Source organism: Paenibacillus sp. S-12, assembly GCF_030363895.1.
Classification (GTDB): Bacteria; Bacillota; Bacilli; order Paenibacillales; family Paenibacillaceae; genus Paenibacillus_B; species Paenibacillus_B alvei.
On the sequence record NZ_JASIUF010000008.1, the window covers coordinates 1 to 230,686 of the forward strand.

The window sequence follows — 230,686 nt, forward strand, 5'->3', positions numbered from 1 at the left end:
GCAGGCAGCGGTGTGGCAAAAGGGTACTTGAACCTTCCGGCACTAACCGCAGAGAAGTTTATTGAGAATCCATACGGAGAGGGCAAACTGTACCGGTCGGGAGACTTAGCCAAATGGTTGCCGGACGGGAACATAGCCTATTTGGGCCGTATTGATGACCAAGTGAAGATCAGGGGGTTCCGGATCGAGCCGGGAGAAGTGGAAAATGCGCTGCGGCAACTGGAAGGAATCCAAGATGCGGTTGTGGTTGCAACTAATCATCATGAAATCCAATCGTTATGTGGGTATATCGTCTCTCATACAGTGGTTGATCCATTTGAGATTAAACAAAACTTAAAGAAGTTCCTTCCATCGTACATGATTCCATCGTTTATTATGCAATTGGAGCAAATTCCTGTCACAAGCTCAGGGAAAGTGGATAAACATCGGTTGCCTTCGCCAAACGTGCGGGCCCTTGTGGAACACGATACATTTGTTGCCGCGCAAAACGATAGGGAGAAGGAACTTGTAACCATTTGGCGTGACATTCTTGTGAGTGAGCAAATCGGCATTCATGATAATTTCTTTGAACTAGGCGGAAATTCATTATTAATCATGAGTATGTTGGCTCGAATTGAAGAAAAGTACCCAGGGATTGTAAAAGTAGGCGATATATTCGCAAATCCGACTATCGCCCAGTTGGCAACGTTCATAGATGTAAGTCGTCAAGCAGCATTGAGATGTGCACAAGTTCCGTTCCCAGATTCGTATCTGTTAGGTAGTAGGAACAAGGAATTCGTATTCCATTTCCAAGATAACAGTGATTTATTTCATGTACTGAAGGAAATGCAATCAGAGAACGAGACAGCACTGGAGTCGTGGCTATTGTTTCTGTACACATACAGTGTTATCGAGGCGACAGGTCAGCAGGAGCTGTCGGTTTGCTATGGGGCGAATAATACTTTTTCATCATTCGAGATCTGTAATCACGACGACTTGAATGTATTGTTGGAGAACGTAAATAGCAAGAAACAAGCAGCTCCAAAATGCACACAAGCAAAATTTATTATTGATTACAAGCAAAATGGGTTATTTCCGATGTTTTTATATCAGTTCACAGGAAATAAAGGCTATAAGGAATACTGTGATTTCTCATTCTCTTTTACTATGAATGAAGAAGCTGTTTATTTTGAGGCAAAGATTTTAAATCGCACCCTCAATTCGGATTATATTCAATCGTTGTTTTTAAGATGGATTCAGATTGTCCAGCATGTCAGTTTGAAAGAAAAAGATGATAACAAAGTACGATAGGAGCCATTGCTGTAATAAATGAATTCGTGGTTTGAATGAAAAAAGCACCTTCTGTATGCTGGGGAACGTTCGATCCAAAGAACAAACCCCAGCACAGGAGGCACTCTACAATGAAGGATAAACACATCAGAAAACAGAATCAATGAATTCAATAAATACAAAAGCTTGCTCGCTACGTTGATATTGGGCAAATAAATCGGTAGAGAACCTACCATCCCGGATACGTGGGATATGAAGCGCAGGTGTGCCTACACGTCGCATTGGTGGGGGTCTTGCCAAGTCTTATGTTCCATTTTCCTGCTGATATCAGTGAAAAGGGAATGCGTATGCGAATTTTGATCCATTTTGTAATCGTAGAAGTTGTGATGCTTACATTCACGAATTGGATGGGCTGGGTAACGGGAGCAGTTGGCACAATGATAGTCGCAGTTGAAATCGCAATTATCTCCCTTCTCGTCCGTTGGCTTGGATGGAGCAGTGATAGGAAGGTCGCAACGAAAATCAACGAGCAGTTGCGAAAACTAAAAAATGATGAAGTTCAATAAGACGGGGAAGCAGCAGCTTACCTCGTCTTTTTTTTAGCTTACTTTGTTATTCCTACAGCATAGTGTCGTACATATTTACTCTGCACCAATCGTTAATTATGCTGATGCTGCACTGATGAAGCAGAGGAGGATTGAATTTGGATAATAGAAATCATAATTTTGATCATTGCAGCTGTTTGTGAGATATCTTTTGCACTATACCGCATTTGTACAAAGTCATATCAGAAAAAGATCAAAGCCATGATAAGGCTTGGCGCGTTTGCAGCATTCCTAATTTTCACATTGGCGTCGGTTATTGAATGGAGCTTCCGTTGGCTGGGGCTTAGACTTTTGCTGCTTGTTTGGGCGCTTCTTGGAGTGTGGACGCTCATACGCAGCAAAGAGGAACGAAAAAATATAGAAGCAGCCGCGTTATCAGAATGCAATTGCTATGCTTCTGCTCGTTGTCATCGCTTTAACTCCAGCCCTCTTACAAACCTGTCTCTGGTTTCCCCGCTTTTGTCCAATATGCTGCAGGGCGGCAGGGCAGAGATTGATCCATTTACTGTCTTGAGACGATGAATCATATTCTAGTAGAGTTTTTCGATTGCTATCTCAAAGGGCAGGGTGCTTCACATCTGCGGGGACATAATGACGAGCAAATCCTCAATTCTTTTATCTTTTATTTTTTTCATATTGCCATTCAGATCGTTTGTGCTATAATTATGTCGAATGGACGACCATTCACGTCATGCACAATAGAAGAAGTTATAGACAATGGAAGTTTGGTGCAAATCCAACGCGGTCCCGCCACTGTAATAGGCCGATGAGCTCGGTCTTAAGTCAGGTCTTTTGTCTAGTAACTTTGCCAGGCCAGTCATTTCGAGGCGAAAGTGACTGGTTTACAAGTCTAGTGACGATACCGCCTCGCTAGGCTTTTTTACATTGCTTGAAGGCTGCCGACAATGCTGTCGGAGGGGCCGGGTGCTCGCCGCCAAACATACGAAGACGTATAAATAAAAGCAAGCGGGACATTTTTCAACGATGAAGAATCATATGCACAATGGTGTGCATGTCCCAATTTTTTTGCAGAAGATTTGTCGTAATGATGAAATCGTCGACATTGCGGTTGACGCATGTTTGCATTACGATGTACAGTATAAATGACAATTGAATGATAAGCTGCACAATGGCGTGCAGACAACATAACAAGCAAAGAGGCTTTTTAAAGGGAACTATTCCTTTGAGAGGCCTCTTTTTTTGTTGTAACTACTCCTTGGAGGTGCTTTACGTGGACAAACTTTCGATTAAAGCCGATCTCTACATGGGTCATGGTGCGCTGGATCGTCTGATGGAATGGCGCAATAAGCGTATTTTCATCGTTACCGATCCTTTTATGGTCAAATCAGGGATGATCAACATGGTATTCGATCGGCTGCATGACAGCAATGAGCAATATATTTTCAGCAACATCGTACCAGATCCGCCGGTTGAGATTGTCACAGAAGGTGTAGAGGCATTAGGCGCATTCAACACCGACTTGATTATTGCTATCGGCGGCGGCTCCGCTATTGATGCGGCCAAGGCGATGAAGCTGTTTGCACAAAAGCTGCTGAACCAGCAAGACATTCCATTCGTGGCAATCCCGACGACAAGTGGGACGGGCTCCGAGGTGACATCATTTTCGGTAATCAGTGATAAGCAGAAAAACATTAAATACCCGCTCGTATCCGATGAGATGCTGCCGCAAGAGGCGATATTAGATCCGGAACTGGTTAAGAGTGTTCCAGACTTCATTACGGCTGATACCGGAATGGATGTGTTGACGCATGCAATCGAAGCTTATGTATCTACGAAGGCGAACGATATATCGGATGCGCTGGCAGAGAAGGCTATCAAGTTGGTATTTGCTTATTTGCCAAGAGCCTATAAGGATGGCAGTGATTTAGAAGCGCGTGAGAAAATGCATAATGCATCCTGCATAGCGGGTATGGCATTCAACATTACTTCGCTCGGACTGAATCATGGCATTGCGCATGTCGCAGGGGCCAAATTCAAAATTGCGCATGGCCGCATGAATGCAATGCTGCTCCCGCATGTCATTGAATTCAATGCGAATTATAAACCAGGGTATGGCAGGGAAGAGAGCACTGCTGCCGCAGTTCGCTACGCAGAAATCGCCAAGAGCTTGGGACTGTCCGCACCAAATCCAAAGAGCGGTGTTCGCAGCCTTGTACAAGCGATCAAGCAGCTGCAGAAACAACTGCAGATGCCGTATACGCTGAAGGAATGTGGAGTTGATCAGGCGCTGCTGGATGAAATGAGGGACTCGATTGCCGAGGGAGCGCTGAAGGATGGCTGCACGGCGACGAATCCTCGCGTGCCAACGGCAGGGGATGTGGCCGAAATTTTGAACAAAATGTTTCAATCTTGAGATTGCGTCGAATTTTGTCTGAATGTGTATTGACAACGTTTGCAGTATTAAAATATAGTAAAGGTAACACAACGGCGTGTTGCATACAAAACCAAGCGAAGAGGCTTCTTAAAAATTCCTGCGTGAACTTTTAAGGGGCTTTTATGTTTTTTACAGCAATTTCACGTGTTTTCTGACATGAGAGTGAGATGATGGTATGGAGCAACACCAGAATGAAAAACAACGCGTTATCCAAGAGTACGTGCCTGGTAAACAGGTCACATTGGCTCATATTATCGCGAATCCGAACCCGGACATCTACAAAAAGTTGGGATTGGGCAGCGATGCGCACGATTCAATCGGCGTCATGACCATAACACCAAGCGAGGCATCTATTATAGCAGCGGATATCGCAACGAAGGCTGCTGGAGTACAAATCGGCTTTGTCGATCGCTTTAGCGGATCGCTTGTGATTACAGGCGATGTATCCTCCGTTGAATCTGCTATAAGTGAAGTGCTGCTTGGCTTGCAAAATATTTTAGGCTTCTCTGCTGCTGCGAACATTACAAGAACGTAGGTGAAGAAGCTGATGAAAAAAATTATTTTCGCCGGAAGCACCGGTTCAGGCAAGACAACGCTGTGCCAATGGCTGCATGGTGAAGAAATTGCCTATAAAAAAACGCAAGCGATCGAAAGCTTCGACCAAGCGATTGATACGCCGGGGGAGTGCATCGAGAATCGATATTTGTACAAGATGCTGCTCGTATCGAGCGTAGATGCAGATGTAATCGGGCTTGTGCAAGATTGCACGAAGGAAGACAGTTACTTTCCACCCGCCTTCGCAACCGTATTCGCCAAGCCGGTTATCGGCGTGGTAACCAAGGTGGAGCTGGCACAGTCGCAGGAGGAAATCGCGCAAGCGAGAGCTCACCTTCAAGCGGCTGGTGTGGAACGGATTTTTGAAGTCTCGACGATAGAGAATGTGGGAGTGGAGGCGCTTCGGCAATATTTGGAGGCGTAAACGGTTTATTCTACTGCAAGAAGCGGAATACCGGTAGACAAGCAAATAACGGCAGACAATGAGGTGCATGACACATGAATGGAAAAATTGTAATAGTCGATGACGAACCTATTACAAGAATGGATATTCGTGAGATGCTCGAAGAGGCGGACTACAATGTAGTAGGCGAAGCTTCCGATGGATTTGAAGCCATCGAATTATGCAAGAAGCATCTGCCAGACCTCGTCATCATGGATGTTCAAATGCCCATCCTCGATGGGCTTAAGGCTAGTAAACGAATCTTATCAGAGCAGCTGGCGGGAGGAATTCTTCTCTTAACCGCCTTCAGCGACAAGCAAACCATCGAGAAAGCCTCGGCTGTCGGTGCGCTTGGCTATCTGGTAAAGCCGCTTGATGAAAAGTCGTTCATTCCCATGGTGGAAGTGACCATCGCAAAAGGCAAGGAAATACGCAAGTTGGAGCAGAATCTATCGAAGCTGACGCAGAAGATGGAAGAGCGTAAAGCGGTTGAGAAGGCAAAAGGGATTCTGATGAAGGAAAATGGCTACACCGAAGAGGAAGCCTATCAAACCTTGCGCAAATTGAGTATGGATAGACGATGTCCGATGATTGAAATCGCTACCACGATCGTCATGTCCTATGATTGATTTCAAAGAACGAATTGGGAAGTTGTGCAGGCTGCATACGGGGTTGTCCGAAGCGGACATTGCATGGATTTGTGAAATCGCCGAGTCTTTTGAGAATACCGACGTTCAGGACGATGTGTTCATTGACGTGCTGTCCAGTGTAGCGAATGAGGCTATCGTCGTGTATCACCGTCGACCAAATGAAGGAAAGTCGCTGTACAAGCGGCCGGTCACAGGCGAGAAGGCGCTGCGCGAGAATGAGCCTGGCGTACTGAGAACGCTGGAGACCGGAATGATGTCGCAGGGTCTGGTTGCCAACACGCAGGAGAATCACCTTGTTCGGCAGACCGTCTATCCGATGAAAAATCAAGATGGCGTAATTGCGGTCGTCATTTACGAGAAAGATGTAAGCGACAATATCCAAGCCCACTTCAATATGGGATCAGGTGTGCCTTATGAAGATGGTGAAATGTCTTCAATGCTTACGGCAATGCTGCGGTTCAAGGATTCGCTCATCAATCAGTTGGAGGATGCCGTTCTCGTATTCGACAAGTACGGATTTTTGAAACTGAAAAATAAGCAGGCAGACGCATATTACAGGCAGCTTGGTTATTTGGAGGATATACAGGGCTTGCATTATGACAATCTGTCGCTTGATCGGACGATGTTCTCTGAGGTGATGAAGCAGCATTCATCTTCACCGTGCTGTCCGCTCACGACTGACGTGAAGGCAGCGGGCCGCTATTTTCAAGTGAAGCGGTTGTTTATTGAGGAGAAGGATTTATGTGTAGGCGTCATCCTGCACGATGTGACCGAGATTAAAGACAAGGAAGCAGAAATCATTTCGAAATCGGTAGCGATCCGTGAAATTCACCATCGTGTAAAAAATAATTTGCAGACGGTAGCATCGCTGCTGCGCATTCAAGGACGTCAGTGCAAGAGCCCTGAGGCCAAAAAGTGTCTGGACGACAGCGTCAGCCGGGTATTGGCGATTGCGGCCACCCATGAGCTGTTATCAACGGAAATTGATGCGCAAGTGGATCTGCTGGACGTTATTCGGCTCATTGCAACGAATATCGAGCGCTGCTTTTTACATTGCCATGCGATTGAGATGGACATCACGTCGACGCAGAGCATTTGTCTGGATAGCGACCGCACAGTGGATATTGCGCTCATCGTGAGCGAGCTGCTTCACAATAGTTATGAGCATGCGTTTGGCGATTGCACGCAGGGCAAGATTACGGTTCACGCGCAAGCGGAAGGCGATCTCGTGACTGTCATCGTGGCTGATAATGGGACAGGCTTTGCGGTAGAAGACGCTCCGCGCAAAAGCTTGGGGTTATCTATTGTTCGCAGCTATGTGAAGGATAAGCTGAAGGGAAAGCTGACAATCGCTTCTGGCGATGATGGCACTGCTGTTACGTTTACGTTCAAAAAATGAATATTCGGACTACAAGGGCGTAGTTTTAGAAGCAAAGAGGCTTAAAGTTGACCGGTTCCGGTTTTTATCGGAATTCGGCAGTACTTTAAGCCTTTTTTTATTCGCTTTTAAATTGTACCGCAATCAAGGGGAAAATTGATGCCCGAATGTTCAATTTGAAATCAATGGATGGGGGTGAACGAAGTGGAAGAGCAATTGCTTAGTGTCGGCATCGATATGGGGACATCGACAACTCAGATTGTGCTGTCGAAGCTCCATATTCAAAATCTGGCGTCTTCTTTCTCGGTGCCGCGTCTAGTCATTACAGATAAAGAAGTCGTGTATCGAAGCGATATATGCTTCACGCCTGTAATGGAAGACAATCGAATCGATATGCAGAAGATTCAGGTATTCATTCAGGAGCAGTACGAGAAGGCGGGCATTCGCAAGGAAGACATTCAGACAGGTGCGGTCATTATTACCGGCGAGACGGCCCGCAAGGAAAATGCCAATGAAGCTGTACTCTCGTTAAGCGGATTCGCCGGTGATTTCGTCGTCGCAACAGCAGGCCCGGATCTGGAAAGCATTATTGCAGCTAAAGGTGCCGGCGCCCATACGTATTCCAAGGAGCATTCCACTTCTATCGTCAATATCGATATTGGCGGCGGCACAAGTAATTTGGCGCTGTTCGCTAACGGCGATCTTATCGATACAGGATGCCTCGATATTGGTGGGCGGCTGATTAAGGTGGATCAAGGCACGCATGAGGTTACGTATATTGCGCCAAAAATCAAGCAGCTTGCAGAGCAAAGGGGAATCAAGCTTGCTCTGAGGCAGCGGGTGACTCCAGTTGATCTGGAACCGATTATCGGAGAGATGGTCAAGCTGCTCGAAGAGAGTGTAGGCCTCAGGCAGGCTGGAGATTTCTATGACACGATCATCACGAACAAAGGGCTCAAGCTGGAACGTTCGATTCCATGCATTTCGTTCTCCGGCGGCGTAGCGGACTACATTTATCAAGAGGCATCAGGTGATGTGTTCCAATATGGCGACATTGGCATCTTGCTAGGCAGGGCGATCGCTGCTTCACCGCTTACGTCGCAGATGACTGTGGCCCGTTCGGCGGAGACGATTCGAGCGACCGTAGTCGGAGCAGGCTCTCATACGACGGAAATTAGCGGCAGCACGATTACGTACACGGAGGAGAGCTTCCCAATCAAGAATATTCCGATTTTGAAGCTGGCCGCTGCGGATGAGTCAGGAAGCAGCGATAGGCTGTCGCAGGCTGTCGCCGACAAGCTGAATTGGTTCAAGCTGAACAATGATTTGCAGCGAGTCGCGATCGCCGTGGAAGGGAAGAAGAGCCCGAGCTTTCAAGAGGTGCAGAAATATGCACAAGGACTGTACCAAGGCATGTCCGAGCTGCTGGAGCGGGATTATCCACTCATCGTGATCGTCCATCACGATATGGCGAAGGTGCTGGGACAGACACTGTACGCGCTGCTTGGTTACAAGAAGGATGTTGTCTGCATCGACAGCGTCATGGTCGACAACGGCGACTATATCGACATCGGCAAGCCAATTGCGAATGGCAAGGTGTTGCCGGTCGTGATTAAAACCCTCGTATTTCATTAGAGGAGATTAGTAAGATAAATTGATTTCGATTTGGAAGGAGGAGCTTTTGTGATTTTAAAAACAAAGCTGTTTGGCCGCGTGTATCAGTTCAGTACGCTCATGGAAGTCATGGCAAAGGCCAACGAGGAAAAATCGGGTGATACCTTAGCCGGACTGGGGGCTACTTCATCAGAAGAGCGTGTAGCGGCAAAGGTCGTATTGTCTCAAATTAAGCTGTCGGATTTGCGCAACAATCCGGCCGTTCCTTACGAGGTAGATGAGGTTACCCGCATTATTCAAGACGGGGTTAACGAGCGCATCTACAGTGAAATTCAGAATTGGACGGTTGAAGAACTGCGGGAGTGGATTCTGAATGAAAACACAACTGAAGCTGACATCAAGCGAGTATCCCGCGGATTAACGGCAGAGATGATTGCTGCGGTTACGAAGATTATGTCCAACCTTGACCTGATGTACGGTGCGAAGAAAATTCGTATCACGGCTACTGCCAATACAACAATCGGACGTTCGGGTACATTGTCGGCACGCTTGCAGCCGAACCACCCAACAGATGACCCGGATGGAATCATGGCTTCCCTTATGGAAGGCTTAACCTTCGGTATCGGGGACGCCGTGCTCGGTCTCAACCCGGTTGATGATTCCGTTGAGAGCGTGACGCGCGTGCTGAAGCGGTTCGAGGAGTTCCGCCAGAAGTGGGACATTCCAACACAAACCTGCGTATTGGCTCACGTTACCACGCAAATGGAAGCGGTGAAGCGCGGCGCGCCGACCGGACTGATATTCCAATCGATCGCTGGCTCCCAAAAAGGGAATGAAGCATTTGGCTTCAATGCCGATACGATTGCGGAAGCGCAGCAGCTTGTCTTGCAGCACGGACAAGTAGCAGGACCTAACGTGATGTACTTTGAAACAGGTCAAGGTTCGGAGCTGTCTTCCGAAGCCCATCATGGCATTGACCAAGTAACGATGGAAGCGCGCTGCTATGGGTTTGCGAAGAAGTACAATCCGTTCCTTGTCAATACTGTTGTCGGATTCATCGGTCCAGAGTATCTGTACGATGCGAAGCAGGTAGTTCGCGCCGGCTTGGAAGATCACTTCATGGGCAAGCTGACAGGCATCTCCATGGGTTGTGATGCTTGCTACACGAACCATATGAAGGCTGACCAGAATGACTTAGAAAACTTGGCAGTTCTCTTATCCACTGCAGGCTGCAATTTCTTCATGGGCATCCCGCACGGTGATGATGTCATGCTTAACTATCAGACAACTGGCTATCATGAAACTGCGACACTGCGCGAATTGCTCGGCTTGCGTCCGATCCGCGAGTTTGAACAATGGATGGAGAAAATGGGCTTCATTGAAAATGGCAAGCTGACGAAAAAAGCCGGAGACGCTTCGGTGTTTCTCAAGTAGGGAAAGGAGGAAGCTCTTATGAATGAAAAAGATCTGAAGTCGATGATTGAGTCGATCTTAAACGAAATGGTAGGAAACAAGACAGAGCAGGCAGCGGAAGCAGTCAAGCCAGCAGAATCGAAGGCTGCGGATGCCTCTACTCCGCAAAAAAAGACAGCAGAGGCTGCTGTTGGCGGGCTTGTACAAGCGACTGCAACAATGAAGGAAGAAGAACAAGTGGACGATGGCGAATGTCTGGATGACATTACAGAAATTGATCTGCGCAAATTGCTGCTTGTTCCGGAACCGGAAGATCGCGAAGGCTACCTGAAAATGAAAGAGAAAACACCGGCTCGACTTGGTGTATGGCGTGCGGGCCCGCGTTATAAGACGATTACGTCGCTGCGCTTCCGCGCTGACCATGCTGCTGCACAGGATGCGGTGTTCTCCTACGTTTCCGAAGATTTCGTGAAGGAAATGAACCTTGTGCCGGTTGCGACAAAATGTCGGGACAAGGATGAATATATTACGCGCCCTGATTTGGGACGTCAATTCTCGGATGACACGATTGCGTATATTAAGCAGAACACAACGAAGCAGGCCAAAGTTCAGATCATGGTCGGGGACGGATTGAGCTCGGCTGCGATCGAAGCGAATTTGCGCGATATTATTCCCGCGATTACGCAAGGCTTGAAAATGTACGGCTTTGAGGCCGGCAATATCCTGTTCGTTAAGCATTGCCGCGTTCCGTCAATGGATGTCATTGGAGATGTAACAGAAGCGGATGTCGTATGCTTGCTCGTTGGCGAGCGTCCGGGACTGGTGACTGCAGAATCAATGAGTGCCTATATTGCTTATAAGCCAACTGTAGGGATGCCTGAAGCAAGACGCACCGTTATTTCCAACATTCACTCGGGCGGTACGCCTGCAGTTGAAGCGGGCGCTCATATTGCGGAACTCATCAAGACAATGATCGACCGCAAAGCATCTGGTATTGATTTGAAACTATAGCGGTTGTTCGAAGCGCAATTATGGATTGAATTTCGTCAATTCGAACACACAATGATAGCAATCGTAAGGAGGAAGGCACGTATGAGAAACGAACCGATTCATGCAACCGTGCTCGGCATGAAGCTCATTTCCAACGTAAGCCTGGATATGGCAAGCAAGCTGGAGCTTAAGCCGCACCATAAGAGTCTAGGCATCATTACTGCCGACATTGACGATGTCACGTATGTGGCATTGGATGAAGCGACGAAGTCGGCTGCTGTAGATGTCGTTTACGCAAAAAGCATGTATGCCGGATCGGCCAATGCTTCGACGAAGCTGGCGGGCGAGGTCATTGGGATCTTGGCTGGGCCTAATCCAGAGGAAGTGCGCAGCGGCATGAGTGCCGTTGCAGATTTCATTGAAAGCGGCGCGCACTTCGTGAGCGCTAATGAGGATAATAGCATTACGTATTTCGCTCACTGCGTGTCCCGCACAGGCTCGTATTTGTCCGAAACAGCGGGCATCCGGGAAGGAGAAGCGCTGGCTTATTTGATCGCTCCTCCACTGGAAGCCATGTATGCATTAGATGCAGCGTTGAAGGCTGCGGATGTCACTATTGCCGCATTTTTCGGACCGCCTTCTGAAACTAACTTCGCAGGCGGCTTGCTCACAGGCAGCCAATCGGCCTGCAAGGCAGCATGCGATGCCTTCGCGGACGCTGTCCAATTCGTCGCAGATAATCCGACGAGTTATTAAGGTAGCGTACGATGAGACATAGCGCGTTAGGATTGGTTGAGGTTAGAGGTTATCTGGGTGCAGTCGCTGCGGCGGATGCCGCATTGAAGGCAGCGAGTGTAACCTGCATCGGAGTAGAGATCATTAAGGGCGGACTGGTGACAGTTAAGCTCGATGGAGATGTCGGTGCGGTGCAGGCAGCCGTTGAGGCAGGGGCAGAAATGGCCACACGGCTGGATGTACTGGTAACACGTCATGTCATTGCTCGAATGCACGAAGAGACGGCTGCCTTGGTGGCAGAGCCTTTTGATGCTCATGAAAATGGTGAAGATACTTCTGACGTTGAGAGTGTTCTTACCAGCCAAGCAGTCGAAATAGACACAAAGGACGCAGAAGTGGTGTCCGATAAAGTGTCTGAAAAAGCTCCCACAGCTCAGACGAACCAAGCAAAGGAAGCTTCGAAGACAGAAGAACCGAAAGTCAAAACAGCTTCTGATGCAAAGTCGAAGGCCGATACTGCTGCGATGGAATCACATGCCAAGGCAGTATCTGCAGCAGTTGAGGGTGGCAATAAAGTCGAAGAACGGAAGCCAAACCCTGGACACATGGGCACTGTTCAGTCGACTGCCAAACCAGCAGCTACTGTAGAAAAGGCAAAGGATGCAGCAAAAAGCCAAGGCAACGGCAGCGCCTCAATCGTGAAGCCGGTGCCAGCGCCGACAACGAAGCGCAGTAAGTCAAACAAAAAAGCAAGCTTGTAAAAAATGTTGTAGAGAGAAGGAATATTGATGGAAACATTGGATAAAGACCTGCGATCCATTCAAGAAGTCCGTGATCTGATTAAGAAAGCCAAGGAAGCGCAAGCGAAGCTTGCCGTTATGACGCAGGAGCAAATTGACGGCATCGTCAAGGCGGTAGCGGATGCTGGCTACAAGCATCGCGAGAAGCTCGCAAAAATGGCAAACGAAGAAACAGGCTTCGGTCGTTGGCAGGACAAGATTATTAAGAACTCATTTGCTTCCAAGCAAGTGTATGCATCCATTAAGGACATGAAAACAGTCGGTGTGTTGAAGGATGATAAAGCGCACAAAGTGATGGAGGTAGCGGTTCCAGTCGGCGTGATTGCTGGTCTGATTCCGTCCACGAATCCAACTTCGACTGTGATTTACAAAGCGCTTATTTCGTTAAAAGCCGGAAACAGTATTGTGTTCTCTCCGCACCCGAATGCACTTAAGAGCATTTTGGAAACGGTGAAGGTAATCAGCGAGGCAGCCGCGGAAGCAGGATGTCCAGAAGGCGCTATTGGCGTCATGACGGTTCCGACGATCCAAGGAACAGATCAATTGATGAAGCACAATGACGTTGCCTTGATTCTCGCAACTGGCGGAACAGCGATGGTCAAAGCCGCTTATTCCTCCGGTACGCCGGCAATCGGGGTTGGCCCGGGCAATGGCCCTGCCTTCATTGAGAAGAGCGCGAACATCCCGCTTGCAGTCAAGCGCATCATGGATTCCAAAACGTTCGATAACGGCACAATCTGTGCATCCGAACAATCCGTTGTTGTGGAAGCATGCAGCAAGGATGCGGTAATTGCGGAATTTAAAAAGCAGGGAGCGTACTTCCTTTCCAAGGAAGAGGCAGCACAGCTTGGCAAGTTCATTATGCGCGCCAATGGCACGATGAACCCGCAAATCGTCGGACGCAGTGTGGCGCATATCGCGAAATTGGCGAACCTGGACATTCCAGCTAATGCACGCGTGCTGATCGCAGAAGAAACGCAAGTTGGACCGAAGGTTCCATACTCTCGCGAGAAGCTGGCTCCGATTCTTGCCTTCTACACAGAAGACAGCTGGGAAGCGGCATGCGAGCGCTGCATTGAGATTCTACATGGCGAGGGCGCAGGCCATACGATGGTCATTCACTCCGAAAATGAAGAAATCATTCGCGAGTTCGCATTGAAGAAGCCAGTATCGCGCTTACTTGTAAATACACCGGGTACACTTGGCGGCATCGGCGCAACAACAGCAATTGCACCGGCTCTTACGCTGGGTTGCGGCGCGGTTGGCGGAAGCTCGACATCCGACAACATCAGCCCGCTTAATTTGCTCAATATCCGTAGAGTCGCTTATGGCCTCCGTGAAATGGAAGATTTGTTGGAGCAGGAGCAGCCTGCGAATGTACAAGATAAATTGGCTGGCCTTGATTTAGGAGACAAAGAAGAGCTGATCGGCATGATCGTCGCTCGTATTCTTGAAAAAATGTAAGTTGATAGATTCATCGGGAGTCCTAGTATTCTTATTTATCTGTTTCACAATAGCGGTTACTCAACATTTTATATAAACAAAAATTCAAATGATAATTAATTAGGAGGAATTTAATCATGGCAAACGCAAACGCATTGGGAATGGTAGAAACGAAAGGTTTGGTAGGCGCAATTGAAGCAGCAGACGCAATGGTGAAAGCAGCTAACGTTACTTTGATCGGTAAAGAGCAAATCGGCGCAGGTCTCGTAACCGTAATGGTTCGCGGCGACGTAGGTGCAGTTAAGGCAGCTACAGATGCAGGCGCGGCAGCTGCAGAACGTGTTGGCGAATTGTTGTCCGTACACGTAATTCCAAGACCACATTCCGAAGTGGACGCAATCTTGCCTAAAACAAAAACAGTAGAGTAATTCGGATTCCGGACGAGCCTACTGAATAAGGTGGAGCAGGATGCTGGCGCAGCGCGCTTGGCATCCTGCATCTCATCTGTCGTGATGAATCGGCTTGTTCAAGCCGATATGCTGTGCGTAACGATAAGGATTTGAACAACACGCATTCGCACGAGAAGGATGTGAGAACATGGCTGTGATTACGGAAAGCGAACTTCGCAAGCATTTTCGAAATCGGAATTTGAAGGATGTTGCCGTATATGAAACGGCGGCAGGAACAATTCTGACGCCATCGGCCAAGAGCTTCTTGGCGGATCACCAGATTGAGCTTCGATATGTGAAAGCACCTGAACCCGGGGCGAATATGGCTGTACAAGAGACACCGGCGCCCAAAAAAGAAGTTAAGGTTCAAGTTACGAAAAACCTGGATGTCGAGCCTGCGACAGAAGGGAAAAAACGGTTCCGTACGCTGTATGGCGGTTTTTTGGAAACGAAACCGGAACATATGACTCATTTGTATGGCAATATGCTGGTATTCAAGGATCATCCACGGATCTTATTCCGCGGGAAGCTGGATTCACTGGAAACCAAACTATTAGAAGCGCAAATTTGCTGCTTCAAGCTGAACATGACCAAGTTGGTCGATGATTTGGAAGAAATCCTGCAATTCGTACGGCGAATCGTACGGTGCGAGGTATTGAGCGAGAGCATTGAAGAGTTTCATTTGCTTGGGATGAACGCCAAGGAACTGCGCGAGCAGTCCCATTTTCCCAAGAAACACTTTGGATTGGAACATTTTCAACCCAGCTATGATATGGGCGAAGCGGTTGTTGTTATAAATGCGTTGCGCACATTGACGAGGGAAACGGAGCTGCTGGCTTATCAGGCCTTCAAGAAGGAGCATGGCGAAGCAGATCGCGAGGATATCATTCGTTCATTGAACCGACTGTCCTCCTTATTCTGGATAATTATGTTCCGTATCCGTGTTGGACACTACGATGGATGAGGTGAAAATGGTGGAAAACCAACTGGTAGAAAGCATCATTAATGAAGTGGTGAAGCGGGTGCAGAATGAAACAACCTGCTTCGAGGTGGAGGCATCCGGCAAGCATGTGCATTTGAGTCGCGAAGCGATTGATGCCTTGTTCGGCAAGGGCTACCAATTGACGAAGGCGAAGGACTTGTCCCAGCCTGGGCAATATGCCTGCAAGGAACGCGTTACACTGATCGGCCCGAAGGGTTCGCTGCATAATGTAGTCGTGCTTGGACCAGAGCGCAAGGAGTCGCAAGTGGAAGTATCGCTGACGGATTCCGTTGTGTTGGGCGTATCGGTTCCTGTGAAGGAAAGCGGCAAGCTCGAAGGGACACCAGGTATCGTGATTGCTTCGGGCAGCAATATGATTCGTTTGGAAAAAGGACTTATCGCCGCACAACGCCATATTCATGTGAAGGCAGAAGATGCAGAGAAGTTCGACGTCAAGAACGGCGATATTGTGCAGGTGAAAGTATTTGGCAAGCGCCCGCTTATTTTCGATGATGTGCTTGTTCGCGTTAGTGCGAATTATGAAACTTATATGCATATCGATTACGACGAGGCGAATGCTTGCGGCTTTACAAAGGGAATGAAGGGGAAAATTGTGAAGCAGAGCATCTAGGTTTAGGAGTGTGAAAAAATGAACATAGAAGCTCAAGAGCGAGCTGCAATCATTGAAGCTGTTACTGCAGAAGTGATGAAGCGATTGAATCTAGAACGTCAGGAAGAAACGGCTCCAGCAAAAAAACGAGCGGTTCTTCTAACGGTGGAAGCGGTACCGGAATTAGAGAATGTACTGAAGCCCTACTATGATGTTCTCTATTATGATGAATCGTTTAGAGATTGCGATGTGCTGATCATTCCAAAGCTGTGCCTGCAATTGCTTTCCAATCTCGCAAACGGGTTAAGTGCTGGCCCGCGCGAGCGCTTTGTCTTAACGATGCTGCTCAAGGGGCGGGAAGTGATTGCGCTCGAGGAAGGATTGCTGTACCGCAAATATAAGGCGACAGCGCCTGTACTCTTGTACAAGCTGTATGATGAGTTTGCAAACAAGCTTCGTGCTTACGGCATTCGCTTGGTGAAGGAACATGATCTGCTGGCAGCCTGTCTGGAGGACAGCCATGTGGAAGCAGGATCAGGACTTCAAGCTGAACAACAGCTAGTGGAAAAACAGGAAGATTCCCATGTAGAATTCGCTCCAAGTACTCCACATGCTCAAGAGTTCGTGCTGAATCGCAAAGTGATTACGGAAGCAGAACTGAAGAAGTATCGCCTGCATAACGGCAAAGAGATCGTGATTGATCGGCATAGCATTATAACGCCGCTCGCTCAAGACTACTTGCGTATGCAGAAAATGCAGGTGCACAGAAGATAACGGCGGGGTGAAGCTATGATCGTGGGACAAGTTACGGGAAGCCTGTGGGCAACTCGCAAGGACAACAAGCTGAATGGTCTGACCTTCCTAGTGGTCAAGCCTCTATCGAATCATGATGAACCTGTTCAACGCGATTATTTCGTCGCAGCAGACAACGCGGGAGCAGGCATCGGAGATACTGTGCTCGTAACGACGGGAAGCGCTGCCCGGGCATCATTCGCCAATTCGGACATCCCCGTCGATGCAGTCATAGTCGGCATCGTCGATTCCATCGAGGTGTCCCATGACTAGTGCAATCGGTGTTATTGAGCTGCGAAGCATAAGCAAAGGCTACGAAACGGCTGACCGCATGCTGAAGACATCTCCCGTCAGTGTGCATCATATGAAGCCGATTTGTCCAGGCAAGTTCCTCATTATGATGAGTGGGGATACCGCAGATGTTCAAGCCGCGATGGAATCAGCGCGGGAGGAAGCGGGAGACTTCCGAATCAGCGACTTCGAGCTGCTAGGCGTTCATTCCGATATTGTGGAGGGATTGAAGCGAAGCAATGGCTCAATTCCTGTGGACGCGCTTGGAATCGTGGAGACGTCTACGGTGTCTTCCGGCATTTTCGCACTGAATGAGGCAGTAAAGCAATGTGATATTCGAGTGAAAAAAATGAATCTCGGCATGGCGATCGGCGGTAAGTTCCTCGCCGCATTCACGGGAAGTGTCAGTGATGTCGAGCAGGGGATGAAGGTGTTCGTATCCTCCATGGATCAAAAGCGGATGATTCATTATTCCGTAATTCCTTCTCCTTCTGAAGAACTCAAACAACACTTCCGATAGGTAGTTTAAAAAGCTCGCTTTTGATCACGAAGTAAAATTGAAAGCAACTCGGCATCGAATCTTGCGTTCACTCTCGAATAGCATATGCTTCCGAAGTATGTTTCCTTTGGAAACATTTTAGCTGCTCATGTAGTTTTGCCTACACTGCGCTGCTCCTTACAAGTTTTGCAACGCAAAACTCGCTACGAAAGCATAGGCTTCGAGTTCCCGCAACCTTCTCGGTGCTGACAACCGATCTTTTTAAACGTGATTGAAAAATACGCTTTTGATCTTAGGTAAGAATGGAGGAGCACGTTCGTGGAGATTAATGAAATCATCATATACGGCATGGTCATCTTCATGATTCTCGGAGCAATCGACAAATGCATTGGGTACAAGTTCGGATTGGGGCACCAGTTCGATGAGGGGATTATGGCTATGGGGTCGCTTACGCTGGCGATGGTCGGAATTATTTCGCTGTCCCCAGTATTGGCCAAGGTACTCAGTCCGGTCGTTGTGCCGCTGTACAGCGCGCTCGGCGCAGACCCGGCCATGTTTGCAACGACGCTGTTAGCCAACGATATGGGCGGGTTCTCACTCGCGCAGGAATTGGCGCAAACGCCGGAAGCGGGATTGTTCGCGGGTACGATTTTAGGGGCGATGCTTGGACCTACAATCGTATTCATTATCCCAGTCGCACTTGGCATTATTAAGAAGGAAGACCAGAAGTATTTGGCTACTGGCGTATTGGCTGGTATTATAACGATTCCGCTTGGCTGCTTAATCGGCGGCTTGGTGGCAGGTTATTCGCTCTCAATGATCTTGTCCAACCTAGTTCCTATCATCCTGTTCGCCGTACTGATTGTGTTGGGATTGTGGAAATTCCCGAACGGGATGATCAAGGGCTTCACGATTTTCGGTCAGTTCATCGTCATTGTTGCAACGCTTGGTCTTGCGGCTGGCATCACGCAGCAGTTGACGGATATTACAATCATTCCGGGACTTGCACCGATTGAAGAAGGAATTAAGATCGTTGGCGACATTTCCATTGTTTTGGCTGGTGCTTTTGCGATGGTATTCGTTATTACGAAGGTATTCAACAAGCCTCTTATGAAGCTGGGCAAAATGCTTGGGATGAACGAGATTGCAGCAGCAGGTTTGGTAGCGACGCTGGCCAACGTTATTCCAATGTTCGGTATGATGAAGGACATGGATGTGCGAGGCAAGGTTATCAACGTTGCATTCGCCGTCTCTGCCGCATTCGTATTCGGCGATCACCTCGGCTTTACGGCTGGGGTCGCAAAGGAAATGATTTTCCCAATGATCGTCGGCAAGCTTGTCGGCGGGATTACAGCGATTATCGTGGCTATGTTCTTAGCTAAAAAATTAGCACCCGAACCGGATCTGAAGGAAGAATAGCCGGAATCGGTCTAATGAATGGTATGGGCACTCTATCTCTCTATTTATGTATATGGGCATGATATAAATTGTTTTGAACTCTTCAATAGGTTTAAGCTTATGAAGGGTTCTTTTTTTATGGTGAATATTCAATAATACTTTATTATCTTTCTTTCCACTCGCATTTACACAGTATTAGAAAAATGGTAAATTATAGGTAATTATTTTGAGAAAAGGAGGGGTGATATTGAAAGCAGCGATCATAAAAACAATCGGAGAATTAATTTACGACACTAGATGTGCATCGAATATAACGATTGCGCAGTTATCAGAGCTGTCAGGTATCAATAAAGGTACGATATCAAGGATAGAGAACAGCGAAATAAAACGACCAGAGTTTTCAACCTTACAGCTATTGGCTGTTGCATTGAAGATTCCTTTTGAAACATTGGTTGATTATTATGTCGAAGATGAAAAAAGAGCAGACTTATTGCTCCACATTCTTCAAAGCACGATTTTACACCAGTGCAGTAATGATTTGATTTGTAAGGTTGCAGCCAAGTATCTTGAAGCACCAAATGAAGATAGTGTTGATTTAACAGAAGAGCTTTTTCTAAATATCGACTCCATTGAAGATGACTCCATCAAATTGTCCTTATATAACCTCATCATAGAACACTCGCGTTCGCACGGAATAATGCCCTATATAGCCAGAGGCTTGTACCAACGATATCTGATTGAACGAAACGATTTCTCAAAGTTAAAAGAAACGTTTCAGAACGGGAAATATGTTCTCCAATATGTTGATTTCTTATCGTTCGAAGAACGTGTTAGCCTGTATTACAAATTAGCTATTCATGCATATACACTAAACTACCATAGTGAGTGCATTGGTTATTGCAAAGAAGTATTGAAAAATGGTGAAAGTCAATTTAAAACAGATGCACTTGGTGTACTTATAGATGCGTATTTTAGCATTGGAGCACACACTGAATCAGAACTGTACCTGCTGCAATATAAAAATTTTTCTTACCCACATACAAAGGAAAATGTCGTTATCATGGATGCGTTCTATAAGGCTAGAAGGGGAGAAACGGTAAAAGCAGAAGAGCTACTGTTAGCATTTTTACAGACGTGTCGAAATGCCTTAATTATTCCTGCTACAAAACAACTGCTTCAATTGAACTTGCAGCAAAATAATCTTGGAGCAGCTAAAGCTGTTCTGGAAAATGACAGGGTAACTACGTCCCTTGTTGATAAAAGAAACCCACTAGCTTGTGCTGTATACGCTGATTATCTTCGGATCAAGGCAGAGTATTATAAGACTGTAGGTGACATAGACAAAAGCATTGAACACATGGTAGAATGTGCCTTCTGGTATTCCAAAATAGATGAGGCATCAAAAGAAAAAGAAGCTTTGAATACCGCATTGCATATCCATTTTATGAATAACGTTTCTCCTCAGTCTACACTAGATAAATTAAGAGAATACTATCAGCGAAGCTCTAAATTGGAGGGATTGTCATGAAAAACAAATTTAGTAAATTAGTTTTTAACACCCTTCTAGTTGCAGTTTTTATTTCCGAAGCAGTAGTCCAGTTTACTGGTGGCTCTGGGGTTATCCATCCGTGGTAGGTAGTATTAAAGAGCAGCGCCAAAAAGGTGTTGCTCTTTTTCATTTTTCGACATGATGTTGCAGTGGGATTTATTTCACATATTTGACTTGTAACGGACGCTATACTCAAGAAGAGATAGTATCCGTGAGGTGAATAGTCATAGATATTGATTCTTTAGAAAATAAAATTAATGAACTAAGAGAGAAGTTAATGGAAATAGTTCAGAATAAGGGGGGGTTTACAGATCTAGATGTGGTTATGATTAGTCAAGAGTTAGATGGATTAATAGTAGAAATGCAGAAGAAAAAACAATCAAAAAATTAAGCGCTTGCAATTGTCTATACACGAGAATTGTGTATGTTGAAGTTGCAAATTTTGTAGCTTGTCACTTGGATTATTTGAGGCTATTATACGAATTAGGTATCGCTACACTTATTGTTTATGCGCTGTACTTAGTTTTCAAACCCGATACAAAATAACAGGATGCCCTAGTCGGGACATCCTTTATTTTTGTATACTTGTCCGTTCGTTCAAAACGGATTTGTTGAATGCATAGCCATCAATAAAAAAGATCTTAGCAATAGTCGTAATGTCCCAGTGACTTTTTACGAACGCCAATCCAATGCTTTCTTTTCGAGGTTCTTCACAAATGAATCTTTTCCGTCCATATAAGCTTCAATATCAGTCGGATGTTGACTTGCCAGCTTTTCCTTCAAGTTGCCGTACTGCTCAGCTTCCTGAGGATGTGCGCGCAAATAATCCCTTACAGCCAAATGACGTTGAATATCTTCCTTGTTATCTGCTTGAAAAACGTGTACATGATGTGTCCGATGCTCACCGCCCTTTCGGAAATATCTTCGTCCTTTTATGCCGTATTCGCCCATACATTCATAGCCTAGTTCTGTCATTTGCTCATTGAAAGCATCGATTTTTCCAATGTCCTTTACAACCGGCATCAGGTCGATAATCGGTTTAGCCTGTAATCCAAAAACAGAAGTGCTGCCAATGTGATGGATGTCGGTCAACTCATCTCCGAAAATCGTTTTTATCTTTTGAGCTTCATCTTCGAACATACGGTTCCAGTCATCATTATATTTCGTTACGGTTACGTTCATTGCTACAGATCTCCTCCTTCACTTTGAACCAGCACGAATGTGTATCTAACTAGAAATCTATCCTGTAGATATATCATAGGGGGAGCTAAATAAGAAGTAAACGTTTTGATTAGCGGTTGCGGTTCATTAATCATTAGGAATAGGTATTCAGGCTATCATGACGAGTGGGCTCGCGTCGCAGATGCAACATCTTGTTTCAATATTGCATCGGTAAGAAAGACATACGTAAAAAAGAAGCATCCGCTGAATGGATGCTTTTGTGCATACAATATAAACTTAGGGTCACATCGTGGTATTGGTTCCTGTATTGGAGCGTACGAGAATTTCATCGAATTCAACTTGATTGTCTGCTTTTCCTGTTTTACTCGACAGCATGGTACCGATGTAACCAGCGATGAAACCGAGCGGAATGGATACAATACCTGGAGTCGTAAGCGGATAAAGCGCGTTACCAACAAAGATTGCTTTTCCAGCTTCAGGATGAAATACGTTCGGACTGACGAGAACGAGTCCTACGGAGGCGATCAGACCAACCATCATGGCCCAGATCGCGCCATTCGTATTAAAACGTTTCCAGAATATTGTATATAAAATAACAGGCAGGTTTGCACTCGCAGCAACGGCAAACGCTAGCGATACGAGGAATGCAACATTAAGGTTTTGTGCAAATAAGGCTAGAATAATAGAAATAACAGATATCCCGATGGAAGCATAACGTGCCATATTGACTTGCTGCTTCTCTGTCGCTTGCCCTTTTCTTAAGATTTGATTGTAGAAGTCATGGGAGAAGGCAGCAGCAGCGGTAAGTACAAGTCCAGCTACAACGGCGAGAATAGTTGCGAAGGCAACAGCAGAAATAAATGCAAATAGCATATTGCCGCCCAGTGCTTTTGCGAGGAGCGGTGCAGCCATGTTCCCTGCTTTATCCGCAGCGGTAATATCACCATTTCCAACGAATGCAGCAGCGCCAAAACCCAGGAATATCGTCATCACATAGAAAATACCGATAATCCAAGTTGCGTATACAACAGAGCTGCGAGCTATTTTCGCATTTTTAACCGTAAAGAAGCGGACAAGAATATGAGGAAGGCCTGCGGTTCCAAGTACTAATCCCATCGTCAAAGACAGTGTATCAAGACCATCTTTATATTTAACGCCAGGATTAAGGAAGTTCTCTTTGAGTGGCGTTGCATCCTTGACATGATCGAACATGCCTGTGAGGCTCCAGTTGAATTTGTATAGCACGAGAATCGAGATCAGAAACGTTCCGCCCATAAGCAGAATTGCTTTGACAATCTGTACCCAGCTCGTTGCGTGCATTCCGCCAAACGTGACGTAGACGGTCATAAGAATACCTACGATGATGACGGAGGTTGCAAAATCAATACCGAGAAGCAGCTTGATCAAGGCTCCTGCACCTACAAGCTGTGCAATCATATAGAAGATGGATATGGCAATGGTATTAAACGCAGCGAATCCGCGAATTTTTGTCGTTTTGAAGCGAGCTGCAATCATATCGGCAAACGTATATTTCCCTAAATTTCGTAAAGGTTCTGCGACTAAGAAGAGTACGACTAAGTAAGCAACAAGGAAGCCGATACTGTAGAAAAATCCATCAAATCCTGCTAACGCAATCGACCCCGCAATCCCTAAGAACGAAGCTGCTGACATATAGTCCCCGGCAATTGCCATCCCGTTCTGCCATCCGGTCAAGCCGCCTCCGGCTGTATAGAATTCACTTGCAGATTTACTCTTTTTCGAAGCCCAATATGTAATAACGAGTGTCAAGGCAACGATGGCCAAAAACATAAGAAATGCAGCAGTATTCATGGTCTACCTCCCTTTCTCAACAATTATTTGGTCGGAGGCTTTATCAAATGTAGAAGCCTTTTTGTAGTAAATCATACAAAATGCCCAGGTCATCACAAATTGCAGAAAGGCAAAGACCCAAGCCCATGTAATACTGCCGTAAAAGGAATAATTCAAGATGTCCGTGTAGGATGTAAGGATCGGTAAGGCGAAATAGAAGCAAAGGAAGAAGATTGTGAAAGGAATAATGAAGGTTTTCTTGGTTCGAATCAGCTTTCTGAAGTTATCTGACTTCGCAATGGATGAGTATTGTTCGGGAGTTAATTCCTGCCTCGAGTGCTCGGCGGTTAACGTTTTATTTGCCATCAGCATTCCCTCTCATTCAATGAGTATACCTGCATCGTACAAAAACGAAGCGCTTACAAAAGATGCTGTGCCATACAGTTGTTAGCGGCCACCACCTTTAATTGAAATGTGAACAACTTGAAAAATACAATTCGAAAACATTATACTATAACCGTTAAAGTTGTAAAGATATAAATTTGTTTGTATCTTTAATCAGTCAAATCTGAGGCGCTAATCCTGTAGGTTATGATTATTTGAGGACATTCGAATATTTGGCAATATGGTGTGTACGGCGATTAGGCAAATGTAGTGGAAGACTGTTATAGAAGGCAGCACCTAACTTTAGAGATATAAAATAAAGAAGCTCTCGATATTTCGAGAGCTTGCTAATCTGGTTCTTATATACCGTATGTATGACTCTAAAATTAGAAGTACTGCTTCATGTCACCAATTCACCCTCCACAATCTTGGTTAGATACAGCTCAGGCAGTGCAAGAAAATCCTCGAAACTGCATACATCGCCGTATTCCTGATGCTCCTCATCATAGTAGCCGATGCATTTCGTCTTTGGATTCCAGACAAGGAGAATCGAAGTATAGTTATCCACGCCCGCGGAGAGACGCAGCAATTTCTTCCTGCCTGCTTTCATTTCAATCGTTTCCGTAAAAGGGAAGAACTCAATGTAGCCGATTTCGTAGTCGTTGTCAGGCAATTCGATTCGCAGCTTGTCTCCTATTAGAAAATCAATAAGGTTTTGTGGCAGCTTATAGCTCTTCAATGCCAATCTTTTATTTTCAATGCTATGAAATTCTGCAGGCTCCAATGACTTTAAATACTCGGCCATAGCGCTATCTTTATTTTGCACAGCAATCGTATAGGCACGATCACCGCCTTTTTCACATATACACACGTCCGCTCCATGTTCAACCAAGTATCGAACCATCATTAAATCGCCATTTCGTGCAGCAGCGGTTAAAGGGGTAGAACAATACGGGTAGACCATATCCGGCTTATTGAAATTGATATCCACTCCATGCTGAAGCATAAATTCAATCGTGCGCCAATCACGAGCGTCAACGGCTTTGCGTAGTGTGTAACCGCCATATTTGGCAGCATCTAAGCCAAGCTCATGGATGAGCGGGAGGTTGTGTTTTTTTCCGTAATAAGCTTGTACATAGGCATTGCTCTTAAGATGATCCAGAGCATCGATTTTGGCTCCATGTGCTACGACGTATCTTATGATCTCTTCTTCGCAATAGCGAACAGCTAGCAGGAAGGACGGTTCCTTCTTGTGATTCAAATTCACCCCGTGCTCGATAAGCAATTTAATTACCTCGAATTGTTCCATAATTATGGCTAGTTCTAGCGGGATCACAGTTGTATATTGGCTTATTCTGATCTCTTGTTCCATATCCCAGCCTTGTGCAATGGCATCGCGCAGCGCTGATAGATTGCCTTCATAGATGTGCATAGCAAGCTCAGGCAGCGACGTAAAGGTTCCAATATCCTTTAGCTTAAACATCTCATCAACTCCGATCGTGTAAGGAATCTACTTCTTTTGTCTACTTCTTTCCAGTATAGATGGTGGAGAGTGAATTGAACAACAGGTTTCGATTGATACCACCGCATAAAGGTATTGTGATTTTCCCCCGAACAAATCAGGAAAGTATATACTTTCGTATGAGTGTAAAGTACACTCAATACAGGAAGTTCATGGAATAGCCAGGGATATTTCAGTCGTAAAATTGATCTCTTGTGATGGAGGGATTTATGGCGGTTAAACGAATCGTGGCGAATATTGCAGCATCGAATCTGTTGGATGCCAAACATTTCTATGAGGAAATATTAGGGCTGAATCTGTGATGAATCACGGTTGGATTGCTACCTATGGAAATGATGCTCAAATGAGTGTTCAGATGAGTATCGCATCACAAGGAGGGTCAGATACGCCTGTGCCGGATTTATCGATCGAAGTGGATGATGTCGATGTTGTGCTGATGAACATGGAACGTGCCGGTTTTTCAATCGAGTATGGGCCTGCAGATGAGCCTTGGGGAGTAAGACGCTTTTATGTTCGAGATCCCTTCGGGAAGCGATTACACAATATAAGAATGGCAATCTCCCTTCTAGGGGAGCGACATTGCATCATCAGGAGAGTGCTGACGGGGATGACAGAGTTAACAATTGATTGTGGCGACATATTGCTGCGTGAGTATCGAATGGAAGATGTGGATGCTATTTGTGCATTAACGCAGCAGCCTGCTATTTTGGAATTTCTACCGGATTGGAACGCATCGAAGGAGCAAAGGGCTTATATACCGGAATTGAAGCCTCCTTATGCAGATAACGCTACTCTAACAAGTACACGGAGCTGGGCAAGTAAGTTGATGATAAGACAGAGAATAACGACAACGAGGATATATTGGAGGGAAACAACATGGAAACATACAGCTTGAATGAAATGGTCGTTCATCACACGAAAATGGCAATTCAGATAGCCGCATCGATGGGTCATACGCTGGACTTCAGCAGCGAGAGCGTACATCGCGTTGAGGACATATTGGACAATTATGCTAATGATTATGCGAGTCAGCCAGATATGATCAAGCCGCTCGATCGAGAGGTGTGGTCGATAGCCGCGATATGGGGCACCTATGTTGGAGAAGTGATGAGAATCGAGCTGGGGGAACTTTGCAACTGGGAAGCGGTAGAAGGCGGGTATTTGCTGGATGCTCAAGGTGCGAAGGCCAGTCCAATCTCGAAAGCATTCAAACGAATCGTGAACGGCCCAGAAGATAATATCGTCTCGTTCTATGAGATCATTGGGGAGAAAATGCGTGAACATTTGAGTCAAATACAAGAGTAAAACTAGAGGAAGGATAATCACATGGGATATCACATCCAAGATAAATTTGTAGTTGCTGTAGCATCGAGCGCGTTGTTTGATTTGACAGAATCGGATGCTGTCTTTCAAGAACACGGGGAAGAGGAATATCGGAAGTACCAACGTGAGCATGAGAAGCGGGTGCTTGATAAGGGAGTAGCTTTCCCACTTATTAAGAGATTGCTCGGTCTGAACGGTACGGATATCGGCGATCAAGCAGTAGAGGTCGTTCTGTTGTCACGCAATGATCCGGATACCGGCCTGCGCGTATTCAAATCAATAGAGCACTATGGTCTGCCTATTACGCGGGCGGTGTTCGTCACTGGAAATGATCCGTTTGTTTATATGGATGCTTTTAATGCGTCGCTCTTTTTGTCTGGCAATAAAGATGATGTGAAGCATGCCGTCGGGTTGGGGTTGCCAGCGGGCTGCGTGTATCCTACTGATTTCGTTGATGATGACGAAGATGAAGAGCTCCGTATCGCATTTGATTTCGACGGAATTATTGCAGACGATTCGGCTGAAGCGGTGTACCAGCAGGGGGCAATAGGATTATTTCATCAGCATGAACAGCTAATGGCGGGGGAGCCGTTGCCACCTGGCCCGCTGCTTCGCTTCTTTCTCGAAATATCCAAGCTTCAACGAAGAGAAATCAATCGAAGAATCGAGAATCCAAAATATCGTCCGAAAATAAGAGTCGCCATCGCAACGGCGCGGAATGCGCCTGCGCATGAACGGGTCATTTCCACACTCAGGAAGTTGGATATCCGGATTGATGAAGCCTTTTTCTTAGGTGGGGTAGAGAAGGAGCGGGTACTGAAAATTTTTAAACCTCACATCTTTTTCGATGATCAGGTCGGGCATATCGAAGGAGTTGCGAGAATTGCGCCTTCCGTGCATGTCCCGTTCGGTGTAAGAAATGCAGAAACTAAGCAAACCAGTATGTAAGGTCTATCTCTATTTATATACTATGTTCCAGCTTCTTACTTCAACCCACCTTTCGCTGATTGCTAGAAGTGGGTTGTTTGCGCTCATGGTTCCGAGAATGAACAGATGCATAATCAGATAAGGCGATAGTTTGAAACAGTGAAAATTGAACAGCATCGCATTGCAGGCGAGTATGCCATATTTCCAGACATCTGAGCTTTTAATGGTGAACCGTATGTGCCAGTGAATTTATTGAAGAGCGTAGGTTTGAACGCCGCTTGGCATAGGGGTCGAATCGGTACAAGCTATTGCGAACAAATCGCAGAATGAGACTGTATTTCAGCTTTCCAAAGGTATGGAGGGCATATCGACTGAATGGATGCCCGATTTATACGTAATAGTTCTGGCATACTAACTACAGAAGATCCTATTTTTATCGACTGCATGTCATTTACCTAACTTGAAGGGATCGATGCAAATATGCTTCGTATTTTGGCTGTAACGGATAAGATGGAATTAAGGCGAGATATAACCTTAGAAGAACTTGAGCATATACAACCAAAGTGGTATTGGGTAGACTTCAATGAACCTTCGCCTGAGGAAGCGAGGCTGCTGGAGCAGTATTTTCATTTCCACACACTAGCCGTCGAAGATTGCTTACATCATTTGCTGCAGCGCCCGAAAGTTGATCATTATGAAAATACTCATTTTTTTGTTCTGCATTCGCTGCATCCCCATACATTAGCGGCAGAAGAGGTGGATTTATTTTGGGGAGATAATTTCATCGTAACGTTTCATTTGAATCCTTCCAAGGAAATCGACGACGCATGGAATCGCATTGCGGAGAAGCAGCAACTGTTCGAAGCCGGACATGTGTATGCGGCTCATTTGGTAATCGACAAGTTGGTCGATCAATATTTCCCGGCGGCATATCAGCTTGAAGATCAATTGTCTGATATTGAATCCAATGAAGGGAAGGACTCCATCCAGAGCTTAATGGACGATATATTTGAAATCAGATCCAAGCTGCTGAAGCTGCGAAAAACGATAGTGCCGATGCGGGATTTGTTGTACCGAATCATTAATTCCGAGCGTATTGAAGGCGTGCAGAGTCATTTGCTCTACTTTACAGATATTTATGATCATTTGCTGAAGCTGTCTGAAATGATCGAATCGAATCGCGAGATGACTGCAGATATGCGAGACAGTTATATGTCCTTAAATTCCAATCGCATGAATACGATTATGAAGACGTTGACTGTAATAACGACCATTTTCATGCCTCTTACATTCGTTGTCGGGATATACGGCATGAATTTTGATAACATGCCTGAACTTCATTGGCAATGGGGTTATTTTATCGTTCTGGGAGTTCTCATTGTCGGTGGTATTGGAATGTATGCCTGGTTCAAAAGAAAAGGCTGGTTTGATTGAGAAGAAGGGTTACACATCTGGTCTTCGCATTCCGATGCATGGTTCCCTTGAGAAGGCTTGCCAACGCTCATCATTACATTTACCTAGATGTAGTGAATTATTTAGGAATAGGAAACCAATTAGAGCCTAGGGGCATCAAATATGTGGCAGTGCCTCCTGTCTGCGATGCAGTGCTTCAAGAAAAGGGCAAGGGGGAATGCTGGAGAATAACTAGCAAGTTTTTTATACATAATCAATCAACACGGAGGAAGTAACTTGAAAGCACTTGTGAATGTAATAGACTATCCCGATCAGAATCGCGTTCGTGAATTGCTGGCAGAATGTATGTATCCTGATGATGACAAAATAAATCGACAGGTTGAGAGATACCGAACCGATCCTTCATTACAATTGTTTGGCCAATTCTATCAGGAAGAGTTGGTCGGGCTTATAGGGATATCCATCGTAAAAAATGGAGGGGCCGTCTTGCGCCATATTGCTGTGAAACAGCACCTTCGAGGTCAAGGAATTGGACAATTCATGATCAATGAATTCATGCAAAGCAGCAATATCGGCAAACTTGAGGCAGAAACGGATCGTGATGCAGTTGGATTCTATCAGAAAGCAGGCTTTGATATTACGAGTCTTGGAGAAAAATATCCGGGTGTGGAGCGGTTTTTGTGCATATTAACGTGAAGAGTACGGGGAACAGAAGAGAGGATGAGCACCGATGAGTTTTCACTTTCGGCAAATGACTCAAACACAGGCGGAAGAAATCGCATATAACTGGCATTATTCTGGAATATACTCATTTTACGACATTATGGCGGATGAGGACGATTTAAAAGAATTTCTCGATGCTGAACAGCGTGGTTGTACACATTATGTTGTGTTGCAAAATGAGGAGCTTGTTGGATTTTATACGTTTCATATGACGTCAGCGGATACAGTTGATATCGGATTAGGAATGCGGCCTGATTTAACTGGACGAGGCATCGGAAACGATTTTATTCAGGCAGGACTTGACTATGCTCGAGAGAAGTATGCACCGCAGAAGTTCACATTGTCGGTGGCATCCTTTAACAAAAGAGCAATTAGGGTCTATGAACAAGCTGGCTTCAAGATTGTTGACACATTCGAGCAGGAGACGAACGGAGGAAGGCACGAATTTTACAAGATGTGCTTTGATACTATTCTGAGTTAATGCGACGGAGAGCGGAGAAATTCAGTTTTGTTAGATTAACAATTAAACATTTTAGCGGTACCCCCTCGTTGATATTCGATACGAAGAAAGTATTCGAATTTCAAGTTGGAGATATCTCAATCGGCAACGATAGTGGCATGGAGGATGCGGTTGATGAGATGAGGATTTCCCTATGGAAGAAGGGGATGAGCATACTGCCGCCAATACCATTGCTTATCTATATCATCTATTGAAAGATAGAATTGTAGCTGCAACGTACAGGTCTTAAAAAGGTGGTTGAAAATCAATGGAACAGAAATTTATCTCTACTATAGTCATTGCATCTGAACATATCCAATTGAGTAGAACTAGAGAAGAAGATCTGGATTTCGTATTAACCGCTGAAAAAGATCCCGAGAACAGCAAGTATGTTATAGTATGGCCGCGGGAAAAGCATGTTGATACGATACAAAGCGATGATACCCTTCATTTCATCATACATACAAAGGATAGTCAGAAGGTCGGATATATCATATTGGCTGGTTTGCTAAACTCGCATCGCTCTGTTGAGCTGGTTCGGATCAATATTGTCGATAAGGGAAGAGGATACGGCAAAGAAGCAATCCGTTTGCTTACACATTTTGTGTTTGAAATAGTAAATGCCCACCGCCTATGGTTGGATGTGAAGGAGCATAATTTGCGAGCGAAGCATGTATATGAAAGCGCCGGATTTCAAGTAGAAGGAATGCTACGTGAATGTATACGGACGGAAGATGGCTATGAATCCTTGATTATAATGGGAATGTTAAAGCATGAATATGAATATCCATCGTGCCGCTCATTCAAGATCGAATATGAAGGGAAAAGAATTTAGTAAAAGGTATTTGTATGTATCATAATGAAATATTTAATTTCCCAACTACGACCCAGCCCTAGAGAACAATGATCTTGGAGAGCTGGGTTCTTTTATTTCTAACTTGGGTTAAATAGAAAGGTGATATATAGGATGATTCCGATTCAGGCAATGGCCGCAGAACAATTTCATTCCAATGATACACAAGGACTTATTCACCTGTCCGCATCTATCGGTTGGGATTATGATGAGCACGATATTCAGACGATCATGTCAGCTGGTACGGTATGGGGGCATCGCAATGATCAAGGCGAGATTATATCAAGTGCTGCAATCCTTCCTTATCGATCTGGATTATCTACAATCGGCATGGTTATCGTAGATAGTCGGTACAGAGGCTTAGGGTTAGGAAAAGCGGTTGTCCAAGCCTGTATGAATGCAGTCGGTCATAACGACACCATCATGCTGATTGCGACGGAAGAAGGGAAGCCGTTATATGAGGGCTTAGGTTATCATACGGTTACATATGTAAATAAGCTTGTGTGCACGAACTGCAATTCTTCTATTCTAATTGGCAACAAATCACAGTGTCGGGTGCTGCCTATGCAAGAGGAGCACTTCAACTTGGTTCGAGAGCTGGATCAAGCAGCAATCGGCGCGGATAGAGAGATATTCCTTGCTGCTCGAATGAAGCAGGCAAAACAAAGCGTGATCGTGCAGGATTCAGAAGGAAATCTGCTAGGATATGGATTAGCTGTAAAAGGGCCGAAATATGTTGTGTTAGGGCCGGTTATAGCGCTTCAGCAGGAAGCGGCTGCGGCCGTGATTCACTTCTTAGCCGAATCCAACCAGGGCAAGCTGCTTCGCATTGATGTGCCTGAGGAGCAGCCTGGGTTTATCCGACTGTTGGAGCAAGCTGGCTTTACGAGGGAGACTCATCCTCCAGTCATGATTCAGAATGCAGAGCAGTTGCCTGCGAGGAATAATACCTTGTACGGAATTGCAGCACAAATATTTGGATAGCAGTTGGAGAGCATCCTAGACGAATTAAGAAAATGAAAGTAGAGAGACCGCAATCATTGTTACATACTGAAGGAAACGAATAAGGAGGGCGGATTATGAGCGCTGCACAGTTTGCATTTACACGAATCGGGTACGTATATGTTCCGACATCAAGACTGGATGAATCTATCGCGTGGTATTCAAAAAACTTGGAATTTATGTTAATGAACAAATTTGAAGATCGAGGTTCATTCCTTGCGGTTATGCATCACCCGCATATGCATTCTATTGCCTTGCTGTTAATTGAAACGGAAGATGAACATAGACTAGAGATCAGCAGAAATGGGAGTCCATTTCCGATTATGGCACTTCAATGTCCGGACATTGAATATGCGCATTCTTATTTGAAAGAGAATGGAGTCGCGGTGCAGGAGCTTTATACATTGGGTGAAGGCGAAGCCAAATACTTTTATTTTCGAGACAATGAAGGAAATATGCTTGAAGCGGCATGGTCGAAATGGGATCCAGTGGATGAGGTTAAGGTAGGATATGCACCTTTCAGGAATCGAAGCATGATGTGAGTAAAAAATGAGCAAACTGCTTTCATTGCTTAATCGTTGAAGTAGTTTGCCTTGCGAGGTGTTGCATGAAAAAGATGATCTTTTCTGTGGCGGTTGTCTTGGTTGCATCCTTTGGATTTTACATCTATTCAGAACTAGAAGGCTTGCCTTGGAAACATGCAGAAGTTAAGCGGGAAGCAATCGAATACATGAAACAAAAGTATAATATGGATGCTGTTGCAGCAGGTAGCTTTTATAATTTCAAGTTTAAAGTGTATACTGCGAAGGTTTTTAACGTGATGGATCCGGACAAAGTGATCATTCATGTAGAAGACGAACGTGATTTTGATGAACAGGGTCTTTACGTGGGAAGGCGATTGCAGGATGATTACAGCCTTGTATATTGGTCTGAGCAGATTCGGCATGAACTGAAGCAGAGGTATCCTGATCTATTCCAACTTGAGGACATCGACACCATACAGGTTGAATACGCTTATTATGCCTTATCGCTTACAGAGGGAATTAGCAGCGAGAAGGATCAGTATGGGGTACGTATTCCCGTGAAGCCCAAGGATATCCCTGAATTGTCTATCCGATTAAAGACTGTCGATATAGGTGATCCTTTTTTGACTCAGCTGCGTGTGGTCATAAATGATATGGTGAAAACCTCTAACCCGATAGATGTGATCGTAAGAGCAGCCTCTACGGAAAAGACTCAGCAAAACGAGATGACTAAGACGGCAATTCTTCATATTGAGCATGATAAACTCAAGCAGCTTCATTCTATTGACGAATTGAAGAGGGAAATCAAAATTTGGTAATGAACTATTCCAATGTTATGACCTAGATTGATTAATTTGTAAATTTGCTCGAATTGCAGGAGGATCATAATGAAATGTAATGTGGACTGTATTCCAGCGACTGGATGAAGCTCATCCAAATGGGATGAAATGATAAATGGACTAAGAGGTTCAAAGGCTATGTGCCTGCAAGAAAGCTGTCCCTGTCATGACAAATATGACATGAGACAGCTCTTTTTTGTGGATAAGGTTGGAAAGTGCGAAAGTCATAGTAACGCTGTCATCGTCATACGTTAACAATGATATTTATGATGGAGTTACGATATACAGGGTTGCTGTATCAGTTTGGACATCAGGGGGGAAGGGGGGAACTGCGTGTCAAAGCAAGAAGACAAGGTGCTCGCAATCGGTTCTGGTTCATTTCTGCACACTTTGATCGAGGCCTGGTATGATGCTGGTTATCCCGCAATCACGGTATATGAAGCTGAGAAGATATTTGGGGAGCCCTACAATGCTAAACAGCAACCTGAACCGAATTGGAGAAGTCTGATTCGACCGTACCAATTTATTTTATATGTAGCTCAGCTTGATCATTTGCAAGAGCTCAGCGATATTCAAGATGCTTGTGTGGTTGAAGGGAAACAGCTAGTTCCGGCAGCAATTTACAGGGGAGCAGGATTAATAGGGCCGCTGTTGCAACCAGGTGAGGAAGTACGACCGGAAGCAGCATGGCGAAGTCTGCATCCGACAGTGTTTTTAGAAAATACCCAGGTACACAATATCTCGAACAGGGCACTTGCATTCCTTGCAAATCTGATTATCCATGAGTTGCATTTAGAAGCAACTGAGGGCGAAGAACCAGCCTGCAGAGATCAATGCTATATTTTCAATCCGGCAACATTAACAGGGAGCTGGCATTCTATACGTCAGCATTTTTTTGAACTTGTACAACGAATAAAGCCAGCAAGCCGCATACCTGATTTGAAACAAGTCATAGCTGCTAATGATGCTCTAGCAGAAAAGAAATCTACTAATGGTTGGTATACGAGCTTCGAACACTTGACTTCTTCGATTAACGGAGTTTTTCATGCATGGGAGGAAGCTGATCTGATTCAGCTGCCGTTGGCACAATGCTCGGTTCAGCCGGTTGATCCGTTATCAGAGGATGATGCGATTCTGCTGACCAAAATCGTGTGCAGCGGATTGACACATGAGGAGGCAAGGCGTGAATCTGGACTTGCAGGGCTGGAAGCTATTACGGAGCGACTGCTTCCCTTGCAATTCCCCACGTTGAGTTCGGATCAGCGTGCGAATGTCGGAATTGGAGCAGGCACTCATGCATCCGAAGCGGTTGGACGGGGATTAAGGGCAGTCTTAATGAAACAATTCGAAAAACGAATAGAACAAAGCCGAGTACACTCGAACCCTATTACTGTTACCAGAGTGGAACATGTACAAATAGAAGATGCCAGATGTCAATATGATATGCAAGCACTTAGCTTATTAAGGGGTGAGCCTCTTATATTTGTAAGCGAGCCGCTGCTTGGATGCCCGGTGATGTGGGTATATTCGGACAATGTATGGTATGGCGGAACTGATGCCGAAATCACGCTGGCTCTTCGTCACACACTCCAGATGGCATTGAACAAAAAGGAAGGCCTCGCTTCCGATCTATTTCTCGTGCAGAGTGAAGACAGAAAATGGGGGCATTCTCTTGTCATTCCTAGTATCCCTTATCCAACTCCGCTTGAACATTGGAATTCGATGATTCGGCACGTGTTGTTGCAAGCCGATGCTTGCATAGAGGTATATGATTTACATTGCAGTTCTTTCCTCGGTTCAGAGCCGTTCTTTATCTATGGGGCAGTGCGCAGAGAGGAGGAGTCTTCATGAGTGCAGTCCTTATCATTGGAAAAGGAACGCTTGCGGATATCGTGTATACCCGGCTGCAGGAACACAGCGAATGGACGGTAGCGCGAATAGGGAATATCAATGAAGATATGCCAAAGGTAAGTATCGCGATAGTGCTTCAAGAACAGGAAAACCTAGGCTTGCTGCTGGAAGTGAATGAGAAGGTGAAGCCGCTAGAAATTCCATGGTTTCCAGCCTATATATCTGAAGAGGAAGGAATCATAGGTCCGCTGACCCGATCTGATTCAGCAGGTTGCTTTCAATGCGCTGCCACAAGGTTATCGCTAGCAGGCAGCAGTCGCAGTCCGGGTAAAGATATGCTCATGATGCTCGTTTCTCCGGACTATATTCCACAGGATGCTCCTAGGATCGATACGGCAGCATATCGTTCTATGGCTTTACTTATAGAGGAAGAGACAGCGAACATATTGAATGGGAAAAAGGTATTCACAGAGGGGCACGTGTATATTATGAACCTTCGGAGCTTGGATACTTCGCTGCATTATATTTGTCCCAATGGTGCTTGCCCAGTGTGCGGATCGCTTCCAGATGATTCTCCAGAATCAGCATGGATTATGCTTAAGCCATCTTTTAAGGTAGGGAACAGCTTTCGATGTCGTTCCATGAACGATTTGCAGAAGGTTCTGTTCAACGATTATTTGGATCATCGATCCGGAATATTTAATGAGGTAGAACTGTTTCTTTCCTCTATATTTGCGGATGCAGTCGTGAATCTCCCGCTAGGTTATTATGATGAGGTAACAGGAGGACGTTCCCACTCCTTTGCAAGTAGTCAGCTTACAGCTGTATTAGAGGGTTTAGAGCGGTATTGCGGCATCTCTCCGCGAGGCAAGCGTCCTGTTATATTCGACAGTTATAGCCGACTTAAGAAAGTTGCTCTGAACCCTACAACGGTGGGACTTCATGCGAAAGTGCAATATGAACAGGAATATTTTCCGTTTGTCCCATTTGATCCAGATAACTCCATTGGATGGGTATGGGGTTATTCGTTCTTGCAGGAGCGTCCGATTCTGGTTCCACATCTGCTAGCTTATTATAGCTTGGGTAATGAAGGGAGCTTCGTATATGAAACCTCTAATGGTTGTGCAGTAGGCGGTAGTCTGGAAGAGGCGATGCTGTACGGAATATTTGAAGTCGTCGAACGTGATTCCTTCTTAATGGCCTGGTATGCCAAGCTTCCCTGTCCTAGGCTTGATCCATACACTTCTGGGGATCAGGAGCTACTGTTAATGATTCACCGGATCAAGGCAGTCTTAGGGTATGAAGTGCACTTATACAATACTACAACCGAGAATGGAATTCCGAGCATCTGGGCGATTGCAAAAGGGAAGCCTGAACACGAAGTTAGCTTGGTCTGTGCTGCAGGAGCTCATCTTGACCCTGTGCGAGCGGCGAAGAGTGCTGTGTATGAGCTTGCAGGGATGATCCTTATGGTAACAAATCGTTGGAAAGAACGCAGTTCCGAAGCTCATTCCATGTACAGAGATTCGTATGAAGTACTGCAAATGGAAGATCACGCCTTACTGTATTGCTTGCCAGAGGCAGCGGCAAGACTTCAATTTCTTATAGCTGATGAGGGTCGGCCTGTGCGTTCATTTGCTGATGAATTTCCTGCAATGGAATTGAACACCGACTTAACGGAGGATGTAAAGAGAGTTGTTGACATTTTCCGTCAGCTTCAGTTGGACGTCATTGTCGTCGATCAATCGTCCAGCGAGACACTCCGCAATGGCCTACATTGCGTAAAGGTGTTGATTCCGGGAATGCTCCCGATGACATTCGGTCATCATCTCCGCCGGCTAGAAGGGATAGATAGGGTGCTCGACGTACCAATGAAATTAGGATATGTCAATCGCAGGCTTGCGCCTGAGGAACTAAATCCTTATCCGCATCCATTTCCATAAATAGAGTCATTACTCATACAAATGTGACCATGAATGCTCCCTAAATTTCTTAGGGCAGACGAGGCTAGAAATGTATTGAACACAGATGTAAAATAAAGATTACCCTGCAAACCCACGGTTGCTACCAAATCTACTAGGTTTGGTTGGGAGTTTCTGGGAATTCGTATCTTTATTCTTAACAAGGATTGTTCTCTCGTGTATGTGGGAGGGTGAAAGCATGTGTCCATTCATTTCATAATGAAGCAGGAAAAATATTATACAAAGAAGAAGGCGGCGTATCACATTGCATCCTATATTTCATAAGCTTACACAGCACGTAGCGTATGCAGGGAATCTGAAACGGGATATGCATCTTTTTTGTCATCAAATGACTGTCATTACACTGCAGATCACAATATTGATGTTGGAACTGAGGCTAGAAGAATTGCACTTAGATATGGTTCAGATCCTGACCAAGCTGAAATTGCTGGCTGGCTGCACGATGTTAGTGCCGTGTTTCCGAATTCTGAACGAATTCATGCAGCAAGGCAGCTTGGCATTGAGATACTACCTGAAGAAGAGCAGTTCCCGATGATTATCCATCAAAAGCTATCCAAAGTGATGGCGCGGGACATATTTAGCATTACAGATAATGAAGTGCTGGATGCAGTAGGCTGTCATACAACGCTGCGAGCCAATGCGACTCAGCTTGATCTTGTATTATTTGTGGCCGACAAAATTGCTTGGGATCAGCAAGGCACTCCTCCTTATCTTAAGGAACTGCATCATAATCTAGAAAAATCATTGGAACATGCAGCGTTCGCCTACATTCAGTATTTATGGGAACGGAAGGATACATTAAAGGTTGTTCATCCTTGGCTTGCGGCTGCTTACGAACAATTAAACGAAAAGCTGAATCAGGAATGAAATCGTAATGTGGAGTGATTCTGAACGATCAGGGGGAGAAGTTGGAAGAGTCACTGTCCAAAAAAGGAGAGCAATGCATGAGCATGGTAACGCTGCATCAGGTCGAGAACGAGCAAAAATCTACGCTGCGCAATTTGCTGGAGCTGTATAAATATGATTTTAGTGAATTTGATCCAGAGGATGTCAATGAAAACGGTCTATATGAATATATGTATCTGGATCATTACTGGACGGAAGAAGGGAGATATCCGTTTTTCTTCCGTGTAGAGGGAAAGCTTGCGGGATTGGCGCTCGTAAGAAAACTGGGAACAGATGAAGATAATTGTGCGGTTTATTCCATGGCAGAATTTTTCGTCATGAAAAAATATAGGCGTTCCGGTGTAGGCAGGTATGCGGCAACGGCTTTATTTGATCAGTTCCGAGGAAACTGGAAGGTCAGCCAAATGGAGGAGAACGTGCCTGCGCAGCATTTCTGGAGAAAGGTGATTGCAGCGTACACGAACGATAACTTTAAAGAGATTCGAGAAGAAGGCTGGGACGGTCCGATTCATAGCTTTTCCAATGTGCTTCGGTAGAAGAGAGGATTCGTCACGTAAGCAATTCAATATCACTCATGCGATCCTTAGAGGAAGGGAATAGAGGAGCATTCAAATGAAATAGCCCGCTTGACGAATGGCTGATACTCACACAAGCCATACGTCCTAGCGGGCTTTTTGTTAGATATTTTTTTAATGCTAGACTAGACTTGATTAGATCAATAGTCCGCCTCTTTCTTTATGCCGCGCAATGAGTACCTCACTGGTGACGGAAGTGATGCCTTCTATCTCCTGAAGTTTTTTCAGGCATTGCTCGGCATGCTCAGGATCGTCTAGCAGTGCATGCACATGCAGATGCGGTTTTCCGCTCATTTGATACACATTCGTAATTTCCTCGGCCATTCTAAGCTGTTCCACGACATGCTGCAGCTTCATCCAATCCACCTCGATATCGAAATACATCGACAAGGTTTTTCCTGCCTTTAACGGATTGACGACTATGGTGAAGCGGTCAATAATTCCATCCTCCATCAATTGATGAACTCGTTCGCGCACCGCCGCTCGGGTCAAGTTGACCATTCGTCCAAGCTCCGCATTGCTTAATCGTCCATTTTCGGATAACAACTGCAAAATCCGCGTGTCGATCTCGTCTAAATTCCGGAACTGCATTCGATCAGCCCTTTCGACTTGTACTAGTCCTGTTGAAACCATTATACCACATACAATGTAAAGTTAATGATGCAATCTATTGATCGAATGTAAAAAATGATGTATACATATGTATGTGGAAGAACATGGCGCGGAAGGGGAGAGGGAGTTGTCTTTACTAGCAGTAGAAATTTTGTTGATCTCCGTACTGGCTGGAATCGTGGGGGCAGTGCTTGGTTTAGGGGGTGGAATCATAGTAACGCCTGCCTTAACTTTGTTGTTCGGAGTGGATATTAAAACAGCGATCGGTGCGAGCATTATTTCGGTTATCGCAACTTCCAGCGGTGCGGCAATCGCCTATATCCAGGATCGGATTACGAACGTGCGAGTTGGCATGTTTCTGGAGGTTGCTACAACAGTAGGAGCGATAACCGGGGCATTTTTAGGCGGGATTATGGCGCCAACTGTGTTGTATATCATTTTCGGACTGCTGCTGCTTTATTCGGCGGGGACTATGCTTAAAAAGCGAAATGATGAGCTGCCGCAGGATGTAACTATGCATCCGGTTGCTGAAAAGCTGCGCTTGCAGGGCGAATATTATGATAAGGCCTTGAATCAAACGGTTGCGTATAAGGTGGACAATGTATATGGTGGATTTGGCGTCATGTATGGTGCAGGGGTCATATCAGGCCTGCTTGGCATCGGCAGCGGCAGTTTTAAAGTGATGGCGATGGACGTCTTCATGAAGCTCCCGCTCAAGGTATCCAGTGCGACGAGCAACTTCATGATGGGCGTTACGGGTGCAGCAAGTGCTGGAGTCTACTTATTCAGGGGAGATATCGATCCGGCAATTTCGGCTCCGGTGGCGTTGGGTGTCCTTGTGGGGGCAACGGCTGGTGCGAGAATGATGCAGAAGATGAAGAGCAAAACGATACGCAAATGGTTCATTCCGGTATTGGCATATGTGGCTATACAGATGATTGTACAGGGAGTGGGGGGAATTCTATGAGTGAGCTGCAACGAGAAGGTAAGCTGCAACAGGAAGAGAGACTGCTGCAGCGGAATAATAAATCGGAGGCAGTAGAGATTGTCGTTAGTAAGTGGCTCCGGGTCGGCGTACTGGCTAGTGCTGCGGTTATCCTTACCGGTTTGCTGTTATTCTTGATTTCTGGAGAGAGCGGTTATCCAGCGAATACGTTCCCAACAAGCCTGAATGGAATCTACGATGGTCTATTGTCTCTGAAATCATATGCGATTATCCTGACAGGACTGTTGATGCTCATTGCTACACCCGTGCTCCGCGTCTTTATCTCTATTTTTGTATTTATGCATGAACAAGATTATTTGTACGTTGGGATAACCCTGATCGTGTTTTTGATTTTAATCGCCAGTTTCTTCATTGGCAGTACAGGATGATGCGGAATATTTTTATGTTTACTGTTCACTCGCTCGAAGTAAGCTATTCACGACTAAAATAACAGAAGGGACGCGCCATTTCATCATTTTCTAAAATGGGTGCGTCCCTTTTCATACTCCTATCATTACATATTGTTCGATTTATTCTTCGTTGGAAGTACACGCTGTTCCATATTCTCATACATGTCAAGCAAGCGTGACAGCCAAGTAAATCTAGTTGACGACCAGTACACAATAAGAGCCGAAACAATACCAATGACAGCGCCTGCCGCAATATCCACCGGATAATGCACGCCAACCCATACACGTGATATCGCTACACAACCCGCCAACACGAGCCACACCCAGCCCGCTCTTTTGCGCATAAGCCAGAACGATACACATACGGAGAAAAATAAGATCGTATGATCGCTCGGAAAAGAATTATCGATTGCGTGGTTAATCAGCTTGCTCACCTGGGGCAGTACGGCGAACGGTTGATGATGCGAGTGGAGCATGCTGACTGCTTTCCCTATAATCTCTGCCAAAATGAAGGCAAATCCAGCTTGAAGAACCATCATGCGATTGGATGTTGTACGTGTGAACCAAAAAAGCAACATGCAAGCCGCTAACATATACAGCGTATATTCAGCTATGAATACGACAGACGGATTTAGAAATGAGAACTGCTTGCCTAAATCATTGATTCCCCGAAACATCTCAATATTAAGTTGTGATAATGACACGTATACTCTTCCTCCTTGCAACTTCGATAAAATGATAGATGTAGGATTCATCTAATATGCTTAGTATAGAGAGAGGGCTTTAATTGCTCCTTAATAAATTCTTAATATTAGATTAAAATCTTATCATAATTGGCGCAAAGTCATCACGTGACAGATCATAAATGATGCAAATGAGTTAAGAATTCAAAATGAAAATGTTGAACAAATCTGCAACAAAGGAGTGTTGGATAAATGAGGCGATTCAGAAGAAACGCAATCGTCATGCAGACTTTGTGTATCGTCATGATTCTTCTCCTGCTTCAAGGCTGCAAATCCAAGTCTGAGCCCATGTATTTGGAAACAAAGAATTTGAATCGGGATGAACGCGAGATTGTACAGTTGATTAACAAACGAATGGAGTATTTGCATGATGGAAATGAGAAGGAATATATGAAGTTGTTTGCACCAAATAGTCCGATAATAGGCATGCCGACCTATCAATTGAAAACGGTGAAGCTGCATGCTCCAATTCATATTCAGGAACAGAAAAAGGCATATCAAGTTCTTCTCTTAGCTGATGATATGTTGAATGACGATGATTTTATCACGTCACAGTATGTATTTATTAAAGGGAAAGATTCGGATTCGAAATGGCTAATCTATGATATCGATTAACTCTTTATAGGCACGCGAAAAAGACTTTTCTGAGAAAAAGCAATTGGTGCAGGGGATGAGGAGCAGGAGACTAGAGGCTGTTTTGTCTAAGAATGATGGTAAAATGATTCTACACAGGGTGTTCATATCAATGGGGGAAAGGCAGGAAAACGATGAGCACAATCACTGTACTTCACTATGATGCATTCTCTACGATTCCACATAAGGGAAATCCAGCTGGCATTGTACTCGATGCAGATGGATTAAGCGAACAAGATATGCAGCGAACCGCGAAACAGGTCGGATTTAATGAAACGACATTCATTCTTCATTCGGATCAAGCAGATGTTAGATTGCGATATTTTACGCCTGGCCAAGAAATGAATTTATGCGGCCATGCTACCATTGCTTCGCTGTACTGTTTGCATTCGAAAGGATTTTTCGGAGAGAAGACACACATTAACATAGAGACGAAAGCAGGTATATTACCGATCGAATTCACGCTTCATGAAGGGCAATTATTCATTAAAATGAAGCAAAACAGCTCGGAATTTATTCCGTTTCAAGGCAATATCGCCCGATTAGCGGAAGCAATTGGACTGCAGGCGGAAGATATCGACATGACCACACCTATTGTCTATGGGAGTACAGGCGTATGGACTTTGCTCGTACCGATCAAGAGTCTTGAAAAGTGTAAGACCATGAAACCCATGAATGCAATGTTCCCAAGTATAATGACTGAGTTCCCGCGTGCGTCTGTGCATCCATTCTGTATGGAGACTTATCATTCAGAATCGTTTATGCACGGCAGACACTTCTCCTCTCCATATTCGGGTATGGAAGAAGATCCTGTAACAGGCACGGCTTCTGGCGTTATGGGGGCCTACTATTTACAATACATGCGAACCGATCAGGACGCTGCTGATTTCTACATTGAGCAAGGACAAGAAATCGATCGAGATGGCAGAGTGAAAGTTCGAGCTATGAGAAATGAGGATCGGATAGAGGTCTTTATTGAAGGAACAGCGGTATTCGTTCAGGAAATTGAGGTTGAACATGAACCTTCTACCTTTATTGATAATTGAAGTGTATAATAATGGAATGTGATAGAACGCAACAAGACCCCACGTAACCCGACTGAAAACTCGCTTTTTTGGTCGGGTTCTGTCGTGTAAGGGGAGTGTTATGAGCGATTGGCAAGTCTAAACTTGCATTTGCAAATGAGGTGGGTGGATGTGACGACTACACTTTATTTTGTAAGACATTGTGAATCACCATATATCGAAGGGCAAGAGCGCTCAAAGGGAATTTCAGCCGTTGGGGAACAAGATGCGATGAAGATCGTCGAGTTGCTGCGCCATATGCCAATTGGTGTTTTTGCATCTAGCCCATATGCTCGGGACACATGGTGACATTATGACCTTGATGATGAATGATTTTGATCCTGCCTACGGATTCGAGTTCTGGGGCTCCACGACAATGCCGGATATTTATAAGCTTGAGCTTGAGGGCATGCGAATGCGCGGAGTCACAAGGCTGTGGCAGAACAATGTACCTGATGCTAGATAGAAAAACCATAGGAACCACTTAAAAGAAAGAAGGTGGGGAGACTTGAAAATTCGCATCATTGGCCCTTGCGGCAGTGGGAAGACATACATAGCCAAGGAATTATCCAGGAAATACAGTGTTCCGTATTATGAGCTTGATAATCTCGTATGGAATCGTACAGAGGAGGAACAGCATCGAAATCCAGTCGAGGTCAGAGACGCACTCCTGATGGACATATTGCAGCAGGACTCGTGGCTTATCGAAGGCGTTCATTACAAGTGGGGGATGGATAGCTTTCGGCAAGCAGATGTTATTGTCATTATTAAACCGAATAAGCTGGCAACTCAATTTAGGGTCGTGCGCAGATTTGTGCGAACAAGGCTCGGAATTGAATCAGCCAACTATAAGCAAACACTGCATAATTTATATACGATGCTGTTTGTCTGGAACAAGGATTATTTTGCGAAGAGTCTTCCTGCCATTATGAAGTTAACTGATGAATATGATCGCAAGAGAGTGATTATTGCCAACAACCGTGCATTGCTGAATACGATTGAAAGGCGAGCGCTTTAATTTCCAACAGTTTCTACTTGGGAGGAGAATATTGAACACCTAGGATCTGTGGAAGAAGGGATCTCTTCGTGTGAGAAAGGTATGCTGGATATCAGATCGGAGCGTCACCTAGTATAAGTAGCCGGGAAATGAACAAGGCGATGAGGGAGCGTTATTATGAATGAACTCGTATTTATTAAGGATTATAAAGACATCGATAAATACCGTGTAAGCTTCAATGAATTGGCGCAGCGATCATTCGGCATTCAGTTTGAAGATTGGTATCAGCGAGGATGCTGGAATGATCGGTATATTTGTTATTCCTATGCCGATGGAGATAGAGTCATTGCGAATGTCTCAGTGAATGTAATGGATATCATTGTGAACAATGAAATTCACGAAGCCATTATGATTGGCACGGTCATGACGGATGAAGCGTATCGGAATCAAGGACTGTCGAGAAAGCTAATGGAAATCGTAATCGAAGAATATCAGCAAAAATGCAGCTTTATGTACTTATATGCGAATCGAACGGTTCTCGATTTCTACCCGAAGTTTGGTTTTCGTAAAGTACAAGAACCGGAGTTCTACTCGGTGATAAATACGCAAGTGGCACTCGACCATCGTCCTCACATGCGGAAGCTAAACGTAACAGAGGTACAGGATTGGGAGCTTGTCATGCGATACTATGCTTCACGGAACGTAAGATGTTCGACGTGCGACGCTATTCATGCAGAAGGAATCTTCTCTTGGTATTGCTTGCATGTGTTTGAGGATCATCTGTATTTCATTGAAGAATTAGATGCAGTCGTTATTTTTATGCAAGATGGAAATTCGATACAACTGTACGATGTCCTGTCCCCTAAGCAAATTGATCTTTCGCAACTTGTACATCGGATTGCTACAGAACAGACGGAACGGGTGTACTATCAATTTCATCCTGAGCAAGGTAGATTTAGGGTCGAGTATCCAGAAGCATCAGATGATAATTTATTCATTTTGCCGAATCGTCTTCAATCTCTTGATCACATAAAGCTCCCAAAAATCGCGCAGGCGTAATGAAGCAGGACTTGTCACATGAATAATAAAGTGAAAGAGATTGCGAGAAGGACAATGAGCAAGAGAAAGTCTCACCTTAATCGAGAACGGGGCTTCATTTAACGTGTGGCGGCTCTGTCGGCGAATTTTGGTTGCCCTAAATCGATTGGGAAGGAGAAAGAAAAATAGCCTATCCTCTTCGGAGAGATAGGCTGTTTATGTTGAGGTTAGCTTTAGCTTGATATTATATCAACTTGCCTTCCCGTATTGCGTCTGTTCGTCGATTGATCCGCTTGCGAAGCAAATTCAACATGGCTTTTTTGAATGGACTCTGCGTATTGTTATAGGCGGAAAAAAATTCATCCGGGCTATCGAAGCAGCCTAAATCCTCTGTGATTGAAAAGTTCTGAATATAGGTGCTGTCGCCACGCCAGCATAAATTGATGTTCTTTTTGTCTTTCACGGAAACGCCGTATCCGATATGGCCCCCATTATAGCTGCAAAGCATTTCTTTTACTTGATATAGGTAAGGATCATCAATAATGACACCTTCTAAAGCGATCCATTTCCCTTGATATTGTACCTCTGTCCAGGCATGAACAATGTTGCGGGGAGCAAATGTATAGACAATGCCGGTAAGTGCTCCCTTTTGCATTTTCTTATCGATATAGAAGCCATGAATACGACAAGGGATTCCGACTCCACGCAGTAAAGCCATAAGCAGGATGCTTTTCGTATTGCACTGGCCATAGCCATCTGCAAGAACTTCTGAGGCGGGTATATCGTCTCCCCGGTTATAACCGAATTTAATTTGATTGCGCACGTAATCGTATATTTGGCGAATCTTTTCGTAGTCATTGGCTTCATTCCAGAATTGTTCTAAGATAAGCTTCTGTATCGTTGGATGGTTATAATCGACTAGCGACGTTGCCTGCAAATAGGATTTCATGTCCATTCCCCCTTCTCCCTTCAACTATAAGGGAGTGGGGGACGTTATACTTTCAAATATCTGCTATGTTGAACAATTGCGCGAGCAGTCATGCCAAGCTTGTCTCTTACCGTTCTTGAAAAATGAGAGGAGCTATTAAAGCCCGCGTCCATAGCAGCCTCGGTCATGGGTTTTCCGTTAAAGATGGCATGAAATGCAGTTTCTAATTTGTGATGAACAAGGTAACTTGCTAGTGAAATGCCAGCCCTATTTTTAAATAGATGGGACAGTCTGCTCTCAGATAGAAATAGTTTCTTACTAAGTGTCTTCACGGTCAATTGATGAGCAGGAATCGTCTCAATTGCTTGCATGATGCTGTGGAGACGTTCATCCAGAACAGATTGCAGGTTGCTGAGGCTGTTATCTGGAAAACCCAATATGTGCTTGCATGTGCTCCATGTACTGCCGTAATCGTCAGGATCCTTTATTGAGAATAATTGCGCGATTGCAAGATGCTGCAGCGCTTCTATTTGAATGCTGCTCAGGACATGCATTTTCGAATTCTGTAAATAGGTTCGCTTCAGGTGCTCACCGAATGCGGATTCAGGGTTGATGAGCATATACCATTGCCATTGTCCAAGTCCGTGCAGCTCATGAATGACATTGGACTGCAAAATGAAGCCAGAGGCTTGATAGGCTTGTTCTTCTACGGTGATCACTACATCTTGCTGGAGGCCGATCGTAAGCTGAATGTAATTATGGCTGTGATTATCTGCCTGTACCTTGTTCGTGAGAAAAGATAAATGGTCGCTGCCAAAATACAAAATAAGGCCGTAGGGACACTCAATCTCAGGCATGTTATTACTCCTCCTATACTGAATTGACAAATGGAGCATTGGCTCGAATTATACCTATCGGTACGATTGAAGTAAAGAGAGTAGGAGCAGTATTGTCGATGTTTTTTAGGCACTTCTTTCTTTGACAGGCTCTGTTGAAGTGGATAATAATAGATATCATGGGAATTGAGGATTTTGTGAAGCATGTTCTGGAATATAGATGACAGACGAACGGAGTGGAGTTCTATGGATAATCGTGTTCAAATTAGACAGGTGGAGCAGTTGGATGAAGAAGTGCTTCACGGGTTATCTTCGTTGTTAATGGACGTCGTGAATGATAATGCATCAATAGGTTTCCTGCCTCCGCTGGATCGTAAGATGGCGGAAGACTATTGGGCCGAAGTACTGCAGCCTGGGATGCGTCTGTGGATTGCAGTTGTTAACGGTCAAGTGTGCGGTACAATTCAACTGCATCTCGCTCAAAAGCCCAATGCCCTTCATCGTGCGGAAGTGGCGAAGCTGATGGTGCACCCATCCCAGCGAAGAATGGGAATTGCCAAGGGGTTGCTGCGTATTGTGGAAGACTGCGCGCACGATGAAGCACGAAGCCTGCTGGTGCTTGATACAAGAGAAGGAGATCCTTCCAACTTGTTGTACCACTCGAATGGGTATATAGAAGCTGGGCGGATTCCGGAATTCGCCAAGTCTGCAGATGGAAGTTACCACGCAACCGTTATTTATTATAAGAAGCTCTAATGGTAACATCGGAGTAATATAGAGGGAGTTGGATACATGACTGAACGAGTCCGGGTAACTACAGGATCACCTTGGGAGCCGTTGGTAGGCTATTGCCGAGTGATACGAGTGGGCAATCAAGTCGAAGTTGCGGGCACAACAGCGATGCGCGATGGTAAAGCGGTCGGTGTGAATGATGCCTATGCGCAAACTACATATATTCTACAAGTTATTTCTGATGCGCTTCACGAAGTTGGGGCCAGTATGTCCGATGTTGTACGAACGAGAATATTCGTCACAGACATATCAAAGTGGGAAGAAATCGGCAGAGCTCACGGTGAATTTTTCCGCGACATTTGCCCGGTAGCTACCATGGTGGAAGTTAAGGCGCTTATCGAACCTGCCCTGCTCGTTGAGATCGAAGTACAGGCGATTGTGACGGACACGGTTGTATAGACGGGGGTACTTGATAGGTGTCAGCTACTGTTGAAGTGACTGTGCGCCATCTATAATTGTCTATGCACATGAAACTAGGAGACTTTTGAGGAGATAGCAAGACTTATGGAAATTGAAATTGTGCCTTACCATTCATCGTGGAAAACGGAATTTCTTGAGAGTGGACGACGGACAAGAGGAGCGCTAGGCGATGCAGCTGCTCGGATCTACCATATTGGTTCACTAATTCAAGTCGATTGGCTATATTCATCGAGCAGATAATTCAGACAAGACGAAGCGTTATTTCCGTGAAGCTCCGGGTGAGAACGTATGCGATTCCATGAAGCCATTCAATTGTCGAGTGCTTGTAAAATAGGTTCTTGACATAGAGAACCGCAGACAGCAAAGATACTTATAGAGGCATTCTGCACAATTTAATTTTGTTTTTTCTATTTCATCATAATTGAGAGGATGAATCATTTGGAGATTGTTGTTATCATCATTCTTGCTGTAATCGGATTATATATTTGGTATCATTTGATACAATCTGCCGTTGAACAGTCTAAGATGGCCGAGCACATAAAGAAATAAGAGATATATTAGTGGAAATGCGCATGGGTAACGGGCATACACTCGTTCATGCACCAACTCCACAATCTGTTAACCAAGGCGATGATACTCGTCATTGTGAATGCTGTCCAGGCTGTGGACAACGGGTGAGCAAGGATGAGCGTATTTGTCCAGAGTGTGGATTAACCTTGGTGAACTCATAGAAGCAGGAGAGTGAGATGAATAGCTGGAATCGGAAGTCACAGTTTATTGATATTGCTTTGATTGGGCTGTGTATTGGATTGTTCGTTATATACGGGAGGACTTTTGAGGTCGCGTTGATATGCTCACTAAGTTTTCTCTATATTCTGTTGAGTAAATTTAACTATCGTAAGCATAAGTGGTTCCGCAACGTTTTGCTCATTGTCACAGCAGCATGCCTAATTCTATTTATCGTCATTGAATCGCTTATCCTATCGGAGATGGGCTCGGATGATCGTGATCAGATGCCCGTTGATTATGTAATTGTGCTCGGTACCGGGCTTAAAGGCACTGAGCTATCCGCTACATTGAAAGATAGGCTCGATGCCAGCCTGCCATATATTCGTGCAAATCCTCAAATACCTGTCATCGTCTCGGGAGGCCAGGGACCTGGCGAAGATATACCGGAGGCGGTTGCAATGGCGCAGTATCTTATTCGAAACGGCGTTTCCAAGGAACAAATAATTGTAGAAAGCAAATCGACAACCACGAAAGAAAACTTGCGGTTCTCACAAGCTTTACTTCAAGATAGAGGAGTCTTTAAAACGAACCTGATGATCGTTACGAGTGACTTTCACATGTATCGATCCAAGATGCTTGCTAAGAGAATTGGATTCGCACCATACGGAATCTCCAGCGATTCCCCAACACATCTTAAACCAACGAATATGATTCGCGAATTTCTCGCGATAATTAAGGCTTTTCTTGTGTAACCAATATGGAATAAAGGGAGATGCTCGTGTACCGAAACGGGCTTCTCCCTTTTTTAGAATAGCGGATAAGATGCACTTGAGCCGTTATCTCCATCTGCGTATAAGTGTGTAGACCATTTCTGCGACAAGGATACCCGCAATCACATCCATGAATACATGCTGCTTGATAAACAGTATTGACATGATAATTGACCAAGAAAGGATGTTATGAAGAATACGAAGATAAAAAATGGTTGAAAATAATTGCCAGGCGTAGTAATCTTATTATTGTTTCATGTGAAACGATAATAAGTATTAAAATATAATAACCTCATATAAAACCTTATTAATATTGTTTCGTAGGAAACTATTATGCACAAAGGAGTGCTCGAAGTGGATCATAACTCGGCATTGAAACATCAAGTTCATGAACTGTACACACAGTTTCTTCATCAACAGCAGCTTCAAGAGAAGTTGGAAGGCGAAGCTTTTCTTGAGGAGATTAGAGAATCAGTCTCGGAACACTACAACTTTCATCTAACGGAAATTCACGTGCTGTCCTGCATTGGACATTCCGAGCCCATTAACCTGACAGCTATAGCGGAGAAGATGGGAATTAGCAAGGGGAATATTTCGAAGATCAATAGCAGGCTTTTGAAGGAGGGGTGGATTCGCAAGTCTCAACTGAATGACAACAAGAAGGAGATATACTTTCGGTTGACTCCGATGGGGAAAAAGGTGTTTTCCCTGCATGAACAATATCATGATCGGGCACATCAGTTATTTAATCGCTTTATTAGCCGCTACAGCACAGAGCAGTTGGAGTTCATGAAGCAGCTCCTGCAGGATGGAATAACGGCTATACAGGAGGGACAATTGCTTGTCACTGCACCTGAATCGAAATAAACCAAGATTTGAATGATAGAGGAGGGAAATATATGCGTTCCAACGCTAAGCTTATTTTATATATCGTCTGTTTAAGTACGTTCTTCGCCTCACTGATGCAAAATATATATTCGCCGATTATCCCCTTATTGAGAGATACTTTTCAGGTATCGTTGTCGATGGTGAATGCTTCTGTATCGGTGTTTATATTTATCGTAGCTATCATGCAGATCGTGTGCGGAGCCCTTATTGATGTGAAGGGGGCACGGTTCATTTTGATGCCTAGTATCGTCATTGCCATAGCTGCCAGCATTGGCTGTGCGGTTACAAAGGATTTTGCTTGGTTTCTCGTGTTTCGAGCATTGCAAGCCGTCGGAACGGCAGCGATTCCGTTAATTGCGGCGACGACAATCGGCAGCTTGTTTCATGGAGCGGAGCGGGGAAGCGCGATGGGATCTTATCAAATGCTGTTGTCCATCGCCCCTGCAGCAGCACCGGTGCTTGGCGGCTTTATCGGAGAAAGATACAGCTATCCAGGTATCTTCTGGTTCCTTACTGCGGTATCTGTTGCCTTGCTGCTCGCCAATGGCTTGTATTATCCGAAGGACACGCCAAAACGAGCGGCATCTATCAATCTTAGAAGCATGGTGGTTCAATATGGAGCTGTATTCCGCAATTCTGTAGGCAGAGGCATTCTCACTCTTGGATTCTTGTATTTCTTCCTGTACTTTGCAATCCTTGTCTACTTGCCTGCACTTTTGACAGATCACTATCATTTGAGTTTGGCCGTTGTCGGCCTGCTTTATTTGCCAATGGCAATTAGTACGATTATCGGAACAGTTGTGTACAAAGCTATTCAAGCTAAGGTTGCTCACAGCAAATTATTCCTTTATGGCAATCTATTAGCGGCAGGCAGTATCATCATTTTTGCTTTGTCAGAATCGTATTCGTTGGCAGGATTATCAATAGGATTAGTATTGTACGGCATAGCTGGCGGGGTAATTGCTCCGCTGTTCTCAACGATGATCAGCAGTGAATTTGAGGAGCAGAGAGCAAGTGCTTTGGGTGTATATAATTTGATTCGTTATATTGGAATGTCTGCTGGGCCGCTCATTTGTGGACTGGTTATTGCAATGCTCGGTTCAAGCATCGGATTTGCTGCTTTTGGCGTATTATTTGCGATACTGACGATATGGGGGGGGAATCGGATTTATGTGCAACCCGTTTCTCATCATGTAGCGAAATAGTTTTGAACGAGCAGTATGGGGGACGAGGTCTATAACATATTGGGATGCTGCCGTGGAACAAGGGATTAAGGCGAGGGATGTGTTGGCAAGTGTCAGTCATTTTTGGTATCATTTTATTATTCGCAGGAATGCGGGGAGCAACTCAAAGTTACATAAAGCGCTATTCTTAGGGGAAAGGAGCTGAACTATGTGGAAATCGTTTAAGCAATGGATTCCAAGTATTTTAATAGCAGTATGTCTTTCACTGTTTATTAAGGCTTATGTTGCAGAGGCTATGAGCGTACCAACAGGCTCGATGATCCCCACGATAGAGAAGAAGGATCACCTCATCGTGGAAAAAATGATGTGGCTTACTAGTTTGCAGAATGGGGACATAGTTGTGTTTCATTCCCCGGTTGCTGAAGAACGGTATGTAAAGCGTCTTATTGGCTTGCCAGGGGATCGTATCGAAGTCAAGAACGGCAAGCTCTATCGAAATGACGCCCCAGTCGATGAGCCTTATATACAAGAGAAAATGAACTACTCCTATGGACCGATTACGGTACCGCAGGATCACTATTTCTTCCTAGGAGATAACCGGAATAATAGCTACGATTCTCACTTATGGGCGAAGCCGTTTGTTAAAAAGGATGAGATTATTGGCAAGGTGCTGGCTATTGTGCCCACACATGTTTTTAGTAAATAGCACGTAATAGTCTTATACAGAAAACCCTCTGCTGGTGAGGCTCAATAGCCGCCAGCAGAGGGTTTCTTTCGTTCCTATTTCGTAACTATGTTTCACTTCATTTACGATTGGTTTGCTGTCTTTTGCAAATGCTTCTTACGTCCGATTTGAATCAACGTCAGGAAGAATGCTGCCAATACGCCGCTTACGAGCAGCATCAGGAAGCAGCCATTCCAGCCGGAGGATTCAACGATAAATCCAACAAGTGCGCTTGCAGTCAAGTTACCGAACAAGTATGCAAACAAGCCAGTCAAACCAACAGTTGTACCTACAGCGAACTTCGGTACGAAGTCGATTGCGCTAAGGCCAATCAAGAACTGCGGTACATAGATGAGACAGCCGATAATGGATACAGCGATTGTAATTACAAGGACGTTCGAAGACTGCCAATATACGAGCGTAGCCAACACGACGCCGACCATGCTGATAATACAGAGCGGCATCCGGTTTCCTTTGAACAACTTGTCGCTAAGTATACCGACGACGAGCGAGCTCACAATGGCTGCCCATTCAAAAACAGCAAATGCAACATGAGATTGCGATTGCGTGAAGCCTTTTTCTTCCGTCAAGTATAATGGTACCCAGTTCAAGACGCCGAAGCGAATGAAGTACACGAATACGTTCGCCAAGCACAGGAACCAAATGAATTTGTTTTTAAGTACATATTTGATCAAGATATCTTTCATAGACAGCTTGTCGCCATCTGGATTGCGTTCTACATCATCATAATCGTTACGATATTCGTCGATTGGCGGAAGGCCGATCGATTGTGGCGTATCCCTGCCGGAGAACCATACGAATACGGCGATAATCATGGCCATAATCGAAGGAACGACGAAAATTGCGGATTGCCAGTAAGCAGAGCCGAGAATCCCTAATGCAACACCGACGATTGGCGCAATGAGGCCTCCGCCGATATTATGCGACGTATTCCAGATTCCCATATAGGTACCGCGCTCTTTCTTCGAGAACCAGTTCGCCAGAACGATACTGCAAGGAGGAGCGCCCATGCCTTGGAACACCCCGTTCACGATAAGCAGCATGAAGATGAGACCGAACGAGGAAGAAGAGCCCATAATAAGGTTAATTATGGCAGACAAAAACAAACCAACAGCGATAAAGCGCTGCGTATGGGCCTTATCCGCCAAGTTCCCCATGAAGAACTTGCTTATTCCATAAGTGACGGCGAGTGCCGCGCTCAACATACCAATTTGAGAAGTGGTAAACCCAAGCTCGTTCTTCAAATAAGGTGTGGATAACGTAAAGTTGCTACGTACTAGGTAGTAGCCTGCATAACCGACAGAAATGCCGATCAATGTACGAATACGAAACATTCGATACATCTTCGCAATCATGTGCTCCGGCAATCGAGGTATGGCGGGAGCTTTTTTCAACCAACCAAACATTTCTCATTCTCCTTGACCTTTTGTGTCTGCACGCAAGTTGTTCCATTGATCCAAAATCTGTTCATGTCTGCGTAGTGAGCTGTGTACGGGAAGTACAGCCGAATTCGAAATATCCTGCTCGTTCTGATGAACGGTAGGAGTACCGAACGATACTTGTTCCAGAACAGCTGCCGCCTCTTGGGACAAGCTGTAATTAATGAACCAGTCCGCAGCGGTCTCATTAGGTGCATTCCGAATTTTAGAGATCCCATTCACAGATAAGCTCGTATCCTTCGGAACACTGCTAACAAGATCGAATCCTGCATCGCGCAGCTTGCGCTGATCTCCAAGGAAATTGACACCGATTACATACTCGCCTGAACTAACGTATTGAGCTGGCATGTAACCGTTCACTGTGAGAAGTCCAACATTGCGGATAAGACCCTTTAGAAAGGCCGTTGTTCTCTGCTCGCCCCACGCCTCGTATAAGGAGGAAAGGAATGTATATGCCGTTCCAGAGTAGTTCGGATCGGGCATAACGATTTTCCCTTGGTAAGCAGGAAGCAGTAGATCTTCCCACTTCTTGGGCATCGTTAAGCCTAATGGCGCAAATTCCTTATTCCAACGGTCACGATTGACAGCAATAGACAATTGTTCAATTTCATATCCAGCCCAATACCCGTCTTCATCCTTGAAGAAACTAGGAATGGCAGCGAGATTCGCGCTGCGGATAGGGGAGGAGAGATTCTCCTGCTTCATTGTCATATGTGCGTCAATCGTTCCGCCGATGACGAGATCCGCTTGCGGCTTGGCAGATTCCTGTGTAACACGCCGCAATATTTCTTCAGTGGACAAACGAATGTACTCGTACGTACAGCCCGTTCGTTGACAGAAGGAGGATAGCAATGCGCTTCCGACTTCCTCACGAGCGGCGACGTATGCAACAATATGGCGCCCATTTAATTGGGGCACACCTTGCTCATCTACGGTGATCGTATTTTGATCTTTGGTACAGCCTGCCTGCGTGAATAGGCAGATAAATAATAGAAGGTATAGGAATCGTCTCATTTTGATTGTGCCCCTATGTTCTTTCCATGAAGTAGCGACCCCAATTCTGTCCGCAAATAGATTGAATTGCCGTTGTCATCGCCCATGTATTCCATGACGATGTAATCGGCGTATACGACCATATGCAGCAGATTGTTGCGGTCATTCAGCATCTCATTATCCTGCTTGAATGCGGTAAGATAACCGAGCGGCTTTTGCTTGCGCAGCAGCAGCTGTTTAATTTCAACCAGATCTTTTATTTCAGATGCCTGTCTAATATGAGATACCAAGTAACCCTTTTCATCATCTTGCAGACTTCCCTGAACACCATCTATTCGATAGGTCAGTTCTTTAGAAGAGCGAATAAATTCTGCATAATGTTCTGGCGTATAGAACAGACTTAACAGCTGCGTCTGCATAGCAGAAAGCATAGGAGTCTCGTGTCCTGGGCCGTAGGACCACTTGCCAAGGGTAAAGGTATTATCGAGCGAGAAGGCCTGCTCACTTCCATTCAAATAGCGAATTCGTCCGGTGAACATGGCTTGTCCTTCATCTCTCGCAGTCATATTCTGTTTCGGTTCATACTGCTGTTTAATGCGATCCACGTAGGATACAAATGCATGCAAACTAACCTCATCATTGACTTGGAGAGTTCCCCATTTCCCATGAAAGATAGTTGCTTGCACAGGAAGGGAATCGCTTACTTTTTGCAGTACTTCATGCTTATCATGGATAAGGCCGACTTTTTGATAGACTTGTTCATTCAAGTAATAGCCGGCGATTGACAGCACCAGGATGACACCTCCAAATAGAAAGGCATTCCTTAACATCTTGTTCATCCTTCATTATTCTCCTTCGATAGCATAAACGACTATCATTTCATAATCGCCTCGTAATTGTTTCGTAAATGTATTATTTCGTGAAAATCGGCAGCGGATGTGAATCAAGTGCTGCTGGTGACCGGAAGGCTAGAGTTATTGTCGTTCCGATCCCTTCCTCTGAATGGATGGACATTTCTCCGCCTTGCTGGGCCATTAATTGTTTACAGATGAGCAGGCCAAAGCCATTGCCTTTACTTGAGCTTAACGTATCATCTTCATAAGCATTCTCGAACCGTTCAATAAGCGCATGACTTAAACCGATCCCATCATCGTGGAATGCGATCGATACATACTGCTCACTTGAAATATGTTCAATTTTTAGTTCTGAAGCATCGCTATACTTAATTGCATTATCAAGCAGGTTCAAAAAGATTTGCTTCGTCTTGTCAGGGTCAGCCACCACCATTGTAGGCATTAGCTGATTGTGAAGCTGAATCTGGTATCTGTCTAATCGAGGCTGGACCGCATACACCGCCTCCTCCGTAATTGATGCGATATCACAGATCGTTGGAGAGACCGAGAACGGACTGCTGCCGTACTTGGATTGTGTCAGCAGTTCCTCGACAAGCGCAAGCATGCGCTCACTTTCAATGGATATATGATATAAGCTCTGTTCTATATCCTCGGCTGATTTCAGACGCGGAATTAAATTCGAGTACCCCATAATCGCGGTAAGCGGTGTCTTTAATTCGTGGGTTACTCGATCTAGAAAATCGCGCTGCTTGTCCTTTTCACGGCTTAATTGCTGCACATGCAGCTCGATTGCGTCCGCCATTGCATGGAAGGAGTGAGCGAGCTGGCTGATTTCTTCATAAGCGCTTAGTTCAATGCGAGTACTATAGTTGCCGCTGGCAAGCTTCTTCGCCATATCTCGCAGCTGCTCAATTGGTTTGCTTAACGATTTCGCGAAGCGATTGGCAATAAGCACAGCAACGGCAAGAATCAGAAGGAAAGCAATAGCAAAGGTCGCATTCATTCGATTCAGCAATTGCGCCTCTTCCTCCAACGGTTGAAGGAAACGAATCAAGCCGATGACCTGATTGTCCACATAGATAGGACTTGAGAACAGGAGCAGCGGAGAAGGAGAAGCTTTTTGAATCATATACGATTTGGTGCCATGCAGAGCTTGCTCCGTATCTTGATTTACATAGGACAGCGAACCTCGTTCCGTATCCGCAAGGACATGCTGCTGTGTATTCATGATCTGTACCCGAACGCCCATTCGTTTGGACAGATAAGAGGCAATAAGCGGAGCCCCTTTCTGAAGTGTTTCTTTTGGTTCGCCCTGCTGCTCGCGTTCCACATAATTAATCGTATAAATTTGAGCCTCGACGCTTAGCTTCTGCAGAGAATGTACAGCCGATTGATAAATATTGTTCTGCAATGAAATATTGAGCACAATATACAGAAACAGCATGACGGGAATAAAAAGAGCTAATAGTGCCAAATAAATTCGTTTTTGCAAAGTCATCAGCGATCCACCTTGTTCAATTGGCTGTTCAACAATCGATTTTATAGCCGACGCCGTAAATCGTCTTGATGCGCTCGCCTTCATGGCCGAGCTTCTTGCGAAGGCGTTGGATCATAATATCGACGGCTCTCGTATTTTCAGGATAATCGAGTTTCCACACCTTCATGAGAAGGTCGTCGCGGGTAAAGATGCGCTGCTTGTTCGATAGCAGTAGAAGAAGCAAATCATATTCTCGATATGTTAGTATCAATGGTTCATCATGTACATATATAGTGCGCTTCGCTTGATCTACCCGGAACGGCCCGAATTGGATAAGGGCAGCGCTGGTGTCCATTTGCGCTTGCTTATTAAGTCTGCGTTCAATTACCTTAATGCGGAGCAGCAGCTCCGTGCTGTGAAATGGCTTGACAAGGTAATCATCCGCACCTAGCTGCAATCCAAGCAGCTTGTCATTGATTTGTCCCTTAGCGGTAAGCATAATGATGGGGATGTCAGGGTTGCTGCTTCGGAATTCACGCAGCAATTGATACCCGTCTGTATCGGGCAGCATCACATCGAGAATAATGAAATCAATTTGCTGTGTTCGCCACTGTTCATGTGCAGCGTTTCCACTAGCAGCGGTATGTACCGTGTAGCCTTCAATCTCTAAATTGAGACGGATGAGATTTAGGATGCTCTCTTCGTCGTCCACAACAAGAATATTCATGGTGTCCTCCTTGTGAATTGATGATCCGAACATACGTAAAAAAGCAGCCTTAATAAGGCCGCTGCTGGCATGTTGAACGGTAATAAGTGCACTTACTCCTAACTGTACACGATAAGCATCGCTTGCATACATGGTAATATTAACTAATATATGGTTCTTAAGACCTATAAATAGTTATTTATAACCTGCAATATATTCAAAATTAATCATTTATATAGTATGATTGTCGCATATAAACGGTTGCTTTGGAAATGATGGAAAATGCCTATCAACAAAGGGAAAGAAGGTGACAGGAAATGGGGCATGTTCATCATATTCAGGGGACATATGATATGTTTCTCGTTATTGTTTCTTATTTAATCGCTGTAACAGCATCCTACTCTGCACTCGATTTGGCAAGTCGAATTAGTATGAGTAAGGGGAGCAAAAGGTTAATCTGGCTGGTATGTGGAGCAACATCTATGGGGCTTGGCATATGGTCTATGCATTTTGTAGGGATGTTGTCCATGTCATTGCCCGTAAAGGTTTCTTACCACATCGATGATGTTGTCATTTCGGTCATTCTCGCAATATCTGTATCAAGCATTTCTCTATTCACTATAGCGAGGAAGAAGATCGGCATCATGGAACTTGTTTTATCTGGTTTAATAATGGCAGTTGGGATATCAGGCATGCATTATGTCGGCATGGAAGCGATGATGATTGGAATTACATATGATACGAGTCTTGTCATTCTATCTGTTGCTATTTCGGTATCCGCTTCTGCGGTAGCTTTGTGGCTGCTTTTTTATTACCGCACGGATCAACAGGACAGCGGGACTTGGTACAAGCTAGGGAGTGCGCTAATTATGGGAGGTGGAATTGCAGGGATGCATTACACTGGCATGTACGCAGCTCATTTCTATATTGATCCGAGCAAGAGTCGGCGTTCCACATTGCTGATCGATCCGGCTGTGCTCGCGTATATTATTGCATGTGCGACATTTCTACTTCTTGGCATGACCTTGTTCGGCATATTTATTACGAAGCGACTATCCCAGAAGGATTCGGTCATCCAAGAGCATGCAGGTTGGTATCGAAGCTTGTACGAGAACAATGTAGATGGAATCATATCAGTAGATACAAATGGTCGAATTATTAGCATGAACCCTGCGGTTATTCAAATGATTGGGGGGAGTGCGGAAGAATACATACTCCAAAATATTTCAAATATCGAAGCAAATATTGCGGAAGGAGAAGATGAAGGAACCCGAAAGGTATATCATAGCCAAACAAGTTTCGCGACACATAGCTATGATACGGCAGTTATGGCCAAGGATGGCCGCCGCTTAGAACTTAAAATTAATATTGTTCCCGTAGAGATTGAAGGTGAGCTAGCAGGAAATCATATTATCGCGCGAGATATTACGGAAGAGAAACAGGCTAAGGAGCAGATTAAGCATTTAGCTTATCATGATGACCTGACGGGGCTGCCGAATCGCCGCATGTTCAATGAAATTTTAGCCAAGCTAATTCAAGAGAGCGAACGGGATGGGAGGTATTTTGGTGTTATGGCCTTGGATATCGACAGGTTCAAACTGATTAATGACTCGCTTGGACATACGTACGGCGATATTTTCTTGCAGGCCGTGAGCAAACGAATTATCTCCAGTGTTGCCGGCTATGAAGCGACGATTTCCCGACTCGGTGGCGATGAATTTATCGTACTCTGCCGTACGAATCCGGAGGGAACAGAATGTGAGGAATTGGCCACACGTATCGTAGAGGAAATGCGGCAGCCTTTCCATTTGAAGGATAATGATTTTTATATCTCCACTAGTGTCGGTACGGCTATTTATCCGAAGGACAGCGAGGATCCGGTTGAGTTGATTAAGAAGGCAGATGCTGCGATGTATGAGGTGAAGAAGCATGGCAAGAACGGCCATCAATTTTATACCCCTGACTTGGATGTAGGCTTACTCGGCAAGATTGAGCTCGAAGGTGATTTGCGCAAGGCCGTACAGCGAAATGAGCTTGTGCTGCACTATCAACCGCAAGTAAGTACAGAAGACAGTAAAATTATCGGCGTGGAAGCGTTAGTGAGATGGAATCATCCAACACGAGGCTTGTTGATGCCAGGTGCATTCATACCATTAGCCGAAGATACGGGAATGATTAGTGAAATCGGCAATTGGGTCATTCGAGAGGCTTGCCGGCAAATGAAGGAATGGCATGATGCGGGAGGGCCATTGATACCTGTATCTGTCAACCTGTCCACACAACAGTTCCACCATTCGAACCTCACAGAACAAGTGAGGGTGGTGCTGCATGAGACAGGCCTTCCATCACAATATTTGGTACTCGAAATTACGGAAAGCATGATGATGGATGCGGGCATTTCCACAACGATATTGCATGAGCTTAATAAGCTTGGCATACGCATCAGCTTGGACGATTTCGGTACAGGGTATAGCTCGCTAAGTTACTTGAAGACGTTCCCGATACATAAGCTGAAGATTGATAAATCGTTCATTGCAGATATCTCTAGCAACGAAAATGACAAAGCAATCGTAGCAACCATTATTTCGATGGCGCAGCATCTAAAGCTGGATGTGATTGCAGAAGGAATTGAGACGAAGGAACAACTGGATATTTTGACAGAGAAGGAATGTCGGGAAATACAAGGATACTATTTCAGCAAACCGCTGCCTGCGGCTGATGTTGAAACCTCATTTTTTGTGCCGCTTCGCCAGATGGAATTCGCTCAAGATTAAAATTATTTTTTATTAATACAAATGATTATGTAGACATATGAAATTGTTGTCTTCATAGTCTAAAAGAATTATAATGCTTTAACTTTAATAGCATTTTTCGATTATTTTCAAGAGGGATGGGAACGTACCGTAATTCCGAGAATTGGCATAACGGATGTATTAAATTGCATTTATGAAACAAATTGGTTTTTAATTTGCGACTTAAGTCATGGAAATGGTTCTTTTTTGATTTTTTTGAGATATCCTACCAAGTACTTTTGTGAAACCGTGTCTATAGGTAAGAGGAACCTTTGCAGAGCAGGACGTTCTCGGTAAGATGGGGTCGAGACGAATAGTGAGTATATGTTCATATAGTCTCATCATAAGGTTCGTATGCAAAAGACTTAAAGACACGGGAAGGGGATAGTACGAATGAGTAAACAGCACGGCTGGAATAAAAATGTTAAAACGCTTATCCTTTCTTGCGGAATGGTTGTACTAGGTGCGGCAATGACAGGCGGCTTTGCCGATACAGTATCCGCTCACGGTTACATGGAAGGCCCGGCAAGCAGAGCGCTGCTGTGCAAGCAAGGAGAGAATAAAACATGCGGCGCAATTCAGTATGAGCCGCAAAGTGTAGAGGCAAAAGGGAATTTCCCAACGGGTGGACCAAAAGACGGAGAAATAACAGGTGGCGGCATTTTCCCGGAATTGTTCGAGCAATCTGCTGACCGCTGGTCGAAGGTGACGCTTCATGGCGGCAAGAACACAATGTCTTGGCATTTAACGGCGCCACATAGCACGAAGGAATGGAAATACTACATTACGAAAAAAGATTGGAATCCGAACGAACCTTTGAAGCGCTCGGATCTGGAGTTATTCGCATCGTTCCAGGACGGAGGCAAAAAGCCTCAAACAAAAGTATCGCATGAAGTAAATATTCCTACAGATCGCAGCGGCTATCACATTATTTTGGGTGTGTGGGAAATCGCGGATACAGGCAATGCATTCTATCAAGTTGTAGACGTCAACTTGATCAATAATGGAGAGGTGCAGCCTCCTACTGTACCATCGAAGCTCGTTTCGAACACGCAAACGGCTTCCAGCATTGAGCTTAGCTGGGCAGCATCCAATGCATCGAACGGAATCAAGCACTATGAAGTGTACCGCAACGGTGTGTTAGCAGGAACATCCAATACTACCTCCTACGTAGATAAAGGACTGACTGCTTCCACTTCGTATACGTATACAGTTGTAGCGGTTGATGGTGCGAATAACCGTTCTGAGGCAAGCAGTCCACTTGCTGTATCAACAAAGCAATCTGTTGTGGATACGGAAGCACCTTCTGTTCCAGACAATGTACGAGCACCGCATCAAATGACGACAAGCGTTCATCTTGTGTGGGATGCATCGAAGGATAATGTCGGTGTAGCGAATTATGAAGTATACCGTAATGGGGCTCTAGCAGGCACAGCGGTCGAGCCTTCGTTCATGGATCATGGCCTCAAGCCAGAAACGACATATACGTACACAGTAGTAGCTGTCGATGAAGCGGGCAATCGATCTACACCAAGTGCAGCACTGCAAGTGACGACAAAGCCTGAAGAGGAGACGTCTACATCGTGGGACAGTGCTAAAGTATATGTTGGGGGCAATCGCGTAACCTATCAAGGTCTTGAATATGAAGCGAAGTGGTGGACACAAGGCGATAAGCCAGGCTCTTCTGACGTGTGGAAACTGCTCAGCGATACAGCGCTGGAATGGAATGCCGCGACTGCATATGATGGTCAAGCTAAGGTTACCTATGAAGACCATACATATCAAGCAAAATGGTGGACAAAAGGCGAAACACCAGGAAAAGCGGATGTATGGCAGCTAGTTAAATAATTGTTGAGTTATATAGCAATTTTTCTTTGTTCCATATAGAAGAATAGTATGTATCCATATGGATTTCGATTTGGATTACAAGAAGCCGTTCTAATAACGAATGAAGCTGGTGAAAGTGATTTTTGCTCACCTGTTCACGTTTGAGGGCGGCTTTTTTGTTGAAGTGTCGTACCCGTTTACATTCTGTTTACATTCATTGATTATGATGGACTCAATCGCACATGCTGATGATAATAAGGAGTTGGGGATCAATGGATAGAGAATTAGAAGGTATGAAGGGCTCACTCGGAAATTGGCGACAATTTTTGCGCGTCATCAATGAGACCAAGCCATCAAAATTGATGTTATTTATTGCATTATTAATGAGTATCGGCTCAACCGCAGTATCACTGGTTATTCCGATGTTCACGAAGGGGATGGTGGACAACTTCTCCTTGTCCAAGCTGGATACGATGCAGATTGTGGCTTTGGCTGCAGCGTTCATCATACAGACAGTAGCTTCTGGCTTGTCGATATACATGTTGAATCTCATTGGACAACGGGTAGTTGCTGGCTTGCGGGATCGGTTGTGGAAGAAGCTGCTGATAATGCCCGTATCCTATTATGATGAGAACAAAACAGGCGAAACAGTAAGCCGGATTACGAATGATACCGGTATTGTAAAAGGCTTCATTACCGAGCATTTATCAAGCTTCTTTACAGGAATTGTGTCCGTTATCGGTTCGTTTATTGTATTGCTGTATTTGGACTGGCAGATGACAGCGATTATGCTGGTAGTCATCCCGCTCGCGGCGCTCATTCTTTTCCCACTGGGCAAGCAAATGTTCAAAATATCGAAGGGTATGCAGGATGAGACTGCATCTTTCACAGCCGTATTAAGTCAAGTATTGTCTGAGATTCGCCTCGTAAAAGCATCAAATGCTGAATCCAGGGAGTATGAGAATGGCCGTAAGGGGATTAATAACCTGCTTCACTTTGGAATTAAAGAAGGTGTCGTTCAGGCGATGATCGCGCCAATCATTTCATTTGTGTTAATGGTGCTGCTTGTCGTAATTATTGGATATGGCGGTATGCGGGTATCCTCTGGTGTATTGTCTGCGGGTGAATTGGTTGCCTTCATTCTATATTTGGTTCAAATCGTGATGCCTATGAGTCAGTTGTCTATGTTCTTCACACAGTTGCAGAAGGCGATTGGGGCAACTGATCACATGATCACCATTTTTGATGCAGAGGAAGAAGATCATGTGAACGGGAAGCAAGTGGAGCAGGCGAATCAAACGATTCATGTGGAACATGTCCACTTTGCTTATGCACAAGGAGAGCCTATACTAGAAGATATAAGCTTCACGATTCCTGCTGGTAAAGTAACGGCGATCGTAGGGCCGAGCGGCGGAGGGAAGACGACACTATTCTCCCTGTTCGAACGATTCTATTTGCCAACTTCAGGTACGATTAAACTGGGCAAGGATGATATCAATGATTTTTCCTTACAATCTTGGAGAGCTCAAATCGGGTATGTATCTCAAGAAAGTCCGCTTATCGATGGGACGATTCGGGAAAATATATGCTATGGAATGAACCGTGAAGTGACGGATGAGGAATTGGAACGTGCTGCGCAAATGGCTTATGCGGATGGCTTCATTAAAGAACTTGCCGATGGATATGAGACAGCTGTAGGAGAACGCGGAATTAAGCTGTCTGGCGGGCAACGCCAGCGGATAGCCATTGCTCGGGCGCTGCTGCGCAATCCGCGTATTTTGATGTTGGATGAGGCTACATCCGCATTGGATAGCAAATCGGAAATAGTGGTGCAGAAAGCATTGAACAATTTAATGCAGGGTCGTACAACGCTTGTCATTGCACACCGTTTGTCTACTGTAGTCGATGCAGATCAGATCGTATTTGTAGAGAAGGGGCGTCTGACAGGCTGCGGAACCCATGCAACTCTGTTTGAAAGTCATGAGATGTACCATGAATTCGCTTCACAGCAGCTTCGCATCCACGATGAATCGGAAGAAGCTTGCTAGATAGGAAGAAAGGCGGCGTAGGCAAGATGGCAACTATACTCGTCGTAGACGATGATCCGCATATTCGCAAGCTAGTCACCGTATTTTTGCAAAAGGAGGGCTTCAGAACGATTGAAGCCCCCGATGGTGTTGAAGCGCTGAACCAAATGGAGGTCAATAAGGTCGACTTGGTCGTGCTTGATATTATGATGCCGAACATGGATGGGTGGGAGTTATGCCGGGAACTAAGGGCGCTGTATGATATTCCGCTTCTCATGTTGACGGCTAAGGGTGACACGTCGCAGAAGGTGAAAGGCTTCAATCTTGGTACGGATGATTATTTAGTGAAGCCGTTCGATCCGTTGGAACTGGTTGTGCGTGTAAAGGCGCTGCTCAAGCGGTATCAAATTGCTGTATCCAAGCTTGTCCAATTTGGCCGGATTGCGATGGATCAGCATACATTCGAGGTTATATTGGGAGATGCGAAGATTCCGCTGCCGATGAAGGAATTTGAGCTGTTGTTCAAGCTAGGCGGTTATCCGGGCAAGACCTTCTCCAGAGAACAACTGATTGAGGATATATGGGGCTTTGACTTTGAAGGCAACGAGCGAACGCTCGATGTCCATATCAATCGCTTGCGAGAGAAATTTCCAGAGCAGGAGTATGGCTTCAAGATTAAGACGATCCGTGGACTAGGCTATCGGCTAGAGGTGCTCGAATGACCCTTCGTAAGCGATATGCAGCCTTTAAGCTGACAAAAACAGGTCGGGTTCTGAAATTTATTACAGGGATCGGCACTATATTACTGATCATTTTGGGAGTTTGGTCATTGTCCTATTTCATTAATCCGTATCTGATGAATTGGCTGGGGTGGAGACGGGACAGCTATTGGGCCTTTCTCGTTTTATGTGTGATGGGCGTGCTATTTTTCATCATGGTTCTTGCGATTATGTTCCCATTTATGCGTATGAAGCATGTTAAATTTTATCAATTGATTCTTGATGCGCTAAAAAAAATTTCCCAAGGAAACTTTGACGTCAGTATCCCGATGCATGAGGATTTCCGAGATGAATACGGCTCCCTCGTCGAGGGGATTAACCAAATGGCGGATAGCTTAGGGGTAATGGAGCAGATGCGACAGGAATTTATATCGAATGTGTCACATGAGATTCAATCGCCGCTAACTTCAATTCGCGGGTTTGCCCGTGCTTTGCAAAGTGAGGAGATAAGCGAGGAAGAGCGGCAAAATTACCTGCAAATCATTGAAATGGAAACGATGAGGCTCTCCAAGCTTAGTGAGAACCTGCTGAAGCTAACCTCACTGGAATCAGAGCATCATCCAATGGAGCTGAAAAGCTATCGCTTGGATCAGCAGCTTCGCAATATTGCGCTCGTCAGTGAGCCGCAATGGCTGGAAAAGAAAATTGAGCTGGATCTGAATCTGGACAAAATCGAGATTGTTGCAAATCAAGAAATGCTGAGTCAAGTATGGATGAATCTTGTACACAATGCGATCAAGTTTACACCTGAGGGTGGTTCGATTCATATTGAAGCGCATCAGATGGGGCATATCGTGGAGGTAAATGTTGCGGATAGTGGTATCGGAATTGATGAAGCGCATATCCCACATCTGTTTGAACGATTTTTCAAGGCAGATGCATCACGGAACCGTGCCGCCGGGGGCAATGGGCTGGGACTATCTATCGTGCAGAAAATTGTTCAGCTTCACCATGGGGTGATTGACGTTACAAGTGTAAAGGGGGAGGGAGCAACGTTCTCAGTCAAGCTTCCCTTGGATGCTTCCGTCCAATCTGTGACCCGAAATGAAGACAGCGCCGTTTCACAAAATTAGGGTGAGCGGCGCTTTTGTTTTTATGGATGTTAGACGGTATGTGTCATTGTTTTTTTCTCGGTATAGAAAGCGTGCTCCATTCCTCAGATTTCAACTGCTTAGCTGTATATACAATCTGACCTACATGGTAGGCGTAATGGGACATTTGTCGTTCAATAGCTTCGATGACGGTATGCGGCTGTTGGCGTATTGTAATTGTTTTGGTAAGATCGTCTGCTGTTAGCGAATGAAGCGTATCCAGAAAAACCCTCCACCCTTGATTCCACACGTCCAGCAGCGATTCCCGGCTTCTCATGCTGCCCTCGAATTCTCCGTCGCGATCCCGATTCTGTTTCTCCCCGTCAGTTGTGAGGAAATCGGTCCACCGTGAGATCATATTGCCGCTCATATGCTGCACGATCACGGCAATGCTGTTCGATTCCTCGTTGTAAGACCAGTTCCACTCATTTTCGTTTAACTGCTCAAACGTTCGTTCAGCCATCTTTTTCAACTCGACAAATCTCTCAGTTACGACATGGAGATAATGGTTGGCGATAGAGATTTCCGCCTGGGTCATCATCGAAAACTCCTCCTTTATCTGTCTGAGATCTTAGGTATAATACTCATAGGTGAGAATTTCCTTGTTTCCTTATGTTGGTAGTGCTTACTCGTATTATGCACCTTAAATGGGTTGTGGGCAATGAGGAGGAGTAAATTTTTGAATCACGAGTTCTGTAATGAAAATAAATGTGACCATATTAGTAGTGACCATAGAGAATGTTTTGAAAAAAGGACGGAACGGCGGATTGTTAGGAGGTTATGTGAATGGAGAAGAGAATCCAGCGGCGTTTTTATGCTGTGCTTACATGTTGTATCGTATTCTGTATATCTGCAATCCTTATGGTGAGTGAATATAGAGGCGGTAAAGAGATGCTGTCGGAAACGATGTTCGTTGCGAGCGTATCCCTCTTTTTAGCGATGGGCAATACGGCAGTTCTGCTCAGTTTGCTTGCACAGCGGCGGACAATGAGGAAAACGGAATAAGATGATTTCTGCAGCTTACTAATTTCTTTGTAAGCTGCTTTTTTATGTAATGAACAGTTTTTGCGATATCCTCAGAGAAATCAGATGAAATTCGACCCGGCGTATGTAGAATGTTATGATATTCACAATAAGATGGATTACATAAGCAGCCAGGGATGTTCAGTAGTTTAGAAGGAGGTGCACCATCGTGTATTTTGACCGCGAAACGATACGAAATAGATTGCACGCCCAGTTAACATCGAATGGGCATATTATTGGCGTTGCAGCGGGAGCGGGGATATCTGCAAGATATGCGGTTAAGGGTGGCGCTGATTTCATCTTGGCCTTGAATTCGGGTCGCTTCAGACAGATGGGACTGAGCTCATTAGGGGGACTTTTGCCTTTCGGCAATTGCAATGAGATGGTTATGGAATTTGGCTCGAAGGAAATTGTACCGCTCGTGAGAGAGGTGCCGGTATTATTCGGCTTATGCGCGACGGATCCAACCATACAATTAGAAGCCTATATACAAGAAATACGCGATAAAGGATTTTCAGGGATTAATAATTATCCGACTGTAGGACTGATTGGCGGCGTGTACGGGGAGGCGCTTCAGGAAGAGGGGATTGGCTTCGATGCAGAAGTGGAGGCTATTCGGATTGCGAGCAGTATGGGAATGTTCACGATTGCGTTCGTGTTCAATCGGGAGCAGGCGTGTCAGATGGCGAATGCGGGAGCGGATGTGATCTGCGCGCACTTAGGATTTACCAAGGGCGGCATATTGGGTGCGGCGAAGGTGCTCTCCTTGAAGGCAGCTGCAGAATTAGCGTCAGATATTTTCCAAGCTTGCCAAGATAGTAATCCCCATGTATTCAAAATGATATATGGCGGTCCTGTCAATACGCCGACAGATGTGAAGTACATGTATGACAATACAGGGGCGGTTGGTTACCTGGGAGGATCATCCTTCGAACGAATCCCATCGGAGGCTGCAATTACGAAGACAGCGATTGATTTCAAGGAAGTGGGGCTAACAGAGCAGGACAAGCTGCTGCATAAAATGCTGGAGGGTGTGACGAAACATTACGATTACGTACAGTTCGTGAAGGAATACGTGGAGACGAATTATAGGAATGACATCTCGTTTGCGGAGCTGGCACAGGTTGCGCACATTTCAAGAACACATCTCAGTCATTTGTTCAAAAAAGAAGTCGGATGCACATTCCCAGAGTACCTGACACGATTCCGAATCAATAAGGCGATCGAGCTTATGAAGGAGAGTGAGTTGGAACTGTCAGAGCTCTCTAGTCTGGTCGGCTACAATGATTACGCACATTTCAGCAAAACGTTTAAAAAGAAGACAGGGAAATCCCCGAGAGAATACCAACGACAATACAAAAACACATGAATATCGTACAAATACACATGTATCCGAACAGGATTCAGCCTATACTTGAATGGTAAGCCGGCTTAGATAGTAGTTCATATACTTCCACTTGATAAGGAGGTTGTTATATTGAAAACGGTTGCGATAGTCGGTACGTTCGACTCCAAAGGTAAAGAGTTTCTATTCGTAAAGGACATTTTGCAAGGCCTTGGGTTGAATACGCTTACGATTCACAGCGGAGTATTTGATCCGATGTTCGTTCCGGACGTGTCAAATGAGGAGGTCGCTCAGGAGGTGCAAGCGGACATCCATGAGATTGCCTCCCAAAAAAATCGTGCCTTGGCAACAGAGGTATTGGCCAAAGGGATGGAAAAGTTGATTCCTCGCCTTTATCGGGAAGGCAAGTTCGACGGTATTCTCTCCTTCGGCGGCTCAGGAGGAACATCCATAGTCACCCCAGGAATGAGAGCGCTGCCAATCGGAGTGCCGAAGATCATGGTGTCGACGGTTGCATCAGGCAACGTATCCCAATATGTGGGGACAAGTGATATTATGATGTACCCATCAATCGTCGACGTATCAGGCTTGAACTCGATTTCTACCCGCATATTTACGAATGCAGCATTGGCGATTGCAGGCATGGTGAAGGAAGAGACTGCGATTGATGTAGAAAAGAAGCCGCTTGTTGCAGCAACCATGTTCGGCGTTACCACGCCATGTGTCAATCAAGCTAGGGAATACTTGGAGCAGCAGGGTTATGAGGTTATTGTATTCCATGCGACAGGTGCTGGCGGCAAAACGATGGAACGACTGATCGAATCCAACTATTTTGAAGGTGTTCTGGATTTAACTACGACTGAATGGTGCGACGAATTGGTTGGAGGCGTGCTGAACGCTGGGCCGCATCGGCTGGAAGCGGCTGCGCGTGCACAAGTGCCGCAGGTCGTATCAACAGGAGCGCTGGATATGGTGAACTTCGGGCCGTTCGATACGGTGCCGGAGCGGTTCCAGAATCGGAATTTTTACAAGCATAATCCGTCCGTCACGCTCATGCGAACTACGGTTGAGGAAAACATACTACTCGGCAAAATCCTTGCAGAGAAGCTGAATCAGGCGACTGCACCAACGGTGTTGATGCTGCCCTTGAAGGGAGTATCTGCACTGGATGTAGAGGGCCAGCCGTTCTATGGACCGGCTGAGGATGAGGCGCTATTTAACACCATTCGAACTCATATCAATAAGGACGCTGTAGAGCTTATCGAGCTCGATAGCGACATTAACGATGCAAAGTTTGCCGTAGCAGCAGCTCAGAAGCTAATCGAGCTTATGAAGTACAGCACCAACAAGAACAGCAACAAGGAGGAAGTAAAATGAAACAATCTCGCCAAGACATGATCAACAAACTCAAACAACAAGTTGCGAAAGGTGAAATGATTCTAGGAGCAGGAGCAGGAACAGGAATATCCGCTAAAAGCGGTGAAGCAGGTGGAGTAGACCTTATCATTATTTACAATTCGGGTCGGTATCGCATGGCTGGACGGGGCTCACTGGCAGGGCTTCTCCCGTATGGCGATGCCAATAAGATTGTTGTCGATATGGGTGCAGAGGTATTGCCTGTAGTAAAGAACACACCTGTGCTGGCAGGTGTATGCGGTACAGATCCGTTTCGCATCATGGAAGTGTTCTTGAAGCAGTTGAAGGAACAGGGATTTGCTGGTGTGCAAAACTTCCCGACTGTCGGCTTGATCGACGGCGTATTCAGAGCAAACCTCGAAGAAACTGGCATGGGCTATGACCTTGAGGTAGAAATGATTCGCCAAGCACACGAGCTCGATATGCTGACCACTCCGTATGTATTTGATGAGGAGCAGGCGATTAAGATGGCAAAAGCGGGAGCAGACATCTTGGTTGCACATATGGGCTTGACGACGAAAGGGACTATCGGAGCGAAGACAGCGTTGACGCTTGAGGATTGCGCGAAACGAGTACAAGCGATTGCGGATGCCGGCCGTTCCATCAATCCGGATCTTCTGGTCATTTGCCACGGTGGTCCGATCGCGGATCCTGAAGATGCACAATACATTTTCGAGCATACGACTGGCATTGATGGATTCTTCGGTGCATCGAGCATTGAGCGGTTTGCAGCTGAGGTTGGAATTAGACAGCAAGCGGAAGCGTTCAAAAATGTAAAGCTAAAGGCATAATATATCACTTGAAAGAGAGGGGAGCCGAATTAAGGCTCTCCTTTTTTTGTGCGTATCGGGAAATACGCCTCTATTTGCTCATTGCTCCATTATCCCTTTGGCTCAGACTGTGCATTGGGAGGTCAAGCATCACCGCTGAGCAATACAGCAGGTCCGATGCTTCGAGATGGGTTAACTGACATCCTGTCCAATGCCAAGGACAGTGCTTTGCCATACCGATTTGAACCGCACACGCTGTTGTAAAGAAAATGGCAATTCATTTCCGGACATGAGGCTGTAGGTTGGGGGGGAGGCGAAGCAAAAAGAGGAAATGGTAGACAGGTGGAGAAAAAACTACACTCGGAACAAATCGAGGGCAGTTAAGCCGTACAGTCTTTGGGGTGAGCAGCATTGGGCAAAAAGTCAAAGCATAGAGAGGTGACGACATGGAACAAGTCATCATTGATGCATATAATCCAGAATGGATAAAGAGGTACGAAGAAGAGCGAGATAAGATTCGGGAAGCAGTGTCAGCGATTTGTATAGCTGTAGAGCATATTGGCAGCACATCCGTTCCGGGGCTTGGTGCCAAGCCTGTTATTGATATGATGCTCGGGGTACGAGAAATAGCGGACGTCAAGCATGAGCATAAGGAACGACTGCAAGCGATCGGATATGAGTATGTACATAAGCCAGAATTTCCAGAGAGGCTGTTCTTCCGCAGAGGGAAGTGGAGAGCTGACACGGAGCACTTGCATGTCTATCAATATGCAGGAGAGATGTGGCAGAACCATATTCGCTTCCGAAATTATTTGCGCAGTCATCTAGCGACCAAAGAGCAATATGTCCAACTGAAGCATGCTCTGGCGGCTCAATTCCCGCATGATCGTGTTCATTACACGGCTGGCAAGGTCGCATTTATCCGAGAAATTATGAGTAAGGCGCACGAGGAACAGGTCAACGAGGAAGGGAAAGTTTGATTTGTATTGTTTTTTCACAAGCGATCGACCGCATGGACGCGATATATTCAAGGTATGCGTTGTTAGGAATGTATCATTTCCAACGGGAGGAAGAAGAAGTATGATAGTTGAGCTGGAACGCGATCAATTTTATAAATGTACAGATCTTGTAAATTGCACAATGATGCTGGAGTCGAAGGCAATCGTAGCAGGCAACAATCCTGGCAGAATATTTGTCGATCATGCGGACACGCCGAAGTCCGCTTTAATATGGCAGGGCAATTTAGACGGTTTTTTATTTGTTGGTGACGCTAGTAATTCGTCCTTCAATAGGGGCATAAAAGTTTATATGGATGAAGTAATACGTGAAGAAGCACTTAAATTAGGGCTCAAGTGGGCGGAATGCATTGGCACTCATCCGAGTTGGAATACAGCGATTGAGCAAATGTTTGCAGATCGGGAACTGTCCTCATGGATATCTTATGTACGATCTCTAATGTTGCCGGATTATAAGCATAAAGCGATCCAATTGCCTGACGGTGAATATGAGATTGTTCAGGTTTCGAAGGAGCTGCTGCAAAATAAGAGCATCCTGAACCATTCATTTCTTGAATCAAGAGTATTGGACTATTGGGAATCTACGGAACGGTTTCTACAAGACGGCGGTGGATTTTGTGTGATGCACAATCATTCTGTCGCAAGTTTGTGTATTACCGGCTTTCGATACCGTCATATTCATGCGCTAGGAATTGTCACAATTGACCAGTATCGTGGCCGTAAGCTCGCGCAGATTGCAGTTCGTACCTATGTGGAGCATTTATTTTCCCAGGGGCAATGCATATGCTGGGACTGTACAGCATCGAATAAGCCATCGAATGCAATTGCAGAGCGAATCGGGTTCCAAAGAGAAATGAGTTACAGAGGCTATAGATATAAATTTTAATAGGCAACGTGTTCCCTATTATGTAAACCGAGGAGGGAGAATTGTTGATGAATCAAGTCCAGCACAGACTGCAGCGTGAAATCAGAAAGCAGGTAGATATTCATTACTTGTTGTACCTGCCTGATAAGTATGGTGACGATAAGTCAGTGAAGTGGCCATTGCTTTTATTCTTGCATGGTGCAGGGGAAAGAGGGAACGATATTAAGCTGGTCAAGCGGCACGGACCTCCGTACTTGATTGACAACGGCAAGGCATTTCCTTTTGTTATCGTGTCACCCCAATGTCCGCAAAATTCGATGTGGGAAATGGAGACAGACGCTGTCATTGCCATGTTGGATGAATTGATTGCAACACACAACATTGATGAAAGTAAAGTATATGTCACAGGCCTAAGTATGGGGGGCTCCGGGGCATGGAACCTGGCAGCTGATTATCCGAATAAATTCGCTGCTATAGCTCCGATATGCAGTGGCGGAAATCTCGAAAAGAGCAAGCAACTTAAACATACGCCGATATGGGCATTCCATGGAGAAAATGACGATGTTACTCCGGTTAAACAGGCGCAAGAGATGGTAAAAGCAGTCGAAGCAAGTGGCGGCAGTGCGAAACTTACCGTATATCCGAATACGAAACACAACTCGTGGACGAAAACTTATAATAATCCAGAATTATATCAATGGTTATTAAGCCATTCCAAGCCTGCGAATAAAACGAATTCATAATTCATCGACCATGAGTGGTCTCTTTCGGCTGTAGGATTATTTCGAAGACAAGACTTCTATAAAGGAGTGAGACCATGTCAAAGGAAGTTAATCTTAAAGACCTTGAACAGCGCTTAGTCATTCAATTTATTAGTGCTGGAGCAAGCAGCATGAACTAGATGTAAGAAGATTGAATCATGGATGACGAATATTAGAGCAAGCAGGCAACGAAGCACCGCTGATGCACAATTATTCACCGAGAAAGCGGTCATTTCGCTACGATATGTATCATTTATTAGAGCTTGTGTAGAATAACGGTTTTCAAACGAGCCCAGGGGGCAACCGTTTCATATTAAAAAATGTCTCCTATTACTTACTCGTACTAGAGGCGGATAGCAAATGGAAGATAGTATTATTATATCCGAACGCCTAATCAACAATATAGAGATAAGGTGGAGTTAAAATGGAAGTCATGAGCGGGGAACTAATTACGATCGGTACGTTAATCAAAGATTTAGAGGCATTAGGCGTGCAGCCGGGAATGAATCTTTTGCTGCACTCCTCTATGAAATCATTAGGCGGTTGGGTAGCGGGCGGCGCGTCAGCTGTCATATTGGCGCTAGAAGAACGGCTGGGTGAGCAGGGAACTCTTGTCATGCCTACACATACTGTGGATTTATCAGATCCATCGACATGGCGATGCCCACCAGTTCAGGAATCTTGGTGGGAACCGATTCGGGAACATATGCCAGCATTTGATAGTGCGTTTACACCGTGCTTGGAAATGGGGCTTATACCGGAGCTTTTTCGGAAGCAGGGCGGGGTTGTGCGGAGCTGCCATCCACAGGTTTCCTTTGCTGCATGGGGATCGAACCAGGAGCGGATCATTGCGAATCACAGTCTCAATTACAGTTTGGGTGAGCAGTCTCCATTAGCTAGGCTGTATGAGCTCAATGGTTGTGTCATGCTGCTGGGCGTTGGGCATCGCAATAACACGTCTATTCATTTGGCAGAGTATCGTGCTAACTATACAGGCAAGCAGGTTATAAATTCGAAAGCCCCCATGTTAGTAGACGGTGTAAAATCATGGGTAGCGTATCAAGATGTAGACTTCAATACCGATGACTTTGAGAAGCTTGGGGCTGATTTTGCCCGTGATACTGGTTATGTGCGCAGCGGGAAAATAGCAAATGCAGATGCATTGCTAATGCCTGTCCGAGAGCTCGTTGATTATGCCGTTCAGTGGATGGAGGAAAATCGTCGCTGAGCGAGCGAACAAGCTTGTTGACCTCCTAACAACGAATTTGTAACCTCTTATGCTGCACTCATATGTATAATAATGGAATGACTTGTGAATAGCACGATCCAGGATAATGAATATCTCAGATCGGGTTATGCTATATTTCTGCCAGATTACTGTCGTACCGATTTCGATATGCATTGGGTATACGGCCGATGTAGCTTTATTTGGAAAAAGGAATTTTTGAGCAAGTAACTGCTTACGAATAGGAGTGATCTCATGAGTAAGAAGACGACATTATATATTGTCCGCCACGGGGAAACGGAATGGAACGTTGAACGACGCATGCAGGGTCATATGGATTCGCCATTAACAACGCTTGGAGTCAGTCAGGCACAGTGGCTAGGTGAAGCGATGAAGGATACCCCGATTGATTGCATTTATGCCAGCAGCAGCGGCAGAACAGATATGACGGCACGGCTCATTCGCGGGGAGCGGGATATCCCGATGATCAGCAGTGATGCACTGAAGGAATTACATTTGGGAGATTGGGAAGGCCAGCTTGCAGCGGTGCTGGAGCGCACCTATCCAGAGCAGTTTGAAGCATTCTGGTATGAGCCGGCTGCGTACAAGTCGGAGAATGGCGAAACGTTCGAAGAGCTTCGCAATCGGGTACTGCCTTACGTTCAATCTATTATTGCTGACAATCCAGGCAAATCGATTCTAGTAGTTACACATACTGTGGTCGTCAAAACGCTCATGGCCTACTTTGAGCATCGTCTGCCCGAGGCACTTTGGGATCCGCCATATATTCAGCCCGCAAGTTTAAGTCAGGTAGAGATTGAGCTAGAAGGGGAAAAGGTCGTCATTGTGCGGCACGGAGATACGAGTCACTATAAAACTATCTTGCAAGATTAAATATTTTGTCTATTTCAAATTTAAGTAAAGACGGTGAAGCATAATGCACAATTCATGCAAAGGTATAACCGGAAAAAGAATATACTTGCGTCCATTTTCAGGCGATGATGTGGAATGGTACTATAAGGCGATGCTCTTAACGGAGTCAAGCCGATTGACAGGTACGAAGAAGTTCTTTTCTAAAGAAGTTCTGCAGAGCTATTTGGAGCGAATCGCATCGGATGGCGAACGAATTCAATTTGTTATAGCGCTGCAGGATGATGACAGGCCAATCGGAGAAATTGCGATTATGGATATGGATTCATCGAATCGGAGCGGGCACGTACGCATTGCGATATTTGCGGAAGAGGACTGTGGACAAGGATACGGTTCAGAGGCGATGATTCTCATGTTGGATTATGGCTTTGGCATGATGAACCTCAATCGAATTGAATTGGTTGTATTTTCATACAATGCAAGAGCGGTTCGAGCGTATGAAAAAATTGGATTCGTTCAAGAAGGAGTTCAGCGAGAGGCGCTGTACTACAATCACAAATACCACGATTCAATTATGATGAGTATGCTGGCACGTGAATATCGGGAGAGATATTGTAACTCAGCAAAGTAAGTTAATTTGAAGCACTATTGATATCATGAGGTCGATCAGAGATTATAGTGAGATTATAGCTGTAATAGGAAGACGACTATTTTCCCATAAATAGAATAATAGTCGTCTTTTGTTTCGCTCTATTTTAATTTGGTTTTAGGAAAACGAAAGTGCTTCAGTGGCCTCAGATTGATCCAAGGCTTTTATTCGTTTCTTAATCTCCTCTTTTCAAACTACTGTGGTCCATTTTTAGATTACTAGAAACAGTATTGCTCGATTTATTGTTTTGGTTCGATTGGGGCTACTTGTCGTTGCGCGATATCATTTGATGATAACGATACACACTTGATTCCGACATTCCCATTATTTCAGCAACTTCATTTATTGTACCTTTAACTTCAAATACCCCATATTCTTTTAATTTTAAAATAGCAAGTTTCTTTTGTTCAGGTGATAACTGAGCGCCGGATTCTAATATATCTTTATCTATTACTGCATAGATGATATTACGAATATTATCGGTAAGTTTCTCAATAGGTTGTTCCTGGTCAGTTTCCTGTTCAATTAGTTCTATATCTGAACTTAGATTGGCCAATTTTAATATATCCTTTGCAACTTTCCTATAGGCATCCGCATCAAAATTTATACATAAAAGACCTTGTAATTGACCTTCACGATCTTTTATAAATAAAGTTGATGAACGGAATTTTTTACCTCTTGGTCCTTCTCCAATATAATCTACAACATAATCCTTATTTAAATATACTTTTTCGTTGATTAATTTTTTTGCATAGTCAGTTAAAGGGCCATTTAAAGATCTTCCACTTAAGTCTCCATTGACTATGTGACCGATACGAGAGCCCCCATTAGGATTTAAAACATGTAATACAAATTCATAATTAGACCCCAAAATTTCCCCGAAATAATTCATTATATTTTGGTAGTGTCGAAATAGTTCATTATCCATTTAAGTATTCCTCCTTATCCGTTATTCCTGAATTTTATTCACTATGAAATTGCTTGCGAATTCATATTCAATTCCAGGGTTGAGTAAAATTTATTCATCCCTTTCGATAAAAGATGCGCTTTACTTCTCGTACATGGGTGCATTCTTCTTTTTTCTGCTATAGCCAACCAAACTTCGGTCTTTTAGCGACAAGGATTTCGTTTAATGAAGAAGCCAGCATCCAAAATAGATAACCCTAATATAACTTATAACAAGTTTTGTAGAATTTTAAAAGGGAGAAAAAATTAAATTTGTAATAATAAATTACCATAAAAATAATTTATTATCATTTGTTTGACTTCACGATTATCTATGTGGTACTCTGTCTGTGTAGTAATAAAAAATAATCACTGTAATAAATTATTTCAATTTATTGAGAAGGATTAGAAAATGATCGTTGTTTTGATGGCATTGATTGCAACGATAATTTATCCAAGTATTCAATATCAATTAGTACTAAGAAAGGAATTGATGATTCTTAGTGTTACTTTTGAAAACCCTTACATGGCGCTATTATTCCTTTAGTTAGAATGACACCGGAAAATGAGATTTAGTAATAACTGTTATTAAAGTTTCTGTCGCTGTTGAACCTCTTACTCAAGCTGACATTATCGTAGTCCGGTCCCTACTTTTGAAACAAGTTATTGCAGATTAATTACTGGAATAATTACAACTTATTTTAGATTGGTAATACTAGTAACTGGTACGGCAACTATGGGGAGGAAACTTATATGAACATGAAATTAGTACCTGTTAAAGAAAAAAAGGTTGTTAATTACAAAAGTTGTTTTGATGTGATTGGCCCGATTATGATTGGCCCCTCCAGTTCACATACTGCAGGTGCCTTAGCTATTGGAACAGTTGCCAATAAATTATTTCAAGGTCTTCCCAAAAAAGTTGTAGTAAAGTATTATGAATCATTTGCTGAAACCCATAAAGGACACGGAACTGATTTTGCAATTATTGCCGGTATATTAGGATTTGCTGCCGATGATAGTAGGGTACCTGATGCTATTGAAATAGCAGAATCTAAAGGAATTGACATTACATTTTTAGAAGAAGCAGGTGATAGTCCTGCCGGTCATCCGAATACTGCAGATATTTATCTGGAGGATGAAAATCGAAGTATTAGAACAATGGGAACTTCAGTCGGTGGCGGATTAATCGAAATTAAACATATAGAAATTGATGGGTTTAGCTTACATCTTCAAGGGCCATTGCCGGTTATTATAGCGATTTCCGAGAGGGATGACCTTGAATTTATATTACGCAGGATCTTTAAACAATATAATGTGGAAATTAACAATTTTAATAGTTTGGAAAAGTCAGGGAAATATTTATATCAATTTGATGTGGATTCTCAATTATCTAGTGATGTTCAGAAGGAATTGCGAAATTCTAGCAGTGCAGCTAATATCATTATTCTTTAATTAGATTAGGGGTGAGAAATTTATGTACATGACTATAAAGGAAATTATCGATGCAGCTAATCAAAGGAAAAAGCCAATTTATGAATTAGCAATCGAGCAGGAAATCGAGCAAACTAAAACTTCTTATGAAGAAGTTTGGGAGAAAATGGAAAGAAATTTAGTGACTATGGAGAATGCTGTAAAGAAAAGCGCTGAGGGCAACGGAGTTTTTTCTCCGACTGGTTTATCAGGAGGGGATGCTGTTAAAATAAAACAATATCGTGAAAGTGGAAAAACCCTTTCTGGAGATTTGATGATGCTTGGGGTCCAAAACGCTATCGGAGTTAATGAAGTAAATGCGTCGATGGGAGTTATTTGTGCAACTCCAACTGCAGGTGCAAGTGGGACAATCCCGGGAGTACTGTTTAGTATTCAAGATAGTTTACAGTTAAGTCATGAAGACAAGGTTCATTTTCTATTCACTTCAGCTTTATTAGGAATGATAGTAGCAAATAATGCTTGTATTTCCGGAGCCTTCGGAGGATGTCAAGCTGAAGTAGGTAGTGCCTCAGCAATGGCAGCAGCAGCAGCAGTAGAAGCTGCCGGAGGAACACCTCAGCAATCTTCTGACGCTTTCTCAACTGCACTGCAAAATTTACTCGGTTTAGTTTGTGATCCGGTTGCAGGCTTGGTAGAAGTTCCTTGTGTAAAGAGAAATGCTATTGGAACGGCTAATGCCTTAGTAGCAGCGGATATTGCATTAGCGGGCGTAACCAACATCATCAATGCTGATGAAGTAATTGAAGCGATGTTCATAGTAGGAAGACAGATGCCTCGCGAATTAAGAGAGACAGGTTTAGGCGGAATTGCAGCCACCCCCACAGGAATTGCTATTAAAAACAAAATTTTCGAAGAAAAGGTTACTAGAAAATAAGATTAAAATATAAATATAGTAAAAAAATTATAATAATTATATTGAAATGTAAGAGCTAATAGCTCAAAATAAGATTACAAACTATACTTTGTGAAAAAGATAACAATTGTTAAGACCCATTCTCCAATGCTCTTGCAAGGATGAGAGGAGTGTAAATCGATATCTATCATTGCTATATAATGTAATATATTAAATTAATTGGTTTTGTAAACGCAAACAACTTAAGATTTGATCTTTACAGCAGTATGTCTATTGTTGCTACAAAAAGGTTCATCCTGGAAGCAATCTGGAGTGAATCTGCTTTTTTAAAGGAGAGGAAATGATAAAGTAGTTAACCAGTATACAAAGGAGGAATTATCATATGAATGGGAATACAGCGGAAAAACTTGAATTTACTGCTGAAGATACTACAGGGAAAATCGAAAAATATCCAGATCCTAAAAAGTGGCACAAGCAAGATACCACCTGGGCATTGGGCCTTTTTGGAACAGCAATTGGAGCAGGCGTACTCTTTTTACCTATTAATGCGGGAGCAGGAGGTTTATTATCATTATTGTTAATTACAATACTTGCATTCCCTGTCATGTACTACTCGCATAGGGCGCTTGCTAAAATGATATACGCTTCCAATTCTGCTGATGAAGGGATTACAGGTACGATAAGAGAGTATTTCGGTAATAAGGCAAGTATAATATTTAACATCGTATTTTTCTTATCGATTTATATTATCGTGCTGATGTATTCGGTTGCACTAACAAATACTGCAAGCAGTTTTATCGTGAATCAATTGCACATGAATGAGCCGCCAAGAGCCATTTTATCGCTTGTATTAGTACTCGGTCTTATAGCTATACTGAATTTTGGTCAAGATATTACTGTAAAGGTAATGAGTATGCTAGTATATCCTTTTATAGCTTCGCTGCTTTTTATCTCAATATCTTTAATTCCACAGTGGAATACATCGATGCTTAGTTTTTCAAGTGTTTCTACTGCTCCAACAGGAGTAGGAGGATACTTCAATATGATATGGTTGATTTTGCCGATTATCGTATTTTCGTTTAATCATTCTCCTATGATATCGTCATTTGTTATGAAACAGAGACAAACTTATGGAATACAAGCTACTGACGCCAAATGTTCTCAAATACAAAAAGTTTGTTATATCATGACTTTCATAGTTGTTATGTTCTTTGTTTGGAGCAGTGTCTTGAGTTTGACTCCAGATGATCTTGTAATGGCAAAAGAACAGAATTTATCAATACTTTCATACCTTGCCAATCGGCTTAATTCGCCTCTAATCGCGATTGCAGCTCCTATTATTGCGTTTGTGGCCGTAACAAAGTCCTTTCTTGGCCATTATGTAGGAGTATACGAGGTAATGCGTGACATGATTATCTCGGCCGGTAAATCGCGCGGAAAAGACCTAAAAGAAAAAACAGTTAAGAGAGCGATTCTTGTTTTTGTAGTATTAACATGCTGGTATGCCGCTTATGCAAATCCAAGCATTCTTGGAATTATAGATACTCTCAGCGGACCGCTAGTTGCTGCTATTTTGTGTCTCTTGCCAATGTATGCGATCAATAAAGTTCCTGCACTAGCTAAATACAAAGGAAAACTTAGCAATGTTTTTGTCACTGTTGTGGGCATTCTCACTGTCCTAGCAAGTTTGAAAGCATTATTCTAATTTAATATCTTTAGAGCTTGATCAGGTGGCTTGTCATTGCCATCTAAGAAAGCTCTCTTATTATTTGATTTGTCGATTCATTCGTGATTTCAATCATGAGATGAATCGGGGCTTTAACCTAGTCGCATGAATATTCCGTCTTAGCTGGAGTTTTTCAGTTGTACTCGTTCATGCTACTGGGTAAGGGAATAACTTAGACAAGAGGCTCTGCCCAAGCTGACTTTGGAGCCTCTTTTACATTTTTCCGAACGGACTGATAAATTGGTTAATTAAATGAACAAATGTTGAGTCAATCAGTTCTATTGGCAACTATATTCATAGAAAGGAGGATTACCAACGATGAAGAATAAGAATTTTACGGAATATGATCGGGCGATATTGCAATCCTATGACTCCATCGTGGAAGGCTTGGCCGATTATTTGGGAGATGCCAGCGAGATTGTACTGCATAGCTTGGAAGACTATCAAAATACCGTCATCAAAATCGCGAACGGGCATCATACGGGCAGAGAATTAGGAGTCCCGATTACGAATATGGCCTTGCAGATGTTGAGTGAGATTAAGTGCTCTGAAGCAAAGCAAGCGATCAGTTATTTTACCAAAAGCAAGAACAACCGCTCAATGAAATCAAGTATGATAGCCATTCGTGGTGAAGCTGGCAAAATTATTGGTTTTATGTGCATTAACATAAACTTGGATGAATCGTTTTCTGGATTTCTTCAAACTTTTTTACCGCAAGCGGGTCTTGAAATAAGAGCACAGGAGGAGAATTTTGCATCATCCATTGAGGATATGATTCTTGAAATGATAGAGCTGACGATTGAAGCGGTGGATGCTTCTCCTGACATATCGCATGCAAATCGAAATAAGCACATTATCGGTCTTTTGTATGATCGGGGAGTGTTTAATATGAGAGATGCGGCTACTATCGTGGCAAATATGTTGAAAATTTCGAAACATACCGTTTATTTGCATTTGCGCAATCATACTCCCAAAAACGAGAAGGAAACCTGAAAACCGGTAAACAAGGCATATGACCTTCGTCTACCGGTTTTTGTTGATTGGTGCTTGTGTCACAATCAGTACAAAGCAACATGATATAATGATAGCGACAGATATTATGGTTATTGTAGGAGATGATATCATTGGATACCAAATGGGAATATCGAACGATGAAGTATAAGACAGGCGGGTTTCTGGGCGGTAAGGTCGATGAAGATGGCTTCGAGCAAATGCTGAATGAGGCGGGGTACGAAGGATGGGAGTTAGTGTCCTGCTTCGACACAAGCACCACCAATGGTCAGTCCAGAGATATCATTGCAGTATTCAAGCGCAAAGTTTATTTATAAGGTACATACTGGCCCAGTACTGGATTCTCATTCAATCCCGTTCTGGGCCTGCTAGTAGAATCCAGCCTAACGTTCATTGGAGGGGGAGAAAATGGAACAAGCGCCTTTAAGAAATGGCATTGAATGCTTGGCAGGTCTTGCATCTCGATGAGAAGCTTACATACAAAATTATTGGTATCGTTGGCGTGAAACGAACTGATTGCAAGGAGGAGCTCTTTGAAATGGTTAGCAAAAAGAGAGTTCAACATTCCTCATACTGGCATCAATAAGATTGAGCAGGTTCGGATCGGTGGAACCGAACAAAGGTCTTCCTATCCTGCTTATGCTCCATGGCGGTTCTGGTCTGCCATGGTTGGTTCGGCAAATCGCGCGCTATCAAGAGTATGAGTATGGATTTGGATAATATGGCCTCACAGCGAGTGGCAAGCAATCTTGGGATGGCTGTCGAAAAAGAGCTCGTTAAGAACGATCAGTGCGGAGATATGCTCAAAAATTATCTGTATACCGTGAAGAAATAGTATTTTTATATGAAAATCATCGTTGAAGATTGAAGATTGAAGATTGAAGATGAGGTGTTTTGTTGAAAAAATTCACTTGCTGCATCGAGTCAGAACTGCTCGTTATTAGACCGCTTGAAGGTGAAGACTATTTCACTTGGCTAGCTGGGTATGAAAATAGGATGCCGGCACAACATAAATATGATGATGGCAAAGTTGAGATGAGCAGATACACCGAAGAATGGTTTCGACTCGAGATAGACAATCATCAAAGATTGGCTTCCGAAGATAAACTATATTTTTTCGGCATCTTTCGAAAAGAAGACAACGCCCATGTAGGGGCCATCGATTTTTCTACGCTATTGCGGGATGATTTTCAATGGGCTAGATTAGGTTATATGATTCATAATCAATACTGGAGAAGGGGTTATGGAAAAGAGGCTGTAGCTGCAGCAATCACTTTTGCGTTTGACAAACTTAATTACCATCGCATTGAGGCGCATATTAACCTGGAGAATACTCCTTCAATCAAATGTGCAGAAGGGGTTGGAATGAAGTTTGAGTGTATCCGAAAAGGTTTCATTTATGAGAATGACGCGTGGACAGATCATCTCATCTACTACGTAAATGCAAATTAGACCCTAACAGCCAGCTTTTCTTATCGGAGGAAGGATGGCTTTTTTCGTCTTTACAACGCATGGTATTTTTAGGATAATGGCCGCACTCATTTGGGAATAAATGTTCATATTTGGCAAGCCTACAATGTAATTGCTGTATATGAAGCCTTGGGTGTTCAGGGGATTCCGGTTGTTAATGATCTTGAGGGTTTAGATGTGAAGTATTTCTCTCTTAATGAGCCGATTCCAGATTTGAATCCATTCTAATGAGATGTATTTACGCAAGGCGGGATATATTCAGAAGTGGTAATAGAAGAATAGACCAAAGGAACAAGGAGGTAGAGCATGAGCGTGCGTCATTCTAAGTTAGCATGGGGGATAGCGCTTATTTTGCTTATTACAAACTTGATCACGATAGGATGTCTTATGACAGAAAAAGAGAAAGAAAAAGAGGCGGTTGTACAGCCAACGATGGATGTGTTTGAGTTAGAGGGGCAGTCAGAGCACTGGCAGCTTCGTCATTATCAGGTAATGCGAACGCCCAATTCGATACGAAGGGGATCAGCTACATTGACTTACTTGGGTGACACCAAGGATATTAAGGATTCCTCATCGTTCTATATTGAATATTACGAGAAGCACGGGGAGCGCGAAGAGGGGGTTCTTACGAGTGGAATGCTAGCTACGAACGGCAGAGTGCATATCTTATCGGAATTGGATCACTTGGGCTCCATTCAAAGGAAGCCCACTGAATTCGAGCGGAGCATGACGAAGGATGACTTCGCTGGCAGTTATGTCAAATTTCGCTGGTCGGATAGTTATGGTGAGGAGCATGTTGAACTGATCGAGTTGGAAGTGAACAATCATACTACATTCAAATAAGTGAGTGATCGTTGTTGTTTACAATGAGCGGGTGTATGAAGTCAGGAGGTATCGGTGATAAACAGGCAACAAGAATAGATTTATAAATAGTACGTGAACTACTAGATCATATGAAGGAGATCAGCGATGTTATACCATTTTAGTGAAGATTCAACCATTTCCACATTTGTACCGCGTCCAGCCAAACAATCGCATATTCCGCCGGCAGTATGGGCGATTAATGAGGAAAATGCGGTTCACTATTATTTGCCCCGAGATTGTCCTAGAGTCATTTATGCAAAATCGGACCAGATAAGTACGGAAGATGAAGCGAGATTCTTTGGTCACACAGTAGCAAACAAAATTATCGTAGTTGAGAATGACTGGCTTGAGCAGATAAGCAATACCACGATCTATAAATATACGTTTGAAGATTCTAACTTTCAGTTATTAGATGCGAATGCTGGATACTATATTTCGGAACAAACGGTCGAGCCCATTCAGATAGAGCCGATGACTAATCTCATTCAGCACATCGTACGAGCTGGGGTGGAATTGCGGTTTACACCGAATTTGCATCCTATTTGCAGTGCAGTACTCGCATCTACAATTGATGCTTTCTCTATGATTCGGTTTCATCATGCCAAGCCATTAGGCGCTGAATAACGTACAGGATATGCTCCTGATACATAAGGCTATGTTATGATTGGGGAGACGGGTACCAGGTGAAATGGTTGTTGCGCACGCTGCCAGCCTTACTGCATGTTATCGCAAGTCTTCAATACATCAGATTTATGGTTTTGGCTGACGAGAATTCGCTCGGTTCCGTACTTATGTATGGCTTTATTATAGTAACGGCAATCACAGCGTCAGTTACCATGCTCGTGTCAAAGGGACAATGGAGGCAGTTTCTAATCTCATCAGTTGCTTATATCGTTTGGTTTATCGTATGGATGGTTGGACTCCAACTGATTATCAATCTTAACGTTGTGAATGCCCCTGAAGACGATCCGGCATTAGGCATGCTGATACTTTTTGTCGGGTTGCCGCTGTCGCTAATCAGCCTAGTTTTTGGAACGATAACTGGAATCATGCTCGTGCAGCTTCGAACGCAAATCAGGTTGTTTCGCCAATAGATGATTTGGCTCGAACTTGCTATCATTACAACTATTACTGAACATCAGGAGAAACAATATGCTAATCTACAATATCTGTTATATTCAACGCGGAAACGAGGTTCTGCTGCTTAATCGAGAGAAGCCGAGCTGGATGGGGTGCTGGAACGGCATCGGCGGCAAGCTGGAAACGGGTGAATCTCCTCGTGAATCAATGGAGCGCGAATTAGCGGAGGAAACGGGGATTACGCCCAAGGATTTGACATTCAAGGGTATCGTCAGTTGGATGGTGGACAGGACGAGGTTTGGTGGTATGTATTTGTACGCAGCAAGCGTGGAAGAGAGCTTTACCTATGATACGCCGATGAAAACAGATGAAGGAATTTTGGATTGGAAACGAGTAGACTGGATTATGGATGTTCATAATCAAGGAGTTGCCTCTAATATGCCTCAAGTTCTTCAGGGTATGAAAAGCGATATGCATTGCTACGACTATCACTGCATATTTGAAAAAGGGAAGCTGCTGAACATGATTGCAATTCAGATTGATCCTGCATTGGAATGGGATGAGGTACAGCGAGAGGTGTATTTGGAGAAATATGCAGTTATGATCCATTCCTCATAAACATGAAGTGAAAAGAGGTCGTTATTATCCAACTGCTAAACGTTGGAGTGATACGAGATAAATAAAGCCAAAGGCACTGCGGTAAGGGTGTCGTTGGCTATATTTTTTATCTCCAGCATCGATGTAACGAACTTGATTTCCACGCAGTCAAGTTTCCATGATCAAAATCGCTAAGAAAGGTAAGCGGCTCTCTCCAAAACATCTCGGATGCACTCGCATCTGCAACGGTATTGCCCCCATAAGCAATATTCTTGCTTTGTCGGGCCGTTGTAGGAAAGAAAGGCGGCATATGAGGTCATGCTTTCCCTGTGTTTATTTTAAGCCATATTTATACCTGATGCTTGGTATGTGTATGACAGCAGTCGTAAATATTAGTAGAGTGGCGAGGAGATAAATGGCTAAAGGAGATGAGCTTGCATGAACGCATCGAATATCAATCCGTTTCTGATGTTTTTCGGGAATGCAGATGAGGCAATCAAGCACTATACTTCCATATTTCAACCTTCTGAGGTGATAAGCATTGTACGACATGGAGATGCAATGCCTAATTTGGACGAAGCTGATAAGGATAAGGTGCTGCACGCCATGTTCTCATTGAAAGGGCAGGTGTTCATGTGCATTGATAGCCTGGACAAGCAGCATCGCCATGAGTTTACGCCGGCTTTTTCCTTGTTCGTGACATGCGATTCGGAAGAAGAAATTGATCGAGTATTTCGGGAGTTGTCTGAGGAAGGACAAGTGTTGATGCCGCTTGAGGCCTCGTCTTGGAGCGCTAAGTTTGCTTGGGTACAGGACAAGTTCGGTGTATCGTGGCAGTTGAATCTGGCGAATACATAATTTGCAATTGCATGAGAAAGGAAGAGGAGCGGACTCTTGAATGTCAATCATCGTCTTCCAGGAGAGCTGCTCCTTTTTCGATTTGTATGGGTTCTTTTGCTTAGGCTATCCTTTGTTAAACTGAATATTGTTCACGATCTCTAGGAGCTGACGAAGTCCATGCTCGATGCGATCTTCAGGCACATTCGTCACATTGATTTTCAACAAATTGCTTGCCGGGAATGAAGCTAAGTAATGCTTTTCGATCGATTCGAGATGAATCGATTTCTTTTTTGCATCCGAAATAAGCCGCTGCACAGGCAGTCTGTCATGCAGTTCCAGATGGGTATGCACCGTTAGACGGGATGAAGCGCTTGGGAATGTGAAATGTTCATGCTGCTGCCGGGATAAATCACGCAGTACGGTCTGCAGGAGTTGTGACCTTTTGGCATACGAGGTTCGTATTTTCTCGCGATGATGCTCGAACATGCCGCTCTTCAAGTAGATTTCGAGCGCACCTTGCGACAGCATGGAGCTGTCAATATCCTGGGTTCGTTTATAGCGATTAAACGTCTGGATCAGTGTATCCGGAATAACAGCCACCCCGATGCGAAGCCCTGGGAAAATAATTTTCGAGTAGCTCTTCAAGTAAATGACATGCTTAGATTCATCGTATGCAAATAAAGGGTCGGACTTCGAATTATGCTCCAGATCGGCCAGATAATCATCCTCGACGATATATACGTCGTATTTGCGTGCGAGGGCAGCGATTCGCTTCTTTTCTTCGGTTCGGTAGGAAGAGCCCAGCGGATTATGGAATCTTGGGATCGTATAAAAAAACTTGATGCTTTCCGTACAAAAAATTCGTTCCAGCTCGTCCATATCGATGCCTTGTTCCGTTCGGCGAATGCCCATTACAGGAAGCTGATGCGTTTGCAGATGTTCGACCAACAGATGATAACAAGGCTGTTCAATAAGAATCATCCTTTTTTGGTTCGGGAAAGGCATGGTACAGAGTATGGAGAGGGCCTGCTGCACCCCTGATACAATAAAGATGTTCGACAACTGTGTAAACACCTGATAATTGGCTAGATGACGCTGCATCAACGCAAGCAGAGAGGGCAGTCCCTGCGATGTCCCATAGATGAATAGATCATTTTTGTAGGTGTCGATCGCTTTATTGATACAGTGCTGAAAGTCCAAGTATGGGAACACGCCTGGGTCAGGCGCGGCGGATACAAAATCAATGAGCCCTTGTTTCGTGTCATCTGTTTGATTTCGTCCCCGAACCACATAATAGCCGCTCTTCGCTACCGAATAGATGAGATGTCTCTCCTCCAAATCATGCAGTGCCCGAATGATGGTGCTCTTATTGACCCCATATTGAATGGCGAGCTCGCGAATGGAAGGGAGCTTATCCCCATCCTTGAAGGTGAGCTTCTCCAGATTGTGCTCCAGTTCCTGAATCACCTGCTCATATTTATACATGAATGATCCGTTCACCTCAATTCTGTACCGGTACAGATGATATTTTCCTTGATTGTAGCATAACGCTGCAGCGATTAACATGATTGTAGGTTCTCAATAATCAATTGCTTGCAAGCAAGGAAAAGAGGGATTGATCATGAATCATTCTGCTGTGAGAAAAGCGTATATCGCCGCCATACTAAATACACTGATTATTGGATTTTCCTTTGTGTTTGTAAAAATCGCACTGCAAAGCGTAAACTCGCTAGACATGCTTGCCTATCGATTTACGGCATCCTTTGCGGCCATTATGATCTTGGTTCTTTTGGGAAAAGTAAAGCTGAACCTATGTTGGAAGGAAGTTGCCACAATTGTCCCGCTGGCAGTTCTCTACCCAGGATTGTTTTTTGCCTTTCAAACGTTCGGGCTCGTCACCGTATCCGCTTCGGAGGCTGGGATTATTCAGGCGGCTGTGCCGATATTCACCATGATATTCGCATCGTATTGGCTGAAGGAACATTCCACATGGCAGCAGAAAATTGCACTGCTTCTGTCGGTCTCGGGACTTGTTTATATCTTTACGATGAAAGGCGTTAACGTTGGAAATACAAGCTTATCAGGCATCTTGCTCGTCTTCTTGTCTGTGCTCTCCTTAGCGGGATACAATGTTGCCGCACGTAAGAGAACGCGCATATACGGAGTTATGGATGTAACCTTCATCATGACTTCCTTTGGATTCGTGCTCTTTAATTCGATGGCGATCTTCCAGCATATTGCCGCAGGAACGACATGGAACGTGTTGCAGCCGTTGACCGATCCGATGTTCTTGCTCTCTATTCTCTACTTGGGCGTACTGTCCTCCTTGATGACCGCATACTTGACGAACTATGCGCTGTCGAAGCTAGAAGCTGTAAAGGTGAGTGTTTTTACACAATTAGGGACGTTGGTGACGATGGGGGCTGGCGTTATCATTTTGCACGAAAGTTTGCAGCTATATCATCTAATTGGAGCTGGGCTTATTATCGTAGGCGTACTTGGTGTGAACATTCCGCTTCGTCAGCGTGAACGTGCCGACACAATTAAGAAGCAGGCATAAGATAGACACTATAACGATCGATGGGAGTAAAGCAAAAAAAGCACCGAACCGGGTGCTTTTTTGCATGTTACAATGATGACGGTTAGGTTTATTTGATCGTGAAATTGACTCCATACATAGACAGTTTGCATTTTGCTGCGACCCGCTGTGAGGAGAGATTGTCACAGAACGTACTGTACAATGGGGCCGCATTCATCTTCCGAACAGCCTGCGCCCAGCCGACAACTGCCTCTGATGCATATCCCTTGCCACGAAATGCTTCTAGTGTCTCAAGACCTGCCTCATGAGCTTGGAGACAAATACGGACACTGCGGCAAATCGAGACCAGTTTGTTATCGACTGCAATCCCGATACAAGGTTGAGCATACTCGATTTCCGAGAGCAGCCATTTAAATCCGCTATAATCCCAATCTGTTATATTATCCTTCGTGATGCTAGTCGTCTGTAAAACAGGCATCGATATAGGGGGAACATAATAACAAGGCCCCATCGTATAATGGTCGGACTGAAGGAGATCCATATAAGCCTCACAATGCTTGGGTCGTGTATGAATATCGGTAATGACAGGCTCATCCGCACATAATTGTTCCAGCTTTTCAACCAATACGCCGGAAACGTCGTAGCGGAATCTCCATATCGCCGCTCCATCAATCGTTCGCCCTAGGAAAAAGCGCGGAGCCGTACTTTCACCAGGCCATGGTTCGTTAATCGTTCGAAGCCGCATAAGATCATCATGCGTAAACATGGCTCCCGCGTGTATGTTCATAAGCTCATACTGTTGCGGCTCTCCTGAACTCTTATTTGTTATTTCCATAACTTAACCTCCGAATATATGGTTTCGTATACCTCCTTTACCACATCCAATGAGATATCGATCTTGTCATTATAGCGTGATGTCATTAAGAGGATGAAGAAGCAAAAGAAGCAATCCGTATCTAAGGCAGGGATATCCTGTACTGAAATATACCTTGATGTACCTGTTCTTCCTTGATATGATATCAGAAATTGGCAGATAAGTGCGATACGACATTAGAGAGGACGTGATTCCATTGGCTTATTTGCATGGAGATCGCATCACATTACGAGAATATCGAAGAGAAGATTATGATTGGATTCGGAAATGGGCGAATGATTCGGACATTACAAATTCATTAAGTGATATCTTTTTGTACCCGCATACAGAACAAGATACAGAAGCCTTCTTGGAAATGATGATTGACGGGGCGTCCAAGTCGAGGGGCTTTGTTATAGCTGATAAACAAACGCTTGCCTATATCGGTCAAATTGATTTGCATCATATCGACTGGAAGAACCGATCAGCAGTGCTCGGCGTCGTAATTGGACGTAAAGATTTGCTTGGAGTCGGCTATGGCAAGGAAGCGATTCAACTAATGAAGGGCTTTGTGTTCGAGTCATTAAATATGAACCGCCTTGAGCTTGAGGTATACGAATTCAATGAACGAGCCCATCGCTGTTATGTAAACTGCGGCTTCAAGGAGGAAGGCAGACTGCGTCAGAAAATGTACAAGGACGGCAAGTATTGGGATGTCATTGTAATGAGTATCTTGAAGGAAGAGTATGAAGGTCAAAATGAGTGAGCTTTTCTTTTGCGGGAGTGTATATAAATGAAGGTGCAAGGATTAAATCATCTATGCTTCTCTGTATCTAATTTGGATCGCTCCATTGCATTTTATGAACATATATTCGGGGCGAAGCTGTTAGTCAAAGGACGCAAGCTTGCCTATTTTGGATTAAATGGCTTATGGATTGCGTTAAATGAAGAGCGAGATGTCCCTCGCTATGACATACAACCTACCTATACCCATATTGCATTCACAATCAATGAGCGAGAATTTGATGAAATGAAGGCAAGACTAGTACAATATGGCGCCAGATTGCTGCCTGGCAGAGAACGAGACGAGCGGGATAAGCAGTCTATATATTTTGCAGACCCGGATGGACATCGCTTCGAATTCCATACCGGACAATTGAATGATCGTCTGAATTATTATAAGGAGACGATGCCGCATATGACTTTTTTTGATGAATGACCGATTACTTGCTAATTTGGTAAATAATGGACTTCATAGCGATAATTTGCTAGGATCTAATGCATGAAGGCTGTGGGCTATGCAAACCGATGAAAAGAAGAGATAGGGAGTGATGGTTCGATGAGAACAATGAAGACCTTTCTACTCATGTTGGCTGAATTGCTGCTTGGAATGTATTACGGTATTTGTCGCAAAGGAGAACATTTCGATAAGAAGACGGCTCATTTGAGTGGCTATCGTTACCTAGCATTCGTGATGGCTCTTCTGTTGACACTTCTTCTTCTCACGATTTGTCTCTATCCCTTTATCCAGTAGTGCAATTCATAAAGGGGGAGGAATGAATCTGTCATGAAGCTGCGATCTGAAATTGCAGATATATTGGAACAATATGTCCAATTGATTCATGCGTACAAGCAGGATTGGCTGGAAGGGCTTTATATTTATGGATCTATTGCGTTAGGCGATTATTCGTTAGCATTGAGCGATATTGATTTTATTGCGATTACACGCGCTCGACTCCATGAAGAAGAGATAAGCAAGCTTAACGATATTCATGCACAAGTAAACCGGTTCTCAGCTCGTCCCAATATGAACGGTATTTATATCACATGGGACGATATAGGGAAGCTGCCGAAGGATGTTGCGCCTTTTCCTTACTATTGCGACGGCAAAATGAAGCAGTCTGGCTACTTCGAGTTGAATCTTGTCACATGGTACGAACTGAAGCAGCATGGAATTGCAATTCTTGGGCCGCCAGTCTCTGAGTTGGATATTGCCTTCGATATGGACGCTTTCTTGAATGAAATGCATGAAAACTTGAATCGCTATTGGGCTCGTTGGATACGAAGCTCTAAGCCTTTTTACTCTATTAAGGGCTTGATGCTGCTGAACCGAGCGCAGATAGCTTGGGGGGTGCTCGGGGTAACAAGGCAATGGTATACCTTCCGTGAACGAGCCATCACAAGTAAAGCAGGGGCAGGCGAATACGCATTGCTGCATGTTCCTGAATGCTGGCATCCCATTTTGCAAGAGTCGATCAATCAACGAAAGGGTGTCAGGGAATCGTTGTATGCGTCGAAGTGGAAGAGGAAGCGCGATGCTTTGGCTTATATGGATTACATAACCAAAGAATGCAATCAATTCGTTGCTTCGTTATCCTTGCAAAAATGAGTATAGATTTGATCTCTCGAGGAGGAAGATCGAATCTTTTTTATTTTTATCTATGATAATCATTATCAATACTATATAATGACATAGATTGCTTATGATTATACTGACATAGAGAAATGAGGGAATCGTTTGCTGCGAAGGTTTTTCTCCTATTATCGTCCGTATATGGGACTGTTCTTTTTGGACTTCACCTGTGCGGTATTCGTTGCATTGCTTGAGCTCGGCTTCCCGCTGGCGGTCAATCAAGTCGTGGACAAGCTGCTGCCAACGGGAAATTGGACATGGATTGTATGGGCTTGCGTAGGCTTGCTCGTTATTTATGGAATTAATATGGTGCTGCACTTTGTCGTCACGTATTGGGGGCATATGCTCGGCATTAACATTGAAACGGATATGCGCAAGAAAATGTTCGAGCACCTGCAGAAGCTGTCTTTCCGCTTCTTCGACAATAATAAGACAGGACAATTGATGTCCCGCATGTCAAATGATCTGCTAGAGATCGGCGAGGTAGCTCACCATGGGCCAGAGGATTTATTCATCGCAATTATGACGCTGCTCGGCGCATTCGGTCTCATGCTCGGCTTGAATTGGAAGCTTGCTGTATTGACATTTATCGTCGTGCCGATATTGTGCTCGATTACCGTTTACTTCAATAAGAAGATGATGGGGACATTCCGCCGTTTGATGACTGACCTTGCGGATTTCAATGCGCGCGTTGAAGACAGCATTGGCGGTGTTCGCGTTGTTCAAGCATTTGCGAATGAGGCGCATGAGAAGGAATTGTTCGCTGAGAACAATGGCCGCTTCCGCAATACGAAGCTGATGTCCTATCGCATCATGGCGTGGAATACGTCAATCAGCTATATTTTGATGCGCATTGTCACCGTGTTTGTACTGTTATGCGGTACGTGGTTCGTTATTCAGAAGGAACTATCGTATGGCGAATTTCTTGCATTTATTTTGCTGACGAATGTATTCCTCGGACCCATTCAGAAAATTAATACCGTAATCGAAAGCTATCCAAAGGGAATCGCTGGCTTCAAGCGGTATGTAGAAATTATCGACACCGAGCCAGACGTGAAGGATAAGCCGGATGCAGTTGATGTGGGCATGCTGCGCGGCAATATCCGATTCCATGATGTAACATTCGGCTATGAACAGGAGCGTCCCGTTCTGCGGGACATCAATGTTGCCATCAACGCTGGAGAAACGGTAGCCTTCGTCGGACCATCCGGCTCAGGCAAGACAACGCTTTGCAGCTTGCTGCCAAGGTTCTATGATGTTCTGGAAGGTAGCATTACCGTGGATGGCATTGATATTCGCGATATGAAGCTGCAATCGCTGCGCAAGCAGATTGGTATCGTGCAGCAGGATGTGTTCTTGTTTTCGGGCACCATTCGCGAAAATATTTCCTATGGGCGTCTCGGCGCATCAGATCAGGATATTTGGGCAGCGGCTCGGCGCGCTCGATTGGACGAGTTTATTCGTGAACAGCCAGAAGGGATGGAGACTGTAATAGGTGAACGCGGCGTGAAGCTGTCGGGCGGTCAGAAGCAGCGTCTCGCTATTGCAAGAATGTTCTTGAAAAACCCGCCGATTTTAATTTTGGACGAGGCGACTTCAGCGCTTGATACAGAAACGGAAGCAGCTATCCAGCAATCTTTGGCAGAACTGTCGGAAGGTCGGACGACACTCGTTATTGCGCATCGGCTGGCAACGATTAAAAATGCCGACCGCATTGTCGTCGTCACGGACAAGGGAATTGTAGAGCAGGGCGGTCATGACGAACTGCTAGCCGTAGGTGGCTTGTACAGCCGATTGCACAAGGCGCAATTCAGAGAATAGCATCTGCATGATGTGCTGAGCAGCTTGCTTGGCCAACTCGTACGGTAAAATAAATTAGATTTTGGAGCCTGATTCACGCATGTTTGCGTTCGAGTCAGGCTTTTTTTTTGTTCGAATGAAGCACATTGGCCTTCTTGTAGGTGGGGGCGGATGTTTTACAATGATAATAATAGTACCTTGACTGTCATAGTACTTTGATCTATATTGTTATTGAGGAGGTGATCCTTGCATGAATGCGAAGCTTTCTTCCGATTTGCTGCGCGGACATACGGATACAATTATTTTGAAGCTGCTGATGAGCGGAGATAAGTACGGTTATGAAATTTGCAAGCTGGTGCACACTGGATCAAACGGACTATACGAGCTGAAGGAAGCCACGATGTATTCCAGTCTGAAGCGGCTGGAGCAGGAAGGAAACATTACTTCCTATTGGGGGGACGAGACGCATGGCGGTAGACGGAAGTATTACCGCATTACAGACAAAGGACGCGTCACGTATGCAGACAATAAGCAGAATTGGGAATATGCGAAGAAAATACTAGATATTTTGATATAAGAAAGGTGGAATATGCAATGGATGAGCGATTAAGACGATACCTGGATAGTGTCTTTTCACCCTATGAAGATTTGAAGCAGATCCAGGAACTGAAGGAAGAGCTGTTGTATGATTTACAGGAGAAGCTGAGCGATTTGAAGAAGGAGGGCTATGACGACGAGGCAGCCTATCTTCTCACGATAGAATCGATAGGTGAGATTTCTGAACTCATTGAGAGCATTAATTCGCAAACGGTCAAGCTGCAGCAGAAGGTTGGGATGGACTTTTCGAAAAGCAATTTGCAAAATTCCGATTTCACCTCTACTTCTGTACATGATGGACAGTTCAATTACAGCAATTTGCAGGGCTCGGACTTCAGCTATTCGGATTTAACAAACAGTTCTTTCAAGTGCAGCAGCTTGGATCAGGTTAACTTTACAGGAGCAAATTTATCAGGTGCGCAAATTGTGAAGTCAAGCGTGAGAAAGGCGATTTTCACAGATTGTATTTTCGAGAATACCGTTTTCAAGTCCTCTGATTTCTCTGGCGTCAGCTTTGACAACTTGACATTCAATGGGGTTGTGTTTGATTATGCTGGCTTGCGAAAGACAACATTCCGTAATGCGGTATTCAACAATGTTTCGTTTAAAACAGATGTAAAGAAGACGATTTTCGACGGGGCCACGATGGATAAGCTGACTTATGCGCTTCTGAAGAGCAATAAGGCTGATTTGAGCAATGTAACGGTACGCTAAGAAGCATATTGCGCGTATTGCATGTATTGCACGCTGTGTAACGAGATACGTAATATGAACTTACCTGTAGCCATTAGGCAGCGGGTAAGTTTTTCATTAGATCCGATTGTCGAACAGGGAAGGGGACAAGGTAACATCCATGAATCATTGGCTTGCAATTGATTATTTACAGCATGGCAATGCAGATCAGGTTGAAGTGTATCATTTGCTCCAAGAGCTTCGGATTATGGCGGTTCTAGAGCTGTACACGCCCGTTCTTATTGGTACGCTTCCCCTCTCTATTCACATACCAGGAAGTGATCTGGATATTGCCTGTGAGGTGTATGACTCCGCAGCATTTGAGGAGCTTGTGCGCGTTCATTTTGAACACTTTGAAGCGTTCGAATACGTACGACGAACGGTTAACGAAGTAGAAAGAGTGAAGGTGAATTTCTGCTGCGGCAAATGGCCTGTCGAAATTTTCGGACAACCGATTCCTGTAATCGAGCAAAATGGATTCCGACATATGGTTATCGAGGAATGCTTGCTGCGCAAATATGGCGATTCGTTTCGCCAGCAGATTATTGAATTAAAGCGGAACGGAATGAAAACGGAACCCGCCTTCGCGAAGCTTCTTCAGCTCGAAGGAGATCCCTATGAACAGCTGCTGCTTATTGATTGTGATGAAAATCATAGACATAAGGAGAGCTGACTTGCTAGAAAGAATACATATGTAACATTTGGCAAAAGGATATGGGGGGCAAAATACAGCGATGAGTGGGACAACAGTTGCACCAGTAAATCAGGATTATATCATCGAGCAGGTGAAGGAAAAGTACAACTGCACAGTGCTGAAATGCGAGGGACGGCCAGTACTTGAATTCAAGTCCGAGCAAGAGCTGCATGAGATTACCGACTATGTGCATCACTATTTTCAAATGGATTTGATGGATGTTTTTTTCACCGCAATTGAAAGTATACAAGCCGATGAATAGGAGAGTTGACCAGGCAGCTCTTCTTTAATATGAAGATGTCTTGTGGTGTTAAAACATAAGAATTGATGCCATGTGGAATTTTTTTTGTGATAAATGGCCGGATAGCAAAGTGTTTTGGTGTACAATAAGATATATTACGTCATTACGCAGCTATTGAGGTGTAGAAATATGATTATTTTGAAAAGTCAACAAGAAATCGATGCGATGCGTGAATCAGGAAGACTGCTTGCGCAGGTACATCAAGAGCTCGCTGGTATGATTAAGCCAGGCGTGACCACGCATGAAATTGATCAGTTCGTGGAGCGCTATTTGCATAAGCATGGTGCAACACCGGAACAGAAGGGCTATCATGGGTTTCCGTTTGCGACATGTGCATCTGTGAATGATGTCATTTGTCACGGCTTTCCGAACAAAGAGCCTTTGAAGGACGGCGACATCGTAACGATTGATATGGTCGTCAATTTGAATGGAGCATTATCTGACTCGGCATGGAGCTATCGTGTTGGTCAAGTATCGGAGCAGGCAGACAAATTGCTCACGGTTACAGAGAAATGCTTGTATCTTGGAATCGAGCAGGCTGTACCAGGCAACCGTCTTGGAGATGTCGGACATGCGATTCAATCCTATGCGGAATCGAACGGATTCTCCGTTGTTAGAGACTTTATCGGTCATGGCATTGGCAAGGATATGCACGAAGAGCCGCAAGTTCCGCACTATGGCTCTCCAAATCGCGGCATTCGCTTGAAGGAAGGCATGGTTATTACGATTGAACCGATGCTGAATACGGGACGCTACCATGTGAAGCTCGACAGTGATGGCTGGACTGCACGTACGGCTGATGGCGGATTGTCCGCGCAATATGAGCACACGATCGCCATTACAAAGGATGGCCCAGTTATTTTGACAACCTTATAAGCGGGAGCAACTGCGAGCAGTTGTTACACGCGTTACGTATGTGTACATGTGCAAGCGCCCTCTGGTGGAGATCATTCCATTTGAGGGTGCTTTATTTTTATATCCTGGTAAATGAATAGGTTGAAAGATTTGCCAGAGTGAATATAGAATGGATATATATGCCTATAGGGAAAGAGGAGAAGAACGAGATGATACATATACAGACCGTTGCACAAACTCAACTTGATGAGTTGGCGGAGTTATATACGGAGCTCGATCAAAGTGAGACGAACGTTGAAAGGCTGAAAGAACGATTTACGGCGCTGCAATCGAATCCAGACTATACATTCTTAGGTGCAGTAGATAATTCCGGCAAGCTGGTCGGTTCCGTAATGGGGATTCGCTGCTATGACTTAACAGGTCAATGTCGTCCGTTCATGGTGCTGGAAAATATGATCGTCAGTAAAAGCCATCATCGAAAAGGCATTGGACAAATACTCGTAGAAGCGATAGAGAAAATAGCTATAGAAAGCGATTGTCGCAGTGTCGTACTTTTATCAAGTGCGTGGAGAACGGATGCGCATCAATTTTATGAGAAGCTTGGATTTACGAAGGATGCGACATATGGCTTCATTAAGCCATTAAATAAGTGACGTAAGTTTAAGGCTATGAAAATTAGCTGTTAGAGGGAAAGTGTGCAATAAATCGTATCGAGCCAAACAATGGTATAGAAATTCATGTTCTGGATACGCTCGGTGAAGCAGATCCATCCTTAATACCATTGCTTATCTGCCTGGGGTTGTCTGAATGCAGAAGAATTCCAAGTGCTCATCAGAAATGTGATGAAGGCATTACGGTGAATATTGATGCATAGTATGGAAGGACGATTTTGTTCATTCGTGCTTGCTGGTTCAAGAAAGGAGGACGATTACCGTTCCTTCTTTTCTTTTTGCCATCAATCGTTCACGGATTCCGCACATTGATCGGTTGATCTGGATAAGTTAGAAATGGTACAATATGTCATATATGAGAATTCTCTGGTGGTTTACGGATGTTTGACTTTTTGAAATGCAAAAGTATCCTCTCGAAGCTGCAGAGGGTCGTGCTTGGAGTCGTTGTATGCTTGCTGGTCATGACGCTGCTTGAACTCCAGCTAATAGAAATGATGACCGTGCACTATGCTTCGACCGGAAGAATATCGGGGAATGGAATCTAGGATTACTAGCATTAGTCTTGGTCTTATACAATGTTTTTTGTTTATGCGGGAGGTAATTCCCGAGGGAGCGCAAGATAATCACCCTATGGGATCATTTGCTCATTCCATATATCAATTGTGCTTTTGTTAATATTTTCACTTAAATTATTAGGCAAAATATTCACTATCATCCTCAGATACATCATCGCGCTAATCATATACGTCTCCCGAATAAAGAGAGAAATTAGAGAGTGTGCAAGAGCAGGAAGTGCAATAAAAAGAAAAATCAACCAGTTGTCTTATGTGATCCTCCCGTGAATGTGTGACTTCGTCGCTCAACTTCGCATCGAATGGTCATGTGGATGTACTCGCAACACGGCCGAACTCTTATCCAATAATAAAACGCTTACATGAACTGATGACCATGATGATTCTCAAAATTTTAAAACATCAAGAGCGAACTACTCAATAATTATGCAGGTACAGTCGTATTCCTCATTTTGTGTGATGGAGGTATGAATGTCAGGATGAGGATCATAAGGATGACAGGACTGCTATGCTGCATCTTGATGTTTACACAGGGATGTTCATCAATGGAAATGACCCCATATAAGGAACTGGCAAAAGCATTCAAACAAGCCCAATACGATGTTCCTGATTATACCCAGATTACAGGAGCACAGGAAGAGGTGCTTGCACGATACGAAAAGATAAAGCCATATCTAACGCAAGAGTCCTACTATTATCTGTTCCGGGAAAGATCACTGGTCGTTACCCTTGGTGCGGCGAGGAAGCAGCAATGCAATATTGTGGTTACTTCGTTCCAATTCGAGCAAGAGTCCGAGGCAGATGGAGGGAAGACCTTCACGTATTCCATGACATTGGAGCTGCGCAACGGTCAGGGACAGGTGATGGAGGAGATTGAAGTATCTGCAGGTCAAATGGAATTCGCAATACAGGACGGAGGACTGTTCATAGCGCGTGATCATGACGGAAATCCGTTATCGAGCAAGTACAACTAGGAGGTTGATACTCGTGATCGTGAAAATGCCGACAGACGTATACCATACAATTGCACAAGAATCGCTTGGGTGGAAAATGATTGAGCCGATCATTGAGCGAATCAAGGGCAAGGATCCGATTGAAAAGTCACAGGTATACGCGAAGTTGACCGAAGGTCAAAAGGCGTTGTTTATGTTTTTTGTATTCCACAAGCATACCGAGTCAGTTGAGGAATTTTATTGGTTTGCCTCTTACTTCGTAGGCGATTTGCAGGCATGGCCTTCCTTAAAGACAGGCATGAAGCAATTCAAGGACGAGGCAATGCTACACATTTACGAACAAGTTGAAGCGCTTATCGAATCCTACAATCGCCAGATTGATCGGTCTTGGCGGAAAGCTATCGTATCTGATTTGGAGCATAATACGGAACTGTACAGCAAGGTCTCTCATTTATACGATGCATATAAGAAGCAAGCTCCTAGAACACTTGAGCTCATCCATCTATATATTAATAATAACGTAGAAGAATTCGTAGAGCTTGTGACCTAATGATCATAATTTGCTGAAATCGTGCACTCTCTCTATTTTGAATAGTTATTTTTTACAACAATTCCGTTATAATAATTTATGGATGATCTAAATAGAGAGGGTGCATATGAGATGAAGTTCAGTGAATACACATATGTCCGACCTGATGCGAAACAAATCGAACAACGATTTAAACAATTGATTAGTTCCTTTGAAGCTGCAGAAAGCTTCGAACAGCAGGAACGCATCATGTCAGACATTAACAAGCTTCGCAGTGAATTCGATACACAAACCCAATTGGTATCTATTCGCCATTCGATCAACACGAATGATGAATTCTACAAAGCTGAGCAGGAGTACATGGATGAAGTAGGACCTGTAATCCAAGAATACATAACAGATTACTACCGGGCACTTGTGAATTCGAAGTTTAGAGCAGAGCTTGAGCAAAAATGGGGCATTCAACTGTTCCAATTGGCTGAAAAAATGCTCAAGACGTTCAGCCCTGAAATCATTGAGGACTTGCAATTGGAGAACAAGTTGTCAACCGAATATTCCCAATTGATTGCTTCTGCGAAAGTCCCATTTGAAGGGGAAGAGCGTACACTTGCTCAACTGACACCGTTTGAGCTGTCCACGGATCGCGACATGCGCAAGCGTGCGTCTGAAGCGAGATTCGGATTCATGGCGGAGAATGAAGCAAAGTTCGATCGCATTTATGATGATTTGGTGAAAGTACGTACGAAAATTGCAAAGAAGCTGGGCTACGAGAATTTTGTTCAGCTTGGCTATGACCGGATGTGCCGTACAGATTACAATGCGGAAATGGTAGCGAATTTCAGAGCGCAAGTGCTCGAACATATCGTGCCTGTCGCTACGAAGCTGAAGGAACGTCAACGCAAGCGGATCGATGTTGAGCAAATGTACTACTATGATGGATCATTCGACTTCAAGACAGGGAATGCGACACCGAAGGGAGATCCAGATTGGATCGTCGAGAATGGCGCCAAAATGTATGCTGAGTTGTCACCAGAGATTAATGAATTCTTTACGTTCATGCGCGAAAATGAATTGATGGATCTTGTCAGCAAGAAGGGCAAGCAAAGCGGCGGTTATTGTACATACTTAAGTGAGTTCGGCGCGCCGTTTATCTTCTCCAACTTCAATGGTACATCAGGCGATATTGACGTATTGACACATGAAGCGGGTCATGCGTTCCAGGTGTACGAAAGCCGTCACTTCGAAGTGCCTGAATACAACTGGCCTACGTATGAAGCGGCCGAAATTCATTCCATGAGCATGGAATTCTTCACATGGCCATGGATGGAGCTGTTCTTCCAGGAAGACACGGAGAAGTATAAGTTCGCTCATCTGTCGGGTGCGTTACTGTTCATTCCATACGGTGTGTCCGTAGATGAATTCCAGCACTTCGTATACAGCAATCCAGAAGCCACTCCAGCAGAACGCAAGGCGGCTTGGCGTGAAATTGAGAAGAAGTACTTGCCTCACAGGAACTATGAAGGCAATGAATACTTGGAGCAAGGTGGATTCTGGCAGAAGCAGGGACATATCTATCAATCGCCATTCTACTATATCGATTACACCTTGGCTCAATTGTGCGCATTCCAATTCTGGAAGCGCATGAATGAAGATTGGAAGTCCGCTTGGGCTGATTATCTGAAGCTGTGCCGTGCAGGCGGCAGCCAATCCTTCACAGGCTTGGTTCAAGTAGCAGGGCTGATTTCACCGTTCGAAAATGGCTGCATCGCTTCGGTCATCGGCGATATCGAAAATTGGTTGAACGGCGTCGATGACGCTGTATTGTAAACCGAAAATAGAAATACGAACGGAGACCACAAGCGTACATGCGCTTGTGGTCTTTGCATAAATGGCAGTTGGGCGTAGCATGAAAAACAATCTGGTAATTATAGGGGTCGTAATGGACGCTAGTCGTGTATAATATAGCTAACAAGTTATCGCATGATAATTCTTTGTGCAGGAAAGGGCGCAAAGGGGCATAGCATGAAGCTTAAGTGGTTTGGAATGGCCTGTGGCGGCAGCCTTATCCTAACACTGATTTTTGTTTGTGCAATGAGCCTTACTGTGGCTGGCAAATGGTTGGGAGCCATAGCTGCGATTCTATTGGGGATTAGCGCTTTATTGTATGGAGTTTTTGCCGACCCGAATCAGGCGCGATATATCCATCGCACGAGCAGTAAGGAGGAGCGGCATAACCGTGAACGGTGGGGAACGCTATTTCTCATGATGTCTGTCCCATTTATTGTGCTATCCCTTATTTTATTAGCTAGCAGTCGATAGTTTGTAAACGACTCCATAACTTGAATAGTCAACAGGAGAATCAATCATGCACTTGGTTTTGTTACTTGTAGCAGCGCTTTTTGTCATTTTTTTAGTGTCCAGTATTATCCGGCAGGACTATCGCAACATCGTATTTCAATCTATTGTTCTCTGTGTGCTGCTTCTGTTGTACATCGCTTTCCGCAAGGATCAGAAGCGAAGCAATGAATTTGCGATATGGCTGTACCTGAATCGCGATCAGCTTCGTCAGGAAGGTGCCAACTACGAGCAGTGCCTGATCGATCGGGACTCTGAGTTTGTGCAGTATGAGGTATGTTTATCTTTCGGCATATTCAGCTATCGAATGAAGACAGGCTATTATGTAAAAGGGTACCATTTGACGCCGCTGCTGAATATGGCGTTCAGTCTTTACACTCTCCTATTTGGCTGGTGGGCAATTCCGTCGGGCCCTATCCATACAGTGCGAGCCATAGCCTTTAACTTGCTTGCTAAGCCGAAGAAGCTGGAGAATGTACTGTTTGAGCTTGAAGTTGAAGTGGTTGAAGAGTTCAAAAAGGAAGAGCGTAAGAGAATGAAAAAGCAGTCTCGAATGGCTAAAGAAGAACGTCGACTGGATAACTAAAAATGAAATCCGCAACGCTATGGACAACCGCCTATCCATATACACCTATAGAAGGAAAAGGAGCGAGCGCAAATTGATAAAAGCAGTCATATTTGATTTTGATGGATTAATCGTCGATACGGAAACGGCTTGGTATGAGTCTTACAGCAAGGTTAGTAAGGCGTATGGGGTCGATTTGAAAATAGATGTGTGGGGACAATGTGTAGGAGCTTCTTTTGAGGAATTTGATCCGCTGGATTATATAGTGGAGCATGCGGATCGTCAGGTAGACCGTGAGGCATTCAAGCAAGAGGCTGATGTGGTGTTCGCCGACATTATGGATCATACTCAATTGCGTCCCGGTGTGATCGATTACTTGGAAGAGGCAAAGCGAAGCGGTCTTCGGATTGCTCTTGCTTCAAGCTCTAATCGGAACTGGGTTGAATCCTATTTGAACAGGTTCAACATTCGTTCATACTTTGAAGTCGTGAATACATCTGACGACGTTGAGCGGATTAAGCCAGCTCCTGATTTATATGAGAAAACGATCCGTGAGCTAGGGATCAACGGGTTTGAAGCGGTTGCTTTCGAGGATTCATTCCATGGGATGACGGCTGCCAAGGCAGCGGGAGTATACTGTGTAGTAGTGCCTAACCAGGTGACTTCCCATATGGAGTTCGTAGGCAGTGATGGGCGATTAAGCTCAATGGCAGAGAAGGACTTACATGCGGTAATCAACACTATTGCAGCATTATCGCAAGCAGAAGCGCACAATCATTCATAGATTGGCAGGAGAATATCACAATGTAATTTGTATGGGAGAACACGTTCATTGCAACTGTAGTTCTAATCATTCGATCGAGGAAGCGGGCGCATCAATTACATGCTAGAATTGCTCAACTGGAGCATCAAATGGACAATATGCAGCGCAATCATGAAGACAAACAGCGGCATTGACAATAGTTATATTTCTGATTATATGGAGGTCTGCGATGGTTGCAGCGAGTGAAATTACATATGGCATGTATACGATGTGCATGGTGAAGGATGGAGATCGGGTACTGCTTATGAATCGTCCAGACAGCAAGGGCTTTCCGGGATATTTGGCACCAGGAGGCAAGATCGAGTTTCCAGAGAGCCTTACCGAAGGAGCTATTCGTGAGGTATATGAGGAAACTGGTTTGCGAGTAAGCGGACTTATCTATAAGGGCTTGGATGAATATGTTGTTCCTTTAACGAATTTTAGGTATATGGTGTTTAACTATTTGGCCACCTCCTATGAAGGTAAACTGCTTGACAATCCTCCTGAAGGAGAGCTCATTTGGGTGCCAATCCAAGAAGTGATGGATTTGCCAATGCAATCTTGGTTCAAGCGGAAGTTTCCTTTATTTTTCAAGGAAGGGACGTTTGAAATATCCGTGGTATGGAATGAAGAGGAGAAGCAGCCGATAGAAGAGAAGATTGCTTTACTTGTATAAAAGAGCATTTAGGAATCATTACTATTGATCTCAATATGTAGAATGAATAAAAACACTTGGAAACCCAAGTGTTTTTATTTTTGAAAACAAATAGATGTTTCAGATGCTTTACAATGCAGAAGAGATTTTGCCCTTCATGCGTGAACATGGATTTGAGGGGATTCAATTGATTAGCTCATCTGGGCTCGGAAGCTCACTACCAGAAGAACAGTGTCGTTATTGGTCGAGCCGTGGTGATGAAGAGATGGAGAAGCGCTATCAATTGTTCTACGAGACCGCAGCAGATCCTGCGCTTTTAGGAACAGGAACTCATTTGTTATACATCGGCCAAAAAAATAGATAAGTTTTTTCGATTTTATATCCGCATTTATGACTCAGAATTGAGATGAAATTCTCTATTTTGGGTCTTTATTTGCTCCTAGGCATGCCGTAGAGACTATATTCTTTCCAAGGTGCAACAATTTACAACATTTTTTGCACTGGTACAAAACTATTGAATAAAGGAAACAAATATGATAGATTACAAGATGTCCAAAAAAGAGGAAGTTGATTCCACATGCTAGATTGAAGAGATAATGGGGGGAACGATATTGCAAGCGAAATCATTTAAAAGTTGGATTGCATCATTACTCGTCTTTATTCTTATCTTCAGTTCGCCAGCATTTACGTATGCGGCACATCCTGATGTAAGCCATTCTATTTCAGCGATGTCGGCTAACTTGTCGGGGGAAGAAGATGCAAGCCATCAAAATTCAAAGCAGCTTGGCGGCGACCGCGTTGAAATTGATACCAAGCTGTTGCAAGTCTTCCAGGCCGATAAGTATGCAACGTATATTGTAAAGCTAAAGGAACAGCCTGATATAAAAGCAATTTTGCAAAATGCCCTGCAATGGTCATTGCAAAAGGGTGAATCTTCGGCAAAGCAAACACGTACGGTGCGCAACTTCATCGTGAATTCGCTGATGAGTACAGCAGATGAATCGCAGGTAGGTATCATTCAACAATTAGAAAAAATGGAATCGGCAGGCGAGGTAAGAGATTTTTATCCCTACTATATCGTAAATGCGATCGCAGTTACGAGTACAAAAGAAGCGATGGAAAAACTTGCGGATCGTGATGAAGTCGATAAGATCATGTCGAACCATACATATACGCTTCAAACCGACACGAAATCGAAAATGGTACTGTCGGGTGCGCAACTCGCAGTCAGCAAAAAAGAGATCCCGTGGAACTTGCGCAATATTAATGCAGAACAGGCATGGGAGCTTGGTTTTGATGGTACAGGAGTCGTAGTTGCGAATATGGATTCCGGTGTCGACGGCAGCCACCCGGCACTACAGCATAAATGGAGAGGACTGGATCAAGGCGGAAACATTGTGGATCCAGAGCTAAGCTGGTTCGATGCAACTATCGAGAAGAAGAAGTTTCCTACTGATGGCAATGGTCACGGCACCCATGTTATGGGGACGATGGTCGGCTCTGAAAAAGATGGCAGCAACAAGATCGGTGTTGCACCGAATGCAAAATGGATTGCCGCTCGTGTGTTTGATTCGAATGGACAGACAACGGATGCGGATTTGATTAAAGCGGGAGAATGGATACTTGCGCCGACGGATAAGCATGGCGTGAAGCATCCTGAATTAGCCGCTGATGTCGTGAATAATTCATGGGGAAATGTGCCTGCTGGAAAGAATGAATTTTTCCATGATATCGTGAAAGCATGGATTGCAGCAGACATATTCCCGGCATTTTCAGCAGGAAACGCTCAGCCTCCAGAAAATAATGGCGGGCCAGGTTCCATTACGGCACCAGGCAATTACCCCGAATCCTTCGCGACAGGCGCAGTTGATATTCAGAACAAGCTGGCGGACTTCTCACTTCAAGGGCCGACGCCCTACGGTCAAATGAAGCCGGAAGTATCCGCACCAGGTGTGCATATTCGATCAGCTGTTCCTGGAGGACAATATGCGCTCATGAACGGAACTTCTATGGCGAGTCCACATACTGCTGGCGTTGCTGCACTGATTAAGCAGGCCAACCGCTCCTTGAAGGTTAAGGATATTGAAGAAATACTGAAGAATACAACGGATGCATTAACAGATCATGTATTTCCACAATCACCGAACAACGGTTACGGCTGGGGGGTTATTAATGCACTTAATGCCGTGTCTACCCAAGACAAGGGGTTGGGCAAGGTTGTTGGTCAAGTGACAGTAGACGGTATCAGTGCAGGAATCCCGACAATTGAACATGATCCAATTACGTTGACGTTCAATATCTTGGACAAGGATGTATTTGCTCGGGTGCAGGATGATGTTAGTGTAACGAATGTGAACCTGTACGTTCGTGAGAAAGGGACGAATGCTTGGAGCAAACATGCGATGCTCCGTACATCCGGCAGCCATATGAGAGGTTTATATGAAGGAAGCATCCCTCTGAAGGAGCTGTCCTTGAGTGGAATTGAATATTATATTGAGGCTGTAAATTTCTCAGGACATGCAAGCAAGACAGAGGTGTACCCAGTTACTGTATCGAAGGGAGTCAAGATTGGCTATACGCAAGATTTTGAGACCTCGATTGATGGCTTCGGTTTCGGAGATGCTTCGGGTGTATGGCAATGGGGAGTTCCGACGAGCGGGCCGAAGCAAGCATTTTCCGGCAGCAAAGTAATGGCAACGGTACTGGATGGCAAGTATCCGAATGGAACCAACAGTTATGTTGAAATGCCTGTTATTGATTTGACGGATAAGCAGCATGCTGTTCTATCCTTTGCTCACTGGTACAAGCTTGGCGATTGGTGGAATGCATCTTATGATCGAGCAGAGGTGTTTATTGGCAGCAAGAAGTCGAACTTCCAGTTCGAACGGGTGAAAACATATACGATGCGCAATACCACATGGACAACCGAGTATATCGACTTATCTCCATATGCAGGCGATCAAATCTATGTCGTCTTTAATTTGCGAGGGGAGTTCGGCAGTGACGAGGGCTGGTATATCGATGATATTAAAATTCAAGCCCCGGATCCAACGCTTCCGCTTCCGCCGAAAATTAAGGTTAGAAGCAACGCGCCAGGCAAAGTCATCATCGATTTTGACGATGCGCCGTCGGGCGTTTTGAAAGAATATGTCATTTATCGCAGCACGGATCGCAGTGGCCCATGGAGTGAGATTGGCACAAGCTTAGGCTATAATTATGCCGACATGCCTAGTCCACAGAAGGGAACTTATTATTACAAAGTGAAATCGAGAACGGTCAGCCATGCGCTTAGTGTGGATTCGGATATTGTATCTTGGACGTTCACAGAAGGCCAAGTGATATTCGGTGATGAGTTCGAAGGTGCTAATAAGGGCTGGACAGTCGAAGGGCAAGGAAATGAGTGGGAGCATGGTGTTCCTCATCCGACTAGGGGGCCGCAAAAGGCAGTCTCTGGCCAGAACGTATGGGGCACGAACTTGAATGGACCTTATGGGGGCGATGTAAACCAGAGTCTCGTATCGCCTGAAATTGATTTGACTCAGGTGAAGCATGCATCACTCTATTTCCAACAGTGGTACGATATTGATGACGGTGATAAGGGAACAGTCGAGATAAGCAAGGATCAGGGCGTCACATGGCAGCCGCTCGCTGAATATCCGAAGCAGGGCTATGATACGAATCATCCACGCAGATTCTGGTATTTGGAAGAGCTTGGCCTAGATTCTTACATTGGGAAAAAAATCAACATCCGCTTCCGATTTGAGAGCAAGCGGCCGTCACTCCAGCTCGGCTGGTACATCGATGATGTAGAAGTAAGGGAGACTCCACCAGTGATGACACGACCGAAAACCACCTCTTACTCCCATTCAGGTGGAGATCAAGTAAAGAATGCTTCAATGGGAATGGAAAAGCAGAGTCTTGATGTGCTCACATTCGAAATGTTGAAATCAGCCAAGCGCGGCCAGGATTCGCATCAAGGCGGGCACACACAGGCATTTGCACAACAGCCAAACACAGAGCGTATGCCAATCATGGCAGATATAAGTGTCGTACAATCGCAGCGGGCAACCCGATCCGATGCGGGTACTGGGCGATACACGCTGAAGCATCCACCAGGAGATTATTTGCTGCAAGTGGAGGCTTATGGCTTTAAGACAGAACAAAGGCCAATCAGCATTGAACAAAACAAAGAAGCAGTGATGGATGTTCATTTGCAGCCGCTGGCGAAAGGCAAAATCGCGGGCAAGATCACAGACTTTGTTACAGGCATGCCATTAAAAAATGCGACGATCAGATTGTTGAATGATGTGCGTATTGCACCAGTATTGACGAATCAAGAGGGACAGTTCGAGCTTGAAGCCTATGAAGGTGACTATCAATTGTCCGTCTCTGTACTAAACTATTTATCCGTGCAAGACAACGTCAAGATTACAGGCAACGACACGGTTAACGTTTCATTTGCCCTTCATGGCTTCCATGGATCTTCCGAAGAAATCCATTATGATGATGGTGTTGCAGATAACGCAAAAGCTTTCTATGATTCCGGCAATGGGTTTGCGGTACGTATGACAACGGATGGGCCGGCACAAGTAACGGGAGCGAAATTCTTCTTCTGGGATCAGGGATGGCCGAATCCCGGTGGGGAGAAGTTCAAATACGCGATTTATGATGCCAGCGGACCTGATGGTCTTCCTGGTAAAGTAGTGGCGGGTCCTTATGAAGGCAAGGCGAAGCGGAATGGATCTTGGACGAATGTGACGATACAGAATCCGGTTATTTTCAATGGCGATTTCTACGTAGCGTACATTCAAGAGGGAGAAATGCCGAATGTACCGGGCTTGTCGATGACGAAGCTTGGCAATTATTCAGGACGCTCCTGGAAGAACGATCGCGGTACGTGGAAAAAGATCGGGAACAGCGATGGCAATTACATGATTCGAGCTACCGTTACCAAGATTGCGGAAGAGCCGATCATTACAGAACCAGCGCCGGGAACGACGGTTACAGATGCTCATGTAGTTGTAAAAGGAATGTATCCAACTGACGGTACGACGATCCATGTATATCGCCAAGACGCGCGCATCGGAACTGGAGTTGTACAGCAGGGACAATTTGCGATTCCCGTACAACTGGAACGTGGTGAGAACAAGTTGTATGCTGTAGCAGAGTCAAATGGTCAAGCAACGAGTAAGTCTCCAACGATTGCAATTCATTACATTGCCCCTGCCCAAAATGGGGAGATTACATCGATTACCGTGCAGCCTCGAGATGTGTCGCTGAAAACAGGTGAACAGTCAACACTTGCGGTTACAGCGGCTGTGTATGAGAACGGCAATATGATACCGATGCCGTTGACGGAAGGCTTACGATTCACGTCCTCAGACAGTTCTATTGCAGAAGTGGATCAAGCAGGACATGTTACGGGTGTGAGCGAAGGGACATCTGTTGTTCGAGTCACCTATCAACAATGGAGTGACCAATCGACGATTACCGTTCATCGCGGGGATGATGGCAAAGAACCAGAGCTTCAATCCATTACCGTTTATCCGGATAAGCTGGCATTAGATGTAGGTGAATCTGCGCCACTTTCTGTTGCAGCAGTCGTATATAGGGATGGGGAAGTCAAAATCTCCCCAATCAGAGAGCATCTCCAGTTCCGTTCTTCTGACGAGCATGTCGCGAAGGTAGATGATATAGGAAGTGTAACAGGATGGAACAAAGGCAGGGCAACGATAACGGTATTCTACAAAGACAAACAAACAGAAGCAGTGGTTACGGTGCGAAGGAAGAGTGTTATTCCGTATGAGCCGCCTGCGTCCTCGGGCGGTTCGTCCAGCTCGGGCAATTCAGGCACAACCGTTCCTGAAAAAGATAAGCGGATTCCAGTTGTTGCTGACGGCAAAACGATCGGATATCTTGTGGAGCAGTCAGCTTCTACGTCGCTGACAAAGAATGCATCGGTTTCCCTTCTTGCTCAATGGATGAATGACGAGCTTAAGGGCGCAGCAAATAAGCCAGTGATGATGGATTTGCGAAATGTGGACTTTAAGAATTACGGCCAAGTATCGATTACTTTCCAGGCAATAATGATGAAGCAGCTTCAGATTTCCGGCAAGGCGCTTCACATCGCATCTGAGGGATTTGAACTGACGATTCCGAATGAAGCCATATCCGATTATCTATCTAATGATCAATTCAAGCTGAATGTATCTGTTCAGGGGGCAGATCAGCTGATGGTGGCTGAAAACGATCAAGTCCGGCTTGTGTCCGATCGTGTGGCCATTTCAACGGAAAGCGGCAAGTTCATTCATCCGGTTACACTGCTTCTGCGATGGGATATAACGCAAGTAAAAGATTCACGCAAAACAGTCGTATATCGAAAGAGTACGGATGAGAAATGGATATATGCTGATCGATCAAGCAGATATCCGTATGGATTAGCCTTAACCATCTCACAATCTGGCGCCTATGCGGTGCATGAGCTATCTCCAAGTTTTACAGATCTGGCAGCTCATTGGGGTAAAGATGCGATTGAGGTACTGGCTGCACAGCATATTGTCAATGGAACGAGCAAGGGACATTATACACCTAATGCGACCATTACTCGTGCGCAATTTTTGATGATGCTTGATCGTTTGACTCCGACTCTAGAAGGACACGAAGGCAATGCAAATTCAGATCGTTTATACTGGGCAACTGGCAATGTTAATGAGCTAATTTCACGGGCTGAAATGGTGCGATTGCTCGTTCAGAGGTCGGCTGCGGATGTACGTCATGCGATGAAGTCTAGATTTACGGATACTTCACACTTATCTCAAGATGAACAAGCTGCAATTGCGCATGCGGTAGATCAAGGATGGGTTCAGGGAATCGGTGGTAACCGCTTCGGAAGTGACCTGACTTCTACACGTGCACAGGCGGCAATGCTGCTGTATCGATATATGAAGTCTATGAATCAGCTATAGCAATAAAGAAATATGCAGTAAAGTGGAAAATAGCAAATAAGTAATGAATATCCAGAGATAAGCCAGACGAATCCGCCCAATAGTGGGCGGATTCGTTTGCTTTAAGGATGAAATTATCGGCAGCTTCTGTGAGATATTGTACATTGACATCATAGATGGAATCATGTGACAATAGATAACAACTTGAATCAATACAATGAACTTCAATGACGAGAACGAGTAAGCTATGAATGCCGATCTCCAGAGAGTTGGTGAGTTGCTGCAAGCCAACGTTCGGCGCATAACTGAACATCATCTCTGAGAAGCGCAGCTGAACAAATGGAACGTTCATAAGTAAGCTGCGCCGGAAATTCCACCGTTATTCGGAATTCGTATTTACAAGTATATGCGAAGAAGAGCTGCATGGAGCGGGAATGATAGATGGATTGGGACAGCCTATGTCTATCATCTAGCTGCATGAATATGGGTGGTAACGCGGATCAAATCCGTCCCTTTCGAGGGACGGTTTTTTTGTTGTATGGGGATAACTCTTTAATATATGTATAAGAAGTCTAGGGGGAGTAAAAGATGAAGTCATTGTCGAGAACCCACGTATTTTTCGTGGGACTCATGCTCTTTTCATTATTTTTTGGAGCAGGGAATTTAATATTTCCGCCAATCTTAGGGCAGCAGGCGGGAGATCATTTCGTATATGCGATAGCAGGTTTCATCTTGACTGGTGTGGGACTGCCATTGTTGACGGTAATCGCAATCGCCTTGTCGGGACGTGATATGCAACATCTAGCCGGAAGGGTACATCCGAAGTTCGGCATATTATTCGCCGTTATCGTCTATTTGTCGATTGGTCCATCGATGGGTATTCCACGCGTTGCCAACGTTGCATTTGAAATGGGGATGCGCTCCTTTGTGCCCGAATCACTCCAATCAAGCAATTGGGTCTTATTGGCTTACACATTTGTTTTTTTCTGTGTCGTATATTGGTTATGCTTGAATCCTTCTAAGCTGGTTGTGAGAGTAGGGAATATATTAACGCCCCTGCTATTGATCTCGATCGCAATCATGTTTATCGCAGCGATGATGGGTCCGCTTGGGGAAGTGCAGCCTGCAATCAAGGAATATGCGACTTCACCAGGATTCAAAGGATTTATGGAAGGCTATTTAACGATGGATACGATTGCTGCATTGGCTTTCGGCATTATTGTGCTGAATGCGATTCGTGATCAAGGTGTTAAGGATAAACAAGCGATTACGAAAGCAGCGATACAAGCAGCTATTATTGCAGGGATCGGGTTGTCTTTGGTTTATGCGGCACTCGGATTTTTGGGGGTAACCAGTGTTACCGCGCACGGATACGCGCAAAATGGCGGGCAGCTTCTAACGTCAATCGTACAGCAGTTGTTCGGACAATATGGATTAATGCTGTTGGCCGGTATTGTTACCCTTGCATGTCTCACCACTTGTATTGGACTAGTATCCGCGTGCAGTCAGTATTTTTCAACATTGATCCATCGACTGACTTATAACCAGATCGCATTTATCATTTGTGTTCTTGGATTATTGGTGGCGAATCTAGGTTTGAATAAGATTATTTCGATATCCATTCCAATTTTGCTTGTTATTTATCCAGTATCTATCGTTTTAATTATTTTGTCACTGGTGCATCGTTTGTTCGGCGGCCGTCGGTCTGTGTATGTTGGGGCGCTGCTCGGTACATTCTTAATCAGTATATTTGACGGGTTGAAGCAAGCTCATATTGAGTTTGACTCTATCATGCCGTGGCTGAAGCAGATTCCGCTGTACAATGAGGGGATTGGATGGTTGGTTCCAGCCATTGCAGGCGGGATCCTCGGCTATCTGCTGGGGTTGATATGGCAGGAAGAACGAAATGAGCCATACATTACAGAAAAATAAAGATAGATAAATGTGAAGCTAAGTCGACATGATATGTCCGCTTAGCTTCTTTACATCCATCCAATTGTATGAAATAATTGGTAGTGGTTGGTGAAAGATGTCAAGGAGTTGATACTGTGAACACTCAAGAAGTGATGGCTGCATTGCCGCATCGATATCCCTTTCTTATGATTGATCGCGTTACTCATATAGAGGAGGGGAAGTCAGCTCATGGCTACAAGCATATTACCCATAATGAATGGTTCATATCCGCTGCTATGCCCTTTATGCCAGACACGCTCATTATTGAAGCACTTGCTCAATTAGGCGCATTTACAGCGATTCATCGTCAGCCGGGGAGCTTAGGACTCTTGTCTTCCTTGAAGGGGGTTGAATCACTCGGACGAGCATATGCGGGTGACAAGCTGGATCTGACATATGAGGTGCTGCGAAGCAAAAAGGGATTTACGATTGGCAAAGGCGAGGCATCTGTTGAAGGACGAGTCATTCTGAGAGCGGATGAAATTATGATTTATTCACAAGTTGAATAACGAACATGACTGTTGACTGATTTATATGTTTTATTGCTGAAGTGATACATAGCAAAGAGTCGTCCGAGGGATTCCTTGGACGACTCTTTTTGTAATGCTCAACGATACAATTACTTATTTTACATCCCATAATGCTGGAACATTAGGCGGCTCCCAGCCAGCTATTGCGGTATGAGGCTGACGGCATTCGTAGACTGTGCCATTGAAAGTAACTTTGTCGCCAACCGCATAAGCTTTATTTACTTCCCAAGGAGCTACAGCAGGTGCATCAGCAGTTGTAGCAGAAATAGCATTGCTGTCGGCAGACACATTGCCAGCAGCATCGAATGCGCGAACCGTAAACGTATACGTTGTCTTCGGGCTCAAGCCTGTAACCACATAATCCGTAGTCGTTCCTGATACAGTAGCAACTAATGTTGTGCCGCTATAAATGCGGTAACCGGCGACGCCAACATTATCCGTTGATGGGCTCCACATCAGTGATACGGAAGTGGATGTTGGTGTACCCATTACATGCAAGTTTTTTGGTGCAGTTGGCGGCTCGTTATCAATAGGAACCGTTGGTGTGGTAACACTTACTGCATTGCTTGCAGCAGATTGGTTGCCAGCAGCATCCAACGCCTTCACGGTAAATGTGTATGCTGTATTGGAGGTGAGACCGTTTACCGTATAGGTGAGTGTAGAGCCTGAAACCGTTCCTACAAGAGAACTTCCATTGTAAATATTGTAACCGGCTACACCAACGTTGTCAGAAGAAGCATCCCATTTCAAGGACACGCTTGTTGCCGTTGTTGTCGTTACTGCCAAGTTTGCTGGAGCAGTAGGAGGCTGGTTGTCACCAGGGTTCGAACCGCCGAAGTTAACGTCGATAACATTATAGAAAGCGTTTGCAGTATCGGCAATCTCCCATACTGCGAGGATGACATGATATCCTGTACGGTTCGGTACATTACAAGTATCCGAATACGTGAATGGCGGGCGAATGCCTCCATAATTAACGCTGCAGAATGGTGTTAAATCGAAGGAATCGCGAGTCAGCTTTGCGTTAGCGTTCCAATTTTCCTTCGTAATATAGTATTTCCAGCTTGTTGTTGCATGAGCTGCGGTTAGTTTCCAGTTGAACGTGTTTTGTCCAGGAGTGATGTTGACCTTCGTCCAGCGAGTGGCGGATTGCTCATCCAGTTCAGGGAAGGCGCCGTTAGCGCTTGCAATTTTGCCGTCCGCAGGGCCAGCACTCGGAAATCCCTTAAGCGCTTCCAAACTTTGCGGCTCATATTGGACAGCTCCGCAGTTTTTATTCTGACCTGTTTTACACAAAGCAGCTCTACTTGCTGGCCCCTCGACATAGCCATGACCAAAGGCTTTATCAGCAAAAAGCACCATACAAATAACGGTTACGAGCATTGCGCCAAGACCGACAAACAGCTTCATTGTTATGGGGTTGGACATGCGCAGTTGATTCACACTATCTACCTCCTAAGAATAATGGGGATCTCGCGAAAACCATTCAAAATGAAATGTTAAACCCTTTAAACTTGAACGTCGGCCTCCTTTCCTTATTAGGTTGTCAAAAAAAACAGGGAGCTCCTAGATGACGCTATGAATATAGCTTCTAGCAACTCTTTTTATATAAACTCAATAGAGTTCATATACGAAGCAAAAATCAGCCAAAGTAATGAAGGAATACAGGAAAGATTAGTGATAAAGCGGGATTCTTGAGCTAGCACATTCGTGGTTGAGATATAGAAGGGAGACATGTTGTGGAATCTTGGTGTCGTTATTTGTCTCTATCATACTTGAAAGTGTGAATAAAGTGTGAACGAAATATTTTAATTAGATTGCACTTGTTATTATAAAAATTAATTAAACCGCATTAACTTTTGAGGGATGAACAGGGATCGAAGCGTGGTTCATACGTATAAATAAGTAAGAAGGATGCGCCATCCTTTATCGTGAAGAGGCATACATCCTTCTTAGGGCAATGCTGTGTGATGTGATTAGCTTGAAAAGTCACCATTATCATGATTGATTTGCCATTGAATGCCGAATTTATCCGTCAAGTTGCCGTAGGCTTTGCTCCAGAATGTTTCTTGAAGCTCCATGCCTACTTGTCCGCCTTCCTTAAGTTTGTTGAAGATGGATGTCAATTTATCGACATCTGTGTCAACAATGGAAAGAGTGATATTATTGCCAGCTTGGAACGGCATGCCCGGGCATACGTCAGAAAACATCACGATGGTTCCCTGGATGTTCAGTCGTGTGTGCATGACCAAATTATCGGCCTCCTCAGGAAGAGGGTTGGATGGATCTGATGGTGTGTCCCCAAATGTCATGATGTGAGGCTTGTCTAGCCCGAACACTTCGGCATAGTACTCGACTGCCTCACGGCAGTTGCCGTTGAAGTTGAGATAAGGATGGATGGACATGGTTGGCTTCACTCCTTAATTGGTTTACTGTTTGTCCAGGGGACAATCAGGCCTTGTGCATACTAGCATTATTGTCGTTTCACAGTTCATTATACATGCAAAAGATTTTCGGTTTTCTTAAATTTTATCTATATTTTTATAGAGTTCATCGTTTTAAAGATAAGGCATACTATCACAGGAAAGTCATTTTAACGAAGATGCTATTCTTGCCTATAACATGGGTTATGGAGAAGATTGAGCATTGTTTAAACAGGGTTCCAAGTGGGATATATTGGAGAAAATGAAATGTATAAGGTGGTATATAACACTTTTACATACAAGGAAGGATTGATTTCTTTATGACAGAACCGATTGCAGTGCCCGATCTCTCATCAAGACCTTATCGGCTTACGGTGGAACGTGAGATGCAGAACCCTCCAGCAGTTTTATACGAAGCATGGACACGGCTGATTGATCACTGGTTCGCGGAACCGGGGAGCGTAATAATGAAGGGAGAGGTGAATTCGGTTTTTTATTTTGAAACCGTATACCGACCAGACTCCATGCTTGTGGTTGAGCGCCATCCGCATTATGGGAGATTTTTGCGACTCGAACAGGATCGGCTAGTAGAACTGACATGGGTAACAGGGAATGGGGGGACGAAGGGAGCCGAGACGGTGGTAACCGTTGGTCTGCATCCCTTTGGCAAAGGAACGAAGCTAAGCCTAACGCATGCTGGTTTTCCAGACGAAGTCTCCAAAAATCAACATGAGCAAGCATGGCCATTGGTACTAGAACAGCTTGACAGGCGTATGAAGATCGCTGAATGAGAGCAATTGCTAGCCCTTGCCATAATCGTCGCAGTTTCATCAATATACAGGAACAACATCCTAACGAATTTTGGCGTGGGATCATAAGTTGATGTTCTGTTTGCCTTCGAACTGGTCTGCGGGTGCTGGATGCAATCCAACATCCTCTATCGCTTCTTGCTTCATCATCGCTTGAATGCTTTGCCGAAGCAGGTCTTGATTGTCCTGAAAATGAAGTAGAGCGATTCATATCGGTCCTCGCAATGCTGTCCTGTACGGTTAAAGGTACTTGAGGATGGCACCGAGCAGCTCATAATTCGAAAATGCAGTTTTCATAAAGTTAAAGCGTTTATCGATTGACAGGATATGGTTTACGTACTAGTATAAAAAACAACCTCAATGATAATACAAACTACCTTTTGACCACTACGATTTGCTTTTCAACTAGATTTACTCACCGTTATAAATTGCTTTTCATTTCGACACATCAATGATAAGACAGAGCAAAGTTCACATCTTATGCGTAGGAGGAATCGAATATGGAACACACAACAATTCCAGATTTCTTAGAAAGCAAACAGGAGCAATGGGACGAGGAGTATAAATCTAATGTATGGAGTTATTTGTCGGATATTACGGAATACGCTCGATATTCGGTGGTGTATGGGTATATAAGGAAATTTATCGGAGAAGAGGGCATCCTGGATATGGGCTGTGGTACTGGCATCCTGTTCGATATGCTCCTTGAGAGTGAAAAGGAAGGATACACAGGGGTTGATCTGTCACAGGAAGCAATCAAGCTGGCATCAGCCAAAACATCGCAGGACATATTCCATTGTGGAGATATTAATCATTATGTACCTGCTAAACAATATGATGTCATTGTATTCAACGAATCATTGCACTACGTGCCTAACACGGCCAACAAGCTGCTAGAGTATTCGAACTATGTAACTTCGAGTGGTGTAATCATTTCTTCCTTATATTCACATAAAAATACGGAAGATCCTGCATTCGCCATCATTGAAAATAAAATTGCTGAAATCGAGCAGTGCGGCTTCTTTGAAGTGATGGATAAAGTTAGCCTCTTCAATCATAATGCTGGGTTGAAGTGGTATATTCATTTGTTAAAACGCAAACAAACCAAGCCATAAGGAGAATGCGAATATCATAGTGCGGGAAGCCGTCGCAAAGTTCTCGAAGGACTTGGCAGACGGCTCTCTGTATTGTTTCAGTCAATAACAGATATTTACAATTTATTTCTTGACAACAGACTCGTAAGGATAAAATGTTAGTGAAGTTCATGCTGTTATCGATTTGAGGTTCCAAGTTCTTTCAAAAATAATATTGTTGACAGATTTATCTTTTCAACTTTATTATTTTTGGTAACAAATCTACTAATTCAGTGGAGCATGCTTATGTGGTTTCTGTTGCTGAGGGAAGCGCTTGTCTCGGCGGTGGCACAGCTTTGGAACAATGGTTTCCTTGAAGCTCTAAAAAGTAATATTCTTCATATTCTTCGATTGTCAAATTAATGACCCTCTTTCATATAATATCACCGCTTCTATCATGCTTGAAGGGATAGACGAAATTCGGTTAGAACAAGCGCTGCATCTCTTTATTGGAGAACAGGATGCACTACGATGCGGTTTGATATTATTGATGATTTGCCTCTCCTAGTTGTCCATATCGAATCGACTATCATATGACGAAGCCGGACTTCTCGCGTGATCCTAAGTAGGAAGTACGATTGAAGCAGCAAATTATGCAGGAAATAAGTTGAGCATTTGGCCTCACATCGGCTCCGCTCTTTCACGTCAGCTTGATTAAGCGTTCTCACCATACCTTCCTACCTTACATAAGAACCTCACACGATTATTGACATTTTCCAAAACAAATCATTTAAGCACTTACAGGCTGCTCAACAACATCGGTTACACCGCATTTGTCTCTCAGTCGCTCATCCTTGGCGAATGTATATCGCCGTAGCTGGCAGGATTATCAAGCTCCTGAATGAGGGTTGCTATTTATCCGAGGAAGGCGTGTGTTCTTTCTTGACAATTGCCGGCCATTTGATGATAGGGCTAGAGGCACCGTCTTTTCAAATATCCATTCGAGCCAACTTCTCATTGAATTTACAAATCATGGAGAGGAGAGTGAAGATGAACAAGGAAGAGATCGTGGCTTTATGAAAGCGGAGATTGCGACGATCTTCAGTCAGGAGCCGGATGTTAGTTCAGACGCTAAAAACATCAAAACAACATGGCATGAGGAAGAAAGTTAGGATGTCATGAATGGGTTGAAAAAGTGGATAACGTTTGGCGGCATTGCCGATGTGTTCCTCGTTGTTGCATCGAATTAAGGCAAGAGCACCGTTTTTTCCTCGTCGAACGTTCTTACGTCGGTGTTGAAACGAAAGCAATAGAAGGGCTTATGGCATCACGAGCGACCCATCTTGCAGAAATTCATTTGCAAAACGTCATAGTTCCGAAATCACATGTAATTGGGAAACTGAACTTTGGCTTCGAATATGTCGTATCGAATGCTTTGGACAATGGCCGATACAGTATAGCATGGGCAGGAGTTGGCATCGCACAAGAAGGAGTGGATGCGATGGTATCCTACTCCCGTATTCGTAACCAATTCGTTACGACATAATTACAAGCGAAGTCTATTATTCTAATAAGAGGTCCGTATGAGCGAGAAAACAGAATGGAAGTGCGTTGTGTGGGACTTGGATAATACGCTGTGGGATGGAGTGCTGGTGGAGTCGGCCAACGTCCAACTGAAGCCGGGCATTCGTGAAATTATCGAGACACTCGATCGCCGAGGAATTCTGCAATCCATTGCCAGTAAAAACGATTATGACTTGGCCATGGCCAAACTGAAAGAATTGAGATTGGATAATTATTTCCTCTATCCCGAAATTCATTGGAGCGCCAAATCGACCTCACTTGCTGAGATCCAGAAAAATATTAATATTGGCATGGACACAATCCTCTTCATTGACGATCAACCATTTGAATTGGAAGAAGTAAAAAATGTACATGACAGCGTTCACTGCATAAATGCGGATCAAACTCACACGCTATTATCACTTCCAGGCTTGAACCCGCGATTTATTACCGTTGACTCTGCAAGGAGACGCAAATTATATCAGGCAGATTATGCACGTAAGCTGGCAGAACGCGAGTATGAGGGCCCGTCGGAGGCTTTTCTTGCTACGCTTTCTATGAAGTTCACCATCTATCCTGCGCAGGAAGAGGATTTGCAGCGGGCCGAAGAATTGACAGTCCGCACGAATCAATTGAACGCCACAGGAAGAACATTCAGCTATGAAGAGCTGGACACGTTGCGGAAATCTCCTTATCATCGGCTATTAGTCTGTCAATTGGAAGATAAGTATGGTGATTACGGGAAGATCGGGCTGGCCTTGATTCATATGCTGGACACTCATTGGAAGCTTGAGATGCTGCTGATGTCCTGCCGCGTCGTATCCCGAGGCGTAGGAACTGTGCTGCTCAGTTACATTTTACAAGAGGCTCGAAAACATCAGATACCGCTGTTGGCTGATTTTACAGAAACGGGACGCAACCGCATGATGTACATCAGCTATCGCTTTGCTGGTTTCCGCGAGAAATCATCAGATGGGCAAGGCAACTATGTCTTGGAGCATGATTTAATCAATATTCAAGACTTTCCCCCGTATATTGAAGTCCAATTGCTGAATTGCGAAGGAGGATACTATGAACTATCAAACTGAAATCAGAAGATTCATTCATCAAAACTTGTCCATTAGCGAAGAAAATATTAATTTTTCGGATGACGACAATTATTTTCAATTAGGGTTTGTCAACTCACTGTTTGCAATGAAACTTGTAAACTTCGTGGAGCAGAAGTTCGAAATTGAAGTTGAGAATGATGATCTGGATTTGGAAAACTTCAGCACGATCAATAACTTGATAGCCTTGATTCATAAAAAGGTTAGCTTATAAAGTAACTTTCCCTTCAAACATCCAATTAATCGCCAAGCTTTATTTGCGTACATGGGGATCGGGCGCAGCGTATACGGGCGGTTTGTGGTAATCTGAGGATATGGTACGGAAATATGAAGGCATGATCCGTTATCTGCAGCAAGAAAAAGACGTGAAGCGCATTTGCTCAAAAACATCAACATGATGGATAATATTAAATGTCAGCATATGTGCTAGGCTAGTTAACAAAAATGGATTCAAGTAAGTGGGAATCTAGGCGGGATAGGTGATTAGCATAACGAAGATTGCAGTATTTCGCATACCGGAGCAGGTTCGACCAGAGGAGTATGAATATTTCCTAGGCAAGGTTGCACCGCAGCGCAGAGATCAAGTTAAAAGGTTTAAGTTCATTCAAGACTCATATCGTTCTCTTTTTGGCGAGGCTTTAGTAAGAGCAATTTTGTGCAAAGATTATGGCTATACGAATTCAGACATACGATTTGAGCACAATGAGTATGGCAAACCGCATGTCGTAGGAAATGATGATTTTTCCTATAACATTTCGCATTCTGGATGCTGGGTGCTGATGATATGGGGACATGGAGTGCTCGGCATTGATGTAGAGCAGGTACAGCAGATTGATCTTTCAATAGCAAATCGTTTTTTCTCTGTGCTAGAAACAGAATCCCTCATGCAGAAATCAGAAGGGGAGAGGCTGAATTATTTCTACACGCAGTGGACGTTAAAGGAGAGCTACATCAAAGCAGCGGGAAAAGGTTTATCCATACCGCTGGATTCCTTCTCTATCTTGGAGAATAGTGAGGGGAAATTTGTATTGAACCCGGATGGGGAGCCTGTGTGCTTCCATACGTACGAGCTGGATCACGGCTATAAAGTCGCTGCTTGTACTCATATTGATGCGATTTCACCCTCTATCACATTTGTAACGATGGATGAGATGCGAGATTGGATCCGGTAAAAATGTGATGATAGATAATGAAAAATGAGCCGTCATCTAGTTCGGAAGCAGAACTTGAAGTGACGGCTTTTCATTTTGAGTTTATCGTTTATATATTTGACGATACCGGGCGGGTGTAATTCGTTCAAACTTCTTGAATGACTTAATGAAGTAGCTTGGCTCACTGAAGCCGAGCTCGTTGCTAATTTGCGAGATGGACAGATCGGTCGTCTCCAAGATTTGCTTCGCCCATTCTATCTTTAGGTGTGGGATGAAGACAGAGAAGTTCTCACCGGTTTCCTTTGTAAAAATACGACTGAAATAGCTGGGACTTACGTGACAAAGAGCTGCCATATCCGCTAGTTTTACATTCTCGCTTTTATGAGCATATATATAATCGAATGCGGGCTGAAGAATGGAATTGGAAGCTAGCTTCTGCTGATTTTTCATCTTGTTGATTTGATTGTCAATCAGTGTGTTGTCCAATTCCGATTTAAACGATTGGATGCTTCGGTAGCTGTGATCCGCCAAAAAGCTAGGTGTCGAATGACCACTCGCTAGTGCCTGACGGTACATATCAATGGTCGTATTTTTCGCAATCGCTTCTTCGACAATGTAATTGCATAAATGATAGAGCATTTCAGAAATGGTGACGACCTCATCATAGGATAATACTGGCAAATCACTGTATTCCGGTTCCAGCTTCATGAACTTACGATTTGAATCCGCATTGGCTGGACGGGATACAATCTGTTCAAGCTCCAGCGGATTGTCGCGCAGCTTCACTTGTCCCGCCATAACTGCCCCCATGTACTGATTATTGACGATGATAGGTATGGCGATATCGACAATGTTAAAATGGCATAAATAAATATAGGGTTTATTCAGCCGTACAGCCTCTAGTCCGCCTCGCGCGTCACACTTCTGGCAGTATTGCGATAACGATTCGTCTTGCCGAATGGCTTTGCAGAAGCTTTGGCAATGGCTATGCGCTGTAACGGGAACTCCCTTGTAGTCGGTCGTAATAACGGCCATCTTCGTAACCAAGGAAAGCGAATCCTGCAGCTTCTGCCATTTCTCCATATCAATAATGCTTTCCAAGCTAAATCGTGTACTCATGATGGTTCATTCTCCTTTTGTCCGCTTGGCCTCATTATACATAATATTCTCATCCGAGGACAAGATAATACCATTTTGCAGGAGGAGGATAAGATAATCCGATATGATAGCGCTTTATTTGGCAACAATAGTTCCATGATCTTGTTCTTAGACGAAGTTATAATAAAGATGTTCAAACACACAGAGGAGGCATACAATCATGAGAAAAGCGTTTATCAGTCCAGCAAAATATGTGCAAGGTGAAGATGAACTATACAATTTGGGTTATTTCATCAGAACATTCGGAGATTCTGCTCTTCTAATTGCTCATCCTGACGATGTGCAGCGTGTAAAGAATAAGCTTGAACATACAATGAATAAATATAACGTCACCTTAGTTGAGAGCGGTTTCACAGGAGAATGCTCGCGTCAAGAAGTTAAGCGGTTGCAATTGCTTGCGATTGAGCATAATTGTTCTTGTACAATCGGTCTTGGCGGAGGTAAAGCAATTGATACCGCGAAGTGTGTAGCGGAAGGTGATGCATTGATTATTGTCCCTACGATTGCTGCAACCGATGCGCCTACAAGCCATTCCGCGGTTATGTACACGCCTGAAGGCGAATTTGATGACTATGCTTACTTTAAGCAAAGTCCAAGTGTAGTCATGATTGATACAACGGTTATTGCCAATGCGCCTACTCGCTTTCTCGTGGCAGGCATGGGGGATGCGCTTTCCACATATTTTGAGGCACGGGCAACGGCAAGTTCTTATTCAAACGTGAATGCAGGGCTGCCTTGCGGCGCAATGGCTGGAGTCGGGCCTGCCAAGGGTACAAAAGCAGCACTTGCTCTCGCCAAGCTTTGCTATGAGACACTGTTGGAAGATGGCGCAAAAGCAAAGATGGCCTGTGATGCGAACTTGGTCACGCCAGCACTGGAGAATATTGTGGAAACAAATATTTTGTTGTCCGGTTTAGGATTTGAAAGTAGCGGCTTGGCAGCAGCTCATGCCATCCACAATGGGTTAACGTCACTTGAAGGCACTCACTCTTATATGCATGGGGAGAAGGTAGCCTTTACAACCTTGGTGCAGCTGGTTCTTGAAAATGCAAGTGCGGCAGAAATCAACGAGGTATTGAAGTTCTGTGTCAGCATCGGACTTCCGGTATGCTTGGCCGATCTCGGTGTAACAACCGTTACGAATGAAGAATTACTAGCCGTAGCTCAGAAGTCATGTATTCCTGAGGAATCTATTCACTCCATGCCATTCCCGGTAACCGAAGAGATGGTTGTATCCGCGATTCGAGTGGCCGACCTTATGGGGCAACAATTCAAAGCAAAGGGTGAATAACCGATGAAGAAGATTATGAATCAACCAGAAACATTAGTGCGAGAAATGTGTAACGGTATGGTACTTGCACATCCGGAGCTGGAATTCATTAGTAAATATAAGATTATGAAGAAAAAAAACGTGAATCGCGACAAAGTCACGTTGATTAGCGGTGGAGGAAGCGGTCATGAACCAGCGCATGCTGGCTTTGTAGGCCAAGGCATGCTTGATGTAGCGGTGTGCGGGGATGTATTTGCTTCTCCATCTCAAATCCAAGTCTACCAAGCGTTGAAGGCTTCCGCGAGCAAGAAGGGAACGCTGCTCATTATTAAGAACTACAGCGGCGACATCATGAACTTCAAAAATGCTGCCCACTTGGCGGGTGAAGACGGGATCAAGGTTGACTATGTTAAGGTGGACGACGATATTGCGGTTGAGGACAGTCTGTACACGGTCGGACGCAGGGGTGTAGCGGGTACGGTGCTCGTTCATAAAATTGCCGGCGCTGCCGCGGAAGAGGGCTTGGAGCTTGCAGAAGTGAAGGCAATTGCCCAGCATGCGATTGATCATACAAGAAGCATCGGTTTTGCGCTTACCTCCTGTACGGTTCCTGCAAAGGGCACGCCTACATTTGAACTGAATGACGATGAAATCGAGTATGGTGTTGGGATACACGGCGAGCCGGGAATTCGCAGAGAGAAAATCGCGTCTGCCGATGAATTGGCTCACAAAATGGTGGCGGATTTGTTCCGTGATATGAAAATTTCGGAGGGTTCCCAGCAGGAGCTTGCCGTGTTGATTAACGGATTTGGCGGATCACCGCTGCAAGAATTGTACTTGTTCGCAAATGCAGTGGTTCGTGAGATTCAACGCCAGAACGTAACTGTGATGAAGGTGTTGGTTGGCAATTACATGACAAGCATCGACATGGCTGGAGCATCTGTGTCTTTCATGCGCTTGGATGAGCAATTGAAGCATTATCTGGCAGCAAGTTGTGATACGCCAGCGCTGCAGCTTCATGGTGAATTGCACCCGATTACAGTCGAGAAACAGCAAGGGGATACAGCTGTGGATCGTGAAGTATCTTATCAGAGTGAAACGAATCCAGCGTATGCGAAAACGGAAAAGGACACTTTCTCACTTCACAACCTTATCTTCCTGACAGACAAAATGAGCGAAATCATCATTCAGAACGAAGTTCCGTTCTGCGAGTTGGATGCACATGCAGGCGATGGTGACTTCGGAATGAGTGTAGCGAAGGGTTTCAAGCAATTGAAGAGAGAATGGCATGAGATAATGAATCACCATTCGAACAATATTGGCGAATTCCTGCATGCATGCTCATTAGTCATCATGGAGCACTGCGGCGGCGCATCTGGTCCTATTTGGGGCTCGGCATTCCGCGCTGCAAGCAAATTTGCCGGAGACCGAACTGAACTGTCTATTCCTGAATTTGCACAAATGATGCAGGCGGTTGTGAAAGGCATTCAAGACACGGGGGAACGTTCCTTCGGAAGAGGTGCTGTAGTTGGCGATAAAACATTGGTAGACGCACTAGCGCCATTCGCTGATGCATGGGTGCAAAGTGCGGCTAATGGAGACGGACTAAAGCTCGCTGCGGCTAAGGCTGCGGAAGCTGCTGTTCAGGGTGCTAAGCATACCGAAACAATTGTTGCACGAATGGGAAGAGCAGGCACGGTTGGCGAGCGCAGTATCGGCTATCCAGATGCAGGAGCGTATGCGTTGGGTGTCATCTTCACAGAGCTAGCCCAAGTCATCGAATAAGAATCGTATGATATAGATTTATTTTGACATAGCTATAATTGGTGTAGTAAGCCGGAGCACAACTGTATTGTGCTTCGGTTTTTTATATGGAAAAATATATCTAAAATAGCATTATGTTTAAAATGATCTGATTCAGCATCCGTGATAGGATCGGAAACGTAATACAAAACAAGCCGAAGCTCAACAGAGCGCGGGGGAACCACACATTGGGGTGAAGTCGTATAACGACAGGGGAGTCCGCTTTGACCCGAACCCGACAGCTAACCTCGCAGGCTGCAAAGGGAGAGATGTACAGGATGAATAACACATTTAAGAAAGTCGTACTTACAGGTGCAATTGCATTGGCACCAATTATGGCAGCGAATTCAGCAATGGCTGCACCAATGAAGCCTATGCAAGTATCGAATCCGTTGAACCAAAATTGCTCGAACGTCATTAATACGAACGTCATTCATGTGAACAAGGTTTTCCAAAATAAACAGGAATTGAAGCAATATTTGACGAAATGGGTCGAAGAGTTTCAAAAACAAGTTCATAACACTAAACCTCCTGTTTATAAGCCAGCAAAGCCGGAAGGCAACAAGCCTGGGGTGGAAAAACCAGAGGTAGCAAAGCCAGAAGGAAATAAACCTTCGGCAGAAAAACCAGTAAATCCTGGCGAAAACAAACCTACAAAACCAGAAGAAAACAACAATGCGAACAGCGACTTTGCGAGCCAAGTTATTGACCTGGTGAACAAAGAACGCGCCAATGCAGGCTTGCAGCCGTTGAAATCCGATGCAGCATTGAATAAAGTAGCGATGATCAAAGCAAAAGATATGTACGATAATAACTACTTTAGCCATCAATCCCCAACACTTGGCTCTCCATTTGATTTGATGAGAGCACAAGGCATTAACTACAACACTGCTGGCGAGAACATTGCAAAAGGTCAACGTACGCCGCAAGAAGTTATGAATGCGTGGATGAACAGCGACGGCCATCGCAAGAACATTATGAGCTCCAGCTTCACATCCATCGGTGTTGCATACTACAATGGCGTTTGGGTGCAAGCATTCACAGGCTAATTATCGAATTTGGAATTATATATTAGTCATAGAACCTGCAGAGGAATCTGCAGGTTCTTTTATGTTCGAAGAATGTTTGCAGAGCTTCGTCTGAGGAAATCCAGAATTCATGCTTGCAGCAATAATAAAACCCCTGAACGGAGAAATCCATTCAGAGGTTCTATGTGAATGGTTATACCCACCCGAAAGCTCTGGCAAGCTGAGCTGTGGCAAAGGTAACTGCAATCGCGATACCAAGCGGAATGACGGCAGACAAAACCGTCCATTTTATACTTTTCGTTTCCTTATAAATATTGAATAATGTCGTACCGCAAGGATAGTGGAGCAAGGAGAACAACATCATATTCAAGGCTGTCAACCATGTCCAACCATGCTGTAGAAAAATATCCTTAATGTTCTCCATACCATCTGCATCTACCATAGCACCTGTGGACAAATAGCCCATAAGAAGGATTGGCAGGACAACTTCGTTCGCAGGCAGTCCGAGCAGGAATGCCATAATAATGAAACCATCAAGACCAATCGCATGAGCGAATGGATCGAAGAATGAGGCCATATGGTTCAAGACACTGTCGCCGCCAACCATAACATTGCCAAGAATCCAAGTAAGTACGCCTGCAGGAGCCGCAATAACGACAGCGCGGATCAGTACATTAAGCGATTTGTCACGTGACGATAACAAAATGGTTTTCCAAATCTGCGGTCTGCGATAAGGAGGAAGCTCCAGCGTATAGTGGGTTGGAACACCGCGCAGAGCTGTTTTTGACATCACCCATGATACAGTTAGCGTTACCACAATCCCAATCATAACCATGCCCATAACGATAGCAGCCGTTGCTACGGTTTGCATTCCACTTGCAACACCAGTTGCCATGAACAGAGAAGACAACAGAATAAGTGTAGGCCATCTGCCATTACACGGTACGAAGTTATTCGTCAGAATCGCCAGCATCCGTTCACGAGGCGACTCAATAATTCGTGTGGACAAAATAGCTGCAGCGTTACAGCCGAAGCCCATAGACATTGTCAAGGCTTGCTTCCCATGGCCGCCTGATTTCTTGAACATGCGATCCATATTGAAGGCAACGCGCGGTAAATACCCGAAGTTTTCAAGCAATGCGAAAATAGGGAAGAAGATCGCCATTGGCGGCAGCATTACGCTAATGACCCATGATGTTCCACGATATAAGCCAAGTACGAGAATGCCGTGCAGCCATGCTGGTGCATTCATCGCTTCAAATGCCATGTTTAAGTAGCCTTCGATTACTTCGAAGAAGGAGAATATCATTTCCGACGGAACGTTCGCTCCAGCGATCGTTAGCCAGAATACAACGCCTAGAATGGCGAGCATAATCGGAAATCCCCAAATTGGCGAGGTTAGAACTTTATCTAACCGGTATGTGCTTTTTAACTTATTCTTGTCTTCATACACAATAGCTGTGTTACATATTTCACGAGTCGTACGATAAATATCAGTTACAATTCCGTCTCGGATCGCTTCTCCGCTCGCAAGGCTGCGGGCTCTGGACAATAAAGAGTCCAAAGAATCTGAATTAGTGGCAAGCGGTGTGGCCATACGAAACAACTCCTTTCACTGAATCTGCGGCCGGCGAACTCCATTTGGACTTCATCGAATGAATCAAGCTTTCATCACCGTCCAGCAGACGAAGTGCAATCCATCGTGTTGGATATGCAGTACCAAGCTTTTCACGTATGATCGGTTCAAGCTCAGCGATTTTCTTTTCAATATCCTTGTTATATTGAACGAGCAGCGGGTTAGGGACGATCCGGCCGGAAGCCACTCCCTTGATTTTCTTCATCATTTGGTCAATCCCAGTGCGATGTCTTGCGGAGATCGCTACCGTAGGCACACCGAGCTTCTTCTCAATGGCATTGATGTCGATCTTAACACCGAGCCGCTTCGCCTCGTCCATCAAGTTTATACAGACCACAACACGGTGGGTCATCTCCATTACTTGAAGAGCTAAATTCAAATTACGTTCCAATGATGTTGCGTCTAGCACGACGAGTGTAACGTCAGGCTTTTCAAATATAATATAATCTCGAGCCGCTTCTTCGTCGGCAGAATTGGAGTATAGTGAGTACGTCCCTGGCAAGTCGACCATTTTATACGAAGCACCTTCATGACTGAAGTGACCCTCCGCAGTTAATACAGTCTTTCCCGCCCAGTTCCCGGTATGCTGTCGCATCCCTGTAAGTGTATTGAACAATGTACTTTTTCCTGTATTCGGATTGCCGGCTAGGGCAACCGTATATTGTTCAGTCATTCGTTGTCCCCCCCGACTATTTCTCCGTACATAAGCGTGCTTTCTTCCTTGCGAAGCGCGATCGTTGTATTATTGACCCGGAATGCAATCGGATCGCCGAGCGGGCTGCGCTGCAGCACTTCGATTACATTGCCTGGAACAAATCCGAGATCAAGCAATCTTCTGCGTAATACCCCTTGAACTTCGATTCGATTCAGCCGCACATGTTGGCCAGTGCCAGCATTGTATAATGTTACGTCGTTCGAATGCATTTTCGAATCACTCTCCTGATTTCACCATGTCCCAAAAAGTTTACCTAGAGCAAAACTAATCCCAAAAAAAAGCGAAGTTTTCCGTACATGCCACTTCATTAGTATAGGTCAACTATGTTTGTTAGGCAACAAAAATTTTCCCTAAGGCAAAAAATATATGTTGTTTATACTATGCAAGAAAGGTAGCAACGTTGCCTTCTTCTCTTAATAACTAATAGTTCTGACAAGCTTGATTCAGGCAATTACACATCTCCAACAACATCTAGATTTTTTTATGTCATAAATATCATCTTGAATACATAGCGTAGGTTTTTTTGTAATATACAGGAAATAGACTTGATTGCGTCGAAGGCTTAGGAAGATTCGCTATTTGTATAAAACTAAAGAGTGACATGAAAAAGGAAAGGAAGGTTGTATGTGAACAAGAAATCGAATGCGATTATAAATCGATTGCATATCAAATATCCGATTATACAAGCTGGCATGGCAGGTGGAACGACAACACCTGAGCTTGTGGCGGCTGTATCGAACGCTGGAGGACTTGGAACGCTTGGGGCAGGATACATGTCTCCGGAACAGATGAGAACCGCTATTCGAGCAATTAAGCAGCTTACTGGCAATCCATTTGCCGTAAATCTATTTGTACCAGAGCCTCCTGGCATTGATGGGTGCATTTCGAAAACGGTGATAAAACAATTGGAGGATATCGAAAAGGAAGTGCGAAGAAAGGGGCAAGTAGAAGTAGGCAATATAGGAATCAGCGCGGACAGTTATTTCTTTGATGAAAAAAGCTACCGGGAAACTTTTCATGAACAGGTAAAAGTGATTGTTGAAGAGAAGGTTCCCGTCCTTAGCTTTACATTTGGAATTTTGGATGACTTATATATTCGACAATTGAAAAAGGCTGACATTGTTTTAATAGGGACGGCAACCCATGTTGAAGAAGCGGTTAGTCTTGAAGCTGCAGGAGTTGATATGATTGTGGCACAGGGCAGTGAGGCAGGGGGCCATCGTGGGACATTTGCGGGGGATCCCCATTCTTCCTTAGTTGGGACATTAGCGTTAGTGCCGCTAATCGTCGATCATGTAGCAACACCTGTTATTGCTGCAGGTGGGATTATGGACGGGCGGGGGATTGCTGCTGTTATGGCTCTCGGAGCACAAGCAGCCCAATTAGGTAGTGCATTCCTACTGTGCAAGGAAAGCGGCGCACATCCTGCCTATCAAGAAGCGATTTGTTCTTCTGACGAACGCAGTACAGTTATTACGAAAACCATTTCAGGCAAACCTGCCAGAGGTATACGCAATGAACTAATTCATAGATTGGAGTCGTGTTTAGCTTCCATTCCAGCATATCCAATTATGAATGAGTTGACGAGGAGTGTTAGACAGGCAGCCGCACGTAACAGTGATCCTCAATATATGTCGTTATGGGCAGGGCAAGCTGCCCGAATGGGGGAAATTACAGGTGCAGGTGATAAGATGGAGCAGTTGGTAAAGCAATGGAGATTGGTTGTGAACGCGATGAAAATGGAATAAAAATTGTACGCATGTAATATGAAAATAATGGGCGAAAATATGCTGAAAAATTTGCGAAAATGCGGGAGATTAAGCAATATCGGCATAAGTGTAAGGAATCGGCAAATAGCCATACAAAGTTTCGTTAATGCAAGTTTTGCAAAAAATCAAAAATTCCTTCATAATGGCTTAGGAGAGCTCAACGTTCAGCGTTGGGCTACGAGCATGAATCGCGGAGGAGCAAGACATATGAGTGCTTACATTGGAGAACGTTATCAATTATGCAAAGTCATTTTGCATCTGGCTGATGGAATATTATATGAAGCAATAGATTTATCACTAAAGAGAGACGTATTTATATATTTAGTAGAAAATAAAGGGCTGGATAAGGCTGAACAATGCAAGAAGGCGTTTGGCCAAATCTCGCATTTTTCAAATAATCGATTTTTCCATATGTTGAATGCCGGCACATCCGGCAGTGATTTCTTTGTTGTATTCACATCTTACAATGGAATGCCGCTTGCAAAGTACATACAGCATCACGCATTGAGTGCGACGAAGACGCTGTCGTTGGTTTATGAAGTTGGCAAGGCGGTTCAAGATGCGCTGGAATCAAATATTACGAACTTCTCGGTATCCGTCGATAACTTGTGGATTACGGAAGATCATCAAGTGCTAGTGATGAATTATTGGTCGACTGCGGCTACAGAACGATGCGGTACATTGGGATTATGTTATTTGCTGTATCAATTAAGTACCCTCCATCTGAATGTGCCGCAGTATTATGAAATGTACGAGGCGCGTTTGGCCGGCGCATTGAAGGAGTTGTCGCCTGGTCAGAAGGAAGCATTGTTGTCCCTTGTACAGAGTGTATATTTGGGAGAGAGCTCATCGTTCTCCTTCATGCTTACGCTTCGCGAGATTATGGACTCTCCGAATATACCGGTGAAGACAATTGGAGGCATTTATACACCGCCTGTCCCTAAAGTGGATCCGGAACTGCTCAGTATGGCGGAAGAGGAGACGGAAGAAGAGGAAGCGGCACCTTATGAGGCAGACGGCTCGGAAAATGTGGGCCGCAAGAAGATGATGCTGATCATCGCCTGTGCAGCCGTGTTTATTTGTGTATTGGGCGGTGCGGTCATGTGGGCGAACTCGCTCTCAAAAGCGAATGATGTGGCAGTGACTGATTCAGTTGCGGAATCCAACAACCAGGCCGTAACGGGGAATCCCGCAACGGAGCCGGGATCAGGTTCAGATGCGAGCCAAAATGATTCGGGAACTTCGACGAACGTTACAGAACCGCCCGCAACTGACAACAGCTCATCCAATGACAATTCGGATCAGGAACGCGAGACAGAGTCGGATGACTCGGATCGGAGGAAGAATCAAGACCGTGATCGGGATTCCAACTCAAATAATTCGAGTGTAACTCCGCCAAATACAACACAAGAGAATAAACCTGATGATCATTCAACGGATTCGGGAACTACGAATAACGGTACCCAGGATGGTCAGACAGGAACAACGACGGATCCGACGACGCCTCCTGTGGATGGGCAGCATCCTGAGGGCCAACAGCCAGATCCGAACACGAATCAGACAACCGAACCACCGAAGTCCGGTGAGGTTGCTGTTCCTAATCTAGTAGGGCTGTCGAAAGAAGATGCAGAGAAGCAAATTCTCGCAAGCGGCTTGAAATATGAGTACGTCCTCGAGAACACTGATGAGCAGGAAGCAGGTAAAGTATTTAAGCAAGATGTTCCTGCTGGTGGAGCTGCGAAGAAGGGTGACAAGATTAAATTCTATGTTAGCCGAGCGAAGAAATAACCGGAAAGATCATGAGATAGATTTCATCTAATGAAGAAATGCCCCGAGTGGCCGTACCGAATTGTCGGCAGGCGCTCGGGGCATTTGTATATTGGTCTCGCTGCTAGTTAATTACACGCGCAGTTCAATACTGGCTTTCGTGCTGCTTGTGTTTCATCCAATCGTTTTACATCCGTATAATGAGGAGCATTCAACAGCAGCTCAGGCTGCTCCTTCGCTTCCTGTGCAATTTGAATCATAACATCAATGAAGCGATCCAGTGTCTGCTTGCTTTCTGTCTCCGTAGGCTCAATCATCATGCATTCCTCTACATTAAGCGGGAAGTAGATGGTTGGCGGATGGAAACCGAAGTCGAGAAGGCGCTTGGCAACATCGAGCGTACGAATGCCATATTGCTTCAATCCTTTGCCGGACATGACAAATTCGTGCTTGCACACGCCTGGATATGGAATATCGTAATAAGGAGATAGACGGTGCATCATGTAGTTGGCATTCAGCACGGCGCATTCGGATACACGGCGCAGACCTTCTGGGCCATAAGTGCGAATATAGACATAAGCACGCAAGAGGATACCGAAGTTCCCATTATAGGCCTTAACCCGTCCAATCGACAATGGTGAACCATGATCGAAGTCGTATGAGCCATCCTCAAGTTTCATCACCGTTGGGGATGGGAGGAATGGAATCAGCTTGCTCTTCACGCCTACAGGGCCAGCGCCAGGGCCGCCGCCTCCATGCGGGGTGCTCATCGTCTTATGCAAATTCAAATGGACGACATCGAAGCCCATGTCTCCAGGCCGCGTAATTCCCATAATCGCATTCGAGTTGGCGCCATCGTAATACAGCAACCCTCCTGCTTCATGCACGATGCTTGCGATCTTGACAATATGCTCCTCGAACAATCCAAGTGTACTCGGGTTCGTTAGCATTAGCGCTGCCGTATCAGGGCCGACAGCGGCTCTGAGCGCATCCAGATCAACCAATCCTTGTTCATTGGATGGTATTGTAATTGTATCTAAGCCGGCCACGGTTGCGCTTGCTGGGTTCGTCCCATGCGAAGAATCAGGTACGATTACCTTCGTCCGCTGCTCGCCACGGCTTTCATGGTAGGCGCGAATCATCATTAATCCCGTCCATTCACCATGAGCGCCTGCCGCAGGCTGCAGCGTAACCTTATCCATGCCTGTCAGCGCAGCAAGATCCTCCTGCAGCGTATACATGAGCTCCAATGCGCCTTGTACCGTGTTGATAGGCTGATAAGGATGAATGGCTGCGAGTCCAGTCAGTCTTGCCGCATCCTCGTTAATTTTTGGGTTATATTTCATTGTGCAAGAGCCGAGCGGATAGAAACCATTATCTACGCCAAAGTTGCGGCGTGATAAGGCTGTGTAATGTCTGATCACATCAACTTCATATACTTCAGGCAGCTCAGGCTCCTGACTGCGCAGCATTGAAGCAGGAATGAGTTCTTGAAGCTCGATTTCCGGAACGTCACATTCCGGCAAGGAATAGGCAGTGCGGCCAGGATGGCTTAGTTCAAAAATTAGCGCTTGATCCGGTTTCATACGCAGCTCACCTCCAGCAGGTCGATAAATTGTTCGATGTCCGATTTGGACTTTTTCTCTGTAACGGCAATGAGCATATGTCCCGCAAGCTCAGGATAGAAGCGGCCCAGATCCAAGCCGCCGATAAATCCTTTGTCAAGGAGCAGCCCGTGCAGGCGATCCATATCGGTTCCTTCTGGAAGACGGACTACGAATTCATTGAAGTAAGGTGCTTGGAAAGCTAATGAAAGCTGCTGTTTGCTGTTGATTTGGGCAGAAGCATAATGAGACTTCTGTATATTCAGCTTCGCTACCTCTTGCATTCCCTTTTTGCCCATAACGGACATGTATATCGAAGCGGCAAGTGCAAGCAGCGCTTGGTTCGAGCAAATGTTGGATGTCGCCTTCTCGCGACGAATATGCTGCTCTCTTGCTTGAAGCGTGAGGACAAAGCCGCGCTTGCCATCCAAGTCTTTGGTCAGACCAACAATCCTTCCAGGAATTCGCCGCATATACGGTTCTGCTACCGCAAAGAAACCGCATGTTGGCCCGCCGAATGAAGGTGCAATACCAAGAGGCTGCGCATCTCCGACGCATACATCGACACCGAGCTTGCCAGGGCTCTCCAAAAGAGCAAGGCTTAGCGGGTTCGTACTCATTACGAGCAAACCTTTGTGCGCATGTGCAATTGGTTCGATTGCACGGATATCTTCGATGCAGCCAAAGAAATTCGGTGACTGAATAAGTACGGCAGCAGTCTCGTTCGTGACTGCATGCTCAAGTTGTGCAAGGTCAGTTACGCCGTCTTTATAACCGATCTCGACCACTTCAACATTCAGTCCTCGTGCCATCGTGCGAACAATTTGTCTTGCCTCTGGGTGTACGGTGCTCGATATGACGATCTGCTTGCGCTTCGTTGCGCCTACAGCAAGTGCTCCTGCTTCGGCCATTGCTGTTGCGCCATCATACATGCTTGCATTGGCAACAGCCATGCCTGTCAATTCGCAAATATAGGACTGAAATTCAAAGATTGCTTGCAGCTCACCCTGACTGATTTCAGGCTGATAAGGCGTGTATGCGGTATAAAATTCAGATCTGGAGACCAGATGCTGAATGACAACCGGTATATGATGGTCGTATATTCCTGCGCCAAGGAAGCTGGTGTGGCTCTCATTGTCTGCGTTGCGAGAAGCCAACTGCTTCATATGCTTCATCATGGCTGCTTCATCTAGTGGTTCGGACATAGGAAGCATACCATTGTAACGAATGGATGCTGGTATATCGCGGAACAGATCTTCCATGGAAGAGATGCCAATCTGCTGCAGCATGTCGGCTTGATCTTGCTCCGTCATTGGAATGTAACGATGCTTCATGATGGATTCGCTCCTTTGGCAGGGATCGGATTTCGTTTATAAAATGGGGTAGGGACAACGCGGGCTTTCAACTGTTTGCCGCGAATTTCTACCATAACCTCGGTATCGAGTTCTGAAAAAGCGGTTTCAATTAAGGCAAGTCCTAAATTGCGCTTCAATGTTGGCGACTGCGTGCCAGTTGTGACCTCACCAATTACGCGCCCGTTGGCAAGCACCGGATAATGAGAGCGGGGAATGCCTTTATCAATCATTTCAATTCCTACCAGCTTCCTTGCTGGGCCATCAGCTTTTTGCTTCGTAAGTGCAACACGGCCAATGAAGTCGCCTTTATCCAGCTTGACGAATCGTCCGAGTCCAGCTTCAAGCGGTGAGATATCAGCGGTAATTTCTTGTCCATAGAGCGGCAGACGTGCCTCGAAGCGCAGCGTGTCTCTTGCCCCCAGCCCTGCTGGCAGCAAGCCGAATGATTCACCGGCACGAAGCAGTTCAGCCCATACCCCCGGAGCATCTTCTGCGGACAAATAGAGCTCGAATCCATCCTCGCCCGTATAGCCAGAGCGGGATAGAAGAGTTGACACGCCGCATACTTGTGCATCCGTTAGGAAATGAAAAGGTGCAAGCGAATCAATAGGCGCTTCTGATACGGTAGAGAGAATAGCTTGGGCATTCGGCCCTTGAAGGGCGATCAGTGCCGTGCGGTTCGATACATTTGTCAAGGTCACGCCATGAATCAAATGCTTCTGCAGCCATGCATAGTCTTTGTCGATGTTGGAGGCATTGACAACAAGCATATATCGGTCACTCTTCATCCGATAGATGAGAATATCATCGACGACTCCTCCGTCAGGGTAGCACATCAGCGTATATTGTGCTTTCCCGTCCTCAAGCCGCGATACATCATTCGTTGTCATCTGTTGAAGAAACGTTAGGGAAGCCGGGCCGCTAACGATAAACTCACCCATATGGGAAACATCGAACAAGCCTGCCTGTGTGCGCACAGCTTCATGCTCCCGCTGAATACCGATAAATTGAACAGGAAGCTCCCAGCCGCCGAAGTCAATGCAGCGTGCACCGGGAAATGTTGAATATTGATCGAATATTGGCGTTCTCTTCAATTGACTCATGAAATCACCTCGATACGCTTATTTGGACAAACCATTGGTATGCGAACAAAAAAGGACAGCCGAAAGAAAAGTGGATGTGTTATCCTCTTCGTCTCTCGCTCTGTCCTTTGTACCTGAGAGTGTCGCCGAATGCTGCAAACGATTCGTCTGCTTCCGCATGTATCATCGGCTTTCCCCTTGGGTGACTGTATTCGATCTGGTGAATTACAGTGCTCTCCAGAGATGCGTCCGGTAAAAGTCCTTTTGCCTGAGAGATTCACGTCTTACGGCTTACTCCTTCGGCGCTGCTATGTCTCAGCAGTCTCTCCCTTTACCATCATTCGCCATTTTCAACTGTCATCTCTACATTAGTTGAGCCTTCCACACTTTGTCAATTGATATTTTCTTCACATTCGATTTCACTGCTTGTCATATTGACAATCGTACGTATCTTGCAATAATCTAAGGTTGTTATAATTACCCAAATGAAATCGTAATTGCGAACGAGGAAGGTCGGGAGAGTTTGACAATGATGATTGTCAACACCGAAGGAGCAAGTTGCCAGCTGCCGATTGGCAATGAATCTCTCAGGTACAATAACCGCCATTCTGACGCAGCTCTGGAGAGTGCATATTTAGTTGCCACCAAAGGGGTAAGTTCTGCCACTATTGTGCTGGAACGGGATCTCTCAGGTACCGAGGACAGAGAACAAGGCGCTAGGCCGCTCTCTGCCCATTTTAATGATCTCTAATGGATAGACGGCCTAATGAATGACATTATGAATGAAATGGGGCGTTGACATGAGTGAAGTGAAGGATGGATTGCTGTACAGTGAAGAGCATGAATGGGTAATCGCCATAGAAGGCAATACAGTACGAGTTGGCATTACAGATCATGCGCAGGCTCAACTGGGAGACATTGTATTCATCGAGTTTCCTTCAGTAGGAACCAGCTTGTCCGCGGGGGACAGCATGGGCTCCATTGAGTCTGTGAAGACCGTATCTGAGTTGTACTGTCCGGTATCTGGAACGATTACGAAGGTAAATGATGAATTGGAAGCGTCGCCAGAGCTTGTGAACAGCAGTCCATACGGAGACGGCTGGATTGCGGAAGTTGAAGTGGAAGGCAGCGCTGCGGAAGCAGTGAAGCATCTGCTGAATGCTGAGCAATATGCGAAGCTGATTGACTAATAATAGAAGGATCAATGGGTTGTGTACGTAGAACCTGCTGTATCGGTATAATGCTGGTGCAGCAGGTTTTTTTCATCCACAAAGTGAGAAGTTTCGATAGGATTCGCCGCCGAAAAAGAGTACAATAGAAGCATCGACAACCAGACGTTACAATGCTAAATAGAATGCTAGGTGAGTGGAATGACAATCGCTTTTTTTGATTCGGGAATGGGTGGTATTACGGTATTGGCTGAGGCTATGAAGCAGCTGCCACAAGAGCAATATTTGTTTTATGCAGACACGCTTCATGTTCCATATGGGACAAAGTCGCAGCAGGAAGTGATGCGTCATGTGCAATCTGCTGTTGAGGAAATCATGCAGCATCATGTGAAGGCGCTTGTAATCGCGTGCAATACGGCAACGAGTATCGCAGCATCTGAATTGCGGCGGAATTACAATATTCCGATTATCGGCATGGAGCCCGCAGTCAAGCCGGCAGTAGAAATGAATCGCAATAACGGCAAGCGTGTACTTGTATTTGCAACAGCCTTAACGTTAAGCCAAGACAAATACCATACACTGGTCACTCGTCTTGATGAGGAACATATTGTTGATTCGATTCCTTTGCCGGAATTGGTAGAATATTGCGAGCAATTAAACTTTGATAAGGGAGTGATAGGAGACTTCTTTGCACAGAAGCTTGCTGGGATTGACTTGAGTCAGTACGGTACAATTGTGTTAGGGTGTACGCACTACCCCTATTATAAGCACATTTTGAGAGAAATAGTCCCTGATCATATCCAGCTCATTGACGGGAGTCAAGGCACAGTGCAGCGGTTAGCCCAAGTGTTGCAAGAGAAGCAGTTGAATCAGCTATCAGATCAGACAACAAGCCCAACAATTCAATTTATGTGTTCGAGTCATGATCAACAGTACATAAATAAGTTGCAGATTGCACTTCATACCTATCAGACCTTCGGGGGAATGGATACGAATGAACAGTCAATTGTTCGAGCTGACGGGGAGCAGTACTAAGCTGATCCCTATGCTTCCTGAACATACGGAAGATTTATATGAAGCAGCGTCTCATCCAGATATATGGCATTACTTGCCGCGCACGATCCGCAGTTTTGCAGATGCAGAACGGACGATTCATGATGCTGTTCTGAACCGTGAGAAGGGGATCGAGTATCCATTCGTTGTCATTGATCAGCTTACTGGGCGAATAATTGGTGCAACGAGAATTATGAATATGTCCGTCTTGCATCGCTACGCTGAAATTGGCGGTACATGGTATCATCCATCAGTATGGCGTACCCGCATCAATACCGAGTGCAAATATTTGCTTCTGCAATATTGCTTCGAACAGATACATACGATTCGTGTTCAGCTGACGGCGGATGTACGCAATGAACGCTCAAATCGGGCAATCCAACGGTTAGGAGCCGTGCTTGAAGGGAGATTGCGGCGTCATCGGGTGATGGAGGACGGGTATATTCGTGATTCTAATGTGTACAGCATTGTTGATGAGGAATGGCCCCAGGTGAAAGAAAGGCTCGAGCAATTTTTGAATCAGGTATATGTATAAGTTATAACACTATTAATTGTATTGATCGAAGCAAATGGAATATCCATAGTACATGGAGAGGATGTGCCCGCATTGAATTGGCAATCATCCTCTTTTCTTATTTAATGCTGGTTAGAGCGTATCGTATTATAGAACAACAACATAGATGAAAATACATGTTACGATACTCGGCAGCCCCGTTACAAACATTGTGCCGCTAAATTTAAAATTTCTTCGATGGTCTTCGTCAGGGATATGGCCCATATTAAATCGAAGCTTCGTGTTATCATTGAATGCGCCAGTAAAGAGTGAACCAACTGCCCAAAGCCCCAAACCGAAATAGCAGTTAATGTTGAATAGGATATGGGCATCTCCGCCTTGCCAAATAGATGTATACAATACAGTGAGAATAACGAAAATGAGACCAATTGCGAGTCGCCGTGCGATCATGATACACCTCCATTTACCCCATTATTACCCAATTATACATGACATTTGATCCATGTGAAAGTTAGATCAAAATAATTGAGCATAATGTTCAATCGTAAAACTACGATCGAATTGCAGATAACGGACTAGGAGGTTTATTGAGGAGATAGAACCATCTATAGTCAGAATAGGAACCAGTGAGGTTGAAGAAAATGGTTTTTACACTATCAAATATGAAAAGTATGATGTGTTGATTTTCAAAGTAAATAGGAGGGCATCTAACGGCGAAGTTCGCAGGTTAGATGTCCCTTTTATTATGGTTACGTGATCGAAGATTGTGACAATTGCAGGATCTGATGATGTATGTTCTGTTTGGACAGCCCGCCATGGTAACAGATAACCGCGTCAATCGGATATTTTGTTAGCTTGCCTAGTGAGCGGATTGCGCTTCCCATGTCCAGCGTCGTATGCGGGACGGGGCCGTGCAAAATCCCTTTATTACTTGTCATGGCGTCAGCGGCTATCAAGATGCGACTGCGCTCCAAATAGATGCTGACATGGCCTGCTGTATGACCAGGAGTATGGATAATTCGAATTCCACCACAGTAAGGAAGAAGATCATGATCCGCAATCAAGCGTGTTACGTTAGCAGAAGGCTGCAAATTGCACATGGCCAATACTTCAGCTCGCTGTTCTTCGGGCAGCAGCGGTAGTACGCTCGCCAGCGCTTCTCGGCTTGTCTTGATAAGCGGATATTTGCCTTCTATATAGGGAGCGTCCTCCTGGTGAGCTAACACTTCGATACATCCGTTTTTGGAGGCGATAATATCAGGCAGACTGCCGATATGATCGAGATCTTGGTGGGTAAGCAGAACCGCTTGCAGACGATCCAGCGGCACACCGGATTCTCGCATGGCATGCTGGATGCGAATCCAATCGCCTGGCATGCCTGTATCGATTAGTACAGCACAATGCTCATCCCACACAAGGGTAGGGTGAATCGCTAATGCTCCTCCGATACCTTCAGATTCCAATTCTAACATCATGACTCCTGGTGCAATGATCATTGTCTATAGCCCTCCATTGTGATTGAGACTTGGCACTATGTCTAAGCATAGTTTGTTTTATCATGAATGGAGAGTTTTATCAATTGTAAAATATTCAATTATAACACAAATAAAAATATTTGTCAAGGGTGAAATTACATCAAACACTAACTCTTCATATTGTCTATAAAAAATCAAGGCATAAAAAAAGCGACATCCAGAAGGATGCCGCTTCTTCAGTAAGCAGCTACATTGCAAGATAATTTAGGATTATGGCAGCATGCGGCCTCTCGTGCTTACATAGAGAGAGTACCATTCTTCACGTGTCAATGTGATGTGAAGAGCATCTTTACATGCGCGAATGCGGTCTGGATTTACCGTGCCGATTACAGGTTGAATCTGAGCAGGGTGTCTCATTAACCATGCCAACACAATCGCTTCGCAAGTTGTGTTGTATTGGGAAGCAAGCTTCTGAACAATGTTGGCGGTAACTTTGACCGACTCGGGTTCATTGTCGATTTTGCGTCCAGAATACAAGCCCTGCGCAAGCGGACCCCAGGATTGAACTTGGATGCCATTCATTCGGCAATACTCTAACGTTCCATCTGGGAAGGTATCGTCAGCAGAAGCAGCCTGATTCACGTGAACGCCTGCATCCAGCCAGCCGAAGCGGGCAAGGCTCATTTCCAACTGATTCGCTACGAATGGCTCATCGCAGCATGATTGCAGGAGTCGAATTTGACCGGCACTCATGTTAGATACGCCGAAATTCCGTACTTTGCCGGATTTTTTCAATTGATTAAACGCTTCACCGACTTCCTCCGGTTCCATTAGCGGGTCGGGGCGGTGTAATAGCAAAATGTCCAAATACTCGGTGCCTAGGCGGGCAAGAATGTCGTCGACACTTTCTAATATGTGAGATTTCGAAAAATCGTAGCGACCTGGAATATCACCTTCAGCAAAACGAATTCCGCATTTCGACTGAATAATGATCTTCTCGCGCAAGCCTGGTTGCGCTTTCAGTACCTCGCCAAATACTTGCTCGGCTTTTCCTCGAGCGTATATATTCGCGTGGTCGAACATGTTAATGCCAATTTCAAGCGCAGCTTCCACCGCGGCTTCCGCATGTTTGACATGCTCCTTCGTATACGGCTCAGCATCCCAGCTCCCACCCATCCCCATGCACCCAAGCACAATACGGCTAGCTGGAATTCCGCGTTCATTCAATGGTAACGTTGTCACAAGCAATCACTCCAATGTTGTAGTCAATGATAATCGTATGCGTGTTGCTTTATAGTGTTCGTCCAAATCGCTCTGGATTAACAGTACTAGTGTACTACAGTAGTGTACGAGATTCCACTTCTTCGCCTAAGAACCGCATCTGCTGGAAAATAACCTGAATGTGGTTCTTCTCAATCGGATTGGAATGTGCCAAGATAAGAAGGGGGAGTTGAGCACATGTTCCAAGACTTTAAGCTTATCCCGGGGAAACCGGCATATTTGCAGGTTCGAGACTATTTGCGGTTGCTTATTAATCGCGGATGGCTGACGGCTGATCAGAAGCTACCCTCGACAAGGGAGCTTGGCAATGTATGGGGGGTAAGCCGCAATACAGTAATCGCAGCTTATCAAGAGCTGGCTGATGAAGGACTTATTTATTCGATTCCCGGCCAAGGCAGTTATGCTTCACCTGCAGAGCGATCCAACACAATCGATGCAAATATGAACTGGAACGAGAGAATGAGTGAAAAGGCGCAAATCGCTGAGCGCATGGATGCGATGAAACATGGTGTACGCGGAGAGCGCGGCATGATTTCATTCATGAGCATTGCGCCTGACGAATCGTTATTTCCACTTCAATATGTAAAGCAGGCCTTAGTAGACCGAATTGCGGCAGAAGGCGAAATCATGCTCAATTACGGATATGCACAGGGCTATCAGCCGCTTATTGAAGAGTTGAAGCAATATATGGAGTCCAAGGGCATCGACATGAAAGGCAAAGATATGCTCATTACGAATGGATTCACCGAAGGGCTGGACATTGTCCTCTCTGCAATTGAGAAGCGCCATGGGCGTGTCATTTGCGAGAATCCAACCCATCATAGTGCGATTAAGCTGTTCAAGATGCACGGTCTTGATATCGATGGCATTGAAATGGAGCATGATGGTGTGAACATGGAGAAATTGGCCGCTGCAGTAGAGGAGAGACCCTATGATTTGGCTTATCTGATCCCTTCCTACCAGAACCCAACGGGCGTCGTAATGTCTCCTAGCAAGCGGATGAATGCAATTCGTCTATTCGCAAAGCACGGCATTCCTGTAATCGAAGACGGTTTTAGTGAGGAACTGCGTTATTCCGGCGCACATGTTGCACCGATTATTGCCTGCGCTGGAGGAGCTAATCATGTTATCTATATTGGGAGCTTTTCTAAAATATTATTTCCCGGAATGCGAATTGGCTGGATAATCGCAGATGAGCAGATGATTTCCTATCTCGTGAGTATGAAACGCGCACGAACGATTCATACCTCAACGTTGGATCAAGCTGTTCTCTATCAATATTTGCACAATGGACATTTCGAGTCTTACTTAAAAAAGGCAAAATCCGTATATAAACGCAAGTACGAATGGGCTGTGCATAGTTGCGAGCGGCATATTCCATTCCGTAAATTATGGGGTGACGGCGGTCTTCATTTGTTTATTGAACTAGATGCGTCTGTTGATGTGTCAGAAGTTCTAAGCAGATGTCAGAAGAAGGGTGTTTTATTTACGCCAGGAAGCCGCTTCTTTACGGATGGGGGAGGGGAAAACACCTTCCGTATTGGGTTTTCACGCGTTTCAGAAGCGGATATCGAGCGGGGTACCCAAATAATCGGGAATGTTATAAAGCAAATCATCCAGGAGGGGTAACAGATGAAGGTTGGTATCATTATGGGGGGCGTATCTTCGGAGCGAGACGTCTCACTTATGACAGGTCAGGAAATGATCAAGAACTTAGATAGAAAATATCAAGCTGTGCCTATCGTATTGAACAGCAAGGCAGAGCTGATTGATAAAGTGAAAGGTATTGATGTTGCGCTGCTTGCTCTTCATGGTGCGTTCGGAGAAGATGGAACGATCCAAGGAACGCTTGATACGCTTGGTATTCCCTATACAGGCAGCGGCATTTTATCAAGCAGTCTGTGCATGAATAAGCTGTTAACAAAGAAGATTGTAAAGTGTGAAGGTTTCGCAACTGCTGATTGGCTCTTGATGCAAGCTGGTTCAGCATACGATGTTGACCAAATTGGCGCAGCACTCGGATTCCCGCTAGTCATCAAGCCTAATGCAGGTGGTTCAAGCATTGGCGTGCAGTTGGTGCATCATGCTGAATCGCTAGAGACAGCCCTGCAGGAAGCGTTCAGTTACGACACAGAGATACTGATAGAACAATATATTCAAGGCGACGAGATAACATGTTCCATTTTGAATGGGCAAATGCTTCCGGTTTTATCTATTAAGCCTAAGGGGGAATTTTTCGATTATTCCTCTAAATATGAGGATGGCGGTGCGGATGAAGTCGTAATTGAGCTACCTGAATCAATTTTGCAGCAGGTGCGTCGGACGGCTCTTGGTGTGTATGAGGCAGTACAATGCAGCGTATATGCACGTATTGATATGATTCTTCACCAAGGAGTTCCGTATGTGATCGAAGTGAATACTCTTCCTGGATTGACGAAAAATAGTTTGCTGCCAAAGAGTGCTCAAGCGGCGGGTATATCCTACAGTGAACTGCTTACTCAAATTATTGAAATTTCCCTTCAAGAACATACGCGTCAGCCCATTCATGGTGAGCTTGTGAAATAAAAGATGCAAGCCGTCAGCCATACCTTCTAAATGAATGGGAAAGCTTGTACATGCACATAATAACCTTCGATCCTAGGTTAGGAAAGGAGGGGCAGCAATGAACAACAAGCCGTCTCATGATCATGCAACAAAAGCTGAGGTTCAAACGACGAAGCTGAATAAGCTTCCTGTTCCTGAGAATAACACGGATACAGAGTTCAGTGGGGAAGCATTCGAGCAAGCAGATGCCAATCGTTCTGCAACGAGAAAGAACGATACTGTATCTTAACTGAATCAGCATTTTGCCTCAGTTTCTGCGAGAGAGACTGAGGCATTTTCCTATATGGGGAAGATTGATAATGCGGGCATTATGCCATTTCCTTACAGATTACAAGGAAACACTTGAAATGTTCGGTTAGTGCTGATACTGTGTTCTTTAGATAGAATCGATCAAACATTGAAGTTTGATCTGATTGGCATGGAACGGAGGAACAGAGATGGAAGAGAATAAGAACGAGCAATATGACCATCAAAAAGAATTGTTTGAACAACTGGGCATTACGCTGGACGCGTTCACGATTCATCAGAAGGATTTTCAAATCAAATTCCGTGGATACGATCCAGATGAAGTAGATGCATTTCTTGATGATATCATTAAGGACTATAGCCAATTCTATGCGGTAATTTCAGATTTGTTGGAGAAGTACAAGGAATTAAAGCTGCAAGAACGAGCGAACAAGATTTCGATGATGCACCGTGAACGTGATGAATCCCTCAACAAGGGTCCTTCTGTTGATGTGAAGTTCATCGAGGATATCGTTCGTAAAATGGAGCAGAATATTACGGAATTGAAATATCGTATGACCATCGAACGAGAAACAGAAAAAGACATGTAATGAGACCAGGGGCACAATTGTAAGGTGTGCCGCTGGCCCAATACATAAAGATACCCGCGAAGCCGCGGGTTTTTTAGCATGTAATCAAGTCTTCGCTTCCCGCTCGCTGATTCTCGTAGAGTAGCGGTATATGTGCAGCTTCCCTAACTGTCAGACATACAATAAGTGATGAGCCGCCGCAGCTTATCGAAAAGGTAAAATCAGGGTGTCTCTGAAACTCGCGTTAACTTCTGGTTATGCTGTCCGAATCCTGCCCTTGTTCCCCCAAGTGATCCCGCTTATGAAGACTAAATCAATACTCGCTGCCTCCAAGGTTGTCCCATGGATTCATCAAGGGTGCAATCCTCCAAATGTAACATTTATCCACGATGATGATGATATAATCATAATTGGTGATGACATATTATGGCATCATGATTCGCGCAAGAAACTAATTTTGTATTGCTTGGGAGGATGCGGCATGATTCGTACTATTCGATTAGAGCAATATCGACCTGAATTAGCAGAAGCGATCGCCGAGATGTGGAATGATAGTAATGAATCATTCGGCGGCGGAAACTCGAGAATGACTGCACAGCAGGTGAGGCAGCAGGAGGAGAACACGGATACTCTTGCCTTATACCTGGCACTTGATGGAGAACGGGTAGTAGGGTATTGCAAAATATGCGAGTATCGGGAAGATACAGGAGCACTCTATGTGCAGCTATTGAACGTACATCCTGATTATCACGGTCAAAAGATCGGCAAGCTGCTCGTTACAAAAGCCGTTGAGGATACGATTGAGCTAGGCTGGCCGAGGTTGGATCTCTACACATGGCAGAGTAATACCAAGGCAGTCCCATTGTATAAAAAGTGCGGATTCTTCTGGGAAGATCGTGACGATACTACACATCTCATGAACTTTATCCCGACCGTCGTTCGCACCGAAGCACTTGCTCCCTATTTTGAGCAGCTAGATTGGTACGAAGATTCCATTCGCGAAATTAATGTAACCCCCGACGGAATCAAACAAAATGGCTTCGATTACTATGCTTATGAATGGGGAAAGTCCGGCAAGAGACTCCGAGTTGAGTTTGAACGCAGAGGGCGAGGGATGAGGCTGATTGAGACAGACGATTATTTGTTGGCAGCGGAGGTTGACTCTTCTGCTCTTATTTGCGGAAGAACGTACTCGATCCGTTATCGTCTTGTCAATAAGACGCAGAAGCCTCTTCACATTGAACTTCGGGGCGTAAGTGATCGCAATATTCATTTTGATTGGCATTCTGCTGTTGATGTGATAGGAGATGTCTGCTTAACAGCTGAGTTCGATGTCCAGGAACTGCAGGAAGAGCTGAGTAAATGGAAAACAAGCCCTGCTGTATGCACAGAGCTGCTCATTAACGGAAAAGCTGCGCAATTTCGTGTTGGTGTTCTTCCCAAGCTCCCAGCCAAAGTGGAAATGAAGCTGCCAAATGACGGCGTGTACCATCGAAGGCAAGGCATTGCTTATATTGACTTTGAGAGCCATCTATCAGACCGGGCCACATTCCGCTTCTTCCTTCCATCCCAAGAGCTTATCGTATGGGAACAGAGCGAGCTCGAGATTAGCTTAGAGCCGCTTGCTCGACAATCTATTGCCATCCATTATAATGTTCTTGAATTTGGTTACTATCAAGCCGATATTCAAATCTATGCTGAGTCAGAGTCTGGCGATTCGCTGACATTTGTGCAACGGATTGGTGCGGCATTCCCAGGAGTAGGTGCTGCCTATCAAGGCAAGAGTAATCTAGGTTGGCATATCGGAAATGGGAAATATGCTGTAACTATGAACAAGGAGCATCATGACTCGGAGCTTAGATGCATAGGAATGGAAGAGCAATTATTTATGTCATATCCGAAGCTTGGGACGCCATTTTCGGACGAGTTCTCTAAGAAAGCACCTGCTGAAGTGGAATTTATTCAAGAAGCGAATGGAGCAATGTTAAAGGTTGTACACTTTCGCTCCTCGGCCTTCCCGCATGTTCTCTTGAAGGTGATGACCCGGTTACATGGGGATGGCATCGTTGAACGTTGGTTTGAAGCAACGAATGAAGGGGACAAGCCTATGTCGCACGAGCTATGGGTATCCCAATCCATTCGAAAAGATCTCTTCCGAGCAATTATTCCTTATGAAGGTCAGTATGTTGAAATGAGTGATTCGATTGGGAGCGCTTATGAGTATTGGGACAGCAATCGTATTACGGAGCGCTGGTTGTTCAACCGTGGTCACGGCTTGCCGATCGGGATCTGTTGGAGCGAGGCCTACCAGTTGAATTTTCAGAGCTGGCATTTTGATTTGAACACCAGCTTTGGAGCGATTGATGCTCGTGCAACTGTCAAGAGTGATACGATTATCGTATCTCTGGGAAGTTTTACGGATTGGCGGTCATTTCGTGCACTTGCAATGCAGACTGGCTGGGATGAGCCTGTCCATCTTGTCCCGCAGACCCAACTAATGATCGGTGATCGGAATCCGTTCGTGAAGGGGGAGCCGACATTGATCTTGCAGGATCGAAAGCAAAGCACTTGGAATGGGAATGTGGAAATGTCCTATCGCTATTCGGCTGATATTGAAGCACAGTCTACCATCACGCCAGAGGAAGAGGCAACCCAGGTGAGCATAACATTGCGGCCCTTGCTTCAATCCATAGATGTCGTAGATGTAAGCACGAGCTTGGATACGGAGCTTGGCCAGTACCAAGCAGCGATTTTCCGCCAATTGACGGAACCGATCGAATGTGTAGAGACGTTAGAATCAAACTATAAAGTTTTCGCTGCTGACAATGGGGTTATCCGAATAAAGGCGGCGCCTGATTATTATACTTCTCTGTTCTCGCTCGAAGTAGAAGGAGAAGAATGGCTCATGAACAACTACCCGTCACGAGACGTGAAGTCATGGTGGAATCCGTTTGTGGGAGGTATCTACTCCGATCTGAATCAACTTAGATCGATGTCGGTGCTGAAGCAAGAGCGGTCAGCTCAATTTGTGAAGCTGTCCGATCAGCATCATAATGAATGGCAAGGAATTCGTGTTGATTTAAACATTCAAGAGCATGAGAAGTATAAAGGGATATGCCTGAGCAATTACTATCTGTTATTGCCAGGAGTACCGATTTTGTGTTATTTCACGGATGTGCTGCAGAATTCCCGGGCATTTTTGAGTGATCGGTTAGAACAACAATTTTTTGTTCATCAGGGTGAAGCGATGCAGGACAGCTGGGTGGAATCATATGCCCATTGCGGACGGACAATTGCTTTCCCTCAAGGCAAGGGTGTCATTGATATTTATGAAAATTCAGATTGTCGATTCGGCTCCAATGACAGGACAGCGCTGCTTCATATCATCTCCGATCATACTGCTGCCCGTTCAAATGTATATGTAAATAAAGAGGTGTCACTTGCAAGTATTACCCATGATCTGAACATCCCGAACGGTCAGACACTGCGAACTTCGCCTGTCATGTTGCTGTTCTCTATGGAGCGAATTGAGCCGGAGGCATTAACTGATCTTCGCGCAATCCGCTTTTCCCAATCTGACTAGGAGGTGGACAAGGCATGAAAATCATTGATGCCCATATGCACCTATCTCATATCGAAGAATTCCATCGAACAGCTAGGCAATTATCGGGTGTAGATTATAGTGCAAATGGATTGCTGCAAGAATACGCAGACCATAATGTTGTGCTCGGAATTGGAATGGGGTTGGCAGAAACTAAGGCGGATGGGTTCCCGGACGCAGACGCAATAAATCCGATGATACTCGATATGGCAGATGATATGCCGGCTTCGATTGCTTACTGTATTGGCATTAATCCGTATCAATGTGATGAAGATTCGTGGAAGCGGGTTGAGCAGGAGCTTCAGAAGCCTAACGCCGTTGGATTGAAATTATATCTTGGCTACTATCCCTTCTATGCCTACGACCAAGTCTATGATCGCGTATACGAATTAGCGGCGAAATATGAGGTGCCGGTTGTATTTCATAGCGGTGATACCTACTCAGAAAGAGGGCTGTTAAAGTATTCACACCCATTAACGATAGATGAGGTTGCGGTTAAGCATCGGGAAGTGACGATGATGATGGCGCATTTCGGTGATCCATGGGTGCTGGATGGGGCCGAGGTTGTGTACAAGAACCGTAATGTGTATGCGGATTTGTCGGGACTGCTTGTAGGAGACTCAAGAAGGTTTGCCCGTTTGGATGAGGAGTCACCGTTGTTTTTCCAGCATTTGCGCCATGCCATCGTGTATTGTGACCATTATGATAAGCTGCTTTTCGGTACAGATTGGCCGCTTGCGCCGATTGGGACGTATATTGAATTTGTGAAGTCGATCATTCCCGAGAAATATCAAGAAAATGTATTTTATCACAACGCCTTACGGGTGTTTCCTAAGATTCTTCCGCTTGTTAGGTAATAGCACAAAAGCAAGGGGAAGAGACATGAACCCATACGAGTTGTTGAGGATGCGCATAGATTATCTTGTAAGGCTTCCACTCTTTAGTGGAATCCACTCACACTAGCAGAGGTAAAGGTGGTCGTCATCATGAGAACGTCTCGACGCAAAGGTACGACGCCGAAGCAAAAATTGTCCGCCTCGCCTAAAGTTACCTCAAGAACTATCAGCAAGCCGGGCAGAACGAAAGCTTCTGCGCCTTACATGAATCAAAATGTATTTGGACTAACAGCCCCAACTGACCCCGCTGCATCATCGGTTGCTGTGAATCAGGAAGCGGCAGGCGATGCAACAGGCGGTCCTTATGCATCGTTCAATAGACAGTACGGAATCGACGATCTGATGAACACGTTCGGCAAAATTCAGAAGATGTTCGGCATGTTCCAGCAAGCGCGATCCATGTATAACACATTTCAATCGTTAATGGGCCCTATCGCGCTCACGAAAGGGACTCGTGCAAAAGCGGTCAGCCGGCGTCATTCTGGAAAGCGAGCGCGCAAATTGAACCCGTCGATTCAATCGCATTCATCTCGCAGCGCTGCAAGCACAGGACAACGGGCCGCACGCAAGTAGTGCAGCCCCTGTCTCCTTCTCCTTGCGACTCAATTCAGGCTGCGATATCACCTTGAGCCGATAAATAGAGTGCACACCAGCACATCAGCATGATTTCGAGATTCCCATTGATGGGTAATATATAGATATAGAACAGGGACAATAAGAAGGAGCCAGCCTTCTTTTGTCCCTGTTATCAAATATATGCTATACGTTAGTTCTGCGTTTTCTCTGGTTCCGGATACGTAATTCCGAATGTATTAACCGTAACCTTTTTCATTTTTTGTTCCTTTTCAGGCTTGGCGTCTGCCCCTTTTGGCACATTCACGATCGCCTGAGCGGTCTCCATACCCTTGATTACTTTACCGAACGCTGCATAGTCCCCATCTAAGTGAGGTGCGTCTGCTACCATAATGAAGAACTGGGAGCCTGCTGAATTCGGATCTTGAGAGCGCGCCATAGATAGGACGCCTTCCGTATGCTTCAGATCATTTTCCACACCATTATTTGAAAATTCTCCCTTAATGGAATAGCCAGGCCCACCTATGCCAATGCCTTGCGGGTCGCCGCCTTGAATCATAAATCCAGGAATGACACGATGGAAGATGGTTCCATCATAGAATCCTTTGTTTACAAGCGAGATAAAGTTGTTCACGGTGTTAGGAGCCTTATCCGGATACAACTCAATTTCCATGCTGTCTCCGCTCTCCATCTCGATTGTGACGATTGGATTTTTGGAATTGGATGGTTTTTTGGTGTCTTCCTTTTCGTTTTTCGATGCTTGCTTATTGCTGTCTTGAGCCGTGTTTGTGGTGTCTGCCGCTCCATTTTGTTCAGAAGCCGGCTTGTTGCCGCAGCCAGCGACAATAAGCAGTACGGCAAGCATGAGGGTGAAGATTTGAATATAGCGTGTACGCTTCAACTACATAACCTCCTTGATTGTCCAGGCCCTTTTGCCATAGTCTCATTAATACATTACCACATATGAGCAGCGAAGCATAATCCTAAACAACTACGGAGACAATCAATAGGGCAAAAATCATCGTGGTTACTACCTTTAAGAAACCAATGAAATGGTGATGCTTCATAGCTGGATTAATAGACTTCATGCACATCAGTACATAATGTGTGGCGAAAGCGATATTAAAAATTCCGTAAATTGTCAGTGTTGTTCCAGTCTGTTGTATGCTATATTGGAAAATGTGTTCAAGAAGAATACATATGTCTACTGTATATGGACAATCAATTTGTTTTGTTTGCGTGGACAGGAAGGAGCGTAGATGATGAAAAAATTAGGATTATTTCCGCGCATTGTTATTGCGATCCTGCTCGGAATTGGCGCGGGGTTTATTATGCCAGATTGGTTTATACGCATATTTGCTACGTTTAATCATATATTCGGGCAATTTCTGAGCTTTCTCATACCGTTAATCATTCTTGGCTTTATTATCCCTGGCATAGGTGAGTTGGGACGCGGGGCGGGCAAGCTGCTCGGTATTACGGCGTTAATCGTTTATGTATCGACGGTTTTGTCAGGCATACTCGCTTACGTAGTATCGAAAACATCATTTCCGTGGCTGCTCTCAGGAGCATCCGGACTTAGAGCCAACAATCCAGAAGAGATGCTGCTAAAGAGCTTTTTCAAACTGGATATGCCGCCTGCATTCGATATTATGACTGCGCTGCTGTTATCGTTCGTCATTGGCGTCGGTATTACAATTTTAAAAACCAATGTGCTGCTTACGGCTTCGCTGGAGTTTAAAGAGATTATAGGCAAGGTAATTCATACGATTTTGATTCCGATGCTTCCGTTTCATATTGCGGGTATTTTTATGAACATGACGCAGGCTGGAGAGGTTGCCTTCATCTTGCAAGTATTCTTGAAAGTATTTATTATGATCTTAATTCTTCATTTTGTTGTCATAATCGGACAGTACACAATTGCGGGAATTTTAAACAAGCGCAACCCAATCTCGATGCTGCGTACGATGCTTCCAGCGTATTTTACCGCACTAGGTACGCAATCATCAGCAGCGACGATTCCTGTGACAATGTCTCAAGTGAAAAAGCTAGGCACTGATGAAGAGGTATCGAACTTTGTAGTGCCGCTGTGCGCTACAATTCATATTACCGGCTCTACCGTAACAATTACTTCAGTAGCCAGTGCGATCATGTATATTAACGGGGCATCATTGTCAGTAAGCACGATGCTGCCATTCATTTTCATGTTAGGCATATCCATGATTGCGGCACCAAGCGTGCCAGGTGGGGGCGTGATGGCGGCTGTCGGATTGTTTCAATCGATGCTTGGCTTCAACGAAGCAATGATCAGTCTGGCTATCGCGCTCTATATTGCACAAGACAGCTTCGGAACAGCTGCTAATGTGACAGGAGACGGAGCGATTGCACAGATCATTCACTCCTTCAAGCAGAGATTAAGATTGAATGAAAATACCAAAGAACAGACAATGGAGTAACGGTATAAGAACACGAATAGTGAGAAGGGACAGGCAACAGCTTGTCCCTTCTCTTTCTGTTTCCATCATGTGGTAATATATAGTAAGGCAGTAATGTCGCATCCTATTGAAAACAAATCTACCATGAGAAATACAGAGAAGGAGGATTTCACTACTATGAAGAGCAAGAGTTATCTGCCTATGATCAAAATGATCGTATCGATGTGTATTTTTGGCTCTATCGGATTTTTCTCAGAGCATACCGGTCTGCCTTCGATGGAGCTTGTCTTCGTCCGGTGCATCTGTGCATCTTTATTTTTGGGTCTCTGCTGGATCGCAACTGGACAATATCGGAGGGAAAGGTGGAGCAAGCGAGAATTGCTGCAAACGTTAGCGTGTGGCGTGTTTCTCGTTGGAAACTGGGTGTTCTTGTTCAAATCTTTTGAATGGATGTCCATTACGATAGCCATCTCGATTTATCATCTTGCCCCGGTCATTGTGGTGCTGATGGGCAGTATATTATTCAAAGAAAAGCTAACGGTATGGTCTGTATTGTCTGTTGGTATTTGTTTCGTAGGTACTGTTTTTGTTATCGGTATCGAGGGAGGGGCAAGTGCTGGCGAATTATTATCATCCGGAGTAGTATGGGCTTTGATGGCAGCCGTCTTTTATGCAATGACAACCTTGCTGGGCAAGGGAGTTGTCGAATTAAGCGGGTATGCGATTACGATTATACAAACGAGCCTAGGAATCGTGCTGCTGCTGCCATTCGTTGATATGTCTTCTTACTCTACATTAACAGCTGGCAATTGGTTTGCGATTGTAGCAACAGGCTTCATACATACGGGATTTGTTTATTTATTATTCTTTGACAGTTTGCGGGAACTGCCGACACGTATGATATCGGTACTGGTCTTTCTTGATCCTGCCGTCGCTATATTGTTGGACACGCTCATTACAGGTTTTCGGCCAACGACGCTGCAGATCGGAGGGATTTTGCTCATCTTCGCGGGAATGGCTTGTGCCATGATAAAGCCCAAAGAACAAGCGAAGCTTACTTGTGATTGAGCGAAGTTACGTAATTTGAAAATCGGCTTATCATAGGGTCGTAGCAATGATTTGGGGAGCAATCAGTCGAAGGGAGCCCGTCTATATGGAAAAATTGTTGAAATGCTGGATGCGCCTTGTAATGAAGTGAGCTTCCCGACTAATTGCTTTATAGCCTCTTGTTCGACAACAACAGAATGACGTCCAATCCGTGATATGCTGAAATGTTCCACGAGTTCGTTAGGCTGCACGGACTCTGGGCGATCAATGATGCCGCTCCAGTAAGCAAGCCATCCAAGAAGATGCTCTGGGCGCGTGCTTGCCTGTCGAGCAGCAGCGATGGAAAGTGAACAATTCCTTTTGGATAAGCGATTGTTATAACTTGATGTCATTTCTCCGTGTACACCATCATGAAAGGACATAACTTTATTCGCGACTTTAAAGCGGTGCGAAGGCTGCTTATGCGCAGCGCGAATCGCTTGCGCTTCTATTGATACGCCTCTGCATGTACCTGGATAAGCGGAGCCTTCAGCAGCCAGACCATGAGGGGCGTGCGCGATAGACTGCAGTTCAGCCCGACTACAATAACAGGGATAGAGCCAATCATTCTCATGCAGCTTTTGCAAGGCCTCTTCATAGTAAGATTGGCGCAAGCTCTGTGTGTATGGTTCATATGGGCCGCCATTGTTACGCAGTACTAGCTCTCCATTTACACTTCGCATTTGCAGCCATGCCAATAATGCTGTCATTGCATTGCCAAGGTGCATTGATCCCGATGGAGTTAGAGCGAACCTCCCTCTTCTAATCAACTTAATCACCATTTCCCGTCATTAAAATGTGTATGTGCCCTATCATATGGAAATCGTCCAAGCGCGTCGAGCGGTCAAGCTTGAGGCGAATCGTATTCTTTCAGTATTGACCACTGCTTCTCTCTACATGCCGCATGACAATTAGGATCAACCAGTTGGCTGCTTATTCCTCTAAAAAAAGATTGACAATCCCTGTTGAGCGTACTAATCTAACAATACTGATAATCATTATCAATTATAAGACTCGGGCAATAAGAAGGTGAAGCATGAAGAAGTTAGTTGTCGCGACGGTCATTATCTGTGCCGTGTTATGGTCAAGCTGCACGAATGTGGTGTTAGCACAACAATCTGACAGCTATGAACTCGCAAAGCAACTTGTATCAGTTGCCAAGACAGCGGTTGACGCGGCAAGCAGTTCTCACATTACAGAGGGGAATCTAGCTTTCCAAAAATTTAAGGAAGTATGGAATGACAGTAAACGAGCTGTAAAGAAAGAGAATTGGAAGGCAGCCAGCAAAATTGAATCGAGTATGGCGCTTGTTGCGAATCGCTTGCTGAATCATGATAGCAACGAGATGAAAGAGGGACTTGAACAGCTCTTGTCGACTGTAGAGACCTATGAGAAGAGCATTCTCGTAGCAAGAGCAAATAAAAGCAAAGGCGCCATGACGCTAAGTGAGTATGTAACATCACTCGAAACGACGAAGCAGCAGATTCAAGATGGAAAAATTGCGGAAGCAAAATCGAGCATTGAAATGCTGGTTCAATCTTGGCTTACGGTAGAGGCGGATGTAGTGACCCAATCGCAGCAGGTGTATAACGAGTCCGAGCAAAACTTAGGTCTGCTGCTGTCCTATGTGGACTCAAAGCCAGAGAAGGCAATCCGCACACTGCAGCAAATGATCGACAGCCTAACTCCATTGGAGAATAATGCTTACAATATGTGGGATGCGGCCTTGATCCCCATTCGTGAAGGCTTGGAGGCTCTTCTGGTCATTGGCTCCTTGCTGACGATTGCGAAGAAAACGAATGAACAGAAATCCTCACGATGGGTATGGGGGGGAACCGTGCTTGGCTTAGCTGCCAGTCTTATTATTGGGCTGATCGTATCTTACGTGCTATCTGCGTCGATGTTTGGACAGAACAATTTTGTGCTGGCAGGTGTGTCTGGGGTATTTTCTTCACTGATGCTGCTCTATGTCGGGTACTGGCTGCATAGCAAATCCAATATAGAGAAGTGGAACAGCATGCTTCAGGAAAAGAAGAGGGAAGCGGTAAGCGGCAAAATAGTCTCCTTTGCGCTCATTGCTTTTTTTGCCGTTCTGCGTGAGGGATTGGAAACGGTCATTTTCTTGATCGGATTGACTGGAAAGTTGAGTACATTTGAACTGGTTAGCGGGCTGTTAACAGGCTTCGTGATTCTCTTGATTGTCGGTGTGCTGATCCTGAAGCTGGGTGTTCGAATACCGTTGAAGCCATTCTTCTTAATTTCCACAGTTATTGTTCTATATATGTGCCTTAAATTTATGGGAAGCGGCGTACATAGCTTACAGCTGGCAGGCCTGATTCCTTCCAGCATTTCAGACCATATGCCGACGATTTCGGCTTTGGGCGTATTCCCGTCGCTGTACAGTACAATTCCACAGCTTGTCATTATCTTGTTCATTCTTGGCATGCTGTTCATACCTAAGCGCAATCATTCATTATCGAGTAGAGAGGAACGAAGTCTATGAAGCGAATTCTATTATTAACAACAATTGCATGTACATTCTGGATGGCTGCAGGCTGCTCCAGCAGTTCAAGCACGGGTACTGATGGAGCGAATACTGGGAAGCAGGCCGTTCAAGAAAGTGCACAGGATTCTGGCATTACCAGTGAAATGAAGGACTCGGTTGATAAGCTCAATGGATTCATCGACAAACTGGAACAGGCTGTTAACGCCAATAAAATGGACGATGTCAAAAAGCAGGGCAAAGAAATGAACAGCTTTTGGCTTTCGTTCGAAAATGGGGTTCGCACGGAATTCCCGTTCGAGTATACGGAAATTGAGAAGCATCTTCAACCTATCTATATTGAAGCGGTTAAGGATGAACCGAATACAGAAACGATGAAGAAAGAGATACCATTGCTGAAGACGGCGCTGTCTGAGTTGGCTTCTGCGAAGAAGGGCAATAACAAAGCAAGTGAGCAGCTCCAAAAGGCTGCAGGCGAATATAAAGCATATGTACGGGAGCAAAGCAAAGAGCTTGTCTCGGCGACTAAGGCATTCACGGATGCAGTTATTAAAGGAGATATGAATGCTGCAAAGGAATTGTATCCGAAGGCACGTGTCTTCTATGAACGAATCGAGCCGATTGCGGAAAGCTTCGGTGACCTTGATCCAAGCATTGATGCACGTGAGAACGATGTAGAGGATATTGCGAAATGGGGAGGCTTCCACCGAATTGAGAAGGCTCTCTGGATCGAAAAGAAGTTGGAAGGTCAAACCAATGTGGCGAAGCAGCTTATGAAGGATGTAGCCCAGCTTGATGGCATGATCCAAAATGTGCAGCTTACACCGGAACAAATGGTTGCTGGCTCTATGGAATTGTTGAATGAGGCCGGCATCTCGAAAATTACTGGTGAGGAAGAGCGCTATTCTCGTATGGATTTGGTTGACTTAGCAGCCAATGTAGAGGGCTCCAAGGCAGTCTATTTGACAGTGAAGAGCGCGCTCGTAAGCTCACATTCAGATGTAACGGAAAAACTAGATAAGCAATTCGAAGAGTTCGAAATAGCATTGAACCAATATCGCCAAGGCGATTCTTTTATCGCCTATGATAAGCTTGAGGAGAAACAAATTCGCGATATGAGCCAGAAGCTCACTTCGTTGTCGCAGACGATGTCTCAAATTGCGAATGTGTTGTAAGAGGGGAATGACCAGCAATGGATGGAAAGCAATCAAGCAAGCTGAGTAGACGGGAAATGTTAAAACTTACGGCATTAACAGGAACGTCAGTTGCGCTTGGAGGACTAGGTGCGTTCAGTCTTCTGAAGCCTGAAGCAGGCAAACAGAAGGAGACAACCGAAGAAAGTAAGGAGTCAGAGAAGGGGATTTCCTTTTACGGGAAGCATCAGGCAGGCATCGCGACACCACAGCAATCATTTATGTACATGGCTGCACTCGATTTGACGACGAATCGCCGGAGTGATGTCATCAAGCTGTTCCGGGATTGGACCAGTTTAAGCTATGTGTTGACGAAGGGGGAAGCTATTAGTACGAAGCAAGATAATAAGTACTTGCCGCCGATTGATACGGGAGAAGCATTGGACTTCTCATCCAGTCGTCTTACGATCACATTTGGTTTTGGTTCAAGCTTTTTCTTGAAGGACGGAGTAGATCGATATGGCTTAGCCAAGCATCAGCCGCGATTCTTAAAGACGCTCCCTTCATTTGCGAATGAGGAACTTCATCCTGAGCATAGTGATGGCGATTTGTGCATACAGGTATGCGCAGATAATCAGCAGGTCGCATTTCATGCAATACGCAATTTAACACGCAATGCACTTGGCCTTGCAACCGTCAGATGGATGCAGCATGGTTTCCTTGGCATGAAGGAAGGGAGAACGCCTCGCAATCTATTTGGCTTTAAGGATGGGACGGCCAATATCGATACGAGCAAGGATATGGAGATGGAACGGGTTGTGTGGGCAGGGCAGGATGAGCCAGAATGGATGAGCGGCGGTTCTTATATGGCCTACAGAAAGATTAAGATGTTTCTAGAAATTTGGGATCGTTCTTCGTTGCAGGATCAAGAGGATACCTTCGGAAGGTATAAATACTCTGGAGCTCCCTATGGCCGTGCCAATGAATTCGATTCGGTTGATATGAGTGCACAGCCTGAAAACTCGCATGTTCGATTAGCAAAAGGAACCGGACAGGAGATTGTGAGAAGAGCTTATTCTTACACAGGCGAATTGGACATAAAGACGGGCTATTCGGACGCAGGCCTGCTGTTTATCAGTTATCAGCAAAATCCATACAAACAGCTTGTCCCTATGTTAAAAATCCTAGGGCAGAAGGATAAGATGAACGAGTATACGAAGACGGTGGCAAGCGCATTATTTGCAATGCCAGGAGGGTGCGCACAAGGACAGTATATCGCTCAGGCATTATTTGAATCGTAATTAATCAAAAAGCAGACGGTAGAGGAACAACCCCGGCAGCAACAGCCGGGGTTGTTGGTGTGGTTAGAAACCGAAACCGCAACCCCAAGAACGGCTAATGATGACGAGCAAAATGAAGAGAACAAGAATTACGCCAATGCTAGTGAAACCTCCACAAAAGCCTCCAACTGGACCACATACTTCAGACATGTTCATTGGCTCCTTTCATCATGCATTTATCTTACGTTATATGTGTATGTAGGTTAGGAGCACGCTGACTAGACGAATAAGGGGCAGGAAACGCCTAATTTATATGCATTCTAGTCATTTGACAAGTCGTGGAGCATGGAACATAATAGCTCTATTGTCCTATTATCCATAGACATAATGATGAATGCCGATAGACATGGGGGAAGAGTTGTGATTCAAGGATGATGAGTTGGCTTTACTTAATTGGTGCGATTACACTGGAGATTATCGGAACGATTTCAATGAAGATGTCGAATGGCTTTACAAGGCCAATACCGTCCGTTCTGATGATTGTCTGCTATCTGCTCGCATTTACGAGCTTGAATTTTTCACTAAAGCAGATTAATGTTAGTGTTGCATATGCTATATGGTCTGGTATGGGAACTGCTGCGATCGCAGTTATCGGATATTATTTCTTCTCTGAGTCAATGTCTTGGATTAAGGTTATCTCTATCCTGCTCATTATTCTCGGCGTAATTGGGTTGAATTTGCAGGGTGGAGGTCATGAAAGCAGTCAATCTGATGCAGTGAGGCCAGCACTCGAAGCGGATGCAAAACTGAACCGGACAGAGGGAGCGCCTATTGCCATGGAGGACGAGATAAGCGGCCCCGAACAAGGTGAGCAGCATCGTGTTCAAGGCTAGATAGAAGGCGCTTAGATAGGTGTCTGGTGACAAGTGGACTGCCAATGGCCAATCTTTGTTGATGAGAATGATGCCGATTCCGTATTGCGCACGAAGTTGCTGGAGAACAATAGTTTTTTACTCCGAATGCGGAACTAAATCAGATGCTCTTAGCGACATTTCTTGCTACGAAAGTTGAGCTTTTGAGAATCATATGACCCGAGAGAGGGACACGTTAATACAAGTGCCCTCTCTCGGGTTCTTTGCGTCTAACCGTCTTTGAAAGATACTGCCCGCTTGCTGTAGGCTGATTGATAAGAACAACGAATATTGCTCGATGGAATTTACAACCGTTATGGGCTTGGGCCTTTATTCCGTCAACATTAATCAAGGTGCGGAGTGACAAGGTACAGGCAACTAGAGCGGATCTTACCGAACGGTACATCAATATTGTTCATGGCTCCCTCCTGCTTAAGTTGGATGCTCATCGCATTGGAAGGCATTATATCCCTTGAGAGGGGTAACTATGTTAACATGATAAATATATGTATTTTTAAGGTGGTGGGGAAATGGCATCGGATGCACTATTGACATTAAAGGAAGTTACGAAGAAATATGGTGATCGAGTTGTTTTGTCGGATATTTCGCTAAATATTAAGCAAGGAGAATGTATCATATTAAGAGGAAGCAATGGATCAGGCAAAAGCACGCTGCTTCGAATTGTGACCGGATTAATTCCATTCACGTCGGGCCAACGAGTACTGAAGCATTCAAAAGTAGTGATCGGGTATACGCCCGATCGGTTGTCAAAATTAAGGATGACATCAACGGAATACCTGACCCACATGGGCAAAATATCAAATGTTCCAAGAAATGATCTTCAAGAGCGCATTAAGGAGCTGCACACGTTTTTTAATCTCGAACAAAGCCAAAGCGTAAAGATGACTCATTTCTCGAAAGGGATGCTGCAAAAAGTTAACTTAATGCAGGCTACGATCAATAGTCCGGATCTGCTTGTGTTGGATGAACCTTTCTCTGGTCTGGACAAAGAATCGATCGAGCATTTGCTTGCTTCCCTGACAACAATAAAAGCAAACGGAACATCTATTTTAGCTGCTGTTCATGATCCTTTACTTGCAACTCAATTAGAAAGTCGTATCTATTGGATTCAACAAGGCAGGTTAAGGGAGGAACGTATCGAAGCTTCTCAACGTCCGTGCACTACATTTTTCGAGCTTGAATGTGTTTTAACTAAGGGAGCACTTGGCCACCTAACGAGTCTTTTTCCACAGGTTACTTGGAAAGATGAAAATGGCCGGATTACATTTATCATTATGCAAAAGGATTATCATGGTTTTATGATAGAATTCGTACATAGAGGCGTAGAGATCATCACCTTACATCGAAAGGAGATGGCCCACTCATGATTTCTATGTTTTCGTTTTTACATACCTGTTTTATGCGCTCCTATCGATATGGACCGCCTACTTTTGTTTTTATCCTTGGAATCTTTTTTGTTTATAGTGTAGTACCTAATCCAGTAATGGAAAGCTATGCGTTTTCTACATCATTTCTATTTGTTGTTGCATGCGTATTATGCTATACAATCATTGATCTCGAGACACCTAGCCAAGAAGCAGTGACGATGATACACTCCGGCAGCTTATATCGTCTTTATTTATCAAAATTATTATATAGCTGGATCTTTACTATTCCACTTGCCCTATACGCAGTACTGTTTCCGGCGATCTTTCACAAATTTGATAGGAATCCTAGCTTTGAAGAATTATTCATGTCTTTACTCTATCATTTATCTATATCCTGGCTAGCAGTTTCGTTAACCTGCTGGTTTAGTTCGAAATTCATTCGTTCGCGTGTAACGTCTTTCCTAATGCTAAGTCTTTTAGTCGTTATTACGTTTAGTGCAACACCGCTCGAAAATCTATTACCAGAGAGGCTGAAATATGCAATTTTACTATTCCCGCCCGTAAACAAAACGCTAAATGTTCTATCTGATTATGACGATACGGAATTTTTTGTAAAAATATCGGCGATTGGAGCATCACTACTTTACGGGATCATGATAGGTGCTTTATTCTTATTTGTACTTAATAAACGTAAACTAGATTCACCATAAGAAAGAAATGCACATCATTTTTTGCTGTATATTTTATGTTGACCATAATAATGAATTAAAGCAGTTATCGGCGAGATTTCTCGTCATGATAGCTGCTTTTTTTAGTATGCAGAAATTCCAAGCAGATGCAATTATGCTTCAAAGGAAATAAAAAAAAAGGATTTGACAAGGTGGATCAGGGTGAAGTAGTATTGAATTCGACCAATAGGTCAATAATAAAACTTATGGGTTCTAAAGAGGAGTTGAAGGGATTGTCTGAATCAACACAAAGATCAGGTTCACTTGTCATTCTGATGATTAACATGTTCATTGCGATGGTAGGGATGGGACTCATTATCCCCATATTGCCCAAATATGTAACTGAGTTCGGAGCTACTGGGCAAGCGATGGGATATCTCGTTGCAGCTTTCGGGCTAACACAGTTCCTGTTCTCGCCAATCGCAGGAGAGATGTCGGACAAATATGGGAGGAAGCTGCCTATTGTGGCAGGAATCGGGTTGTTCACGATTTCGCAGATCATGTTCGGGATTGCAGAGGAAATGTGGATGTTATATGCCTCTCGTCTGCTTGGAGGGATTTCAGCAGCATTGATGACACCTCCTATGATGGCTTATGTGGCGGATATCACGACAGAAGAGAAACGTGGGAAGGGACTTGGACTGCTTATGGCATCTATGACGCTCGGTGTAGTCATAGGACCAGGAATAGGCGGTATGTTGGCGGATTACGGAATACGTATCCCATTCTACACGGCAGCTGCACTTGCTGGAGTTTCAACAGTAGTCACTTTGTTATTCTTGCCTGAATCGCTGTCGATGGAAGAGCGCATGCGAGCCAGAAGCAGTCATAAGAAGCAAGATAACCTTCTTCGGCAGATGGCAGCTTCAATGAAAGCGCCATACTTTATGCTTTTGGTGCTCGTGTTCTCCTTAACGTTTGGACTGCAAAATTTTGAAGCGATATTTGGCTTGTATGTGGATGTGAAATATGGATTTACACCAAAGGATATCTCACTCATGATTACGCTAGGAGCTATTATCGGAGTGATATGCCAAGCCGTGCTAATCGAACGCTTGCTTCGAAAGTTCGGAGAAAAGAAGGTTCTGCTCGCCATGTTCGGTCTTTCGGGGATAAGTATGATTTTGCTTTTGTTCGTATCGAATTATTTCCTCATATTATTTGTTACAATGCTGTTCTTTGTGGCGACTTCAATCGTTCGTCCGGCTATCAATACATTGCTATCGAAAATGGCAGGGGATGAACAGGGGTTTGTCGCAGGAATGAACAATGCTTACATGAGTCTTGGCAACATTATTGGGCCGGCAATCGCAGGGATACTGTTTGACATTCATGTCCAAATCCCATACGCTTTCGGAGCAATCGTGTTATTCGCGAGCGGAGGCATGCTGGTAAGCTGGAAGCAGGATGCCGCATATTCGACAGCGTCAAAGCATAGTAAAGATGCGAAGGCACTATAATAGCCCTGGTCATCATACAGCGACATCTGAAAAGATCTCCATGTTTATAGGTTATTGCTCCCGTGGTTGCAGGTAACAGCCACTTTTGTTATGATGGTGGGAACTTATTAGTCATACTGGGAACTCAATGGAATGATGTCATGGAGGACATTTACATGGAAGAACTTATGCCAGAAAAGAAGAAGCAAATCCTATTATCTGCCATGAAATTGTTTGCGTCCAAGGGCTTTATGCAAACAACGATGCAGGAAGTCGCCTCTTTTTGCAAAATGTCGAAAGGGAGCGTGTATCAGTACTATAGCTCTAAGGATGAACTGCTGCTGACTATTTTTGAATATCAAGCGAAGCTGCTGCAAGATCGCATGCAATTGATGGAACGGGAGAATCAGCTTAATCCGCGTGATCGGTTAGTCAGCAAGATTGAGATCTATCTGCATATCTGGAACGAGCATCCAGAGCTTGTTAAGATGCAGATGCGGGACAATACAGAGCATGCAGCAAGCCAAGAGCTACGCGAATTTATGCAGAAGATAAGCAAGTACAATCTTGATACGCTTACGGAGTCCTTGCACGAAATTTACGGGGAACCATTTACCCCTTATGCGCTGGATGCTGCCACCTTGCTGAGCAGTTTAATTTTCACCTATATGTACATGAGGTTATTTGATCATGTTCCGATTGAGATAGAGCGGTTAAGCAGATATCTCGTAAGCAGCATGGATTATTTGGCTGAGGGGCTGTTGAAATATCGGCCTGAACCGCTGCTGAATGGCAGCATGTTCGACTTATGGAACGAAGATCAAATGAAGATGAAGAACCTGCATCCGCTTGTACTTGTAAAGCAATTGCGGGAGGTTGTAGACAACGCGGCAGATGGTTCGAAGGAAGGATTAAATAAGCAGGATATCCTCGATTCGATTCTCGTTCTCGAAGAAGAATTGCTTCAGGTACGTCCACGCAAGGTAATCTTGCTTGGAATGTTGTCCAATTTGAAAGTAATCGCGACAAGAACTCCGTTATACGATCACTTGCGTCAATCGATTCATAGTACATTCGGTTATACCCAGGGCACTCTTCGCTAATTCGCGAGAGTGCTTCTTGCTGTTCGAAGAAAATAATGTTGTAGACTCGGAAGACAAAGTGTTAGATCGTGTAAATAATGTTATAGACTCAGAAAGTATAGTATTAGACTGACGATGCGCCATTACGCTAGCGGACAGGAAAATGAATGAATTTACGGGCAAAATGAATCATCCAACATTTGCGATAATGAAAGCGCAAGATCTTGAAACGCAATTTCCCCTATACTAAAAATGCAAATTTGAATGGCAATTCGTTGTGACGAAAAAATGGGGGAATGAGCATGAATAACAAGGTGGAAGGATTGTTAACGAACACAGATTTTCGCAGGCTCTGGATTGGGCAAACTGCATCACAGTTTGGGACTCAGGTTGCATTATTAGGAATGCCATTAGTGGCAGCTCTCTATTTAGGGGCCAGTCCCATGCAAATGGGGTTGCTTGGTTTTGCCGAGTATGCGCCATTTATTATTTTCGGTTTGATCGCTGGTGTATGGATAGACAGATTTCCCCGGCGACCAATTCTTGTCGCCGCTAACTTTTTCAGGGGTGCAATACTGCTCATTGTGCCGCTGACAGCCTTAGCTGGATTCCTGAATATGACAGTTCTATATTTGGTAGCCTTCATAGTGGGTATCTGTACTGTCTTTTTTGATGTTGCCTATACATCCTTTTTGCCTTCCATTGTGAGGAAGGAGCAGCTTATTGATGGGAATAGCAAACTAGAGACAAGTAAATCTACCGCACAAATTGCTGGGCCAGGTTTATCAGGTGGATTGGAACAGTTAATCACCGCTCCTTTTGCAATATTGTTCACGTCGGCATCCTTTTTTGTATCCGCTGTGTACATAGCCCGGATTCGCAAGTCGGAGACAGTCGTGACAGATGCGAAAAAACAAAAAAACATATGGCTGGAAATGAAAGAAGGTCTGCATACGGTTTACACAAAACCGTTGCTGTGGGGAGTGGTGCGCTGCTCAACAGTCTTTAACCTTTCCTGAAATGTTATTTTTAGTATTTATGTTCTATATGCATCGCAAGAACTCAAAATCAGTGCGAGCATTCTCGGCATCATTTATGGAACGCTAGGAGTAGGGTACCTATTTGGCTCTCTGCTTGCCCAAAGGGTTGTACGTCGTTTTGGAGTAGGTCCAACTATTGTGGGTTCCGCTACGATCGCAGCAAGTGGCGGTTTGCTTGCTCCATTAGCAGTAGGATCAGAATTAAGTATTGCGTTGATTATGATGCTTGGACAGCTTCTTTTCGGAATGGGAGTCTCAATGTTTAGCATTAGTACCATCAGTTTACGTCAAGTAATTGTACCCGATGCCCTGCAAGGGCGCGTGAATGCTACATTTCGATTTATCTCGTGGGGTTCTTTACCGCTTGGTTCGTTAATTGGAGGGATGATAGGGGGGGCAATGGGGTTACGGTTCGCTTTATTTGCGGGTGGCATTGGATTGTTAGCTTCGGCTTGTACATTACTGTTCACCCCATTTTTACAACTACGTGTGAAATCATTTCATGAATTATCATTGGAAAAAGATGTGTCTATAAAGTGCTAAGGAGTGCCGGTCTACTCCTTTATGATCACGAAACACTTGCATGTATTAGCATGAATGTACAGAATTGTCACAATATCGTAGCTTAATAGGGTCATACGTGGTAAAAATAGGCTTGCAATTACGGTACAATAAGGAAAAAAACGATGTTGGTATCGTATTGTGGAGGCCAGTATGAAGAGAATACTCGTTAGCAGTGCAATTGCTATCCTGATGGTCGTTCTAGTCGCCTGCGGAGGCAAGCCCAAGCCAAATGATTATGACTGGAAGGTTGCTTCTTTCGAGGCAACGGATCAAGATGGGCAGCCTTTTAACACCGAACAAATGAAGGGCAAGGTATGGCTGGTCAACTTCGCATTTACAAGCTGCAATACGGTGTGTCCGCCAATGACCTTCAACTTAACGCAAATTCAAGACAAATTAAAAGAAAACGGAATCCAGGATATACATATTTTGTCATTTAGTGTTGATCCTTCGATTGATTCGCCAGAGAAGATTAAGAAGTTTCTTGGCAAATATAAAGCCGATACAACGCATTGGCGTTTTGTTACAGGCTATGATCAGGCAGCCATTGAATCCTACAGCCGTGAGACGTTCAAATCACATGTGCAAAAGGTAGATGGAGATGATCAAGTGAATCATCCAACTTCTATTTTCCTCGTTGATCAAGAAGGAACGGTGCTCACGCGCTACAATGGATTAGAGCCGCAGGAGGATAAAATCATCGAAGACGTGAAATCTTTGTTGGATTGATGGGTGGTTATGGAGGTAGAAAAGTGATGAGAAAAAGAATTGGGATCATTGGGCTTGGGGACATCGCGCAGAAAGCGTATCTTCCTGTGCTGGGTCAATCTGATCGTATTGACATTGTAGGAATGATGAGCCGAACAAAATCCACGGTAGATGCGGTTGGCCAGCGATATCGAATGGAAGGCAGATATACGGAGCTGGAACCATTACTGGATCAAAAGCCTGATGCCGTATTCGTTCATACGCCTACCCCAACGCATGAAGAAATCGTAATCACTTGTTTACAGCAGGGGATTCATGTGTATGTGGACAAACCATTGTCCTATGACATAGAGGCATCGACGCGGATGGCTAAAGTCGCTCAGGAACAGGGACGTCTGCTAGCTGTCGGTTTTAATCGACGGTTCGCTCCGATGTATACAGAAGCGAAGAGATGGATCGATGAGGCAGGAGGGTTCGACCTGTGCATTTCTCAAAAGCATCGGACAAGACAGCAGCAGATGAGTGCAAAGCATACATTGTATGATGATATGATCCATATGTTGGATCTCATGTTATGGCTCGGCATGAAACCGCATCAGCTCGCTTCCTATATCGAGTCGCAAGACGAATCAGGGAAATTACTGCATGCAACGGGAAGCTTATTGTTCGATCAAGCCACCGCAATATTCAGTATGAATCGCCGTGCTGGGGTAGACCTAGAAAAGGTTGAGCTGCATGGGGGTGGACGGACTGTTGAAATTACGAATCTGGAGCAAGCAGTATGGCATGATCGAACAAACGGCCAGCAGGTAAAACAGTTCGGAAGCTGGGAGTCTATTAGCTATCGTCGCGGCTTCCACGGCATTATTAATCATTTTCTCGATTCCATTGATATGCCGGAGCAATGCACTATACGCGCAGATCAAGTGCTGGCCTCGCACGAGCTTGTCGAGACATTATGTGCGAGGAACAAGAACCTTTGAAAAGATTTACATCAAGTTACATTACATTTCATTGTTTGTTTCATTTACATGTTTTTTGGATAAAAAGAGAGTAGAAGGACGAAATCATTCATGATCAACTAGGTTGTAGTGAACGTGGTACGCTCACGGAAAGGAGCCGCGTATGATGAAACTTGTACTTATCCGACATGGTCAAAGCATTTGGAATTTGGAGAATAGATTTACAGGTTGGACGGATGTTGACTTGTCTGAGCAGGGTCTAATTGAAGCGAGACAAGCAGGAGAAATTTTGCGCAAACATGGATTTGAGTTTGACACGGCCCATACTTCGGTCTTGAAGCGGGCGATCCGCACACTGTGGATTGCACTCCACGAAATGGATCAAATGTGGATTCCGATTCATCATACATGGAAGCTGAATGAGCGGCATTACGGCGCATTACAGGGTCTAAATAAGGCAGAAACGGCAGAAAAATATGGGGAAGAGCAGGTTCATCTCTGGCGCAGATCCGTTGATGTCCGGCCGCCTGCTTTGGAATTGAATGATCCCCGCTATGAAGCCGATGACCGAAAATATGCAGCATTACAACCGGGACAGTTTCCACTGACAGAGAATTTAGAAGATACTGAGAAGCGTGTGCTCGCTTATTGGCATGAGTCCATTGCCCCGGCTATTCGTGTAGGGGAACGCATCATCATCGCCGCTCACGGCAATACGCTGCGGGCGCTTGTAAAGTATTTGGACAACATACTTGCTGACGGCATTGCGAATCTGAACATTCCAACGGGAACACCGCTTGTATATGAGCTTGACGAGAAGTTAGCGCCAATCCGGCGCTACTATTTGGGGCTGGATGGTGAAATCCCTACAGGAATCATTCCTGAACACATTTAGAATACGGAAGATCAGGGAGAGCTGCGATAGAAGCAGCTCTCTATTTGCTTAATTTTTGTATGTAAGACACTCATGTTGATATTCCGATGCACCAAGTGTAAAGTAGAGAAACAATATTATTTTCCTGTCTACTTAAGGACAATTACCGAAGGGAGTTACATACATGGAACAACGTACACTAGTTTTTGTTGGTTCGTATGCAGAAGCAGATTCTTCTGGACTATATGTATATTCATTTGACGAGAAGTCTGGACAGCTCACGAAGCTGGATGACGTGTCGGGACTGAAGAACCCGACATTCATAAATGTCGATATCGATCATAAGAAGCTTTATTCAATTGGGGAATGCGCTGCTGAAGATGGTACGAAGACAGCGGAAGCGGTTAGCTTTGCAATCGATACAGATTCAGGAAAGCTGACACAGTTGAATCGCGTTTTTTCACTTGATGCTCCTACATGCCACATCCAGCGCGACTCGAACAGCCGTTATCTAATCGTATCCAGCTATCATGGTGGTCGTATTGGATTGTTGGCGCTGGAGGAAAATGGACAGGTAGGTCGACAGCTCGATGTTCAGCAGCATGTTGGTCAAGGGCCTCATCCGAATCAAAATCAGGCACGTGCACACTCTGCCTTTTTCAGTCCAGACGAGCAATATGTATATGTGTCCGACTTGGGAAGTGACCGCGTGAAGTGTTATTCGATTGACAAGCAACGCAATGTATTGGTTCCGCAAGGAGAATATGAAGTTCCAGCAGGCTCCGGGCCGCGTCACTTGACCTTCCATCCCAATGGGCGATTCGTTTATGTGATTAATGAACTGAACTCGACGGTAAGCGTATTTTCTTATCACTCGGAAAATGGAGAGCTTCGACCAATTGAGACTGTTTCTACACTGCCTGCGAATTATGATGGCGAAAACGGATGTGCCGAGATAGCCATTTCTGAAGATGGAAAATACCTGTACGGCTCAAATCGTGGGCACGATAGCATCGTTGTATACGCCGTTCACCCGGATACAGGAAAGCTGACGACTATAGAATATGTGTCTACAGAAGGAGGGCATCCGCGTCACTTCGCTTTGACACCAGGAGGTTCCTATTTGCTTGCTGCGAATCGAGATTCAAATAATATTGCAGTGTTCCATGTAGATAGAGCCACTGGGAAAATAGCCTATACAGGGCATTCCGTACAAGTTTCCAAGCCTGTATGTGTGAAGCCTGTGTACGTGAACAGCTAATTTTCAATATACAGCATGGTTGAAGTCAATAAAGCCGGCATTCGCTTAGCTGCGAGTACCGGCTTTTTACATTCGGCAGAATTACAATACGGAGCGGGATGGTGCGGCTTCCGTTATTGTGGGCGGAGAGGGGTGGTGAGCACGCCGATCACTCATAAGGAACGCCCATACACCAATGATAAGCAGGAGACAGGCGATGAGCTGGGTCATTACTAACGTTTCCCCTAAGAGCAGCCACGCCAAAATGATAGAACCAACGGGTTCGCCAAGCACACTCATTGAAATGGACGTAGCGCTGATGTACTTCAGGAGCCAGTTAAACAGCATATGTCCGAGTACAGTTGGGATGATGGCCATGCATGCAAATAAAATCCACTCTTTTGGTTCATAAGCAGTGAAGGAATATCCCGCAGAAAGGTTATATGCAGCCAATGCTAGACCAGCAATAAGAAATACCGTGAAATTATAAACATATGAAGAGACGCGCTGGCGCAAATCCTGTCCTAGCAGCATATGGATGACTACGGCTATCGTGCCAAGCATGGATAGGATGTCACCGTACAACGCTTGACCGGATACAGCCATGTCTCCCCATCCAATCAGCATCATGCCGCATAGAGCGATCCCTACGCCTACTAATGCAGGAGTTGTTGTTTTCTGTTTAAAAAACCAGAACGATCCGGCCATAACGAGTATCGGTTCTAAGGCAAGCAGCACCGTCGAACTGGCTACGGTTGTATAGCGCAGTGATTCCATCCAGAGCAGAAAATGAAGTCCCAGGAAAAAGCCTGACAGGAATAGGCGCACCCAATCATTACGCTGGACAGAACGCCACTCGGAACGGTATGCCCACACCCAAGGAAGCAATACAATGTTGGTAATTAGGAGACGATACATGCCGATAATAGAAGCTGGTGCATTTGACCACTTTACAAAAATGGCAGAGAAAGAAATTGCGATCATACCTACAATGAGCAAAGCATACACTTGCGATGTTTTTCTTGATGACATAAGCTAAAGACACCTCGGAATATGAATGAATTGGAAATCACAATGAGCAAGTATACACGAATTGCAGTCAACTTGAAATATAAAGTCTATAGTTAATTGCAAATAAGGGCTGAGGAACATAATGATGTTCTTCAGCCCTTATCGGTACGATATTCGTTTATCGTGAAATGTGATGAAGCTGTATTATTTAGCTGGCTGCTGCACTTGCAATTGATCAAGACTTGCAAATTCATATCCCTGTTGGCGAGCGCCATCAATAATCGCACCCAGTGCCCCGGCATTATCCTTCGATATAGAGTGGAGCAGAATGACCGCACCCGGATGAAGCTGCTTGATGACCTTATCATACGCGTAGCTCGTTCCACGTTGGGCATTGACATCCCAATCCAGATAGGCCACTGACCAGAATACATTGGTATACCCCATATTTTTCGTTATAGCTAGTGTTCGGTCATTAAATATACCGCGTGGCGGTCGTAAATAAGGCATTTCCTTTACACCAGTAATCTCAGTGACAGCTTGTTTGACCTTATCCAGCTCTGTACGTATTTGCTCATCAGATTTCGTTGTCATATCTGGATGGCTCCATGAATGATTTCCGATGAGATGCCCCTCTTGAATCATTCGTTTCAGCAATTCAGGTTGTGTTTTTACATAATGTCCTGTAACGAAGAAGATGGCGGGAACTTTCTTGGCCTTTAAGGTATCAAGGATTTGTGCCGTGTATCCATTTTCATAACCGTTATCGAAGGTTAAATAAATCATTTTTTTGTTTGTATCGCCCAAAAAAATGGCTCCATGCTTCTCGATAGTCGGTTTGAAGCCTTCCTCGTCAATTGAAGGAAGCTTGCCGTTCACACTCTTCTTGAATCCAAAGTGATAGGCGGGGCTTTGCCCAGCGAATGCGGTCGTATGGATGCTTGCTGCGAGCAAACAGAGAAGAAGAGCGGCAATTCGTATGCGTTTCATATGCAAATATACTCCTTGATGTTAGTTGGTATCAATCATGGACTACTATTCCATATTTGCAATGATCTTATACGTGAACAGAATTGCAATTCTTTCGCTATTTTACTTTTTAATTTTTTTGCAAATTATTTGGAGCGGGCTTGCTTCAGCTTTGCTATCTCTTCCGATACGACGAATGCAAGATCTTCGTTATTATACATCGACAATACGGCGAACAAAGTCTCATCTGGGATCGGCCCCGCCTCTTCCTTCGGTACGGTAAGTTCAATGGCCTGCTGCAATGGATAGTTGTCGCCTTGCTTCGGGTATGCGCGATGATAGAGTTCGGCAGGATCAAGATTATGGTTTACACACCACTGGGCAAAAATAAGAATCATCATTTGTTCATCACGTTCATAATTGTCGATAATTTGCTGTTCTACTTGATTACGAGTCATTGAGAAATCTCCCTTACATAGATTCATACAGCTTATTATAACGAAGATGAATCGCGATTCTCAATGCTCTAGCGCAACAAGGGGCTAGAAAGAGTCTGAGATGTAGGGACGGAGCCTAGGGATTAACTGCTCAAGAACCTTGATGCTGCTGAAATCACCAGTAAGGATCCCGCACTCATACAATTCGAGTGGCCGCTGATAACCAAGCAGTAAAGCTGTCAATGATCGAATGTCTACAGAGATATTGTTAATTGTGCTGAGTAATGGGTTATTTTGTGAGTCATTTGGAGAGAGTAATGTTGCGTGCCCCTCCTGTAAAAGAATTGAAATATTATTCCAAGGTGCATGAACATCGCGAATGCTCAAAATAATGGGTTGGTGTAAGGAAACGGGAGCAAACTGATAATGTTCTAGAAACGAAGCAACATCAACTATTCTTGCCATGAAGTTCGGATGCAGCGTACGTGGAATTCGTGGATTGTCAAGGGCAAACAGAAGCCGTTCATCCTGGTTAAGGCGCATCTCTACTTGTTTTGCCATGGAATCGTGCTGGCAAATATAATTCCACAATCCGATTCTGGATTCTGGTGTAATGCACATGAATTCCCTTACTTGCATCACAGAGTTGTTCATCGTGTACAACATATATCCTTGAGGTTGCGAATGTTCGTCATAATATACTGCCGCAGTATGATTATCATACAAGTCAAGCCACCATTTTCTATCTCGCACGAGCATGCCAGCATGCCGGAAAGACCATGCTTCATATACGTCTTCGATATCCGGAGAATGTGTCTCCTTGTAAAAGCGGCGAACCACACCACTCGGCTCATGCTGGAATGGAATCAATTCATGGTGTGTAAATTGGCATGTCATCCGATCGCTGCAAGCCTCCCAACCTAATTTGCGATAGAAAGGGAAGGAAAAGGGATTGAGCATGGATAGGGACGTTCCTGCATCTCTCATCACTTGTAAAGAATAAAGCAGCAGTTCCTTTGCGTAGCCTTTGCGCCGATATTCGGGATAGGTCGCCACTCCGGCAATGCCGCCCATTTTCAGCTTCATTTGTCCTAGATAGATTTCAAAAGGAATGATATGGAGCTTTGCAGCGAGGCGACCTTGATCGAATATGCCATATACGTCATGCTGCTCCAGGTTTTGAAGACGTTCATTGTGCTCTTCTTGTTTTATTTTGTATTGAAAAGCATATTCGGACAATGAAAAGGTTTCCCATAATTGTTCCTTATTCAAACGAACGATTGACATGATGCCCCCTCCTGGAAAGATGATTAGGTTGCGGTATACGATCTATTGTAAATGAAATGGAAAGGGATGCAATGGAGAAAAGAAATATATTTCAATTTGGTATATATATGCAAACAATGAAAAGTTTCATGAAAATGAGATATATCGTATTGCTCAAATTTAAAATCTCGATATAATGTAGACAGGGCATGTGAATAATTAAACAACATGCTACTATGTAGTTTGAATATGGATCTTCAGGGCAGGGTGAAATTCCTGACCGGCGGTATGGGCGTAGCTGCCCGAGCCCGCGACTCGCTGTTCGCTTATTTGGTTGTTTGTAACGGTTAAGCGGAGAACGGAAGAACAGCGACTGACTTGGTGAGAAGCCAAGGCCGACGGTATAGTCCGGATGGAAGAAGATCTCGCACACGTTGTTTGGAACAACTGCATACAACAGGTCTAATGCGAATTTGTCTCTTCTGCATGTCTAGATCCGATATTCAACAACCTCGGAGGTTATTGAATATGGAACATCGTATCGAGGCCGACACACGAATGAACAGCTCCCGCAAAGGAGTATGGTTCGTCGCGATGGGAGCGGCATTGTGGGGTATTGGCCCACTGTTCCGGGTATGGGTAATGGAGTCGATGACTTCTACTCAGATCGTATTGATTGAGCATCTTATGCTCGCACTGTATGCGATCCCGGTATTATGGATTCACCGGAAGGAACTGCGCAACTGTACATGGAAGCATGTACTCGCACTGTTGTTCCTGTCATGGGGTGGCTCTGTCATTGCCACAATCATGTTCACAGAGGCATTTGCACACGGTGATGCGAATGGCGTACTGCTGCTGCAAAAGCTTCAACCGGTCTTTGCGATCATTTTGGCAAGATTGTTGTTGAAGGAGACGCTGCCGCGTCGGTTCTCTCTTTTGCTTCTGCTTGCCATTATCGGTACTTATTTATTGACTTTTGGATGGTCTTTGCCAATTGGGCACTATAATGAAGTGATTGGCTATAGCAGTATTTTGGCACTAGGGGCAGCATTCTTGTGGGGCGGCTCTACCGTAATGGGTCGAATGCTTCTCGACAAGATGGAATATGAGACCGTTACATCTCTTCGATTTGTAATGGCGCTCCCGCTGCTTATTGTGTTAACTTCAATCGAGTCGCCAAGCTGGAATTTTGCAGCCTCAGAATGGGGAACACTTTCGTTCTATATTTTCTTGCAGGCGCTGCTTCCAGGACTAGTAAGTCTCTTGCTCTATTATCGCGGTCTATCCAGTACAAAGGCTTCTTACGCAACACTTGCGGAGTTGTCATTTCCATTGGTAGGGATGCTAATGAACTGGATTGTGTTCCATCAAGTAGTCACGGGTGCACAAATTACTGGTTTCGTTCTCATCTGGATCGCGTTGTATATCGTATCAAGACAAAATTGACAGACAATAAGGGGGCACAGCATATGATCGGCTGTCGCTGCGAATTTGTCTTCTGAACATAAACGTAATCACATAGAACCCATCTGCAATGCCCCTGAACGCATTGTAGATGGGTTCTATTGTGTTTTCAGAAGAAAGAATTGATCGCGATCAGGATGATGATAACGCCGCTAAGCACAGTGCTGAACTGTCCTACTGTGTACCGTCCAATTCGAATATTGGCCAGTTTATGACCAAGCAATGCGCCAGCCCATAATGTAACGAAGCTCCCAATTGCTGCGGTCAATGATATGGCAAGCGGAGACAATCCTATTAGTCCGGCACTAAGACCATTTGTCAGCGCATTGGCAGACAGCGCGACACCAAGAATAGTTGCTTCCCACAAATTAATCGTTCCTGATTTATCCTTATCTGCTTCTTCGGGCTTCTGCAGCATGCGCTCCAACGCATAACCAGAATTTTCTCCACCGCTTGCTTTCAGGACTACTGTAGCTTCTTCCTTCGTATTCCCATGATGAGAAGTGAGTAAGACGATGCGCATGCCAACCACGAGCAAAATAAATGCCGCTAATAGAGTTGGTAATATACCTGGCAGTACCTTAGATATCCACTGGCCGAACATAAGGCCTGCCATGCTAAAGATAAAGCAAATGATTGAAATAAAAGCATTAGATAAAGCTCCAATCTTTATTTTCCGAATGCCGTAGGAAATTCCTACTCCTAAGTTATCTATACTCGATGCGACTGCTAATCCTAGGATCATAATCCACTGCATGCTGAACCTCTCCCTTGTTACTTTCGTACTTATTCAAACGATGAGTAATGGATTGACGTCCCTCTTATTCGTGCAGCATCTGCAGCACGGTTTCTCTGGGAGGAACGAATACTTGCTGATACTTACTTCCTGCCGGGTAGGGAAACGGAGATTTCAAATGGCATTCTCCTAGCTGGAATTTGCGTTTGGTGATCTCATCCACATAGAACACATTCCGAAACACTACTGATGCGCCATCATCGTAATGAACTTGAGAACATTTCAGGCAGTAATACATAGCTGTTCAACTCCTTATTGTGGGTATGGTTCGGTGCTGCTTGCAGCACTGTTGAGGTATCATATGTCACGATGTTGAGAGTTGTGATAAGGTATCGATCGAAATGTTGAAAAAAATTCAACAGAATGCGGTTGGCTTACGCATATGATCAATGGCATGTTGATGAAATACTGCTTGGTGTACGGAATGATCAGGTATTGGATTTGGTCTGCGGCCATCGTCCCGTTCGTTTTGTTCGCTTTGACACAATGGAAGATAAAATTATGGGGTAGGCAAGGCGAACCCGTGCATATACTGGTCATAATGAGAGCAAGGATTGCAAGTGATCAAGACAGGAGGTGAAGGCCATCGTACAGAGCAATCCACTGGGTGATATACTGAAAAAGTGCATGAAAGAGCAATCACTCTCGATGCGCAAGCTGAGTGAACAAACTGGAATGGATACAGCAACAATTTCTCGAATTATTAACGGTAAGCAGCCTGCCAAAATTCATCATCTCACTTCATTCGCCAAGCATTTATCCATTCCCGTTGAGCAATTGATGGAGGCCGTCGGCGTTGAATTCGGCAAGCTCGAATCGGTTCCTGTGGAGCCAACTGGCGATGAACTAAAGGAAGATACCATTCAATTTATAGTCAAGTCGATACAACTGCTCGATTATCCATTTACGAAGGAGCATGTCAGGCAGGAGCTGGATAAATATGAGCAATATGCACAAACCGATGAAGGTGACCGGATGATTCGCGACAATTTTCATGCTAAGGTTAAAGAAGTGAGCGGGTGGGGCCCCTTCATTGATCAATTGCATGATGCTTACGAGCAATATTGCAGCGATCAAGCAACGAGAGAAGAGCGGGCAATTTTAGGGAGTGCGCTGCTGTATTTTATTTTATCAGCGGATATCATTCCAGATTATCTGTTCCCAATCGGATATATTGATGACGCGATGGCTGTGCAGCTGGCAATGGAGAGATTATCTGACCTTCAGGCTTCTCAGCGTTTAGCAGAAAAATAGGGGTGTTCCATGTCGCAATTTGACCGGAGCACCCCTAGCCTTGTTGCATTCTATTTGGTCGATTGACTAAGAAGCAAGCCTAATGAAGAACGAAACAATCGAATTTGCCTTACGCTCTTGACATTGCATAAGGCAATGCGGATTCATCATATTGCTGCTCATGCGGCTCCTCTGCCATTGTGAAGGACAAGGCAGCTCCATCCTTTAATTGTTCGTGGTCAATATACAAATGGGACACTTGCTCACCATTTACACGCACACCAGCTACATATTTAGCTTCGGCAGAGTTGTTAGGTGCCTCAATGACAATTTGTTTTCCGTTGTCCAGGTTGACAGTCATCTTCTTGAACAATGGCGTTCCGAACACGTACTGTGGAACACCAGGCGTAAGAGGGAAGATGCCCATTGCGCCAAATACATACCAAGCAGCTAAACTGCCGTTATCCTCATCGCCCGGCAAGCCGTCAGGACGAGCGCTGAACAGTTCATCCATTGTCTTGCGCACCCAATGCTGCGTCAAGGAAGGGTAACCTAGAGCGCTATATACGTATGGGATATGGAAGCTTGGTTGATTACTAATCGCAAATTGACCGAAGTCGATTGCAGCCATCTCTGACATCTCATGAATTTCGAAGCCATAAGAGCCAACCTTGAACTCTGGATCCGCAGCGAACAATGCATCCAGTCGTTCTTTCAATTGCTTGCGTCCGCCGATCAAGTCTGCTAATCCAAGAAGGTCGTGCTGTACGGCCCAACTGCTCTGCCATGCCCCGCCTTCCGTATACGGGCCGCCCCATTCTGTAGCATCGAACGGCTCAAGCCAGCTTCCGTCTTCCAGCTTGCCGCGCATGAAGCCAATCGTTGGATCGTACAAGTGCTTGTAGTTGCGAGCGCGCTCCATCAGCTGCTTATACTCTGCATCGCGTCCCAAATGCTTGGCAATTTGTGCGATGCAGAAGTCGCCATATACATAGTCAAGTGTGTTGCACACACTCTCATGTGTATGAATATCAGCAGGGAGGAAGCCGTGCTTCAAATACTCCTGCATTCCTTTACGTCCTACACGATGATCATCAGCAACGGTCATCGCATGCTTCAGCAAACCTTCGAACGCAGTAGCCACATCGAATCCGGTAACACCCTTGGCAACAGAGTCTGCGAAGCTGACATCAATGAGCGTGCCTGGCATCATGCTGCGTTCACCCGGGGAAGCCCATTTTGGCATCCAACCGCCTTCTCTGTATGCATTGACCCAGCCCTGCATCATTTCGTTCATGAAGGACGGGTAGAGCAGGTTGTACAGCGGGAACGATGTACGATACGTATCCCAGAATCCGATGTCAGCGAAGAGCGGGCCTTCTTCAATTTTGCCATTGTAAGGACTGAAGTGGATTTGCTTATCATTCGCATCAAATTCATGGATTTGATGTGGGAACAGGGAAGTCCGATACAGACAAGTATAGAACGTGTCCAGCTTGTCCTTGTCATCGCTTTCGACTTGAATGACGCTTAACTGCTTTTCCCATACATCTGCTGCCAGCTTCTGTACTTCATCGAAGCTGCGCTCGCCAATTTCTCGATTCAGGTTAATGAAGGCTTGTTCTTCACTGATGAAGGATGTACTTACCTGTACGTGAACAACACGATTGGCTGGCACTTGCAGTCCTACATATGCGCCGAGGCGCTCATCTGTACCTGACAACCCTGCAACAGGCTTCGACTCATGATTTGTCAATCCGCTTGCCTCAGCATCGATTGGGCAGTCGAATTTCACAACGAAGTACATGCGGTAGTTATCGGGAGTTCCTCCAGCCTTAGCTGTCGTATAGCCCGTAAGTGTGCCATTCTTCGGATCAATCTTCATCGCGGATTCACCAGGGAATGGTGACAGAATCAACCGGGATTGCTCCAGGCGATCGAACGTCAGGCGCATGCTTGCACAGCGCGTCGTTGGAGCCAATTCCAATGTAGCTTGATAGCGCAGCATCCGAACTTTGAAATAGTCAGGACGTACAACCATGTCCTGTCTGCGGAAGGAGGAGGAACGCTCAGGCGCCCAAGCCTTCAATGGTCCGGATTGCGGCATGAATGTCATATGCCCGTAATCTCCGATCCAAGGACTCGGTTGGTGCGTAAGTCGGATTCCTTCGAAACGATTATGGTTTGGATTGAAGAACCATCCGCCGCCAGCTTCCGTCGTTTGCGGACTCCATGCATTCATAGCGAAAGGCAGGGAGATGAGCGGCAATGTGTTGCCGTTAGAATAAGGATATATCGAATCCGTACCTTGCAATGGGTTTACGTGAGATAGCAAGCTCATTTATTTTCGCTCCTTTGTACTTGTTGTGCGCTGTTTTTTGCAAATTACAATCGTGACAGACACATGTTCTTATTTTTTAAAATGTTATATTGAATATGACTTACATAATGTATTATATGATATAAATCTCTATCTATCCTATCATTATTTTAAAAAACCTCTCAATTTTTATGTTAGAATGTGGTTATCAAAAGGATGCTAACAGCAGGAGGTGTGTGCATGTTCCCGTACAATTTGCAAGGTGATAAGGAAATCTATAGTGATTTTCCGTTCACGCTGAAGATTCATCATCTTCAAGCCTCGGTTCCTGCCCATGTACATCAATTCATTGAGTTTACTTATGTCATAGAGGGAACTGGCATAGAGATGATCAACGGAGTGGAGAAGCAGCTGACACCAGGCACATTTACTCTCGTATTCCCTCATCAAGTTCATGAGCTAGCTATACAAGAAGGGGATGAGCTGCGGCTCTATGTCGGGGCAATCGGATTGAAGGCGTTTTTTGGTGCGGGGGAATCTCTCTTGGCCCTGCACAGTTTGCTGAAGGGAGCAGAGGGAGACAAGAATACAACCTATCATTTGGATTCGAGCACGTCGAACCGAATTCACTTGCTGCTGCAAGACATGTATGAGGAAATGCAAGAACACAAGCCTTGGAGCCGGATGATATACCTTGCAAAGCTTACCGAGTTGTTTGTATGGTTCGATCGATACCGGATTGCCCACTTGAATGAGGGTTCCCATATTGAGGACGATCATTTGCGGCGGGGAATGTGGGAGGTTGTCTATTATGTGTATCAAAATTTCAAAGAGGAGATTACGCTGGAGTTTCTTTCCAAGACATATAATTATAGCTCCTCTTATATTAGCACTGCCTTCAAGCAGTTGGTCGGCGAGAACTATTATTCCTTCTTGGAGCGGATTCGAATTGCACACGCGTGCAATCTGTTGATCAGTACGGATATGAAAATAACAGATGTAGCGTATGAAGCAGGCTTCCGATCTTATCCTACCTTTATTCGGGTATTCCAGAACCGAATGGAGATGAGCCCAACGACATATCGCAGGAAAAATCATATTGCACTATTGTCTTCCTAAAAATAAACAGGAGCTTCTTTGAATTCGTACGAAATGTACGGTCATTGAAGAAGCTCCTGTCGGTGGTGGTTTACAACCTTTATGATAGACAAATGCAGCTCTAGTCGCTATATGATTCGAATACAGCATTCGGATTCAGCAACAGTATGGCCATTTCTGAAAGAAACAAACGGCTCTTATAGTCGAAGCTTGATCGACCGCTTATATAGCGGATAGAGCCACTTTACGCCGCGAGGGGTTAAGGTGTCCGCAAGGAGATGGGAACCATATCCGAGCAGCGATACGAGAGCAACTCCTTCGAGCTCCAAATGCTGTTCTAATCCCCAGCCAATCGCTCCCCATAGCAGCGCAGCCCAGATTGTATGGGAGAGGCCGCGATGATTCAGCCACGGAACCCAGCCTACGAAAATTCCCAGTCCGATAAGCCAGCCCCAGCCCAGAAGCACACCGCCTATGAGCATAGCTCCTCCGACACAGCTGATGATAATGTTGCGAATTAATCCTTCCTTCGCTACAAAACCGAGCAAAAGCATAACAATGGTTAGAACGATTGCCTCCTGACTTAGCGATCCGCTCGTCGCATATAGATAAATAGCTCCTGCCACACAGCAGACGCCAAGCCACATGCATAAATTATGTACCCGTTTGGCTGCTTTGCCAATTCGTCTGCTCAGTATACTCGGTCCATCCAAATCCGCGCTGAGCGCAGACAATGCAGCGACAGCAAGGTAAATGGACGCATTCTGGATGGAGAATGGGTAATGCGCCGCAGCAGCGGCACCAATGGCCACACCGATACTAAGGTGTGTTGATCCTTTCATACATACTCCTTTCTAATGTACACAATCGACTTGTTTATACAAACGTATGTTTGCAAATCTATTATATCGTTAATAATAAAAAAATTAAATGTATGTTTTTTCAAATGAGAAATTGAACATTTATGGAAACAGTATTACAATCAAAGCGAGCGTTGCTTTTTCTGCCTTATACATGAACCTACTACTCATGAGAGAAGGAAAGGGAATCCAATGATTATGAACCCGACTCGTATCGAAAAAGACTTTTTAGGGGAGAAAGAAGTACCAGCCGAAGCTTACTACGGCATTCAAACGCTTCGCGCCGTAGAGAATTTTCCAATTTCGGGCACGCGGATGAACAAGGAATTAATTCGTGGCTTGGCCATTGTAAAGAAAGCTGCCGCCATTGCCAACATGGAGGTGAAGCAACTTCAAGCAGACACGTGCAATGCCATCGTACAAGCCGCGGATGAGATCATTAATGGTCAATGGCATGAACAATTCATCGTCGATCCGATTCAAGGTGGAGCAGGAACTTCGATGAATATGAATGCGAATGAAGTCATTGCGAATCGAGCACTTGAGTTGCTGGGCAAGGAAAAGGGCGATTACGCCAGCCTTAGCCCGAACAATCATGTCAATCGTTCTCAATCGACGAATGATGCGTTCCCAAGTGCCATTCATATTGCCGTATTAACGCTCGTAGATAAGCTCCTTGTCGTGATGAAAGATTTGCACAGCGCATTCTGCAGCAAGGCGAAGCAATTTGACCATGTCATTAAGATGGGACGCACACACCTTCAAGATGCAGTTCCGATTCGATTGGGCCAGTCGTTCGAAGCATATAGCCGCGTATTGGCAAGAGACATGCATCGCATTGAGCAATCGAAGCAGCATTTGTTTGAGGTTAATATGGGGGCAACTGCTGTAGGCACAGGTTTGAATGCGGATCCGCGATACATTGAGCGAGTGGTCGAACTCCTGGCGGAGATCAGTCAGCTACCGCTCGTCCATGCAGAGCATCTTGTGGATGCGACACAGAATACGGACGCTTATACAGAAGTATCTGCTGCGCTCAAAGTATGTATGATGAACATGTCGAAAATGGCCAATGACCTACGTCTGCTTGCATCAGGTCCACGCGCCGGATTTGGCGAGATTCGCTTGCCAGCCCGTCAGCCAGGTTCGTCTATCATGCCAGGCAAGGTGAACCCGGTTATGTGTGAAATTGTTAACCAGGTTGCCTTCCAAGTTATCGGCAACGACCATACGATATGCTTGGCATCGGAAGCGGGGCAGCTTGAGTTGAATGTAATGGAGCCTGTACTTGTATTCAATTTGCTGCAATCTCTGAGCATGATGCACAATGTATTCACAGTGTTCCGCACACATTGCTTGGAAGGAATTGAAGCCAACGAGGAGCGTTGTCGTGCGTACGTGGAGAATAGTGTAGGCATTATTACGGCATTAAGCCCGCATCTTGGTTACGAGGTATCTGCCCGCATTGCACGGGAAGCTACAGAGAACGGCAAATCCGTACGCGAGCTGTGCTTGCTGTATAACGTTCTGACAGAGGAAGAGCTCGACACCATTCTGGATGCGTATGAAATGACGAAGCCAGGAATTGCAGGTGCAGCCTTATTTGATCGGGAATAGCATATAGATTCAGGATGAAAGAGGGGCATCTCTAGCGGGATGCCTCTTTTTTCATGTTTCGATGCATACATTTTACTTTGACATAAGCAGCTATCTGATGATATATTTTATCGGCTTAAATATTTATAGAATGTTGATTGGAAAGGGATGTACTTGAAAGTGACAATTAGTCAAGACGAGAAGCCGAAATTGATTCCTACAAAAATTCTGAAATGCAGAAATCCAGAGTGTAAAGCATGGGTAAGAGACGAGTTCTCCTCCGATGAACAAAGTTGTCCGTTATGTAAAGGTCCAATGATTCGCAGCATTAAGCATTTGCCTGCCGTTCAGAATAAAATAAAGCGTCAACCTAAGAAAAAGAAAGAAGAGCTGTGGTAAGCAAGCGAACCTTCACTTACATATAGCCTCTATGTAAAAAGAGCCTCTGTAAAGATAATTTCGGTGGAGCCGTTATTGTTTTTGCAGCGGCTCTTTTGCTATGTGGGATGAAGGAGTGCGATATTGCGAATAATAGACCGAAAGTTTATATGCTTTAATATGTCTATTTGTAAGGAGTAGATACCGCAATGTCAGAATCAAATTCACCCCATATTCCTCAGCCGAAAACGTTTGGTCTGCTGGGGAATTTACCGCAGTTGAATTTGGAGGCGCCTGTTCAATCTATGGTGCAGTTGGCTGAGGAGTATGGCCCTATATTTCGCATTGATTTGCCGGGGAGAAGTGAAATTTTTATCTCTGGCCATGAATTGGTGAAGGATGCGTGCGACGAGTCACGCTTCGATAAGAACGTATGGGCACCCTTGCGAAGTGTGCGGGCATTTACCGGCGACGGGTTGTTCACAAGCGAAACAGCAGAGCCGAACTGGCAAAAGGCTCATCATATATTGCTGCCGAGCTTCAGTCAGTCGGCTATGCGCGGTTACCATGAGATGATGGTCGATATTGCAGTGCAGCTTATCCAAAAATGGTCGAGGCTCAATCCGGATGAAAGTATCGATGTACCCGAAGATATGACACGTCTGACACTTGATACAATCGGACTCTGCGGTTTCAATTATCGATTCAACAGCTTCTATCGCGATCAGCCCCATCCGTTTATTACAAGCATGGTTCGCGCTCTAAGCGAAGCGATGCATCAGCTTCAGCGCCTCAATATCCAAGATAAGCTCATGGTAGTCACGAAGCGGCAGTTTCACCATGACATTCAGTTCATGTATTCGCTCGTAGACAAAATCATTGCAGAGCGGAAGCAACAGCCGGAAGAGGCTGGACAGGATTTACTGAGTCATATGCTAAGCGGAAAGGATCCTGCAACTGGAGAGTCATTGGATGACGAGAACATCCGCTATCAGATTATTACGTTTCTTATCGCGGGTCACGAAACGACAAGCGGCCTGCTGTCGTTCGCCATCTATTACTTGCTGAAGCATCCCGCCTGCTTGCAGAAGGCTTACGAGGAAGTAGATCGAGTGTTGACGGATCCTGTTCCGACGTATGCACAGGTGAGACAATTGCCATACATACGGATGATACTTAATGAATCTCTTCGCTTATGGCCGACCGCCCCGGCATTCTCGCTATTTGCGAAAGAGGATACGCTGCTGGCTGGCAAGTACCCACTTGCGAAGGGGGAGAGTGTGAATGTGCTTGTGCCGAGGCTGCATCGAGACAGTGCTGTATGGGGAGAAGATGCAGAACAGTTCCGTCCCGAGCGCTTCGAGGATCCGAGCCAAATTCCTCATCATGCCTACAAGCCTTTCGGCAATGGCCAGCGCGCTTGTATCGGCCAGCAGTTCGCGCTGCAGGAGGCTGCGCTCGTTTTGGGCATGGTGCTCAAGCATTTCGAAATTATCGATCATACCAACTATCAACTAAAGGTGAAGGAAGCCTTGACGCTGAAGCCTGACGATTTTCGGATTCGCATTCGGCAGCGGAAGAAACTAGGGGCTGTCGCTTGGTCTGAAAAGGGAGCGGCGGCTGGAGAATCAAGAGAGCAGGAACATGTTCAGCAAGCTCCATTGGCCGAAGCGCACGACACTCCGCTTCTCGTCCTATACGGATCCAATCTCGGAACGGCCGAAGGAATTGCCCGCGAGCTGGCGGATGAAGGACGGTATCAGGGATTCTTCAGCCAGGTCGCCCCACTGAGTGATTATGTGGGCAAGCTCCCAAAGACCGGGGCCGTTCTCATTGTGACCTCATCTTACAATGGCAAGCCGCCAAGCAATGCACAGACATTCGTGGAGTGGCTGGAGCGATTAGATGATGGTGAGCTGGAAGGGGTTCGCTACTCTGTATTCGGATGTGGAGATCGCAATTGGGCTAGCACCTATCAAGATGTACCGCGATTCGTAGACGAGCAGATGCAGAAAAAGGGCGCTGAACGGCTTATGATGCGTGGGGAAGGAGATGCGAGCGGAGACTTCGAGCTCAACGTCGAAAGCTGGCGTACGAAGCTGTGGCCGGACATGATGAATGTGTTAGGATTGCAGCCGACCAAGCAATCCGAAGGTGCTCGCAGTACACTTACTGTCGAATTCGTGAAGGATTACGCAGGCAGTCGCCTGGCCCAATCGTATGAAGCGGTTCATGCTGAAGTAGTTAGCAATTGCGAACTGCAGCAGGAGGGGAGCGGACGCAGTACCCGCCATATCGAGATCGCACTGCCTAATGGAGTCACCTATGAGGAAGGCGATCATTTGGGCGTGCTGCCGCGTAATCACGCTGCTCAGGTTGGGCGCGTGCTGCGCAGATTCGGGCTAAACGGCAGTGATCATCTCATCGTCAATGCAAGCGGACGCAGCGCGGCTCACCTGCCTACAGGCCAACCTGTCAGCCTGTCCGATTTATTAAGCCATAGTGTAGAATTGCAAGAAGCGGCGACTCGAGCTCAACTGCGCGAATTGGCGTCTTATACGGCGTGTCCGCCTCATAGGCGTGAATTGGAATCACTTCTGACCGAAGATAAGTATGTAGCTGAGGTGTTGCGCAAACGGGTATCCATGCTTGATCTGTTAGAGAAATACGAAGCTTGCGAGATGCCGTTCGAGCGGTTTTTAGAACTGCTGCCTCCGCTTAAGGCTCGATATTATTCGATATCCAGTTCACCCCGCATTCAGGAGAAACGGGCGAGCATCACGGTTGGGGTTGTGCGCGGCCCGGCGTGGAGCGGCAATGGTGAATATCGCGGAGTTGCATCCAACTACTTGGCTGCTCGGGAAGCAGGGGACTCGATTCTGATGTTCGTCCGAACACCTGAATCGAGATTCCAGCCCCCAGCCGATCCTGTCACGCCAATCATTATGGTCGGTCCTGGAACCGGAGTTGCACCTTTCCGCGGTTTTTTGCAAGCTAGACAGGCGCTGCAGCAAGAAGGCAAATCGCTTGGACAAGCCATTCTCTATTACGGCTGCCGCAATGAGGCGGATTATTTGTACCGCGAGGAACTGGAGCGATATGTACAAGATGGAATCGTGATCGTACATACTGCCTTCTCGCGTAAGGAAGGTGAGGCCAAAACATATGTCCAGCATCTTATCGCGCAGCATGCGGAACAAATCATTGAATTACTGGATCAAGGAGCCCATTTGTACATCTGTGGAGATGGAAGCAAAATGGCGCCGGATGTAGAGGCAACTTTGCGGCAAGCTTACCAGACCGTGCACCGCGTCCATGAGCAGGAGGCGAAGCAGTGGCTGGAACGCCTACAAGCAGAAGGTAAATTCGCGAAGGATGTGTGGTCGGGGTTGTAACGTCTTTAGCTGCAGTGGCTCTGGCGACGTTCATAAGAAACACGGCATTTTATCGGATGGATAGGAATATGCACAGTGGAAAGAAACAACTTGCAATGACATGGAACGGCGGTGTTGTCGTCTCATGTCATTGCTTTTTTTTTGCAGAAAATGCTTCAAAATGTTCTTTCTCAACTTGTTAATTGTTATGGTATTATATGGATGTGAAATTTAATCTTAAAAACGAAAAAAGGAGGACTGGAGTTGACTGTACATCATATAAAAAGAACGTTAATCGCTGGCGTGCTGCTTGGGATTGCTTTGCTGGGGTGGAATGTTGGTCTTGATGATGCCGCCGCCGCTGCGAAAACAAAATATGCAGTTCAGCTGGGAAATGTAACTGTAGCACAGAATGAGGTGTTCAATGAGCATGGCATGATCCTGGTTCCATTGTCCGCAATAACGGGTTCGATGGGGCTAGACATGTCCTATGCGTTTCAACCGGGATTATATGATTACCATGTATACGCTATGCCGCAGAAGACCAAGACAGTCGAAGTTTGGGGGAATGACTATCGTGGATATTGGGTCAGCACACATCCGAATGGCAAGCAGGATTACGAAGATTACACCCATGTTTATCAACCGGATCAGAAGTGTGCTCCAGAGTCGGATGTCTGTGAAGTATTGAAGGAGACATACCGCGGTCCTATGATCCGAGACGGTCAATTGTATGTACAAGTACGTTGGATAGCGAAAGCATTTGATTGGAAGTTAGCAATCATTCCGGATGGAGAGGGGCAATTCTTGATTAAGATTACATCAAACACAGAAGGGAGCTAATGCATGGAGAAACGAGCAACAAGGCCAGTCAGAATGTTAACGTTCATCTTGAATCATAAACTTATCTCGTTTTTGTTGATTGTGCTGTTAGTTAGTTTGAACGTGTTTATTTTCACAAAAATCTCATTTATCTTCTCTCCATTCATTATTTTCATTAAGACAGTTCTGTTTCCAGTGCTATTAGCAGGTGTGCTCTATTACTTGCTGAATCCGATCGTTGATTTTCTGGAGCAATGGAGAATCAAACGATTCATATCCATTCTCATCCTTTATATTCTTATTATCGGCATTATTACGGTCGTCGTTCTTGCTGTTATTCCTGTCATTCGGAAGCAAGTGATTGACTTGATAGCCAACGTCCCAGGGTTTAGTACCCAGATTGAAACGTTGTTCCGCGACATGATTGGCAGCGAGTTCTTCAACCGTATCCAGCAGAGCATCGATATTAATTCCAGCAACTTCGTAAGCTCCTTATCCGAACGGGCAACTTCACTCTTAAACAACACATTCAATGGAATCGGCGGATTTCTAGGTGCAGTCACAGAAACGATTCTCGGCCTTGTCATCGTTCCATTCGTTCTATTTTATTTACTGAAGGATGGCCGGAGGCTGCCTGAGTATATCCTTACATTCTTGCCAACTTCGCTGCGCAAGCAATCACATCAAGTGATGTCCGAGATGAATAATCAAATCAGTTCCTACATACGGGGTCAAATTATTGTAAGCTTCTGCATCGGCATATTATTGTATGCGGGCTACTTAATCATCGGGCTTGAATATTCATTAATTCTAGCAGTAATCGCAGCTTGTACGAGTATTGTGCCGTACTTGGGTCCTGCGATAGCAATCACACCCGCCCTAATCGTCGCGCTTGTCACTTCACCAATGATGTTGCTGAAAATGATCATCGTCTGGACGATTGTCCAATTGGTGGAAGGGAAGCTCATTTCGCCGCAAATTATGGGGAAGACACTTCACATACATCCGATTACGATCATTTTTGTCATATTGACAGCCGGCAACCTGTTCGGTGTAGTGGGTATTATTCTGGCCGTGCCTGGATATGCAGTGCTTAAGGTTGTTGTGACGCATTTATTTGATTGGTTCAAGCGTCGCTCTAATCTCTATGACGATCATCTTACGATGTAAGTCGACTCTGCAGATTAGGTATTTAATAATAATAATGCAGCGCCATTTCAACGCTCGTAAGCGATGAGATGGCGCTGTTTTTTGATTGCATTGTTTATACGCATCACGCGAGATAATAGTAGTAGATGCACCGCAAAATCCTGATGTTTCTAGTATTGAATCTTATTGATATTTATCATTTCGGGAGGAGACCAGTTCACATCTACCTATTTGTCAAGAAGAGAAAGATGAGAATTTTATAATGCTGTTCTAATAGATTACAAAAAAGTAAGAAACGGCGGTGATCCGCCTTCTTCCTAGTAAATGGTGGATAAAAATCATGTGTTATGGTTGTTACGTCGCTGGTGACCGCAGCACACTATCCATTATTCTAGGAGATGAGAATATTGTTTAATAAAAAAAAGTTTGGAAAAATATTTGTATGTGTCACATTAAGCTTGTCCTTCGCATTGTCAGCTGGTGCAGTAATGCCAGTCCATACAGTTAGCGCTGCTTCTACATCACAAAGCTCAAAAGCAGACAAGATTATAGCAACAGGAAAAAAATACTTAGGTGTTAAATATAAATTCGGTGCGAAAGCAGGAAGCACATCTGCTTTTGATTGCTCCTCGTTTACTCAATATGTATACGGCAAATATGGCATTAAACTTCCACGTACGTCCAAGAAGCAGTCCACAGTTGGCGTTGCAGTAAGCAAGAACAATATGAAAAAAGGCGATCTTCTCTTTTTCTACTCACCGGTACATCATGTCGGCATCTACATGGGTAACGGAAAAATCCTGCACACATACGGCAAAGGCGGGGTAAGAATCGACAACTTGAGCAGTTGGAAATCACGCCTCACGAAAGTTCGCCGCGTTATTTAATTGGATAAATGAATGAGACAAGCCTATAGCGTGCATGGGAATATGCGGCTATAGGCTTGTTGTATGTTCTGAGGACTCATGCAAGTACGGGATGCTTACAAGAAATGTACTTCCCTGGCCAACGGTGCTCTCCACTCGAATCCGGCCTTGATGCTGCTCGACAAGTTCTTTAGCAATTGACAAGCCAATGCCTGTCCCTCCTGTTACCCTTGAGCGTGCCTTGTCAACACGATAAAACCGATCAAATATTTTGTCCAGTTCTTCTTCGGGAATGCCGATTCCAGAATCTGACACACGAAGACATGCAAGTCCCTTTTCTTGAAAGACGGAAACTTCAATCCAGCCAGGATCATTTGTATACCTCACGGCATTTTCGATAAGGATAACGGCAACTTGGCGCAATTGTTCCTTATCACCAGATACATAAGTATCCTTGTTCAGATGAAGTTTTAAGGTGATTTGAGAATCAGGTTTCCATAATTGTTTGATTGCATCTCGTACAACGTCGGTGAGATTTACTTTTTCCTTTGGTGGGGCGTTATTGCCCGAACGAGCTAATGCCAGCAATTGAACGATAAGGCGCTGCATACGCTGGCTTTCTTGATCCAATGAATGAAGTGATTTTTGCAGCACTTCTGCGTTTTGGTTGCCCCAACGTTTTAGCAGTTTCACATGCCCACGAAATGCGGTCAGCGGAGTACGGAGCTCGTGGGAAGCGTTCGTTACAAAGTTCATTTCCCGTTCAATCAGTTCCTCATGCTCATCCAACAGCTGATTGAGACGCTCCGCTAACTTAGTCAGCTCCATAGGTGTCTCAGGGACATATACCCTTTGCCTTAAATTCGGTGCGTTCTTCATTTGGACGATCGAATTCATTATGCTGAATAAGGGAGAGAGATTCCGGCGTGTAATGTGATAGATCAGCAACGATCCTACCGATGAGCTAGCTAATGCAGTAATGAACAGGACTTTGATAATAATAAGCAAAATACGCTCAATTGAATGGAGCTGTACATGAATATAAATTTTCCCGACCTGTCCATTCGATTGATTCCATATGACATCATCTTGAATAAATAATCCGAAGTCTTTATTCCACTGAACAGCTTCCAACCAATAGTATCGAATCTTTTGTTCGGTAAGAAAATCTTCATCCCAGTTGCGGGTTTGAGCTAGTACACGCCCATCAAAGGACACAATTTGCACATCATAATTTGCATGATCGGGGTACAGCAGCTCATCCAGCAAGGATTGCCAATCTACAAATCCCTCCTGAATGCTCTCCCTCAGCTTGCGTTCAACTGCGAACAATTCCTGCTTAGAGTCCTGAAGTAAAAAGTGAGTTACTGCACCCATAATGCATATCCCAATAAGCAGGATTACAGCTAATAGACTTAACACATACCAGATCGTAAATCTGAACATTAGCGTGTTGGAGGAGTGCTTCATTTTCTGGATTAACGATTTGAACATGGACATTTCATTGATCCTTATGGTTCACGCAGTACGTATCCGACACCGCGCACAGTCTGAATTAATTTATGTTGATAGCCGCGATCCAGCTTGTTGCGCAAATAACGAATGTAGACGTCAACGACATTGGTCTCCCCAACAAAGTCATATCCCCATACGGAAGATAATAGTTGTTCACGACTAATGACTTCACCAGCATGCTCCAATAAGTATTGCAGAAGCTCGAATTCCCGTTGCGTTAACTCAATTCGATCACCTGCACGAGAAACGATTCTTTTCTTTACATCTAAAGTCAGGTCTGAAAGCCGGTATACTTCCTTCTGTTCTGTACTTGCGGCCTGATTGGGTCGGCGCAGAGCAGTGCGTATGCGAGCAAGCAGCTCCTCAATTTCAAACGGCTTCGTGATATAATCATCTGCGCCGGTATCGAGTCCGGCAATGACATCCCCTACATAATCACGAGCAGATAACAAAATGATAGGGACATCGCTAGTACGGCGAATTCTGCGGCAGACTTCCAGACCATTCAGCTTGGGTATCATCCAGTCGAGCAGGATCAGGCTCCATTCATTTTGATAAAAGAATTCAAGTGCCTGTTCGCCATCTTCAGCCAGAAGTACCTCATATCCTTCATGCTCAAGTTCAAGTTGGATGAACTGGGATACACTTTGTTCATCTTCGACTAATAATATGGAGTGGGCTGACATGTGTTCACCACGTTTGCAAAAGTTTGCCTATAGTATTGCCTCGATGTTTATAATGCATTCTGCATGGGGCACTTGAGTGATAAGAAGGTAAAATGTCGCAATCATGTTTGTAAATAAAGAACTCCCACGATCATAATGAAAGGATCGATGGGAGCTCTTATGATCTAGAAAGAAATAGCCTGCTTAAATATAGTGCTGATTAATGCCGCGGCTTCTTGCCGCAGCATGCTGCGTTTTGACTCATAGTCTATCGAGCTGTCGGCATCCGTAGTGATTTCAGGGCCGTACTTGCGCATAGCAACTGCATACTTAACTCCGTCAATGGCCCATGCGTCAGTATCGCCTGCCAATTTAACTTGTTGAGGGGGGGATCCGAGATACTTGGCGAATCGCCATGCAATCATGGCTGCTTCTTGCCGCTGAATCGGCTGGTCGGGATTGAAATACTGTCCAGATGAGCCGGAAACTAAGCCCGCTTTATGAGCTGCCTGGACATCCTTCTCGGCCCAGTGTCCCTTCATGTCTGAAAAAGAACTTGGGTGTTGAGAAGGCTGCATACGCAAGCACTTCATGAACATAGATACGAATTCAGCACGTGTGATTGGTGAAGCAGGGCGGAAGAGCCCTTTATGTTCGGTGTCTCCGCTTCGCATAACGATATCTTGAATATAGCTGCGATACGGATGATCGGTACCAACATCGGTATAGCGAATGTCAGGCAAGGACAGCTTCTCATACCAGGCTACGTTATTGTAATCCATGTAGGAGATCTCGCCGATGTCATTTTGCTTGAAGGCAACATATTTCCCTTTCTCTGTACGAAATAATAGCGGATCGATTTGCGATAAAGATTGAGAATTGCCATTGATAGAGTCAATTAGTTTTATTTTTCCATCCGATTGTACAGTAATTCGAATTGAGTGGAACCCGATACGCAAATCACGATATTCACCAACCAGTTTTTTTACCGTATCTTTGTCAAGCGTCGTTTCTGCGGGAACAGGCCGTTGGTCTGGATAGTAGTGATTCATAAAGGAACGAAATACGATATTGCGAAAGTCTTCCTTGGAATCTTCGTTTCGATTATAGATAACCATGAATCCAACATTTCTTTCGGGCATAAGCCAAATAAACGAGCCGAATCCCGGAAGATTGCCGCCTTTGCCAATTATGTGCTGACCATTGAAGGATTCATGATACAACGATTCGAAACCATATGTTGTATTTGGCACCTTGGGGTGGGCAGAAACACGAATTTTCATCATCTCATGTACCGTGTCGGAGTGTAATATTCGCTGTCCCTTATATGTACCTCCATTTAGTAGCGCAATCATGAATTTTGCCATATCTGAACCAGTTGATACAAGACTCCCATCGGGGCCGTCTGCTGGTGATACTTCATAGTAAGGTATCATTTCGCCTGTGCCTGTGTAGCTTGTTGCGAGATTCTTTTTCGCTTCAGGCGTCATAATGAAGCTGCTGTGTGTCATGCCGAGAGGCTGAAGAATATGCTTCATGCCATATTCATAGAATGGCACTCCTGTGATGCGTTCTACGAGATAGCCCTGAAGTTTGAAGCCGAAATTATCATAGCTGTAGGAAGTGCCAGGTTTGCGTACAACTGTAGGCATATGTTTACGAACATAATCGGCATTCGAGGTAATGGATAGATCGTCAGAGGCTTCTGGATAATCGAATCCGCTTGTGTGGGTCATTAAATGCTCGGCAGTTAGCGCGCCGTCAACTTTGCGGGGGATTGTGAGATCGCCCAGATAGGCACTTATATCCTTTTTTACATCAAGCTTGCCTTGCTCTGCTAATTGAAGCAGCGCTGCAGACGCAAACGGCTTCGTAACGGAGGCAAAACGCAAAACTGTAGTGTCGGGGTCCATTGGTTTTTTCGTTTTGACGTCTGCATAGCCGTATCCTTTACTAAGCAGAATTTGTTCGTTCTTTACAACGACAAACACCGCGCCCGGGAGCTTCTGTAAGGATGGTGAGGCAAACAACTGATCAGCAAAGGACTCAATCTCCTTTGGATCGGAGGGGCCGTTCGTCAATGTCGTTGGGATCGTAGAAATTTTTGATGAAGCACTCTGTGAAACGTTTGGATTGACCTGTGCTGATTGGGCATCAGCAGCATGAACCGAACTTACGGTCGCTAGTGCAACAGCTAAAGATAGTATTAAAAATAGCTTGCGTACGCGACGATTCATGTGGGGACTTGCAGATGAATGTACAGAAGATCGTTGCATGTTACCCTCCTCATAATTCGGATATAGAACGATGGAGTCTGAACTTTTGCAGTACATATGAGACTGTGGCTTTTAAACACTATACTTCACAGGATTACCATAAATGCGCAGTTTGAATTGTAAGAATTTTTTAATGAAGCAAAAGGCACTTGCTATTGTTTTTTATTCGATAGAGTCGAGCGATATGATATTCATGTATAATAGAGTACATATGGATGAGGTTTCCTACCGAAAGCAAGCTTTTTTCAAGGAATTCCTTACATTACAATACATACATATGCAAATAAGAAATTTAGTTTACAAGGAGGTTTATAGTCATGCTTCATCCGACGTTGATTGAAAACATACTTACCGCTGCGCTTGCTACCGGAGGGGACTTTGCTGAAGTATTTATAGAGGATCGAACAGCATCGAGTCTTGAAATGATCGGCGGCGTTGTTGAACAAGCGCTTGGCGGCCGAGATTATGGAGTCGGCATAAGGGTGCTCAACGGCGTTTTTGCGGTATATGCCTACACGAACGATTGCAGTTCCGATAATTTAATGAAGGTTGCATCTTCTGCGGCTCAAGCGATACGAGGCCAAGCGAAGGATATTTCAATTGATCTGCGCAAATCGACATTCGTCAATCAGCATCCGATTCTCGTTCCGCCAAATGAAGTGACGAAGAACCGCAAAATCGAATGGATGAGACAAGCGCATGTAGCTGCCAAGGAGTATAATCCAGTGATCGCGCAAACTTCAGTTTCTCTATATAACTGGGTGCAAAATGTGTGCATCGCCAATTCGGAAGGCTTGTTCGTTGAGGATCAGCGCACATACGGGCGAATGATGATCAGCGCCATTGCAGAGTCAGGCGGCATTAAGCAGACGGGATATGTGGGTCCGGGTGCTCATGCAGGATTGGAATTCATCGAGTCGATGGATATCCGTGGATGCGCCAGAGAAGCATCTCGCATTGCGACGACGATGGTAGGAGCTGCTTATGCGCCGAGCGGCAAGCTGCCTGTTATCATTGATAATGCCTTCGGGGGCGTTCTGTTCCATGAAGCATGCGGTCACGGACTTGAGGCGACGGCTGTCGCGAAGAAGGCTTCTGTGTTCGCTGACAAACTAGGAGAGCAGGTAGCGTCCCCGCTCGTTACCGCTATCGATGATGGTACAATTCCGAATGCGTGGGGTTCATTGAACATAGACGATGAGGGAGCGCCAACGCAGCGCAACGTGCTGATCGAGAACGGCGTGCTAAAAGGCTACCTAATCGATAAGCTCGGCGGCCGCAAGATGGGGATGCCGTCTACAGGTTCAGGACGGCGGCAGTCGTACCAATTTGCGCCTACCTCTCGCATGAATAATACGTATATTGCGGCGGGCAGCTCTTCGCCAGAAGAGATTATCGCAAATACGGAGTATGGATTATATGCCAAGACGATGGGCGGAGGCTCTGTGAATACGGCAACAGGTGAATTCAACTTTGCAGTTAATGAGGGCTATATGGTGCGCAACGGAAAAATTGAAGAGCCAGTCAAAGGAGCGACCTTGATCGGCAAGGGGATTGATATCCTACAGAAAATCGATATGGTCGGCAATAACCTTGATCACGGCCAAGGCATGTGTGGATCATTGAGCGGCAGTATTCCGGTCAACTGCGGACAGCCTATGGTTCGCGTTTCCAGCATGACGGTTGGCGGAAGAAAGGGGGAATAGGAAGTGGCGATGGAGATAGCAGCATTTCAGCAGCGTTTGTTTGAAGCGGGCAGGGAACTCGGCTGCGTAAAAATGGAAATTTATTATGAGCAGATGCGTTCAACATCGGTACGGGTATCCAAAGGAGATATTGATGCCTACACGATTAAGGAAAGTGGCGGAGTCTCCTTCCGCGCCGAATACAATGGAAAAATGGGCAATGCGTATTCGGAGCGGATAGAAGAGGATGTCATCGATTTCCTTGTGCAAGAAGCTAAAAGTAATGCGGAAGCTACCGAGAGCAGTGAGTTGGATCAGCTATTTGCGGGTTCAGCCTCCTATTCGGCGGTGAAGACGTATGATGCTGCGTTGAAAAGCACACCGCCGCAACAATTCATTGATGCTGCAATGGACATGGAGCGAATTGCACTGGAGTTCGATGAACGTATCTCTTTAGTGCGCAGCTCTTCAGTAATAGTGACCGAGAGTGATGTACTGATTGCCAATACGGAGGGGCTGAATTGCCGCGCTTCCTATAGCACTGCGGCAGGTAGTGTATCTGTAGTGGCAACACAGCTCGGCATGACGACAACTGGAGACTGGTACGACTTTTCAATGGAACGATTTGAGGATATCGACTTTGCCGCTGTAGCTCGCAGAGCTGCGCACGAAGCTGTGTCTAAGCTTGGTGCAGACACCGTTGTCTCGGATAATTATCCAGTCATCTTCCGACATGATGCTGCCAGTACGCTGCTTGGGGCGTATACGTCTATTTTCTCGGCAGATGCAGTTGATAAAGGCTTCTCTGGTTTGAAGGACAAAATTGGTGAGCAGATCGCAGGCAGCAATATTACGATTGTGGACGATCCGTTGATGAATAGCGTTCCGGGGGCGTGTTCCTTTGATGCGGAGGGCCATGCTGCGATGCGTACAGAGATCATTAAGGATGGCAAGCTGCTGACCTATATGCATAATTTAAAGACTGCTCGTAAGTTTGGCGCAGCGTCAACAGGCCATGCCTCAAAAAGGGGATACCGCAGTAAAATAGGGATTGCTCCTCACAATATGTACGTGGTACCGGGTTCCGCATCACTGGATGATCTAATCGCAGGGACGGAGAAGGGTCTGCTGATTGTACAACTGCAAGGTCTGCACGCAGGGACGAATGCGATATCAGGTGAATTCTCCTTATCCTGTATCGGATTCCTTATTGAAGCAGGTACGATTGTACGTTCAGTTAACCAAATTACCGTGTCCGGTAACTTGTTCGATCTCCTAAAGCAAATTGAAGAAGTTGCTAATGATTTGTGGTTCACAGGCAGCTGTAATGTGCCATCCTTAAAGGTAAAGGGTTTAACCATTTCTGGAGCGTAATTCTGCAAGATGATGCACAGGAATTGGATTTGACAGGAAAGAAGCTGGCTTTTTATAATGTATTGTTATAATCGGTTGATAGATGACAGCAGGAGAGTTGCAGCATGACTGAACTATCAAAAAAAGAAACGTTTTATTTTGGCTTAATGCTATTTGCCTTATTTTTTGGCGCAGGCAATCTCATTTTTCCGCCGGCTGTAGGATATGCCGCAGGTTCAAATGTATGGGAAGCTATGATCGGATTTTTAATTACCTCTGTAGGTCTACCGATCTTAGGCGTTACTGCGATTGCAAAATCCGGTGATTTACAGTCATTGACGAATCGTGTCCATCCTGGATTCGGATTTGTGTTCACCTTTATTACTTATTTAGCACTCGGGCCATTTCTTGTTATTCCGCGTGCAGGAAGTGTGGCATTTGAAATGGGAACAGTTCCGCTGTTGCCTGAAGTGCTGCGTACGAGTGGCTGGTCTTTATTTGTGTACTCTTTTATTTATTTTGTTATCAGCTATTGGCTGTGCCTGAATCCATCGAAGCTGTTTGAACGAATCGGCAAGGTGCTGACCCCGATCCTGCTGATCATGATCATACTCGTCTTTATACAGAGCATGTTCCATCCGTTAGGGGAATATGCTCTACCGGGAGAAGCATACGTAAATCAAGCTGCCTTCAAAGGCGGCATTGACGGTTACTCGACGATGGATGCGTTGTCCGCTCTGCTGCTAGGAAGTGTCGTCGTATCTGCGCTGCGCAAGCGCGGGATATCTAGCTCGCAGAAGCTGTCAGCCATCACGATAAAGGCCGGACTAATAGCAGGCGTGTTCTTGGCCATCATTTATATGATGATCGGCTATCTAGGCTCAACAAGTCATTCCATCATTGAAGGAGCCGCGAATGGCGGTCAGATTATGACGGCCATTGTGCTGCATTTATTTGGTAAATGGGGTACGATATTGCTCGGCATTGTCTTTATTCTGGCATGTCTGACGACATCGGTTGGCTTGCTCGCTGCTTGCGGGGAATATTTCCACTCTATTGTGCCGCGCATTTCTTACAAGCAGTGGATCGGAATATTATGCATCATAAGCGTGGGTGTAACGAATCTTGGTCTTGATCAGATTATTTCATTTTCAGTTCCAATCGTGTCGGCCATTTACCCGCTTACAATTGTCCTTATCGTCTTGACCCTGATGCACCATGTTTTTAAGGGGCGATCGGCTGTATATATTGGTAGCTTGCTTGCGACTTCATTGATCAGCATTGTGGACGGACTGAAACAGGCGGGGCTTGAAGTTGAGCACGTTGAGAAATTGTACCGTTACCTGCCTTGGTATTCCGAAGGGCTGGGCTGGGTCGTGCCTGCGCTTGCAGGGGCAACGATCGGCTGCATTTGGTTCTTCATGCGCAGTGAACCGAACGATCTGCCGGTATCGGAAGCGGTTGAATAACATAAAAAGCTCCGTTTCCAGTTGGAAACGGAGCTTTTTATGTAAAAATAGGCTTTGGAATGAAAGTACCACATTTTACAAAATGGTGAATAAAGGAAGAAGAGATTCGTTTTTCGTTTTGAATCTATAGATTCAAGTTTTGCGCGAGGAATATACTGGAGATAGATCGGGATCAGGTGACGGCATCCAATCCAAGCAAGGAAAGGTGATGCGCATATGAAAAAGATTCTCTCTATTCTTGCAGCTGCCACAATGCTGGCAGGAGTGTTAACGATTCAAGCTCCTCAAGCCCAAGCAGCATCCGGTACATACTTAGGTACGTATGACTTGCGAGGGGACGGCACAATGCAGATGGTCTATCGGAACGGAGGCAAACTGGACATTGTCGACAGCTGGGGAGGGACTCGTTCCTATTCATTCGGCAATACAGTATGGGCTGTCGGGCCCGTAGAAGACATGGATGGCGTGCCAGGTAAAGAAATCTCCATAAAGGCTGGAGGAGACGCGTACATTATTCATGACCGGAGCAATCGGGCGGTCAAGTATCCCGTCGGAGACAATCGAAGCTGGGCCATCGTTGGCACAGCCGAAACGAATAACAAGCCGGGTGCGGAGCTAATATTGAACATTGGAGAGGGGATTCGCGTCATCAGGGACAGCGAAGGAACGTACCGAGATTATAAGATGCCGAATGTGTCCTGGGCACTCGCAAAAATAGCGGATACGGACGGTCAGCCCGGAGACGAGCTTATCGTGAATGGCAGCTCTAAACTGATTATTGTGAGTGATACGAACGGTACGACCCGAGAGTATGCCGCCAACAGCGGAACTTGGGCGATAATCGATGCTGTCGATACGAATGGTCAGCCGGGCGCAGAGGTAATCTTGAATTTTGTAGATAAGGTTCGAATCGTGGACGATCGGTCGCGATCGACGCGCGACTATAAGATGAATTCGTATGCTTGGAAGGTAACGCAAATTGTTAATATGGACGGTCAACCAGGAGCGGAGATTATTATCAATGATAATACGAAAATGAGGGTCATCAATGACCGTGCCGGTACAATCTATAATATGTAAAAATAGGTGTATGACGCGACGACTTTGTTACTGCAATCGGATATAAGCTATTTGGAGAGAGGGCTTCCCTCTCTTTTTTTTGTGAAATTTCCATTGTAGACGGCGAGTTCCGCGCTATTCCCAATGGAGTTTTTTTTACTTTCCCCCCTTAATTTTTTTCTCCCGAAATGAACATGCCGCATAACGTAAAATCAGGCACAGATAGGTCGAAAAGAATGGGTATCATTTATTGATAAGATTTTGCAACTAAAAATGTGTCTTTGTTGTGAAAAAACTGTGTCAAATACGTTAACTTCAATGGTATAATAAGGAATGACACCAATGCGATATCTTACAACCTATTTGAGAATCAGATTGGGGCGGATGATATGAATTATCGGGTGAAATATCCAACGCGCACGAAGGCAGTTTTGGGAGCTTCTCTATTGTTCAGCTTTGGAATGCTGCAGGTTACAGCGATGACGGGTCGAACCTTCCCGTTGTTGTTTATGATGCAGATGGCCGTTCTAGCTATCGTGCTTGTATCGTTAGCAGTAGAGGTATATGCGGTGCGTTCGCGTCGTACAGTGGAAATTAGCTCGGCTTCTGATACGATCACGGTTAATGGTCGCATGATCCATTGCAGTGAGATTCAAGCGATTAAGCTAAAAGGAATAAATTGTCCAGCAATCGGCATACAACTCAAATCAAAGCATATAATTCCGATGAACTGCTGCTTTGCCTTTGCGCAAGAGGCGCAGAGTGGCATTGAAGAACTGATGAAATGGGCCAAGCGGAACGAGGTACCCGTTAACCATACCTATTTCATGACATGGTTCTAATGCCGTAGCAGGTAATGTTTAAAGGGGGCGTATTGTCAAATGATTAGAGAGGTGGCGGTGCTTCATATTAAACCAGGTACGAGCAATGATTTCGAAAGCGCCTTCCGTCACGCATCGCCGCTTCTGACATCGTCTAGGGGATATATTTCCCATGAACTGCATAAATGCGTTGAGGCCGCCGATCGATATTTGCTTATCGTCCAGTGGCATTCGTTGAAGGAGCATGCGGTTGGCTTTCGAAATACTGTTCAATACGAACAGTTGAATGCGCTGTTGCATGAGTATTATGAGATAGATCCCATCGTGAACCATTATGTTCAGATACCAGTGCAGCTTTATTGATTCCCTTTTCACTTTACGGCGTCTCTTCTTTTGTCAATATGCAGTGTACCGTCGCTTTGAAGTTCGGCATAAAAAATTTCTTGAATATGATCAGGCGAGCATCCTGCATTGTGCAGCGCTTGATTCAGCCATTCTTTCGTTAGGTTCAGCTCTCTAAGATTCTGATATACAATGGAACCATCAGTGATAACTTCGGTCGGCATATATAAGATGGGTTCCGTGCCTATTTTCAAATCTTCTTTAGTGGGCGCTTGTTTGTCTACTTTTTTTAGCACACACAATCCGCCATGCGGCTCGAGAATAGCATATTCGACATCTCGAATTGAAAATACGTCCTTCTCGCGTAGCAGCATGCTTACATCATCCATGTTCAGGTGCATAGACGCCATTGTCTTCTCTAGGATTTTGCCTTTTTTGATTATAATCGTGGGCTCGCCGTCTAACATAACGCGAAGACGTGGAACTTTTAAGGTGAGCGTGCCAATTCCTATTGTTAATAAGCTCCACATTGTCAAACTGATGACACCGTCGAGAAGAGATATATGCGGGTCAATTGCCATGGCTGCAGCGATGGAACCAAAGGTAATACCGGTGATGTAATTGAATAAGGTAATTTGGCTCATTTGCTTCTTGCCAAGAATTCGATTGAATAAAAGCATGGCGATAAATGCTAAAAATGTACGTCCTATAACCTCCATAAATACACACCTTTCTATTTTTCGTTTTTTACCCCTGATATAGGGAAATATCCGAACAGCCGGCAATGACATTGGTCGGTTTTTTTGCTATTTTTCGTTTTTGTACATAGCATGTAAATGCAGCAGCAGACTTGAATATAAACGTTGAGGGGATGAGTGATTTTGTGAATTACTATCAAAACGACCTGCCAGTCGACTTCATGAATGTACCGATCTCGGTATTTATGGATGTAGAGCGTGCAGAATCATCGGCTCAACGATGTCTGCTGGTTAGCGATAATCCTGAAATATTAAATTCATCGTCACTCCCGGGAAGAGAAGGGACATTGTGGCATCATATCATGCGTTCGGACGAGCAATTCGTTCTACATCGGATATTCGGCTGGCATCGCAACGAAACAGGACAACCATTGCAACTAGGAGTAACCATTCAAAATATATCCACATCAAGTAATATTACTATTCAGCAGGTACGGAGAGAGATTCTTGTTCAACCAATCAACGATCAAATGATTCATGCAGGGCAATGTCTTGTAAAGGCTTGTCTTAGCGATACTATGGAGCATTGTATTCCTGTCGATAAAGAGGCAGCTTGTCAGAGGACGGCACTAATCGAATCTGTGAGATTGGAACATGGTTATTTTGCCGGGTTCATTTATGAGTTCACAGTAACACGAGATTCATCTGCTGATGTCATGGAGTATGTTGTCCGTACGGTTGTAAGCCGGGATATGGCTGCGGACTTGCGACTAGTCCATTCAGACCCCCTTCCTTCGTATGGCACCCATCCGCGCGGATGCTGGTCTTATTCCGAGGTACATGCAGCCATGCCAGCATATATCGTTGGAACGGAAAGCGTCTATCGGGTGTGTGCGCGAACGAAAATGAACGGAGCGGCGGCTGCCGACTTGCTGTTCACGGTTAGCACGAGTGATATTGGTGAGGGGGCAGTCGATAATTTTGGCCAATTCGGTGCTATTTACTCGATTGATATTCCGCTGCATAATCATACCGAAAGAGAAGCGGCCATCCGCATTTACTTGAATCCGCGTGGGGGTGCCTATACAGGTGCTATTCTCGTTGATGGAGAAGTAAAAGGTATACCCATTATGCTTAACAACACAAATGTGTGCTTGATTGCTGCGATTGTTGTTCCCCCTGGGGAGAGTTCATTCACCTGTAAACTGATGACGGCTGGAGAATCGAATCTTCCGTTGGGCATTTATTTGGTTTCATAACACCCTAAACAGGCCGTGCGTCTGAACCTGAACCAAACGTTGCTGCCATGCTGTCTCATGGCATTGGCGGTGAGGATGGGTTTCACATTGTTGGCTGAGAAATTTATAGTCTATATCGACGCAAAGTGTCCTAGATTCCAAGCTAGCCAGCAATTTCTGAAAATTGGGTAAGGATGTGACGGCTCGCAATTGGAACACGGTGACGAAGTGGCTGAGATTGATCATGAGCTGGAGGCTGAATGAACGAGACATCGTTCGTCAAGATCAATTGACTACGCTTGACATTCAAGTAAGTGGATCTCATAATAGAGTATGTTTAAACATTTGAACATACGAGGTGAGAATTATCACAGTTGAGCACACACAATACGATTGCAGCAATAAAGACCAAGTGCTGGAGAAGTTTCAACAGGCAACACCTATATTTCAAGCACTTGGAGATACGAATCGACAGCAAATCATAATGCTTCTGCTTGAACATAGCGCCTTAAATGTGAATCAAATAACCGAACAGATGGACATATCAAGACCGGCCGTCTCTCATCATCTGAAAATATTAAGACAAGCCGGTCTCATTACATTCAATAAGCAAGCGAATGAGAAACTGTATTCCTTAAGCGCTAGAGAATTTATGACGACGATTAAAGACTTGATGATGTCCATTGAAGCGGGTATGTGAATAAGGGGGCATGGCTAGGTTCGGAGAGGAGAATGATCCGTAGCTACTAGTTCTTTTCTAAGAACTTCAGTCGATTTCCCAATGGATCTGTTACATAAAATCGGATAATTCCTTCTTCTGTCCGAACTGTGTCGTCCACCACATCGATCTGATGTTGGAGGAGATGGGCGCGTAGTAGTCTAATGGCCATAGGCGTATTGTGTGCTGCTGCGTGGTTATTTTTTTGCACATTATGTTTATAAGTTTAAACATATAATCTATATACAGGGAGAGATGATTCATTTTGAACAATCACAGCGTCAACAAAAGCATTTATTTTCTTATGCTGCTCGTGCCTTTATTTTGGGGTGGGTCATTTTCAACGGCTGAACATGTGATCACGGAAATTCCGCCGCTCGTTGCCGCTACGATTCGGTTTGGATTGGCTGGTCTCCTTTTATTGCTTCTAGTTACTGTCCGATCAGAATGGAATCTGCAAGGGCTGAAGACAAATTGGAAAGGACTCGTTATTATATCGCTAACAGGGATATTCGGGTATAATGCTTTGTTTTTTGTGGCGCTGCACTACACATCAGCCATTAATGGCTCTCTCATCATCGCCACGATGCCGGTGTTCGTTTCTCTGGGGGCTATTTTATTTTTCAAGGAGGCTTGGAACGGAAAACTGGGAATCAGTTTGGCTCTTTCATTTATCGGTGTGGTGCTGGTTATTACGAAGGGATCGCTTGAGCGATTGGCCAGCTTATCGTTCAATGAGGGAGATTTATTATTTATCGGTGCATTGTTGTGCGGGGTTGTATACAGTCTTGTTGGAAAAAAGGTAGTCAAAGATGTATCGCCCGTGTTTGCAACTGCCGTTATGACGCTGCTCGGATCAATCTTTCTCGGATTCAGTTCTATCCCTGAGGGAGGATGGGAGATGGTGCCTGAAATGTCCATTCAAGGATGGATGGAGATGGCCTATATGGTGGTATGCGGAACACTTATCGGATATATCATCTTTAATCTAGGTGTGCACCAGATTGGGGCGAGCAAGGCAAGTATCTATTTGAACCTTACACCTATCGTGACTTCACTTCTTTCTGTGTGGCTGTATGGCGCCAGCTTGACCTGGTCGCTGTTCGCTGGGCTCCTATTCGTGTTGGCAGGTGTGTGCTTAGCAACGATCCAACCAAGTCGGTCGTCTACTCAATTCTTTAATGAAATGCATGCAGTGAAAAAATAGACAAACAATATCAGGTAGAATAGAAAATAGGAAGGGGAACTTCGGTTCTCCTTTTTTGCGCGTAAAAAATTATTGTCCCAAATATGAGAAGTTGCAAGCACTAGGTTCGTCTATATCTATGAACACACAACAATGAGGGAGGAGAGCCATGAGCTGCACCGAGTTAGATAGAGATATTATCGCACAGGTTCTTGGCGGCAGGCAGGAATTATACGCTGTCCTTGTCAATCGATATAGGGAGCAAACGTACGGGCTATTGCGAGGTATTGGGGCGAGCCATGAGGATGCTCAGGACGTTGCGCAAGAGGCGTTTATCAAGGCATATCGTAAGCTGGCCGATCATGATCCATGCAGGAGCTTCGCCGCATGGTTATATACCATCACTGTTCGTACTTATCAGGATCGATGTAAACGCAAGCAGATCACATTAATCGAATGGGATCAAGAATCCGTGGCAGACGAAACTACACCGGAGATGTTGTATTTGCGAGCGGAATCTCGGCAGCATGTGCAGCAATTCATTCAGCAATTGCCGCCGGCGCAACGTATTGTCATCCTGCTCCGCTATACCAACGAGTGTACGTATGAGGAAATCTGCGAGATTACGAGCTTGACTATGCACCAAGTGAAAAATGCGTTGTATCGAGCCAAAAAGTCATTGAAGAAGTTGATTGAACAAGGAGGGAGCCATGATGTCAGGGAAGTCAGTGATGTCGGGGAGATGTCTCACGTATGAGCAGATGGAGGAACTGATGGTAAATGGACGGCTTAATAGCGCCATGGATCATATTGAGAGCTGTACACCATGCCAGCATTTACTGGAGACATGCATAGAGGAGCAGGGTGTAATGCACCAAATGTTGTATCCGTACAAGCTGGATGATTCCTTTACAGATCGCATCATGGCGGTTATTGCAGATGAGGAAGTTGAAGGGAAACAAGAAGCAAGGAATGAGGATGCTAAGGGAAATGTGTCCATAATGGAACAAATGGCTTCCCGAAAGAGGATTTCACGAAAAAAATGGGTCGCTGCCGCAATTATTTTGATTTTTGCTTCTATCCTCAGCTTCACGCAACCGACAGTGGCCAACTGGATTAAGTCACTATTCCAGATCGAGAGCACGGAGGACGTAGGGTTACTAAATTCCGATATCATCGGTATTCATCATTTCGTAAATATTGAAAAGAAGGATAAAGGTTACACGCTGGAAGTGAAGGAAGTCGTGGCGGATACGTCGCGCATTGTCATCGCTTACCGCTTGCTGCGGCCAGACGGCAAGTCGCAAAACGATTACCTGCAACGTCGTTCCATTGATGTTGTTGACGCGGATGGCAAGTCGATTATCGATCCGAATGCGTCATTTGGGCTGCACAATATGGAAGGCGGCGAGAAGGGGAAAGAGTACGGGATGATTGATCTCGGCCTTATTGGGACATTAGACACCGACCAGATTACAATACGCGGAAATATAGACGTAATTGGTTGGGAAGGCGACAAGGTTGCATATACACTAGTAAATGGAGATTGGCGCTTCTCAATTGATGTGGATATGACGGAAGCTAGGAAGAAGGTAAGGGAGATTCCATTGAATGGCGAATATATGGCACCTGATGGAACAAGAATTAAGCCGACGCGCATGATTTTTCACGCTAGCGCATTTCAAATCGAGTTTCAGTCGAAGCTTCCTGCAGGTGCCGCACCACGTAATGAGGATCTAGCGCTATATACTTATCATGAAATCGGATACTACATTAAGGATACAGAGGGCAAGTATATAGCTCTCAATATTCGAGACCACAAATATCATGATTATGATGAGCGCCCGGCAATGTTCCCCTTGCGGTCAAGCTGTACGTTAGGAGAAGAAGGGGATTCGAAAGTAGTGACATGCATAGATACGTTTGGCGCTTTTAAGGATCTCGGTAATTTAGGAGAATTAGGGATCGATGATTATCACTTCCCGAAGTTTACGAATCATTCTATCAGTTTCTCGTTGGCAAGCTTGGAAGATGGTCCAGCCGTATTCAAGGCTGCTGGTGATGAATTTAAAATGTTGAACCCGAACGGGTTCGAGGAAACCTATGTAAGCAAAGCTGAAGGGATCAAAAAATCTTTAAAGTTAAAAGCGATTGGAACCATGTCTACGGATAGTACTGGGCAAAGGTGGATTGCCCAGGATGAGAAGGGACATGAATATCCAATTGACGTCAGGGGCTCGTATGTTAGAGGTGGTATCGATTACGATGGCGACTTTACCATTCTAGGGTTGGATCATGTGCCGAAGAAATTGACCTTAACACGGACGGCAACCGATTTTATCTATCGGGATATCAATTGGAAGATGAAACTCCCTGCGTATAAGCATTCCGTGTCATGGAAGTACGAGGAATAAGGAACGAACGAAGAGGCTCTTCTGTCCAAACAGGACTGAGCCTCTTTTCATTTACTATCCAGAGATAACATGTTCAATAGACCAAGTGAAATAGAGGAAAACGAAGCGATAACAAAAAAATAGCCGTGACTAAAGTGAACACCAACAATACGAAGGCAAGATCGATACTATGGTACCGTGTAATGTAAAAATACGTACGTGATTTGTTCATTTGGAATCGTTTCGCTTCCATTGCAACAGCGACGCGTTGAGCGCGCCGAATGCTTTGTGCGAGCAATGGTAGGGCATACGTATGAAGGCGTTCAAAGATTCCTCTCCAGCCGCTTTTATATCGAACCCCACGGATTTGGAGTGCATGTGATCGCGTTCGGTAATCTTCCCAAATCGCAGGGAGCAGCCGCAAGGAAGCGATGAAGCTATACGCGTATTGCGGCGGAAGCCGGAACTGCTGCATGAGTGCATAGAACAGAAGTATCGGCTTCGTCGTAAAGGCAAATGTCAACCCAAGCATACCGAAGCAGAGTGTCTTCACCCCGATGACAAGCCCACGATAGAAGCTTTCTTCCGAGATGCGGATCAATCCCCAAGACCACCATACATGCTCTCCTTTACCAAATAGAATCATAGTGGACGCTGTCGAGACGAATAAGAACAGAAAGGGGAGCGTCAATAAGAGCAGCTTTTTCTTGGAATGACCACTGCATAGGAACAGGAGCAGCGTGTATAGGACAAGCTGATAGAGCGCAAAATCAAGCTGTCGGTTAAGCAGTGCTACAAGGAGCAGAATGATAAAAACGACAAGCTTGATTGCGGGATTCACCCGGTGCAGCCATGTCTCAGACTTAGGCGCAAGCAAATTCATGTCAACTGCACCTCCCTGAGGATAGGAACAGGCACGGTCATTTTCAACAATTTGCCGTCATCAATTTGCCATACCCGATCAGCGAAACTATTGGCAATGTGCATATCATGTGTGATCATAATGATGGTAGTTCCGTTTGACCGCAGTTGTTCCAATTTTTCTAGCATAGCAAATGTATTTTTGGCATCTTGTCCGAAGGTGGGCTCATCCAGCAGCAGAACAGGGCGTTCTCGCATCATAGCTGTTGCAACGCTTAATCTGCGTTTCTGGCCCAAAGATAGATGATAGGGATGCCGTTCGTGACTTACGTTCAGATCGAATGCCGTTAACATCTGTTCAATTCTTCGTGCAATGTCGTCCTCGCCCACACTGTCCTGCCTTAATTCATAAGCCAACTCGCTATAGATGGTATCAGTAAGGAACTGCATTTCTGGATTTTGAAAGACGAATGCCAGCTCGGCTGGAGGGCGCTGTACCTTGCTGGATAATACTTTAAACCATCTTTTTTTACGCAAAGATGCAATCTTTTTGCCTGAGACATAATAGGTTCCGCTTGTGCGGATAATCTGCATAAGGGACAGCAGCAGAGTGCTTTTTCCTGCACCATTTGCTCCAACGATTGCAATCCATTCTCCGGAATAGACATCACACGCAGATACATATATTTTGCGAATGTCTTCGTAGTATCCCGCGAAATCCTGCAAGGATAGAATAGGTTCTGCCCGATTATTTTCGAACTGGAGTTTACAGGCTGGGTTCATTCCGTCTTGGTGTGCTCTAACTTCATTTCTACTTTGAACGATGGTTCGGTAGGCTTCCGACTGCAAATAATCCAGCCATACGTCTGGATACCAGATGCCATACTCGATAAGCTTATCCTTATGGCGCTGAAAGATAATATTGGGCTCATCGTCTGCTAGAATATTCCCAGAGTTGTCGAACAATACAACCCGATCAATCATATCGATGACATGCTCAATCTTATGTTCCACGATCAAGATGGTGGAGGAAATGGCGGCTCTTTTCACCGTGTCCCAGATTTGCTTCGTGCCTTCTGGATCGAGAAGTGCGGATGGCTCGTCAAGGAACAATACTTCCGGCTCGAGCAGCAACACCGAAGCAAGTGCAAGCCGCTGCTTCATTCCCTGTGACAGCGTGCTGATTTCGATGTGAAGATCAGCGAATTGCAAGCCCACACGCTCAAGAATGTCTATCATGTATGCTTGCATATGCTCTTTCGGGATCGAGAGATTTTCCAGCACGAAAGCAAGCTCTTCATCGACATATGGCATACAAAATTGACTATCTGGATCTTGAAAGACGAACCCCCAGCGAGATGGAAGCTTAATCGCATCGTATTTGAGCGGAACTTCGATGGAATGGGGGATAATTCCGCTTAACACTTGCAGCAGTGTAGACTTTCCGCAGCCGCTTGGCCCGAGGAGCAGAACCTTCTCACCAGTAGAAATGTTGAAGGAGAGGTCCTTGAACAGCAAGGATTCCTCTCCTGGGAAAGTTAGGCGCAAACGGTCAACATATGCAGACGAATTCGTATAAGACTTTTGTTGCATAGGTAACCACCTTATTCTGAATCTGTGGTTCAGCCACAAATTCCGTATTCATTGTTTCGTATTTTACATTATCTGTCAAGTGCCGCGTAATCTTCTTTGGATAGAGGGCGAATGGATTTGGTTACGCCTGTTGCTTCCAAAGCACGGACGAGAAGACCAGCAAAGATGCCGGCGAAAATAAAGGCACTGATCACACGAAGTCCGTACTTGAGTACGAGAACCCAAGTTTCATAATCTGCATAACCGTACGCAAGATCAATAACGAAGGAACCAATAGCAGATAAAATGCCTGCGAGTCCTGCAAGAAAGATGCTGTGCTTGCGATATCCAGTCAAGGCAAATGCCAGTTCTGCTGCGAGACCTTGCACACACCCGTATACAATGGTCTCTAATCCCCAAGCAGATCCGAGAATGGCAGATAGGTTTGCAGCTGCTAGACTTGCGAGGAAGCACACACCCGGCTTGCGGATGACCAAGTATGCGAATGGTCCAGCCATAAACCACATGCCATACGTTAATTGTCCTGCTTGCGGGAACAACGGCTTGGCAAGGCTGTAGACGCTCTCCCACATTTTAAAGATGACACCGAATACAACACCGATCATCACGGTAATAAGAATATCCGTGAATTTTAATTTGTTGCTGCTTCTCTGTTGTTCTGGCAACATAACCCTCTCCTTTTGGATATCGATCATACAAAAAAACCGTCTGGCAGCCAGACGGTAGAAAGAGTCATAGACCACAGCTTGTGCATGATCACGCGACAAATACATCTTCTCTACGCTGGCATTACCCAGATCAGATTAACGGTCAGTAGCGGTATGGTCAGCTACAATCTCAGCCCGATTCCTCAAGCCCCCGAATTTGTATGACTATGCAATTGCTCATATCATACAATATCCATGTCAAGTTGACAATGAAATGTTTACAAAAAAATCATAAAATAGATAGAAACAGACAGAAGATGGTGCATCATAAATTCTAGTTAGGATCAGCGTACTCTACGATATGAAGATGGATAACCCTCACCTTATGGAAAGAAGCGTGGAAAATAAAAATGAAGATCAGGAATATCCTGATCTTCATAAATGGTTAACTGCGTGAAATACTGGATTTTCGTTTCCGTGACAAGCCATATACGATACTGCCGACAAGGAGTACAGCAATGAAGAAGATCATCAAACTGCTGTATAAGGAGGATACTGAGCCTCTTGTGAAAGCAGGCAGCAACGTGGCGAGCAGCTCGCCATGTGTAAGCAGACCGCCTACTACAGCTATCCCGATACCTTCAGCCAAGAAGCACGCAAAGCTAAGCATGCTCATTCCTTCGCCAGCTTGTTCCTCACTTAGTGATTCCGCGACTGTCGTCGATATGACGGTCTTAATAAAGGATAGTCCGCCGAATACGAGTACGAGCGCTCCTGTCATATACCATGGCGACTCCTGTCCCCACAATATCAGCATCGTAAAGCTGCAGGTGATAAGCCCGAGACCAGTGGCAAATACAAACGAGGTTCCACGCTTGTCAACGAGCGATCCGCCCAGAATACCGAACACGATGACGCTCATCGTCCCTGGAAACAAGATCGCGCTGCCAATCCATGCTGTTGATAAATGATGCACATTCCGCATCATGTAGGGCACCATGGAGATAAATCCTGCGATCGTACCCAGCAAGATGGAGCCCGCAAGCGTACCGAGCACAAAATGATGGTTGGTGAACAAGGATGGTGCAATAAACGGTTTGCTCGTACGGCGGATATGCTGGGCAAACCCTAATATGACAAGGACACTGGCTGCGAGGTAAAGCCAATGGTACGTAGTCGTAAATAAGGTAAACAGAATAATACCGGTCGATAGCAGTAAAATGCCCGGAATATCGGTGTTCCCTTCTTTTGAGGGCTCTTTTGGCAAGGCAGTCAAGAAGAAAGGAAGACTGATCACCGTCATCATCGGAATGAGAAATAGATAAGCCCAATGGATGTATCCGGCGAGTACTCCGCCTGCTGCCGGTCCAATTCCTTCACCGAGCGCTACCATGGAACCGATGAGGCCGAACGCCTTGCCGCGGTGGTCTGCTCTAATATACCGAGTCACCATGACCATAATCAGACCTGGCACCGCTGATGCGCCGGCTCCTTGTATGAATCTGGCTGCAAATACGGCGGGCAAATAGGAATGGCCAAGGAATCCGAGTATGGAGCCGATACCGTAGGTGAGCACGCCGAACAGCAAAAGCTTCTTAATTCCGTGTGTGCTGGATAGTGTCCCGTAAATGACCGATCCGAGCGCAAAGGAAATCATGAAGCAAGTGTTAACCCAATTTGCTACCGAAGGGCTTACGCCGAAATGATGTGAAATATCAGGCAAAGATACATTAAACACGGTTTCGTTCAATACACTGAAGAATGCCAAGAAGCTTAACCATGCAAAAGATTTCTTTACATCACGGAAAGAATGACTTGATTGTTCTTCCGCAGATACGCATGCGCGGTTGTCTTGATTTATTTGTTCCACGAACGGGAAACCCCTTTCTATCATGAAGGGGAATCGCGCAGTTTACAGGGCGAATGATGCGTTATCCCCGATTATAACCTGCCCCATTTTGTTTTACGCACTTCATCGTAACTCCTCCTTACATAGGTTGTATTCAGTATAACCGCAGTATTTTCCTTATTCAATTAAAAATGCAATAATATAGAATGCATCAATGAATAGCTACAATAGAAGGAGTTACAAACTGATGAATGTATTAATTGCTGACGATGAACCGCATATGCTCAACATATTAGTTGCTTATTTTGAAAAAGAAGGATTTCAAACCTTTACGGCAGAGAATGGGATTAAGGCGCTCGACATCTATTATCATCAGGCGCTCGACTTGGCCGTTCTGGATTGGATGATGCCTTTTAAGAGTGGAATCGATGTGTGCAAAGAGATGAAGGCGAATTCGAAGCTCAAGGTGCTGATGCTTACGGCAAAGGGTGAGTATAAAGACGAGTTGAAGGCATTGGAGTCTGGTGCTGACGAATATATAAGGAAGCCGTTCGATCCACGTATCTTACTGGCAAGGGTCAAGAAGCTGTTGAATTTACAGGCGCAGTATCTATTCGGCGAGATTCAAGTTGACATGGAAGGACAGAAGATTAGCAAGGCTGGAACAGATTTGCGGGTTACGAAGAAGGAATTTCAGCTTATGAAATTTTTTATCGTGAACAAAGGCCAGATCCTATCCCGCAAGGCGCTGCTCGATCATGTGTGGGGCTACGATTATTTCGGCGAAGAGCGGACAGTCGATACCCATATACGCAGGCTGCGGGAAAAGATCGGTGAAGAATGGATACTGACACACCGTGGGATGGGGTATAGCTTCGAGCATCCGCGCCGCCATGAATAAGCTAAGTCGAAAGCTATTCGTGCATATTGCACTCATCCTTGTTGTCGTTTTCGGACTTTCTTATTGCGTAAATACGTTTTTTATGCCGAATTATTTTATTTACCAGAAGCGGGCATCGTTGACTGAGGCTGTAGAAAAGCTGCAAAGCATTGAGCCAAAGCAACTGCTTGAAGAGACGGAGCGGATAGCAGATGAATATCAACTGACGATCATTCACACTCCATATGATCATGACATTGATCGCTTGAATTGGACACTCCGGGAGCAGTTTACACGTGAGCGCATCGCCATGAGTAAGTTTTGGTTGACAGAAGACAGTGTTGCACAGCTTATGCACGGAGGTACAGTCACGAAGACGTACCAGCAAGAAAAACTGAAATCGAGCGTGATCGTCACATTTGTTCTGAAGGAAGGCTTAATATTTGCGGCAGGCGAATCTGTGGCCAATTCTGGCGACACGATACGAATTGTCAATCAGTTCAATTTATGGATCGCAGTTGGAGCGCTTCTTCTTGCAATTGTGCTCGCCGCGTGGTTTTCCAAGCGAACCGTACGGCCCTTGGAGCAATTGAAAATAACGGCTGAGGAAATTGCAGAACTGACCTTTCAGAAGGTGGACATTCGAACGGGCGATGAAATCGAAGAGCTCGCTCGCAGCATCAATTCAATGAGCACAAAGCTGGAGCAGGCCCACACTGAGCTGGAGGAGCGAAACCGAAATTTGCGCGTCTTCATTCGCGACATTTCTCACGAGTTAAAGACACCGCTTGCGGTAATTAAGGCATACGCTGCCGGAATGAAGGACGGGCTTGACGACGGCACCTACGCGGATGTTATTGAGCAGCAGACAGACAATATGTCCGGGCTCATTACAAACCTGTTGGAGTGGTCTCGATTGCAAGCGGAACAGTTAGATATTGAATCCGTTCCTATCATCCCTCTTCTGGAACGGATTATCTCAGCGTTTGAGCTGCCCCTTAAGCAACATTCGCTTGAACTGACCGTGAAACATAAGGATGCGGAACGATGCTGTGTGAAGGCCGACAAGTTGAAGCTGGAAATGGCCATTACCAATTTGATATCGAATGCGGTGAAATATACGACAAATGGGAAAATAGAGATTGAGCTTGTAACGAGTCAGATTGAGCTAACTCTGTTTATTCGAAATGGATGTGAGCTATCCATGACAGAAGCAGAGCTCAAACAGTTGTGGGAACCGTTCTTCGTCGCAGAGAGTTCTCGCAGCAAGCAGTTCAGCGGAACTGGGTTAGGTTTGTCTATTGTTCATGGGATATTGCAGAAACATGAAGCAAAATTTGGTGTGCGCTTGCAGAAAGGCGTTATCGAATTTCATTTTGCATTGCCGCTTTGCCCTCAAGAAAGATAATACGGTCATATTGCTTCAAAGTTGTGTTATCGAACAGTACAGTGACAGTCTTTCTCTATTGTTTATGATCAATCAAAAAGGGTTGAGACGATATCTAACTGGTGCTGTCCCATAAGTGGGATGGCACTTTTTTTATTTCGTCACATTGGCGTAACATTGGCTTCTTATGATGAAGCTGAGGTGAGATTATGAAGAATAAGAAGTGGAGAAAGCTTGCAATGAGCATGTCAATCGCTGTATCGCTGCTGCTGGCATGTGCATTATTTTATGGCTTGGAAATGGAACCGAAAAGGATAAGTATAATGAGGCAAACGATAGAGAATCATTACATCCCTTCGAGCTTTGATAACATGAAAATTGTGCACTTTTCTGATGTCCATCTGGGCGAGCATTTTGATGAAAAGCAGTTGAGGGGCCTTGTGGATCGAATTAATATCGAGCATCCAGATATCATCGTGTTTACCGGAGATTTAGTTGACAATTTCCATAGGTATGGAGATAAGAGACATGGGGCGCAGCGCATATTGGCGCAGCTGCAAGCAACATTAGGCAAGTATGCGGTGTTCGGCAACCATGATCGTGGTGGAGGGGGGAGTGGAATTTATCAGTCCTATATGGAAGAGGCGGGCTTCACGGTTCTGGTAAATGCTATGAGAAAAATACGGCTTCCCAACTATAACGAGTATATCACCATCAGCGGTCTTGATGATTTCTTATTAGGAACGCCTGACATTCACGGAACGCTGCAAGCCCTGGAGCCGGACATATTCAATCTGCTTGTTGTGCATGAGCCGGATGTCGCTGACCAAGTCGCTGATTATCCAATCGACTTGCAATTATCTGGTCATAGTCACGGAGGGCAAGTCCAGATGCCGTTGCTAGGAGCGATATATACTCCGCCTTTAGCAAAGCGATATGTGGAAGGCATGTATCAGATCGAGGGAACGTCAACGTTGAATAAACCCATGCAGCTATATGTGAACAGAGGGATTGGAACTACCGAGCTGCCAATACGGTTCCTTAGCAAACCTGAAATAACTGTTCTTACCTTAAAGCGCCAGTGAATAATTTCATGGTGCAGCAGCAGCAAGATCAATGGTCATGGGATTTTTACAGCAAATCCAATAAACCATGTATTTGTGAAGAACGGAATTGGCAAACACGTGCAATTGGCTGATAGATTCGTTACACTATCTACTAGATCGAAATATGCAATCCGGTGTAGACCGTTTAGATAGATATAAGGGGAGAACGGAACGATGCAGCCAATTCGTGTGCTTGTCGCTGATGACGAGCGAGAAATTCGAGAATTAGTGAAGAAGTACCTAGAACGGGAGTTATATTCGGTGGATACGGCATCTAATGGGGAGGAAGCATTGCGATTATTCGAGCTGAATAAGTATAATCTGGTCGTGCTTGATCTAATGATGCCTTACGTAGACGGGATAGAAGTGTGCCGCCGCATTCGGGAGAGAAGCAACGTCCCCATATTGATGCTGACAGCGAAGGATGAAGAAATGGACAAAATTGTCGGCCTGAGCATTGGTGCGGACGATTATATGACGAAGCCCTTCAGTATCCATGAGCTTATTGCGAGAAGCAAGGCACAGCTTAGAAGATTCATGATCTTAGGCAGTGAGGCCATTGGCTCCGCTGAAGAAGATACACTTTTGCGATTTACAGGGTTAATAATTGATACAAAGAAATATACGGTTATGCGTGACGGTCAAGAAGTAAATCTAACCGCAAAGGAATTTGAGCTGTTGAAGCTGTTCGCTGCTCATCCTGAGCAAGTATTTACGAAGACGCAAATCTTCAGACAGGTGTGGGGATCTCAATATATTGAGGATGATAACACGGTCATGGTTCACATACGTAAGCTCCGATTGAAAATTGAATCGAATCCTTCTGAGCCGAAGCTGATTCAGACGGTGTGGGGAATCGGATATAAGTTTGCAGGTGAGAAAGATGAGACATGATAAGCACAGTCTGATGTTCGTCACTTTATTAATCGGGTTAATAATTTTATTCATTATGGATCGTATTACAATTCAGCCTCTAGGAATCATTAGATGGGGGCTGTTTGCTATGCTATTCACCACTGTGGGGCTGCTCTTGCACAGCCGTTTAAGATTGATACGAAAACTAAAAAGCGATGCTGCTGCTGTACAACGTGCAGTACGAGGAAATATCAACACGAGGCTGCTAGCAAATGAGTTCGAGACTTATAATGAATTGCTATATTCGATTAATGAATTAATCGAGCAAATGGACAGGCTGCAAGTACAGGCACATCGATCCGAGACAGCTCGCAAGAAGCTGCTCACGAATATTTCACATGACATTCGGACACCGCTTACCTCGATTATCGGGTATGTTGATGCCTTGCAAGATGAACATATGGATACGCAGCAAGAGAAGGAAGAATGTATTGCGATTATCTCGGCTAAGGCGCAAACGTTGAAGGAACTGATCGACCATATCTTTCAAATGGCGAAGCTGGACGCAGATGAGATTGAGATTAGAAGAGAGCCGCTTGACGCTGCAGAGCTGTTACGAGAAGCGATAATCTCATTTTTGCCGGAGTTAAAGAAGCACGGCATGGACTTAGCGGTTCAGATTCCTGATGAGAAGTGTACAGCAGAGGTTGATCGGTACGGGTATATCCGCATTCTGAACAACCTGATTAAGAACGCGATCCGGTATGGCAAGGATGGCCGGAAGTTAGGCGTTGAACTGGAGAGGAAGGAAACGAGCATTGAGCTCACGATATGGGATGCGGGGCCAGGCATTCCAGCGAATGAAATTCCGAGGATATTCGAACGCACCTACCGCTCCGAGCAATCTCGGAGTTTGCAGTACGGCGGGAGCGGGTTGGGATTGGCGATAACCAAGGCATTTGTTGACAAGCATGGCGGGCGTATTTCAGTCGTGAGCAAGCCGTATGAGCGGACTGCATTTACAGTGAGCCTTCCAGTAAGGATGGCGCAACCTGTATCTGTTAAGAGATAGTTAAGAACTCATTAAGCAGCATTTAAAATCAACTGTTTACGATAGAAGGAGATATAGTTGACTAGCAGGAGGTGCTGCATGAGCACAATCATTCGTACAACCCGTCTTACGAAGCAGTATGGAGAGCAGATAGCGGTTCACGATCTGAACATGCATGTGAAGAAGGGCGAAATTTATGGCTTCCTCGGCCGAAATGGCGCAGGCAAAACGACAACCATTCGAATGCTGCTCGGGTTAATCAAGCCTACGCATGGAGATGTGGAAATATTCGGCCAGCGTTTGACGGATAAACCAAAAGAAATTTTATCTCGAATCGGTTCAATGGTCGAGCATCCCGGCTTTTATGAGAACTTGACTGCCTATGAGAATCTGCTGATCAATGCAAAGCTGATGGGGGTATACAAGCGGAATGCGCTGGAAGAAGCACTTGAAACGGTAGGGTTGCAGGAGGAGACAAGGAAGCTTGTTGGTCAATACTCGATGGGCATGAAGCAACGCCTTGGCATCGCCAGAGCGATTCTTCATCACCCGGAGCTGCTTATTCTGGATGAGCCTACGAACGGGCTCGACCCGATAGGAATTAAGGAAATGCGCAAGCTCATCAGATCATTAGCGGAAGAACGGAAGATCACTGTGCTTATATCCAGTCATATTTTATCTGAGGTCGAGCAGCTTGTGGATCAGCTAGGTATTATCCACGAAGGGAAGCTGCTTGAAGAAATCTCGATTGGAGAGCTGCACCAAAGAAATCGCAAATACATCGAGTTCCATGTATCGAATGACAATAAAGCAGCCATGCTGCTGGAGTCGCAAGCCGGCATCCACGATTACGAAATTCACGACGGCGGATGGATGCGTGTCTATTCGCTTGTCGGGGAGCAGTACAAGCTGAATAAGCTGTTCGTTCAGCATGATATTGATGTATATAGCATGATTGTAAATGAAGATACGCTCGAAGATTACTTCGTGAAGCGGATTGGTGGTGGCCAGATTGGTTAATTTACTTTATACCGAGCTGTTGAAGCTGAAAAGGTCGAAAATGTTCCTTGTGAGCATGATTGGAGCTTCAGCAGCGCCGATCATGATGTTCATCGCCTACCTGAGCCAAATGAAAAAAGATCCCGATGCAGTTATTCCGTTCGAAACGGCTTTCTATAACACGAATTTGAATATTATGCTTTTGCTTGGTGTTCTGCTGTACGGGGTAATAACCGCCTATTTGTTCAACCGTGAATTTGTCGAGGATACGCTGAAGAACTTGCTGACAATCCCAGTGTCCCGAGTGGCTTTATTGATAAGCAAGCTGCTTATGCTTCTATTATGGATACTTCTATTAACGATGGTAGCATGGGTGCTGACTTTAGCGCTTGGTTTCATGATTAAGACAGATGGCTTGAGTACTTCTGTATTATTGAAATCAATACAGGACTATGTGCTAGGGGCACTGCTGATGTTCCTGTTGTCTACACTGACGATATGGGTGACATTTCTATTTAAAAACTATGTCCCGACGATTATGTTCACGGCTGTCATTACGCTAGGAAACGTGACGGTCATCAGCTCAGATTATAAGGCTATATTTCCATGGTCAGCAGCACATGTTATTGTGTCACATAGTTATGTGCCTGAGTATCCGCCGCTGTATTCGATTCTTGCAATCGGCGTGACTTCGATTATCGGCTTCGTGGCAAGCGTCGTCTATTTCAACAGGATAGATATTAAATGATGTGAATGATATAGGGGATACTTTCCTTTCAAATCATTGTATGAATGTGTGATACGAATGAGGCCATGATTCGGTTCGTTGTAATTTTCAATGTGTTAGTTACATCGATATGCACGTAACAGCTTGAAGAGACAAAATGAATCGTTGTTCGGCATGGAATTCGCTCTATCCTCCCACTATTATGTTGAACAATACTGTCACAATGGATCGAATCCGCCCGGTTGCCCGGGAAATGAGCGTACAAGCTAGGGAAATGAATGAGTGCTGCTTTAGGAAATTGCATCGTACAAATTAGGCATAAACATGGGATGGGTGGTAAGGGTGATCCAATTGTTTTGATCCATAGTGGCGGCGTGGGCTCAAGGGAATGGATGGAGCTTGTCCCTCTTCATTAGCTCCGGATATAAGCAAGATGATACGGTTTTCGTTGGGCGGGCCCATATACCAAACCGTTATGGCGAGCAACTACCGTGACCTGTTTATTGAAATGCATACCCAATACTTTACACGTGTCTTTATGGAGTGGCGCAGCTTTGACGTGATGTGGCCACAGCCGCTGGCAATTAAGCGGTTGGAAAAAATCGCTGTTCCTTCTCTGTTTGTGTCTGGAACGGTTGAATGGAGCGATATGTACGAGATTGCAAACGAGTTCAAAAGGGTGCAACAGATTGCTTTTGCTGTAATAGAGGGCGCGGATCACATGGTTCCATTGACGCATTCCAAAGAGCTTGCTGCGCATATTCGATCATTTCTAGAATCCAATTCATGATTTGAGGGTTCGATTATGTACATAAATGAATCAGCGGCAATCGGGCACTTTTTGTGTCACTGGACTGCCGCTGTTTCGTGTTCAATACAAGTCAAATTCTTTACTTTGCCCAGACAATGCTCATACAACACGAGCGAGTGGCTGCTCATTATTAGATCGTGATTGCACGATGTGGTTTGCTATAATGACTTGTTCCTCCGCCGCCTACCAATACTCGTCCGCCTCTTGGAAACACCAACAGCTTGTTTACCCCTCCTGAAAGCAATACCTCAACCTTAGCAGGGTTCGCAGTTGCAATATAAATGACATAGCCGCTTCTAGAAATAACTGTTCTCCAATTTCTATCAAACTCGGAACGCAGCACTCGGTTTGAGTATACCTGATAATGTGCTGATTCGATTCATATGTCTCGTTTACAATAAAAAAGTTGGAGCGAAGAGATCGCTGTCCAGTGGCTGAAAAGGAGAATATTCGAATTTTTGAATCATTTTTTTCTCTACAATTCCAAAATAATTGATCTCCAATAATCGTCTGAGGTGTGATACGATAGTAATGTTTTGTGTCACAGCTCGACATGAAACATGATAGAGGAATCGTCATAAAATGGCCCTTGCCATTTCTCTTAAAATTGTATATGATTCTATAGCAAACTATATATAGTTAGTGAATTGCGATACATACACTATATATTGTGACAGCAAATGGAATCACGGGAGGCAATGCGCCTAATGCTAGGACATGCCTATTCAGAAAGTGAGAGATTAAAGCGACAGCATACGCGAGATTTTCATGATCTTCGTGCCATCGTTTTGATCCTTATTTCTTTTTGACTGAGCATTTGCATTCATCATCCGTTCCATTTGCAAACGAGTCGAACAACGGAGGGATCACGTGCTTATCGCTTACGATTCGAAGACTGGTAACGTGAAACGGTTTGTCGATAAATTGGAGAATATGAAGTGTGTCCGCATATCGACTGACGTGAAGCTTAAAGAACCCTTTATCCTCATTACGTACACAACCGGGTTCGGACAAGTTCCTCAATCCACGCAAGAGTTCCTGGAAGAACACAGTCATTTACTCCAAGGTGTCGCGGCAAGCGGCAATATGAACTGGGGCACAAGGTATGGACTTGCAGCTGATCATATTTCCAGACAATACTCTGTCCCCGTACTGATGAAGTTTGAACTCAGCGGGACAAAACGAGATGTAGACAACTTTATTCGGGAGGTCCATGACTTTGATACCAAAATGGATACAGCTTAACAATGAAATCATGGTTCAGAAGGACGGTAAATTTCAATTTGGCAAGGATCACGAGGCAGCAAAGAGCTACTTCGTCGATTATGTCAATCAAAATACGGTGTTTTTCCATAACCTAGAAGAGAAGATTCATTATTTGATCGAAAATGATTACTACGAGAAAGAGCTTTTCGACAACTATGAATTTAAGGATATTAAAAAGCTTTACGAATACTTGTATTCCAAAAAATTCCGTTTCCCTTCGTTCATGAGTGCGTTCAAGTTCTATAACAACTACGCGATGAAAACGAATGACGATACGAAGTTCTTGGAACGTTATGAAGATCGATTGGCTGTTGTGTCCCTATTTCTTGCAAGTGGAGACATTAACAAAGCCTTCGAATATGCAGAGCTGTTGATTTCCCAAGAGTATCAGCCAGCAACCCCGACATTCTTGAATGCAGGGAAGAAGCGCAGAGGTGAGCTTGTCAGCTGCTTCCTGCTGGAAGTGAATGATTCGATGAACTCGATCGGATTTGCGATCAATTCCGCGTTGCAGCTAAGTAAGATTGGCGGCGGCGTCAGCTTGAATCTGAGCAAAATCCGTGGAGCAAGCGAACAAATTAAAGGGCTTGACGGCAAGGCAAGCGGCGTATTGCCGGTTATGAAATTGTTCGAGGATGCATTCTCCTATGCGAACCAATTGGGACAGCGTGATGGAAGCGGCGTTGTGTACTTGAACGTATTCCATTCTGACATTCATGAATTTTTGGATACGAAAAAGATTAACAGTGACGAGAAAATCCGCATTAAGACGTTGTCGCTCGGCGTTGTTGCTCCGAACAAGTTCTTCGAGCTTGTCGAGCAGGATAAGGACATGTACTTGTTCTACCCGCATACTGTGTACCAAGCGTATGGCAAGCATTTGGATGACATGGATATCTCGGAGATGTACGATGAGCTCGTAGACAATCCGAAGGTACGCAAAAAGAAAATTGTCGCTCGCGACCTGATCTTGAAAATCGCTCAGATTCAAATGGAATCTGGTTACCCATATATTATGTTCGTAGACAATACGAATGAGTACCATGCGTTGAAAGAGATCGGCAAGGTTAAATTCTCCAACCTGTGCAGCGAGATTGCACAGCTTAGCGAAGTATCGACAATCAATGACTATGGCATTGAAGACGAAATCAATCGTGATATTTCGTGCAACCTAGGTTCACTTAACATCGTTAACGTGATGAAAAACAAGCGGATGCGCGATACGGTTCACCGCTCTATGGACGCGTTGACCGAAGTAACCGATCGCAGCAACATCAGCATCGTTCCATCTGTAGCGAAGGCGAATCGCGAGCTTCACTCGGTAGGTCTTGGCGCTATGAACCTGCATGGATACTTGGCGAAGAACAAGATTGCATATGAGTCTAAGGAAGCAAGAGACTTTGTACGCGCGTTCTTCATGATGATGAACTTCTATTCCATTGAGCGTTCCATGCTGATTGCGAAAGAGCGCGGCGTGACATTCAAAGACTTTGACAAGAGTGAATATGCAAGCGGCGCATATTTTGATAGATACCTGAACACGGACTTCAGTCCGAAGACAGATCGCGTGAAAGAATTGTTCGATGGTCATGCGATTCCTACATTGGAAGATTGGGCACGATTGAAGGAGCAAGTAATGGAGCATGGCTTGTACCATGCTTACCGTTTGGCAATTGCACCAACAGGTTCCATTTCTTACTTGCAGTCCTCCACAGCATCGATCGCGCCAATTACTCAGCGCATCGAGGAACGTGAATACGGAGACTCGAAAACGATCTACCCGATGCCGTACATCAACGATGAAAACTACTTCTACTACAAAGAAGCTTATGATATGGACATGTTCAACCTGATTGATCTGGTTGCGGATGTACAAGTTCATATCGACCAAGCAATCTCGACGGTACTGTTCGTTAAGGATGATCTGACGACTCGGGATCTTGCAAAATACTACATTTATGCACAGAAGAAAGGGCTTAAGACGCTCTACTACACACGTACGAAGAAGAAAACGATCGATGAGTGTGTAAGCTGCGTAGTCTAAATGAGTGCTACCCGTTATAAATGAGCGCTACCTGCATAAATGAGAGTTCAAAAAAGTCAAAAGCGGCCTTTTTGAATTACCTCTAAAGGAGATTCGTAGATGAGAAACTTTGAAGCAGTAAACTGGAACAGACCTGAATCGGATTATATGGAAATGCTGTGGACGCAGAATACGTCCCAGTTCTGGCTTGATACCGAGATTCCTATTTCGAAGGACTTGAAGTCTTGGACGAAAATGTCCGAAGATGAAAAGCTTGCATATATGCATGTTCTTGGCGGCTTGACTTTGCTGGATACGGAGCAAGGGAACGTTGGGATGCCAGTTATTGCGCAGCATGTAGAAGGGAAGCAGAAGAAGGCGATTCTTATCTTCCAGGCTGCGATGGAAGAAATCCATGCGAAGAGCTACAGCACCATCTTTACGACGGTTGCAAGCACAGCTATGATTGATGAGACTTTTGAATGGGTAAAAGATAATAAGCATTTGCAGAAAAAAACGGCTATCATTGATGGACTGTATAAGGGAATTCAAGACAACGATCCCATTAGCTTGTACAAAGCGATGGTGGCATCGGTGTTCTTGGAGAGCTTCCTGTTCTATTCGGGGTTCTTCTATCCACTGTACTTGGCTGGACAAGGCAAGATGGTAGCAAGCGGTGAGATTATTAAGTTGATCATTCGCGACGAAAGTGTCCATGGAGTGTTCGTGGGCTTGCTTGCTCAGGAAATTTACAACAAGCAAAGCTCGGAAGTGCAGCAGGAGCTGTCTCAATTCGTGAACAAGCTGTTGCTTGAATTGTATGAGAACGAGCTTGAATATACAGAGCAGTTGTATGATGCGATTGGCCTTACACATGAAGTGAAGAAGTACATTCGCTACAACGGCAACAAGGCGCTCATGAACTTGGGCTTTGAGCCGTACTTCCCTGAAGAAGAGGTTAACCCTGTCGTCTTGAACGGTATTCGTACGGAAACAAGCACACATGACTTCTTCTCGACGAAGGGCAGCGGTTATCAGAAGGGTAAAGTTGAGCCTTTGCAAGACAAAGACTTTACGATGCTGAACGATCGTGTTAAACAATCCGATATTTTCGCATAAGATTATTAGGATTGCTAGTAATGATGCAAGAACAACTGGGTGGGGAACGCTCAGTTGTTTTTGTATTGTCGTGTCGTAAGAACGGAATACTAATGTACCAGCTGTATGTATATCCATAGTAGAAGAACACCGTATATTCATGAATCACTTTTCAATGCTTTCGTTTGATGAGATAATTCGGAAAGATGATTTTCATACATAAAGGACGGGCTTTCATGAAAAAAAGAATTACGGATATTGCTATCATTATCGCGGGCGCTTTCATTTTTGCATTAGCAGTCAATTTGTTTGTTATCCCAAATGATTTTGGCGAAGGCGGGGTAACAGGGGTTACCATTATTTTGTACTACGTATTTGGCTGGTCTCCTGGCTTAATGAACTTGATCCTGAATGCGGTTTTGCTCATTGTAGGCTATAAATTCCTGGATAAGAATACAACCGTATATACGATCATTGCAGTGGTATTCAACTCCTTGTTCCTCCATCTGACAGAGAGCTGGCGCATCGCATCGAATGAATTGATGATCAATGCGATATTCGGCGGTATTTTTGCTGGTGTAGGGATCGGTCTCATTATCCGCGTTGGGGGCACGACAGCAGGCTCAACGATTTTGGCGCGAATCATGAACAAATACCTGGACTGGAATGTCAGCTATGCATTGCTGTTTTTTGATTTAATCGTGGCATTTGCTTCGTTCTTTATTATCGGTGCGCAAGGCTTAATGCTTACCATTGCGATGCTGTATGTGGGAACCAAGGTCATGGACTTCATTATCGAGGGATTGAACCCGAAAAAGGCGGTCACCATTATCTCCAAGGAACATGATCGAATAGCTGAGCAAGTGAACATTGTCATGGATCGTGGAGTGACGGTGCTGGAAGGTCATGGTTATTACACGAAGGATCGGAAGCAGGTTCTGTATATTGTCATTAGCAAGCAGGAAGTATCAACACTCAAAAAGATCGTTAGAGCAACGGACAAAGACGCATTTATTACGATACATGATGTTCGAGACGTGTTCGGAGAAGGCTTCATTGATATTACGAAATAAAATGGTTTCAACAACCCAATAAGGCGTGTTTGCCACTTGGATTCCGCGCCACATCTAACTGTGAAAAAGTTAGGTGTGGCGCGGAATGTTTTCGCTAACACTTTCCTCTCAAAATGTGCGATAATACGAATTGTACAACTAGAATATGGGAGGGCACAACAATGGTACAACCGTGGTTTGAGAAAGCGAAACTTGGAATTTTCATTCATTATGGCATTTATGCGGTCGATGGGATTTCTGAATCCTGGTCTTTCTATAATGGAAGAGTGTCGTATGAGGACTACATGAAGCAGCTCGACGGATTTACGGCCAGCAAGTTCGATGCAGAGAAGTGGGCAGACCTCTTTGAGAAGTCTGGTGCGAAATATGCAGTTCTTACGACGAAGCATCATGATGGCGTTGCTTTGTGGGATACACAGTACAGTGACTTGAATGTCGTGAAGAAGACCCCAGCCAAGCGGGATCTGATCAAAGAATATGCCAAGGCGCTTACGGATCGCGGGATTAAGCTTGGCATGTACTACTCCTTGATTGACTGGTCACATCCAGATTATGCAAGTGTGTACGAGGGCGGCAAGGTGCCGGAGGATTTAAGCAAGGTCAACCGCTTCTGCAGTCCGACGGATGGTGTACAAGACGAAGAAGCATGGCAGCGCTTCCTTGAATTCAACAATAACCAATTGCGTGAATTGCTCACCAATTATGGCAAGGTGGATTTGCTCTGGTTCGACGGGGACTGGGAGCGCAGTGCCGAACAGTGGAACCTGCCGGCATTCAAGGACTACTTGTTATCGTTCAATCCTGAACTTATCATTAACTCACGGCTTCAAGGCCACGGCGATTATAAGACGCCGGAACAGGGCTTGCCGATTACAAGACCTGTAGGGCCATGGGAGTTCTGTACGACCATTAACAGCTCCTGGGGCTACCAGCATGATGATGATTACTATAAGACATTGAACCAAATCATCCGTATGTTCTGCGACTGCATTACAATGGGCGGCAACATGCTGCTGGACGTTGGTCCAATGGAGGACGGTACCATTCCGAAGCGTCAAGAAGAAACTCTCCTTGGTCTTGGCAACTGGATCCGTACGCACGAAGAGGCAATTTACGAGACGGATGAAGGCATTCACACTCGTTATTATTTGGGCGGCAGCACCGTATCCAAGGATCGTCAGACCTTATATTTGTTCGTGTACGATGATCCGAAGGAAAGCGTTTGCTTGAAGGGTCTGTCCAATAAAATTAAGAAAATTACGGTATTACATTCCGGCAAGGAATTAACATACGATATCCATGGCGGTGTGCCGTGGTTCAATATTCCGGGTACAACGTGGATACATATGACGCCGGAAGATGCGCATGAAAATGTAACTGTACTGAAAATTGAGCTGGAAGGCGAGTTGGATATGTACGGCGGATCTGGTGCGGTTGTTACGCACAACTAAGCGATGATTGAATATTGAGGACTAACATGGAGAGAGGAAGACGACAGCATGAGCAGCAACAAGCTAATATTGGCCGGGTATGCTGGTGATTCTGTACTGCCGCAGGTAACGGCAGAAGATGCGAAGAAGCTAACCCATCTGAATGTGGCGTTCGGCCATGTGAAGAATGACCGGATTACGATTGAGCATTTGCAGAATTTGTCTCAATTGCGAGTATTGAAGTCTTACAATCCTGAGCTGCTCATTTTACTGTCTGTGGGCGGATGGAGTGCGGGAGGCTTCTCTGAAGCGGCCTCAACTGCAGAGGGAAGACGACAATTTGCAGAGTCCGCAGTGCGTGTGCTAGAGACAGCTTCGTTCGATGGGATCGATCTTGACTGGGAGTACCCATGCTACTCGGAAGCAGGAATTGCCTCCAGCCCAAATGATAAGCAGAACTTTACTTTGCTCCTCAAGGAGCTGCGCGAAGTGCTTGATGCCAAAGGGCAGGCAGATGGAAAACACTATTTGCTGACGATAGCTGCGGGCGCAGATCAGTACTATATCGATGGGACAGAGATGGATATTATCTATCCGTATTTGGACTTCATTCAGCTCATGACCTATGATATGCGCGGCGGCTTCCAAACTTTGACCGGACATCATACGAACTTGTATACATCGACAGGTGACTTGTTCCGCATCAGTGTGGATACATCTGTACGGCTGTTCACGGCTGCAGGGGTTCCGCGCGAGAAGCTCGTTATCGGTGCGGCCTTCTACTCTAGAATGTGGAAGGACGTTCCGAATACGAACAATGGCTATTTGCAAATGACGGCTGGATCGGGTGGATATGGACCGGATTACACGAAGCTGGATGCAGCGTATATCAACAAAAATGGTTTTGTTCGCCATTGGGACGATGAAGCGAAAGCGCCGTATTTGTATGATGGTCACAGCTTTATTACGTATGATGATCCAGAGTCATTAACGCACAAGTGCAAGTATGTGAAGCAGCAGGGACTTGCAGGCATTATGTTCTGGGAATATAGCTGCGATCATACGCATACTTTGCTTGAAGCGATGCATCGTGCCTACACAAGCTAGTTATGAATGATGAATAAAGAATCCCCTGCATACGAGCTGTATGATGCTCAAGCATGCAGGGGATTTGTCAGTTAGTGGATGTCGTTTTTCTGGAAATTGCCGCCGAGGACATCCGAAACGCTTTCGATCGCGATGAACGCCTTGCTGTCAATCTCTTGTACGATTGCCTTCAGCTTTGCCAGCTCCAGACGCGTAACTACACAATAAATAATTTGAGTATCTTCCTTGCTATAACCGCCTCTGCCATAGATGAAGGTTGTGCTACGGCCCAAACGGCTTTGAATTGCTTCCGATACTTCCTCATACTCCTGCGATATGATGGTTACCGATTTCGATTCATTCAAGCCCTCAACGACGATATCCATCACCTTCGAAGCAATATAGAAAGTAAAGATCGAGTACATCGCCGAATCCCAACCGAAGACAGATCCAGCAATAATAAAGATGAACACGTTGATAAAGAGAATGATTTGACCAACAGGAATCCGGGTCTTCTTGGATACGAGAATCGCTACGATCTCTGTACCATCTAACGAACCGCCAAAGCGAAGAACTAGGCCGACACCAAAGCCTAGAATAAAGCCGCCGAACAATACCGCCAATATTTTTTCATTCGTAAATGCACTCCAGGGATGCAGATAGAATGTCGTACCCGACATAACTATGATCCCATATAAGGTAGAGAAGGCAAATGTTTTCCCGATTTGTTTGTACCCCATTATGAGAAACGGAACGTTAATAAGGAAGATGAACACACCGAGCGGCAAGCCTGTAAGCTTGGACACTACGATCGAAATCCCTGTTATCCCGCCATCAATTACATTGTTCGGAACGAGGAATAATTCCAACGCGATACCCATTAAAATTGCGCCAGACGTAATGAAGATAAATCTCTTCAAGTAGTCAAACAAGGACATTTTCTTATGAACTCTAGCCATGCAACAAATCCTCTCTGTCTATAGGATGATACTAACTTAAAGTATGTATATATCATAACATTTTCATGAATGATGAACAATAAAGTGAGAATTGTCATAATTTGAAGCTACTTGTGTCCTAAGGGTGGACATTCATTGTTGAAACTCGTGAATAGTAAGCTTGCAACAAGAAAATAATAATCGAACGGTATTCATTG

General features: G+C 44.9%; 221 protein-coding genes, 4 pseudogenes, 6 riboswitches and 1 other annotated feature. Of the genes and pseudogenes, 172 read left to right on the forward strand and 53 right to left on the reverse strand.

Annotated elements, in window-relative coordinates; all coding sequences use genetic code 11:
• Positions 1 to 1,290: non-ribosomal peptide synthetase (locus tag NO352_RS07500; RefSeq protein WP_289355265.1), on the forward strand; the 1,290-nt coding region annotated here is incomplete at its 5' end.
• 156 nt (positions 1,291 to 1,446) lie between these two features.
• Here the strand turns inward: NO352_RS07500 and NO352_RS07505 are convergent.
• A pseudogene (locus NO352_RS07505) lies at positions 1,447 to 1,545 on the reverse strand (transposase); the annotation flags it as partial.
• A gap of 29 nt (positions 1,546 to 1,574) precedes the next feature.
• On the opposite strand from NO352_RS07505, the gene NO352_RS07510 reads away from it, so the two are divergent.
• The 21 genes from NO352_RS07510 to NO352_RS07610 all read left to right on the forward strand — a co-directional run bounded on the left by NO352_RS07510 (position 1,575) and on the right by NO352_RS07610 (position 21,250).
• The gene (locus tag NO352_RS07510; RefSeq protein ID WP_268600736.1) at positions 1,575 to 1,835 is read left to right on the forward strand and encodes a DUF3021 family protein; all 261 of its coding nucleotides are present in this window, start codon (positions 1,575 to 1,577) and stop codon (positions 1,833 to 1,835) included.
• Positions 1,836 to 2,567: 732 nt separating this feature from the next.
• A riboswitch (adenosylcobalamin (AdoCbl) riboswitch) is annotated at positions 2,568 to 2,720 on the forward strand.
• A 385-nt stretch (positions 2,721 to 3,105) separates the two neighbouring features.
• Complete coding sequence (locus NO352_RS07515) at positions 3,106 to 4,248, forward strand: 1-propanol dehydrogenase PduQ (RefSeq protein ID WP_268600735.1); 1,143 nt, start codon at positions 3,106 to 3,108, stop codon at positions 4,246 to 4,248.
• Positions 4,249 to 4,444: 196 nt separating this feature from the next.
• A complete protein-coding gene (locus NO352_RS07520; protein WP_005549812.1) occupies positions 4,445 to 4,804 on the forward strand; it encodes a BMC domain-containing protein in 360 nt (119 codons plus the stop codon).
• A 12-nt stretch (positions 4,805 to 4,816) separates the two neighbouring features.
• Positions 4,817 to 5,248: a EutP/PduV family microcompartment system protein gene (locus NO352_RS07525; RefSeq protein WP_005549810.1), complete on the forward strand. Its 432-nt coding sequence runs from the start codon at positions 4,817 to 4,819 to the stop codon at positions 5,246 to 5,248.
• Positions 5,249 to 5,322: 74 nt separating this feature from the next.
• The gene (locus NO352_RS07530) at positions 5,323 to 5,895 is read left to right on the forward strand and encodes an ANTAR domain-containing response regulator (RefSeq protein WP_005549809.1); all 573 of its coding nucleotides are present in this window, start codon (positions 5,323 to 5,325) and stop codon (positions 5,893 to 5,895) included.
• Complete coding sequence (locus NO352_RS07535; RefSeq protein WP_268600027.1) at positions 5,888 to 7,315, forward strand: sensor histidine kinase; 1,428 nt, start codon at positions 5,888 to 5,890, stop codon at positions 7,313 to 7,315. The genes NO352_RS07530 and NO352_RS07535 overlap by 8 nt, the downstream gene beginning before the upstream one ends.
• 183 nt (positions 7,316 to 7,498) lie before the next feature.
• Positions 7,499 to 8,929 (forward strand): ethanolamine ammonia-lyase reactivating factor EutA, encoded by a 1,431-nt coding sequence (gene eutA, locus NO352_RS07540; RefSeq protein ID WP_005549805.1) that lies wholly within the window; start codon positions 7,499 to 7,501, stop codon positions 8,927 to 8,929.
• A gap of 48 nt (positions 8,930 to 8,977) precedes the next feature.
• A complete protein-coding gene (locus NO352_RS07545) occupies positions 8,978 to 10,342 on the forward strand; it encodes an ethanolamine ammonia-lyase subunit EutB (protein WP_005549804.1) in 1,365 nt (454 codons plus the stop codon).
• Positions 10,343 to 10,540: 198 nt separating this feature from the next.
• Positions 10,541 to 11,332: an ethanolamine ammonia-lyase subunit EutC gene (gene eutC / locus NO352_RS07550; protein WP_005549802.1), complete on the forward strand. Its 792-nt coding sequence runs from the start codon at positions 10,541 to 10,543 to the stop codon at positions 11,330 to 11,332.
• Positions 11,333 to 11,413: 81 nt separating this feature from the next.
• Positions 11,414 to 12,067 (forward strand): ethanolamine utilization microcompartment protein EutL, encoded by a 654-nt coding sequence (gene eutL, locus NO352_RS07555; RefSeq protein WP_005549801.1) that lies wholly within the window; start codon positions 11,414 to 11,416, stop codon positions 12,065 to 12,067.
• 11 nt (positions 12,068 to 12,078) lie between these two features.
• A complete protein-coding gene (locus NO352_RS25265; protein ID WP_289355267.1) occupies positions 12,079 to 12,807 on the forward strand; it encodes a BMC domain-containing protein in 729 nt (242 codons plus the stop codon).
• Positions 12,808 to 12,834: 27 nt separating this feature from the next.
• Positions 12,835 to 14,310, forward strand: coding sequence for an acetaldehyde dehydrogenase (acetylating) (locus NO352_RS07565; protein ID WP_005549799.1), 1,476 nt, complete (start codon positions 12,835 to 12,837; stop codon positions 14,308 to 14,310).
• Positions 14,311 to 14,426: 116 nt separating this feature from the next.
• Positions 14,427 to 14,717, forward strand: a complete 291-nt coding sequence (locus NO352_RS07570; protein WP_005549798.1) for a BMC domain-containing protein — start codon at positions 14,427 to 14,429, stop codon at positions 14,715 to 14,717.
• 169 nt (positions 14,718 to 14,886) lie between these two features.
• Entirely contained in the window at positions 14,887 to 15,702 is an 816-nt protein-coding gene (locus NO352_RS07575; RefSeq protein ID WP_268600029.1) for a cobalamin adenosyltransferase, read from the forward strand.
• Positions 15,703 to 15,712: 10 nt separating this feature from the next.
• Positions 15,713 to 16,351, forward strand: coding sequence for an ethanolamine utilization phosphate acetyltransferase EutD (gene eutD / locus NO352_RS07580; RefSeq protein ID WP_268600041.1), 639 nt, complete (start codon positions 15,713 to 15,715; stop codon positions 16,349 to 16,351).
• 18 nt (positions 16,352 to 16,369) lie between these two features.
• On the forward strand, positions 16,370 to 17,104 hold the full coding sequence (locus NO352_RS07585) for a hypothetical protein (RefSeq protein ID WP_005549793.1): 735 nt from the start codon (positions 16,370 to 16,372) through the stop codon (positions 17,102 to 17,104).
• Positions 17,105 to 17,119: 15 nt separating this feature from the next.
• Positions 17,120 to 17,395: a EutN/CcmL family microcompartment protein gene (locus tag NO352_RS07590; protein WP_005549792.1), complete on the forward strand. Its 276-nt coding sequence runs from the start codon at positions 17,120 to 17,122 to the stop codon at positions 17,393 to 17,395.
• Complete coding sequence (locus NO352_RS07595) at positions 17,388 to 17,933, forward strand: BMC domain-containing protein (protein ID WP_005549791.1); 546 nt, start codon at positions 17,388 to 17,390, stop codon at positions 17,931 to 17,933. Before NO352_RS07590 ends, NO352_RS07595 begins: the two co-directional genes overlap by 8 nt.
• Before the next feature lie 297 nt (positions 17,934 to 18,230).
• On the forward strand, positions 18,231 to 19,331 hold the full coding sequence (gene eutH / locus NO352_RS07600) for an ethanolamine utilization protein EutH (protein ID WP_289355268.1): 1,101 nt from the start codon (positions 18,231 to 18,233) through the stop codon (positions 19,329 to 19,331).
• A 220-nt stretch (positions 19,332 to 19,551) separates the two neighbouring features.
• Positions 19,552 to 20,838 (forward strand): helix-turn-helix domain-containing protein, encoded by a 1,287-nt coding sequence (locus NO352_RS07605; protein WP_353961231.1) that lies wholly within the window; start codon positions 19,552 to 19,554, stop codon positions 20,836 to 20,838.
• Positions 20,839 to 21,112: 274 nt separating this feature from the next.
• Positions 21,113 to 21,250: an aspartyl-phosphate phosphatase Spo0E family protein gene (locus NO352_RS07610; protein ID WP_483311825.1), complete on the forward strand. Its 138-nt coding sequence runs from the start codon at positions 21,113 to 21,115 to the stop codon at positions 21,248 to 21,250.
• 281 nt (positions 21,251 to 21,531) lie between these two features.
• Here NO352_RS07610 and NO352_RS07615 read toward each other — a convergent pair whose 3' ends face one another.
• The 4 genes from NO352_RS07615 to NO352_RS07630 form a co-directional block, all read right to left on the reverse strand.
• The gene (locus NO352_RS07615) at positions 21,532 to 22,041 is read right to left on the reverse strand and encodes a GrpB family protein (RefSeq protein ID WP_289355271.1); all 510 of its coding nucleotides are present in this window, start codon (positions 22,039 to 22,041) and stop codon (positions 21,532 to 21,534) included.
• Positions 22,042 to 22,323: 282 nt separating this feature from the next.
• Positions 22,324 to 23,871: a solute symporter family protein gene (locus tag NO352_RS07620; RefSeq protein WP_289355272.1), complete on the reverse strand. Its 1,548-nt coding sequence runs from the start codon at positions 23,869 to 23,871 to the stop codon at positions 22,324 to 22,326.
• Between the two features lie 3 nt (positions 23,872 to 23,874).
• Complete coding sequence (locus tag NO352_RS07625) at positions 23,875 to 24,216, reverse strand: DUF485 domain-containing protein (protein ID WP_005549785.1); 342 nt, start codon at positions 24,214 to 24,216, stop codon at positions 23,875 to 23,877.
• 418 nt (positions 24,217 to 24,634) lie between these two features.
• On the reverse strand, positions 24,635 to 25,717 hold the full coding sequence (locus NO352_RS07630) for an ankyrin repeat domain-containing protein (protein ID WP_262866796.1): 1,083 nt from the start codon (positions 25,715 to 25,717) through the stop codon (positions 24,635 to 24,637).
• A gap of 248 nt (positions 25,718 to 25,965) precedes the next feature.
• Between NO352_RS07630 and NO352_RS07635 the strand changes: the two are divergent.
• The 14 genes and pseudogenes from NO352_RS07635 to NO352_RS07700 form a co-directional block, all read left to right on the forward strand.
• A pseudogene (locus NO352_RS07635) lies at positions 25,966 to 26,297 on the forward strand (VOC family protein); the annotation flags it as partial.
• A gap of 335 nt (positions 26,298 to 26,632) precedes the next feature.
• Positions 26,633 to 27,061 carry a hypothetical protein gene (locus NO352_RS07640; protein WP_005549780.1) on the forward strand — a complete coding sequence of 143 codons (429 nt, stop codon included), beginning with the start codon at positions 26,633 to 26,635 and terminating at the stop codon, positions 27,059 to 27,061.
• A gap of 21 nt (positions 27,062 to 27,082) precedes the next feature.
• Positions 27,083 to 28,027 (forward strand): 5'-nucleotidase, encoded by a 945-nt coding sequence (locus tag NO352_RS07645; RefSeq protein ID WP_262866795.1) that lies wholly within the window; start codon positions 27,083 to 27,085, stop codon positions 28,025 to 28,027.
• A gap of 459 nt (positions 28,028 to 28,486) precedes the next feature.
• On the forward strand, positions 28,487 to 29,440 hold the full coding sequence (gene corA, locus NO352_RS07650; RefSeq protein ID WP_262866794.1) for a magnesium/cobalt transporter CorA: 954 nt from the start codon (positions 28,487 to 28,489) through the stop codon (positions 29,438 to 29,440).
• A gap of 255 nt (positions 29,441 to 29,695) precedes the next feature.
• Positions 29,696 to 30,115 carry a GNAT family N-acetyltransferase gene (locus NO352_RS07655; RefSeq protein WP_005549772.1) on the forward strand — a complete coding sequence of 140 codons (420 nt, stop codon included), beginning with the start codon at positions 29,696 to 29,698 and terminating at the stop codon, positions 30,113 to 30,115.
• A gap of 34 nt (positions 30,116 to 30,149) precedes the next feature.
• Positions 30,150 to 30,623, forward strand: a complete 474-nt coding sequence (locus tag NO352_RS07660) for a GNAT family N-acetyltransferase (RefSeq protein WP_005549770.1) — start codon at positions 30,150 to 30,152, stop codon at positions 30,621 to 30,623.
• Positions 30,624 to 30,909: 286 nt separating this feature from the next.
• On the forward strand, positions 30,910 to 31,476 hold the full coding sequence (locus NO352_RS07665; protein WP_005549766.1) for a GNAT family N-acetyltransferase: 567 nt from the start codon (positions 30,910 to 30,912) through the stop codon (positions 31,474 to 31,476).
• A gap of 132 nt (positions 31,477 to 31,608) precedes the next feature.
• Positions 31,609 to 32,478 carry a GNAT family N-acetyltransferase gene (locus NO352_RS07670; protein WP_268619849.1) on the forward strand — a complete coding sequence of 290 codons (870 nt, stop codon included), beginning with the start codon at positions 31,609 to 31,611 and terminating at the stop codon, positions 32,476 to 32,478.
• Between the two features lie 95 nt (positions 32,479 to 32,573).
• A complete protein-coding gene (locus NO352_RS07675) occupies positions 32,574 to 33,038 on the forward strand; it encodes a VOC family protein (protein WP_289355273.1) in 465 nt (154 codons plus the stop codon).
• 65 nt (positions 33,039 to 33,103) lie between these two features.
• On the forward strand, positions 33,104 to 33,838 hold the full coding sequence (locus NO352_RS07680) for a YfjL-like protein (RefSeq protein ID WP_005549762.1): 735 nt from the start codon (positions 33,104 to 33,106) through the stop codon (positions 33,836 to 33,838).
• 354 nt (positions 33,839 to 34,192) lie between these two features.
• Positions 34,193 to 35,710 carry a hypothetical protein gene (locus tag NO352_RS07685; RefSeq protein WP_289355274.1) on the forward strand — a complete coding sequence of 506 codons (1,518 nt, stop codon included), beginning with the start codon at positions 34,193 to 34,195 and terminating at the stop codon, positions 35,708 to 35,710.
• Positions 35,707 to 37,653, forward strand: coding sequence for a TOMM precursor leader peptide-binding protein (locus NO352_RS07690; protein ID WP_289355275.1), 1,947 nt, complete (start codon positions 35,707 to 35,709; stop codon positions 37,651 to 37,653). The genes NO352_RS07685 and NO352_RS07690 overlap by 4 nt, the downstream gene beginning before the upstream one ends.
• Positions 37,654 to 38,010: 357 nt before the next feature.
• Positions 38,011 to 38,559, forward strand: coding sequence for a bis(5'-nucleosyl)-tetraphosphatase (symmetrical) YqeK (yqeK, locus tag NO352_RS07695; RefSeq protein WP_289355276.1), 549 nt, complete (start codon positions 38,011 to 38,013; stop codon positions 38,557 to 38,559).
• 77 nt (positions 38,560 to 38,636) lie between these two features.
• Positions 38,637 to 39,134 (forward strand): GNAT family N-acetyltransferase, encoded by a 498-nt coding sequence (locus NO352_RS07700; protein WP_289355277.1) that lies wholly within the window; start codon positions 38,637 to 38,639, stop codon positions 39,132 to 39,134.
• 174 nt (positions 39,135 to 39,308) lie between these two features.
• Here NO352_RS07700 and NO352_RS07705 read toward each other — a convergent pair whose 3' ends face one another.
• The gene (locus NO352_RS07705; RefSeq protein ID WP_005549754.1) at positions 39,309 to 39,764 is read right to left on the reverse strand and encodes an Lrp/AsnC family transcriptional regulator; all 456 of its coding nucleotides are present in this window, start codon (positions 39,762 to 39,764) and stop codon (positions 39,309 to 39,311) included.
• Between the two features lie 109 nt (positions 39,765 to 39,873).
• Between NO352_RS07705 and NO352_RS07710 the strand changes: the two genes are divergently transcribed.
• Positions 39,874 to 40,752, forward strand: a complete 879-nt coding sequence (locus NO352_RS07710) for a sulfite exporter TauE/SafE family protein (protein WP_483311821.1) — start codon at positions 39,874 to 39,876, stop codon at positions 40,750 to 40,752.
• A 41-nt stretch (positions 40,753 to 40,793) separates the two neighbouring features.
• Positions 40,794 to 41,159, forward strand: a complete 366-nt coding sequence (locus NO352_RS07715; protein ID WP_412070980.1) for a DUF1634 domain-containing protein — start codon at positions 40,794 to 40,796, stop codon at positions 41,157 to 41,159.
• A gap of 125 nt (positions 41,160 to 41,284) precedes the next feature.
• On the opposite strand, the gene NO352_RS07720 is transcribed toward NO352_RS07715, so the two are convergent.
• Positions 41,285 to 41,884: an undecaprenyl-diphosphatase gene (locus NO352_RS07720; protein ID WP_005549748.1), complete on the reverse strand. Its 600-nt coding sequence runs from the start codon at positions 41,882 to 41,884 to the stop codon at positions 41,285 to 41,287.
• 231 nt (positions 41,885 to 42,115) lie between these two features.
• Between NO352_RS07720 and NO352_RS07725 the strand changes: the two genes are divergently transcribed.
• The 6 genes from NO352_RS07725 (at position 42,116) to NO352_RS07745 (ending at position 45,676) form a co-directional block, all read left to right on the forward strand.
• Complete coding sequence (locus NO352_RS07725; protein ID WP_005549747.1) at positions 42,116 to 42,538, forward strand: hypothetical protein; 423 nt, start codon at positions 42,116 to 42,118, stop codon at positions 42,536 to 42,538.
• A gap of 152 nt (positions 42,539 to 42,690) precedes the next feature.
• Entirely contained in the window at positions 42,691 to 43,602 is a 912-nt protein-coding gene (locus tag NO352_RS07730; RefSeq protein ID WP_289355278.1) for a PhzF family phenazine biosynthesis isomerase, read from the forward strand.
• 150 nt (positions 43,603 to 43,752) lie between these two features.
• On the forward strand, positions 43,753 to 43,929 hold the full coding sequence (locus tag NO352_RS25070) for a histidine phosphatase family protein (RefSeq protein WP_353961232.1): 177 nt from the start codon (positions 43,753 to 43,755) through the stop codon (positions 43,927 to 43,929).
• A 10-nt stretch (positions 43,930 to 43,939) separates the two neighbouring features.
• Positions 43,940 to 44,086: a hypothetical protein gene (locus NO352_RS25075; protein WP_327194821.1), complete on the forward strand. Its 147-nt coding sequence runs from the start codon at positions 43,940 to 43,942 to the stop codon at positions 44,084 to 44,086.
• A 42-nt stretch (positions 44,087 to 44,128) separates the two neighbouring features.
• Positions 44,129 to 44,638 carry an AAA family ATPase gene (locus tag NO352_RS07740; RefSeq protein ID WP_289355279.1) on the forward strand — a complete coding sequence of 170 codons (510 nt, stop codon included), beginning with the start codon at positions 44,129 to 44,131 and terminating at the stop codon, positions 44,636 to 44,638.
• A 156-nt stretch (positions 44,639 to 44,794) separates the two neighbouring features.
• Positions 44,795 to 45,676 (forward strand): GNAT family N-acetyltransferase, encoded by an 882-nt coding sequence (locus tag NO352_RS07745; RefSeq protein WP_289355280.1) that lies wholly within the window; start codon positions 44,795 to 44,797, stop codon positions 45,674 to 45,676.
• Positions 45,677 to 45,899: 223 nt separating this feature from the next.
• Here NO352_RS07745 and NO352_RS07750 read toward each other — a convergent pair whose 3' ends face one another.
• Together NO352_RS07750 and NO352_RS07755 are read right to left on the reverse strand one after the other, a co-directional pair.
• Positions 45,900 to 46,604 (reverse strand): transglutaminase-like domain-containing protein, encoded by a 705-nt coding sequence (locus NO352_RS07750; RefSeq protein WP_289355281.1) that lies wholly within the window; start codon positions 46,602 to 46,604, stop codon positions 45,900 to 45,902.
• A gap of 44 nt (positions 46,605 to 46,648) precedes the next feature.
• Positions 46,649 to 47,440 (reverse strand): helix-turn-helix domain-containing protein, encoded by a 792-nt coding sequence (locus tag NO352_RS07755; RefSeq protein ID WP_289355282.1) that lies wholly within the window; start codon positions 47,438 to 47,440, stop codon positions 46,649 to 46,651.
• Between the two features lie 225 nt (positions 47,441 to 47,665).
• Between NO352_RS07755 and NO352_RS07760 the strand changes: the two genes are divergently transcribed.
• The 7 genes from NO352_RS07760 to lepB all read left to right on the forward strand — a co-directional run bounded on the left by NO352_RS07760 (position 47,666) and on the right by lepB (position 52,908).
• Positions 47,666 to 48,175 (forward strand): GNAT family N-acetyltransferase, encoded by a 510-nt coding sequence (locus tag NO352_RS07760; RefSeq protein WP_289355283.1) that lies wholly within the window; start codon positions 47,666 to 47,668, stop codon positions 48,173 to 48,175.
• 36 nt (positions 48,176 to 48,211) lie between these two features.
• Positions 48,212 to 48,610 (forward strand): RidA family protein, encoded by a 399-nt coding sequence (locus NO352_RS07765; protein ID WP_289355284.1) that lies wholly within the window; start codon positions 48,212 to 48,214, stop codon positions 48,608 to 48,610.
• A gap of 105 nt (positions 48,611 to 48,715) precedes the next feature.
• Positions 48,716 to 48,871 carry a GrpB family protein gene (locus NO352_RS07770; RefSeq protein ID WP_289355285.1) on the forward strand — a complete coding sequence of 52 codons (156 nt, stop codon included), beginning with the start codon at positions 48,716 to 48,718 and terminating at the stop codon, positions 48,869 to 48,871.
• Between the two features lie 506 nt (positions 48,872 to 49,377).
• On the forward strand, positions 49,378 to 50,112 hold the full coding sequence (locus NO352_RS07775) for a YdcF family protein (protein ID WP_289355286.1): 735 nt from the start codon (positions 49,378 to 49,380) through the stop codon (positions 50,110 to 50,112).
• 372 nt (positions 50,113 to 50,484) lie between these two features.
• Positions 50,485 to 50,997 (forward strand): MarR family transcriptional regulator, encoded by a 513-nt coding sequence (locus tag NO352_RS07780; RefSeq protein ID WP_040736477.1) that lies wholly within the window; start codon positions 50,485 to 50,487, stop codon positions 50,995 to 50,997.
• A 32-nt stretch (positions 50,998 to 51,029) separates the two neighbouring features.
• On the forward strand, positions 51,030 to 52,223 hold the full coding sequence (locus NO352_RS07785; RefSeq protein ID WP_289355287.1) for an MFS transporter: 1,194 nt from the start codon (positions 51,030 to 51,032) through the stop codon (positions 52,221 to 52,223).
• 187 nt (positions 52,224 to 52,410) lie between these two features.
• Positions 52,411 to 52,908 carry a signal peptidase I gene (lepB, locus tag NO352_RS07790; RefSeq protein ID WP_005549728.1) on the forward strand — a complete coding sequence of 166 codons (498 nt, stop codon included), beginning with the start codon at positions 52,411 to 52,413 and terminating at the stop codon, positions 52,906 to 52,908.
• A gap of 101 nt (positions 52,909 to 53,009) precedes the next feature.
• On the opposite strand, the gene pgtP is transcribed toward lepB, so the two are convergent.
• The 5 genes from pgtP to NO352_RS07815 all read right to left on the reverse strand — a co-directional run bounded on the left by pgtP (position 53,010) and on the right by NO352_RS07815 (position 58,437).
• The gene (gene pgtP / locus NO352_RS07795; protein ID WP_005549727.1) at positions 53,010 to 54,353 is read right to left on the reverse strand and encodes an MFS transporter; all 1,344 of its coding nucleotides are present in this window, start codon (positions 54,351 to 54,353) and stop codon (positions 53,010 to 53,012) included.
• A gap of 3 nt (positions 54,354 to 54,356) precedes the next feature.
• A complete protein-coding gene (locus tag NO352_RS07800; protein ID WP_289355288.1) occupies positions 54,357 to 55,400 on the reverse strand; it encodes an ABC transporter substrate-binding protein in 1,044 nt (347 codons plus the stop codon).
• Positions 55,397 to 56,218 (reverse strand): DUF3919 family protein, encoded by an 822-nt coding sequence (locus NO352_RS07805; protein WP_163978993.1) that lies wholly within the window; start codon positions 56,216 to 56,218, stop codon positions 55,397 to 55,399. The genes NO352_RS07800 and NO352_RS07805 overlap by 4 nt, the downstream gene beginning before the upstream one ends.
• Before the next feature lie 73 nt (positions 56,219 to 56,291).
• Positions 56,292 to 57,731 carry a sensor histidine kinase gene (locus NO352_RS07810; RefSeq protein ID WP_289355418.1) on the reverse strand — a complete coding sequence of 480 codons (1,440 nt, stop codon included), beginning with the start codon at positions 57,729 to 57,731 and terminating at the stop codon, positions 56,292 to 56,294.
• A gap of 28 nt (positions 57,732 to 57,759) precedes the next feature.
• Positions 57,760 to 58,437 carry a response regulator transcription factor gene (locus tag NO352_RS07815; RefSeq protein ID WP_005549722.1) on the reverse strand — a complete coding sequence of 226 codons (678 nt, stop codon included), beginning with the start codon at positions 58,435 to 58,437 and terminating at the stop codon, positions 57,760 to 57,762.
• Between the two features lie 332 nt (positions 58,438 to 58,769).
• Between NO352_RS07815 and NO352_RS07820 the strand changes: the two genes are divergently transcribed.
• The 5 genes from NO352_RS07820 to NO352_RS07840 all read left to right on the forward strand — a co-directional run bounded on the left by NO352_RS07820 (position 58,770) and on the right by NO352_RS07840 (position 66,914).
• Positions 58,770 to 61,190 carry an EAL domain-containing protein gene (locus NO352_RS07820; RefSeq protein ID WP_289355289.1) on the forward strand — a complete coding sequence of 807 codons (2,421 nt, stop codon included), beginning with the start codon at positions 58,770 to 58,772 and terminating at the stop codon, positions 61,188 to 61,190.
• 411 nt (positions 61,191 to 61,601) lie between these two features.
• Positions 61,602 to 63,056, forward strand: a complete 1,455-nt coding sequence (locus tag NO352_RS07825) for a lytic polysaccharide monooxygenase (RefSeq protein ID WP_289355290.1) — start codon at positions 61,602 to 61,604, stop codon at positions 63,054 to 63,056.
• Positions 63,057 to 63,307: 251 nt separating this feature from the next.
• Positions 63,308 to 65,083 carry an ABC transporter ATP-binding protein gene (locus NO352_RS07830; protein ID WP_005549718.1) on the forward strand — a complete coding sequence of 592 codons (1,776 nt, stop codon included), beginning with the start codon at positions 63,308 to 63,310 and terminating at the stop codon, positions 65,081 to 65,083.
• Positions 65,084 to 65,109: 26 nt separating this feature from the next.
• Entirely contained in the window at positions 65,110 to 65,784 is a 675-nt protein-coding gene (locus tag NO352_RS07835; RefSeq protein ID WP_005549717.1) for a response regulator transcription factor, read from the forward strand.
• Positions 65,781 to 66,914, forward strand: coding sequence for an ATP-binding protein (locus tag NO352_RS07840; RefSeq protein WP_268594627.1), 1,134 nt, complete (start codon positions 65,781 to 65,783; stop codon positions 66,912 to 66,914). The genes NO352_RS07835 and NO352_RS07840 overlap by 4 nt, the downstream gene beginning before the upstream one ends.
• 43 nt (positions 66,915 to 66,957) lie before the next feature.
• Here NO352_RS07840 and NO352_RS07845 read toward each other — a convergent pair whose 3' ends face one another.
• A complete protein-coding gene (locus tag NO352_RS07845; RefSeq protein ID WP_372515456.1) occupies positions 66,958 to 67,473 on the reverse strand; it encodes a DUF1572 family protein in 516 nt (171 codons plus the stop codon).
• 245 nt (positions 67,474 to 67,718) lie between these two features.
• On the opposite strand from NO352_RS07845, the gene NO352_RS07850 reads away from it, so the two are divergent.
• The 10 genes from NO352_RS07850 (at position 67,719) to NO352_RS07895 (ending at position 76,854) form a co-directional block, all read left to right on the forward strand.
• A complete protein-coding gene (locus NO352_RS07850) occupies positions 67,719 to 67,937 on the forward strand; it encodes a hypothetical protein (protein WP_268619826.1) in 219 nt (72 codons plus the stop codon).
• Positions 67,938 to 68,124: 187 nt separating this feature from the next.
• Positions 68,125 to 69,324, forward strand: a complete 1,200-nt coding sequence (locus tag NO352_RS07855; protein ID WP_289355291.1) for a phosphoenolpyruvate hydrolase family protein — start codon at positions 68,125 to 68,127, stop codon at positions 69,322 to 69,324.
• Positions 69,325 to 69,432: 108 nt separating this feature from the next.
• Positions 69,433 to 70,677 (forward strand): Tm-1-like ATP-binding domain-containing protein, encoded by a 1,245-nt coding sequence (locus tag NO352_RS07860; RefSeq protein ID WP_268600037.1) that lies wholly within the window; start codon positions 69,433 to 69,435, stop codon positions 70,675 to 70,677.
• Positions 70,674 to 71,507 (forward strand): phosphoenolpyruvate hydrolase family protein, encoded by an 834-nt coding sequence (locus NO352_RS07865; RefSeq protein WP_005549707.1) that lies wholly within the window; start codon positions 70,674 to 70,676, stop codon positions 71,505 to 71,507. Before NO352_RS07860 ends, NO352_RS07865 begins: the two co-directional genes overlap by 4 nt.
• A 425-nt stretch (positions 71,508 to 71,932) precedes the next feature.
• Positions 71,933 to 72,466, forward strand: coding sequence for a GrpB family protein (locus tag NO352_RS07870; protein ID WP_289355292.1), 534 nt, complete (start codon positions 71,933 to 71,935; stop codon positions 72,464 to 72,466).
• 100 nt (positions 72,467 to 72,566) lie between these two features.
• Complete coding sequence (locus tag NO352_RS07875) at positions 72,567 to 73,388, forward strand: GNAT family N-acetyltransferase (RefSeq protein WP_005549705.1); 822 nt, start codon at positions 72,567 to 72,569, stop codon at positions 73,386 to 73,388.
• Positions 73,389 to 73,435: 47 nt separating this feature from the next.
• Positions 73,436 to 74,110, forward strand: a complete 675-nt coding sequence (locus tag NO352_RS07880) for a carboxylesterase family protein (RefSeq protein ID WP_289355419.1) — start codon at positions 73,436 to 73,438, stop codon at positions 74,108 to 74,110.
• A 442-nt stretch (positions 74,111 to 74,552) separates the two neighbouring features.
• On the forward strand, positions 74,553 to 75,356 hold the full coding sequence (locus tag NO352_RS07885; RefSeq protein WP_005549702.1) for an AAC(3) family N-acetyltransferase: 804 nt from the start codon (positions 74,553 to 74,555) through the stop codon (positions 75,354 to 75,356).
• 252 nt (positions 75,357 to 75,608) lie between these two features.
• Positions 75,609 to 76,247, forward strand: coding sequence for a histidine phosphatase family protein (locus NO352_RS07890; protein WP_289355293.1), 639 nt, complete (start codon positions 75,609 to 75,611; stop codon positions 76,245 to 76,247).
• Between the two features lie 85 nt (positions 76,248 to 76,332).
• Positions 76,333 to 76,854 (forward strand): GNAT family N-acetyltransferase, encoded by a 522-nt coding sequence (locus tag NO352_RS07895; RefSeq protein WP_353961233.1) that lies wholly within the window; start codon positions 76,333 to 76,335, stop codon positions 76,852 to 76,854.
• 280 nt (positions 76,855 to 77,134) lie between these two features.
• Here the strand turns inward: NO352_RS07895 and NO352_RS07900 are convergent, their stop codons facing one another.
• On the reverse strand, positions 77,135 to 77,800 hold the full coding sequence (locus NO352_RS07900; protein WP_262866790.1) for a helix-turn-helix transcriptional regulator: 666 nt from the start codon (positions 77,798 to 77,800) through the stop codon (positions 77,135 to 77,137).
• A gap of 770 nt (positions 77,801 to 78,570) precedes the next feature.
• On the opposite strand from NO352_RS07900, the gene sdaAB reads away from it, so the two are divergent.
• The 12 genes from sdaAB to NO352_RS07960 all read left to right on the forward strand — a co-directional run bounded on the left by sdaAB (position 78,571) and on the right by NO352_RS07960 (position 86,930).
• Entirely contained in the window at positions 78,571 to 79,269 is a 699-nt protein-coding gene (sdaAB, locus tag NO352_RS07905; protein WP_262866789.1) for an L-serine ammonia-lyase, iron-sulfur-dependent subunit beta, read from the forward strand.
• A gap of 22 nt (positions 79,270 to 79,291) precedes the next feature.
• Entirely contained in the window at positions 79,292 to 80,182 is an 891-nt protein-coding gene (gene sdaAA / locus NO352_RS07910; protein WP_289355295.1) for an L-serine ammonia-lyase, iron-sulfur-dependent, subunit alpha, read from the forward strand.
• A gap of 361 nt (positions 80,183 to 80,543) precedes the next feature.
• Positions 80,544 to 81,866, forward strand: a complete 1,323-nt coding sequence (locus NO352_RS07915) for an aromatic amino acid transport family protein (protein WP_005549691.1) — start codon at positions 80,544 to 80,546, stop codon at positions 81,864 to 81,866.
• Between the two features lie 339 nt (positions 81,867 to 82,205).
• Complete coding sequence (locus NO352_RS07920; protein ID WP_268600248.1) at positions 82,206 to 82,880, forward strand: helix-turn-helix transcriptional regulator; 675 nt, start codon at positions 82,206 to 82,208, stop codon at positions 82,878 to 82,880.
• Between the two features lie 122 nt (positions 82,881 to 83,002).
• Positions 83,003 to 83,215 carry a DUF4177 domain-containing protein gene (locus NO352_RS07925; protein ID WP_040736375.1) on the forward strand — a complete coding sequence of 71 codons (213 nt, stop codon included), beginning with the start codon at positions 83,003 to 83,005 and terminating at the stop codon, positions 83,213 to 83,215.
• Positions 83,216 to 83,431: 216 nt separating this feature from the next.
• The gene (locus NO352_RS07930; protein ID WP_289355296.1) at positions 83,432 to 83,602 is read left to right on the forward strand and encodes a hypothetical protein; all 171 of its coding nucleotides are present in this window, start codon (positions 83,432 to 83,434) and stop codon (positions 83,600 to 83,602) included.
• Between the two features lie 2 nt (positions 83,603 to 83,604).
• A complete protein-coding gene (locus NO352_RS07935; RefSeq protein ID WP_289355297.1) occupies positions 83,605 to 83,733 on the forward strand; it encodes a hypothetical protein in 129 nt (42 codons plus the stop codon).
• 62 nt (positions 83,734 to 83,795) lie between these two features.
• Complete coding sequence (locus NO352_RS07940; RefSeq protein WP_268600249.1) at positions 83,796 to 84,350, forward strand: GNAT family N-acetyltransferase; 555 nt, start codon at positions 83,796 to 83,798, stop codon at positions 84,348 to 84,350.
• A 324-nt stretch (positions 84,351 to 84,674) separates the two neighbouring features.
• The gene (locus tag NO352_RS07945; RefSeq protein WP_163976145.1) at positions 84,675 to 85,211 is read left to right on the forward strand and encodes a hypothetical protein; all 537 of its coding nucleotides are present in this window, start codon (positions 84,675 to 84,677) and stop codon (positions 85,209 to 85,211) included.
• Between the two features lie 126 nt (positions 85,212 to 85,337).
• Complete coding sequence (locus NO352_RS07950; protein ID WP_289355298.1) at positions 85,338 to 85,856, forward strand: DUF6886 family protein; 519 nt, start codon at positions 85,338 to 85,340, stop codon at positions 85,854 to 85,856.
• Positions 85,857 to 85,915: 59 nt separating this feature from the next.
• A complete protein-coding gene (locus tag NO352_RS07955; RefSeq protein ID WP_005549675.1) occupies positions 85,916 to 86,326 on the forward strand; it encodes a hypothetical protein in 411 nt (136 codons plus the stop codon).
• Positions 86,327 to 86,384: 58 nt separating this feature from the next.
• Complete coding sequence (locus NO352_RS07960; RefSeq protein WP_005549674.1) at positions 86,385 to 86,930, forward strand: NUDIX hydrolase; 546 nt, start codon at positions 86,385 to 86,387, stop codon at positions 86,928 to 86,930.
• A 106-nt stretch (positions 86,931 to 87,036) separates the two neighbouring features.
• Here the strand turns inward: NO352_RS07960 and NO352_RS25080 are convergent, their stop codons facing one another.
• Entirely contained in the window at positions 87,037 to 87,219 is a 183-nt protein-coding gene (locus NO352_RS25080; RefSeq protein WP_353961234.1) for an acyl-CoA thioester hydrolase/BAAT C-terminal domain-containing protein, read from the reverse strand.
• A gap of 128 nt (positions 87,220 to 87,347) precedes the next feature.
• Between NO352_RS25080 and NO352_RS07965 the strand changes: the two genes are divergently transcribed.
• Complete coding sequence (locus NO352_RS07965; protein ID WP_005549673.1) at positions 87,348 to 87,767, forward strand: VOC family protein; 420 nt, start codon at positions 87,348 to 87,350, stop codon at positions 87,765 to 87,767.
• 105 nt (positions 87,768 to 87,872) lie between these two features.
• On the opposite strand, the gene NO352_RS07970 is transcribed toward NO352_RS07965, so the two are convergent.
• Positions 87,873 to 89,234 carry an aminotransferase-like domain-containing protein gene (locus NO352_RS07970; protein ID WP_289355299.1) on the reverse strand — a complete coding sequence of 454 codons (1,362 nt, stop codon included), beginning with the start codon at positions 89,232 to 89,234 and terminating at the stop codon, positions 87,873 to 87,875.
• Between the two features lie 136 nt (positions 89,235 to 89,370).
• Between NO352_RS07970 and NO352_RS07975 the strand changes: the two genes are divergently transcribed.
• Positions 89,371 to 90,309: a DMT family transporter gene (locus tag NO352_RS07975; protein ID WP_289355301.1), complete on the forward strand. Its 939-nt coding sequence runs from the start codon at positions 89,371 to 89,373 to the stop codon at positions 90,307 to 90,309.
• Between the two features lie 88 nt (positions 90,310 to 90,397).
• Here the strand turns inward: NO352_RS07975 and aac(2')-IIb are convergent, their stop codons facing one another.
• Positions 90,398 to 91,123, reverse strand: a complete 726-nt coding sequence (gene aac(2')-IIb / locus NO352_RS07980) for a kasugamycin N-acetyltransferase AAC(2')-IIb (RefSeq protein WP_289355302.1) — start codon at positions 91,121 to 91,123, stop codon at positions 90,398 to 90,400.
• Positions 91,124 to 91,358: 235 nt separating this feature from the next.
• On the opposite strand from aac(2')-IIb, the gene NO352_RS07985 reads away from it, so the two are divergent.
• The 23 genes from NO352_RS07985 to NO352_RS08095 all read left to right on the forward strand — a co-directional run bounded on the left by NO352_RS07985 (position 91,359) and on the right by NO352_RS08095 (position 115,041).
• Positions 91,359 to 91,907 carry a GNAT family N-acetyltransferase gene (locus NO352_RS07985; RefSeq protein WP_268600257.1) on the forward strand — a complete coding sequence of 183 codons (549 nt, stop codon included), beginning with the start codon at positions 91,359 to 91,361 and terminating at the stop codon, positions 91,905 to 91,907.
• Positions 91,908 to 91,934: 27 nt separating this feature from the next.
• Complete coding sequence (gene fosB, locus NO352_RS07990; protein WP_268600258.1) at positions 91,935 to 92,360, forward strand: metallothiol transferase FosB; 426 nt, start codon at positions 91,935 to 91,937, stop codon at positions 92,358 to 92,360.
• A 120-nt stretch (positions 92,361 to 92,480) separates the two neighbouring features.
• Positions 92,481 to 92,675, forward strand: a complete 195-nt coding sequence (locus tag NO352_RS07995; protein WP_005549664.1) for a hypothetical protein — start codon at positions 92,481 to 92,483, stop codon at positions 92,673 to 92,675.
• Between the two features lie 33 nt (positions 92,676 to 92,708).
• Positions 92,709 to 93,530: a nucleotidyltransferase domain-containing protein gene (locus NO352_RS08000; RefSeq protein WP_005549662.1), complete on the forward strand. Its 822-nt coding sequence runs from the start codon at positions 92,709 to 92,711 to the stop codon at positions 93,528 to 93,530.
• A 129-nt stretch (positions 93,531 to 93,659) separates the two neighbouring features.
• Positions 93,660 to 95,375, forward strand: a complete 1,716-nt coding sequence (locus NO352_RS08005) for an ABC transporter ATP-binding protein (RefSeq protein WP_268600259.1) — start codon at positions 93,660 to 93,662, stop codon at positions 95,373 to 95,375.
• A 229-nt stretch (positions 95,376 to 95,604) separates the two neighbouring features.
• Positions 95,605 to 95,931, forward strand: a complete 327-nt coding sequence (locus tag NO352_RS08010; RefSeq protein WP_005549659.1) for a PadR family transcriptional regulator — start codon at positions 95,605 to 95,607, stop codon at positions 95,929 to 95,931.
• Between the two features lie 17 nt (positions 95,932 to 95,948).
• A complete protein-coding gene (locus tag NO352_RS08015) occupies positions 95,949 to 96,665 on the forward strand; it encodes a pentapeptide repeat-containing protein (protein WP_005549657.1) in 717 nt (238 codons plus the stop codon).
• A gap of 139 nt (positions 96,666 to 96,804) precedes the next feature.
• A complete protein-coding gene (locus NO352_RS08020) occupies positions 96,805 to 97,356 on the forward strand; it encodes a DUF4269 domain-containing protein (protein WP_289355303.1) in 552 nt (183 codons plus the stop codon).
• Between the two features lie 61 nt (positions 97,357 to 97,417).
• Positions 97,418 to 97,639, forward strand: a complete 222-nt coding sequence (locus NO352_RS08025) for a hypothetical protein (RefSeq protein WP_289355304.1) — start codon at positions 97,418 to 97,420, stop codon at positions 97,637 to 97,639.
• Positions 97,640 to 97,807: 168 nt separating this feature from the next.
• Entirely contained in the window at positions 97,808 to 98,554 is a 747-nt protein-coding gene (map, locus tag NO352_RS08030) for a type I methionyl aminopeptidase (protein ID WP_005549651.1), read from the forward strand.
• Between the two features lie 188 nt (positions 98,555 to 98,742).
• Complete coding sequence (locus tag NO352_RS08035; protein WP_005549649.1) at positions 98,743 to 99,186, forward strand: GNAT family N-acetyltransferase; 444 nt, start codon at positions 98,743 to 98,745, stop codon at positions 99,184 to 99,186.
• A gap of 398 nt (positions 99,187 to 99,584) precedes the next feature.
• A complete protein-coding gene (locus NO352_RS08040) occupies positions 99,585 to 99,749 on the forward strand; it encodes a hypothetical protein (protein WP_005549647.1) in 165 nt (54 codons plus the stop codon).
• A 572-nt stretch (positions 99,750 to 100,321) separates the two neighbouring features.
• Positions 100,322 to 100,750, forward strand: a complete 429-nt coding sequence (locus NO352_RS08045) for a hypothetical protein (RefSeq protein ID WP_157267064.1) — start codon at positions 100,322 to 100,324, stop codon at positions 100,748 to 100,750.
• A gap of 13 nt (positions 100,751 to 100,763) precedes the next feature.
• The gene (locus tag NO352_RS08050; protein WP_005549644.1) at positions 100,764 to 101,279 is read left to right on the forward strand and encodes a hypothetical protein; all 516 of its coding nucleotides are present in this window, start codon (positions 100,764 to 100,766) and stop codon (positions 101,277 to 101,279) included.
• A gap of 111 nt (positions 101,280 to 101,390) precedes the next feature.
• The gene (locus tag NO352_RS08055) at positions 101,391 to 103,085 is read left to right on the forward strand and encodes a M3 family oligoendopeptidase (RefSeq protein ID WP_005549642.1); all 1,695 of its coding nucleotides are present in this window, start codon (positions 101,391 to 101,393) and stop codon (positions 103,083 to 103,085) included.
• A gap of 195 nt (positions 103,086 to 103,280) precedes the next feature.
• Positions 103,281 to 103,577: a DUF5316 family protein gene (locus NO352_RS08060; RefSeq protein WP_005549641.1), complete on the forward strand. Its 297-nt coding sequence runs from the start codon at positions 103,281 to 103,283 to the stop codon at positions 103,575 to 103,577.
• A 46-nt stretch (positions 103,578 to 103,623) separates the two neighbouring features.
• On the forward strand, positions 103,624 to 104,199 hold the full coding sequence (locus NO352_RS08065) for a hypothetical protein (protein ID WP_268600264.1): 576 nt from the start codon (positions 103,624 to 103,626) through the stop codon (positions 104,197 to 104,199).
• Positions 104,200 to 104,272: 73 nt separating this feature from the next.
• Entirely contained in the window at positions 104,273 to 104,962 is a 690-nt protein-coding gene (locus tag NO352_RS08070; RefSeq protein ID WP_289355305.1) for an HAD family hydrolase, read from the forward strand.
• A gap of 208 nt (positions 104,963 to 105,170) precedes the next feature.
• Positions 105,171 to 105,656, forward strand: coding sequence for an 8-oxo-dGTP diphosphatase (locus NO352_RS08075; RefSeq protein ID WP_268600266.1), 486 nt, complete (start codon positions 105,171 to 105,173; stop codon positions 105,654 to 105,656).
• Between the two features lie 136 nt (positions 105,657 to 105,792).
• Entirely contained in the window at positions 105,793 to 105,999 is a 207-nt protein-coding gene (locus NO352_RS08080) for a hypothetical protein (RefSeq protein ID WP_289355306.1), read from the forward strand.
• A gap of 247 nt (positions 106,000 to 106,246) precedes the next feature.
• Positions 106,247 to 112,600 carry a S8 family serine peptidase gene (locus NO352_RS08085; RefSeq protein WP_289355307.1) on the forward strand — a complete coding sequence of 2,118 codons (6,354 nt, stop codon included), beginning with the start codon at positions 106,247 to 106,249 and terminating at the stop codon, positions 112,598 to 112,600.
• Between the two features lie 197 nt (positions 112,601 to 112,797).
• Positions 112,798 to 113,096: a binding site (T-box leader), on the forward strand.
• Positions 113,097 to 113,167: 71 nt separating this feature from the next.
• Positions 113,168 to 114,511 (forward strand): branched-chain amino acid transport system II carrier protein, encoded by a 1,344-nt coding sequence (gene brnQ / locus NO352_RS08090; RefSeq protein WP_268600268.1) that lies wholly within the window; start codon positions 113,168 to 113,170, stop codon positions 114,509 to 114,511.
• 116 nt (positions 114,512 to 114,627) lie between these two features.
• The gene (locus NO352_RS08095) at positions 114,628 to 115,041 is read left to right on the forward strand and encodes a 3-hydroxyacyl-ACP dehydratase FabZ family protein (protein ID WP_005549633.1); all 414 of its coding nucleotides are present in this window, start codon (positions 114,628 to 114,630) and stop codon (positions 115,039 to 115,041) included.
• 114 nt (positions 115,042 to 115,155) lie between these two features.
• On the opposite strand, the gene NO352_RS08100 is transcribed toward NO352_RS08095, so the two are convergent.
• Both NO352_RS08100 and NO352_RS08105 read right to left on the reverse strand, forming a co-directional pair.
• Positions 115,156 to 116,505, reverse strand: a complete 1,350-nt coding sequence (locus tag NO352_RS08100; protein ID WP_289355308.1) for a lytic polysaccharide monooxygenase — start codon at positions 116,503 to 116,505, stop codon at positions 115,156 to 115,158.
• 533 nt (positions 116,506 to 117,038) lie between these two features.
• Positions 117,039 to 117,467, reverse strand: coding sequence for a VOC family protein (locus NO352_RS08105; protein ID WP_289355309.1), 429 nt, complete (start codon positions 117,465 to 117,467; stop codon positions 117,039 to 117,041).
• A 338-nt stretch (positions 117,468 to 117,805) separates the two neighbouring features.
• Between NO352_RS08105 and NO352_RS08110 the strand changes: the two genes are divergently transcribed.
• The 6 genes from NO352_RS08110 (at position 117,806) to NO352_RS08135 (ending at position 123,208) form a co-directional block, all read left to right on the forward strand.
• Entirely contained in the window at positions 117,806 to 118,276 is a 471-nt protein-coding gene (locus tag NO352_RS08110; protein ID WP_005549627.1) for an SRPBCC family protein, read from the forward strand.
• Between the two features lie 518 nt (positions 118,277 to 118,794).
• Positions 118,795 to 119,409, forward strand: a complete 615-nt coding sequence (locus tag NO352_RS08115) for a class I SAM-dependent methyltransferase (protein WP_005549625.1) — start codon at positions 118,795 to 118,797, stop codon at positions 119,407 to 119,409.
• Between the two features lie 1,279 nt (positions 119,410 to 120,688).
• A complete protein-coding gene (locus NO352_RS08120; protein WP_289355310.1) occupies positions 120,689 to 120,913 on the forward strand; it encodes an acyl-CoA dehydrogenase family protein in 225 nt (74 codons plus the stop codon).
• A gap of 37 nt (positions 120,914 to 120,950) precedes the next feature.
• Entirely contained in the window at positions 120,951 to 122,018 is a 1,068-nt protein-coding gene (locus tag NO352_RS08125) for an HAD-IIIC family phosphatase (RefSeq protein ID WP_289355311.1), read from the forward strand.
• On the forward strand, positions 122,002 to 122,250 hold the full coding sequence (locus NO352_RS08130; protein WP_005549619.1) for an acyl carrier protein: 249 nt from the start codon (positions 122,002 to 122,004) through the stop codon (positions 122,248 to 122,250). Before NO352_RS08125 ends, NO352_RS08130 begins: the two co-directional genes overlap by 17 nt.
• Before the next feature lie 265 nt (positions 122,251 to 122,515).
• A complete protein-coding gene (locus tag NO352_RS08135; RefSeq protein ID WP_268600273.1) occupies positions 122,516 to 123,208 on the forward strand; it encodes a 4'-phosphopantetheinyl transferase family protein in 693 nt (230 codons plus the stop codon).
• An 81-nt stretch (positions 123,209 to 123,289) separates the two neighbouring features.
• On the opposite strand, the gene NO352_RS08140 is transcribed toward NO352_RS08135, so the two are convergent.
• Positions 123,290 to 124,306: a PocR ligand-binding domain-containing protein gene (locus NO352_RS08140; RefSeq protein WP_005549617.1), complete on the reverse strand. Its 1,017-nt coding sequence runs from the start codon at positions 124,304 to 124,306 to the stop codon at positions 123,290 to 123,292.
• Between the two features lie 199 nt (positions 124,307 to 124,505).
• On the opposite strand from NO352_RS08140, the gene NO352_RS08145 reads away from it, so the two are divergent.
• The 3 genes from NO352_RS08145 (at position 124,506) to NO352_RS08155 (ending at position 128,467) form a co-directional block, all read left to right on the forward strand.
• Positions 124,506 to 125,636 carry a glycerol dehydrogenase gene (locus NO352_RS08145; protein ID WP_005549615.1) on the forward strand — a complete coding sequence of 377 codons (1,131 nt, stop codon included), beginning with the start codon at positions 124,506 to 124,508 and terminating at the stop codon, positions 125,634 to 125,636.
• Positions 125,637 to 125,639: 3 nt separating this feature from the next.
• Positions 125,640 to 127,400 (forward strand): dihydroxyacetone kinase subunit DhaK, encoded by a 1,761-nt coding sequence (gene dhaK, locus NO352_RS08150; protein ID WP_289355312.1) that lies wholly within the window; start codon positions 125,640 to 125,642, stop codon positions 127,398 to 127,400.
• A 161-nt stretch (positions 127,401 to 127,561) separates the two neighbouring features.
• A riboswitch (cyclic di-AMP (ydaO/yuaA leader) is annotated at positions 127,562 to 127,690 on the forward strand.
• A gap of 6 nt (positions 127,691 to 127,696) precedes the next feature.
• Entirely contained in the window at positions 127,697 to 128,467 is a 771-nt protein-coding gene (locus tag NO352_RS08155) for a CAP domain-containing protein (protein WP_040736364.1), read from the forward strand.
• A 172-nt stretch (positions 128,468 to 128,639) separates the two neighbouring features.
• On the opposite strand, the gene NO352_RS08160 is transcribed toward NO352_RS08155, so the two are convergent.
• Genes NO352_RS08160 through NO352_RS08170 form a run of 3 tightly spaced genes read right to left on the reverse strand, consistent with a single transcriptional unit; the run spans position 128,640 to position 131,006 of the window.
• Positions 128,640 to 130,043, reverse strand: coding sequence for a nucleoside recognition domain-containing protein (locus tag NO352_RS08160; protein ID WP_289355313.1), 1,404 nt, complete (start codon positions 130,041 to 130,043; stop codon positions 128,640 to 128,642).
• A complete protein-coding gene (locus tag NO352_RS08165) occupies positions 130,021 to 130,755 on the reverse strand; it encodes a FeoB small GTPase domain-containing protein (protein WP_289355314.1) in 735 nt (244 codons plus the stop codon). The genes NO352_RS08160 and NO352_RS08165 overlap by 23 nt, the downstream gene beginning before the upstream one ends.
• Complete coding sequence (locus NO352_RS08170) at positions 130,752 to 131,006, reverse strand: FeoA family protein (protein ID WP_005549607.1); 255 nt, start codon at positions 131,004 to 131,006, stop codon at positions 130,752 to 130,754. Before NO352_RS08170 ends, NO352_RS08165 begins: the two co-directional genes overlap by 4 nt.
• A 417-nt stretch (positions 131,007 to 131,423) precedes the next feature.
• Here NO352_RS08170 and NO352_RS08175 point away from each other — a divergent pair, with 417 nt between their 5' ends.
• Both NO352_RS08175 and NO352_RS08180 read left to right on the forward strand, forming a co-directional pair.
• A complete protein-coding gene (locus tag NO352_RS08175; RefSeq protein ID WP_268600275.1) occupies positions 131,424 to 132,545 on the forward strand; it encodes an NAD(P)H-dependent flavin oxidoreductase in 1,122 nt (373 codons plus the stop codon).
• Positions 132,546 to 132,773: 228 nt separating this feature from the next.
• Positions 132,774 to 134,354, forward strand: coding sequence for a PASTA domain-containing protein (locus tag NO352_RS08180; RefSeq protein WP_289355315.1), 1,581 nt, complete (start codon positions 132,774 to 132,776; stop codon positions 134,352 to 134,354).
• Positions 134,355 to 134,461: 107 nt separating this feature from the next.
• Here the strand turns inward: NO352_RS08180 and gcvPB are convergent, their stop codons facing one another.
• From gcvPB to gcvT, 3 genes are read right to left on the reverse strand one after another with little or no spacing between them, the layout of a single operon-like run.
• Positions 134,462 to 135,919, reverse strand: a complete 1,458-nt coding sequence (gcvPB, locus tag NO352_RS08185) for an aminomethyl-transferring glycine dehydrogenase subunit GcvPB (RefSeq protein ID WP_289355316.1) — start codon at positions 135,917 to 135,919, stop codon at positions 134,462 to 134,464.
• Positions 135,916 to 137,271: an aminomethyl-transferring glycine dehydrogenase subunit GcvPA gene (gene gcvPA, locus NO352_RS08190; protein ID WP_289355317.1), complete on the reverse strand. Its 1,356-nt coding sequence runs from the start codon at positions 137,269 to 137,271 to the stop codon at positions 135,916 to 135,918. Before gcvPA ends, gcvPB begins: the two co-directional genes overlap by 4 nt.
• Positions 137,268 to 138,395 (reverse strand): glycine cleavage system aminomethyltransferase GcvT, encoded by a 1,128-nt coding sequence (gene gcvT / locus NO352_RS08195; protein ID WP_268600279.1) that lies wholly within the window; start codon positions 138,393 to 138,395, stop codon positions 137,268 to 137,270. Before gcvT ends, gcvPA begins: the two co-directional genes overlap by 4 nt.
• 98 nt (positions 138,396 to 138,493) lie before the next feature.
• Positions 138,494 to 138,617: riboswitch (glycine riboswitch) on the reverse strand.
• A 3-nt stretch (positions 138,618 to 138,620) separates the two neighbouring features.
• Positions 138,621 to 138,715: riboswitch (glycine riboswitch) on the reverse strand.
• Between the two features lie 163 nt (positions 138,716 to 138,878).
• A riboswitch (glycine riboswitch) is annotated at positions 138,879 to 138,987 on the forward strand.
• Between the two features lie 187 nt (positions 138,988 to 139,174).
• Here gcvT and gcvH point away from each other — a divergent pair.
• From gcvH to NO352_RS08210, 3 genes are all read left to right on the forward strand, one after another.
• Entirely contained in the window at positions 139,175 to 139,564 is a 390-nt protein-coding gene (gcvH, locus tag NO352_RS08200) for a glycine cleavage system protein GcvH (protein WP_040736355.1), read from the forward strand.
• A 180-nt stretch (positions 139,565 to 139,744) separates the two neighbouring features.
• Positions 139,745 to 140,578, forward strand: a complete 834-nt coding sequence (gene murI / locus NO352_RS08205) for a glutamate racemase (protein WP_289355318.1) — start codon at positions 139,745 to 139,747, stop codon at positions 140,576 to 140,578.
• Complete coding sequence (locus tag NO352_RS08210; protein ID WP_289355319.1) at positions 140,538 to 141,131, forward strand: GNAT family N-acetyltransferase; 594 nt, start codon at positions 140,538 to 140,540, stop codon at positions 141,129 to 141,131. Before murI ends, NO352_RS08210 begins: the two co-directional genes overlap by 41 nt.
• A gap of 126 nt (positions 141,132 to 141,257) precedes the next feature.
• On the opposite strand, the gene NO352_RS08215 is transcribed toward NO352_RS08210, so the two are convergent.
• The 3 genes from NO352_RS08215 to NO352_RS08225 form a co-directional block, all read right to left on the reverse strand.
• Positions 141,258 to 141,560 carry a DUF5316 family protein gene (locus NO352_RS08215; RefSeq protein WP_005549521.1) on the reverse strand — a complete coding sequence of 101 codons (303 nt, stop codon included), beginning with the start codon at positions 141,558 to 141,560 and terminating at the stop codon, positions 141,258 to 141,260.
• Between the two features lie 299 nt (positions 141,561 to 141,859).
• Positions 141,860 to 142,606, reverse strand: a complete 747-nt coding sequence (locus NO352_RS08220) for an MBL fold metallo-hydrolase (RefSeq protein ID WP_268619808.1) — start codon at positions 142,604 to 142,606, stop codon at positions 141,860 to 141,862.
• A 249-nt stretch (positions 142,607 to 142,855) separates the two neighbouring features.
• Positions 142,856 to 143,827 carry an aldo/keto reductase gene (locus tag NO352_RS08225; protein ID WP_289355320.1) on the reverse strand — a complete coding sequence of 324 codons (972 nt, stop codon included), beginning with the start codon at positions 143,825 to 143,827 and terminating at the stop codon, positions 142,856 to 142,858.
• A gap of 216 nt (positions 143,828 to 144,043) precedes the next feature.
• Between NO352_RS08225 and pdxR the strand changes: the two genes are divergently transcribed.
• The 7 genes from pdxR to NO352_RS08260 all read left to right on the forward strand — a co-directional run bounded on the left by pdxR (position 144,044) and on the right by NO352_RS08260 (position 152,355).
• On the forward strand, positions 144,044 to 145,495 hold the full coding sequence (gene pdxR / locus NO352_RS08230; protein WP_289355321.1) for a MocR-like pyridoxine biosynthesis transcription factor PdxR: 1,452 nt from the start codon (positions 144,044 to 144,046) through the stop codon (positions 145,493 to 145,495).
• Between the two features lie 3 nt (positions 145,496 to 145,498).
• Entirely contained in the window at positions 145,499 to 146,431 is a 933-nt protein-coding gene (locus NO352_RS08235; RefSeq protein WP_268619805.1) for a D-alanine--D-alanine ligase, read from the forward strand.
• Between the two features lie 97 nt (positions 146,432 to 146,528).
• Entirely contained in the window at positions 146,529 to 146,699 is a 171-nt protein-coding gene (locus tag NO352_RS08240) for a hypothetical protein (protein WP_289355322.1), read from the forward strand.
• A gap of 208 nt (positions 146,700 to 146,907) precedes the next feature.
• Positions 146,908 to 147,306, forward strand: coding sequence for a DivIVA domain-containing protein (locus NO352_RS08245; RefSeq protein WP_005549511.1), 399 nt, complete (start codon positions 146,908 to 146,910; stop codon positions 147,304 to 147,306).
• A gap of 460 nt (positions 147,307 to 147,766) precedes the next feature.
• Positions 147,767 to 150,868 (forward strand): GNAT family N-acetyltransferase, encoded by a 3,102-nt coding sequence (locus NO352_RS08250; RefSeq protein ID WP_289355323.1) that lies wholly within the window; start codon positions 147,767 to 147,769, stop codon positions 150,866 to 150,868.
• A gap of 14 nt (positions 150,869 to 150,882) precedes the next feature.
• Positions 150,883 to 151,743: an amidohydrolase family protein gene (locus tag NO352_RS08255; protein ID WP_005549507.1), complete on the forward strand. Its 861-nt coding sequence runs from the start codon at positions 150,883 to 150,885 to the stop codon at positions 151,741 to 151,743.
• A 129-nt stretch (positions 151,744 to 151,872) separates the two neighbouring features.
• A complete protein-coding gene (locus tag NO352_RS08260; protein ID WP_005549505.1) occupies positions 151,873 to 152,355 on the forward strand; it encodes a hypothetical protein in 483 nt (160 codons plus the stop codon).
• Between the two features lie 193 nt (positions 152,356 to 152,548).
• On the opposite strand, the gene NO352_RS08265 is transcribed toward NO352_RS08260, so the two are convergent.
• On the reverse strand, positions 152,549 to 153,256 hold the full coding sequence (locus NO352_RS08265; RefSeq protein WP_289355324.1) for a peptidylprolyl isomerase: 708 nt from the start codon (positions 153,254 to 153,256) through the stop codon (positions 152,549 to 152,551).
• A gap of 361 nt (positions 153,257 to 153,617) precedes the next feature.
• On the opposite strand from NO352_RS08265, the gene NO352_RS08270 reads away from it, so the two are divergent.
• Positions 153,618 to 154,811, forward strand: coding sequence for a dicarboxylate/amino acid:cation symporter (locus NO352_RS08270; protein ID WP_005549501.1), 1,194 nt, complete (start codon positions 153,618 to 153,620; stop codon positions 154,809 to 154,811).
• Positions 154,812 to 154,967: 156 nt separating this feature from the next.
• Positions 154,968 to 155,858 carry a DMT family transporter gene (locus tag NO352_RS08275; protein ID WP_268619803.1) on the forward strand — a complete coding sequence of 297 codons (891 nt, stop codon included), beginning with the start codon at positions 154,968 to 154,970 and terminating at the stop codon, positions 155,856 to 155,858.
• A 62-nt stretch (positions 155,859 to 155,920) separates the two neighbouring features.
• Here NO352_RS08275 and NO352_RS08280 read toward each other — a convergent pair whose 3' ends face one another.
• Complete coding sequence (locus NO352_RS08280; protein ID WP_483311822.1) at positions 155,921 to 156,646, reverse strand: glutamate--tRNA ligase family protein; 726 nt, start codon at positions 156,644 to 156,646, stop codon at positions 155,921 to 155,923.
• A gap of 266 nt (positions 156,647 to 156,912) precedes the next feature.
• Here NO352_RS08280 and NO352_RS08285 point away from each other — a divergent pair, with 266 nt between their 5' ends.
• The 3 genes from NO352_RS08285 to efeB are packed head-to-tail and all read left to right on the forward strand — an operon-like array spanning position 156,913 to position 160,813.
• Positions 156,913 to 158,379: an FTR1 family iron permease gene (locus NO352_RS08285; RefSeq protein WP_289355325.1), complete on the forward strand. Its 1,467-nt coding sequence runs from the start codon at positions 156,913 to 156,915 to the stop codon at positions 158,377 to 158,379.
• On the forward strand, positions 158,376 to 159,554 hold the full coding sequence (gene efeO / locus NO352_RS08290) for an iron uptake system protein EfeO (RefSeq protein WP_005549495.1): 1,179 nt from the start codon (positions 158,376 to 158,378) through the stop codon (positions 159,552 to 159,554). Before NO352_RS08285 ends, efeO begins: the two co-directional genes overlap by 4 nt.
• A gap of 17 nt (positions 159,555 to 159,571) precedes the next feature.
• Positions 159,572 to 160,813, forward strand: coding sequence for an iron uptake transporter deferrochelatase/peroxidase subunit (gene efeB, locus NO352_RS08295; protein ID WP_289355326.1), 1,242 nt, complete (start codon positions 159,572 to 159,574; stop codon positions 160,811 to 160,813).
• A 63-nt stretch (positions 160,814 to 160,876) separates the two neighbouring features.
• Here efeB and NO352_RS08300 read toward each other — a convergent pair whose 3' ends face one another.
• A complete protein-coding gene (locus NO352_RS08300; RefSeq protein ID WP_005549493.1) occupies positions 160,877 to 161,002 on the reverse strand; it encodes a hypothetical protein in 126 nt (41 codons plus the stop codon).
• Between the two features lie 221 nt (positions 161,003 to 161,223).
• On the opposite strand from NO352_RS08300, the gene NO352_RS08305 reads away from it, so the two are divergent.
• The 9 genes and pseudogenes from NO352_RS08305 to NO352_RS08345 all read left to right on the forward strand — a co-directional run bounded on the left by NO352_RS08305 (position 161,224) and on the right by NO352_RS08345 (position 171,749).
• Positions 161,224 to 161,685, forward strand: coding sequence for a DMT family transporter (locus tag NO352_RS08305; RefSeq protein ID WP_005549492.1), 462 nt, complete (start codon positions 161,224 to 161,226; stop codon positions 161,683 to 161,685).
• 548 nt (positions 161,686 to 162,233) lie between these two features.
• Positions 162,234 to 163,091: an ATP-binding cassette domain-containing protein gene (locus tag NO352_RS08310; protein ID WP_289355327.1), complete on the forward strand. Its 858-nt coding sequence runs from the start codon at positions 162,234 to 162,236 to the stop codon at positions 163,089 to 163,091.
• A 961-nt stretch (positions 163,092 to 164,052) separates the two neighbouring features.
• Entirely contained in the window at positions 164,053 to 165,279 is a 1,227-nt protein-coding gene (locus tag NO352_RS08315; protein WP_483311823.1) for an MFS transporter, read from the forward strand.
• A gap of 155 nt (positions 165,280 to 165,434) precedes the next feature.
• Complete coding sequence (locus NO352_RS08320) at positions 165,435 to 166,361, forward strand: TetR/AcrR family transcriptional regulator (RefSeq protein ID WP_005549488.1); 927 nt, start codon at positions 165,435 to 165,437, stop codon at positions 166,359 to 166,361.
• Between the two features lie 281 nt (positions 166,362 to 166,642).
• Positions 166,643 to 167,923: pseudogene (locus tag NO352_RS08325) on the forward strand (MFS transporter).
• Between the two features lie 171 nt (positions 167,924 to 168,094).
• Complete coding sequence (locus tag NO352_RS08330; protein ID WP_005549484.1) at positions 168,095 to 168,673, forward strand: SCO family protein; 579 nt, start codon at positions 168,095 to 168,097, stop codon at positions 168,671 to 168,673.
• A gap of 26 nt (positions 168,674 to 168,699) precedes the next feature.
• Entirely contained in the window at positions 168,700 to 169,635 is a 936-nt protein-coding gene (locus NO352_RS08335; RefSeq protein WP_289355328.1) for a Gfo/Idh/MocA family protein, read from the forward strand.
• Positions 169,636 to 169,777: 142 nt separating this feature from the next.
• Positions 169,778 to 170,509, forward strand: coding sequence for a 2,3-diphosphoglycerate-dependent phosphoglycerate mutase (gpmA, locus tag NO352_RS08340; RefSeq protein ID WP_289355329.1), 732 nt, complete (start codon positions 169,778 to 169,780; stop codon positions 170,507 to 170,509).
• Between the two features lie 163 nt (positions 170,510 to 170,672).
• On the forward strand, positions 170,673 to 171,749 hold the full coding sequence (locus NO352_RS08345; RefSeq protein ID WP_005549481.1) for a lactonase family protein: 1,077 nt from the start codon (positions 170,673 to 170,675) through the stop codon (positions 171,747 to 171,749).
• Between the two features lie 81 nt (positions 171,750 to 171,830).
• Here the strand turns inward: NO352_RS08345 and NO352_RS08350 are convergent, their stop codons facing one another.
• From NO352_RS08350 to NO352_RS08365, 4 genes are all read right to left on the reverse strand, one after another.
• A complete protein-coding gene (locus NO352_RS08350) occupies positions 171,831 to 172,760 on the reverse strand; it encodes a DMT family transporter (protein ID WP_289355331.1) in 930 nt (309 codons plus the stop codon).
• Positions 172,761 to 172,943: 183 nt separating this feature from the next.
• On the reverse strand, positions 172,944 to 173,729 hold the full coding sequence (gene pdaA / locus NO352_RS08355; protein ID WP_163976251.1) for a delta-lactam-biosynthetic de-N-acetylase: 786 nt from the start codon (positions 173,727 to 173,729) through the stop codon (positions 172,944 to 172,946).
• Positions 173,730 to 173,854: 125 nt separating this feature from the next.
• On the reverse strand, positions 173,855 to 174,166 hold the full coding sequence (locus NO352_RS08360) for a hypothetical protein (protein ID WP_171415543.1): 312 nt from the start codon (positions 174,164 to 174,166) through the stop codon (positions 173,855 to 173,857).
• Between the two features lie 84 nt (positions 174,167 to 174,250).
• Positions 174,251 to 175,432 carry a GNAT family N-acetyltransferase gene (locus tag NO352_RS08365; RefSeq protein ID WP_289355332.1) on the reverse strand — a complete coding sequence of 394 codons (1,182 nt, stop codon included), beginning with the start codon at positions 175,430 to 175,432 and terminating at the stop codon, positions 174,251 to 174,253.
• Positions 175,433 to 175,660: 228 nt separating this feature from the next.
• Positions 175,661 to 175,839: riboswitch (FMN riboswitch) on the forward strand.
• A 100-nt stretch (positions 175,840 to 175,939) separates the two neighbouring features.
• Between NO352_RS08365 and NO352_RS08370 the strand changes: the two genes are divergently transcribed.
• Positions 175,940 to 176,860, forward strand: coding sequence for a DMT family transporter (locus tag NO352_RS08370; RefSeq protein WP_289355333.1), 921 nt, complete (start codon positions 175,940 to 175,942; stop codon positions 176,858 to 176,860).
• A 127-nt stretch (positions 176,861 to 176,987) separates the two neighbouring features.
• Here NO352_RS08370 and ytaF read toward each other — a convergent pair whose 3' ends face one another.
• Complete coding sequence (ytaF, locus tag NO352_RS08375; protein ID WP_289355334.1) at positions 176,988 to 177,635, reverse strand: sporulation membrane protein YtaF; 648 nt, start codon at positions 177,633 to 177,635, stop codon at positions 176,988 to 176,990.
• 172 nt (positions 177,636 to 177,807) lie between these two features.
• Positions 177,808 to 177,912 (reverse strand): annotated as a pseudogene (locus NO352_RS25085) (DUF3973 domain-containing protein); the annotation flags it as partial.
• A gap of 347 nt (positions 177,913 to 178,259) precedes the next feature.
• Between NO352_RS25085 and NO352_RS08380 the strand changes: the two are divergent.
• Entirely contained in the window at positions 178,260 to 178,928 is a 669-nt protein-coding gene (locus NO352_RS08380; protein WP_040736443.1) for a DUF1232 domain-containing protein, read from the forward strand.
• 109 nt (positions 178,929 to 179,037) lie between these two features.
• Here the strand turns inward: NO352_RS08380 and NO352_RS08385 are convergent, their stop codons facing one another.
• Positions 179,038 to 181,248 carry a GH92 family glycosyl hydrolase gene (locus tag NO352_RS08385; RefSeq protein ID WP_289355335.1) on the reverse strand — a complete coding sequence of 737 codons (2,211 nt, stop codon included), beginning with the start codon at positions 181,246 to 181,248 and terminating at the stop codon, positions 179,038 to 179,040.
• A 219-nt stretch (positions 181,249 to 181,467) separates the two neighbouring features.
• Here NO352_RS08385 and NO352_RS08390 point away from each other — a divergent pair, with 219 nt between their 5' ends.
• Positions 181,468 to 182,346, forward strand: a complete 879-nt coding sequence (locus tag NO352_RS08390) for an AraC family transcriptional regulator (protein WP_005549463.1) — start codon at positions 181,468 to 181,470, stop codon at positions 182,344 to 182,346.
• A gap of 176 nt (positions 182,347 to 182,522) precedes the next feature.
• On the opposite strand, the gene NO352_RS08395 is transcribed toward NO352_RS08390, so the two are convergent.
• Positions 182,523 to 183,167 (reverse strand): metal-dependent hydrolase, encoded by a 645-nt coding sequence (locus NO352_RS08395; protein ID WP_005549462.1) that lies wholly within the window; start codon positions 183,165 to 183,167, stop codon positions 182,523 to 182,525.
• Positions 183,168 to 183,383: 216 nt separating this feature from the next.
• Between NO352_RS08395 and aspA the strand changes: the two genes are divergently transcribed.
• The 6 genes from aspA to NO352_RS08425 all read left to right on the forward strand — a co-directional run bounded on the left by aspA (position 183,384) and on the right by NO352_RS08425 (position 191,391).
• A complete protein-coding gene (gene aspA, locus NO352_RS08400) occupies positions 183,384 to 184,802 on the forward strand; it encodes an aspartate ammonia-lyase (RefSeq protein WP_085981378.1) in 1,419 nt (472 codons plus the stop codon).
• Between the two features lie 159 nt (positions 184,803 to 184,961).
• Positions 184,962 to 185,180: a cold-inducible protein YdjO-related protein gene (locus tag NO352_RS08405; RefSeq protein ID WP_040736347.1), complete on the forward strand. Its 219-nt coding sequence runs from the start codon at positions 184,962 to 184,964 to the stop codon at positions 185,178 to 185,180.
• 188 nt (positions 185,181 to 185,368) lie between these two features.
• Complete coding sequence (locus NO352_RS08410; protein WP_289355336.1) at positions 185,369 to 188,554, forward strand: bifunctional cytochrome P450/NADPH--P450 reductase; 3,186 nt, start codon at positions 185,369 to 185,371, stop codon at positions 188,552 to 188,554.
• 243 nt (positions 188,555 to 188,797) lie between these two features.
• Positions 188,798 to 189,376: a hypothetical protein gene (locus tag NO352_RS08415; RefSeq protein WP_268619799.1), complete on the forward strand. Its 579-nt coding sequence runs from the start codon at positions 188,798 to 188,800 to the stop codon at positions 189,374 to 189,376.
• 3 nt (positions 189,377 to 189,379) lie between these two features.
• Positions 189,380 to 190,525: an AI-2E family transporter gene (locus NO352_RS08420; RefSeq protein WP_005549457.1), complete on the forward strand. Its 1,146-nt coding sequence runs from the start codon at positions 189,380 to 189,382 to the stop codon at positions 190,523 to 190,525.
• Between the two features lie 377 nt (positions 190,526 to 190,902).
• Positions 190,903 to 191,391 carry a C40 family peptidase gene (locus NO352_RS08425; protein ID WP_262866783.1) on the forward strand — a complete coding sequence of 163 codons (489 nt, stop codon included), beginning with the start codon at positions 190,903 to 190,905 and terminating at the stop codon, positions 191,389 to 191,391.
• Positions 191,392 to 191,439: 48 nt separating this feature from the next.
• On the opposite strand, the gene NO352_RS08430 is transcribed toward NO352_RS08425, so the two are convergent.
• From NO352_RS08430 to NO352_RS08440, 3 genes are all read right to left on the reverse strand, one after another.
• Positions 191,440 to 192,870: a sensor histidine kinase gene (locus tag NO352_RS08430; RefSeq protein ID WP_289355338.1), complete on the reverse strand. Its 1,431-nt coding sequence runs from the start codon at positions 192,868 to 192,870 to the stop codon at positions 191,440 to 191,442.
• 11 nt (positions 192,871 to 192,881) lie between these two features.
• Positions 192,882 to 193,571, reverse strand: a complete 690-nt coding sequence (locus tag NO352_RS08435; protein WP_005549453.1) for a response regulator transcription factor — start codon at positions 193,569 to 193,571, stop codon at positions 192,882 to 192,884.
• A gap of 164 nt (positions 193,572 to 193,735) precedes the next feature.
• On the reverse strand, positions 193,736 to 195,826 hold the full coding sequence (locus NO352_RS08440) for a serine hydrolase domain-containing protein (protein WP_289355339.1): 2,091 nt from the start codon (positions 195,824 to 195,826) through the stop codon (positions 193,736 to 193,738).
• 317 nt (positions 195,827 to 196,143) lie between these two features.
• Between NO352_RS08440 and NO352_RS08445 the strand changes: the two genes are divergently transcribed.
• The 6 genes from NO352_RS08445 (at position 196,144) to NO352_RS08470 (ending at position 202,576) form a co-directional block, all read left to right on the forward strand.
• Positions 196,144 to 197,532 (forward strand): TldD/PmbA family protein, encoded by a 1,389-nt coding sequence (locus NO352_RS08445; protein ID WP_289355340.1) that lies wholly within the window; start codon positions 196,144 to 196,146, stop codon positions 197,530 to 197,532.
• A gap of 9 nt (positions 197,533 to 197,541) precedes the next feature.
• A complete protein-coding gene (locus NO352_RS08450; protein WP_289355422.1) occupies positions 197,542 to 198,885 on the forward strand; it encodes a TldD/PmbA family protein in 1,344 nt (447 codons plus the stop codon).
• A gap of 104 nt (positions 198,886 to 198,989) precedes the next feature.
• Positions 198,990 to 200,333, forward strand: a complete 1,344-nt coding sequence (gene brnQ / locus NO352_RS08455) for a branched-chain amino acid transport system II carrier protein (RefSeq protein WP_289355341.1) — start codon at positions 198,990 to 198,992, stop codon at positions 200,331 to 200,333.
• 216 nt (positions 200,334 to 200,549) lie between these two features.
• Positions 200,550 to 201,413, forward strand: a complete 864-nt coding sequence (locus NO352_RS08460) for a PA5033 family protein (protein ID WP_289355342.1) — start codon at positions 200,550 to 200,552, stop codon at positions 201,411 to 201,413.
• A 368-nt stretch (positions 201,414 to 201,781) separates the two neighbouring features.
• Positions 201,782 to 202,234, forward strand: coding sequence for a 6-phosphogluconate dehydrogenase (locus NO352_RS08465; protein ID WP_289355343.1), 453 nt, complete (start codon positions 201,782 to 201,784; stop codon positions 202,232 to 202,234).
• A gap of 39 nt (positions 202,235 to 202,273) precedes the next feature.
• Complete coding sequence (locus NO352_RS08470; RefSeq protein WP_289355344.1) at positions 202,274 to 202,576, forward strand: antibiotic biosynthesis monooxygenase family protein; 303 nt, start codon at positions 202,274 to 202,276, stop codon at positions 202,574 to 202,576.
• An 8-nt stretch (positions 202,577 to 202,584) separates the two neighbouring features.
• Here the strand turns inward: NO352_RS08470 and NO352_RS08475 are convergent, their stop codons facing one another.
• A complete protein-coding gene (locus NO352_RS08475) occupies positions 202,585 to 203,274 on the reverse strand; it encodes a DUF421 domain-containing protein (protein ID WP_289355345.1) in 690 nt (229 codons plus the stop codon).
• A 164-nt stretch (positions 203,275 to 203,438) separates the two neighbouring features.
• On the opposite strand from NO352_RS08475, the gene NO352_RS08480 reads away from it, so the two are divergent.
• Positions 203,439 to 204,512 (forward strand): hypothetical protein, encoded by a 1,074-nt coding sequence (locus NO352_RS08480; RefSeq protein WP_268619789.1) that lies wholly within the window; start codon positions 203,439 to 203,441, stop codon positions 204,510 to 204,512.
• 142 nt (positions 204,513 to 204,654) lie between these two features.
• Here the strand turns inward: NO352_RS08480 and NO352_RS08485 are convergent, their stop codons facing one another.
• A complete protein-coding gene (locus tag NO352_RS08485) occupies positions 204,655 to 204,801 on the reverse strand; it encodes a hypothetical protein (protein WP_268600285.1) in 147 nt (48 codons plus the stop codon).
• A 48-nt stretch (positions 204,802 to 204,849) separates the two neighbouring features.
• Here NO352_RS08485 and NO352_RS08490 point away from each other — a divergent pair, with 48 nt between their 5' ends.
• The 4 genes from NO352_RS08490 to NO352_RS08505 all read left to right on the forward strand — a co-directional run bounded on the left by NO352_RS08490 (position 204,850) and on the right by NO352_RS08505 (position 208,809).
• On the forward strand, positions 204,850 to 205,191 hold the full coding sequence (locus tag NO352_RS08490) for an ArsR/SmtB family transcription factor (protein WP_005549438.1): 342 nt from the start codon (positions 204,850 to 204,852) through the stop codon (positions 205,189 to 205,191).
• Positions 205,192 to 205,474: 283 nt separating this feature from the next.
• Complete coding sequence (locus NO352_RS08495; RefSeq protein WP_483311824.1) at positions 205,475 to 206,416, forward strand: DMT family transporter; 942 nt, start codon at positions 205,475 to 205,477, stop codon at positions 206,414 to 206,416.
• A gap of 148 nt (positions 206,417 to 206,564) precedes the next feature.
• The gene (locus NO352_RS08500) at positions 206,565 to 207,152 is read left to right on the forward strand and encodes an RNA polymerase sigma factor (protein WP_005549435.1); all 588 of its coding nucleotides are present in this window, start codon (positions 206,565 to 206,567) and stop codon (positions 207,150 to 207,152) included.
• Positions 207,106 to 208,809 (forward strand): DUF4179 domain-containing protein, encoded by a 1,704-nt coding sequence (locus tag NO352_RS08505; protein ID WP_289355346.1) that lies wholly within the window; start codon positions 207,106 to 207,108, stop codon positions 208,807 to 208,809. The genes NO352_RS08500 and NO352_RS08505 overlap by 47 nt, the downstream gene beginning before the upstream one ends.
• 73 nt (positions 208,810 to 208,882) lie before the next feature.
• Here the strand turns inward: NO352_RS08505 and NO352_RS08510 are convergent, their stop codons facing one another.
• The 4 genes from NO352_RS08510 to NO352_RS08525 form a co-directional block, all read right to left on the reverse strand.
• A complete protein-coding gene (locus NO352_RS08510; protein WP_289355347.1) occupies positions 208,883 to 209,671 on the reverse strand; it encodes an energy-coupling factor transporter transmembrane component T family protein in 789 nt (262 codons plus the stop codon).
• Positions 209,668 to 211,242 (reverse strand): ABC transporter ATP-binding protein, encoded by a 1,575-nt coding sequence (locus NO352_RS08515; protein WP_289355348.1) that lies wholly within the window; start codon positions 211,240 to 211,242, stop codon positions 209,668 to 209,670. The genes NO352_RS08510 and NO352_RS08515 overlap by 4 nt, the downstream gene beginning before the upstream one ends.
• Positions 211,243 to 211,310: 68 nt before the next feature.
• Complete coding sequence (locus NO352_RS08520; protein ID WP_289355349.1) at positions 211,311 to 211,910, reverse strand: ECF transporter S component; 600 nt, start codon at positions 211,908 to 211,910, stop codon at positions 211,311 to 211,313.
• 424 nt (positions 211,911 to 212,334) lie between these two features.
• A complete protein-coding gene (locus NO352_RS08525) occupies positions 212,335 to 213,657 on the reverse strand; it encodes an MFS transporter (RefSeq protein WP_483311826.1) in 1,323 nt (440 codons plus the stop codon).
• A gap of 328 nt (positions 213,658 to 213,985) precedes the next feature.
• Here NO352_RS08525 and NO352_RS08530 point away from each other — a divergent pair, with 328 nt between their 5' ends.
• From NO352_RS08530 to NO352_RS08565, 8 genes are all read left to right on the forward strand, one after another.
• On the forward strand, positions 213,986 to 214,639 hold the full coding sequence (locus tag NO352_RS08530) for a response regulator transcription factor (protein WP_289355351.1): 654 nt from the start codon (positions 213,986 to 213,988) through the stop codon (positions 214,637 to 214,639).
• A complete protein-coding gene (locus NO352_RS08535; RefSeq protein WP_289355352.1) occupies positions 214,596 to 216,026 on the forward strand; it encodes a sensor histidine kinase in 1,431 nt (476 codons plus the stop codon). Before NO352_RS08530 ends, NO352_RS08535 begins: the two co-directional genes overlap by 44 nt.
• Before the next feature lie 218 nt (positions 216,027 to 216,244).
• On the forward strand, positions 216,245 to 217,090 hold the full coding sequence (locus NO352_RS08540; RefSeq protein WP_289355353.1) for a metallophosphoesterase: 846 nt from the start codon (positions 216,245 to 216,247) through the stop codon (positions 217,088 to 217,090).
• Positions 217,091 to 217,285: 195 nt separating this feature from the next.
• Positions 217,286 to 218,005, forward strand: a complete 720-nt coding sequence (locus NO352_RS08545; protein WP_005549424.1) for a response regulator transcription factor — start codon at positions 217,286 to 217,288, stop codon at positions 218,003 to 218,005.
• A 109-nt stretch (positions 218,006 to 218,114) separates the two neighbouring features.
• Entirely contained in the window at positions 218,115 to 219,038 is a 924-nt protein-coding gene (locus NO352_RS08550) for a sensor histidine kinase (RefSeq protein WP_289355355.1), read from the forward strand.
• 78 nt (positions 219,039 to 219,116) lie between these two features.
• A complete protein-coding gene (locus NO352_RS08555; RefSeq protein ID WP_289355356.1) occupies positions 219,117 to 220,037 on the forward strand; it encodes an ABC transporter ATP-binding protein in 921 nt (306 codons plus the stop codon).
• Positions 220,030 to 220,764, forward strand: a complete 735-nt coding sequence (locus NO352_RS08560) for an ABC transporter permease (RefSeq protein ID WP_005549420.1) — start codon at positions 220,030 to 220,032, stop codon at positions 220,762 to 220,764. Before NO352_RS08555 ends, NO352_RS08560 begins: the two co-directional genes overlap by 8 nt.
• A 412-nt stretch (positions 220,765 to 221,176) precedes the next feature.
• Positions 221,177 to 221,533 carry an alpha/beta fold hydrolase gene (locus NO352_RS08565; RefSeq protein WP_289355357.1) on the forward strand — a complete coding sequence of 119 codons (357 nt, stop codon included), beginning with the start codon at positions 221,177 to 221,179 and terminating at the stop codon, positions 221,531 to 221,533.
• A 151-nt stretch (positions 221,534 to 221,684) separates the two neighbouring features.
• Here NO352_RS08565 and NO352_RS08570 read toward each other — a convergent pair whose 3' ends face one another.
• Positions 221,685 to 221,933, reverse strand: a complete 249-nt coding sequence (locus tag NO352_RS08570; RefSeq protein ID WP_289355424.1) for a hypothetical protein — start codon at positions 221,931 to 221,933, stop codon at positions 221,685 to 221,687.
• Positions 221,934 to 222,424: 491 nt separating this feature from the next.
• Between NO352_RS08570 and nrdI the strand changes: the two genes are divergently transcribed.
• The 6 genes from nrdI (at position 222,425) to NO352_RS08600 (ending at position 229,551) form a co-directional block, all read left to right on the forward strand.
• Entirely contained in the window at positions 222,425 to 222,799 is a 375-nt protein-coding gene (gene nrdI / locus NO352_RS08575) for a class Ib ribonucleoside-diphosphate reductase assembly flavoprotein NrdI (protein ID WP_005549417.1), read from the forward strand.
• The gene (nrdE, locus tag NO352_RS08580; protein ID WP_040736335.1) at positions 222,768 to 224,864 is read left to right on the forward strand and encodes a class 1b ribonucleoside-diphosphate reductase subunit alpha; all 2,097 of its coding nucleotides are present in this window, start codon (positions 222,768 to 222,770) and stop codon (positions 224,862 to 224,864) included. The genes nrdI and nrdE overlap by 32 nt, the downstream gene beginning before the upstream one ends.
• Positions 224,865 to 224,963: 99 nt before the next feature.
• Positions 224,964 to 225,962, forward strand: a complete 999-nt coding sequence (nrdF, locus tag NO352_RS08585) for a class 1b ribonucleoside-diphosphate reductase subunit beta (protein ID WP_005549415.1) — start codon at positions 224,964 to 224,966, stop codon at positions 225,960 to 225,962.
• A 215-nt stretch (positions 225,963 to 226,177) separates the two neighbouring features.
• Positions 226,178 to 227,014 carry a YitT family protein gene (locus NO352_RS08590; RefSeq protein WP_262866780.1) on the forward strand — a complete coding sequence of 279 codons (837 nt, stop codon included), beginning with the start codon at positions 226,178 to 226,180 and terminating at the stop codon, positions 227,012 to 227,014.
• Between the two features lie 161 nt (positions 227,015 to 227,175).
• Complete coding sequence (locus NO352_RS08595) at positions 227,176 to 228,465, forward strand: alpha-L-fucosidase (protein WP_268619777.1); 1,290 nt, start codon at positions 227,176 to 227,178, stop codon at positions 228,463 to 228,465.
• 48 nt (positions 228,466 to 228,513) lie between these two features.
• On the forward strand, positions 228,514 to 229,551 hold the full coding sequence (locus NO352_RS08600) for a glycoside hydrolase family 18 protein (RefSeq protein WP_289355358.1): 1,038 nt from the start codon (positions 228,514 to 228,516) through the stop codon (positions 229,549 to 229,551).
• A gap of 71 nt (positions 229,552 to 229,622) precedes the next feature.
• Here NO352_RS08600 and NO352_RS08605 read toward each other — a convergent pair whose 3' ends face one another.
• Positions 229,623 to 230,489 carry a YitT family protein gene (locus tag NO352_RS08605; RefSeq protein WP_289355359.1) on the reverse strand — a complete coding sequence of 289 codons (867 nt, stop codon included), beginning with the start codon at positions 230,487 to 230,489 and terminating at the stop codon, positions 229,623 to 229,625.
• Between the last annotated feature and the right edge of the window lie 197 nt (positions 230,490 to 230,686).

Coding starts and splice junctions, on each gene's coding strand:
- NO352_RS07510 (WP_268600736.1), top strand. CDS start 1,575: ATGTTCCATTTTCCTGCTGATATCAGTGAAAAGGGAATGCGTATGCGA.
- NO352_RS07520 (WP_005549812.1), top strand. CDS start 4,445: ATGGAGCAACACCAGAATGAAAAACAACGCGTTATCCAAGAGTACGTG.
- NO352_RS07525 (WP_005549810.1), top strand. CDS start 4,817: ATGAAAAAAATTATTTTCGCCGGAAGCACCGGTTCAGGCAAGACAACG.
- NO352_RS07530 (WP_005549809.1), top strand. CDS start 5,323: ATGAATGGAAAAATTGTAATAGTCGATGACGAACCTATTACAAGAATG.
- NO352_RS07535 (WP_268600027.1), top strand. CDS start 5,888: ATGATTGATTTCAAAGAACGAATTGGGAAGTTGTGCAGGCTGCATACG.
- eutC (WP_005549802.1), top strand. CDS start 10,541: ATGAAGGAAGAAGAACAAGTGGACGATGGCGAATGTCTGGATGACATT.
- eutL (WP_005549801.1), top strand. CDS start 11,414: ATGAGAAACGAACCGATTCATGCAACCGTGCTCGGCATGAAGCTCATT.
- NO352_RS25265 (WP_289355267.1), top strand. CDS start 12,079: ATGAGACATAGCGCGTTAGGATTGGTTGAGGTTAGAGGTTATCTGGGT.
- NO352_RS07565 (WP_005549799.1), top strand. CDS start 12,835: ATGGAAACATTGGATAAAGACCTGCGATCCATTCAAGAAGTCCGTGAT.
- NO352_RS07570 (WP_005549798.1), top strand. CDS start 14,427: ATGGCAAACGCAAACGCATTGGGAATGGTAGAAACGAAAGGTTTGGTA.
- NO352_RS07575 (WP_268600029.1), top strand. CDS start 14,887: ATGGCTGTGATTACGGAAAGCGAACTTCGCAAGCATTTTCGAAATCGG.
- NO352_RS07585 (WP_005549793.1), top strand. CDS start 16,370: ATGAACATAGAAGCTCAAGAGCGAGCTGCAATCATTGAAGCTGTTACT.
- NO352_RS07590 (WP_005549792.1), top strand. CDS start 17,120: ATGATCGTGGGACAAGTTACGGGAAGCCTGTGGGCAACTCGCAAGGAC.
- NO352_RS07595 (WP_005549791.1), top strand. CDS start 17,388: ATGACTAGTGCAATCGGTGTTATTGAGCTGCGAAGCATAAGCAAAGGC.
- NO352_RS07615 (WP_289355271.1), bottom strand. CDS start 22,041: ATGAACGTAACCGTAACGAAATATAATGATGACTGGAACCGTATGTTC.
- NO352_RS07620 (WP_289355272.1), bottom strand. CDS start 23,871: ATGAATACTGCTGCATTTCTTATGTTTTTGGCCATCGTTGCCTTGACA.
- NO352_RS07625 (WP_005549785.1), bottom strand. CDS start 24,216: ATGGCAAATAAAACGTTAACCGCCGAGCACTCGAGGCAGGAATTAACT.
- NO352_RS07630 (WP_262866796.1), bottom strand. CDS start 25,717: ATGTTTAAGCTAAAGGATATTGGAACCTTTACGTCGCTGCCTGAGCTT.
- NO352_RS07640 (WP_005549780.1), top strand. CDS start 26,633: ATGGAAACATACAGCTTGAATGAAATGGTCGTTCATCACACGAAAATG.
- NO352_RS07645 (WP_262866795.1), top strand. CDS start 27,083: ATGGGATATCACATCCAAGATAAATTTGTAGTTGCTGTAGCATCGAGC.
- corA (WP_262866794.1), top strand. CDS start 28,487: ATGCTTCGTATTTTGGCTGTAACGGATAAGATGGAATTAAGGCGAGAT.
- NO352_RS07660 (WP_005549770.1), top strand. CDS start 30,150: ATGAGTTTTCACTTTCGGCAAATGACTCAAACACAGGCGGAAGAAATC.
- NO352_RS07665 (WP_005549766.1), top strand. CDS start 30,910: ATGGAACAGAAATTTATCTCTACTATAGTCATTGCATCTGAACATATC.
- NO352_RS07670 (WP_268619849.1), top strand. CDS start 31,609: ATGATTCCGATTCAGGCAATGGCCGCAGAACAATTTCATTCCAATGAT.
- NO352_RS07675 (WP_289355273.1), top strand. CDS start 32,574: ATGAGCGCTGCACAGTTTGCATTTACACGAATCGGGTACGTATATGTT.
- NO352_RS07680 (WP_005549762.1), top strand. CDS start 33,104: ATGAAAAAGATGATCTTTTCTGTGGCGGTTGTCTTGGTTGCATCCTTT.
- NO352_RS07690 (WP_289355275.1), top strand. CDS start 35,707: ATGAGTGCAGTCCTTATCATTGGAAAAGGAACGCTTGCGGATATCGTG.
- NO352_RS07700 (WP_289355277.1), top strand. CDS start 38,637: ATGAGCATGGTAACGCTGCATCAGGTCGAGAACGAGCAAAAATCTACG.
- NO352_RS07705 (WP_005549754.1), bottom strand. CDS start 39,764: ATGCAGTTCCGGAATTTAGACGAGATCGACACGCGGATTTTGCAGTTG.
- NO352_RS07710 (WP_483311821.1), top strand. CDS start 39,874: ATGTATGTGGAAGAACATGGCGCGGAAGGGGAGAGGGAGTTGTCTTTA.
- NO352_RS07725 (WP_005549747.1), top strand. CDS start 42,116: ATGAGGCGATTCAGAAGAAACGCAATCGTCATGCAGACTTTGTGTATC.
- NO352_RS07730 (WP_289355278.1), top strand. CDS start 42,691: ATGAGCACAATCACTGTACTTCACTATGATGCATTCTCTACGATTCCA.
- NO352_RS07745 (WP_289355280.1), top strand. CDS start 44,795: ATGAATGAACTCGTATTTATTAAGGATTATAAAGACATCGATAAATAC.
- NO352_RS07750 (WP_289355281.1), bottom strand. CDS start 46,604: ATGAAATCCTATTTGCAGGCAACGTCGCTAGTCGATTATAACCATCCA.
- NO352_RS07755 (WP_289355282.1), bottom strand. CDS start 47,440: ATGCCTGAGATTGAGTGTCCCTACGGCCTTATTTTGTATTTTGGCAGC.
- NO352_RS07760 (WP_289355283.1), top strand. CDS start 47,666: ATGGATAATCGTGTTCAAATTAGACAGGTGGAGCAGTTGGATGAAGAA.
- NO352_RS07765 (WP_289355284.1), top strand. CDS start 48,212: ATGACTGAACGAGTCCGGGTAACTACAGGATCACCTTGGGAGCCGTTG.
- NO352_RS07770 (WP_289355285.1), top strand. CDS start 48,716: ATGGAAATTGAAATTGTGCCTTACCATTCATCGTGGAAAACGGAATTT.
- NO352_RS07775 (WP_289355286.1), top strand. CDS start 49,378: ATGAATAGCTGGAATCGGAAGTCACAGTTTATTGATATTGCTTTGATT.
- NO352_RS07785 (WP_289355287.1), top strand. CDS start 51,030: ATGCGTTCCAACGCTAAGCTTATTTTATATATCGTCTGTTTAAGTACG.
- lepB (WP_005549728.1), top strand. CDS start 52,411: ATGTGGAAATCGTTTAAGCAATGGATTCCAAGTATTTTAATAGCAGTA.
- pgtP (WP_005549727.1), bottom strand. CDS start 54,353: ATGTTTGGTTGGTTGAAAAAAGCTCCCGCCATACCTCGATTGCCGGAG.
- NO352_RS07800 (WP_289355288.1), bottom strand. CDS start 55,400: ATGAGACGATTCCTATACCTTCTATTATTTATCTGCCTATTCACGCAG.
- NO352_RS07805 (WP_163978993.1), bottom strand. CDS start 56,218: ATGAACAAGATGTTAAGGAATGCCTTTCTATTTGGAGGTGTCATCCTG.
- NO352_RS07810 (WP_289355418.1), bottom strand. CDS start 57,731: ATGACTTTGCAAAAACGAATTTATTTGGCACTATTAGCTCTTTTTATT.
- NO352_RS07815 (WP_005549722.1), bottom strand. CDS start 58,437: ATGAATATTCTTGTTGTGGACGACGAAGAGAGCATCCTAAATCTCATC.
- NO352_RS07820 (WP_289355289.1), top strand. CDS start 58,770: ATGTTTCTCGTTATTGTTTCTTATTTAATCGCTGTAACAGCATCCTAC.
- NO352_RS07825 (WP_289355290.1), top strand. CDS start 61,602: ATGAGTAAACAGCACGGCTGGAATAAAAATGTTAAAACGCTTATCCTT.
- NO352_RS07830 (WP_005549718.1), top strand. CDS start 63,308: ATGGATAGAGAATTAGAAGGTATGAAGGGCTCACTCGGAAATTGGCGA.
- NO352_RS07835 (WP_005549717.1), top strand. CDS start 65,110: ATGGCAACTATACTCGTCGTAGACGATGATCCGCATATTCGCAAGCTA.
- NO352_RS07840 (WP_268594627.1), top strand. CDS start 65,781: ATGACCCTTCGTAAGCGATATGCAGCCTTTAAGCTGACAAAAACAGGT.
- NO352_RS07845 (WP_372515456.1), bottom strand. CDS start 67,473: ATGATGACCCAGGCGGAAATCTCTATCGCCAACCATTATCTCCATGTC.
- NO352_RS07850 (WP_268619826.1), top strand. CDS start 67,719: ATGGAGAAGAGAATCCAGCGGCGTTTTTATGCTGTGCTTACATGTTGT.
- NO352_RS07865 (WP_005549707.1), top strand. CDS start 70,674: ATGAAACAATCTCGCCAAGACATGATCAACAAACTCAAACAACAAGTT.
- NO352_RS07870 (WP_289355292.1), top strand. CDS start 71,933: ATGGAACAAGTCATCATTGATGCATATAATCCAGAATGGATAAAGAGG.
- NO352_RS07875 (WP_005549705.1), top strand. CDS start 72,567: ATGATAGTTGAGCTGGAACGCGATCAATTTTATAAATGTACAGATCTT.
- NO352_RS07880 (WP_289355419.1), top strand. CDS start 73,436: ATGAATCAAGTCCAGCACAGACTGCAGCGTGAAATCAGAAAGCAGGTA.
- NO352_RS07885 (WP_005549702.1), top strand. CDS start 74,553: ATGGAAGTCATGAGCGGGGAACTAATTACGATCGGTACGTTAATCAAA.
- NO352_RS07890 (WP_289355293.1), top strand. CDS start 75,609: ATGAGTAAGAAGACGACATTATATATTGTCCGCCACGGGGAAACGGAA.
- NO352_RS07900 (WP_262866790.1), bottom strand. CDS start 77,800: ATGGATAATGAACTATTTCGACACTACCAAAATATAATGAATTATTTC.
- sdaAB (WP_262866789.1), top strand. CDS start 78,571: ATGAACATGAAATTAGTACCTGTTAAAGAAAAAAAGGTTGTTAATTAC.
- sdaAA (WP_289355295.1), top strand. CDS start 79,292: ATGTACATGACTATAAAGGAAATTATCGATGCAGCTAATCAAAGGAAA.
- NO352_RS07915 (WP_005549691.1), top strand. CDS start 80,544: ATGAATGGGAATACAGCGGAAAAACTTGAATTTACTGCTGAAGATACT.
- NO352_RS07920 (WP_268600248.1), top strand. CDS start 82,206: ATGAAGAATAAGAATTTTACGGAATATGATCGGGCGATATTGCAATCC.
- NO352_RS07925 (WP_040736375.1), top strand. CDS start 83,003: ATGATATCATTGGATACCAAATGGGAATATCGAACGATGAAGTATAAG.
- NO352_RS07935 (WP_289355297.1), top strand. CDS start 83,605: ATGGATTTGGATAATATGGCCTCACAGCGAGTGGCAAGCAATCTTGGG.
- NO352_RS07945 (WP_163976145.1), top strand. CDS start 84,675: ATGAGCGTGCGTCATTCTAAGTTAGCATGGGGGATAGCGCTTATTTTG.
- NO352_RS07950 (WP_289355298.1), top strand. CDS start 85,338: ATGTTATACCATTTTAGTGAAGATTCAACCATTTCCACATTTGTACCG.
- NO352_RS07960 (WP_005549674.1), top strand. CDS start 86,385: ATGCTAATCTACAATATCTGTTATATTCAACGCGGAAACGAGGTTCTG.
- NO352_RS25080 (WP_353961234.1), bottom strand. CDS start 87,219: ATGCCGCCTTTCTTTCCTACAACGGCCCGACAAAGCAAGAATATTGCT.
- NO352_RS07965 (WP_005549673.1), top strand. CDS start 87,348: ATGAACGCATCGAATATCAATCCGTTTCTGATGTTTTTCGGGAATGCA.
- NO352_RS07970 (WP_289355299.1), bottom strand. CDS start 89,234: ATGTATAAATATGAGCAGGTGATTCAGGAACTGGAGCACAATCTGGAG.
- NO352_RS07975 (WP_289355301.1), top strand. CDS start 89,371: ATGAATCATTCTGCTGTGAGAAAAGCGTATATCGCCGCCATACTAAAT.
- fosB (WP_268600258.1), top strand. CDS start 91,935: ATGAAGGTGCAAGGATTAAATCATCTATGCTTCTCTGTATCTAATTTG.
- NO352_RS07995 (WP_005549664.1), top strand. CDS start 92,481: ATGAGAACAATGAAGACCTTTCTACTCATGTTGGCTGAATTGCTGCTT.
- NO352_RS08000 (WP_005549662.1), top strand. CDS start 92,709: ATGAAGCTGCGATCTGAAATTGCAGATATATTGGAACAATATGTCCAA.
- NO352_RS08010 (WP_005549659.1), top strand. CDS start 95,605: ATGAATGCGAAGCTTTCTTCCGATTTGCTGCGCGGACATACGGATACA.
- NO352_RS08015 (WP_005549657.1), top strand. CDS start 95,949: ATGGATGAGCGATTAAGACGATACCTGGATAGTGTCTTTTCACCCTAT.
- NO352_RS08020 (WP_289355303.1), top strand. CDS start 96,805: ATGAATCATTGGCTTGCAATTGATTATTTACAGCATGGCAATGCAGAT.
- NO352_RS08025 (WP_289355304.1), top strand. CDS start 97,418: ATGAGTGGGACAACAGTTGCACCAGTAAATCAGGATTATATCATCGAG.
- map (WP_005549651.1), top strand. CDS start 97,808: ATGATTATTTTGAAAAGTCAACAAGAAATCGATGCGATGCGTGAATCA.
- NO352_RS08035 (WP_005549649.1), top strand. CDS start 98,743: ATGATACATATACAGACCGTTGCACAAACTCAACTTGATGAGTTGGCG.
- NO352_RS08040 (WP_005549647.1), top strand. CDS start 99,585: ATGTTTGACTTTTTGAAATGCAAAAGTATCCTCTCGAAGCTGCAGAGG.
- NO352_RS08045 (WP_157267064.1), top strand. CDS start 100,322: ATGGAAATGACCCCATATAAGGAACTGGCAAAAGCATTCAAACAAGCC.
- NO352_RS08055 (WP_005549642.1), top strand. CDS start 101,391: ATGAAGTTCAGTGAATACACATATGTCCGACCTGATGCGAAACAAATC.
- NO352_RS08060 (WP_005549641.1), top strand. CDS start 103,281: ATGAAGCTTAAGTGGTTTGGAATGGCCTGTGGCGGCAGCCTTATCCTA.
- NO352_RS08065 (WP_268600264.1), top strand. CDS start 103,624: ATGCACTTGGTTTTGTTACTTGTAGCAGCGCTTTTTGTCATTTTTTTA.
- NO352_RS08075 (WP_268600266.1), top strand. CDS start 105,171: ATGGTTGCAGCGAGTGAAATTACATATGGCATGTATACGATGTGCATG.
- NO352_RS08080 (WP_289355306.1), top strand. CDS start 105,793: ATGCGTGAACATGGATTTGAGGGGATTCAATTGATTAGCTCATCTGGG.
- brnQ (WP_268600268.1), top strand. CDS start 113,168: ATGAAGTCATTGTCGAGAACCCACGTATTTTTCGTGGGACTCATGCTC.
- NO352_RS08105 (WP_289355309.1), bottom strand. CDS start 117,467: ATGTCCATCCATCCTTATCTCAACTTCAACGGCAACTGCCGTGAGGCA.
- NO352_RS08110 (WP_005549627.1), top strand. CDS start 117,806: ATGACAGAACCGATTGCAGTGCCCGATCTCTCATCAAGACCTTATCGG.
- NO352_RS08115 (WP_005549625.1), top strand. CDS start 118,795: ATGGAACACACAACAATTCCAGATTTCTTAGAAAGCAAACAGGAGCAA.
- NO352_RS08120 (WP_289355310.1), top strand. CDS start 120,689: ATGGCATCACGAGCGACCCATCTTGCAGAAATTCATTTGCAAAACGTC.
- NO352_RS08125 (WP_289355311.1), top strand. CDS start 120,951: ATGAGCGAGAAAACAGAATGGAAGTGCGTTGTGTGGGACTTGGATAAT.
- NO352_RS08130 (WP_005549619.1), top strand. CDS start 122,002: ATGAACTATCAAACTGAAATCAGAAGATTCATTCATCAAAACTTGTCC.
- NO352_RS08140 (WP_005549617.1), bottom strand. CDS start 124,306: ATGAGTACACGATTTAGCTTGGAAAGCATTATTGATATGGAGAAATGG.
- NO352_RS08145 (WP_005549615.1), top strand. CDS start 124,506: ATGAGAAAAGCGTTTATCAGTCCAGCAAAATATGTGCAAGGTGAAGAT.
- dhaK (WP_289355312.1), top strand. CDS start 125,640: ATGAAGAAGATTATGAATCAACCAGAAACATTAGTGCGAGAAATGTGT.
- NO352_RS08155 (WP_040736364.1), top strand. CDS start 127,697: ATGAATAACACATTTAAGAAAGTCGTACTTACAGGTGCAATTGCATTG.
- NO352_RS08160 (WP_289355313.1), bottom strand. CDS start 130,043: ATGGCCACACCGCTTGCCACTAATTCAGATTCTTTGGACTCTTTATTG.
- NO352_RS08165 (WP_289355314.1), bottom strand. CDS start 130,755: ATGACTGAACAATATACGGTTGCCCTAGCCGGCAATCCGAATACAGGA.
- NO352_RS08170 (WP_005549607.1), bottom strand. CDS start 131,006: ATGCATTCGAACGACGTAACATTATACAATGCTGGCACTGGCCAACAT.
- NO352_RS08180 (WP_289355315.1), top strand. CDS start 132,774: ATGAGTGCTTACATTGGAGAACGTTATCAATTATGCAAAGTCATTTTG.
- gcvPB (WP_289355316.1), bottom strand. CDS start 135,919: ATGAAACCGGATCAAGCGCTAATTTTTGAACTAAGCCATCCTGGCCGC.
- gcvPA (WP_289355317.1), bottom strand. CDS start 137,271: ATGAAGCATCGTTACATTCCAATGACGGAGCAAGATCAAGCCGACATG.
- gcvT (WP_268600279.1), bottom strand. CDS start 138,395: ATGAGTCAATTGAAGAGAACGCCAATATTCGATCAATATTCAACATTT.
- gcvH (WP_040736355.1), top strand. CDS start 139,175: ATGAGTGAAGTGAAGGATGGATTGCTGTACAGTGAAGAGCATGAATGG.
- murI (WP_289355318.1), top strand. CDS start 139,745: ATGACAATCGCTTTTTTTGATTCGGGAATGGGTGGTATTACGGTATTG.
- NO352_RS08210 (WP_289355319.1), top strand. CDS start 140,538: ATGAACAGTCAATTGTTCGAGCTGACGGGGAGCAGTACTAAGCTGATC.
- NO352_RS08215 (WP_005549521.1), bottom strand. CDS start 141,560: ATGATCGCACGGCGACTCGCAATTGGTCTCATTTTCGTTATTCTCACT.
- NO352_RS08220 (WP_268619808.1), bottom strand. CDS start 142,606: ATGATCATTGCACCAGGAGTCATGATGTTAGAATTGGAATCTGAAGGT.
- pdxR (WP_289355321.1), top strand. CDS start 144,044: ATGTTCCAAGACTTTAAGCTTATCCCGGGGAAACCGGCATATTTGCAG.
- NO352_RS08235 (WP_268619805.1), top strand. CDS start 145,499: ATGAAGGTTGGTATCATTATGGGGGGCGTATCTTCGGAGCGAGACGTC.
- NO352_RS08240 (WP_289355322.1), top strand. CDS start 146,529: ATGAACAACAAGCCGTCTCATGATCATGCAACAAAAGCTGAGGTTCAA.
- NO352_RS08245 (WP_005549511.1), top strand. CDS start 146,908: ATGGAAGAGAATAAGAACGAGCAATATGACCATCAAAAAGAATTGTTT.
- NO352_RS08250 (WP_289355323.1), top strand. CDS start 147,767: ATGATTCGTACTATTCGATTAGAGCAATATCGACCTGAATTAGCAGAA.
- NO352_RS08255 (WP_005549507.1), top strand. CDS start 150,883: ATGAAAATCATTGATGCCCATATGCACCTATCTCATATCGAAGAATTC.
- NO352_RS08260 (WP_005549505.1), top strand. CDS start 151,873: ATGAGAACGTCTCGACGCAAAGGTACGACGCCGAAGCAAAAATTGTCC.
- NO352_RS08270 (WP_005549501.1), top strand. CDS start 153,618: ATGAAAAAATTAGGATTATTTCCGCGCATTGTTATTGCGATCCTGCTC.
- NO352_RS08275 (WP_268619803.1), top strand. CDS start 154,968: ATGAAGAGCAAGAGTTATCTGCCTATGATCAAAATGATCGTATCGATG.
- NO352_RS08285 (WP_289355325.1), top strand. CDS start 156,913: ATGAAGAAGTTAGTTGTCGCGACGGTCATTATCTGTGCCGTGTTATGG.
- efeO (WP_005549495.1), top strand. CDS start 158,376: ATGAAGCGAATTCTATTATTAACAACAATTGCATGTACATTCTGGATG.
- efeB (WP_289355326.1), top strand. CDS start 159,572: ATGGATGGAAAGCAATCAAGCAAGCTGAGTAGACGGGAAATGTTAAAA.
- NO352_RS08300 (WP_005549493.1), bottom strand. CDS start 161,002: ATGTCTGAAGTATGTGGTCCAGTTGGAGGCTTTTGTGGAGGTTTCACT.
- NO352_RS08305 (WP_005549492.1), top strand. CDS start 161,224: ATGATGAGTTGGCTTTACTTAATTGGTGCGATTACACTGGAGATTATC.
- NO352_RS08310 (WP_289355327.1), top strand. CDS start 162,234: ATGGCATCGGATGCACTATTGACATTAAAGGAAGTTACGAAGAAATAT.
- NO352_RS08320 (WP_005549488.1), top strand. CDS start 165,435: ATGGAAGAACTTATGCCAGAAAAGAAGAAGCAAATCCTATTATCTGCC.
- NO352_RS08330 (WP_005549484.1), top strand. CDS start 168,095: ATGAAGAGAATACTCGTTAGCAGTGCAATTGCTATCCTGATGGTCGTT.
- NO352_RS08335 (WP_289355328.1), top strand. CDS start 168,700: ATGAGAAAAAGAATTGGGATCATTGGGCTTGGGGACATCGCGCAGAAA.
- gpmA (WP_289355329.1), top strand. CDS start 169,778: ATGATGAAACTTGTACTTATCCGACATGGTCAAAGCATTTGGAATTTG.
- NO352_RS08345 (WP_005549481.1), top strand. CDS start 170,673: ATGGAACAACGTACACTAGTTTTTGTTGGTTCGTATGCAGAAGCAGAT.
- NO352_RS08350 (WP_289355331.1), bottom strand. CDS start 172,760: ATGTCATCAAGAAAAACATCGCAAGTGTATGCTTTGCTCATTGTAGGT.
- pdaA (WP_163976251.1), bottom strand. CDS start 173,729: ATGAAACGCATACGAATTGCCGCTCTTCTTCTCTGTTTGCTCGCAGCA.
- NO352_RS08360 (WP_171415543.1), bottom strand. CDS start 174,166: ATGACTCGTAATCAAGTAGAACAGCAAATTATCGACAATTATGAACGT.
- NO352_RS08365 (WP_289355332.1), bottom strand. CDS start 175,432: ATGTCAATCGTTCGTTTGAATAAGGAACAATTATGGGAAACCTTTTCA.
- NO352_RS08370 (WP_289355333.1), top strand. CDS start 175,940: ATGGAACATCGTATCGAGGCCGACACACGAATGAACAGCTCCCGCAAA.
- ytaF (WP_289355334.1), bottom strand. CDS start 177,635: ATGCAGTGGATTATGATCCTAGGATTAGCAGTCGCATCGAGTATAGAT.
- NO352_RS08385 (WP_289355335.1), bottom strand. CDS start 181,248: ATGAGCTTGCTATCTCACGTAAACCCATTGCAAGGTACGGATTCGATA.
- NO352_RS08390 (WP_005549463.1), top strand. CDS start 181,468: ATGTTCCCGTACAATTTGCAAGGTGATAAGGAAATCTATAGTGATTTT.
- NO352_RS08395 (WP_005549462.1), bottom strand. CDS start 183,167: ATGAAAGGATCAACACACCTTAGTATCGGTGTGGCCATTGGTGCCGCT.
- aspA (WP_085981378.1), top strand. CDS start 183,384: ATGAACCCGACTCGTATCGAAAAAGACTTTTTAGGGGAGAAAGAAGTA.
- NO352_RS08410 (WP_289355336.1), top strand. CDS start 185,369: ATGTCAGAATCAAATTCACCCCATATTCCTCAGCCGAAAACGTTTGGT.
- NO352_RS08420 (WP_005549457.1), top strand. CDS start 189,380: ATGGAGAAACGAGCAACAAGGCCAGTCAGAATGTTAACGTTCATCTTG.
- NO352_RS08425 (WP_262866783.1), top strand. CDS start 190,903: ATGAGAATATTGTTTAATAAAAAAAAGTTTGGAAAAATATTTGTATGT.
- NO352_RS08430 (WP_289355338.1), bottom strand. CDS start 192,870: ATGTCCATGTTCAAATCGTTAATCCAGAAAATGAAGCACTCCTCCAAC.
- NO352_RS08435 (WP_005549453.1), bottom strand. CDS start 193,571: ATGTCAGCCCACTCCATATTATTAGTCGAAGATGAACAAAGTGTATCC.
- NO352_RS08440 (WP_289355339.1), bottom strand. CDS start 195,826: ATGCAACGATCTTCTGTACATTCATCTGCAAGTCCCCACATGAATCGT.
- NO352_RS08445 (WP_289355340.1), top strand. CDS start 196,144: ATGCTTCATCCGACGTTGATTGAAAACATACTTACCGCTGCGCTTGCT.
- NO352_RS08450 (WP_289355422.1), top strand. CDS start 197,542: ATGGAGATAGCAGCATTTCAGCAGCGTTTGTTTGAAGCGGGCAGGGAA.
- brnQ (WP_289355341.1), top strand. CDS start 198,990: ATGACTGAACTATCAAAAAAAGAAACGTTTTATTTTGGCTTAATGCTA.
- NO352_RS08460 (WP_289355342.1), top strand. CDS start 200,550: ATGAAAAAGATTCTCTCTATTCTTGCAGCTGCCACAATGCTGGCAGGA.
- NO352_RS08465 (WP_289355343.1), top strand. CDS start 201,782: ATGAATTATCGGGTGAAATATCCAACGCGCACGAAGGCAGTTTTGGGA.
- NO352_RS08470 (WP_289355344.1), top strand. CDS start 202,274: ATGATTAGAGAGGTGGCGGTGCTTCATATTAAACCAGGTACGAGCAAT.
- NO352_RS08475 (WP_289355345.1), bottom strand. CDS start 203,274: ATGGAGGTTATAGGACGTACATTTTTAGCATTTATCGCCATGCTTTTA.
- NO352_RS08500 (WP_005549435.1), top strand. CDS start 206,565: ATGAGCTGCACCGAGTTAGATAGAGATATTATCGCACAGGTTCTTGGC.
- NO352_RS08505 (WP_289355346.1), top strand. CDS start 207,106: ATGATGTCAGGGAAGTCAGTGATGTCGGGGAGATGTCTCACGTATGAG.
- NO352_RS08510 (WP_289355347.1), bottom strand. CDS start 209,671: ATGAATTTGCTTGCGCCTAAGTCTGAGACATGGCTGCACCGGGTGAAT.
- NO352_RS08515 (WP_289355348.1), bottom strand. CDS start 211,242: ATGCAACAAAAGTCTTATACGAATTCGTCTGCATATGTTGACCGTTTG.
- NO352_RS08520 (WP_289355349.1), bottom strand. CDS start 211,910: ATGTTGCCAGAACAACAGAGAAGCAGCAACAAATTAAAATTCACGGAT.
- NO352_RS08530 (WP_289355351.1), top strand. CDS start 213,986: ATGAATGTATTAATTGCTGACGATGAACCGCATATGCTCAACATATTA.
- NO352_RS08540 (WP_289355353.1), top strand. CDS start 216,245: ATGAGCATGTCAATCGCTGTATCGCTGCTGCTGGCATGTGCATTATTT.
- NO352_RS08545 (WP_005549424.1), top strand. CDS start 217,286: ATGCAGCCAATTCGTGTGCTTGTCGCTGATGACGAGCGAGAAATTCGA.
- NO352_RS08550 (WP_289355355.1), top strand. CDS start 218,115: ATGCTATTCACCACTGTGGGGCTGCTCTTGCACAGCCGTTTAAGATTG.
- NO352_RS08555 (WP_289355356.1), top strand. CDS start 219,117: ATGAGCACAATCATTCGTACAACCCGTCTTACGAAGCAGTATGGAGAG.
- NO352_RS08565 (WP_289355357.1), top strand. CDS start 221,177: ATGATACGGTTTTCGTTGGGCGGGCCCATATACCAAACCGTTATGGCG.
- nrdE (WP_040736335.1), top strand. CDS start 222,768: ATGACTTTGATACCAAAATGGATACAGCTTAACAATGAAATCATGGTT.
- nrdF (WP_005549415.1), top strand. CDS start 224,964: ATGAGAAACTTTGAAGCAGTAAACTGGAACAGACCTGAATCGGATTAT.
- NO352_RS08590 (WP_262866780.1), top strand. CDS start 226,178: ATGAAAAAAAGAATTACGGATATTGCTATCATTATCGCGGGCGCTTTC.
- NO352_RS08595 (WP_268619777.1), top strand. CDS start 227,176: ATGGTACAACCGTGGTTTGAGAAAGCGAAACTTGGAATTTTCATTCAT.
- NO352_RS08600 (WP_289355358.1), top strand. CDS start 228,514: ATGAGCAGCAACAAGCTAATATTGGCCGGGTATGCTGGTGATTCTGTA.
- NO352_RS08605 (WP_289355359.1), bottom strand. CDS start 230,489: ATGGCTAGAGTTCATAAGAAAATGTCCTTGTTTGACTACTTGAAGAGA.